Genomic DNA, 227,574 nt, shown 5'->3' with positions numbered 1-227,574 from the left:
TGCTGCAAAGACTGGGGATCGACAATGTGCTCGCACAATCATCCGAGCGGTATCCGAAGTTCGATCCGCGGGACTTACCGGAGTACGACCTGGTGGTGCTGCCGGACGAGCCCTATGCGTTCGCCGCCGACGACGGCCCGGAAGCGTTCGAGCGGCCCGCGCGCACCGTGAGCGGTCGGCACCTGACCTGGTACGGACCGTCACTGGTCACCGCCCAGGCGGTGCTGACCGAACAGCTGGGGTGACGTGCGACACGATCACTGAGATCTCAGGTAGACGGTTAGGGGAGCCTCACCTACTCTTGCCTGGTGCCGTCCATGACTGCGAAGAAGAAGTGCTGCAAGGACAAGCCGAGGTGCAAGAAGTGCCCGGTCGTCCTCAAGCGGCTGGCCGATGCCGGCTGCGCCGAGCGCCTCGACCTGCGCCACTACATCGTGGACAAGAAGCTCTCGAAGAAGGTCCTCAAGCAGGCTCGCTCCCGCTGACCGGCGCACCGACTGGGCCGTGGACCGGAGCAGCGGTCAGGACGCCTCGCGGTAGCGGATCGCCTCGACCGCCCGCCGGACCAGGTCGGGGATGGTGATGTGGGCGGCCTGACCGGTCGCCTCCAGCTCGTCGGGATGCCACCAGCCGTGCGCGCTGATCGTCTCCAGTTCGAGCTGCTCCTGGTTGGCGAAGCTCACCTCCACCGTCTCCACGCCGACGGCGAAGAAGGTCTGGTGCTGGATGATCCGGCAGCCGCCCCACTCGAACTCGATCTCGTTCGTCGCCACCGGGGCGCCGAGCTGCTCGGCCGGCAGCACGATGCCGACCTCCTCGCGCAGTTCGCGACTACCGGCCTGCTCGACGGTCTCGCCCGCCTCGACGCCGCCGCCGATGGTGAACCAGTACGGCGTCTGCGGTTTCAGCGGGTCCCAGCCGTGCAGCAGCAACACCTTGCCGTCCGGGCGGACAGGCAGGACACGGGCCGTCGTACGCCGGACGACGGTGCCGGGCGGTGGCAGGCGGGAGTCGGTCACACCTCAAAACGCTAGACGACACAGGCGGTCCGGCGACGCGTCGCGCGGCGCGTCTCTTCGCGACGTCCGAATACGGGCGCCCGGCAACAGGTGTTGTTCACCGGTGAGACGATCTCTGTATGACTTCGCGGATCGGCCTCGGACTGGCGGCACTCGGGCGGCCGGGCTACATCAACCTGGGCCACGATCAGGACCTGCCGCCGGGACGCGAGATCGATGATCTTCGCCTGCGCACGCACGAGTTGCTGGAGCAGGCCTGGGCGGCCGGCGTACGGTACTTCGACGCCGCGCGTTCCTACGGTTTGGCGGAGACGTTCCTGGGGGAGTGGCTCACGCCGGAGCGGCGTAGCAGGCTCACGGTCGGATCGAAGTGGGGTTACACCTACGTCGCCGACTGGCGCCACGACGCGGAGACGCACGAGGTGAAGGACCATTCCCTGGCGACGTTCGAACGGCAGTGGCCGGAGACCTTGCAGGCGTTGGGAGGCCGGCCTGACTTCTATCTGGTGCACAGTCTGACGGCGGACAGCCCGGCGCTCGACGATGCGAAACTGCTGGACCGGCTGCGCGAACTGGCGGACAGCGGCGTACGGGTCGGGTTGTCGACGAGTGGACCGCGGCAGGCCGAGACGTTGCGTAGGGCACTGTCTCTGGAAACGCCCTTCACTGCGGTCCAGTCCACCTGGAACGTGCTCGAGACCTCAGCCGGCGCGGCGCTCGCCGAGGCACATGACGCGGGATGGTTCGTGGTCGTGAAGGAAGCCGTGGCCAACGGGCGCCTGACCGCTAGGGCGGGCGGCACGTCCTTCAATGCCTTCGCCGCTCAACACGGCGTCGCTCCGGACTCGCTGGCCATTGGAGCCGCCGCCGCGCAACAGTGGGCAGACGTGGTGCTCAGCGGTGCCACTACTGCGGGCCAGCTCGAGAGCAACCTCGCTCCAGCGCTCGCAGGGCCCTTGGACGAGTTCATCCAGGAGCCCTACGAGTACTGGTCGGAGCGTTCGGCGCTGCCGTGGATCTAGTTCAGGGCTAGAAGGTGTGCTCGTCAGCGGGGAACGAGCCGTTGGCCACTTCCGCTGCGTAGGTGGCGGCAGCGTTGGTGAGGATGCCGCGCAGATCGGCGTACTGCTTGACGAAGCGGGGCATCTGTCCGGCCCGCATGCCGGCCATGTCCTGCCAGACGAGCACCTGCGCATCGGTGTCGCGGCCGGCGCCGATGCCGATTGTCGGGATCGGGATCCGCTTGGTGATCTCGGCCGACACGTCGCCCGGCACCATCTCGAGGACGAGGGAGAAGGCGCCTGCCTCGGCGAGCGCGACCGCGTCGTCGATCAGCGCGGCGGCCTGGTCGCCACGGCCCTGCACGCGGTACCCACCGATCGTGTGCTCGCTCTGCGGGGTGAAGCCGATGTGGGCCATCACCGGGATGCCGGACTGGGTCAGCTTCTCCACCGCCGGTACGACGGTGCGTCCGCCTTCCAGCTTGACCGCGTGCGCGCCGGCTTCCTTCATGAACCGGACGGCGGTGTGGAAAGCCTGCTCGGGCGAGGCCTGGTACGAGCCGAACGGCAGGTCGGCGACCACCAGCGCGCGATCGACGGCACCGGCGACGGCGCGGGCGAGCGGGATCAGTTCGTCGACGGTGACACGGAGAGTGGACTCGTAGCCGAAGACGTTGTTGGCGGCGGAGTCACCGACCAGCAGGACCGGGATGCCGGCCTGGTCGAAGATCTCGGCGGTGTACTGGTCGTAGGCGGTCAGCATCGCCCACTTCTCGCCGCGGTTCTTCATGTCGCGGAGGTGGTGGATGCGGTATCGCCGCGGGCGCTTGCTCGCGTCGGCGGGGGTGGCCGAGGTGTTGGCGGCCGGTGCGCCGGGGGAGGGAGTGCCGGCTGCGGAGCCGGGTGAAGGGATGCCGGCTGCGGAGTTGTTGCCGGGGGAGGGCATGGCGGCTGCGGAGTGCGAGCCGGGTGAGGAGACGCCTGCTGCGGAGTTGCTGCCGGGTGAGGAGATGCCTGCTGCGGAACTCGGGCTGGGCGAAGGGGCGCCTGTTGCGGAGCTGGTGCCGGCTGCGGGAGCGCCTGCTGTGGGGCTCGTGCCGGGTGTGGAAGCGCCAGCGGGGGAGCTCGTGCCGGGTGAGGAAGCGCCTGCAGTGGGGCTCGTGCCGGGTGTGGAAGCGCCGCCGGCGGAGCTCGTGCCGAGTGCGCTCAGTGGGTTGGCTTCGCTGTGCTGGTGGCCCGCGTTGGAGGCGTTGCCTGGTTGGCCGGGTGCTGCTGGGTGACCGGGTGCGCCGGCTGGCTGCGAGGTGTTGCCGGCGCTCTCGGCGGTGGTGGGCTCTGCCGGTGACTCGGGCTTGGCCGGGGAGACGCCGGCGCCGGCTCGGCGGGCGCGGTGGGAGCTGACGGGAGCCTCGGGCACCTGGCTGGGCGCGTCCTGCTGTACGTCGGCCCGGCGACGAGCGCCTGCCCGTCGTTCCGGTTTGCTCTCCTGTGTGGAGTTGGTCGACGTGGGGACAGCGTTCATCGGTGCGTTGCTCTCGTACTCCGCGGAAGGGTCGGTCGGATAGCCGTTGGCCGAGCTGGATGCGCTGGCGGGCGGTGCGGTGGCCGGGGTCGGCGCGCTCCCCGTCCAGCCCGTCTGTCCCTGGCCGGCGGGTGCGGGGCGGCTGGCGGGTCCGCTCTGCTCCGGTGCCTGCGCTGGGTGCTGGGTGCTCGCGGCTGGGGTGTTGCTGGTTGGTGCTGTTGAAGCCTGGCTGCTGCTGCTGCTGCTGCTGCTGCTGTTGCTGGGTGCGGTGGTGCCGGGCCCGGGACCGCTGGAACCGTCGTTTCCTGGCTCGGTGCCTTCGCGGACGCCCGAGTTGCTGGGGTCGGCGGAGGCGCGGCCGTTGGGCGAGCGGCGGCCGTTCGAGGTCCCGGCCGGTGGGAGGCCGGCGGGTGGTGGTGGCGGGGTCGGAGCGGAAAGGCCGTTGGAGCTGGCCGGACGTGACTCAGCACCCGCCTGCGTCCAGCCGTTGGAGCTGGGCGTGCGCGGCTGGGGGTTGTCCTGGGCCGAGCCGTTGGTACCGGGTGAGCGCGGCTCCGGGGTGTCTTGGGGCCAGCGGTTGGAGCTGGAGGTCCGTGGCTGTGGGTTGTCCGAGGTCCAGCCGTTCGAGCCGGCTATGCGGGATTCCGGGCTGTCCTGAGTCCAGCCGTTCGAGCCGGGTGTGCGTGGCTCGGGGTTGTCCTGGGTCCAACTGCTCGAGCCGGGTGTGCGGGGCTCCGGGGTGTCTTGGGACCAGCGGTTGGAGTTGGGTGTGCGCGGCTCGGGGTTGTCCTGGGACCAACGGTTGGAGCTGGGTGTGCGCGGCTCGGGGTTGTCCTGGGTCCAGCCGTTGGAGCTTGGGGTGCGTGGCTCGGGTTGGGTCCAGCCGTTGGAGTGTGCGCTCGACTCCGGGCCGGCTTGCGTCCAGCCGTTGCTGGACGGGGTGCCGTTGGTGGAGCTGTGGGGTGGGACGCCGTTGCCGGGTGAGCTGAGGGGGCCGTTTCCGGGGTGGCCTACGGTGCCGATGCTTGCCGGGCCTGGGATGCCGGGGCGTGCTGGGGGTTGGGCGCTTGGTGCTTGCCCGGGGGCGCCGGGGCCTGGCGCGCCGGGCGGCGTACCGGGTGCTGGTTGTGCTGGGCGGCCAGGCGGAGGACCGCTGATGCCGTTGCGGACAGGGCCGAACGGGCTCTGCTGCGACGAGGCGGGCGGCTGCTGACGGAAGGGCGACTGCTCCTGCGCAGCACGGTCCTGCGCAGCACGGTCCTGCGCAGCGCGCTCCTGCGCAACGCGGTCCCGGGCGCCCGGATCTTGTGCGCCACGGTCCTGCGCAACACGCTCTTGCTTCGCCCGCTCGGCCGCAGCGCGAATCTGGGCAAACTGCTCCTGCGCAACACGCTCTGCCGCAGCATTCTCCTGCGCGGCCCGTTCCTGAGCAGCACGCTCGTGCAATGCGCGCTCGTGCCCACCACGCTCTGCGGCGCCGCGTTCCTGGGCAGCCCGTTCCAGTCCGACACGTTCCTGCGCACCGCGTTCGTGCGCGACGGGTTCGTGGGTACCGCGTTCGTGTGCGGCTCGTTCCAGCCCAATGCTTTCTGCCGCAGCACGCTCTCGAACGGCACGCTCAGCTGCAGCACGTTCCTGCGCAGCGCGCTCGTGTAGTACGCGCTCTTGCCCGCCCCGCTCTGCTGCAGCACGTTCCCGCGCAGCTCGTTCCGCTGCAGCGCGCTCGGCCGCGATCCGCTCCTGACCGGCTCGCTCCCGCGCAGCGCGTTCCTGCGCCGCACGTTCTTGCGCCGCACGTCCTTGCGCAGCGCGTTCTTGCGCAGCACGTTCCTGTGCCGCGCGTTCCGCGCCTGCGCGGTCGACGATGGGGCGTTCCTGGGTCGGCTGGTCGTACGACGGGCGGGGGGCGAACGGCGACGATTCCTCGAAGCTGCTGGGCTCGCGGTACGGGTCTCGCTCACCCCACGGGGCCGCGTCGGTGTACTGCTCCGGTTGGTAGCCGCCGGCCGGGTAGTCGGGCTCCGGCCGGAAGGGTGGTTTCGGGACGTACGGCTGTTGCGGCACGGGACCGCGTTCGTACGAGCGTGGCGCGTTCGGCAGCGACGGTGCCGGGTCGAGGCCGCCCAGGGTGGAACGGTCGCTCCAGCGGCCGTCGGTGGGGCGGTCGGCGTAGCCGTAGTCCGAGCGGTGCTGATCCTCGGTTGTCCGGTTCTTCGGTCCGGTCCCGTACGGCGCCGGCAGTTCGTCGTCGGCGTCGCCGTTGGTACCGGCCGACATGAAGTTGTCAACCATGGGCTCATCGTCCCACCGTTGCGGAGGGTGAGCGCCACCGGTCGGCGCTGAGGGATCGCTCACACCTGACGCGTCAGGAGACCTGCGCTCGGGCACGCTGAAGGAGTCAGCCTGCTCGGGATCCTCGGGCGGAAAGAACGGGCTGTCGTTGAACGGGCGGTTACGCCAAGAGCCACTCAGCTGTCTGCTGCCCCTCTGGTAGTTGCACGCCTCGCGTCCTCACGCCATGCACTCGTGATCGGCAGTCTCCGGTCGCGGCCGAAGGCCTTGTGGGTGATCTTCGGACCCGGAGGATACTGCCGCCGTTTGTACTCCGCCTTGTCGACCAGCTGGATCACCTTGCTCACCAGCTCGGTGTCGAAGCCGGCCGCGACCAGTTCCGCCGTCCCGCGATCCTGTTCGACGTAGTCGTCGAGCATGTCGTCCAGCAGGTCGTACGGCGGCAGCGAGTCGGTGTCGACCTGCCCCGGCCGCAGCTCCGCCGACGGCGGTTTGACGATCGCGTTCTCCGGGATCGGCGGCTGCAGACCGCGATCCTTCGCGTCCGCGTTGCGCCACTTGGCCAGCCGCCAGACCACCGTCTTCGGCACGTCCTTCAGCGGCGCGTAGCCACCGACCGAGTCGCCGTAGATCGTCGAGTAGCCGACGGCCAGTTCGGATTTGTTGCCGCAGGCAAGCACCAGGTGGCCGTCGGCGTTCGACAGCCCCATCCAGATCACCGCCCGGACCCGGGCCTGCAGGTTCTCCTCGGCCAGCCCGGTCAGCCCGAGCGTGTCCAGGAACGGCTGCACCATCGGCTGGATCGGGATCACCCGGTAGTTCAGTCCGGTCCGGGCCGCGAGCTCGGCCGCGTCGTCCTTGGAGTGGTCACTGGAGTACACGCTCGGGTTGGAGATTCCGAAGACGTGCTCGGCGCCGATCGCGTCGCAGGCGATCGCGGCGACCAGCGAGGAGTCGATCCCGCCGGACAGCCCGAGCAGCACCGACCTGAACCCGTTCTTGCGCACGTAGTCCCGCAGTCCCAGCACGATGGCGCCGTACATCTCGGCCTCGTCCGGCAACCGCGACGCCAGCGCCGAAGCGATCGGCTCGTACGCCGGCAGCGGCTCCTCGTGCAGCACGGTGTGGTCGATCCGGATGCCCTGGTGCGAACCACCCGGCGTACCGGTCGCGGCCGGCAGTTCGAGATCGACGACCATGCTGCCCTGCTCGAACTGCGGCGCCCGGGCGAACACCTTGCCCGCGGCATCGGCGATCAGCGAGTCACCGTCGAAGACGAGTTCGTCCTGTCCGCCGACCAGGTTCACGTAGGCCAGCGAACAACCCGCCTCGCGCGCCCGCCGGCTGACCAGCTCGCCACGGAAGTCGTCCTTGTTCGCTTCGTACGGCGAACTGTTGACGACCAGCAGCAGCCCGGCGTCGGCCGCCCGGGTCGCGGCCACCGGACCGCCTTCCTGCCAGAGGTCCTCGCAGATCACCACCGCGACGTCGACACCGTGGACCCGGATCACCTGCAGGCTGTCGCCGGGGACGAAGTGCCGGTACTCGTCGAAGACGCCGTAGTTCGGCAGGTGGTGCTTCACTGCCGAGGTGACCACCTCGCCGCGGTGCAGCACGGCCGCGGCGTTCGTCGGCGAACCCTTCGGGCGGCCGAGCCGGTCGATACCCATCGCCGTACCGGAAGCGCGGTCGAGGTAGCCGACCACCACCACGATCTCGCCGAGTCCTTCGTCGGCCAGCCGTTTCGCCAGCTTCTCGACGTTGGCCTGCGAGGCGGCCACGAACGACGCCCGCAGGGCCAGGTCCTCGACCGGATAGCCGGTCAGCGCCAGCTCGGGAAACGCGACCAGGTGGGCACCGCGCTCGACGGCGTTGCGGGTCCAGGTGACGATCTTGCCGGCATTGCCGTCCACGTCACCGACCGTGACGTTGAGCTGAGCGAGGGCAACCCGGAGCTGAGGCACGGCAGCACCCTACTGGCAGACGTCCGGTCCGAAGGTCTTCTCGTCAGATACTTTGTGAAGCTGTGAGGTAGCCGGCCGGCCGGTGCACTGGAGGGGTGACCTCAGAACCGATCGATCAGGCCGCCGGTGGACCGACCGGACTGCGCGCCCGCGCGCTCGGACCGGACCTCACCCGCGGATTCATGCTGCTGTTCATCGCGCTGGCGAACTCGCACTACTTCCTGCGGAGCCCGTCGGTTCTCGGCGGCTTTCCGCAGGACGGATCGGCCGTCGACAACGCGGTGGTGCTGCTGATCGCGGCTTTCGTCGACGGGCGCGCGTTCCCCTTGTTCGGTCTGCTCTTCGGCTACGGCGTCGCCCAGATCGCGCGCCGGCAGGCCGAGACCGGTCGCGATCCACGGGCGGTACGCCGGCTGCTGTGGCGGCGCAGCCTGTTCCTGATCGTGGCCGGCTTCGTCGACGGATTGCTGTTCTACGTCGGCGACATCCTGGCGGCGTACGGCGTGCTGTTGTTCGCCGGCGTCTGGGCGCTCCGCTGGAGGGACCGCACGCTGATCGTGGTCGCGATCCTCTTCCTGCTGCTGACCTCGATCCCCGGCGACGGGTCCATGACGATCAGCGCGGACGGTCCGGACGCGACGATGCTGCCGCCGGACCTGCTGGCCGGGGTGGCGGACCGGATCCTGTTCTACCCGTTCATCGCCTTCCTCGGACCGATCGGCTTCTGCTGTCCCTTCCTGATCGGCCTGTGGGCCGGGCGGCGCCGGATCCTCGAGCGGCCGGCCCAGCACATTCGGCTGCTGACCTGGACGGCGGTGCTCGGCATCGCGGCCTCCGTCGCGGGCGGTCTGCCGATCGCGCTGGTGCTGGCCGGGGTCGTCGGCAAGCCGAGTCAGGACGTCCTGCATCTGCTCGGCCCGCTGCACGACTCGTCCGGAGTACTGGGTGGCTTCGGGTATGCGGCGCTGATCTCAATGATCGCGCTGCGCATCGGTCGCGACCACGGCCTGGTGGCCGAGGCCGTCGCCGCGGTCGGTCAACGGTCACTGACCTGCTACCTGATCCAGTCCGTCGTCTGGGTCGTTGCCTTCACCCCGTACCTCGCGGATCTGTCCGGCGAGCTCACCATCACCACGACAGCGTTGCTGGCCGGTGTGACCTGGCTGGGCACTGTCGGGCTGGCCTACTGGATGCATCTGCGCTCGTACCGCGGACCGATGGAGCTCCTGGTCCGCAGGGTCACCTATGGCAGGTCCGCCGCCGCGATCTCGGCCGTATAGCTGGTGATCGCGACCAGGTAGCCCTCGCTGAACTCGTACACATCGCAGGACCGGACGATCGAGCTCTGCCACTTGTGGTCCACGTACTTGGCGATCGAGTCGATGGCGACGGAGTCCGGTCCGGCGATCGTCTTGAAGCGGAGGAACTGGGTGGTCGTCCGCTCGAGCTGCGCCAGCGACTGCTCGCAGGCGTGCCGCACCTGCTCGATCCCTTCGAGCCGGGCGGCGCCCACCAGCGTCCACTGCACCTGCGGGTGCAGGAAGTCGTAGATCTCCCGGAACTGGTGGCTGGAGAATCCTTCGGCCACCTGCTGAATCGTCGGCATCCGCCGATGCTAGCGCGCCGTGCCAGAGGTTCCGTCAGTCCAGGAAGGCCAGCACCCGGCTGATCAGCAGCTTGGTCGCGTCCTCGTCGTAGGCCGGCAGCGACGAGTCGCTGAACAGGTGCTCCTTGCCCGGGTAGAGGAAGAGTTCGGCCTCGCCGGGAGCGGCGGCGACCAAGGCCTTGGCCGCGTCCAGATCGCCGCCTTCCTCGATGAAGAACGGGTCCTGCTCCATCGCGTGCACCTGGACGGGAACGCCGGCGGGCCAGCTCTCGCCGAACTCGGAGACCGGGATGCAGCCGTGCAGCAGCAGCGCGCCGCGGGCGCCCGGACGAGTCTGGGCCAGCTCCTGCGCGGGCATCGCGCCGAGCGACAAGCCGGCGTACACCAGGCCGTTGGCCGCGCCGCCGTTCAGCGCGTCGGCCGCGGCCAGGCCGCGCTCCTTCACGACGCCGAAGCCGGTCTGCCGCGCGTAGTCGATGCCCTCGTCGAGAGTCTCGAAGACCTTGCCTTCGTACAGGTCCGGGAGGTGGACGACATGCCCGGCCTCGCGAAGGCTGCCGGCGAAGGCACGCACTCCCTCGGTGAGTCCCTGCGCGTGGTGGAACAGCACGATCTCAGCCATCGTCAGCTCTTTCCTGCGGTGAATGATCCAAGAATATGGAACGTTCCGCGATGTTAGTCTGATGTGACCATGACAAGCAATCCCCTCGTCCCGGACTACGAGCTCGAGGACACCATCGAGCTCACCACCGCCGAGCAGGTGAAGGCGATCAGCGATCCGCTGCGGACCTCGATCCTGCAGTTGCTGCACGAACGCGCCGCGACGGTGACCGAGCTGGCGGCGGCGGTGAAGCGGCCGAAGAGCACGGTCGCGCACCACGTCAACGTGCTCGCCGACGCCGGCCTGCTGCGCGTGGTGCGGACCCGCCGGGTCCGGGCGATCGAGGAGCGGTACTACGGCCGCGCGGCCCGGATGTTCTACTACGGCCTCGGCCGGAGCACGGGGCTGGTGGACTTCAACGACTTCGAGGTGGCGGCGAGGGAGTCGGTCGGTGCCTACGACGCCGGCCAGTTGCGCTCGTTCATCCGGCACGCCAGGATCCCCGACGAACGGGTGGCGGAGTTCTGGAAGCAGGTCCAGGAGTTGATCCACGACTTCGACAAGCTGCCGCGGTCGGGCGACACGACGTACGGCTTCACGGTGGGTGTCTATCCGGTGAACGACTACCCGACCCTGCCGCCGCGGGCCGACGAAACCAGCTGATACCAGGCTTGGTGTGTAATGGCGGGCGTGGTGACGAAGCAGCAGCAGCCGATCGAGGACGTCCGGCTGGGCCCGGTGGGCAAGGCGATCCGGGTGGTGGTGGCCGTGGTCGGACTCGTCCTGCTGGTCAACGGCTCGGTCCGCGCCAGTGACGACGCCTGGCCGTTCGGCCCGATGTCGCAGTACGCCGGGTCGGTGGCCGACGACGCTTCGATCACCTACACCCGGATCAGCGCCCGGACCGATGCCGGTACGACGGTCGACGTACCGCTCAACATCGAGGGGGCCGGCGTGGCCCGGGCCGAGATCGAGGCGCGGACCGGTGAGATCGTGAAGGACCCGTCGCTGCTGCAGGCGGTGGCCGACGGCTGGGCGCGCAAGCACCCGGACCAGCCGAAGTACGTGAAGCTCGAGCTGATCCGGGACACCACCACGCTGGTGGAGGGCAAGGTCGCCGGCGATCCCGTGCCGGAGGTCCTCGCGACCTGGCAGGTCCGCCGATGAGCGCCCCGGCACCAGTCGTCCCGGCACCGGTCGTTCCGGCGTCGCGAGGGCAGCGGATCGCGAGCTGGTTCACCCCGAAGATCGCGCTGGCCCGGATCGCCTGGCTGCGCACGATCCTCTACCTGTTCGTCATCCTCGACATGCACGCGTTCGTCCGTGACACCCGGCTCAAGGGTGAGCAGCCCGGTCTCTACCAGCCGCTGTTGCTGGCACGGATCTTCGACCTGCCCAAGCCGTCGGTCGCCAACACGACCACCCTGTACGTCGTCCTGATCGTCTTCTGCCTGATCGGCGCGACCAACCGGCTGCCCAGACTGGCGGGCTGGATCGTAGCGCCGGCCTTCACCTGGTGGGTGCTGATCGGGATGAGCGACGGCAAGGTCGACCACGACCACCTCGCGCTCGTGGTCGCTCTGTGGGTGCTGCCGACCGTGGCGCCGCGGACCAAGGGCTGGAACCGGTCGTGGCGCCGGGAGGTGTCGCCGTACGCGGATCAAACCACGTCGGAGGCCGCCGGCTGGGCAATCCGGTGTGTGCAGCTCTCGGTGATCGCCACCTACTTCCTGTCGGCCGTCGCCAAACTGCGCGGCGCCAACTGGACCCTGGCCTGGCCGGGCAGCGCGATCCTCACCTGGGCGATCGTGCGCCGTCCGCATCCGGTGGGGGAGTGGCTGCTGCAGTACCCGTGGATGCTGCACGTGATGCAGTGGGTCGGCATCGTCGGGGAGTTCTGCTCGCCGGTCATCCTCTGGCTCAAGGGCCGGTGGCAACTGCTCGGTGCCTTGTTCTTCATCGGCTTCCACGTCGCGAACACGGCGATCCTGCTGATCCACTTCCTGCCGACCGTCGTCTGCTGGCTCGCCTTCGCTCCGCTGGAGCGGGTGGTGCCGTGGTTCCGGCGGCGCCGGTCAGACCGCCACGCCGGAGAGGCCGAAGACGAGACCGAAGATGGCCGGCAGCCCGAGCAGCAGGCCGGCCCGGAGGCGGAAGCGGCGACCGCCGGGGCCCGGCGTACGGACGACGCGGGACAGGACAGCGCCGGCGTAGCCGAAAACGAGCGCGGCGAGCAGGATCTGCTTGGTCGGCAGCCCGGCGTCTGAGTGGGTCAGCCCGAGTGTGACGAGTCCCGGGCAGCAGAACGCGAACATGCCGAAGCCGAGCTCGGGAATCGGCAGCCAGCGGCGGCCCAGGACGTCCAGCTCGGCGGGGCGGCGGCGCTGGATCGACCGGACGAACCGGCCCGTGCTGAGCAGCAGGTCGCTGGCGCAGAGAACGGCAGCGAGGATCAGCGCCACCTGGAAGATCGTCTGCACGAGAGGAGACTAGAGCCTTATCGCCCTTCAGGGGGAGGGAGGGCGCATGCTGGCGTGCCGCCGGGCATCTTCTCGCGGTTGTTCGCGATCAGGCGGTAGACCCCGGCCGCGATCCAGCGCACGGGCGGGAGCGTGATCAGCGTCCCGAGCGCCCGCCACGGTCCGCCGGTGTGGATCAGCCAGCGCGCGAACGCCTGGGCGCCGCCGTGGATCACGCCCGTCGCGTCCACCCACAACACCTCGTACCGCGCGCGCTCCGCCGTCGTCCCGTAGGCCGCCAGGTCGGTGAACTGCCAGGGCTCCACCGGCACCGCGCCACCGAGCCGTCGCTGCAGCCAGCGGGCGCTCGTCGTACAGAAGGCACAGTCGCCGTCGAAGATCAGAATGGGGGTCGGGGGCACGTTGTCCACAGTACCGGTGGGCCGAGTGCGCGCGATCTCTCCTCGAACACGTAACGTCTGCTTAACACGCCCGGGGCAGACTGTGTGAGGCCCCCGGCAACCAGGCTGGACAGCAGGAGAGGTGGACTCGCCGATGGACAAGCAGCAGGAGTTCGTACTGCGCGCGCTCGAGGAGCGCGACGTACGGTTCGTGCGGCTCTGGTTCACCGATGTGCTCGGGTTCCTCAAGTCGGTGGCGGTGGCGCCGGCCGAGCTGGAGGGCGCGTTCGCCGAGGGGATCGGGTTCGACGGGTCCGCGATCGAGGGCTTCGCCCGGGTCACCGAGGCCGACATGCTGGCCAAGCCGGACCCCTCGACGTTCCAGATCCTGCCCTGGCGGGGCGAGACGATGGGCACTGCGCGGATGTTCTGCGACATCAACATGCCCGACGGCTCGGCCTCCTTCGCCGACCCGCGGCACGTGCTGAAGCGGACCCTGTCGAAGGCGGCCGACCTCGGCTTCACCTTCTACACCCACCCCGAGATCGAGTTCTACCTGTTCAAGTCGCTGACCGGCGCGCCCGGGACGTACCCCGAACCGGTCGACTCGTCCGGCTACTTCGACCACACCCCGCAGGGCATCGGCAACGACTTCCGCCGCGAGGCGATCACGATGCTGGAGTCGATGGGCATCTCGGTCGAGTTCAGCCACCACGAGGGCGGACCGGGCCAGCAGGAGATCGACCTGCGGTACGCCGACGCGCTGAGCACCGCCGACAACATCATGACGTTCCGGGTGGTGGTGAAGGAGGTCGCGCTGTCGCAGGGCATCTACGCGTCCTTCATGCCGAAGCCGCTGAGCGAGCACCCCGGTTCGGGGATGCACACCCACATGTCACTGTTCGAGGGTGACCGGAACGCGTTCTTCGAGGGCGGCGCGCAGTACCAGCTGTCCAAGACCGGCCGCGCCTTCATTGCCGGCCTGCTGCACCACGCGGCCGAGATCACCGCGGTGACGAACCAGTGGGTCAACTCCTACAAGCGGCTCGCCGTCGGCGACGAGGCCCCGTCGTTCATCTCATGGGGGCACAACAACCGGTCCGCGCTGGTCCGGGTGCCGATGTACAAGCCGCACAAGGGTCAGTCCTCGCGGGTCGAGTTCCGGTCGCTGGACTCGGCGGCCAACCCGTACCTCGCCTTCGCGCTGATGCTGGCGGCCGGGCTGAAGGGCATCGAAGAGGGCTACGAGCTGCCGCGCGAGGCCGAGGACGACGTCTGGTCGCTGACGCCGCGCGAACGCAAAGCGCTCGGGATCAAGCCGCTGCCGAGCAGCCTCGCCGAGGCGATCTCGGCGATGGAGGACAGCGAACTGGTGGCCGAGACGCTCGGTGAGCACGTCTTCGACTTCTTCCTGCGCAACAAGCGGGCCGAGTGGCAGGACTACCGCAAGCAGGTCACGCCGTTCGAGCTGAACAAGCTGCTGCCGGTCCTCTGATCGCCGACCCCCGGCGCGCGAGCTGCGACCGGGTCGCACGTAGTTACTGTCCGCCGTGCTGAAGCGGTAAATAGTTTCCTGAGGCGTCATCCACTGGATGCCCGGAGCGCGTCAAATGTCGTTTCATGCGGCGATGGCTGGTGTGCTCCGGGATGATCCTGTTCCTGCTCGGCGGTGGCGTGGCCACGAGCACCGCCGAGGCGCACGTGATCGCCACGGCCGGCTACTCGACCGTGACCCAGGACGGCGACCAGGTTTCCTACCTGCTCAGCCTCCGGGTCGATCGGGGGCGTTGGAGCGATCTGCGCTCGACGGGTGAGTTCACCTGGTACGCCGCCCTGCCGGCCGGGCTGAAGAAGCCGATCGGGCCGCACTTGGTCGAGGTGGAGGTCGAGGACGAGGACGGTGCTCGGTGGACCGCGACCTCGGACTTCACCTTCACCGCCGACAAGGCGATCGTGCCCGTGGCCGGTGCCGACTGGTCGCAGCACCACGGGGACGCCGCCCATGCGGGAGTCGCGGGTGATGCAGTGGAGGCCGGGCAGCGACTGGCCTGGTCGTACCGGACCAAGGGCACCTTCCTGACCGGCTCGCCCGCGATCGTCGACGGTGTCGTGTACGCCGGGTCGCGGGACGAGAACGGTGAGGGCAACAGCGCTGTGCACGCGGTGTCGCAGGCAACCGGTCAGGTGCTGTGGACCTATCAGGTGCCGTCGTCGGTGCACGGCAGCATCGTGATCGCCTACGACCTGGCGACCGGCAAGAAGCTGTGGACCGGCACCGACACCTTGGGTGGCTGGCAGGACGGCATCCCGTCGGCGGGCGGCGGCAAGGTTTTCATCGGGTCGAACAACGGGATCGTGGCCCGCGATGGCGCGACCGGCGCCGTGCTGTGGAGCTACACCAGTTCGCATCCGTCGCTGGTCAACGGTGGGGCGACTCCGTCGGCTGCCGCGATCAAGGGCAACACGGTCTACATGTCCTTCCCGAGTGGTGCCGTCGTTGCTCTGAACGCGACGACCGGTGCTGTGATCTGGGATCAGCTGCTGCCGGGATCGACGTACCGGGTGGGTCTTTCACCTCACCGGCCCTGTCGGGGAACACATTGTTCGTGGGCGCCAACAGCGGTGGCTTCTACGCGCTCGACGCCGGTACTGGCCAGCCGTTGTGGCAGCAGAACCTCGGTACCTGGGTGGCTGCGGGCCCCGCGGTCAGCGGCAACACTGTGGTGGTGGGAGCGCTGGACGGCAATCTCTACGCTTTCACCCCGGGCGGTACGGCGGCAGCGCGGTGGCCGGTGGTGACCGGAACGGTGACGAACCAGGTCACCGGCGCGCCGGCGGTCAGCACCACGGTCAGCGTGGTGCGGGACGGTGCCTCGATCGGCAGCAGCACTACCGATGCTGCAGGCAACTACCGCCTCGGGCTGCCGGCGGGCGCAGGCAAGTACACGATCCAAGTGGCGCAACTCGGCTTCGCGACGGCTTCGCGGGAGGTCGAGGTGGTCGCCGGGGGAACGGTCGAGGTGAACCTGGAGATCTCACCGGTGAACGTCGACGCGAGTACCGGCAAGCGGCTGCCGAGTGGGCTGGTCGAAGGCGGCCCGCGGGATGTGGTGATCGAGAACAAGCAGCTGGCGATGGCGATCGCGAAGGTCTCCAACGATCCGCAGCTGAGCCAGTCGACCACCGGCAAGGTGCTCGACCTGGCGATCACCGGTCAGCCGGACCAGCTGGACTGGATCAATCTGCCCTACGTGAGCACGGCCGAACCGGTGGGTGGCAACGCGTGGGCGCAACTGCAGACGCGCTCGAACGACGTACAGGTCGTCGAGAACAGCGGGACCAAGGCCGTGGTCCGGGTGACCGGCACGTCGGCGGAGCATCCCGGGCTGAAGATCGTCACGACCTACACCGCGACGCCGGACGAGCAGTTCATCACCGCGGCGACGACCTTCACGAACGACTCGGCTGCCGCGTTGTCGGTCTGGGCAGGTGACGCCATGGACCACGACGGACCCGGCTCTCGCTCTGCCGTCTCCGGCTTCGCTCCGGTCACCTCCGGCGGCCCGTTCAGTCAGGTGCCGAACGCGAACCGCTGGATCGCCCAGGCGGGCACCAGCCCCGACAACCAGACCTACGGCCTGATCTACACCGCGGCCAGTGGTCCGTTCACCGGCTACTCCCAGAGCAACTTCACGATGAGCAAGTTCAAGCTCGAGCTCGCCCCGGGGGCCGGTCACACCATCACCCGCAAGATCGTCGCCGCCTCGAACGGAGGCGCCGCCGACAAGTTCGCGGTACTGAACCAGATCCCGGCCGGGTAGCAGCGTCAGCTGGCGCCGGCGCGTTCGTGCGCGCTCCACCGCGTGGTCGCGGTGGAGTGGCGGTACGGCGCGTCGGTGCCGGCGTCGGTGCCCGGGCGGAGCGTGGTGAGGCCGGTGATCTCGGGCTCGGGAACGCGGTCGGTCACGGCGGTGGCGTCGGGCTCCAGAGCGTTGACCTCCTCGACGGTGAGCAGGCCGACCGGGCGGACGCCCTCGGTGATCACGACGAGGTTGCCGGGGACCACCTGCTGGGCGCGGTTGCCCTTGGCCGGCACCAGGATGCCTTCCGCGGGGGTTCGCCAGGCGCCTGGTGCGAAGCGCCGGAGCGACAGCCCGGCCTGCCCGTCTTCCGCGGTCCTCGGTGGGAGGTAGGCGGTTGCTGTGTAGTCGTAGTCGTAGTCCGGCTCGGGCGGCCCGGACACCCGCCCACCCTGCTGGGGCGTCAACCAGACCACCGTGCCCCGAACAGCGAGCGACCCCGTCATCATGACCATAACGAGTCATCATGCCGACTACAGCCCGAATATGCCAAGCCACTCCGTGTGTTGGCCGCAATCTCGTCGCGATCCGGCCGTGTACCGGCTGAGATTTGCTGTGAAGTTGCGATAAGCACCGGACGTGGCTCGCGGAGCGCGGCACTAGGCTGGCGGTCGTGGCTGAGGTGCGGAGAGTTTCAGGAGCGGGACGGCTGGCGCGAGCCGGGTTCGCCGATTCGGCGCGGGCCGGGCGGATGCTGGACGAGTTGGACGCGCTGGACGCGCTGAGTGCCCCGGGGGAGTACGGCCCGATGGCGAGCGACCAGTTGATCGCTTCGCTGTCGGAGTCGGCCGACCCGGATCTCGCGCTCTGCGGTCTGCTCGGGATCGCCGAGTCGCTGCACGCCAACGAGTTCGACCTGGCCGCCTTCGCCCGCACTCTCGACCTGGACGCGGACTTCCGTCGCCGGTTGATCTACGTGCTCGGGGCCAGCGAAGCGCTCGGACGGCATCTCAGCGTGCACCCACGGCACTGGTACGACCTGGCGGATCCGGCACTCGCCGCGTCCCGGCCGACCCCCGACGACGTCGCCGCCTGCCTCGCGACGGCTGTCGATGCGCCGAACCCGACCGACGCGCTGCGGGTGGAGTACCGGCGACTGCTGCTCCGCCTTGCCGCCCGGGACCTCGCCGAAGGGCTGCTGGTCGACGAAACCGCCGCAGTACTGGCTGATCTCGCCGGTGGTGCGCTGCAGACCGCGCTGCAGATCGCCCGCAACGAGTACTTCGCCGCGCATCCGAAGGCGGCCGACTGCCGGCTCGCAATCGTTGCTATGGGCAAGTGTGGCGGCCGGGAACTCAACTACGTGAGCGACGTCGACGTGCTGTTCGTCGCCGAACCGCTGGAAGGTCAGGAGGAGGCGCCCGCGCTGAAGACCGCCACCGCGCTGGCCTCGGCAACCATGCGGATCTGCTCGGCGCAGACCGCGGAGGGCACGCTCTGGCCGGTCGATGCCGCCCTGCGGCCGGAGGGCAAGGCGGGCCCGCTGGTGCGCACGCTCGACAGCCACCTCGCGTACTACCAACGGTGGGCGAAGACCTGGGAGTTCCAAGCTCTGCTCAAGGCGCGAGCTGTCGCCGGGGACGCCGAGCTGGGCGAGTTGTACGCCGAGAAGACGCGGGAGCTGGTCTGGTCGGCGGCCGACCGCGAGGGTTTCGTCGGCGACGTCCAGGCGATGCGACGGCGGGTCGTCGACCACATCCCGGCGGCCGACGCGGATCGTCAGCTCAAACTCGGTCCTGGCGGGTTGCGGGACGTGGAGTTCGCGGTACAGCTGCTGCAGCTCGTGCACGGCCGGAGCGACGAGTCGGTGCGCAGCGGAACGACGCTGATCGCGCTGGAGCAGCTGACGACCTGTGGATATGTGGGGCGGACCGACGGCGCGGTACTGGCTGATGCGTACCGGTTCCTGCGGTCGATGGAGCACCGGATCCAGTTGTACCGGCTGCGGCGGACCCACCAGGTGCCTGATGACGACGACGATCTGCGCCGGCTCGGGCGGTCGCTGGGGTTCACGAAAAACCCGATCGACGATCTGATGACGGCGTGGAAGAAGCAGGGGCTCGAAGTACGGCGGCTGCACGAGAAGCTCTTCTACCGGCCGCTGCTGGCTGCTGTCGCGCGGATCCCCGGTGAAGAGGTGCGGCTGACGCCGGAAGCCGCCAAGCAGCGGCTGACCGCGCTCGGGTACGCCGATCCGGGATCGGCGCTGCGCCACATCGAGGCGTTGTCGGAAGGGGTCTCGCGGCGGTCGTCGATCCAGCGGGCACTGCTGCCGGCGATGCTCGGGTGGTTCGCCGAGTCGCCTGATCCTGATGCCGGGTTGCTGGCCTTCCGGACGATCTCCGACTCGCTGGGCTCCACGCCGTGGTACCTGCGTCAGTTGCGTGATGAGGGCGCATCGGCGGAGCGGCTCGCGCACCTGCTCGCCAGCGGCCGGTACGCCGTGGACCTGTTGCAGCGCGCGCCGGAGGCAACCGCGATGCTGGCCGACGAGCGGGAGCTGGCGCCTCGGGCGCTGGAGTCGTTGCTGAGCGAGATGTCGGCGGCCGGCCGCAGGCAGGACGAGCCGGTGGCCGCGGTGGCGGCGATTCGGGGGGCGCGGCGGCGGGAGCTGTTCCGGATCGCAGCGTCGGACCTGTCCGGGTTGCTGGAGGTCGAGGCGGTCGGGGAGGCGCTCACGACCGTGTCGGTGGCGACGCTGACCGCCGCGCTCGAGGTGGCTCGGCGGACGGTGGCGAAGGGTGAGCCGGAGCCGACCCGGATGTCGATCGTCGCGATGGGGCGGTTCGGTGGGCACGAGCTCAGCTACGGCAGCGACGCCGACGTGATGTTCGTGCACGACCCGGTGCCCGGTGCCTCGGAGAAGGCCGCGACGGACTTCGCCACGCAGGTGGCCTCGGAACTGCGACGGTTGCTGGCGCTGCCCGGTGCGGATCCGGCGGTCGCGATCGACGCCGACCTGCGTCCCGAGGGCCGGCAGGGACCGCTGGTGCGCACGCTCGCTTCCTACGCGTCGTACTACGCACGCTGGTCGGCCGTGTGGGAGGCGCAAGCGTTGCTGCGCGCCGATCCGCTGTGCGGCGACCCCGAACTGTGTGACGCGTTCCGCGCGCTGATCGACCCGCTGCGGTACCCGGAGGGCGGTATCTCCGACCGCGACGTGCTGGAAATCCGCCGCATCAAGGCGCGCGTCGACGCCGAACGTCTGCCGCGCGGCGCCGACCCGGCGACCCACACCAAGCTGGGACGCGGCGGCCTGGCGGACATCGAGTGGACCGTCCAGCTCCTGCAGATGCGCTACGCCCACCGGATCCAGGACCTGCGCACCACCCGCACGCTGGGCACTCTCCGAGCGGCGGTCGACGTCGGCCTGGTCGAAGCGCCCGACGCCGACGTCCTGTGCCGCGCCTGGGAGATGGCCACCCGGATCCGCAACGCCATCATGCTGGTGCGCGCCCGCCCCGGCGACTCCCTGCCCCGAGACCCCCGCGACCTGGCCGCCGTCGCCCAGATCTGCGGCTACAACCCAGGCGAGACCAGCCAGTTCTCCGACGACTACCGCCGCCGGACCCGCCAGGCGCGCAACGTGGTCGACCGCTTGTTCTGGGGCGACTGAGACTGCAGTGAGATTCGGGGTGGTGTGGGGGCTCACTTAGGATTGCTGGGTGGAGACGGTGGATCAGGTCAGGCAGGCGGGGGTGTTCAGCCATGTCCGGCGGAGTGTGCGGATGACGGTTGGGCAGCAGCGGGTGTGGGAGACCAACTGGGCCGGGGTGGGGCGCAAGCTCGAGGAGTTGCCGGCGGGTGAGGTCGACCTGGCGGAGTGGTTCGGGCGGGAAGCGCCGGTGGTGCTGGAGATCGGGTCGGGGATGGGCGAGGGGACCTCGCAGCTGGCCCGGCAGGCGCCGGAGGTCAACCATCTGGCGGCCGAGGTCTATCCGGCCGGGCTCGGGCAGCTGATGTTGTGGGTGGAGAAGTACGAGCTGGACAACGTCCGGTTGCTGCACGGGGACGCGCTCGACTTCCTCCGCGACCACGTACGGCCGGACACGCTGGCCGGGGTCCGGGTGTTCTTCCCGGATCCGTGGCAGAAGAAGCGGCACCACAAGCGGCGGTTGATCACGGCACCGTTCGTGAAGTTGCTCGCCTCCCGGCTGCGGCCCGGAGGAAGGTTGCATCTGGCAACCGACTGGGAGGACTACGCGGAGGCCATGCTGGCGATCTGCGAGGCCGAGCCGGCGCTGGTCAACGAGTACGGCGGCTCGGCCGCGGGCTGGGCGCCGCGGCCCGACTGGCGGCCGGTCACCAAGTTCGAGTCGCGGGCGCACCGCGAAGGCCGCGAATGCCGCGACCTGATGTTCACGAAGTCCGCGACGTGAAGTTCCAGTGACCTGACGGCACGGTGAAGACGCAGTAGCCGTCGACGTGCTCCGGCTCGGGCGCATAGGGCGCCGGCACGACCGTCACATCGGTCGCGGCATCGGACGGCACGTGGACTTCGGCCGTCGCGCCGACCGGCACCTGTACTTCGAGCTGGAACACCCGCCCGACCCGTCGCCATGACACCGAGACGCGTCCACGCACGGTGTCGGTCCGCAGCGACGCCGAATCCACCTGCGACCGCGCGTCCGGCCTGATCAGGATGCGTTCCCAGCCGTTCGCCAGGTTCCGGAGACCGGCGACGTTCTCCAGCAGCCATTGCGCCACGGTCCCCTGGAAGTAGTGGTTGCGCGAACGGGTGCCGGTCTCCCACATCTCCCACATCGTGTCGGCGCCGTTGTCGAACCAGTAACCCCAACTGGGGTACGACCGCTGCAACGCGACCTTCGCCGCGACCTCCGGATGACCGTGCTCGGTCAGCACCGGCAGCAGTACGCCGACGCCCAGACAGCCCGTGTTGAGATGGAAGTCCCGTGCCTCGATATCGGCCACCAGGTTGGCCACCACGGCCGGCACCAGGTCGGACGGGACCAGCCCGAAGGCGAGCGGCAACGCGTTCGAGGTCTGCCGGTAGTCCGGGTCCGACGCGGTCCGGTAGCTCCCGGCCTCCCGGTCCAGGAACGCGCGGTTCAACCCGTCGGCCAGCTCGCGCGCGGCCTTGCGGAGCCGGTCGACCTCCTCCGGGTGGCCGAGGATCTCACCGATCTCGGCCGCCGCGACGACGGCGCGGTGCAGGTACGCCGTACCGGTCAGCCGGCGGTCTTCCGGTGGCGGCCCGTCGGGGTAGCCCGGCGGGATCCAGTCGCCGAGGACGCTCAGCGACAGTCCGTCCTCGACCCGGCCGAGTTCGTAGTCGAGGTAGCGCAGCACGGGAGCCCAGTGCTCGGCGAGCAGGCGTTCGTCGCCGTACCAGCGGTGCATCTCGCGCAGCAGGAACGGGTAGACGGTCGACCACTCGGTGGCGGGGGAGAGCTCGGAGTACCCCCAGCCGCCGGTCGGCACGATCACGGGCAGTCTGCCGTTCTCGTCCTGGCTGTCGCGCAGATCGCCGAGCCACTTGGTGAAGAAGCGGGCCATTCCGAGCGTGCCGGCCATCGTCGGGGCGCCGACCTGGGCGTCGCCGGTCCAGCCGTTCTTCTCCATTTTCGGGGTGTCGGTCGGGATGCCGTGCAGGTTGTTCAGCACGGTCCGCCGCATCGCCTGGTCGAGCTGCTCGTAGAGCGGCTGATCGGCACTGAACCGGCTGACCGTCGCGACGTCGGAGTGCACCACCCGCATCGTCACCGAGCCGGGCGTCGGCACCCCCGGGAAGCCTTCGAGCTGCACGTAGCGGAAGCCCTTGTAGGAGAAGCGCGGTTCCCACTCCTCGACACCGTTGCCCGCGGCAATGTACTCGTCACGCTGGAAGCGCTCGGACCGGACGTTCGGGTTCTCCGCGAAAACGGTGCCGTCGGCAAGCAACGACTCGCCGTGGGTGAGCGAGATCGTCGTACCGGCCGGCGCGGTGACCCGCAGCTTGGTCCAGCCGGCGGTGGTCCGGCCGAAATCGGCGATCCACACGCCCGGCCTGGGCTGGCCGAACTCCACCGGTACGACGTCCTCGACCACCCGGATCGGCTCGTGTTCCTGCGCCCGCACCTGTCCCCGAGGAGCCGGTACGACGAGTGCCGCGCTCCACCCGGAGTCGTCGAAACCGGACTCGTCCCAGCCGGCCGGATGCAGCCGGGCGTCATAGGTCTCACCGGAGAACAACGAGTCGAAGCGGGTCGGGCCGTCCGCCACCCGCCAACTGCCGTCGCTGACGATCTCGGTCACGTCACCGTCGGTGTGCTCGATCACCAGCCGGGCGAGCAATCGCGGCTGAGCAGTCCACGGCGTCTGGTGCCAGCGCCACACGTTCGGAGTCGATAGACCGAAGAACCCGCGACCCAGTTCGGCGCCGAGCACGTTGTCGCCGGCCAGCAGCAGCGCGGTGACGTCGTACGTGACCGACAGGACGGTGTCCTCGTAGTCGGTGAAGCCGGGATCGAGCACCGAGTCACCGACGCGTTGCCCGTTGATCCGTAGTTCCTGGTAGGCCAGGCCACTCGCATAGAGCCGCGCGCTCCGTACTCCGTCCCGGACGGTGAAGGCGCGCCGCAGCAACGGAGCGGGCACCTCCTCGTCGCGTACCTCGGAGTCACGAGCCCCGATCCATTGCGCGCTGCCGAATCCCTCGTCGAGCAACCCGGTCTCGAACCAGCTCGGCCGGCTCCACCGACCGGCCTGGTCCCGGCCGTCCCACAGCCGGACCGCCCAGTGGTAGCGGGTCCGCGGGGCCGGCGACGGGCCGCCGTACGGGATGCCGAAGCTCTGCGCGGACATCACCTGCCCGGAGTCCCACACGTCGGCCGTTTCCGGCGTCAGCAGGTCAGGCGACGACGCCACCAGCACCTGGTACGCCGACTGGGTCGCGCCGTACCCGGGCGCGGTCGCGATCCACCCGAGCCGGGGCCGGGCGGCATCCGTGCCGAGTGGGCGGTCGGCGTACTCGGTGGTGAGCTTGTCCGCGGTCAACGGCCCGCCCGGGGTCCAGCTGTCCGGTGCGACAGACATCAGGCAAGCTCCTCAACACGGCAGTGGGCAGGGTCCCGAAGGACCGTATGCAACCGCCGGACGGCAGGGCAACAGCCTTGTCCTGATTCGGACAGTTCAGGACCGAGGCGTGAGAGCGATCGACCACAGCCGGTCGGGCACCACCTTGGCCAGCCGCATCAGCAGCGACATCTGCCACGGGAAGACGATCCGCGCGGACCGGTTCGCGATGCCGTCCGCGATCGCCCGGCCGGCCTCCTCGGCCGAGACGATGAACGGCATCGGGAAGCTGTTCTGCTCGGTCATCTCGGTCTCGACGAAGCCGGGGCAGACGGTCAGTACGTCGATGCCGTCGGGCCGCAGCCGCACCCGCAGAGACTCCAGCAGGTTGATCTGCGCCGCCTTCGTCGCGCCGTACGCCTCGGAACCGGGCAGGCCGCGGTATCCGGCGACCGACGAGATGCCGACGATCATCCCGGCCTTCTGAGCCTTCATCCGCGGGATCAGCTCACCGAGGCAGTTGGCCATCCCGGTCAGGTTGACCGCCAGATGCCGGTTGAACGACTCGACGTCGAAGTCGCTGCCCATCTGGGCCCAGTAGCCGGCGCTCAGGACCGCGATGTCGATCCCGCCCAGCTCGGCCGCGACGGCCTCCGCGGCCTTCTTGACCTGGTCGGGGTCGGTGATGTCGCACGGCACGGCGGTCATCCACTCGCCGGCCACCTCCCGTAGGGCGTCGGCCCGCCGCGCGGACACCGCGACGTTCGCCCCGCGCTTGCACAGCTCCCGCGCGAGGGCCGCGCCGATGCCCGAGGAGGCACCGACGACCCAGATCCTGCGTCCGGCGAGTTCCATCAGACCTTCCTGACCAGAGCGAGTTGGGAGACCCCGAGGTAGCCGGAGCGGAAACCGGCCTCGGAGTAGGCGAGGTAGAACTCCCACATCCGCCGGAAGACGGCGTCGAAGCCGAGATTGGCCACCTCGGCGGCGCGGTCGGTGAACCGCTCGCGCCACAGGTGCAGCGTGTGGGCGTAGGCGGGCCCGAGGTCGCGGCGATGTTCGATCTCGAGCCCGCCCGCCGCGCCCGCGATCTGTTCGATCGCGGTCAACGAGGGGATCAGGCCGCCCGGGAAGATGTACTGGTGGATCCAGCTCTGGGCGTGCCTGGTGACGAGCAGCCGGTCGTGCGGCATGGTGATCGACTGCAGCGCGAACCGGCCGCCGGGAGCCAGCAACCGGTCGATGGTCGCGAAGTACGTCGGCCAGTACCGCGCGCCGACGGCCTCGATCATCTCGACGCTGACCACGGCGTCGTACTGGCCCTGGACGTCGCGGTAGTCACGCAGTTCGACCTCCGCGTCGACCCCGGCCTCGGCGATCCGTTTGCGGGCCAGGTCGCGTTGCTCGGCCGACAACGTCACCGACGTGACAGTCGCGCCGCGCTGGGCCGCCTGGATCGCGAGCTGCCCCCAGCCGGTACCGATCTCCAGCACCCGGCTGCCGGCGCCCACCTGGGCGTAGTCGAGGATGCCGTCGATCTTGCGGCGCTGGGCCTCGGCGAGCTGCTCGAACCCCGCGTCGTCGGAGTCGAACCAGGCCGACGAGTACGACATCGTCTCGTCCAGGAAGGTCGCGAACAGGTCGTTGGACAGGTCGTAGTGCCGGGCGATGTTGGAGCGCGCACCCGATCGGTGGTTCTCCTCGGCGGAGGGCATCCGCTGCTCGATCACCTTGCGGAAGCGCTGCAGCGCCGGCGGGACCAGTTCGGGCAGGCGTGCGGCGAAGACGGCGAGCAGCTGCGCCAGGTCGGTGCCCTGGCCGGCGCGCCAGTCACCGGCCATGTACGCCTCGCCGAAGCCGATCTTCAGGTCGGCGCCGATCCGGTGGAAGAAGCTCTCGGAGACGATCTCCATCACGGGCGCGCCGGCGCCGCCCGCGCCGACGCGGCTGCCGTCCGGCAGCACCACGACCAGCGGCAGGTCGCGGGCCGAACGGCGCAGGATCCGTCGTGCGGCCGCGGCCCGCAGCGGGCTGTACGGCGTACGGGCGATGCCCGGCCAACGCTCGGCATCGACGAGGAGCAGGGAACTCATCGGACTCCCTCCGGTGGGACGTGGGGCTCTCGACGGATCACCGGTAGGCGGCGAAGCCAGAGCCAGACACCATGCATTCGGATCAACAGCCAGATCTGATGGGTGAGCAGGGGTGTGAGCAACGCCGCTCGCACCACGGTACGGCGGCCGGCCGGCCGCGGCCGGCCGGTGAAGGCGGCGGAGAAGACGCGCCGATCGTGCTGGACCAGGTCGATCGCGACTGCGACTCGCTCTTGGTCCAGGCGCAGCGTGACGTCGTACCGGCCGTTCACCGTGAAGAACGGCGAGACGTAGAACTCCTTGCCGAGCGTGAAACGACCGGCCGCGTCCGGCTTGGCCAGCTGCGCGTGACGTTCACCGTAGGTGTTGTGGATCTCCAGCACCACGCAGCGCAGTTCACCGGCCGAGGACAGGCACCAGAAGACGCTGAGCGGATCGAAGACGAAGCCGAAGACACTCTTGGCGTTGGCCAGCATCACTACTCGGTCGTCCGGCCGGAGCTGGACGCCGTGGGCCGCGGTGAACGTCGCCACGTTGTCACGCAGGGACGGGCCCAGCCCGAGATGATCCTTGGCCGAGAAGCGTCCGCGGGGGAGAGCGTCGACGTCGACCAGCCACTGGTAGGTGCGATAGCGGAACCTGTGGCGCAGCGGCATCCGGCGCGAGTGGCTGACGTGGCCGACCACTACGGCCGGCAGCGGTGGCAGGTCTACCACTTGGCGCCAAGTCGCTCGGCAGCCTCTACTCCTGACCGGCAGCCGTCTTCATGGAAGCCCCAGCCGAGGTGTGCTCCGGCGAATGCGAGACGGGGCCCACCTGCGGTGCGTAGTACTGGGGCGGCGGCCACTGACTCGGGCGTGAAGATGGGGTGGGCGTAGGTCATCTGGGCGATGGTCTTGGCCGGGTCCACCCAGCCGTCGGGGTTCAGCGTGACCAGGTGCTCGTCGGGGCTTTGCAGATGCTGCAGGCGGTCCATCCAGTAGCTGACCAGGACCTGCGGCTCCGGGGTGTCGCAACCACGCATGCGGTAGTTCCACGACGAGCGGGCAGCAGTGGCCTTCGGCAGTACGGCGGTGTCGGTATGCAGCCAGGTGGGGTTGGTGGAGTAGCTGAAGGCGCCCAGCAGGGTCTTCTCTTCGGGGGTGGCGTCGCCGAGGAGTGCTAGGGCCGTGTCGGCGTGCGTGGCGACAACGACCTTGTCGAAGTGCTCGGAGCGGTCGGTGATCACCTCCACGGAGTCGTCGTGGCGCAGTACGGCGCGGACCGGTGTCGAGAGGCGGACCTCGGCAATCTGGGCGAGTACCGCGTCGACGTACGTGCGCGAGCCGCCGGTCACCGTGCGCCACTTGGGGGAGCCGCTGACGGTCAGCATGCCGTGGTGGTCGAGGAACTGGAACAGGTACCGCGCGGGGTAGCGCTCGGCGTCGGCGGAGCCGGACGACCAGACACAGGACACCAGCGGTACGGCGAAGTGCCGGACGAAGTACTGGCTGAAGCGGTTGGCCCGGAGGAACTCGCCCCAGGTCTGCTGGTCGTCCCCGGAGACCAGGACCGCCCTGGCTTCGCGGTGGAAGCGCGGCACCTCGGCGAGCATCCGCAGGAAGCGGGGGTCGCCGGCCCGGCGGGGCTGGCTGAACAGCGCACGGGCACCGCGGCCACCGGCGTACTCGAGACCGCAGCCGTCGCAGTGGACGCTCATGCTCATCTCGGTCGGCTGCGTCCGGATGCCGAGCTCGGCGAAGAGGCGGAGCAGGTTGGGGTAGGTGCGCTCGTTGTGCACGATGAAACCGGTGTCGATCCGCAGCGCGCCACCGGCGGAGTCCGTCACGTCATGGGTGTGCGCGTGCCCGCCGGGCCGATCGTCCGCCTCGAAGACGGTCACGTCGTGCGTGCGCTGCAGCAGATGCGCCGCGGTGAGGCCGGAGACTCCCGAACCCAGTACCGCGGCGGTCGGTCGGTCGCCGGTCATACCGTGAAGCCTTCCCGTTGCATAAGTTCTGAACAAGTTCAGAACGTGGCCGGAAGTACTTCGGAACCAACCGGACGCTTGATGGGTGACGTCGGCGGATCGCGCGTGTCGTCTCATCAGGCGATTAGGTGTCTCACATCGCGAAACCACAGCATCTTGCTCGACTTTGTCCGGTTTCATGGTCGGTATGCAGGTCACCAAGAACGCTCCGGGCGACGCACTCACGCGTCGCCGGCACGTCGACCTGCTCCGCGTGAACTCCGCGAGCTGTTGACCTTCGGCGCACTTCCTCAACCACCCCGTTCTCCTCCGCCCGAAGGAGCAGTTCCGTGCGTCGTCTCATCCTCATTGCCCTGCTCGGCTCGCTCGCCCAACTGGTCGATGGCACCCTGGGCATGGCCTATGGCGTCACCGCTACCACCGCACTCCTGATCACCGGCATCACGCCGGCAGTCGCCTCCGCGTCGGTGCACCTGGCCGAAGTCGGCACCACGCTCGCTTCCGGGCTGTCGCACTGGCGGTTCGGCAACGTCGACTGGCGAGTGGTCGCGCTGATCGGTGTGCCCGGCGGCGTCGGCGCCTTCGCGGGTGCCACGTTCCTGTCCAACCTGTCCACCGAATCGGCATCGCTGTGGGTGGCAGGGCTGCTGCTCCTGCTCGGTGTCTACATCCTGGCGCGCTTCGCGACCGGCAAGGTCCGGGCCGTCATCGAGGGCAAGGTCGGCGGGAAGTTCCTCGGACCGCTGGGTCTGGTGGCCGGCTTCATCGACGCCACCGGCGGAGGCGGCTGGGGTCCGGTCGCCACCTCGTCGCTGCTCGGCAGCGGGAAGCTGGAGCCCCGCCGTACGGTCGGGTCGGTGAGTGCGGCCGAGTTCATCGTCTCCGTCGCGGCCAGCATCGGCTTCCTCTACGGACTCGGCAGCTCGAACATCCCGCTCGGAATCGTCGCCGCCCTGCTGATCGGCGGGGTGCTCGCCGCGCCGCTGGCAGCCTGGCTCGTCTCCCGGCTCGCCACCCAGTGGCTCGGAGTCGGCGTCGGTCTGGTGCTGATCCTGACGAACGCGCGCACGCTGCTCAAGGGCATCGGGGTCGCCGAAGGGCCGCGGTACCTGGTGTACGCCGGACTGGTGCTGCTGTGGGCGGGTGTGGTCGCGTACGGTGTACGGATCGCCGGGCGCCGGAAGGCAGCCGAGAGCGCGAAGGAACTCGAGACGGCCGGCGTCTGACCCGACCGCCTGGTCGGGCGCGATTCGGCCGACCGTTTTCGCTGGGCATCGTACTGTTGAAGCGTGGTGATCCGATTTCTGCCTTTCCTGATCAGTCTCGTGCTGACCGTCTACGCGCTCTTCTCCTGCATCCAGACCCGTGACGAGGATGTTCCGCACCTGCCCAAACTGGTGTGGGTCGTCCTGATCGTCTTCGTGCCCTTCGTCGGGCCGATCGTCTGGCTGCTGATGGCGCGCGGCCAAGCGGCCCGCCGCGACCGCGCCGCCGCGCCGAAGTCCCGCCCGGCGAGCCGGCCGGTCGCGCCTGACGACGATCCGGACTTCCTGAAGTCGCTGGACCGGTACCGGGATCCGCGGACGACCGCGCGGCCGGAGCCGGGTCGGCCGGAGTCGGGGAAGGCGCCGGAGGAGACGCCGGACAAGGCTGCGAAGGACCGGGCGGCTGAGGACAAGAAGAAGCCCGGGAAGAAGCCGGGCAAGCCGGCCGAGTCGAAGTCGGACGAGGCGGAAGAAGCGCCGGACGACGGTAAGCCGCAGCCCGGCGCGAGCTGACCTGCCGGTCGGCTCGCGACGCCGGCTTGCTGCGCTGGCTGCATCGCAAGTTGGTGCAGCGCTGGCGCGCGACGTGGGTGGTCGGGCTCGCGACGCCTGCTTCGCTTCGCTGCGCCAGCTGCATCGCACGTTGGTGCAGCTGGCGCCTCGCGACACCTGCCGACCCTCCCGCAGGCACCCCTGGCCTGCTGATTGATCGGCACGCGCTCGGGTACCAGCGGCGCATGTTTGATGGGTTCGCGTTGGAGCGGGTTGATGTCGGTGGTCTGAGTCTGCGGGTTCGGCATGGTGGGGCGGGGGCGCCGGTGGTGTTGTTGCACGGGCATCCGCGGACTCACACGACCTGGTGGCAGGTGGCGCCGAGGCTGGCTGAGGAGTTCACGGTCGTGTGCCCGGATCTTCGGGGGTACGGGGAGTCGGACAAGCCGGCTGCGGACGAGGCGCATTCGCAGTACTCGAAGAGGGCGATGGCGGGGGACGTCGTGCGGCTGATGTCCGCGCTCGGGCATGAGCGGTTTGCTGTGGTCGGTCACGATCGGGGGTCGTACGTCGCGTACCGGGCGGCGTTGGACAGTCCTGAGCGGGTCACCAAGCTGGTGGTGATCGACGGGGTGCCGCTGGTCGAGGCGTTGGAGCGTTGCGACGCGAAGTTCGCCGCGGAGTGGTGGCACTGGTGGTTCTTCGGGCAGCTGGAGAAGCCGGCCGAGCGGGTGATCTGCGCGGATCCCGAGACCTGGTACAACGCGTGGACCTCGAACGGCCCGGCTCAGCTGGGGCCGGAGAACCACAGCGATTTCCTGGCGGCGATCCGCAACCCCGCCACCGTGCACGCGATGCTCGAGGACTATCGGGCGGGCCTCGGGGTCGATCGGCAGGCGGATGAGGACGACCGTGCCGCCGGCCGGCAACTCGCGTGTCCCACGATGATGCTGTGGTCGACGCAGGACGACATGGAGAAGATCTACGGTGATCCGCTGGAGGTCTGGCGGCCGTGGTGTCCGCAGATCGTTGGCCACGGCATCGATTCGACCCATCACGTCGCGGAGAACAATCCGGACGAACTCGCGCGAAGCCTGGCGGACTTCCTGCGCTGACCGGCCGGACCAGCTCAGCGTACTGCGAAAGGCCGGCGTCTCGGTGGAGCGCGTGTGACCACCCTCACCAGGTCGATCCCGGGCAGCACCGTGACATCTGCAACAGTGGCGTCGTCTCTCCTGTGACTGAGCCCGGCCCCGGGACCTGGACGAGACGCTGAGGAGGACATCGGTGACGACCGCGTCCGCGGCAGCAGCCGGAACCCCGGCGGAACCCGGCCGGCCGACGGCGTTGGGTGGCATGGTCGAGCTCGACGAGGCCACTCTGGTGGCCCGCGCCCGCAACCGGGACCCTGCGGCGTTCGAGATGCTGGTCCGCCGCTACCAACGGCGGATCTACGCGCTGTGCCTGCGGATGCTGAACGGCGCCAGCGGCGAAGCCGAGGATGTCGCGCAGGAAGTGTTCCTGACCGCTTGGCGCCGGCTGCCGGAGATCCAGCACGACGCCGCGTTCGGGAGCTGGCTGTACCGGACCGCGACGAACAAGTGCCTCACGATCATCCAGCGCCGCAAGCCCGTCGACGAACTCGACGAGCACCACCCGCCGACCGAGACCGGCGCCGACGGGGATCCCGCCCGCGCGGTCCACAACAGCCAGGCCATGAAGGCGCTGACCCTCGCCCTCGCGCAACTGCCGCCACCACAACGAGCGTGCTGGCTGCTGCGAGAGGTCCACGGCCGCTCGTACCAGGAGATCGCAGATCTGGTCGGGACCACGCCGACCGCGGTCAGGGGACGAATAGCCAGAGCACGAGCCGAGCTAGCGGAGGTGATGAAACCATGGAGATGAACCCCACCCAGGAGACCGGCCACCCGCTGCCCTGCGGCCAGAGCGTCGAAGGCGTGTGGGACGACATGGAAGCCGGCCGGGTCACCGAGCACGCTCTCCACTGCCCGCACTGCACCACGGCCCGGGCCAGCCTGGACGAGCTCACCGAGGCCACCCGCACCCTGATCGACGACCCCGCCGAACCACCAGCCGGGTTCCTGGACAAGATCATGACCGCGGTCCGCGCCGATCTCAGCCTGGGCCGCACCATCCCCCTGCCCACCGCGACTGCCCAGGTCGACATCTCCACCCACGCCCTGGCCGCCGTACTGCGCTACGCCGTCGACGGCGTCGACGGGGTCCGCGCTCACCAGTGCCGCATCGAGCTCTCACCGGACGACCCCCGGGCGGTCCGGGTGTGGATGTCGGTGGCCCTGCGTTTCGGCTCTGGCCAGGTCAGCGCACTGGACGAGGCCCGCCGCCGCGTCGCCGCCGCCCTGCCCGAGCGAATCGGCTTGGAGCTCGAGACCCTGGACTTCGAGGTCGTCGACGTGTGGATCGACCCGCCCCGGCCGGAGGAACTGCGATGACGACCCCGTGGGCTCCGGGCAGCCTGATCCCACCCAACCTGCTGACCGAGATCCGCGCCGCGGAGGCAGCGGCGAAAGCAGCCCGCGCGGTACCAGGCGTCGTACGGCTGCAGCCTGGGGTGTGGGGGCTGTTGAGGCAGTTCGCGGCGCAGGCCTGGACGCAGGCGACCGGCAAGACGCTCCCCGACATCGCCGGCGTCGAGGCGGACTTCGGTCACAACCGCGAAGAACTCAAGGTCGAGGTACGGGTGGTGGTCAGCGTGGCCTACCAGGCCGCCGCGGTCGGCGCGGGAGTTCATGCGGCGGTCACGGCGGCGGTCGCGGGCGTGGTCGAAACGCCGCTGGTGGTGCGGGTTCATGTCGTTGAGGTGGAGCTTGAGGGCGGCTGGGGGATGGCAGGGTTGTAAAGCTGGGCTGGGATGCCTGGGGTCGGTAGCTGGTAGCCGGAGCCAGAGCGATGACCAGAGCCAGAGCGTTGACCAGAGCCACAGCGTTGACCTGAGCCTCCGCGTTGACCTGAGCCTCCGCGTTGACCTTGAGCCACCGCGGGTTTGCGGGTCACCGCCTCAACCAGCATCGCGGGCTTGTGCACCAGCGCCTCAACCGTCAGCGATGCAGCCGGCGTAGCGGAGCGGAGCAGGCGTCGCGAGCCGGAACACGCGGGGTGACCTGAGTCGCCACGTGTCTGCGCGTCAGCGCTTTAACCACATCGCGGGCCTGCCACCGCTTCATCCCTTAGCGATGCAGCCGGCGCAGCGGAGCGGAGCAGGCGTCGCGAGCCGGAGCACGGGTTGACCTGAGTCGCCACGTGTCTGCGCTTCAACCGCCGGCGCGAACCGTGTGCAGCTGCAATCGTTGCCAGCATCCGGTACGAACGACGACTCCGGCTTGGCCGGGTCAGCCGGGCGAGATGTTCCCGATCGGGAGCGGAGTGAGGCCGCTGGGAGATCGGGGGCCGGGTCCGGCGGCAGGGCCGGACCCGGGTGGGTCGGGGTTCAGCTCCCGGCGGCCGTCAGGCGGACTTCCTGTGTTCGGCGAGTACGACGTTGTCCCGCTCGGATTCCGTGGTGCCGCCCCAGACGCCGTACGGCTCTCCGACGGAGAGGGCGTGCTGGCGGCACTCGGGCTGGACCGGGCAGGTTCCGCAGAGTGACTTCGCCACCATCTCGCGAGCGCGTTTGCGAACGCCACGCTCCGATTCGGGGGAGAAGAACAGCTCCGGGTTGACGTCGCGGCACGCTGACTGCGACTGCCAGTCCCACAAATCCATGAGCGGGCGGGGTAGGCGAGGCATCCCTCTCGACATGGCAACCTCCTATGACTCACCGTGAGCGCGGACGGGCGCTCGGTGAAAACTATGCTCAACTCATGCGTAGTTCAACCCTTGTTGTCTCGAAACTCGGTCGAGTTGTTATCAGGAACTGGCGATTGCCGGGGTTTTCAGGCGGCAACAGGGCATCATGAACGCCGTGCCGACCCCGTCCGAATCCCTCACCGTCGGGGCTGCCGCGCGCCGGCTCGGGATCGCCGCGCCGACGCTGCGGAGCTGGGAGCGAAGGTACGGATTGAGCCCGAGTGCGCGGTCAGCGGGCGGTCATCGGCGCTACAGCGCCGAGGATCTGGCCCGGCTCCGGGCGATGCTGCGGCTCGTCGATCAAGGCGTTCCGACGGCGGAAGCGGCAGCCGCCGTTCGTGACCGGATCTACACCGCTCCACTACCCAGTGTGACATCCGCCACTTCAGTTGCCGAGGGCACCGGGAACCGGTCACAGGGAGTACCCAAACCTCAGCCCGTACGCCGATCCGCGGCGTCCCGCGCCGAGCATCAGGGCAAGCCCGTCGACCTGTTCGAGATCGCGAACGCGATGGACAGCGACCGGCTCACCCACGAGGTGGCCCGCAGTCTCGACCGGTCGGGCGCGGTCCAGGCCTGGACCAGCCGGCTGATGCCGCTGCTGGTCGAGGTCGGGAGCCAGTGGGAGCGCACCGGCGCGTGTGTCGAGGTGGAGCACCTCGCGTCCGATGCTGTGGCCGGTGGGCTCAGGTACCACACCCGCCGGGCGATCGAGCAGCACAAGCCCGACGAGGCAGAGCGGGCCGTCGTGCTCGCCTGTCTCGAGCGGGAGGACCACGCGTTGCCGCTGCTGGCAGTCGCGGCCGCACTGGCCGAGCGCGGCATCAGAGTGCGCACACTGGGTGCCGCGACGCCGGTCAGATCGCTCTCTGAGGCCGTACGCCGAATCCGGCCGGCCGCGGTCTTCATCTGGTCCAGTACACGTGCGACAGCCGACCTGGACGCGGTGCGCTCCCTCGCGCGCACCAGGCCGTCGTACCAGCTCGTGGTGGGCGGGCCTGGGTGGCAGAAGGTCGGGAAGCCTGACGGCTGGGTGAGCACCCTTGCCGAGGCCGTGACCGCGCTGGTCACGGCAGTGCGGCCCTAGGACGCTAGGACGCCGGGTCGTAGTTGAAGAACACGTGGCCGCCGTGGGGTGTGCCGCGCTCACCGGTCAGCGCGCGGATGACCATCTCGTGCGTGACCGCGAGCACCGGGCCGTCCGTGGAGGCCGTGTGCCGGGCCAGCGCCGCCCGGGCTCGCGCCCTGACCGCCGACAGCGGCTCCCATGCCCGGCGGATGCCCTCGGGCCACTCGCCGTCGTACTCGTCGAGCTCCGCCTGTGCCGCCCGGGCGTCGGCAACACCGCGCCAGGAACAGGTGCTGTCCGGCAGCCAGTCGCGCAGGTCGTGGTCCACCCGTACGCCCAGGGCGAGGCGGTGGCCGATGATGGCGGCACTGTGCAGGGAGCGGGTGAACGGCGAGCTGACCAGGTATGTGGCACCGATGCCACTCAGGAGGTCCGCAGCGGCCTCTGCCTGCTTGCCCCCCTCTGGAGTCAGCGGGGCGGCGTCAGTGGCCATTCCGGGCCAGCCACGGCTATCCACGGGCTCGTAGTCGGGCCGGCCGTGCCGGATCAGGTAGATCTGGGTCACGAGATCGTCCTACCGCAGGTGCCGTGCCCCCGCCCAGCCTCTGGCGCGGCTGGGCGGTAGCGCGGTCGGGTCGGTCAGGGAACTCGGCGGCCGCACGGTGTGCTGTCCGCCGAGCAGATGGTCCAGGTCGAACTCGGGCCGCATCTCCTCGGTCGCTTCCGCGGACCAGGCGTCGTCGGTGGTCGAACCTTCCTCCAGCCAGCGCACCTCGGTCGCGCCCTGGTGTCCGTGCACGGCCAGCACGGACTCCAGATCGGGCCACACCGCGGTCGCCGGGTTGTTGCCACGCCAGCGCAGCGCCACCGATCCGTCGGTGAACACACATCCCTCGGCAACCACTCCGGTGCCCGACACCCCGCTGAGATCACGAAACCGAACCAGCTCGAACGTCCGCGGCCTCACCGCCGGCCTCACCACCGTGCTCGCACCCCTTCGGCCGTCCCTCGCGAAGCCTCACCCTGTTGCGACCCTCAACGACCCACCCACGGCCCTGGTTACAGATGGGGTAGGCTCGATCTCGTGAAGCGTTGCTATTGGCGATTTTTTGAGTGGCCGGCTGTGGTGCCGGGTTGCTCAGCTGATCGCTGACGCCTGACCACGAACCAGAGCCGGCTACGAGGCAAGGACAATCGTCCTTGCCTTTTCTCGTTCCCCAGCCGGCGCTGATCTCGGGTTCCACCGTGGTGTGCCGGCGGAAAGGTTTCCCATGAACACCCTCCCGCAGCAGGCCCCACCGGTACCGCAGAGCGCGGTCGTCGACCGGCGGATCGAGAAGACCGTCCCGTTGATCACCCCGCTGGCGCTGCACGAGGAGCTGCCGCTGAGCCGGCAGCTCGCCGAGACCGTGGTGGCCGGCCGTCAGGCGGTCACCGACGTGCTGAACGGCGACGACGACCGGCTGCTGGTCGTCGTCGGCCCGTGTTCGGTGCACGACGCCAAGGCCGCCCTGGAGTACGCCGAACGCCTCGCCCCGATCGCCGAGCGGCTCTCCGACGGTCTGCTCGTGGTGATGCGCGTGTACTTCGAGAAGCCGCGGTCGACCCTCGGCTGGAAGGGCCTGATCAACGACCCGGGACTCGACGGCTCCGGCGACGTGAACACCGGGCTGCGGACCGCCCGCGCGCTGCTTCTCGAGGTGCTGGCCAAGGGGCTCCCGGTCGGTTGTGAGTTCCTCGACCCGATCACCCCGCAGTACATCGCGGACACGGTCGGCTGGGGCGCCATCGGCGCGCGGACCGTCGAGAGTCAGGTGCACCGGCAGCTCTCGTCCGGGCTGTCGATGCCGATCGGGATGAAGAACCGCCCCGACGGCAGCATCGCCACCGCCGTCGACGCGATCAAGGCAGCCGCCGTACCGCACGTCTTCACCGGGATCGACCACGACGGTGCACCCGCGATTCTGCACACCCGCGGCAACCCCGACTGCCACCTCGTACTGCGTGGCTCCGACGCCGGCCCCAACTACGACGCGGAGTCGGTCGCGGCAGCCACCGGCCTGCTCGGCAAGGGCGGGCTGCCGGAGCGAGTGGTGATTGATGCGAGCCACGGCAACAGCCGCAAGGACCACCGTCGCCAGCCGGTCGTCGCCGCCGAGATCGGCGAGCAGGTGGCCGCGGGCAACCAGGCGATCGTCGGCGTGATGCTGGAGTCGTTCCTGGTCGAGGGCCGCCAGGACCTGGATCCGACCGAGCCGCTCACCTACGGCCAGTCGATCACCGACGCGTGCCTCAGCTGGGAGACCACCGAGACCGTGCTGGAGGGTCTGCGCGACGCCGCGATCCGGCGGCGTACGGGGGCGTGAACTTCAGGGAAATGTCGGCTCACACCGGCCCCGGCCGGCCAGGTCCTGACCTAGGGTCCGGAGCATGACCGAAATTTCCCGCCGCCTGGTTCTTGGTTCCGCGGCCGGTGGGGCAGCGCTGTCGCTGCTCCCACCGTCGCTGCACGCGGCGATGGCGCAACCCGTCCGGCCCGGTGGTCTCGACGCGATCGAGCACGTGATCGTGCTGATGCAGGAGAACCGCTCCTTCGACCACTACTTCGGCACGCTGCGCGGCGTCCGCGGGTACGGCGACCGGCTGCCGCTGCGGCTGCGGAACGGCAAGTCGGTGTACCACCAGCCGGTCACCGGTGGCGGCGAGGTGCTGCCGTTCTCGCTCCGCAGGGCCGCGGCCGACGCCGGGCGCAAGCCGGGCGACATCCAGTACCTCGGCGATCTGCCGCACGGCTTCACCGATGCGACCAACGCCTGGAGCAACGGCTGGAACGACGACTGGGTGCAGGCCAAGACTGCCGCGACGATGACGTACTACGACCGCCGCGACATCCCGTTGCAGTACGAACTGGCCGAGACCTTCACCATCCTCGACGCCTACCACTGCTCGGTGAACGGCTCCACCAACCCGAACCGGAACTACCTGTGGTCCGGGACGACGGGCTACGAGCCCGGTACGACGCGACGCGCGGTCACCAACGCGGCGTACTCCTACGACCACCAGGGGTACGACTGGACGGCGTACCCCGAGCGGCTGGAAGCGGCCGGTGTCTCCTGGCAGATCTACCAGGAGTGGGACAACTTCACCGACAACGCGGTTGAGTACTTCAAGACGTTCAAGGAGCTCGGCCGCCGGATCCTCGCCTCGGTGCCCGGCTACCGCACCACCGAGGAGTTCTACGACAAGCTTTTCGCCAAGAGCCCGGCCGAGCGGGCCGCCGCGCTGAAGTTGCTGGCGGATGCGGTCGCCGAACAGCCCGCGGCCGACCAGCGGCTCTTCCACCGAGCGATGTACCGCAGCGAGCCCGAGTCGCTGGTACCGCGCGTCCGCGCCGACATCCTGGCCGGCAAACTGCCCGCGGTCAGCTGGCTGGTCCCGTCGGCGATCGACTCCGAGCACCCCGGCTCGTCGACCCCGATCGGCAGCGCGAACCTGGTCTACGACCTGCTCGACGCCATCGCGGCCGATCCGGAAGTCTGGTCGAAGACGGTGCTGCTGATCAACTTCGACGAGAACGACGGGTTCTTCGACCACGTCCCGCCGCCGGTCGCGCCACGTCCGTCCTCCGGCGAGGGCGACGACTGGTACGCCGGCCGCCCGATCGGCCTCGGTCCGCGGGTTCCGATGACCGTGGTGTCGCCGTGGTCGGTCGGTGGGCACGTGAACTCCCAGGTTTCGGACCACACCTCGGTACTGCAGTTCCTCGAGCGCTGGACCGGAGTCGAGGAGCCAAACATCAGCTCCTGGCGTCGCCAAGCCTGCGGTGACCTCACCAGCGCCTTCGACTTCAAGCGGTCGCACCGGCGGCCGTCGGTCGACGCACCCGGCCCGGTGCCTGCCCCGATCTCGCGCTGGAAGCCGACGCCGCCAGTCGTCCAGGCGTTGCCGATGCAGGAGCCGGGACGTCGGCCCGCCCGCGCATTGCCTTACCAGCCGGCAGTTTCGGGCCTCGTTGCCGACGGCAAGCTGAAACTGCGACTCGGCAACAAAGCCGACGAGGCGGCCCACTTCACGGTCTACCCGTACGGCGGTGAGCTGCCCGAGCCGGCGCATTTCGACGTCCGAGGCCAGCTCTACACCGACGTCCCGGTCAGCGGTCCGTACGAGCTCGCGGTGCAGGGGCCGAATCGTTTCTGGGTCGAACTGGCCGGCTCCGTCGAAGGCGTCGCGGCAGGCCTCGACGTACGGGTCGAGCGGGACGGCGCCTCGCTCCGCGTCGAGCTCGAGAACACCGGTACCAAGCCGCTCAGCGTGAAGCTCAAAGCCCGTGGGTACGGCAGCCGCACGATCAACCAGGACGTCCGGGGCAAGCAGACCCGTTCCCTGAGTTGGCCGACCGACCAGGGCTGGTACGACGTCGAGGTGACGACCGCCGAGGACACGACGTACCGGCGGCGGCTGACCGGGCACTTGGAGAACGGCGCACCAGGCGTCACCGGCTGAGGCGTCACCGGCTGAGCGGTAGCCGGACAGCAGGGGGGAGCGGCGTCGCGACCGGGTTCGCCCGGAACGACTGCAGCATGAAAGCGGCGAACCGCCGCGACGCCGCCACCCGCGACCGCGGTGAGTCCGTGCGGATTCCCTCGTTCGCCATCAGCGCGAGGACGAGGTCCTCGAGGACGAAGTCCTCGCGCAGGTCGCCCGCCTCCTTGGCGCGGCGGACCAGTTCGAGCACGAGTCGAAGGGACTCGTCCCGCTCGGTGGCGAAGTCGGCCGCGAGCGGCAGGCGTGAGGTGAACGCGCGGGCGAAGCCGCGATCGAGCGCGTGCATCTCCATCAACTTCTCCACCACCAGGGTGAATCCCGTCCACGGATCGTCCGCGGCCAGCCCCTCCTCGACCACCGAGGAACACAGGTGCAACTGCTCCTCGAAGGCCGCGGTCAGCAGCTCCTCCTTGGTCCGGAAGTGCCGGTAGACGGTCGCCACCCCGAGTTCCGCCCGCCGCGCGATCTCCCGGATCGGCACGTCGAGACCGTCGGCGGCGAAGGCCAGCCGGGCGATGGCGAGGATCCGCTCGCGGTTGTCGCGTGCATCCGACCGGAGCCTGGTTCCCACTTGTGCCGTCACCTCTCTCACTTTAGTCAAACGGACGGGGTGCTCCGTTACGTTCGCCGGTATGAGAGCCGTTCAGTTCAGCCACTATGGTCCGCCCGGCGTCGTCCACGTCGCCGAGGTGGAAGAGCCCAAGGCCGGCGCGGGGCAGATCCGCGTCGCCGTCAGAACGTCGGGGATCTCGCCCGGCGAGACCTATATCCGCTCCGGGCGGTTGCGCGAGCTGGTGCCGACCACCTTCCCGTACCTGTCCGGGTTCGACGCCGCGGGGGTGGTGGACCAGGTCGGTGAGGGCGTCACCGGCGTGCGCGTCGGCGACGAAGTCTTCGGTATGACGACCATGACCGAGCGCGGCGCCAACGCGGACTTCGCCGTTCTGGCGGCGTGGGCGCCGAAGCCTTCCAGTTGGAGCTGGGAGGAAGCGGGAGGCGCCGCAGGCAGCGTCGAAACGGCCACGCGAGTGCTCGATCTGCTGGCCGTAAGGGCCGGGCAAACCCTGCTGGTGCAGGGCGCGGCAGGTGCTGTGGGCACCGTCGCGGTCCAGCTCGCGGTGGCGCGTGGCGCGCGAGTGATCGGCACGGCCAGTGAGCACAACCACGAGTTGCTGCGTTCGTTGGGCGCGGAGGCGACGACGTACGGGGAGGGGCTGGTGGAACGGGTGCAGGAGCTCGCTCCGGACGGAGTGGATGCGGTGTTCGACTGCGCGGGAGGGACGCTGCCCGACCTGATCGCGATCGCGGGGGAGCCGGCACGGGTGGTGACCATCGCGGACTTCGATGCCGCCGCGCACGGCGTACACATGTCACACAGCGCGCCGGCCGACGAGACGGGGAAGGCGCTGGGAGCCGGTGCGGATTCGCTGGCGGTGCATGGTCTCGCGGTTGCCGTGAAGCTCGCTGCCGAAGGCGGTCTGCGGGTGCCGGTCGCAGCGACGTTCCCGCTCGAGGAGGCGGCGGCGGCTCACGAGCTGAGTGAAACCAGGCACGCGCGCGGGAAGATCGTTTTGTTGCACTGAGCAACTACAAGCGTGACGGGCAGCCGCAGGACTCGCGGTGCATGATCTCCGCCGGCAGGCGGATCGTCTGGGGCGGTGCTTCGCGGTCCGTCATCCGGCGGAGGAGGAGCTGGACCGCCCGGGCGCCGATCGCCGCGGACGGCTGGGCGATGGTGGTCAGTCCCGGACTGAACAGGTCGGCCCAGGCGAAGTCGTCGAAGGCGACGACGGCCAGGTCGCGGGGCACCTTCAGACCGGCTGCCTTCAGCGCGCCCAGTACGCCGATGGTCATGCCGTTGTTGCCGGCGAACACCGCGGTCGGAGGCTCGGGCAGGTCGAGCAGCGCCAGGGTGGCGCGGCGGCCGCCTTCGCTGGTCGAGGCGCCGTCGACGATCAGCGCGGGATCGACGGCCAGGTCGGCACGCTGGTGAGCCAGGCGATATCCGCGCAGGCGCTCGGCGCTGGTGGACAGGCCGGCGATCCCGGCCACCATCCCGATCCGGCGATGGCCCAGCGAGATCAGGTGATCGATCACGGCCGCCGACGAGGCCTCGTTCTCGACGCCGACCTGATCGGCGCGCAGTTCGGGATCGATCCGGTCGACGATCACGTAGGGCACCGGATGGTCGCGCAGCAGCGGCAGGGTCAGCTCGCGCCAGCCGTCGGAAGGGGCGATCACCAGGCCTTCGATGTGGTGGGCCAGCAGGTTCGCGACCGCGGTCGACTCGTGTCTGGCCTCGTCACGGGTGTCGACGATGATCAGGTTCAGCCCGGCCCGGGTGGCCTCGCCGTCGATGCCCTGCACGAGTTCGACCCAGTACGGGTTGGAGGCCGCCGTCAGGGCGAGACCGATCGTCTGGTTGGAGCCGGCGGCGAGCGAGCGGGCGATCGGATGGTGCTCGTAGCCGAGCAGCCGCATGGCCTCGTGCACGCGTTCGCGGGTCGCGGCGGCGACCAGCCGGGTGCCGTTGACGACGTGCGAGACCGTGGTCACCGACACTCCGGCGCTCTGGGCGACCTCCGTCATGGTGACCATCCGTCGAATCGTCGTCGCTCCCCGTACTTTGCGCAACCCTTTGCGCAAAAGCCACGGCGATGAATCCCGGGTCTGGGCCAACCGCTGGTAACTTGCCGCGATCTGGGCAAGGGTGGCAACAGTTCGGGGCGATATCTGGGGAGGGATCGTTCGTATGGACGTACTGGCAGTTCCTGACGACGAGCTGGAGGACCTGCGGTCGAGGCTGCGACGGACGAGGTGGGCAACGAGTTGGCCGGGGACCGGATGGGAGGCCGGTGCCGACGGCGCTGAGCTGCGCAGACTGGTCGAGTACTGGGCCGACGGCTTCGACTGGCGCAAGCAGGAGGCCGAAGTCAATGCGCTGCCTTCGCACTTCGCCGAGCTGGACGGCGTACCGGTGCACTATCTGCGGTACGACGGTGAACACCCCGGCGCGCTGCCGATCGTGCTCACGCACGGCTGGCCGAGCTCGGTGCTGGAGCTGACCGAGCTGGCGCAGCGGCTGGCCACCCCTACGCGGTACGGGGGAGTGGCAACGGATTCGTTCACCGTGATCGTGCCGTCCCTGCCCGGGTTCGCGTTCTCGCCCCAACGGCCTTCGTTGCCACCGGCAACCGGGACGCACGAGCTGTGGCACCGGCTGATGCACGACGAGCTGGGCTTCGCCCGGTACGGCGCTCACGGTGGCGATCTCGGCGCCGGGATCAGCTCGCTACTCGGGCAGACGTATCCCGAGTCGGTCGTCGGCATCCACGTGCTCGCGGTGGCGAACCCGGCGAAGTACGAGGCGGCGGAGCTGACGCCCGGGGAGCAGTCCTACCTGGCCGCCGAGGCCGAGTGGTTCACCGAGGAAGGTGGCTACGAGCACGAGCAGCGGACGCGGCCGGCCACTTTGAGCGCCGGGCTGTCGGACTCGCCCGCCGGCCTGCTCGCCTGGCTCCTGGAGAAGTACCGGGCCTGGACCGACTGCGACGGCGATCTCAGCAGCCGGTTCAGCGACGACTTCGTCCTGACCCAGGCATCGCTGTACTGGTTCACGAACTCGATCTCGACCTCGTTCCGGCCGTACTACGAGTTCCACCGTGGTCACCGCGAGCGCGTCATCTCGGTGACCGTGCCGACCGCGATCGCCGTCTTCCCCGAAGACCTGGTCCGCCCGCCGCGGAGCTGGGCGGCCCGGACCTACCACGTCACCCGCTACACGGCGATGCCGCGAGGCGGCCACTTCGCCGCCTGGGAAGAACCCGAACTCCTGGCGGACGATCTGATCGCCTTCTTCCGCAATCTGCGGTGAGCCGAACACACCGACAGGCAGTAGTCCCGAATTACCCGCGCCGGAGGCATTGGCTGAGCGTGAGTGCCCGGCGCGGAGCCGACTACTGCCTGTCGGTGTGTCCGCGGGCTACCTGGCGATAGGAGCGGTGCGGGCGGCGATGAGGCTGATCAGGTCCGCCGGGGCGAGTCCCAGGTCCAGGCCTCGGCGGCCGCCAGAGACGTAGACGGTCTCGTGGGCGGTCGCCGTCTCGTCGACGACGGTGGGCAAAAGGCGCTTCTGGCCGATCGGGCTGATGCCACCGACGACGTAGCCGGTGATCCGCTCGGCCGCCGCCGGGTCCGCCATGGTCGCCTTCTTGCCGTTCAGCGCGGCGGCGACCGCTTTCAGATCCAGCTGCTTGTCGACCGGTACGACGCCGACCGACAACTTGCCGTCCACCTCTACCAGCAAAGTCTTGAACACCTGCTCCGGCTGGAGTCCGAGCGCCTCTGCGGCCTCCAGTCCGTACGACTTCGCCGCTGGATCGTGCTCGTAGGTATGCGTCGTGAACGCGACGCCCGCCTTCGTCAGCGCGACCGTCGCCGGTGTGCCCTGTCCGCTCTGCTTACCTTTTGCCACCCCCGAACCCTACGACGTCGGCAGCGGCGTGAGACGCACGCAGCAGTGTCCTGGGCGGGGCTCGAGCATCGCCTGGAACTCTGTGTCGCCGAGGCCGTCGAGCAACCCTCCGAGCAGGTGCAGCGTCATGTTGCAGACGAGTTCGGGGTGGTTCCTCGCCAACGCCTTGAACGGGCAGTTGGCCAGCTCGACCACAGATCCCGTACGCCGCGGCTCGAACCCGTGCGCCTGCAGCACCTCGGCGAGCGGCGTACCGGGGTGAGCTCGAGCGGCGGATTCGCCGTACTCACGGGCTCGGCGCTCCAGTGCGCTTCGGGGTGAGCAGCCGGATGCCTCGGCGTCCTCCACTGCGGCCGCGAGCAGGTGGCCGGCCACGTCGTACTGGCGCTCGGGGATGGACACCCCGATCTCGCGGTCGGAGCGGCGGTAGAGCTTGGCCGGGCGGCCGGCGCCTGGTCCACTGCGGCCGGTACGCCGCTCGAACACCACTGTCAGCAGGCCTTCGCCGGCCAGTTTGTCGAGATGGAAGGCAGTGGTCGTTCGAGGGATGCCGAGCGCAGCGGCGGCTTCCTCGCGGCTGACCGGGGCGGGCTCGGCGACCACATGGTCGTAGAGCCGCCGCCGGGTCGGTTCGTCGAGCGCGGCGACCGCCTGGATGCTCGCCTCGGTCGGCTGGTCCACGAGAGGATTCTATCGACAACTTTCGTTGACGGAATAGTAGAGTTACTTTGAAGGTCAACTTTCTCGAGGTGGGGGCGCTAGATGACGACGATCCAGCCGGAGCTCGACGCGGTGGCGCTCCACGTGGTCGGTGGGCGGCCCGAGATCGACCTCGCGGCGGCCGAGCGGGCGGTGGCCGACCTGCTGGTGGCACTGGGCCGCGACCCGCTCAGCGCGCATCTGGCGGACACGCCTCGCCGGGTGGCGCACGCGTACGCCGAGATGCTGACACCGCGCGAGTTCGAGCTGACGACGTTCCCGAACGACGAGGGGTACGACGAGCTCGTGCTGGCCCGCAACATCCCGGTCCAGTCGCTGTGCGAACACCACATGCTGCCGTTCCAGGGGGTCGCGCACGTGGGCTACCTGCCGGGCGCGCGCATCCTCGGGCTGTCCAAGCTGGCTCGCGTCGTCGAGTTGTTCGCGCGTGACCTGCAGGTGCAGGAGCGGTTGACCAAGCAGGTCGCCGACTGGCTGCAGGACCAGCTCGCGCCCCAAGGGGTGGGCGTGGTGATCGAGGCCGAGCACCAGTGCATGTCGTTGCGGGGTGTTCGCGCGATCGGTTCGAAGACGGTCACGTCGGCGCTGCACGGCCTGCTGCGCGAGAGCCCTGGCTCGCGCCAGGAGTTCTTCAGCCTGACCGGTATCGCGACGACCTGACCCCGTCCCGCCCCGGGCACGGGGTGGGCGCGGCGGACCGGCGTACGGGTCAGAAGGTGGCCACCGCCGGTGGGTGGTGGGTGTGACGGCCGGTCGCCAGGATGTGGGCGACCTCGCCGGGCAGCAGATCGGTGCCGGGTACGGTCTCCATCTCGGAGACGTCGAGCCAGCGGACGACGGTCGAGCCGCAGTGGCCGTGCACCGCGAGGATCGAGTCGAGGTCCGGCCAGACCGCGGTCGACGGGTTCTGGCCGTGCCAGCGCAGGGCGACCGATCCGTCGGTGAACACGCATCCTTCGGCCACCGTTCCGGTGCCGGAGACACCGCTGACGTCGGCATATCTGACGAGTTCGAAGGTCTGGGGTTTCACCGGTGGACCTCTTCGGTCGCCGCGGTGGGCTGGGTCTGCCGGCTGCTGCCGGACGGCTTGCTGGGATGGCCTGAGGGAGTTGCCATGGTCCTTTCCCCGGATGTCGGCGTGGCTCAGGGATTCGCCACAAACCGGGGGACCGGCACGGACTGTCAACGGGCAAGGACGGTCTGTAGCGAGTCGAGCACTGCAAATCAAGGTAGAACCAACGGGGCGGACGCGCCAGTGGTCGCCGGGTGTGTCTCGGTCTTCGATCCGTTCGGCCGACAAATGGTGAGCCGAACGGACGGCACGCGTGATCGAATACGGAAGTGTTCCTGACCATCGCCACGCGCTCCGACCGACCGGATGCTCCTGCCACCGACCTCGGATTCCTGCTGCACAAGAACCCGGCCCGGCCGCAGTCGCTGGAGGTCGCGGGTGGAACGGCGCATGTCGTCTACCCGGAGGCGACGGCGGAGCGCTGTACGGCGGCGGTGCTGCTGGAGATCGACCCGGTCGCGTTGGTGCGCTCGGGCAAGGGCCGGGAGGGCTTCACTCTCGGCCAGTACGTCAACGATCGACCGTACGCCGCGTCCAGCCTGCTCGCGGTCGCGCTCGGCAAGCTCTTCCGTACCGCGATGAACGGCCGCTGCGACGCGCGCCCGGAGCTCGCGGCCAGCGCGCTGCCGCTGGAACTCCACGTGCCCGCGCTGCCGTGCCGGGGCGGAGCCGCCCTCGCCGAGCGCTTCTTCGCCCCACTCGGCTGGACCGTCGACGCCCGCCCGGTCCCGCTCGACCCGGAGATCCCTGCTTGGGGCGACTCCCGGTACGTCGACCTCCGGCTGACCGGCACCCTCCGCCTGGCCGACGCTCTCAACCACCTCTACGTCCTGCTGCCGGTGCTCGACGACGCCAAGCACTACTGGGTTGACACCGACGAGATCGAGAAGCTCCTCCGCGCCGGCGAAAGGCTGGCTGGCCACCCACCCGGACAAGGAACTGATCTCCCGCCGCTACCTGGCCCACCGTCGCAACCTGACCGACACCGCTCTGGAGCGCCTGACGGAGTCGGACGGCGCCCTGCTTGCGGAGGAGCCGATGTCGGAGGTGGGCGACGACACGCAGCCCGTTCCCCTCGGCCAGCAGCGGCGAGCGGCAGTGCTGGAGGTACTGCGGCAGATCGGCGGCCACCGGGTCGGTGACCTCGGCTGTGGTGAGGGTCTGCTGGTGGCCGAACTGCTGAAGGACGGACGCTACGACCAGGTGGTCGCGACCGACGTCTCCACCCGGGCACTGGGGTACGCCGAGAAGCGGCTGCGCGTCGCCGAGATGTCCGATCGCCAGCGAGAGCGCCTGCGGCTGTTCCAGTCGTCGGTCACGTACGCCGACGCGCGGCTGGCCGGGCTGGATGCCGCGGTGCTGATGGAAGTGGTCGAGCACGTGGATCCGCCGCGGCTGCCCGCGCTCGGTCAGGCCGTTTTCGGAGCGGCCCGGCCAGGAGCGGTCGTGGTGACCACGCCCAACTCGGAGTACAACGTGCGGTTCGAGAAGCTCGATGCTGGTGCCTTCCGGCATCCGGATCACCGGTTCGAGTGGACCCGGCAGGAGTTCCGCGACTGGGCCGACGGCATCTGTACGGCGTACGGGTACGTCGTCGAGCTCCGTCCGGTCGGGCCCGACGATCCCGAGGTCGGGCCGCCCACCCAGCTCGCCGTGTTCACCCGGAAGGAGACCAGCTGATGACGGCCATCGGCGTACCGGCGCTCAGTCTCGTCGTGCTGATCGGCGCCAGTGGCTCGGGCAAGTCCACCTTTGCCCGCAAGCACTTCCGCGGTACCGAGGTGATCTCCAGCGACGTCTGCCGGGGCCTGGTCTCCGACGACGAGAACGACCAGGCTGCCACCAAGGACGCCTTCGCGGTGCTGCACTTCATCGCGGCCAAGCGGCTGGCCGCCGGCCGGCTGACGGTGATCGACGCGACCAACGTCCAGCCCGAGGCGCGCAAGGAGCTGATCGCGCTCGCGCGGGAGCACGACGTGTTGCCGGTGGCAATCGTCCTGGATCCGCCCGAGCAGGTCTGCACCGCCCGCAACGAGCAGCGACCCGATCGCCAGTTCGGCCAACAGGTCGTCGTCCGGCAGCGGTCGCAGCTCCGGCGCGGCCTGAAAAGCCTGAAACGCGAGGGTTTCCGGAGTGTCCACGTACTCGACTCGGTCGAGGAGATCGATGCCGTCAGCATCGAGCGGACCAGGCTCTTCAACGATCTGACCGACCGGACCGGACCGTTCGACATCGTCGGCGACATCCACGGCTGCCGCGCCGAACTGGAGGAGCTGCTCAGCTCGCTCGGCTACGCGATCACCCGTGACGACTTCGGCCGCGCGGTCGACGCCGTCCACCCGGCTCGCCGCGCGATCTTCGTCGGCGATCTGGTCGATCGGGGCCCGGACACTCCCGGCGTACTGCGGCTGGTGATGGGCATGGTCGCGGCCGGTCACGCCTACTGCGTCACGGGCAACCACGAGGACAAGCTGCTGCGCTCGATGCGAGGCAAGAAGGTGCGGATCAACCACGGTCTCGCGGAGTCGCTCGAGCAGCTCGGCGCGGAGTCCGAGGAGTTCCGCGCGGAGGTCGCCACCTTCATGGACGGCCTGATCTCGCACTACGTCTTCGATCAGGGCAACCTGGTCGTCTCGCACGCCGGCCTGGTCGAGCGCATGCACGGCCGGACCTCGGGCCGGGTCCGTTCCTTCTGCCTGTACGGCGAAACGACCGGCGAGACCGACGAGTTCGGCCTGCCACTGCGCCACCCGTGGGCCAACGAGTACCGCGGCCGCGCGATGGTCGTCTACGGCCACACACCGACGCCGGAGCCGGAGTGGATCAACAACACGATCTGCCTGGACACCGGCTGTGTGTTCGGCGGATCGCTGACCGCGCTGCGTTATCCCGAACGCGAACTGGTGCAGGTCGCCGCGGCGAAGCAGTACTACAAACCCACGAAGCCGCTGCACGTCCCGGCCGCACCCGAGCGTGAGCCGGACGTCCTCGACATCACCGACGTGGTCGGCCGGCGGGTGATCGAGACCGCTACGCACGGCCGGATCAGTGTCCGGGCCGAGCAGGCCGGCGCCGCGCTCGAGGTGATGAGCCGGTTCGCGATCGATCCACGGTTCCTGCTCTACCTGCCGCCCACGATGAGCCCGGTCGAGACCTCGCCGGTGCCAGGGCTGCTGGAGCACCCGACGCAGGCGTTCGAGACGTACAAGGCGCAGGGCGTCACCGAGCTGGTGTGCGAGGAGAAGCACATGGGCTCGCGGGCCGTCGTACTGCTGACCCGGGACGACGACGTCGCGGAGAAACGCTTCGGGCTGGCCGGGCGCGGTGCCGTGCACACCCGGACGGGCCGGTCGTTCTTCGACGCGACGCTGACGGACGAACTGCTGCTCCGGCTGCGGGTGGTGGCCGAAGAGGCCGGGCTGTTCGAGGAGCTGGACACGTCCTGGTTGCTGTTCGACGCTGAGTTGTTGCCGTGGAGCGCGAAGGCCGGCGAGCTGCTGCGCAACCAGTACGCCGCCGTGGGTGCGGCCGCGCGAAGTTCCTTGCCTGCGGCAACTGTTGCCCTCGAATCCGCTGCGGCGGCAGGGCTCGACGTGGGCGACATGCTTGCGCGGACTCGGCGGCGTACGGTGAATGCGGAGTTGTTCAGTGAGGCATACCGACGGTACTGCTGGCCGACCGAAGGGCTTGAAGGAGTGCGAGTGGCACCCTTCCAGCTCTTGGCTTCCGAAGGCGCGACGTACGCGGAGAAGCCGCACGCATGGCACCTGGAGCTGGCTGATCGAATGGTTGCCGCAGGCCCTGTTTTGGTCACGCCGACTCGTCGCCTGTACGTCGACCTCGAGTCGTGGGATGCCGGGGTCGCGTGGTGGGAGGCGCTCACCGGCGCCGGCGGTGAAGGCATGGTCGTCAAGCCCGCGGCCAACCTCGTCCGGACGCCGAAGGGGCTCGCGCAGCCGGGGCTGAAGGTCCGCGGGCAGGAGTACCTGCGGCTGATCTACGGCCCCGACTACACCGAGCCGGAGAACTTCAGCCGGCTCCGCGACCGCAAGCTCGGGCACAAACGGTCGCTGGCGCTGCGCGAGTACGCCGTCGGCCTGGAGTCGCTGGAGCGGGCCGCGCGCGGTGAACCGCTCTGGCGCATCCACGAATGCGTCTTCGCCGTGCTCGCCCTGGAGTCCGAGCCGGTCGACCCGCGCCTCTGACCGGTCGTCGCCGCCGGGAGACCTACTTGACCGCGTCGGTCAGGCGGGTGAACTCGTCGTCGGTCAGTTCGAGCTTCGCCGCGGCGACGTTGTCCTCCAGATGGCCGACCGAGGAGGTGCCGGGGATCGGCAGGATATTGGGGGAGCGCTTGAGCAGCCAGGCCAGCGCGAGCTGGGACGGGCCGGCCTCGTGCTCCTTGGCGATCGCGTCGAGCGGTCCACCGGGTTTGGCGAGCTCGCCGGTGGCCAGCGGGAACCAGGGGATGAAGGCGAGGTTCTGCTGCTCGGCGTACGCCAGGACGTCCTCGTCGTTGCGCTGGCTGAGGTTGTAGAGGTTCTGCACCGAGACGATGGTGGCTGTCTTCGCGGCCTCCTCGATCTCCCCGACGCTGACCTGGGACAGGCCGATGTGCCGGATCTTGCCCTCGCTCTGCAGCGCCGCGAGTTCGCCGACCTGATCGGCGACCGGGACCTCCGGGTCGATCCGGTGCAGCTGCAGCAGGTCGATCCGCTCGAGTCCGAGGTGCCGCAAGCTGAGCTCGACGGCCTGCCGCAGGTACGCCGGGCGGCCGACGGGTGACCAGGCGCCCGGACCCTGCCGGGTGAAACCGGCCTTGGTGGCGATCACCAGGTCATCGGCGTACGGGTGGAGCGCCTTCTTTAGCAGCAGGTCGGCGGTGAACGGGCCGTAGGCGTCGGCGGTGTCGATGAAGTTGACGCCGAGCTCGACAGCGCGCCGAAGCACCCGAACGGCCTCGCCGGGATCGCGCGAGTCGCCCCAGACGCCGGGGCCGGGAAGCTGCATGGTGCCGTACCCGAGCCGGCGTACGGTCAGGTCGCCACCGATCGTGAACTCGCCGGACGCCGCTGCGACTGCTTCGGTCATGATGCTCTCCCTGAGCTGAACTGAAGGACAGCTCAACCTACTGCGCCAGGCGTCTCAGGCAAGGAGCTGGCGCTGCAGAGATTCGCTTACCCACTGCTCGAACTCGGTCTCACTCCACCCGGATTCGTCGACGAGTTCGCGATAGACGCCCGGCGCCGCCAAGGCGCGGTAGACGGCCTGAGCCTGTGCGAGCGGGATCGACAGCTCCTGCTCCATCGATGCGATGATCGCGTCCATCACCTGGTTGCGGCCCGCGAGCTTGGCGCGGAGCAAGGCGCGGGTCTCGGCGCTCTCGTCGGTCGCCGCCTCGAAGATCAGCACGACGTCGAAGCCGGCGGAGTACAGGTTCGTCAACCAGTGTGCGGCCTTGCGCAGTTTGGCCGCGGCGTCGGTCTCCTGCAGTACTTCGCCGGCCAGCTCGCGCGCGCCGGCCTGCTCCAGCCAGCGGTCGCAGATCAGCGACAGGATCTCCCGCTTGGTTCCGAACGCCGAGTAGATGGTCCGGGGCGCGACGCCGGCTTCCTTGGCGATCGCGTCGATACTCGTCGCGCCGTACCCGTGCTCGCCGAACAGTTTGCGAGCTGCCTCGGCGATCCGGACGCGGGTCGCCTCCGCCTGTTCCTGGCGGTAGGTCTTGACGGATTCGGCCATGTGGGCACACTATCAATGCGTTCAGTGCAGTATCACTGCAACGAGTGCAGGATGAGTGCACTCGAAGAGGGGGAATCATGACGGGTTTCGAGGCGCTGGAGCGGATCCTGCACGAGGGATTCGCGACCGGGAACGCGGCGATCGTCGACGAGGTGTGTTCGCCGGACCTGGTCGAGCACCAGTTCGGGCTGGCCGGCCAGGGTGAGCAGGCCCGCGATCAGGTGAAGGCAGCGATCTGCGACGTGTACGCGCTGATGCCCGACGTCGTCTACACGGTGGAGGACTCGGTCGTCTCGGGGGACACGATCTGGCTCCGCGGCCGGGCACGCGGTACGGCGACCGGCGGCTTCTTCGGGCCACCGAGCAACGCGCCGATCGACATCGCGCTGTTCGAGGTGGCCCGGATCGAGAACGGTCTGATCGTCGAGCACTGGGGCTGCCCGGACCGCTTCGCGCTGCTGGCCCAGACAGGTGTCCTGGACCGGCTCGCGAAACAGCCGAGCTGACCCGCGGATCGGGCCGGAGAGAACTAGCCGAGCTTGAGAGTGCTGGCTGCGGTGGCGGCGGCCTCGTCGCCGTACGCCGAAGCGAGGCGCTTCAGGAAGGCCGGGCGGTCGAGGGTGTACTCCTGGGTGCCCACCGTCTCCAGCACGGTGGTCGCCAGGGTGCAGCCGATCTGGGCCGCGGCCTCATGGTCCAGGCCGGTGGCGCGGGCGGTCAGGTAGCCGGCGCGGAAGGCGTCGCCGCCACCGGTCGGGTCGACCAGGCCCGGCGCCGGCACGGCCGGGACCTTCGCCAGGACGCCGCCGGCGTTCTCGATCAGTACGCCGTCACCGCCGTGCGTGGTGACCCGGACACCCACCCGCGACAGGATCTCGTCGTGGCTCCAGCCGGTCTTCTGGACCATCAGGCCGGACTCGTACTCGTTGCTGAACAGGTACTTCGCGCCGTCGACCAGCTCGCGGATCTGCTCGCCGTCCATCCGCGCGAGCTGCTGCGACGGGTCGGCGGCGATGTCGATCCCGTTGGCCTTGGCCAGCGCGGTGTGCCGCAGCATCCCGTCGGGGTCGTCCGCGCCGATCAGCACCAGGTCGATCCCGCCGGCCGCCGCGTGCACCGCGCCGAGGTCGATCTCGCGGGACTCCGCCATCGCGCCGGTGTAGAACGAGGCGATCTGGTTGGCGTCCAGGTCCGTCGTACAGGTGAAGCGCGCGGTGTGCACGTTCTGGCAGATCCGGACGTGGGAGATGTCGACGCCCGCCGCGGTGAGCGCTTCGCCGTACTCCGTGAAGTCGGCACCGACCGAGCCGACCAGCAGCGACGGCTGGCCGAGCTGGGCCATCCCGTAGCAGATGTTGGCGGCCACGCCGCCGCGGTGGACGACCAGTTCGTCGACCAGGAACGACAGGGACACCTTGTGCATCTGCTCTTCGAGGAACTGGTCCTTGAACCGTCCGGGGAAGGTCATCAGGATGTCGGTCGCGATCGATCCGGCAACGGCGATGCGCATGCGGAGGTCTCCTCGGAGGGGTGGGTGTCGGGCGGTCGGACAACCCGTAGAGACTACAGCCGAGACAACGACGACACTTTGCGACGTTCAGAATGGCGGGTTTCGATGGGTAGTCAGGTTCTGGTCACCGACGAGCTGCACGAGTACATGGTCGCGCACGGAATGCCGCTGGACGAGGTCGCGAGTGAGCTGGTCGCCGAGACCCAGGCGCTGGGCGGGGTCTCCGAGATGCTCACCACCGCCGACCAGGCGGCGCTGCTGACCACGCTGACCCGGCTGGTGTCGGCCCGGCGCGCGGTCGAGATCGGCACCTTCACCGGCTTCTCGGCGCTGGCGATCTCCCGCGGCCTCCCCGCCGACGGAGAGCTGATCTGCCTCGACGTGAGCGACGAGTGGACCTCGATCGGCCGCCGCTACTGGGAGCGGGCCGGGGTGGCGGACAGGATCGACCTGCGGATCGGTGACGCGCACGAGTCGGCCGCCAACCTGGAGGGCGAGTTCGACCTGGCCTTCGTCGACGCCGAGAAGCCGGGCTACATCGACTACTTCGAGCAACTGGTACCGCGGATCCGGCCGAACGGGCTGCTGCTGTTCGACAACACGCTGGCCGGCGGCCGGGTGGTCGGCGAGCACGAGGAGGACCCGGTCGACCGCAAGGAGTTCAACGCGCACGTCGCCGCAGACGACCGGGTCGACGTGGTCATGCTCGGGATCGGCGACGGGCTCACCCTGGTTCGGAAGCGGTGACGAAGGCCGCTCCCCGGCCGTCGGTACCGCGTCTGTCCGTGACCGGCCTTCGGCACCTGTACGCCGATCGCCCGGTGATCGAGGACCTCACCTTCACCCTGCGGGCCGGCCGGGCGATCGCCCTGGTCGGCCCGAACGGCGCCGGCAAGACCACGGTGCTCAAGTGCATCGTGGGCTCGGCCCAGCCGGCCGCCGGTGAGATCCTGCTGGACGGCGCGCCGATCGACGAACGCGCCGAGCCGGTACGCCGCGACGTCGCGTCGCTGCTCGACGACCTCGACTTCTTTCCCGACCTGACCGCGGCCGAGCATCTCGACCTGCTCGCGCGCGCCCACGGCAACCCGGAGCCCGAAGACCTGGTCGACACCGTGCTCGACGACGTCGGCCTGCTCGGGGCGGCCGACCAGCTTCCCGGGTCACTGTCGTCCGGGCAGCGGCGGCGGCTCGCGCTGGCCACGGCCCTGGTCCGGCCGCGGAAGCTGCTGGTGCTCGACGAGCCCGAGGCCCGGCTCGACTCCGAAGGCGTCGCCTGGCTCACCACGATGCTGCAGGCGGAGAAGAAGGCCGGGACGTCGATCCTGTTCGCCAGTCACGACGCGGCGCTGGTGGCTGCTGTCGCTGACGAGACCGTCGCGTTGACCCCGCTGCCATGAGGGGTGCGCTGTGAGTCAGGCAGAAGGTCCGGTCGTCTTCGACCGGAAGGACTTCGGCGCGATCCCGTCGTCGGCGTCCTTGCGGAAGTGGATGCGGAAGGTCCGGCGCGGCAAGGCGGACCGCACCCTCGGCCAGCAGTTCGAGGACGTCTACCTGATCATCTTCTCGGTGGCCATGCTCGGCGCCACCGGCGGCAACGTGCTGCTCAACCTCAACGACAAGTCAGCCGCTTGTACGTCGGGCTCGTGCTCCTGGCTGCTCGACACAGTGCCGTACATCCTGGTGCCGCTGCTCGTCTCCACCATGCTGCGCGTGCTGTTGAGCATCGGACCCGTCTCGGCGTCACGCGCGACCGCCTTCTGGCTGTTGGCGACACCGGTGGACCGTGCGGCGCTGCTGCGACCGTCGTACCGGCTGGTGGTTGTGGTGGCGGCCGCTGTCGGCGCACTGGCCGCAGTGATCGGCTGGGCGCTCTTCGGCGCCGCTTGGTCGACTGTCGGCGAGGCGGCCGTGCTGACCACGGTGCTGCTGCTGTTCACGACTTGCGCCACGGTCTGGGCGCAGCAGACGGCGGAACGGTCCCGCTGGGCGCTGCGCATCGCAGACGGGCTGCTGATCGCCGCGGCTGTTCCTGCGCTGCTTCTGGCCTTCCGCCAGCCCGTCGAGCGCTTTACTAATGTGGCGGGTGGATTCGAGGACCCGCACGAGCCAAACTTCCCCGCCGCCAACCTACGGTTGCTGGTAGTTGGGGCATTGGCTCTTGCCGTCGCAGTCGTCCTGGTAGTCCTCACCGGCCGCACCCTCGGCGAACTCAGCCGCCAGACGGCCGTCGCCGGCGGAGACCTCCTGGCCGGCCTCGCAGGCGCCGCGATCACCCTCGACGTCAGCCTGCTCGCCGACGTAGTGGCCGGCCGCCACTGGCGCCTCAAAGGCCGCCTGAAGTCTCGCCGCGGCCGGGGATCCACCGGAGTCGCGATGATCCACCGCGAGTTTCTCCGCATCCTCCGCTGGCCTCGCCGCCTGGTGATCGCCTTCGCGCTGCTCGTCGTCCCGTACGCCGTCGCCGGCACCGGGTACGACGTACTGGTCCCTATCGCTGCAGGTCTGGCCGGCTTCGGCGCCGTGCGTCCGCTGATGGACGGGCTGCGCTCGGTCTGCCGCTCGGCCGGGCTGGTGCGGGCGCTCGGGCTGGACCTCCGCGAGTTGCGGGTCATCATGTCCGTCGTACCGGGTGGATTTGCTGCCTTGTGGGCCACGCTCGCCGAGCCGGCGCTGGGAAGCCCAGCGGTCGCGTTCGCCGTCGCGGCCGGGATGCTGACCGGTGCTGTCCGGCAAGCCTCCGCGCGCCCGCCGACGTACAGCGGACCGCTGGTAGCTTCGCCGATGGGCGCCATCCCACCTGGGCTGTTCTCGACCCCGATCCGCGGCTTCGACCTCCTGCTGCTCTGTCTCGCCCCGGTGCTGCTGGGGCTGGGCACCATCTGGATCGTGACGATCCCCGCGATCATCTGCCTGATCCTCTTCGCGGTCCCCGCCAAACCCCACTGACCTACGCCAGGCGGCTCACTCGCGCGACAACCACTTGCGCTCGATCTCCCGCGGTACGTCGACCTCGCAGTGCCGCGCGAGCAACAGCAACTGGCAGAACACGTCCGCGAACTCCAACCGGAACGCATCGCGGATCTCCGCGTCCGTCCGGCCCTTCGTCCGGGCCCGGCCGGTCACCTGCAGGTAGGCCTGGGTCAGCTCACCGACCTCCTCCTGCAGCTTGAGCAGGAACCAGTCCCCGTCCCGCTCGATCTCCAGGACCTCCGCATAGCGGGCCGACAACTTCTCCACCCGCTCCGACAACGCGCTGATCTCCACCCGCATACCCAACCACCCGGCTCCGACACTCAACGCCCTGCGAGCCCTGACGGTCGCAGGGCGTTGAGTGGAAGGGCCCGACCGACGGGCAGATGCCGGCCGGGACCCCGATCAGGAGGGTGCTACGGGTACTCGTTCCAGGTGGCCTCGTTGTTGGCGGAGTTCGCCGTACCGCCGACGTTGTTGACGACGCGGTTGATCGTTCCGCGTCCGCCGAGCGACACGGTGATCATGTTGTGCAGTTTGACGCCCGGTTTGTTCGGTACCTCGAAGGCCCGTTCGGCCACGATGCTCGCGTCCGACGTGAAGACGCAGTAGCTGCCCAGCCCCCACGCCTCGTGCGTGGTGACCGAGTCAGCCACCTTGTACGCCGCGTAGCCGCGGGTCGAGCCGTTCATCCAGGCAGCCTGGTTCGGCGGGTCGTACGGCATCTCGTTCTGGTAGAAGTACGTCCGGCCGCCGTTGCCGTTCCAGATCGTCTGGTACTTCTGGTAGTGCTCGACGAACAACCCGTACGCCGTCACGTCGTTGCCGTTGACCACCAGTCCGGTCGCCGCGGTGTTCACGTTCCAGCCGACGCCGTCGCGGTGGTCACCGCGCCAGAGCCAGGCGTGGTCGAGGATCACGTTGTTGCTGTTGATCCGCAACGTCTCGGTCGCCTTGCCGACGGCCGAGCCGCCGATCCGGTAGTAGATGTCGTGCAGCGAGGTCGGGTTCGCCGCGTGGTTCGCCGACGAACCGGTCGGGCCGAGCTCCATCAGCAGCGCCGAGTTGGTCGGCGCGGCGTCGATCAGCAGGCCGGCGAGCTTCACTCCGTCGACGTCGGCGACCGAGATCGACGTGGTGCCGTTGGTCGGCATCAGCGTCGCCAGGCCGAGGCCCAGCACCACCGTGTTCGGGCGGGTGATCCGGATCGAGTCGCTGAGCTTGAAGACGCCCGGCGTGAACAGCAGGTTCTTGCCGGCGGCAAGCTGTGCGTTGATCGTCGCCGCCGTGACGCCCGGCTTGGCGATGTAGAACTGGTCGATCGGCAGCGACTCACCGAGCGGGTTGCCGCTCGTCCAGGTCGGTCCGGCGGTGTTCGACCGCAGCGCCGGGACGAACACCTTGTAGTTGCCTGCGGCATCGATGTACAGGTAGGGCTTCTCCCGGATGATCGGGGTCTGCGCGACCTTGGTGTACCCCGGGTCCGGGAAGCCGCCGGCCGGCGCGTTCTGGGAGCCGACGAAGACGTGGTTCCAGTTCTGGCCGGCCCAGCTGCCCCAGTTGGTGTTGCGGGAGAACCACTGCTGCTGGCTGCCCGACCGGACCTGACCGTCGACGAGCGTGTCGGCCATGAAGCCACCGCTGGCCCAGCCGCCGTCGTCCAGGGCGAGGTTCCCCTTCAGGTGCATCCGCCGGTACGCCGATGCCTGGCTGACCGCCCAGCGGTCGAGTCCGCCGGTCGGGTTGACGGTCAGGCCTTCGGCGCCACGCCAGAAGTTGTGGGTCGCGTTCTGCGGCGGGAACCAGTCGGCCTCGACGTGCACGGCGCCGTTGATCGTGACGGCGCCCGGTGTCAGCCCGAGCCCCGCGACCTGGGTGAAGAAGCCGACGTTGGCGTTGACGTTGTAGGTGCCGGGCTTGAACAGCAGCGCGATCCGCTGTTCGCCGTACTGGTTGGTCTCCTGCTGGCTGAAGACCGAGTTGAGCTTGTTCTGGATGGTGCTCTGCGGCATCGACGGGTCGAAGATCGACACGTTCGGGCCGAAGTCGGGCTGACCGGCCGGCGGGTCGGTCGGGGGAGTGCCGTCCACGGGGTTGATCCTGAACGATTGGGCAGCAGTGCCGTTGCAGGTGTACTGCTGCAGTTGGACGCCGTCAGCGGTCGAAGCGGCCGGTACGTCGAGGCACTTGCCGCTGTTGCGGTTGACCAGGCGGTAGGCGCCGTCGGCCTCCTCGATCGGCTGCCACTGCTGGTTGAGCCCGTTGCTGTAGGACCACAGCTGGACCGGGGCGCTGTCGGCGGTGGAGACGTTGGTGACATCGAGCGCCTGGGCCGCGTTGTTGAGCGCGTTGACCCGGACGTAGCCGTTGGTGGTCGGCTGGAACTGCCACTGCTGAGCGTTGCTGCTGTTGCACGTCTGCTGCTGCACGGCGGTCCCGTCGGCGGTCGCGGCAGCGCGGGCATCGACACACTTGCCGCTGTTCTTGCTGACCACGGTGTTCCAGCCGGTCGGCGAGATCGCCGCGCTGGCCGCGGGGGAGGAGGCAACGGTCAGTCCTGTCGCGACCACCGCGGCCACCAGGGCCGCGGCGATCGCCACGAACCGGCGCGATCGCGGCGGCGGCGGGCGGAGTGGGGCGTCTCCTGGAGTCATCGACTCTCCTGATGAAGTTTTGAAGGGGGCGGAATGCGCATTCAAAGCCGCGCAGCCTAAGGAAAGCTAACTTCGCTGCTTAATTCAAGAGTCAGATGAAGGAGGAGAAGGTTTCGGAACCGCTTCCGGGACGCCGGGATGCCGACGTCGCAGCAGCCGGAAGACTTTAGGCCCCGACTCCGTCAAGCGACCACCACCCGCCCAAGCCGGTCGCGCGTGGGCGGGGCAGACGCTGTACCGAGAGGGTTGCCGAGACCAAGAGACGGATGTTGGGCGCCGTGATGCGGGTGCCGAGACCTCCAGGCGGATGCCGGCACAGTGAGGCTGGCTCACGCGCCGCATCCCCACCAGCAAGATGACCTGGTGGTGGGGACCCCGGGCGGTGTGCCGATCTGCACCGCCGAGGCGGACGTTGAGACCGCGAGGCGGGCGACACGGCGAGGCGGGCGACACGGCGAGGCGGGCGACACGGCGAGGCGGACAACACCGCGAGCGGACGACACCGCGAGGCGGACGGTGACGTCGCGACGCGGACGTCGGGACGGCGACGCCAAGTCGCACGGCGACACCAGGTTCGGCCCGGCGGTGCCAAGTCGGCACGGCGACACCAGGTTCGGCACGGCGGCGCCAAGTCGGCACGGCGACGCCAGGTCGGCACGGCGGCGCCAGGTCGGGACGGCGGCGCCAGGTCGGCACGGCGGCGCCAGCCTCGGCGTTGTCGTCTGCACTGCGCGCTGGTCCTCGGCGATGGAGCCGCCGTTGTGGTCAGCGGTTGGAGCTGAGGTTTTGGCTAGCTCTCCGGCTTGGGCTCGGTGGGCTCTTCCGGCGGGAGCGGCGGGAACGGGTCGAGCGGGACGTCGGGGTCCAGGGGGCCGGTGGGATCGCCGGGCTCTGTGGGGTCACCCGGCTCCATCGGGTCGTTCGGGTCGGTCGGATCGCCTGGGTCGGTCGGGTCCGTGGGATCGCCCGGATCCGTCGGGTCGACCGGATCGGTCGGATCGGTCGGGTCGGTGGGATCGGTCGGGTCCGTCGGATCGGTGGGATCAGTGGGGTCCGTCGGGTCCGTCGGCTGGTTCGGGTCCGTGTTCGGCCTCGGCTGGGTTGCCCAGACGGCAGCGGCGGCGCGGGCCGCGTCGGCTGCGTCGGTCTGGCGCTCGAAGTTCTTCAGGTCGGTGGTGTAGGCCTTCGCGACCTGTTCGACCTGACGGGCCAGTTGCCGGTGCACCCACACGGCGTACGCCTGGGTGCGGGCTTCGATGAAGTTCTTCAGTTCCTGCATCTGGGCGGGAGTCATGTCGTCCTCCGGTGAGCTGTTCGGGGTGAAGTCGCCGCGGGCGATCGCGGCGCGGGCGGCCGGTCCTGGGCAGTCGGTTCCGTCGGGGCGTACGGCGGAGTGCGGCCGGATCGCCGTACCGCGGGGGAAAGCGCGGCGGAAGTCGGTGACGACTCCACGGACCGTCGCCTTCATCGCGCTCGACGGCTGCTCGCCGGTGACCAGCACCAGCAGGATCGCGCCGTACTGCTGGTTCACGGTGAGGTTGCCGTTGGCCCCCGACTGGGTGCGGAGACCACGCAGGGTCCAGGCGCGGCCGGCCTGGTCGACGGCGATCTGGTACGCGATATCGGACCAGCCGCGGTCGTCCATGTGGAAGGCCTGCCAGCCACGCAACGCGGACGCGACCGCTGTCCTGCTGTGAATGGGGCGGGTGGATCCGGTACCGGGCCAGTGCACCGCGACGCCACGCACCCGCGAGGCGACGAGTTGACCGGGCCCGGAGCTCGGCGGGCGGGCACCCCACGCCGAACGTGGGAGGTAGTCGACCATCGGGGACTCCTTAAGACAGCTGGCAGCGCGAGTCCCACCCCTCCGGCGACAGGGAGTGGCGGTTCCCCTACTTTCGGTGAAATCCACCGTACTCCGCGTTTCAACCGAACGCACCCGATCCCCGCGAAGCCCTCAGGAACCTACCCACCCAGCACCCTTCCAGTCGAGCTGTATTGCGTCTTCGCATCACCCCACCGCGACCGACCGTCAACTGCCAGTCAGCAGCGGGAGCAGTTGGTCGCCGACCCGGATGATCTCTTCGCGGTACGGGGTGTCGCTGAGAATGAAGTGCGTGATGCCGAGGTCCTGGTACTTGCGGAGCGCCTTGGCGACGTCCTGGGCGGAGCCGACCAGCCAGGTGGTGCCGGCGCCGCCTCCGCCGTACTTACCCGGCGCGGTGTAGAGGATGTCATCCAGTACGTCGCCGCGCCCGGCCAGCTCCAGCAGGCGCTGCTGGCCGACCGCCTTGAAGCGGCGCTCGTCGCGATACGTGGTGGACTCGGCCATCGTGGCGACTCTCGCCTCTGCGTCGGCCCACGCCTCCTCGGTGGTGTCGCGGACCAGTGTGGTGATCCGCAGCCCGAACTCGAGCGGCGCGTGCTCACGCCCCAGTTCGGCGGTCAGGCTCTTCAGCCGGTCGATGCGCTCGGCGATACCGTCGAGCGGCTCACCCCAGAAAAGCTGCACATCGGCGTCGGTCGCAGCAACCCGCTCGGCGGCAGGCGACGCGCCACCGAAGTACAGGCGCGGGTGTGGTCGCCCTTCCCGGGCGACCGGCCTGGTGGCGACCGTCGACCCAGTCACGCTGAAGTGCTCGCCGGTGAAGGTGACATCCTCCTCGGTCCACAACCGCCGTACGAGCTGCAGGAACTCCTTGGTCCGCCCGTACCGCTGCGCTTGCTCGCCTTCGCTGTCCCCGTACGCCGCCAGGTTGTCCTGCCCCGACACGATGTTGACCAGCAGCCGCCCGCCCGACAACTGATCCAGCGTCGTCGACGCCGACGCGAAGTGTGCCGGGTGCCAGTACCCGGGCCGGATCGCCACCAACGGCTGGAACGTGGTCGTCCGCGCCGCGAGAGCCGTCGCGACCGTGAAGGTGTCGGGCCGGCCCCATCCTGTCCCGAGCAGCGCACCACCCCACCCGTGATTCTCCGTCAGTCGCGCCAACTCGGTCAGACGCCCGAGGCTGTTGTGCCCGGCCCCGGTGTCGTCACCACGATGACCGGGCTCGATCTGATTGGGGATGTACCAGAGAAGCTCAGGACTCATGAAAAGAAGTCTATTCCGACGAACTTACTGCACTTAGGCCGTCTCAGCCGGCAGACAGGGGAACGTCAACCGGAAGCGGGCGCCGTTACCCACGGACGTTTCCAGCTCGATCTCGCCGTGATGGGCCTGAGTCAGCGAGCGAGCGATGGCCAGTCCGAGGCCCGCGTTGGCTCCACCCGAGCGGTCCCGGGAGCGGTCGGCCCGGTAGAAGCGATCGAAGGCTCGTCCGGCCAGCTCGGCGGTCATCCCCGGTCCCGCGTCGGCGATCTCCAGGATCGCCCGATCTCCGATCGTGCCGACGCCGATGCGGACCGCGGTACCGGGCGGAGTGTGGGCCACGGCGTTGCCCACCAGGTTGGTGACGACCTGGCGCAGGCGGGCCTCGTCGCCGTTCATGGGGGCCGGTCCGGGTGGGCCGCCGCCGGGACCGGTGAGTTCGACCGGTCGGGAGGGGTCGAGAGCGCGCAGGTCGTGGCGGGCGTCGTTGGCGAGGGTGCGCAGATCCAGGGGAGCCGGGTCGAGCTGTCCGCCGGGCGCCTCGTCGAGCTGGGCGAGGAGCAGGAGGTCCTCGGTCAGGATGGCGAGCCGGCTGGCTTCTCGGTCGATCCGTTGCATCGTGGCGTCGACGTCGGCACGGTGAGGCAAGGCGCCCATCCGGTACAGCTCGGTGGAACCCTTGATGCCGAACAGCGGGGTTCGCAGTTCGTGGCTGACGTCGGAGACGAACGTCCGCATCCGCGCCTCGGACGCGGCCCGGTCGGCGAAGGCGCGTTCCAGTTGACCCAGCATCGTGTTCAGCGAGATCGACAGGCGGCCGATCTCCGTCGTGGGCGCGGCCAGTTCGGGCACCCGGCGGGACAGGTCGCCGGCCGCGATGGCCGCGGCCGTGTGTTCGATCCGGCGCAGCGGCCGCAGCCCGCCGTTGACGGCGAACCAACCGGCGACCGTGAGTACTACGAGCAGCGCCGCGCCGGCGACCAGGCTGCTGGTCCGGACCCGGGCGACAGTGGCATCCGCCTCGGCGAACGAGCCAGCCACCACGAGAAGCCCGCCTTGCCCGGGACGCTCCAGGGCGACGGCACGCCACGAGCCGTCAGCTGTCGGGATCGAGACCACCGGCCCGTTCGGTTGAACACGCCGCAGGCGTTCCAGCCCGGGCAGTTGATCGGTCGGGATCCTGGGGGAGTGCACCTCCGAGGTCACGTTTCCCTGTGGATCGAGGAAGACGAAGTACGGACTGCCGAACAGCTCGAGGCCCAGGGCGAGGCGCTGGGCATCCAGCTCGCCCGGCCGGGGATCGGCGGAGATCGGGGAGAGCCGGAGGAGCTCCCCGACGGAACGCAACTCCGAGTCCATTCGCTGCTGCAGATGGGTCTGCAGCAGCGTCGCGACGATCACGCTGCCGGCGCCGAGCCCGGCCAGCAGCAGGGCGAGGGTGATCAGCAACAGCCGCACGCGCAGCGACAGCCGCTTCATCGACGTGGCTCACGCATCACATAGCCGACGCCATGCACGGTGTGGATGAGCTTGGGCTCCGTGGTGTCGACCTTCCGGCGCAGATAGGAGATGTAGGTGTCGACGATGCTGGCGTCGCCGCCGAAGTCGTAGGCCCACACCCGTTCGAGGATCTGGGCCTTGGAGACGACTTGACCGGTGTTCCGCATCAGGTAGCGCAGAAGACGGAACTCGGTGGCCGACAGCCGTACTGGCAGGCCTGCCCGGGTCACCTGGTGCCCGTCCGTGTCGAGCTCGAGGTCGCCTATCGTCAGCAGGCCGGTCGTCGAACCCGAGGTACGGCGCAGGATCGCGCGGATCCGGGCGATCAGTTCCTCCAGGTCGAAGGGCTTGGTGACGTAGTCGTCGGCACCGAGCGACAGCCCGGTGACCTTGTCGGCCTGTTGGTCGCGAGCGGTGAGGAAGAGGACCGGCACCGGGCCGGTGCCGCCGAGGCGTTGCTCGCGGAGTTGCCGGACGACTTCGAATCCGTCCACATCGGGCAGCATCACGTCGAGCAACACCAGGTCGGGTGGCTCCCGGGTCGCCGCGGCGACGGCTTCGGCACCGGTCGCCGCCGACGTCACGGCGAATCCGGCGAAGCGCAGCGTCGCGGACAGGAGTTCCCGCACGGTGTCCTCGTCGTCCACCACCAGCAGGCGCTCGGTCATGGGCTGTCCTGCCGCTTCCCCGTGGTCATACCAGCCACGATACGGACGGGTGCTCGTCGATCACGGCCGTCAGACCTCACGCCGCCGGAACGCGACGAAGGCCACCGTCAGCACGACCGCTGTCCCGAGAGTCATACCGCCGAGATTCTGCCAGGCGTCGGGGTACTCCGCCGTGGGATGGAGATTCCGCACCTCGGGGCCGCCGAGCGAAGGCCAGTACTGGAAAGCCTTCTGTGCCCAGGAGGGGAGAGTGGAACCGAACGCGGGCACCAGTAGCGTGACGCCGACGATGACGGCCAGCCCACCCGCCGTAGCCCGGGTCAGGGTCCCCAACGCCACCGCCAGGAGGCCGATCGCGGCCAGGTAGAGCCCAGTACCGGTCACCGCCACCAGCACACCGGGGTCGCCCAGCGACGCCTGAGGCACTTCGCCGGAGCGCCCGATCATCGCCTGTCCGGCGAGGAAGGCCAGGAAGGTGGTCAGCTGCCCGGCCACCAGCGCGACCCCGGCGAACACCAGAGTCTTTGCCGCCAGCAACGTTCCTCGCCGGGGCATCGCGGCCAGCGACGTACGGATCATGCCGGTGGCGTACTCGGAGGTGACCACGAGGATGCCGAGCACGCTGATGCACAACTGGCCGAGGAAGAAGCTGTTCAGCGACAGGGCGGTCGGGTCCCAGGTCAGCCGCTCCGCGGGACTGAGTTCGCCGTACTGCGCGCCGGCGCTGCTGCCGACCAGAAGGCTGACTCCGGTGCTGAGCACCACCATGGCCAGCAGTGCCCACCAGGTCGAGCGCAGACTGCGGAACTTGGTCCACTCCGAACGGAGGAGGTCGGAGAAGTGCACGCTGGTCCGGGTGGTAGTCATGCTGCTGCTCCCTCGTACTCGACGCTGTCCCGGGTCAGCTCCATGAAGACTTCTTCCAGCGAAGGCGCCTGCGGGGTCAGTTCGAGGAGCGCGATGCCATGGAAGAAGGCCAGCTTCCCGATCTCGGCGGGGCCCAGACCGGACACGACGAGCGATCGCTCGACACCTCGCCGTACTGCGCCGCCTGCGGTGGTGAGGTGGCGCGCCAGTTCGTCGCCGTGTTCCCCCCGGACGAGCACGGTGCCCTCGCCCCTCGAGCGGGTGAACTCGCTCATGCTGGTGTCGGCGATGAGCCTGCCCCGGCCGATGACGACCAGCTGGTCGGCGGTGAGCGCCATCTCGCTCATCAGGTGGCTCGAGCACAACACCGAGCGCCCCTCGGCGGCCAGCTCCCGCATGAAGTCCCGGATCCACCGGATCCCCTCCGGGTCGAGCCCGTTCACCGGCTCGTCGAAGATGAGGACCTGCGGGTCGCCCAGCAGCGCGGCCGCGATACCGAGTCGCTGACGCATGCCGAGCGAGAAGTCCCCTGCTCGCCGGCGGGCCACCTTCTCCAGTCCCACCATCCCCAGTACCTCGGCCACTCGCCTGCGCCCGATGCCGTTGCTCTGCGCGATGGCGAGCAGGTGATCTTCGGCCCGCCGCCCGGGGTGCAGCGCTCCGGCGTCGAGCAACGCGCCCACCTCGGTCAGCGGTACCGGCAGCCGGCCGTACTCCGAACCGCCCACCCGCACCGAACCGTGGGTGGGCGTGGCCAGACCCAGGATCATCCGCATCGTCGTCGACTTCCCGGCACCGTTGGGCCCGAGGAAGCCGGTCACCCGGCCCGGCTCCACGGTGAACGACAAGTCGTCCACCACCAGCTCGGACCCGTACCGCTTGGTCAGTTCGCGTACTTCGATCGTCGTCATGCCCGAAGCCTGTCCGGCCGAGCTGACCGGCTTCTGAGAACTCCTGGGAGAACTCTGTGAGCCGGCGCCTCAGCTGCGGCGCGGGCGGTCGCAGTACTCAGGGAACTCTTGGAAGCGGTCTCAGTGGCTGGGGCCACGGGAGGGGGAACGCACGACAAGGGCCGCTAACCATTGTGGTGGTTAGCGGCCCTTGTCTATTTAGAACGTGGGCCTACACGTCGTAGTACAGCTCGAACTCGTGCGGGTGCGGGCGGAGCTGGATCGGGAGGATCTCGTTCTCGCGCTTGAACTCGATCCAGGTCTCGATCAGGTCCGAGGTGAAGACGCCGCCTTCGAGCAGGAAGTCGTGGTCGGCTTCCAGGGCGTCGATCACGGCCGAGAGCGAGGTGGGGACCTGCTGGACCGAGGCGTGCTCCTCGGGGGGCAGCTCGTACAGGTCCTTGTCGATCGGGTCCGCGGGCTCGATCTTGTTGCGGATGCCGTCGATGCCGGCCAGCAGCTGGGCCGCGAAGGCCAGGTACGGGTTGGCGGACGGGTCGGGGCAGCGGAACTCGACGCGCTTGGCCTTGGGGTTGGAGCCGGTGATCGGGATCCGGATGCAGGCCGAACGGTTGCGGGACGAGTAGACCAGGTTGACCGGCGCCTCGTAGCCCGGGACCAGGCGGTGGTAGGAGTTCACCGTCGGGTTGGTGAAGGCGAGCAGCGACGGGGCGTGCTTGAGCAGGCCGCCGATGTACCAGCGGGCCACGTCCGACAGGCCGCCGTAGCCGGACTCGTCGTAGAACAGCGGCTGGCCGCCGCTCCACAGCGACTGGTGGCAGTGCATGCCCGAGCCGTTGTCACCGAAGATCGGCTTCGGCATGAAGGTCGCGGTCTTGCCGGCCTCCCAGGCGGTGTTCTTGATGATGTACTTGAACTTCATCGCGTCGTCGGCCGCGGTCAGCAGCGTGTCGAAGCGGTAGTTGATCTCGGCCTGGCCGGCGGTGCCGACCTCGTGGTGCGCGCGCTCGACGATCAGGCCGCTGGCCTCGAGGTGCTTGGTCATGTCGTTGCGCAGGTCAGCGAAGTGGTCGACCGGCGGCGCGGGGAAGTAGCCACCCTTGTAGCGGACCTTGTAGCCGCGGTTACCGCCCTCTTCGACCCGGCCGGTGTTCCAGGCGCCGGCGACGGAGTCGATGTGGTAGTAGCTCTCGTTCTGCTTCGTCTCGAACCGCACGTCGTCGAAGACGTAGAACTCGGCCTCCGGCGCGAAGAACGCGGTGTCGGCGATGCCGGTCGACTTCAGGTACTCCTGCGCCTTGCGCGCGATGTTGCGCGGGTCACGGGAGTAGGCCTCGCCGGTCAGCGGGTCGTGCACGAAGAAGTTGACGATCAGCGTCTTGTCCGGGCGGAACGGGTCCAGGTACGCCGTGGTCGGGTCGGGCAGCAACGACATGTCCGACTCGTGGATCTGCTGGAAGCCCCGGATCGACGAACCGTCGAACTGGAGACCGTCCTCGAAGACCTCCGGACCGAACGATCCGACCGGGACGGTGAAGTGCTGCATGGTGCCCGGCAGGTCACAGAACCGGACATCGATGAATACGACACCCTCGTCCTTGACGTAGGTGAGCAGCTCTTCAGCGCTGGAAAACATACAGACTCCTCGGGGTGGCTCAGAGATTGTTCTGAACGTAGGCCCTGCCGATTACTCGGCCGTGACCCCAGTGTTTCGCGGATGTTACGCCCAGCGTGTCCGCGCTGACCCACTGGTTTCGGCGGGCAGGGGAGTGAGATCCCGCACCGCCTCGGTAGCCTCGTCATCATGGCATCATCTGCGCGATCCGGGGCAGGACCCACCGACGAGTACCGATATCCGGGCAACCGGCTCGGGCTGCCCGAGGAGGGTCCCGGGTCGGTCGCGGGCTGGGGCCGCCGGCTGGCGGCGCTGTTCGTCGACTGGCTGGTGGCCGGGCTGATCGCCTCGGCCGTGGTCGGCAAGCCGATCTGGGCCGGAGGCAACGACTTCAACACCGCCCAGCTGGTGATCTTCTTCGCCATGTCGGCGATCCTGACCGGTCTGGCGGGCGCGACCATCGGCCACCGGCTGCTCGGGCTGCGGGTGATCCGTTCGCAGCCCGGTGGCACCGGATATGCCGCGCAGGTAGGGCTTCTGGGCGGAGCGATCCGTACTTTCCTGATCTGCCTGGTGCTGCCGGCCATCATCTTCGACAAGGAGCACCGGGGCCTGCACGACCTCGCGGCGAAGACGATCGTCGTACGCCGCTAGCTCAGCACCCACTCGTCGTCGGCCAGGATCGTCACGTCACCTTCCGGAGTTCTGCCGGTGACGGTCAGTCCTTCGCCCCCGACGACCACGTCGGTGTGCACGCTCGCCGTGTTGAGCCCGGCGGCGTACCGCTCGTCGGCACTCAGTCCCACTCCGCCCTCGATCGCGAAGGGAAAGCTCTGGCCCCAGGCGACGTGGCAACCGGCGTTCTCGTCGAACAACGTGTTGTGAAACACAGTGTTCGCCTGTGCGATCCGAGACTCGCGGTCGACCAGGGCGACCTCACCCAGGCTCCGTGAACCCTCGTCGGTGTCGAGTTCGGCTCGCGCGACGTCGGCTCCGCTGTCGGCCGAGACCTCGGTGATCCGGCCGCCGGCGAAGGTCAACCGCAGTCCCTCGACCAGTTGGCCGGCGATGACGACCGGCCTGGTCACCCGCAGTACGCCGTCAGCTCGCCGCCGGTCCGGACTCGTGAACACCTCTTCGGTCGGGATGTTCGGCATCGACGTGATCCCGGCGCCGTCGGTGACGGAGCCGCCGGTCCAGCGGCACCCTGGAATCAGGCCGACGGTCAGGTCGGTGCCGTCACCGGAGTAGGTGAGTTCGCTGATCTTCAAAGCGTCGAGAGCAGCGGCCCGGGCTGCCAGCGTCGCGGCCCGCTCGCGCCAGGCTGCGACCGGATCGGCCTCGTCCAGCCGCATCGCCTGGCCGACCGCCGCCCAAAGCCGCTCGAGGTCGGGCTCGCCGTAGACCTGCCGAGCCCAGCCCGCGCTGGGGGCCGCGACGACGGTCCAGCGCCACTGGTTGGTCATCGCCGCCTGCCGCCTGGCGGCCGACTCGCCCTTGCGGACCGCGGTCAGCTTCGCCGCCTCGATGCCCGCGAAGAGGTGCGGGTCCGGCGTACCGGTCAGCGTGATGGCCGCGATCCCGGCCTCGACCCACTCGCGGGTGCGCTGCAATGCCCACGGGCGATCCTCGCTCAGCGTCTCTGTCGTCGCGTGGGTCAGCTCGGAACGCCGGACGGGTCCGTCGGTCCACAGCACCTCGACCCAGCCGGCGCCGGCCACGTACGCCTGCTCGACCACTGCCCGGGCGATCTCGGCCTGGGCCAGGTCCGCGTTGATCACCACCCCCTGGCCGGGCTGGACGTTCACGCCCACCCGGACCACCAGATCGGCGAACCGGGTGAGCAGGTCGGTACCGCGGGTTCCGTCACTCATGGACCCCATCCCACCAGACCTCGGGGCCTACCCGAAGCGTTTGGTCAGCAGGATCTGTACGTCGTCCAGGTAGCCGGCCCGGAAACCGGCCTCGGAGTAGGCCAGGTAGAACTCCCACATCCGGCGGAAGGTCGCGTCGAAGCCCAGTTCGGCGATGGCCGGCCAGTGCTCGATGAAGCGGTTGCGCCAGATCCGCAGGGTGCGGGCGTAGTCGGCGCCCATGTGCCGCAGTACCTCGGTCTGCAGGCCGGTGTGCTGCGCGGTGACCTGGTCGATCACCTGGACCGACGGGATCAGGCCGCCGGGGAAGATGTACTTCTGCACCCAGGTGAAGGTGTTGCGGGTGGCGAGCATCCGCTCGTGCGGCATCACGATCGCCTGGACGACGGCCTTGCCGCCCGGGGCCAGCCGCCGTTCGATCACGTCGAAGTACACCGGCCAGTACTTCTCGCCGACCGCCTCGATCATCTCCACGCTCAAGACCGCGTCGAAGACCCCGATCTGGTCGCGGTAGTCCCGCAGCGCGACCTGCACCCGGTCGCTGACCCCGGCGTCGGCGATCCGGCGCTGCGCCAGCAAGGCTTGCTGCGACGCGATGGTGATGGCGGTGACCCACGCGCCCCGCTGCGCCGCGCGGATCGCGAGGCTGGCCCAGCCGCAACCGATGTCGAGCACCCGCGAGCCGGAGGTGACGCCGGCCGCGTCCAGGATCGCGTCGAGCTTGCGCAGTTGCGCGCCCGAGAGTTCGTCGTACGACGCGGTCGCGAGGTCGGACTCGGGCTGCTGGTCGAACAGCGCCGCCGAGTAGGTCAGCGACGGGTCCAGGAACTGCGAGAACATCGCGTTGCTCAGGTCGTAGTGGCGGCTGATGTTCTCCCGGGCGCCGGCCCGGTCGTTCTCCTGCTCGCCCGGCTGCGTTCGGGTGACCAGCCAGCGCAGCGACTGGGCCCACTTCGGCAGCAGTTGCCGGTCCTGCTCGGAGTTGAACCGCTGAGCGAACGGCAGCAGCAGGTCGGCCAGGTCGGTCCCTGGCTCGGGGTCCCAGTCGCCGGCCAGGTAGGCCTCGCCGAACCCGGAGCCCGCGTCGGTGCCGAGCCGATCCAGGAACGGGCCCGAGCGGTGCACCAGCATGGCCGGTCCGCCCAGGCCGTAGCTGCGGTTGTCGAGCGTGATCGTGGCAGGCAGATCCCGCGCGATCAGCCGCAACGCGGTGAGCGCGCCGGCCCGGCGTACCGGGTTGGAGCGTGGCGGCGCCAGCGAAGGCCACGTCTCCACCGCAGGCTCGTGGACCGCGGTGTATAGATCCGTCATCTGTCTACCCCTGGTTCTGATCCCGTCCCTGGTCGCACCTTAAGGCCGGTGAACGGCCTGCGGGCGCGACACGAGGCACAGAAGTCCTCACGCCAGGGAAAACGGCCCTGGGGCCTGTCGCGTTACGGCGAGGTGGCTCAGCGGCCCTTCATCGCCTGCCGGGCGCCCTTCATGCTGGTCGGCACCGGGCCCTTCGGCATCGGCACCTGCGGGCGGACGGCGTCGAGCGCCTTCAGCCGCTGGAGCAGGTCGGTGATCTCCGACGGCTGCAGCGCCTGCGGCAGCTTCATCACGTGCTTGGTCAGCTTGCGGATGTCGATCTCGCCCTCGCCCTGACCGGCCATCACCTGGATCACCGGCGCGCCGCCGGCCACCCGGCTGTGCTTCTTGCCCTCGGCGGCGAGCAGGTTCTTGACCCGGCTGGCCTGGCCCTCGCCGACCAGCACGATGCCCGGACGGCCGACGACGCGGTGCACGATGTCGGCGTTCTTGGTCACCGCGACGGCCGGCGTCACGTTCCAGCCGCGGCGCAGGGTCTGCAGCGCCGAGGCGGCCGCACCGGCCTGGCCCTCGATCTGGCTGTACGCCGCCTTCTCGACCCGGCGGCCGAAGACGATCGTCGCGGCCAGGAAGCCGAGCGCGACGCCCAGCGGGATCCAGACCAGCAGCGGGCCGATGAACAGGCCGCCGGCGACGAACACCGCGACCACGCCGAGGAAGATCCCGGCCAGGATCAGTCCGATCCGGGGGTCGGACTTCTTGGTCAGCTGGTACGCCGACCGGATCTGCTTGAGCCGGCTGGTCTTCTCGGCGGGCGCGTCGTTCTTGGCCATCTCTACCTTTGTCCGTGTTTTCTGCGGTCCGGGCTAAGCATCCTGGGCAGTCGAGGTCATCCGCGACTCCACAGCCTGACGGTACAGCCGACCGGCCCGGTACGACGAACGCACCAGCGGACCGGACATGACTCCGGCGAAGCCGATCTCCTCGGCCTCCTCCTTCATCTCGACGAACTCCTCCGGCCGGACCCAGCGCTCGACCGGGTGGTGCCGCACCGACGGGCGCAGGTACTGGGTGATGGTGATGATCTCGCAGCCGGCCTCGTGCAGGTCGGTCAGCGCCTGGCTGACCTCCTCACGGGTCTCGCCCATGCCGAGGATCAGGTTGGACTTGGTCACCAGGCCGTAGTCGCGGGCCTGGGTGATCACGTCCAGCGACCGCTCGTAGCGGAAGCCGGGCCGGATCCGGCGGAAGATCCGCGGCACCGTCTCGATGTTGTGCGCGAACACCTCGGGGCGGGACGAGAACACCTCGGCCAGCTGCTCCGGTACGGCGTTGAAGTCGGGCGCGAGCATCTCCACGCCGGTGTCGGGGTTCAGCGCGTGGATCTGGCGGATCGTCTCGGCGTACAGCCAGGCGCCGCCGTCGTCCAGGTCGTCGCGGGCGACGCCGGTCACGGTCGCGTAGCGCAGACCCATCTTGACCACCGACTCGGCGACCCGGCGGGGCTCGTCGCGGTCCAGGTCCTGTGGCTTGCCGGTGTCGATCTGGCAGAAGTCACAGCGCCGGGTGCACTGGTCGCCACCGATCAGGAAGGTGGCCTCGCGGTCTTCCCAGCACTCGAAGATGTTCGGGCAGCCCGCTTCCTGACACACCGTGTGCAGGTCCTCGGACTTCACCAGCTTCTGCAGCTTCTGGTATTCCGGGCCCATCTTGGCGCGGGTCTTGATCCACTCGGGTTTGCGCTCGATCGGGGTCGCCGCGTTGCGCACTTCGAGTCTGAGTAGTTTCCGTCCTTCTGGAACGATCGTCACGCCGACCAGAGTACGCCGCGCCCCCGGGCCGCTGCCCAGCCCACCCGTAGGCTGGGCAACCATGTCCACCTCGCAGCCGCGAGCTTTACCGCGGCCCACCGCGACACCGGCTGCCGAGCCTGTGACGAACACCACCGGCTGGCGGCGGCCCGGACCCACCCGGCGTGAGCTCCGCCAGGACGTTTTCCTCGGTCTCGGGATGGCGCTGGCCGGTGTCGTCGGCACCGACCTGGCCCGTAGTACCGCCGCGATGCCGGTCGACCTGGGGATCGGCGGGATCGAGACCTATCTGCTGAGCGCGGCCGTCGCGCTGCCACTGTGCCTGCGGCGGCGGTTCCCGCTGACCGTGCTGGTGGTCGTCTCGGTGCTCTTCTTCGTCAACGGGGAACGCAACACGTTCTCCTTCGCCGGCAACCTGGTCACCCAGGCGACCCAGTTCATGGCGATCTACGCGGCGGTGGCCTGGGCGCGGGACCGGCGCCGGATGAAGCTCGTGATGGTGCTCGTGTTCGCGGGGATGTTCGGCTGGCTGGCGCACGGCTTCGTCGAGGCCCTGGCCGACGACGCGATCAAGGGACCGGGCGGCGGGGTGCTGTCGCCGTACGTGTCCTTCGTGCTGCTGAACTTCGCGCTCAACGTCCTCTACTTCTTCGGCGCCTACTTCTGGGGCCGTACGGCTTGGCGCACCGCCCGGCAGCGGCACGAGCTGGAGCAGCAGGCCACCGAGCTGGCCACCCAGCAGCAGGCGAACGCCCGGCGGGCCGTGATCGACGAGCGGCTGCGGATCTCGCGGGAGCTGCACGACGTGGTCGCGCACCACATCAGCAGCATCGGCGTCCAGGCGGGTGGCGCGCGGCGGGTGATGGAGAAGGACCCGGCGGCCGCGAAGAACGCGCTCAGCGTGATCGAGAACTCCAGCCGGACCGCGGTCAACGAGATGCGCCAGTTGCTCGGCATGCTCCGGGCCGCCGATCCCGAGCTGGACGACGATCTCGGGATGCCCGCGATCAAGGCTCCGCAGGCCGGCGCCGATCGGCTGCCGGCCCTGGTGCAGAGCGCGAACGGTGAGGGGCTGTCGGTCGGATTCCACCAGATCGGCCAGCCGGTGACGCTGCCGGAGACCGTCTCGGTGTCGGTCTACCGGATCGTGCAGGAGGCACTGACCAACGTCAGGCGGCACTCCACCGCCCGGGCCGCGCACGTCACGCTGCGCTATCTCGCCGGTACCGCCGTCGAGATCGAGGTGATCGACGACGGCCGGCCCAAACACGCTCCGGTCGGCAGCCGGCTCGGTCACGTCGGGATCCGTGAGAGGGTCGGCCTGCTCGGCGGCGAGAGCGAGATCGGTCCACGTCCGGTCGGCGGCTTCCGGGTCCGCGCCCGGATCCCGCTGCAGCCCACGCCGGCCCCGGCGACGCCCGAAGGAGAACCCCCAGCATGAGTGAGCCCGGTACGCCGATGCGCGTCCTGCTCGTCGACGACCAGGACCTGGTCCGGGCCGGATTCCGGATGATCCTGTCGGTGGAGCCCGAGATCGAGGTGATCGGCGAGGCCGCCGACGGCGAGAAGGCGGTCGAGCTCGCGCTGGAGCTGCGGCCGGACGTCGTCCTGATGGACGTCCAGATGCCCGGCCTCGACGGCATCGCCGCGACCCAGCGGATCGTCGCCGCGGACGCCGGCAAGGTGGTGATCCTGACCACCTTCGACCGCGACGACTACCTGTTCGAGTCCCTGGGCGCGGGGGCCAGCGGCTTCCTGCTGAAGAACACCGCTCCCGAGGACCTGGTCGAGGCGATCCAGGTGGTGCACTCCGGCCACGCCCTGCTGGCCCCCGAGGTGACCCGCCGGGTGATCAAGCGGTTCACCGGCGGCGGCGAGCGCGTCTACCGGCCCGACCTGGTCGCCGACCTGACCGACCGCGAACGTGAGGTGCTCGGCCTGATCGCGCGCGGCCTGACCAACACCGAGATCGCCACCTCCCTGTTCGTCGGCGAAGCGACGGTCAAGACCCACGTCTCCCGGGTGCTGCTCAAACTCGGCCTGCGCGACCGCGTCCAGGCCGTCGTGTTCGCCTACGAGTGCGGCCTCGTCGTACCGGGGGACGAGCACTGACCTCCGCCCGGCGGGGCGGTTGGTCCCCCGTGCGGATGACACCGGCGATCACTCTGCGGGGCGACGTACTACGGCGTACCGGATCGCTAGCGTGGTGGCTACTCCCCGAGCTGGGAGCGGATCGGGTGACCGCCCGGTTCTGGGGGCCGGAGCAGTAGAGGAACGGTGAACGGGATGCTGAGCGTGGCTGGGTTGACCCGGCGGTTCGGTGATCACCTCGCGCTGGACGACGTCAGCTTCGACGTACGCCCGGGTCGGATGACCGGGTTCGTCGGCGCGAACGGGGCCGGCAAGACGACGACGATGCGGATCATTCTGGGGGTGCTCGCGCCCACTGCCGGCGCGGTCACCTGGAACGGTCAGCCGTTGTCGGCGAAGGTGCGCCAGGACTTCGGTTACATGCCGGAGGAGCGTGGGCTCTACCCGAAGATGAAGATCCGCGACCAGCTGGTCTTCTTCGGCCGGCTGCACGGACTGAGCACCGCCCGCGCGGCCGAGCGGACCGACAAGATCCTGAACCAGCTCGGCCTGACCGAGCGCGCGACGGACACGCTGGAGACGCTCTCGCTCGGCAACCAGCAGCGGGTCCAGATCGCCGCGGCGCTGGTGCACGAGCCGATCGCGCTGGTGATGGACGAGCCGTTCAGCGGCCTCGACCCGCTGGCCGTCGACGCGATGGTCGACCTGCTGCGCGACGAGGTCACGCCGGAGGTGCCGGTGCTGTTCTCCAGCCACCAGCTGGAGCTGGTCGAACGCCTGTGTGACGACCTGATCGTGCTGTCCCGCGGCAAGGTCGTTGCCGCGGGCCCGGTGGCCGAGCTGGCCGCCGGAACCACCACGACGTACCGGCTGGTGGTCGATGGTGACGCGGGCTGGCTGCGCGACGTCCGCGGGATCAAGGTCCGTGACGTGGCCGGCGCGACGGCGCTGTTCGACATCGACTCCGCCGATGATGGGGGCCTTGTGCAACAGATTCTGCAGCAGGCGATGAGCCGGGGCCCGGTGCTCGCCTTCGGGCCCGAGCGGCAGGCACTCAGCGACGTCTTCCGGGAGGCGACCCGATGAACAACGACACTCTGCGACGCCCGTGGCAACTGGTGGCCGAGCGTGAGATCAGCACCAAGATCCGCGACAAGACCTTTCTCGGTTCGACGGCGTTCATGCTGTTCGTGGTGGTCGCGGCGATCTTCCTGCCCGCGCTGATCGGTGGCGGCGGACCGGACAAGGTCGCGGTGATCGACGACGCCGGGGCCAAGGTGGTCCAGGTCGCCGACTCGATCAACGGTGGCGACACCTTCGAGGTCACCCGTACGGCGGATGTCGCGGCGGCCGAGCAACTCGTCCGGGACGGCGAGGTGGAGGCCGCGCTGCTGCCCGGCAAGGACGGGTTCGAAGTACTGGGCAAGCAGCGGCTCGACTCCGACCTGCAGACCAGCCTGCGAGAGGCCGCGGTCAACCTGGGAATGGAGCAGAACGCGGCGCGGGCCGGGCTGACGCCCGAACAGTTGCGGGCCGGAACGCTGCTGCAGGAGCGGTTGCTCGACCCCGGACCGTTGCCCGAGGCGGTGGCGGGCTTCGTCAACGTCGGGCTCGCGCTGGTCTTCTACGTCACCGCGCTCAGCTTCGGCATGATGATCGCGCAGAGCGTCGTACAGGAGAAGGAGAGCCGGGTGGTCGAGATCCTGGCCGCCGCGATCCCGATCCGGGCGCTGTTGTGGGGCAAGGTGATCGGCAACACGGTGCTCGCGCTCGGCCAGATCGTGGCGCTCGCGGCGGTCGGCCTGATCGGCCTGGCGGTGACCGGGAAGGGCGACATCCTCGAGGTGGTCGCACCGGTGGCAGGCTGGTTCATCCTGTTCTTCGTGCTCGGCTTCGTCGCGCTGGCCGGACTCTGGGCGGTGGCCGGCTCGCTGGCCACCCGGCAGGAGGATCTCGGCTCGACCACGCTGCCGGGGCAGATGATCCTGATGATCCCGTTCTTCTTCTCCGTCTTCGCCGGCGCCGGAGCCAAGACGGTGGCCTCGTTCGTCCCGATCGCGTCGTCGATGGCGATGCCGGGGCGGATGCTGACCGAGAACGTGCCGCTGTGGCAACCACTGGCGGCGGTCGCGATCCTGATCCTGGCCACGGTGCTGATCATCCGGCTGGGAGCGCGGCTGTACGAGCGGACGTTGCTGCAGACCGGGCGGAAACTCGGTTACCGAGAGGCGATCTCGCTCAAGGCGTTCTGACTTATCGTGAGAATGCGACGAGTGTTACATCTTTTTTGCACCCTGTGACGAGATCGCAACACGCGACGACTGTGACCGTAGGCCGGAACTGGACTACGGTCACAACGCATGAACGTCGAGCTGCGCCACCTGCGGGTGGTGGTCCTGGTGGCAGAAGCGGGGTCCGTCGGTCGGGCCGCCCGCTGGCTGAAGGTGAGCCAGCCGAGCCTGACCGCGCAGCTCAAGCGGATCGAGTCGGCGTTCGGCGGTGAGCTGTTCGAGCGCTCCCGCACCGGCGTCACCCCGACCGCACTGGGCCGGTACGCCGTGGACCGGGCCCGCGCGATCCTGGTCGACGTGGACCACCTGTCCGCGACGGTCTCGGCGATGACCGCGGTCGAGTCGAGCGCCGTCCGGCTGGGTGGGTTCCCGACCGCGCCGATGTCGGGGATCGCCAGCCGGCTGCGCGATCACGGCGACATCGAGCAGGTCAGCATCGAGGTCGAGTGGGCCACCAGCGTGCTGCTGCAGCAGCTGGAGAGCGGCCGGCTCGACTTCGCCCTGCTGCGGGAGTTCCCGGGCTTCGAGCTGCGGCTGCCGAGCGGGGTCGAGGCGTGCACCATCGTCGAGTCCGAGTCGGCGTACGTCGTACTGGCGGCTGATCATCCGATCGCGCTGGCGACCCGGCACCGCGGTGACATCGAGCTGTCGACGCTGTCCGGCGAGGAGTGGATCGGTGAGCCGCCGGACGACAGCGGCTTCCACGTGCTGTTTCGGGCAGCCTGCGAACAGGCTGGCTTCCAGCCGAAGATCGAGCACCACTCGGTGGACACCTCGGTGCTGATGGGGTTCGTCACCAGCGGCCAGGGCGTCGCGCTGATCTCGCCCACGTCGTACCGGATGCTGTCCAGCGACGTCACCACCCGGCCGTTGGCCGGTGACCCGATCCACCGCCGCCTGATGCTTGCCTGGAACACCGAGTCACCGCGGGCGCAGATGGCCGCCGACGTGTGCCAGATGGCCGTCCACGCCTACGACGAGGCGTTCGCCGAGCACGCGCGCTGGGGCCAGCACCAGCGGATGCACGTCGCCTAGCTGCTGTTGCCCGATGCCCGGGCACGAGAAAGGAGCCCCCGCAGTTGCGAGGGCTCCTTTTTCGTGAACTCAGTTGCCGCCGGGGCGGAAGTGGCCGGGGAGCTCCATCCGCGGGGAGGGGTGCTCGGTCGGGCTCTCGAAAGCTCCGATGAAGAACTCGCCGGTGTCGTCGACGTCCGGCGGGTCCATCCGTTCGCGGTACTGCTGGCCCATCTCTTCCTTGCGGTGCAGTCCGTGCTGCGGTGCCTGCGGTGCCGGCGCTTGCGGTGTGGCGACCTTCGAGGTCTGCGGACGACTCACCGGCACTGCCTGGGTGGCCTCGGCATCGTTCTTCGCCCGCGAGATCCGGCCCGACGTCTCCTGGTCGAACACCTCGGCCGGCAACAATTCCTGATCGAACAGCTCAGGAGTCGCTGCGTGCGCCCCGAACGCTGTTTGCGTGCCAACCGCTCCGAACGCCGCTGTGGCCGCTCCAGGCGCTCCAAGGGCTGAGGCCTGCGACCCGCCGTGCGCGGATGCCTTCGGTGCGTCGGGTGCTTGCGGCGCAGCCTTCGTCGCCTCCGGACGGGTCACCGGCACCGCCTGCGTGGCCTCGCCCTCATCTTCAAGCTCGGCGGCCGGGTGAGGCGCTCCACCACGCTGCGGCTCAGGAGCCTGCGGCGCGGGTGGCGGGGGAGTAGCAGGCGCCTGCGGAACGGACGGCGGGGGAGTAACAGGCGCGGGCGGCGGAGGAGTAGGCGTCTGCGGCGCGGCCGTCTGGGGAGCAACCTCAGCCGCTCGCGGTGCGACAGGTTCGGGAGCGACTTCAGCCGCTTGCGGCGCGGCCGTCTCGGGAGCAACCTCAGCCGCTCGCGGCGCGGACGCTTCCGGAGCAAGCTCCGCCGAATGCGCACCCGACGTACGCGGTGCAGCAGCTTCCGGCCGACTCACCGGCATTGCCTGCGTAGCCTCGCCGCCATCGTCCTTCTGCGTCTCACCAACAGGCGCTGCATGCTGCGCAGTCTCGGCAGCCGAAGTCCCCTGCCAGAAAGCGCCCGCCGCTTCATCCACGGCAGGCTGCGGAGCGGCAGCGCTCTGCGCTCCACCAACCGCCGCCTCCGGCGCTACAACGCCCTGCTGACTCCCAGCCACTCGCGGGGCAACAGGCTTGGCGGCCTCCGGCTCAGGCACCGGAACCGGCTGCGTGGCCTCGCCACCATCCACCGCGTACCCCGCACTGGCCGTCGAGCCCTTCTGCGCTTCGCTGCTCTGCGTCACCGGCGACTCAACACTCTCCGGCTTCACCGGCTCATCGACCGGCACCTGCTGCGCAGCGGCTTCCTGCGAGGCGACCGGCACTTGCTGCGTGGCGTCACCATCGCGCTGCTTCTCTTCAACACCTTCGCCCCGCGTCTCAACCTGCGGGGAGGAGGCAACTACCGTCTCATCACGATCAGCGTCGGTCTTCTCACCAGCCGGAACCAGCACGGTCTGATCGGAATCCGTGGGCACGAGAACCGTCTCGTCGCCACCCCGTCGCTCGTTCTCGCGCGTCTCGTCCCGCTGCTCGGCGGACGGCGCCGCCATCGTCGCCGGGTCGAACTGCGCGGTCTGCTCGTCCGCCTGGTTCCGCGGGGTGAACGGCGTCTGCGCAGGTTCGTCGTCGAACAGGTCGTCGTAGTTGCTGTTCCCGAAGTTGCTGCCGAACCGGTTGTCGGGCGAATAGTCGCCCTCGGCAACCGGATACGCCGGTGCTGCAGCGGCCGCGGCAGCGGGCGGCGCAGGCATCTGCTGTGCCTCGACCGCGGCCTCCTGCTCACGCTGCAGGCGATCCGCCTCGGCGCGCTGACGCCGCCGCCGTTGCACCGACCGCACGATCGACTGGATCGCGAAGATCAGCGAGATCACCGCCAGGATCGGCACCACGCCGTTCAGCGTGTACTGCTTGATCCCGTCGATCATCCCCGTCGTCATCCCCGGGACGTCGTTCAGGAAGTTCGTCATCCGGTTGGGGATCCAGTGCACGGTGTAGATCATCGCGCCGAAGGTCAGCGCCGCACCGAGTGCCGCGGCACCGGAGAAGTACGACGCCACGGTCCAGAAGATCAGCGCACCGATGCCGTAGGCAAGCGCCATCTCCTTCGCGTTCAGCTGGATACCGCCGTCCGCCGCGAGCACACCGAACATCGCCGGTCCGACGAGCGCTACCGCGATGCCAAGGAGGAAGCCGAGAAGTTTGGACACATCCCCACCGTAGCGACGATCACGCTCCGCACAGCGACGACACTTCGCTCAATCTTTACGTCTCGGCCCCGAGAGGTCAGACGGTGAGCCCGTAGGTGATACCGGCCGGTGCCGGGTCTTCCTCGTGCTCGAGGTCGGGGCTGCGCTGGTAGTCCTGCCACGACAGCAGGACGTCGAGATGCCGTCGTACGGGCTCGAGGACCTCGGCGATCGAGACGTCCCGGCCGAGCTCCCTGGACAGCGTCGTGACGTCGGCGTCGGAGATCCCGCACGGCACGATCCGGTCGAACCAGGTCAGGTCGTTGTCGCAGTTCAGTGCGAAACCGTGCATGGTCACACCCTGCGACACCCGGATCCCGATCGCTGCGATCTTCCGCTCGCGGCCACGCTCGTCCGCGGGCACCCAGACGCCGCTGCGGCCCTTGACGCGTCCGCTCCGGACCCCGAGCTCGGCGCAGACCGCGATCAGCGCCTCTTCCAGCCGGCGCACGTAGTCCACGACGTACACGTGCGAGGCGAGCTTCATGATCGGGTAGCCGACCAGTTGGCCGGGGCCGTGCCAGGTGATCTTGCCGCCGCGGTCGACGTCGACCACCGGCGTACCGTCGAGGGGGCGCTCGTGGGGCTCGGTGCGCTTGCCTGCCGTGTAGACCGGCGGGTGCTCGAGCAAGATGACCGTGTCGGGTCCGGTGCCCTCGGCAACCTGCGCGTGCAGGCGCCGCTGCTCGGCCCAGGCCTGCTCGTAGTCCACCGCGTCGGCGCCGAAGCCGGCCTCCACATACTCGATCGCACTCACGTCTTCGAGTGTAGGCCGCCCGCTCGGAAGCCGTTCGCCGCCATCCACAGGACCCCGGCCGAACCGGGGCTGTGGATAACTTCCGGACCGCCGGCGCCGATCCGGGCACTCTCTTGGGTATGGCACACGACATCTCCGGCTACAGCCTGCGCCGGGGGCTCGGGTCCGGATCGGCCGGCACCGTCTGGCTCCTCCGGGACCTGGCCACCGGGCGGCACGCTGTGCTCAAACGCATCCCGAAATCCGCCATCCCGCAGCCGACGGAGTTCCTGGCCGACCTCGAACTGGCCCGTACCCTCGACCATCCTCACCTCGCCCGCCTGCTGGAGCTCCGCGAGTCCGACCGCGAGTGGCTCCTCTTCAGTCAGTACGTCGCCGCAGGCACCCTCACGTCACTCCTGGAGCGCAGAGGAACCCTCTCCCCAGGCGAACTGGTCACGCTCATCAGCCCACTGGCCCAAGCCTTGGCCGTGCTTCACCGCGCCGGCCTTCCGCATGGCCAACTGACCACCGACAACATCATGTTCGACGCCGACGGCCGCCCAGTCATCACCGACCCCGGCCTCCGCACCCTGGCCCCACCCACCACCCCCGAAGCCGACCTCCAAGCCCTCGCCACCATCGCCCAAACCGCAGGCAGCACCCCCAAAACCCTCCCCGCGTCCCTGTTCACCACCCCCGACCACCTGGCCCACCAATCTCTCCACCAGACAACCCCCCTCCCCATAGACCTCGGCTTCACCCACGCCAGCCCCACCACCCCCACACCCGTTCCACCCACCAACCCCGTTTCGCGGAGCGTCTCCACACCCGCGTCCGTTCCACCGAGCGACTCCACGCTGCCATCGGTTTCGCCTGGCGTCTCCACACCGGCATCCGTTTCACCGAGCGCCTCCACACCCGCACCCGGTTCGCCGACCAGTTTCACCTCCACGCCTAGGCCCATCACCAGATCGCCTTTCAGCCTCACCCGTAGGCCCATCACCACGTCGCCTTTCAGCCGCATGCCCAGGCCCACCACCTCTCCGGCGTCCACCAACGCGTCTGCCATCCCATCCACCTCCGGCGACAGACGTCCGAGCACCCCAAGCCGACCCGCGGCCGAGGCCCCGACCGCCGCAGGCCACCCCTTCGGCCGCATCTCGCCGACACCCGCCTCCGCCTCGCAGACCAAGCGGACCGACCCAGACCCAAGCTCATCCCGCACCCACGAACCGCCAACCCAAAGCACCGCAGGTTCAACTCGATCGCCGTCAAGCCCGCGCAACAGCGTCCGCCTATCCCGCCCCACGCACCGCAGATCACCCACCCGCCGATCCAGCCGCCGAACCGCCCGCTCACCCCACAGCCGCGGCACCCATCAACCAATCACCCAAGCCGTACGACGATTCCTGACCACCAAACGCGCCGCGTACGGAATCCTCGCCGCCTGCGGAGCCGGCGCACTGGCGACCCTCGCGATCGGCTTGATCATCCTCGGCGTCCTGGGCCAGCCACCCAACAGCTCCGCAGCCGCTACAGACCAAACCACGTCCACTCACGACCCCACCCCAACCGGCACGCCAACAACCCTCGGCCAACCGTCCGCCGCGCACCCGCCGCCAGCGACTCCCACGACAAACACCTCGACCCGCCGGCCAACGAGCCCCACCACCTGGCTGCAAACCTTGAAAACCCTCGACAACCGAAGATCCCGCGCCTTCGCCACCCTCAACGACGCCGAACTCAACGCGGTCTACGTGACAGGAAGCTCACCTTGGTCGGCAGACCGCGCGCTGCTCGCCTCGTACCGCAAGGACAACCTCCGGATCGAAGGACTCCGCTTCGAGATCGACTCGGTGACCGTAGAAAGCGCAAGCGCGAAGCACGCCGTACTGCGGATCGTCGACCGGCTCATCTCAGGCGTAGCCATCACCCCCGAGGGCCAACGAACGACCTTCCCCACCGGATCACCAACCCCACGTCGACTAACACTCACCGCAACCGGCACCACCTGGCGCATCTCCGCAATCAGCACAGCCTGATCAACCCGGCAACAGCCATGTCGACCGCAAGAGCGACCGCTGGATGCGGGTCGGCCGCCGCGGGCGTAGTGCTGATCTGCTGGTATCTCGGTACGTTCCGCAGGCACGCAGGCACGCAGGCACGCAGGCACGCAGGCACGCAGGCAGCAAGGCAGGCAGGAAGAAAGGAAGTGCTGTGGGCTGGGTCAGGGGGTAGCGCGGTGCGAGCCGAGAACCGCCAGCGCATAGACCGCAGCCCGGGAGCGCGGAGCCCTGCGGATCGAGGTCGGCTACCTGCCTGCCTGCCCGCCGCGTCAGCTGAGGGCTGAGGTGAGCGCGGTGGGTGCAGTCGGATGGGTGAAGGTGAAGCCGGTGGAGAGGAGCGCGTTGGGGAGGGCTCGTTTGCTGCCGATCAATTCCCACGCGAACTCGCCGAGGAGAGTGGTGAGGACGAACGACGGGATCGGGAGCAGGGTCGGGCGGTGGAGTTCCTTGCCCAGGGCCTTGGTGAAGGCTTCGTTGGTGACCGGGTTCGGGAGGGTCACGTTCACCGGGCCCGAGAGCTGGTCGGTCTCGGCGCAGTGGCGGACGGCGCGGAGCCAGTCGGTCAGGGAGAGGACCGGGAAGTACTGCTTGCCGGAGCCGAGTCGGCCGCCGACACCCAGGCGGAACGGCAAGGACAGCAGTTGGAAGGCGGGGGCGGAGCGGCCGAGTACGACGCCGGTGCGCAGGGCGATGACGCGGCAGCCGGCCTCGCGGGCCGGATCGGCTGCGCCTTCCCAGACTCGTACTACGTCTGCCAGGAAGCCGTCGCCCAGTTCGGATTCCTCTGTGAGGATCTCGTCGCCACAGTCCATGCCGTAGCCGCCGATACCGCTCTGGGTGATGAACACCGGTTTGCGATCCAGCTGAGCGGCAGCTTGCGCGAGCGTGGCCGTGGTACTGACGCGGCTTTCCCGGATGAGCTTCCGGTACGCCGGTGTCCACGGCCGGCCGATGTTCGCACCGGCCAGGTTGATCAGGACGTCGGCGTCATCCAGGGCGCGAAGATCCACCTGACCCCGCGCGGGGTCCCAACGGACCTCGCTCGGCTGGGACGGCTCACGCCGTACCAGCCGGGTGACTTGGTGGCCATGGGCCACCAAGTCACGGGCGAGGGCCTTGCCGAGGAAGCCGGAGGATCCGGCGAGCACGTACTTCACGAGTTCACGCGGTCCTCACGGTCGGACAACTCCGGCTTCCTGGTGGGGATCAGACGTCGAACTGTGCTTCCTCGAGGCGCTGCTTGACCGCGGTCAAGTAGCGGGCCGCGTCGGCGCCGTCGACCAGACGGTGGTCGTAGGTCAGCGCCAGGTAGACCATCTGCCGGATCGCGATCGTCTCACCGAGCTCCGGGTGGGTGATCACGACCGGGCGCTTGACGACCGCGCCGGTCCCGAGCATGCCGACCTGCGGCTGGTTCAGGATCGGGGTGTCGAACAGCGCGCCGCGGCTGCCGGTGTTGGTGATGGTGAACGTGCCGCCCGCCATCTCGTCCGGCAGCACCTTGTTGATCCGGACCCGGTTGGCCAGGTCGGCGATCTTCTTCGCCAGGCCGGCGATGTTCAGGTCACCGGCGTTGTGCACGACCGGGACCATCAGGCCCTTCTCGGCGTCGACGGCGATCCCCAGGTGCTCGGCCGCGTGGTACGTGACCTCGCCGGCCTCGTCGTTGATCGAGGCGTTCAGCTTCGGGTACTGCTTCAGCGCGTCCACCGCGGCGAGCGCGAAGAACGGCAGGAAGGACAGCTTGACGCCCTCGCGGGCTTCGAACTCGGCCTTCTTCGCGTTCCGGAGCTTGGAGATCTCGGTGACGTCCACCTCGACCACGGTGGTCAGCTGCGCCGAGACGTGCAGCGAGTTGACCATGTGGTTGGCGATGGCCTTGCGGATGCGGCTCATCTTCTCGGTGGTTCCGCGCAGCGGGCTGACCGCGGTGGCGGCCTTCGCCGCAGGAGCGGAGCCGGAGGAGGCAGCGGCCGGAGCTGCGGCGGCCTGAGCAGCCGCGGCCTTCTGGGCTTCGGCAGCGGCGATGACGTCCTGCTTGCGAATTCGGCCGCCGACACCGGTGCCCTGTACGGCGCCGAGGTCGACCTGGTGCTCGGCAGCGAGCTTGCGTACCAGCGGGGTGACGTAGTTCGGACCCTCGGAGGACGAGCCGTTCGAGGACGCTGCCGGCTGGGCCGACTGCGGAGCCGGAGCAGCGGCCGGCGCCTGAGCCGGAGCGGACTGCGAAGCCGGTGCCTGAGCGGAGGGCTGCGGGGTCGGAGCCTGCGCGGTGGGCTGTGCCGGCGGAGCGGCCTGCGGTGCCGGAGCAGCGGCGGGCGCCTGCGGGGCGGGGGCAGCCTGCGGGGCAGGAGCCTCGGCCTTCGGGGCCTCCTGCGCAGGGGCCTGCTGTGCGGGCGCCTCCTGCGCGGGGGCAGCCTCCTCGGCGGCCGGGGCCGACGGGGCAGGCGCGGAGGAGGCCGGGGCAGCGTCGCCCGAGCCGACGATGGCAAGCTCGGCGCCTACCTCGACGGTCTCGTCCTCGGCGACCTTGATCTCCAGCAGCTTGCCGGCGACCGGCGACGGGATCTCGGTGTCGACCTTGTCGGTGGAGACCTCGAGCAGCGGCTCGTCGACCGCGACGTCGTCGCCGACCTGCTTCAGCCAGCGGGTGACGGTGCCCTCGGTGACGCTCTCGCCCAGAGCAGGCAGCGTGACAGAGGTGCCCGAGCCGCCGCCGGAGCCGTTGGACGACGCGGCAGGCTGCTCGGCCGGGGCCTGCTCGGCAGGTGCCTGAGCGGCAGGCTCCGAGTCGGCGGCCTGACCGCCGGAGCCAGAGCCGGAGTACGAGGCCTCGGCGGGCGCCTGCTCCGCGGGCTGGGTCTGCTCGGCCGGAGCGGCCTGCTCGGCCGGAGCGTCGGCGGACGCCTGCTCGGCAGACGCGTCAGCGGCGGGGGCGGATGCGTCCGGAGTACCGGAGCTTTCGCCGGCGTCACCGATGACGGCCAGCTCGGCGCCGACCTCTACGGTCTCGTCCTCGGCGGCCTTGATCTCCAGCAGGGTGCCGGCCACGGGGGACGGGATCTCGGTGTCGACCTTGTCGGTCGAGACCTCCAGCAGGGGCTCGTCGACGGCAACGGTGTCACCGACCTGCTTGAGCCAGCGGGTGACGGTTCCTTCGGTGACGCTCTCCCCGAGGGCCGGCAGGGATACTGAGGTCGGCATGACGGTCGTTGCTCCTTCGTCTGATCGGTCGTGTTCAGCCTACGGTGCCGCTCGAACCGGCGGGATCTGGGTCACACCCGACCCGCCGGCCGGAGCAGTCAGGATCTATTCATCACTGTGTTCACTCATGGAAGTGCAGGGGCTTGCCGGCCAGGGCGAGATGCGCTTCGCCGAGAGCCTCGTTCTGGGTCGGGTGCGCGTGCACCAGCGGCGCGACGTCGGCGGGGAAGGCTTCCCAGTTGTAGATCAGCTGAGCCTCGCCGATCAGTTCGCCGACCCGGGAGCCGACCATGTGCAGGCCGACCACGGCGCCGTCCTTGGCGCGGACGAGCTTGACGAAACCCTGGGTCTTGAGGATCTGGCTCTTGCCGTTGCCGCCGAGGTTGTAGTTGAGGATCTCCACCTCGCCGTACTTCGCCCTGGCCTGCTCCTCGGTCAGGCCGACGGAGGCGACCTCGGGCTCGGAGTAGGTGACGCGGGGGATGCCGGCCTCGTCGATCAGGGCCGGCTTCAGCCCGGCGAGGTGCTCGGCGACGAATATCCCCTGCTGGAAGCCGCGGTGGGCCAACTGCAGGCCGGGGACGATGTCGCCGACCGCGTAGACGCCGGGCACGCTGGTCTGTAGGTGCTCGTCGACGGTGACGAAGCCGCGGTCGAGTGCGACGCCGACCTCCTCGTAGCCGAGTCCGGCGGTGTTCGGGCCGCGGCCGACCGCGACCAGCAGCAGCTCGGCCTCGATCACCTCGCCGCCGGCCACCGTCACCCGGACGCCGTTGTCGTGCGTCTCGACCGACTCGAACGACGTACCGGTCTTGAAGGCGATCTTGCGCTTGCGGAAGGCCCGCTCGAGCGTCTTGGAGCAGTCGGGGTCCTCGGCCGGCACCAGCCGCGGCAGCGCCTCGACGATCGTCACCTTGGTGCCGAACGAGGTCCAGGCGCTGGCGAACTCGACACCGATCACGCCGCCGCCCAGAACCACCGCGGACTCGGGCACCCGGTCCAGCGTGAGCGCGTGCTCGCTGGCGATCACCCGGTGGCCGTCGACCTCCAGGCCGGGCAGTGAGCGCGAGTAGGAGCCGGTCGCGATGATGATGTTCGTACCCGTGTACGTCGTCCCGTTGACGGCGACCGTGGTCGGCGAGGTCAGCCGCCCCTCGCCCTCGATCACGGTGATGCCGCGGGACTTGATCTGCCCCTGCAGGCCCTTGAAGAGCCGGTCGACGACGCCGTCCTTGTACTTGTTCACGCCGCCCATGTCGACGCCCTCGAGCGTCGACCGGACCCCGAACTGCTCACCCTCGCGAGCCGAGTCCGCGACCTCGGCCGCGTGCAGCAGCGCCTTGGTCGGGATGCAGCCGCGGTGCAGACAGGTGCCGCCGAGCTTGTCCTTCTCCACCAGAGCCACCGACAGACCCAGTACGGCGGCACGCAGCGCGGCGGCGTAGCCACCACTGCCTCCGCCGAGAATCACCAGGTCGTACGTCGTCGCGCTGTCTGCCGTGTTCGTCACGAGTTCCTCCGTGGGCGTCAACAAGTCGGCGGGCGGCCCCGGATCGCGGAGTTCCGGCCCGGGCGTCATCTTGTCACCGTCGGCCGTGCGCGTCGCTCCCGGGCCGGATTTGCGGGAATAGTGGACACTTGCTCCCATGAAGTGGTTCGGTCGCCGGCAGAAGCCGGGCACGATGCGTAAGTCGGACAACCCCGACCAGGCGCACCTGCGGGAGTTCGCCCAGACACGTCAGGGTGTCGAGGGATTCGTCGAGCCGCGAACGGCGGTGACCGACTACACGATGCTGCTGGTCGCCATCGACGGCGAGTGGACCCGTCGCCGGGTCCCCTCGGTCCAGTGGGCTCACAATTTCGCCAACAAGCTCGGCATCCCGTCGTACGACGCGGCCGTGGTCGGCTACCCGCCCCGCATGCGCGAGTACAACGCCCGCCAGAAAAAGAACGGCCTAGCCTGACCCGGCTTCACAGGATCGGGACCCGGAGGCGGACCGCGGCCGTCAGTTCCGTGTGGATCGTGCCCGTCAGCAGGTCGGGCTCTGCGCCGAGGCGGGCGCGCGGGTGACCTAGTGGGTCGATCAGGGCGCTGCGGCCGATGCCCAGTGGGTTGGTGCCGCGAGGTGGGGTCCAGGCTTGGTCGCAGGCCAGCAGCCAGGACTGTGCGTCTGAGGCGCGTGCCCGGGTCAGCAGGTCCCACTGGTCTTCCTTGGACGGGCCTGCGCCCCAGGACGCCGGTACGACGATCAGTTCCGCGCCGGCTCGCCCGAGAGCTGTGAACTGCTCGGCGAAGCGTAGGTCGTAGCAGGTGGCCAGCCCGACCCGTACGCCGCCGACCTCGATCGTGACCAGCTCCTTGCCGGGCGCGACGAGGTCGGACTCGCGCGACCCGAAGGCGTCGTACAGGTGGATCTTCCGGTACGCCGCCTCAACGCCCGGCCCGGTCGCGAGCAGCGTGTTGTGCACCCGCCCGTCGTCGGCCGGCTCGAACAGTCCCGCGATGACGACGACGCCGAGCTCAGCCGCCACCTTGCGCAGTCCGGTGGCGAACGGCCCGTCCAGAGGTTCCGCGACAGCGCCCAGGTCGGAGCCGAAAGCAGCTAGCGTCGCCTCCGGCAGTGCCACCAGCGAGGCGCCGGCCTCAGCCGCTTGGCGAACGGATTCGGTGGCAATGGCTAGATTGGCCACCGGATCGGCGCCGGTACTGAGCTGTCCCGCCGCGACGCGCAGGGATGTCATCTCACCCTCCAAAGCTGTATACATTGGGTATGCAATTGAGTGGGGACTCCGGCCGTGACCGCGCCTACCAATACCTGCGGGGGACCGTGCTGAGCGATCCCGCGGTCTCCGGGACGTTCATCAACGAGCAGGCTGTCGCCACCGAGGTCGGCATCTCCCGTACGCCGGTCCGAGAGGCCCTGCTGATGCTGGCGGCCGAAGACCTGGTGCAGCTCGTCCCGCACCGAGGCGCCTTCGTCGCACCCCTTCCTGGTCGTGAGATCGCCGAGATGATGCAGGCGCGTGGCGTCATCGAGTCCTGGGCGGCTGCGACCTGCCTGGCTTCTGCTGCCGGCGCTCCGGTCGAGCCGATGGCCGCAGTGCTCGAGCAGCAGCGGGCCATAGTCGAGGCAGGCGACGCCAAGGAGTTCATCGAGCTCGACAGCCAGTTCCACGCACTGCTGGTCGAGGCGGCCGGCAATACCGTGCTCGGTCGGCTGTACGACAGCCTGCGTGCCAGGCATGTGCTGCTGGGAGTAGTAGTCCTGCAGCGCAGCACTACTCGGCGCCAGGACGTGCTGGTCGAGCATCAGGCGATTGTGGACGGTCTGGCGTCGGGCGACCCGGCTGCGGCCGAGGCGGCGATCCTCCGCCACCTCGACACCACCGGCTCCATCCTCATGCAGGGCTGACGGCATCGGCGGGCGACAGTGCCTCATCGTCCTGCACCGCTCGCCCGAGTCGCAGCCCGATCAGAGTGATCAGGTTCGCCACCACGATGTACAGCGCGATCACGTAGCCAGTGCCTGTCTTCGCCAGGAAGTAGGTGAAGGCCAACGGAGCCAGTGCCCCGCCGATGATGCCGGCGAAGGTGTAGGCGAGTGAGCTGCCGGTGTAGCGCAGGCGTGCGGTGAACTGCTCCGCCACGAAGGCTGCCTGCGGTCCGTACATCAGTGAGTGGAACACCAGTCCGATCACGACGCCCGGCAGCACCGTCGCCAGCGAAGATGCCATGGCGAAGAAGACCACGCTCCAGATCGCCCCGCCGACGGCACCGATGCCATAGATCAGCCGCCGCCCGTAGCGGTCGGAAAGCCAGCCCGAGAACGGGATCAGCCCGACCTGGAACGCCGACCCGACCAGCACCGCGGTGACTGCCTGGCCGCGACTCAGCCCCAGGTCCTTGGTCGCATAGGTCAGCACGAACACGGCGAACATCGCATAGAGCACGTCCGGACCCACTCGCGCCAGGATCGCGGCCACCAGTGCGCGCGTCTGCGTGCGCAGTACTTCGGTCACGGGGGCGGTAGGGCGGTCGCCGCGCGCCTCCAACTCGCGGAACACAGGGGTCTCTTCCAGCTTCGTCCGGATCAGCAACCCGAAGGCGACCAGTACTGCGGACAGCAGGAACGCAATCCGCCAGCCCCAGCTCAGGAACGCCTCCTCGGACAGCAGCCCGGCCAGTACGGCCAGTACGCCGTTGGCCATCAACGTCCCGAGCGGTGGGCCGACCTGAGCGGCAGACGCCCAGAAGCCCCGCTGTCCGGCCTCGCTGAACTCACTGCTCAGCAGGACTGCGCCGCCCCACTCGCCACCGACGCCGACGCCCTGCACGAATCGGAGGAACACCAGCAGGGTGGGCGCCAGGGCGCCTGCCTGGGCGTAGGTCGGCAGCAGCCCGATGAAGAAGGTGGCGACGCCGATCAACAGCAGGGTGGCGACGAGCACCTTCTTCCGGCCGATCACGTCCCCGAGGCGGCCGAAGACGATGCCGCCGAGCGGACGGGCGACGTAGCCGACGGCGTACGTGGCGAAGGCCTGGAGCGTGCCGGTGAGCGGATCGCTGCCCGGGAAGAACAGGTCGCCGAACACCAGCGCCGCGGCGGAGCTGTAGACGGCGAAGTCGTACCACTCCAGCGAGGTGCCGGACAGGCTGGCGGCGAACGCCTTGTACAGACTTCGCCGGTCCCCGGCGGGGGCGGTGGGGCTGGACATCGGTGGACCTCCTTGCGTCGATGCTCCATACTTGCTGTATACAACGTGTTCACGCAAGCTCTGATTCAGATTCGGTGGTGGCTGCCATGCCCGAGACCCTGCGATTCACGCTCCCTGACGGCACCGAGCGGTCGATCGAGGTCCGCTACGCGCTCAATGCCGGGTACGCCGGCCGCGACACCCGACAGGTTCAGCACCACGTCGACGAGCTCGCTGAACTGGGCGTGCCGGCTCCGGGGCGGATTCCGACGCTCTACCCGCTGTCGGCCAGCCTGGTGAGCCGGCCGGAGGTGGTCCAGGTCGCGCACGGCCGAACGTCGGGGGAGGCGGAGTGGGCGCTGGTCGTCGGTGACGGGCCGGACGACCTGTTGCTGACGGTCGCGTGCGACCACACCGACCGGGCGCTCGAGGTGCACGGCGTCGCGTGGAGCAAGCAGACGGCGCCCGACGTCCTGGGGGACGTGGCGTGGCCGCTGACCATGGTCGAGGACGAGCTGGACGACTTCACGTTGAAGGCCTGGGTGCGGCACGGGGACACCGAGCAGCTCATCCAGGACGGCACGCTCGCGCAGTTGCTGCCCCCGGCGTACTGGGTGGGGGAGCTGGGGCACCTGCTCCGGCCGGGCACCGTGTTGCTCAGCGGCACGATCCCGATGATCGCCGGAGTCGATCAGTTCGCCGACGCCTGGCGGGTTGAGCTGACCGATCCGCGCGGACTGACCAGCCGGATCGTCTACTCGGTCGAGCAGCTCGCGGCGGCCTGGGAATGAAGGCCGAACACGAGTTCTTCGCCGTCAGCGACGTGCCGTGGACCGAAGACGTCCCGGCAATCACCCAGCGGTTGCTCACGACGAGTCCGGACGGGAAGCTCACCCGGATCGCTCGGTGGGCACCCGGCACCAACTCCGGCACCGAGGTGATCCGGCACGAGTACTTCGAGGAGGTCTATCTGCTGGAGGGTTCGCTGACCGATCTGACCCTTGGCAGGACCTTCCGGCAGGGGCAGTACGCAGCTCGCCGGCCCGGTATGCCACATGGGCCGTACCGGACCGGCGAGGGATGCGTGCTGCTGGAGATCCGCTACTGACCGACTAGCTCGCGGCAGCGGCGAGCTCCACCAGCGTGCGGACGGAGTACCCGGTGCCGCCGCTGGTCGTGTAGCCGGAGGGGCCGCCGTCGTTGAAGGCCGGACCGGCCACGTCGAGGTGCACCCAGTCGATGCCCTCGGCAACGAAGTCGCCGAGGAACGCGGCCGCCGCCAGGGCGCCGCCCCACGGCTCGCCGGTGATGTTGGCCAGGTCGGCGATCTTCGAGTGCGAGCGCAGCTTGTCCAGCATCTCGGTCGGGATCGGCAGCGGCCACATCGCCTCACCGGCCGCGACGGCGGCGTCGACCACCCGGTCGCGCGCGGTGTCGGTGTTGGCGAAGGCGCCGGCCACCTTGGTGCCCAGGGCAACGACACAGGCGCCGGTCAGGGTGGCCACGTCGACGATCAGGTCGGGCTTGTCCTCCGAGGCCCGGACCAGGGCGTCGCCCAGTACCAGCCGGCCCTCGGCGTCGGTGTTGAGCACCTCGACCGTCTTGCCGCCGTACATGGTCAGCACGTCGGACGGACGGGCCGCCGAGCCGGACGGCATGTTCTCGGCCATCGCGGCGTACGTCGTCACCTGGACCGGCAGACCGAGTCGCGCGATCGCGATCGTGGCCGCGATCACCGCGGCGGCGCCGGCCATGTCGGACTTCATGCTGATCATCCCGCTGGCGGTCTTCAGCGACAGGCCGCCGGAGTCGAAGGTGATGCCCTTGCCGACGAACGACAGGTGCGTCACCGGCTTCTTCGGGGTGTAGGTCAGCTTGACCAGCCGCGGCGGGTTGGTCGATCCCTGGCCGACGCCGAGGATACCGCCGTACCCGCCCTTGGCCAGGGCCTTCTCGTCCAGTACCTCGACCTTGACGCCGTGCTCCTTGCCCAGCTTCTGGGCGTGCGCGGCGAACTCGACCGGGTGCAGGTCGGACGGGGGAGTGTTCACCCAGTCGCGCACCTGGTGGACCGCGTCGGCGGTGACCTGGGCCCGCTCCAGCGCGACCTTGGCGTCGCGGTTGCGCGCCAGGTCGGTCAGCACGATCACGTTGCCCGGCGCCTCGGAGCTCGCCTCGGACTTGTAGGCGTTGAAGGTGTAGCGGCCGATCAGCGCGCCCTCGGCGACGGCGCGGACGCACTCGGCGTCCGGGGTCGGCAGTGCGAACGCGATCGACTGGCCCGCCTTGGCGGCGCGGACACCGATCCCCGCGGCGACGCGGAGGTCCTCGGTCTTCAGCGCGCCGTCCGGCGCCGCGCCCAGGCCGACCGCGATCAGTACGGCGGACCGGCCGGGCTTCGGGCCGGTGACCTTGGTGACCTCGCCGGCCTTACCGGTGGCGCCGAGGCCGGACAGCACCTCCACCAGCTTCCCGCCGTAGGCGGCGTTCAGCGACTCGGTTCCGGCGGGCAGTGTCACCCCGCCGTCGAGCTTGACCACGCCGATCACCAGGACGTCGGTCTTGACGCCGGCGGGATCGGACTTGCTCAAAGTGATGGTGCTCACGAAATCCTCAGTCCTCCTTGACCGGGTGACAGGGGCCGGTCGTGACGGTACGTGAATGCTGCCTCCGCATGCTACGCGCCAAAGCACCGGGCCCGGTAAAGGACGGTGCCATGTCACGGATGCGACGCGCGGGCAGTGATCTCGGCCGCATCGCACCCCGGCCGGCATCCGGTAGGTTCCGCTGCATGACCGAGTCTTCCGCGTTGAAGAAGTCCCCTCTGCACGAGCGGCACGTCGCCCTCGGCGCCAAGTTCGCCGAGTTCGGAGGGTGGGAGATGCCGCTGGAGTACGGCGGAGTGGTCGCCGAGCACACCGCGGTCCGGACCTCCGTCGGCGTCTTCGACGTGAGCCACCTGGGCAAGGCCACCGTCAAGGGGCCGGGCGCCGCGGCGTACGTGAACTCCTGCCTGACCAACGATCTGGGCAAGATCGCCCCCGGCCAGGCGCAGTACACGCTGTGCTGTGCCGAGGACGGCGGGGTGGTCGACGACCTGATCGCCTACCTGCACGCCGACGACGACGTGTTCCTGATCCCGAACGCGGCCAACACCGCCGAGGTGGTCCGCCGGCTGGCCGAGCACGCACCGGAGGGCGTCGTGGTGACGAATACCCACGACGACTACGCGATCCTCGCCGTCCAGGGCACCGACTCCGACGCCGTGGTCGCCGCGATCGGGCTGCCGACCGGTCACGACTACATGTCCTTCGCCGTCGCCGACTTCGCGGGTACGGCGGTCGTCGTCTGCCGCACGGGCTACACCGGTGAGCGCGGCTACGAGCTGGTCGTGCCGAACGAAGCGGCCGTGGCCGTCTTCGACGCACTGCTGAAGGCGGGCGAGCAGTACAGCATCGTCCCGGCCGGTCTCGGCGCCCGCGACACGCTCCGGACCGAGATGGGCTACCCGCTGCACGGCCAGGACATCTCGCCCACGATCACCCCGGTGCAGGCTCGTTCCGGCTGGGCGGTCGGCTGGAAGAAGGAGCACTTCTGGGGCGACCAGGCGCTGCGCGCGGAGAAGGAGGCCGGCCCGGCCCGCATCCTGCGTGGCCTGCGCGCGGTCGGCCGTGGCATCCCGCGGCCTCACATGGCCGTCGTCGACCCGGCCGGTACGGCGCTGGGCGAGGTCACCTCCGGCACGTTCTCCCCGACGCTGAAGAAGGGCATCGCGCTGGCGCTGCTCGACGCCGCGATCAAGGAGGGCGACCAGGTCGCCGTCGACATCCGCGGCCGGCAGGAGGCGTTCGAGGTGGTCAAGCCTCCGTTCGTCACCGTCAACGTCCGCGAGAGCTGACCGCGGCGGCAACGCGCCCGATCCGTACGCCGGTTGCGGCGGCGAACCCCGGCCGTCAAGGTCCGGACCCGGGGTTCGTCCCGCACCCGCGGCGCCGCAGTACCGCGGCAGTTGGCTTGCACGCCCTGAGCGCTCACGCACCAACCGCGCCCAGGCGGCGGAGCGGGTGCCAGCAGACTCGACAGCACCCCGAGCACGACTGTTGCCAGGACCAACTGATTGCTTCGCCACCAATGCATTGGTGCAGCATGTGGGAATCCTGTTACCCAGCGCCTACCACCGAGCTACTCTGCGCACGTGGAGTACCGCTTGCTGGGGCCGATCGAGGTTTGGGCCGACGACCGGAAGGTTGTGCTCAAGCGAAGGCAGGAGCGGTTGCTGCTCGCTGTCCTGCTGCTGGCGCCCGGGAAGGTCGTGCCCACAGACCGGCTGATCGGGCTGTTGTGGCCGGAGGAACAGCCAGGTAGTCCGAAGCGGGCGCTGCAGGTCTATGTCTCCCGGCTGCGAGCCGCGCTGACCGCCGCGGACCCGGCCGCGCAGCTGGTGGCGGAACGCCAGGGCTACGCACTGCACGGCGCCGCCGGGCGAACGGACCTGGAGAGGTTCAACGAGTTGGTGGGCCGCGCTAGAGCTTTGCAGGAGCTGGAGCAGCGCCGCGAGTTGCTTGTCGAGGCACTGGACCTCTGGCGCGGGCCGGCGCTGGCGGACGTTGCGTCTGAGGACGTACGCCGTCGGCTGTGCGGTGGGCTCGACGAGTCGCGGTGGGCGGCGCACGAGTTGCGGTTGAGGACCGACCTGGCACTGGGGCGGCACCAGGAGCTGCTGCCCGAGCTTGCACAGCTCACCGGAGTCGAACCGACGAGGGAAGGCCTGGCAGCGACTCGGATGATCGCGTTGTACCGCTCCGGACGGCAGGCCGAGGCGCTAGCCGTCTACACGGAGTTGGTGCGTCACCTGGATGATGAGCTGGGAGTAGAGCCCGGCGAAGAGGTCCGCGACCTGCAGGTGGCGATGCTGCGGCAGGACGAGTCGTTGAGTCTCCCGGCAGCTCCTACAGGTCCGCGAGAGCTGCCGGCCGACGTGGGGCTCCTGGTCGGGCGCGACGAGTTGCTGGACGAGTTGTCGGACGTGCTGCTGAGCGCGAAGCGGCGGAACGGCGTACCGGCTGTGGTGTCGTTGTACGGCGGCGCTGGAACCGGCAAGTCGGCTGCGGCCGTACGGCTCGGTCGGCGGCTTGCTGACGAGTACGGCGACGGGCAGGTGTTCGTCCGGCTGCAAGACGTCCAGGGCGACGCAGTACCGGCGCGAGTCGTCCTCGCCCGACTACTGCGTTCCTTAGGTGTGGAGAGCCAGCTCATCCCTGACTCGCTGGAGGAGCGATCGTCTCTGCTGCGCAGCACCCTGGCCGGACGCGCTGTACTGCTCGTCTTCGACGACGTCCTCGACGCCGGCCAGCTGCGCCCCCTGCTCCCCGCCGACGGCCGCTGCGCGGTAGTGGCCACCTCCCGGCAGCCGCTGCTAGGCCTGGAAGATGCCGTTCACCGCGAGGTCCTGCCACTGGGAGATGAGCGGAGTGGTGAGCTTCTCCGATCACTGACCGGCCTACCGCAGGCGGAGTTGGCAGAGATCATCCAGTACTGCGCCGGCCTGCCGCTCGCCCTGCGTATTGTCGGCGCGCGGCTCGGTATCGCCAAAGAGAAGACCGCCGACGTACTGAAGGCGTTGGCGGACGACGCGAGCCGGCTCGACTACCTGGTAGCAGGTGACCGCGCGGTCCGCGCCAGCCTCGAGGTCACCTTGCGCAGCGCCGACCCCGCCGCTCAACGACTGTTCGCGCTGCTGCATCTGGTTGACGCGGACGAGTTCTCCTCCTGGGTCGCGGCCCCGCTGCTCGGCCTCAGCGAACCCCGCGCCGATGCGGTCTTCGACGGACTGGTCGCGCTGGGCTTGCTGCAACAGCGGCGGACCGAGCCACCGACGTACGGGATGCACGGGCTGGTCCGCTCGTACTCCGCGGAGCTGCTGCAGCAGATCTCGCCGGAGGTCAGGACCGGCATCGAGGAGCGGTACCTCGGCACGGTACTGCGGCTGCTCACAATCGCCGACGAACAGGTCGAGCACGGCATCGAAGTGCTGATCCAGATGGACAGCGGAAGTGATCGGTCGCTACCGGGCGTTGAGGCCGCCGCTGCTCAAGGCGCCAACTGGCTCGACGTGCAGCTGCCCGTGATGACGGCAGCCATCCAACTGGCGGTGCGGAGCCAGCCGCGGCTGGCAGGCATGCTCGCACTGCGGCTGCACGGCTATCTGGCGGTGCGAGATCACCGAGAAGCCCGTGACGGAATCTTGAGGGAGGTCAGGGACGAGGTAGCTGCCGCGGGGCACGTGGGCTTGGAGGCCGAACTCGACCAGGCTGTCTTTTCGGCGAGCGCGCAGTGGTCCGCGCCTATCGCGGAACTGACGACGCTCGCGGAGCGCTGCCTGGATTCGGCAGAGCGTGCGGGCGGCATGGAGGCGCTGGTGCGCGCACTCAGCCAGGTCGCCTGGACGGCGGAAGCGAGCGCCGACGCCGGCCGCCACCTCGAACTCGCACTCCAGATGCTGGCGCTGGCCGAGGAGAATCCGGCTGCGGAATCTCTGATGATGAGGGCCCTCGACCACCTGGGTGGAGCAGTGCACCAGTTGGGTCGGATAGACGAGGCACAGCATGCGTATCGCCGGAGCGTCGAGCTGACGCCTGGCGGGACCCGGCTGAATGCTATTCGCTCAGTGAACCTCGCCGAGAGCTTGCTTTCCGGCCCCGATCAGGGCACTGACCATGTCTCTGAGGTGACGGAACTGCTGAGCCGTACGCGCGAGACGGTTCAGCAACTCGGAGACGAGCTCGGCGGCGCGTACGTCAGCGCGACTCAAGCCCGCCTTCTGGTGGTGGTCGGCGATCTCAACGGCGCCGATGAGCACCTGGAGCAGGCCGCATCGGTGTTCCGACGCAGACCGGACCCGATCGGCGAATTGGCGGTGACGATGGGACGAACCTGCTTGCAGTTCGCGCTGGGGCTTCCGGCGGCCGCGCGGAAGATGCTCGGCGCTCAATTGCAGGAATATGTCGACAGCGATTTCCATTATGGCCGCGCCCGGCTATTGCAGCACTGGGCCCTTATCGACCCCGAAGGCTGCCCGGATATCGGTAGTGACGACGTTTTGTGATCAAGCTCCCAAGCACCGCCCTCCGTCCCGTTCGTTTCACCGTCAGTAATAAACTGGCACAAAATTGCCACTGTCGGTGCTGTGCCGACGCTGTTCGCGCTGGAATGTGTGCGTAGAGTAACCATCGGCCACAAATGTTCCGGTCCGGTACGCGTTCCGGTAACGATTTGTGCACTGGTCCCGGACACCGCTGGTTTGCCGTCATCGCGTCGGGCAGGCTAGCCCGCGGCCCAGGAGTTCGGCCTTGTCAAGGGAATTTGACGCAATGGCATCCAGGGCCATGGCCCGGCACGATCCACCGACCGTTGCCGGGGCTGAATCCCGGAATTCTGCTGACCGAGCTGACGGAGCGCGAATGAGTATTGGGGCACCCGACTCGACCGTAGGAGTCGAGGACCATCCGGCGTCGGCGGAGCCGGCTCGCTCGGCCTCGGTCGCGCACGGCAAGTCCCCGACACGGATCGCGATGGACCGGCTCCGCAAGGACAAGGTCGCCGTCGTCTGCACGGTGATCGTGCTGTTCTTCGTCCTGATCGCGATCTTCGCGCCGCTGCTGACCAAGCTCGAAGGCGCCGACATCGGCACCTTCAACTCCGACCTGGTCGACGAGTACGGCTACCCGACGTTCGTCGCCAACGCCCAGCACTGGTTCGGCGTCGAACCGAAGACCGGCCGGGACAACTTCGCCCGCTGGGTGTACGGCGCCCGGCCGTCGCTGATGGTCGCCTTCGTCGCGACCATCTTCGGTACCGTGGTCGGCGTCGTGATGGGCCTGCTGGCCGGCTTCCTCGGCGGCTGGACCGACCGGATCATCTCCTGGATCATCGACTTCGTCCTGAGCCTGCCCTACCTGCTGTTCGCGATCGCGATGGTGCCGATCGTCGAGTCGATGCGCGGCGGTTCGTTCAACCTGAGCCCCAGCGAGCAGGCCTCGACCCGGTTCTTCGTGCTGATCTTCGTGCTCTCGTTCTTCGGCTGGGCGGGCCTGGCCCGGATCATCCGGGGCGAGGTGCTGTCCCTGCGCGAGCGTGAGTTCGTGCTGGCCGCCAAGGCGATCGGCGTACCGACCCGGCAGGTGCTCTTCAAGGAGCTGCTGCCGAACCTGGTCGCCCCGATCGTCATCTCGGCCTCGCTGTCCCTGCCGGCCTACGTCACCGCGGAGGCAGGCCTGTCCTTCCTCGGCGTCGGCCTGATCGAGCCGATCCCGTCCTGGGGTCAGACGATCGCCAACGCGACCAACTGGTTCAAGGCGGACCCGCTCTACCTGTGGCTGCCGGTGCTGGGCATCACCATCCTGGTGCTCGCGCTGGCCCTGCTCGGTGACGCGGTGCGCGACGCCTTCGACCCCAAGACTCGTCGGTAGCCCGACGTTGCCCCAGCGGCAGAAAAGGAGAAACACGACAATGCAGTGGAAACGGATCACCGCGGTCACGGCGACGGTCATGCTGACCGCCGTGGCGTGTGGCAGCCCGTCGGCGAGCAACAAGCCCGGCGGAAGTACCGGGGGCGACGCGGGTGAGGCGCAGGTCAAGGCCACCGACCCGACCGCCAAGGGCCCGGCGGCAGAGATCGAGGGCGCGAAGAAGGGCGGGACGATCCAGATCCTGTCCGACGTCACGCCGGACACCTTCGACCCGACGAACATCTACTACACCGACGGTAACCAGATCGCGAAGCTGTACATGCGCGCTCTGACCCAGTACCGGCTGGACCCGAAGACGCAGAAGCCGACCCTGGTCCCGGACCTCGCCGAGGACCTGGGCACCAAGTCGGCCGACGGTCTGACCTGGACCTTCAAGCTGAAGCAGGGCATCAAGTACGACGACGGCACCCCGGTCAAGGCCGCCGACTACGCGTACGCGATCAAGCGCTCCTTCGCGCACGACCTGTACGACGCCGGACCGACGTACCAGCAGCAGTTCTTCCTGGACGGCGACAAGTACAAGGGCCCGTACGCCGCCGGTGGCGACAACTACGCCGGTGTCTCGACGCCGGACGAGTCGACCCTGGTCATCAAGCTGGCCAAGAAGTTCGACGACCTGCCGTTCTACGCGGCCTTCCCGATGTTCACCCCGATCCCGCAGGCGGCCGACACCAAGAAGGAGTACGAGCTCAAGCCGAAGTCGACCGGCCCGTACAAGCTCGCGTCGCTGACCCCGGGCTCGGAGCTGAAGCTGGTCAAGAACGAGAACTGGGACCCGAACACCGACCCGGTGCGGCACCAGTACGTCGACGGCTTCAACTTCAAGTTCGCCCAGGACACCATCAAGGTGCAGCGCCAGGTGCTGGCCAGCTCCGGTGTCGACGCGAACGCGCTGAACTACAGCAACCTGGACGCCAGCCTCCTGAACGAGGTCAAGGACCAGGCACAGATCATCAAGGGCACCGGCCCCTGCACGATCACCTGGCCGATGGACAGCCGGAAGATCCCGCTCGAGGTCCGCAAGCTGATCGCCAAGGGCTACCCGATCGAGGACTGGCGCAAGGTCGCCGGTCTGACCCCGGACGTCGCCATCCCGGCCTCGACCTACCTGCCGCCGGCCGTCCCAGGCTACGAGAAGTACGAGATCCCTGGCCTGACCGGAACCGGCAAGGGTGCTGCTGACCCGGCCGTCGCCGACGAGATCAAGGCGAAGCTGAAGGAGCTGGGCAAGGAGAACTTCGAGCTCTCCTGGTACTACTCCAACGACGACCCGATCGCGACCCAGGTCAACCAGCTGCGCACCCAGACCTATGAGAAGGCCGGCTTCAAGGTCAAGGCGATCGGTGTGCCGAAGGCCAAGATCCGTACCCTCGTCGGCAACCAGGACGCCCCGGTCAACATGGGCAAGACCCCTGCCGGCTGGTGCTCCGACTGGCCGGCCGGTACCAGCTGGCTGCCGGTGCTCTACAAGTCCGACGCGATCGCCCTGGGCAACAGCCAGGGTCAGCTCCAGGACACCAAGCTGGACGCCGAGATCGACCGGGTCGCCGCGCTGACCCCGGACGAGCAGGTCAAGGAGTGGTCGAAGGTCGACAAGATGATCATGACCGATCACCTGCCGTCGGTTCCGCTGTACTACTCGGCCAGCGCGATGCCGGTCGGCAAGAACATCGGTGGCGCGGTCAACGACCCGACCCAGGGTCTGCCCGAGTTCACCTCGCTGTACCTGAAGCAGCCGTGATCTGAGGCTGCCAGCAGGCAGCCGACCGATCTGAACTGAACGAAGGGGTGGTGGCCGGACCCAGGTCCGGTCACCACCCCGACCGGTGAGGAGAAACCTCGTGCTCTACTTCGTGGCGCGCCGGCTGGTCAGCGCGCTCAGTGTCGTGCTGGTCACGCTGATCGCGACCTTCACGCTGTTCTTCGTCGCTCCGACCGACCCGGCCGCGGCGATCTGTGGTGAGCGCAACTGCACCCAGCAGCGCTACAACGACATCAAGGAGAACCTGCACCTCGACCGACCCAAGGTGCAGCAGTTCGCCGAGTACACCGCGGGGATCTTCGTCGGACGGACCTTCGTGACGTCCGGCCTCGAGCAGAAGTGCGACGCACCCTGCCTGGGCTTCTCCTTCAAGAACAACCGGCCGGTCACCGAGATGCTCAAGACGCGCCTCCCGGTCACCGTCTCCCTGGTGGCGGGATACGCCGTCCTGGTGCTGACGATCGGTGTCTTCGTGGGCTCGATGGCCGCGAAGCGACGCGGGACGACCGGGGACCGGGTGCTGATGAGCACCACCCTGATCCTGAGCTCGATCCCGTACTACATCGTCGCGCTGATGATCTCGCTCTACCTGACGATCCTGTACCCGATCCTGCCCCGGGGCGGCTACACGCCGATCTCGGAGAGTCCGGGCAAATGGTTCGCCGGACTGCTGACACCCTGGCTGGTGATCGGCTTCTACAACTGCACGCAGTACGCCCGATACTCGCGCGGCTCGATGGTGGAGACGCTCAGCGAGGACTACATCCGGACGGCCCGGGCGAAGGGTCTGTCGGACCGGGTGGTGACCTACAAGCACGCGCTCCGGTCCGGTCTGATCCCGGTCGTGACGATCTTCGGTCTGGACATCGCCGGCAGTCTCGCCGGTGCCATCTTCACCGAGCGGATCTTCGACCTGCCGGGACTGGGCAACCTGGTGCTGGAGAGCCTGACCACCTACGACCTGCCCGTCATCATGGGCACCGTGCTGGTCGCCTCGGTCATCCTGGTCACGATGAACTTCCTCGTCGACGTGGCCTACAGCCTGATCGACCCGAGAGTGAGGCTCGCATGACCACCCAGGACGTCCCGCGCAACCCCTCGGTCGCGACCCGCGAGCGGCGCTCGACGGCGATGTCGCCCAGCGGCGAGACGCCGTACCTGGTGGTCGAGGACCTGACCGTGCAGTTCCCGACCGCCGACGGTCTGGTCAGCGCGGTGAACGGGCTGAGCTACTCCGTGCCGCTCGGCCGCACGTTGTCGATCGTCGGCGAGTCCGGCTCCGGCAAGTCGGTGTCGAGCATGGCCGTGATGGGCCTGCACGACCCCAAGCGGACCAGGATCACCGGCTCGATCAAGCTCGGCGGCGACGAACTGGTCGGGCTGTCCGAGGCGGACCTGATGAAGGTCCGCGGTGACGCGGTGTCGATGGTCTTCCAGGACCCGCAGTCGTCGCTGCACCCGCTGTACACGGTCGGCGCCCAGATCTCCGAGGCCTACCGGGTGCACCACAAGGTCTCCAAGGACGTGGCCAAGAAGCGCTCCCTGGAGATGCTCGACCTGGTCGGCATCCCGAACCCGATCCGCCGGTTCAAGCAGTACCCGCACGAGTTCTCCGGCGGTATGCGGCAGCGCGCGATGATCGCGATGGGTCTGGTCAACGACCCGAAGCTGGTGATCGCCGACGAGCCGACCACCGCGCTCGACGTCACCGTCCAGGCCCAGATCCTGGACCTGCTGAACAACCTGCAGAAGGAGTTCGGCTCGGCGATCGTGCTGATCACCCACGACCTCGGGGTGGTGGCCGAGATGGCCGACGACGTGCTGGTGATGTACGCCGGCCGGTGCGTCGAGTACGGCACCGCCGAGGACGTGCTCGCGCGGCCGCGGATGCCGTACACCTGGGGTCTGCTGGAGTCGATCCCGACCGTTTCGGCGGCCAACGAGCGGCTGCGCCCGATCAAGGGCCTGCCGCCGTCGCTGCTGTCGCTGCCGACCGGCTGCTCGTTCAATCCCCGCTGTCCCTACAAGGACCGGGTCAAGGGCGAGCGCTGCACCACCGACCTGCCCGACCTGCTTCCGGTCGACGGTGCGGGAGCGCACACGTCCCGGTGCCACCTGCACGACAAGGCCTCGATCTACGAGGCCGAGGTCGAGCCGAGACTGGGCTGAGGAGAGAGATGAGCGACACAGTGCGTCCCGTAGACGCCAGAACTACCGCGGACAGCCCGCTGCTGCAGGTCCGCGACCTCAAGATGCACTTCCCGATCAAGGAGGCGGCCGGCCTCGGCCGCACCCGGAAGGTCGTCCAGGCGGTCGACGGCGTGAGCTTCGACCTCAAGCCCGGCGGCAGCCTCGGTCTGGTCGGTGAGTCCGGTTGTGGCAAGTCGACGACCGGCCGGATGATCAGCCGGTTGCTGACGCCGACCTCGGGCCAGATCCTCTTCAAGGGCACCGACATCGCCCGGATGAAGGAGAAGGACCTGCGGCCGTTCCGTCGCGAACTGCAGATCGTCTTCCAGGACCCGTACAGCTCGCTGAACCCGCGGCAGACCGTCAGCAACATCATCAGTACCCCGCTGCGGGTGCACAACCTGGTCAAGAAGGGCCAGGAACTGGCCCGGGTGCAGGAGTTGCTGGAGCGGGTCGGCCTGAACCCCGAGCACCACAACCGCTACCCGAACGAGTTCTCCGGTGGTCAGCGGCAGCGGATCGGGATCGCCCGGGCGCTGGCGGTGGAGCCCGAGGTGATCATCGCCGACGAGCCGGTGTCCGCGCTGGACGTGTCCATCCAGGCCCAGGTGATGAACCTGCTGGAGGATCTGCGCCGCGATCTCGGTATCGCCTTCGTCTTCATCGCGCACGACCTCGGCGTGGTCCGGCACTTCTGCGACGAGGTCGCCGTGATGTACCTCGGCAAGATCGTCGAGCAGGGGCCGCGGGAGCAGATCTACACCGCTCCGCAGCACCCCTACACCCAGGCACTGCTCTCGGCCGCCCCGGACCTCGGCACCATCCGTGGTGTCCCGCCGAAGGAGCGGATCCGGCTGGTCGGTGACGTGCCGTCGCCGATCGACCCGCCGAGCGGCTGCCGGTTCCGCACCCGGTGCTGGAAGGCGGAGGACATCTGCGCCACCCAGGAGCCGCTGCTGATCGGCAAGCCGAAGTCGGGCCCCGGTCACGCCGCCGCGTGCCACTTCGCCGAGCCGAAGGTGGACCTGACGGCCGCCACGGCCTGACGTACCGCTCGATCGCTGGACCCCGTCGGCTTGTCCCGTGCCGACGGGGTCCTGCTTTTGCCCGGGCCTATGGTGTCGGTCATGGACTTCCGGTTGCTGGGGGCTTTCGAGATCGAGGGACAGACCGGCGTACTGCGCCGGCAGGAGCGGTCGCTGCTCGCCATCTTGTTGCTTCGGGCAAATGAACCGGTACCGCCCGCCGAACTGGTCGATCTGCTCTGGCCGGACTCGCCGCCGGCTGATCCCCGCGGCTCGGTGCAGGTCTATCTGTCCCGGCTCCGCAAGGCTTTGCCCGGCATCACCATCACCAGCAGCGCCGCCGGGTACGCCGTACAGGTGCCGCCCGAGTCGATCGACGTCGAGCGCTTCCGGTTGCGGACGGCCGCCGCGCGCGAGCAGCAGGACCCCGTACTGCGAAGCGACGGTCTACGGGCAGCGCTTGACCTCTGGCGTGGCGACCCGCTCGCAGATTTGTTGCCCCCGGCAACGCGTGCCCGGCTGGCAGCGGGACTGGACGAGGAACGCTCGACGGCGATCGAAGAGCGGGTCGAGGCGGATCTGCAGGCAGGCCGGCACGAGCAGCTCGCCGACGAGCTGGCCGAACTGGTCAGCGCGGGCCCGCAACGCGAGCGGTTGACGGTCGCCTGGATGACGGCGCTGTACCGATCGGGCCGCAGAGCCGACGCGTTGCAGGCTTACGCGGACCTGGCCGAGCGACTGGTCGAGCAGTTCGGCCTGGATCCGGCGCCGCGGCTGCGACGGCTGCACCTGGCGATCCTGCGCGACGATCCGGCCCTCCAGTTGACGGCGGCACAACGTCCGGACGGTCCGGTGCCGAGGGAACTGCCGGTCGACATCTCGCTGTTGGTCGGCCGTGACGAGTTGCTGGCGGACGCCGTACGGGAGGTGAGCGCCGGGCAGGCTGCCGTCTACTGCTTGTGGGGTGGCGCGGGGGTCGGTAAGTCAGCGGCGGGGACGCGGATCGGGCACCTGGTCGCGGAGGCGTTTCCGGACGGGCAGTTGTTCGCGCGACTGCAGGACGTCGGGGGAGAGGCGCTGCCGGCCTCGACGCTGCTCGGACGGATGTTGCGTTCGCTCGGGATGCGGTCGGCGGAGGTGCCGCCGACTTTGGCCGAACGGGAGCAGGTGTTCCGGCGCCGTACCGAGGATCTTGCTGTGCTCGTCGTGCTGGACGACGCCCTCGACGCGGCCACCGTGACGTCCTTGCTGCCGGCCGGTGCCCGTTGCGCGGCGATCGTCACTTCACGCAAACCGCTGCCGGAGTTGACCAGGGCGGTCCATCATCAGGTCGAGCCGCTCGATTCACCGACCAGCCGATCTCTGCTGACCCGGTTGATCGGCCGAACGTTGCGCGAGCAGGCGGTCCTCAACGCGGTGGCCGACGAGTGCGTGGGCCTCCCACTGGCGCTGCGCATCATCGGCTCTCGTCTGGCGCTGTCCGGCGACGACGCTCTTCAGGCTGTCGCCGGCGCCCTCGCCGACGACGGCCAACGCCTCGACTCGATGGTGGCCGGCGACCTCGCCGTCCGGACCAGCCTCGGCCGCACGCTGACGCTGGCCGACCCCGAAGCCCGTCACCTGCTGGAACGCCTTTCCCTGGTCGGCGTCACGGAGTTCCCGTCCTGGGTGGCCGCCCCGCTCCTGGACTGCGACGAACCCACCGGCGCCGCCGCCTTCGACCGCCTGGTCGACCTCGGCCTGGTCGAGCTCGTGCACGACCAGCAGTACAAGATGCACGCCCTGGTCCGCTCGTACGCCGCCGAGCGGCTGGTAGCCGAAGGTGATTCCGAGAGGCCACAGCAGCGATATCTCAGTGCGGTACAGCGACTTGCCGCGGTGGCGGATGCGGGGATCAACTACGACGGTATGGCGCCGATCGGGCGGTCCGCACCGGAAGGCTCGCCGTCGCTGCCTGCTGTGGAGCGAGCGATCGAGTCCGACGCAGCGAGCTGGTTCGACGAGTCCTGGCCGCTGGTGATCGCGGCCGCCGGATCGGCCGTCGGGATCGGCGCTCTCGAGCAGGCGGCGGCGATCGCCCTGCCGGCGAACGGGTATCTGACCATGCGCGATCTGCGGGAGGTGCGGATCGCGGTGCTCGAGCTGATCAGGGACGCGGCGATCACGGCAGGAAAGATCGCCCTTCGGGTACGGGTGGAGCTCGCCGCCGTCACGGCGTACGAGTGGAACCCCAGCGACCGGCTGACGCACAGCGAGAACCTGCTGACGCTGGCGGTGGAGGTCGGCGAGCCTGACCTCGAGGTCCAGGCGTTGCGGCTGGCCGGGGGCAGTGCCATGCAGACCCTCGACATCGACCGGGCCAAAGAGGCGCTCAATCGGGCGATCGAGATCATCGACCGGTTCGGTGAGCTCGAGCGCTGGCGATCGGTCGTCCTGCGGATCCTGGGTCACCTCTATGCCGACACCCACGACTACGTCACCGCCGAGAAGTGGGCCGGCCAGGCAGTCGAGGCCGGCCGGCCCGGAAGTATTCGTCAGGGCGAGGCGCTGCTGATGCTCGGCGAGATCCAGATCCAGATTCCGAAGTACGACGCGGCCGAGGCGAACCTGGTCCGGGCCGCCGAGATCTTCGCTCGACTCGTCAGCGGAGAGTACGTCGCGACGGTCGCCGGGCTGCGCGGATCACTGGCCGCGCGGCAGGGCAGAGTGGGCGACGCCGAGGCCTTGCTGGACGTGGTCAGGGCTCAACACGCGAAAGCCCCGTTGTGGGCGCACGAGATCTCCATCGCCACCGTCGAGTCCGACGTGGCGATGGCTCGGGGCGAGGTCGAGCGCGGCCGGCAGCTCCGCCGCGATCTGATCGAGCGTGCCCAGGCGACCGGCTTTCCCTCGATCGGCGAGTACTTCCAGCACCTCATCGACACCGACGACCGAGATCCCGCGAACCGTCGTTGACGCGGAGCTGACCTAGGCGTGGTCGCCGTGGCGGAGGAGTTCGCGTTCCTGGGCGAAGCGGACCGATTCGAAGGCGACCAGGCCGATCATCAGTGCGGCGAGCACCGCTAGTTGACCGAGAGCCGGGACGTGGGCGAGCAGCGGTACGGCGGCGACGCACAGGGCGGCGGTGATCAGGCGGCTGATGCCGACCTGGTGGGTGGTGCGCCATTTGAAGCCGACGTGGCCGAGCAGGTAGAGGACGACGCCGAAGAAGAGTGCGTACAGGCCGATGCCCTTGAGCGGGTCGTCGAGGTGGTGGTGCTCGGTGTCGCCGACGTACTCGAGGACCTTCTTCAGGCCCAGGGCGAGCAGCACGACGCCGGCCACCATCGGGAAGTGCAGGAACGTGTAGGCGTCGCGGGCCAGCTTCGGGCGGGTCTCCGGCGGTTCCGCGGCGAGTGCCTTCTCGCCGTAGTGGACGGTGGCGTCGAAGTAGATCCACCACAGCGCCGAGGTCACCACCAGGCCGAGCACCGAGGCGATCAGGATCGGCCAGGAGATCGGCAGGTCGGTGACGCCGACGCCGATCGCGACGATCGACTCGCCCAGCGCGATGATGATGACCAGGGCGTGCCGCTCGGCGAAGTGGGCGGCCGAGCGCAGTCGCCAGCCGCGGGCGTCGATCAGGAACGTGCCGACGTAGTCCGCGGCCAGGGCGGCTCCCCACAGCAGCGTCTGGGTGGTGCCCTCGTACTGCGAGGCGACCAGCAGCAGCGCGGTGCCGGCGACCATCGACGGCGCGAAGCGAAGCAACGTCCGCCGCAGCACCTTGTCGCCGTCCGCGATCAGCCAGAACAACCACAGGTGCATCGCGCGGAAGGCGAAGTACGCGACCGCGATCACCACCGGGCCGGGCAGGCCGCCGGGCAGGTCGTCGAAGGCCTCCGGGATCGCCAGCGCGATCACGAACATCGCGCCCATCGCCGCCAGCAGTACGCCGCGCAGCGAACCCTCGTCGGCCTTGACCAGGTTGCACACCCAGGAGAAGCCGATCCAGCTCCACCAGAGCAGGCCGATCAGCAGCACCCCGCGCAGTACGCCGGTCCAGGTGAGCTCGTGCGCCATCAACGCGGTGATCTGGGTCAGCGCGAAGACGAAGACCAGGTCGAAGAACAGCTCCAGCGTGGTGACCGGCTGGTTCTCCGAGGTGGCCTGGCTCTTGATCGGCATCCGGCGTGACGTCATGCCCGCACTGTAGACAAAGAACGGATCGCCACTCCGGGCGGGGAGTGGCGATCCGTCGTTGGAACGGCGGGCTGCTACCGAGGCAGGGGTCAGGTAGCAACCCACCGGGTCTGGGCTACGCCCGGCCGTGCGCCTGACGGCTGCGGCGGCTGAGCGAGTCGATCGTGACGGCGATCAGCAGGACGCCGGCAGTCACCATGTAGCGGATGCTGGAGTCGAGGCTGAGCAGCGCCAGGCCGTTGGAGATCGACATGATCACCAGCGCGCCGAGCAGTGCGGAGTACGCCGAACCACGGCCGCCGAAGAGGCTGGTGCCACCGATCACGGCGGCGGCGATCGCGTTCAGGTTGGTGTCGGTACCACCGCTGCTCTGGCCCACCGCGACCAGCCGGGCGGCGGCCAGGATGCCACCGACGGCGGCGAACGTCGTACAGGCCGCGAAGACCGACAGGTAGATCATCCGGACGTTGATACCGGCCCGGCGGGCCGCCTCGACGTTGCCGCCGACCGCGACCACCGAGCGGCCCCAGCGGGTCTTGGTGATCATGAAGTCGGTCGCCACCACCAGCGCGACGAACAGCAGGAACATCGACGAGACGCCGCGGTCGCCGTTCAGCACCGCCACCGGAACGAGCAGCGCCAGCGCCAGAGCCGCGGCCTTGATGCCGATGACCGTGGTCGGCGCGGCGGACAGACCGGCCTTGGTCCGGGCGACGCGGTTGCGCAGCCGGCTGAGCACGTAGCCGGCGACGACCACCGCGACCAGGCCGTAGGCCAGCGCGGGGGACAGGAAGCTCTGGGTGGCGAACTTGACGATGCCCGAGTCGAACGGCAGGTTCAGCGTGCCCTTCTTGCCCAGCACCAGCAGTTGCAGGCCGAGGAAGCCGAGCAGACCGGCCAGGGTGATGACGAAGCTCGGAACCCCGAACCGGGTGTAGAGCGCGCCGTAGAACAAGCCGATCAGTACGCCGAGCGCGATCGCGGCCAGCAGCGAGACCAGCAGCGGCCAGCCCTCGTTGACGAAGGTCACGCCCATCACCGCGGCGGCCAGGCCGCTGACCGAGCCGACCGACAGGTCGATCTCGCCCAGCAGCAGCACCAGCACGATGCCGAGGGCAATGACCCCGATCGAGCTGGTCTGCAGGGTCAGGTTGACCAGGTTGCGGCTGGTCAGGAACGAGCTGTTGGCGATCTGGAAGACCGCCCAGATGATCACCAGGCCGACCACCACCGGGACCGACCCGAGGTCGCCCGAGCGCAGCCGGGAGGTGAAGGCGGAGATCGCGCCGGAGACGCCGTGGCTGGCGATCAGGCGCTCGTCCTGCAGGTCCGCGGGCAGAGCGGCCGCGTCGGTCGCCTCCGGCACGGCATCCTGCACGGGGGCCGTCGAACCGTCGACCGGGGTGCTCATGATGCGGAACCTTCCTGCTGGGTCCGGCGCGCCGCGCGCTCGGAGACTGCGTTGTCGGTGGCACCGGTGATCGCGGCGATGATGTCCTGGGACTTCGTCTCGCTGACGGTGAAGATCCCGTTGTTGCGGCCCAGCCGCAGCACCGCGACCCGGTCCGCGACCGCCATCACGTCGGCCATGTTGTGGCTGATCAGGATCACCGCGAGCCCACGTTCGCGGAGCCGCTCGACCAGGTTCAGTACTTCGGCCGTCTGGGCCACGCCCAGCGCGGCGGTCGGCTCGTCCAGCATCACGACCTTGGGCTCACCGAGCAGGCTGCGCGCGATCGCGACCGTCTGGCGCTGACCGCCGGACAGGCTGGCGACCGGGATCCGGACGCTGGGGATCTTGGCGGACAGCTGCCGCAGCAGCTCCCAGGAGTGGCGCTCCATCTCGACCTCGTCGAGCACCCGGCCCTTGCGCAGTTCGCGGCCGAGGTAGAGGTTCGCGACCACGTCGAGGTTGTCGCACAGGGCCAGATCCTGGAACACGGTCGCGATGCCGAGCTGCTGAGCCTCGGCGGGGCTGTTCACCCGCACCGTGCGCCCGTCGAACACCATCGTGCCGTCGTCGGCGGTGTAGACCCCGGCGATGGTCTTGACCAGCGTCGACTTGCCGGCGCCGTTGTCGCCGACCAGGGCGAGCACCTCACCGGCGCGCACGTCCAGTTCGATGTTCTTCAGCGCCTGGACCGCGCCGAACCGCTTCGAGACTCCCCGAAGCGCGAGCACCGTGCCGGTCGTGGCCAGCGCGGGGGTGGGAGTGACAGTCATCGATCAGCCTCCTGAGGGCTTGCTATCCGGCCTCGGTCCGGGTGGGCACCGGAGTGCCCACCCGGACCTGGCCTCTGCTGCTGTCCGGCCCGGGGGCGGGCCGGTTTCCGTACGGCCGGGAGTTACTTCAGGCCGGCGGCTGCGCAGGCGGTGGCGAACGACGCGGTGCAGATGTCGGACACCTTGTAGATGCCGTCCTTGACCACAGTGTCGTTGATGTTGGCCTTGGTGACGGCGATCGGGTCGAGGATCGTCGACGGGACACCCTTGAAGTCACCGGTGGACTCGGGCTTGCCCCCGCCGACCAGCGCGACGGCGGCCTTGGCGGCGGCCTCGGCCTGCGGCTTGACGGCCTTGTAGATGGTCATCGTCTGGTCGCCGGCGACGATCCGCTGGATCGCGGCGAGCTCGGAGTCCTGACCGGTGACCGGCGGCAGCGGCTTCACGCCACCACCCTTGAGGGCGGCGATGGCGCCACCGGCGGTGCCGTCGTTGGCGGCGTACACGCCGACCAGGCCGGACTTGATGGCGCTGAGCTGGCCTTCCATCCACGCCTGGGCCTTGTCCGGGCTCCAGTCCGGGGTGTCGAACTCGGCCGCGATCTTGAAGCCGGAGCCGTCCAGGACGCTGTGCGCGCCCTTCTTGAAGTCGGCGGCGTTCGGGTCGGTCGGCGAGCCGTTGATCACGGCGAGGTTGCCGGCGGTCTTGCCGGCCGCCTTCAGGGTGTCGACCAGGGTCTGGGCCTGGAGCTTGCCGACGGCCTCGTTCTCGAAGGAGACGTAGTAGTTCGCGCCCTCGATGAAGCGGTCGTAGGCGATCACGGGGACGTTCTGGCCCTTGGCGGAGGCGACGACCGCGGCGGCGGCCTTGCCGTCGACCGGGTCGAGGACGAGCACCTTGGCGCCCTGGGTCAGCGCGGCCTCGGCCTGCTGCTGCTGCTTCGCGGCGTCCTGGTCGGCGTTGCTGTAGATCAGCTCGCAGTCGGCGCAGGCGGTCTTCAGGGCCTCGGTGAACAGCGGCCGGTCGAGGGACTCGTAGCGAGTGGTCTTCGACTCGGGGAGCAAGAACGCGATCTTGCCGCTGGCCTTGCTGTCACCGCCGGCCGGGGTGTCGGGTTCGTCCGACCCGCAAGCCACGAGGGAGAGGGCAAGGGCCGAGACGGCGATGCCGAGGCCGACAAGACGGGTTGGTGAGACGGACATAGAGCGACTCCTTGACGTGAGGGCCCGAGTAGGCCTGACCAGAGTCAAAGGCAGAACTGGCTTGACGTCAAGGCTTGAATTCAAGAAATAGACATATCGTTGTTACAGGGTTGTCTCCAGTGCCCTGGCCGTCCGCGCGTGGCTGAGGACCGAGGCCAGCTGAATGGCACCGAGCACATCCGCTTCGTCACCGAGCTCGGCCCGCCGCAACTCGACGGTCGCGGCGGCGCTCGGGATCGCGCACCGGTCCAGCGCCTCCCGCAGCGGCACCATGATCAGGTCGCCGGCCTCGGCCATCTTGCCGCCGACGACGATCACCTCGGGGTTGAACAGGTTGACCAGACCGGCGATCGCGACCCCGACCCGGCGGCCGGCGTCCTCGATCACCCTTCGGCAGCCGAGATCACCGGCCAGGGCCCGGGTGACGATGTCCCTCAGCCGGAGCGCGCCGTGGGACGCCTGCAGTGAGCTAAGCAGCGCGCGGGAGCCGACGAAGGTGTCCAGGCAGCCGCGGTTGCCACAGCGGCAGATCGGGCCGTTCTCGTCGATGGTGAGGTGGCCGATCTCGCCCGCCGTACCGGCCGAGCCGCGAAAGACCTCGCCGCCGAGCACGATGCCCGCGCCGACGCCGTAGGAGAACTTGAGGTAGCAGCCCGTCTGGACGCCGCGCAGGCCGCCTTCGCGCAGTTCGCCCAGCGCCGCCAGGTTGGCGGTGTTGTCGAGCGCGACGGGAGCGCGCAGGTGACCGGCCATCGCCTCGGCGACATTGACGCCGCGCCAGCCGGGCAGGACCGCGTCGGAACCCGCCTCGCCGCTGACCGAGTCGACCGGCGCGGGCAGGCCGAAACCGATCGCGCCGATGTCCTCGACTCCCGCGCCGACCGTCTCGCAGAGGTCGGCGAGCAGCCGGGCGGCACGCTCCATCCCGTCGTCGGCGACGTGGTCGGCCTGCAACGGCATCGACTGCTGAGCCAGAATCTCCCGGCTTTCCGAGGCGATCGCGACCCGGACGTCGCGCTCACCGAAGGCGACGCCGGCCAGCAGGCTGCCGCCGGACGCCAGCGACACCAGCACCGCGCGGCGGCCGTTGCGGATCGCTCGGGACAGGCCGACCATGCCGGCTTGGTCGAGCTCCTTGACCATGTTCGAGACGGTCGCGGCGGACAACCCGGACGCCGCGGCGATCTCGACCTGGGTGAGCGGACCGTGCTGCCGGACAACCCCCAGGACGCGCTCGCGGTTGGCTTCGCGGAGCGAAGCCTGCGAGCCAGGCGCTGAGCGGGTTGCGTTCATTACATAAAGATAACGGATGGCAGGGGTTTGCAACACTGACGAAACATGGCTACCTCAGGTGGTTAGGGCGAGAACCAGGAGAGTGGCCGGGAGCGCGACCTCCACGGTTGCGCCGAGGGTATCGCCCGTGATGCCGCCGAGTGCCCGGTTGGTTCGCCGGGTCGCGGCGAAGGTGATGAGAACCACGGTGAGTACTGCGGCGAGCGTGCCGAGCAGGGTGACGTGCAGCGCTGGGGCGTCGGCGATCCGGCCCAGCCAGGTGGCGTCCCGGTCTGTCCCGCTACCCCACAGCCCACCACCCACAGGCCGGCCGGCAAGCCCGATCGTTGGGTAGCCGTAGTCGTCTTGCAGTCGGGTTCCGGTGAACGCGAACCAGCCTCGTTCGGCGGCGCGGGAGGTCAACCAGCCGAGGACGACTGCCCCGGCGACGGCAGCGAGCGTGACCAGCGCGGCGGCGTACGGGCGGACCGAGCCGGCCACCATCGCGCCGAGACCGTCGGGACGGGCGGACGGGACCGACGTACGGCAGGACCAGGGGAGGGTGAGGCGGCTGGCGACCGCGGCGATCAGGATCGCCTGCCAGCCGAAGCCGTTCTGCACACAGACCTGCAGGGCGGCGACGTCGAGCAGCAGCACGGCCACGATCGAGATGACACCAAACGGGCCGATGTCGCTCTGCTTCATGATCCGCAGCTTGGTCTCGCGGTCCTTCCGGCTGCCGAATCCGTCGGCGGTGTCGGCCAGCCCGTCGAGGTGCAGGCCACCCGACAGGACCATCAGCACCAGGACACCGAGGACGGCCGACAGCAACGTTGCCTCGGGCTTCAACCGGTCGACGCCGTAGACGACCGCCGCGGCGATCCCGCCCAGCAGCAGCCCGACCAGTGGCGCCAGGGTCATCGCTCGCCCGGCGACCTTGCGATTCACCGTCGCCGGCATGCCTGCCGGTAGCACCGACAGCGTGCCGAACGACAGCTTCGCCGCGTCGAACATCGAACCCCCTCAGCCGCTCAGAGCGCGACGGCCCGTCCCGCGACGCACCACAACACCGTCTCCGATCGCCTGGCGAGCGTAGCGTTCACCCGGCCCATCAGGTCGCGGTAAAGCCTGGTGCCGGCGTCGGCCGGCACCACCCCCGCGCCCACTTCATTGCTCACGGCAACAACCAGCCGAGTCGTTGCGGACCAGGCCTCGGCCAGCTGTTCGATCCGCTGTTCGACCTGCACCGTCCGGCTGTGATCCGCCCACACCTCGCAGGCGTCCATCGTGCGCGAAAGCCACAGAGTGAGGCAGTCGATCAGCAACGGCGGCCCTGGCGTCTCCAGGAGAGGCACCAGTTCGATGGTCTCGACGAGTCCCCAGGAGGCCGGCCTGCGAGAGCGGTGCAGCGCGATCCGCTCGGCCCACTCGGCGTCGGCGGAGCCGTCTCCACCGGTGGCGACATAGACCGTGTCGGCGTGGTCGGCCAGCAAGCGCTCTGCTTCGGTGGACTTGCCGGAGCGGGCGCCGCCGAGCACCAAGGTCCGTTGGGCTGCTGCCGGGGCGGTCCACGACAACTGCTCACCAATCGGCGTCAGTACGTCGTACCGGAGTCCGCGGGAGGTCTTCGTCGTCGTGACCTCGTACCCGGCTGCTGCAACGACACCATCAGCCCCTAGCCGCAGTACGCCGTCCACCACAGCGCCGTCTGGTCCGGTGATCAGCTCAGCCACGGTCGAACACCACCGGTACGTCGAACGCTGCCTTCCTCGCAGTACGCCGGAACGCGTTGAGGATCGGCCGCCCGAGCGCCAGCACCAGTACTGCGCAGAGCACGCCGCGCGGGATGTCCCAGCCGAGTGAGGTCGCCGCCACGAACAGCCCGTAGCGCTGCAGGTTCTCCAGCAGCGAGTCGCCTGGGATGAAGGAGAAGTCGCTGCCGAAAGTGGCGTAGGGCCAGAACCAGAGGTTCATCACCAAGCCGTAGAGCACCCCGGCCACCATCGAGTACGCCGCCAGCACCAGCAACTCGATTCGCCCACTCACCCGGGGCAGTAGCCCGGCAAGGCACCCGACCCAGGCGCACGCGAGCATCTGGAACGGCATCCACGGCCCAACGCCGCCACTCACCAGTGCACCGGCCAGCAGCGACACGGCGCCCAGTACGAAGCCGAACCCGGCCCCGAAGGCGCGACCGGCCAGGATCAGCAGGAAGAACCCAGGCTCGAGTCCTGCGGTACCCGGCCCGAGCGCACGCAGTGCGGCGCCCACTGCGGCGAGCATGCCCAGCAGGGAGATCACCTTGGCGTCGATCCCGTCCTCGGCCAGTTCAGCCAGTACTACGGCCACCAGCAGCGGCAGCAGCAGGACGAAGAGCCAGGGCGCGTCCGTGGTGTGCCCGATGGCAGATGCGCCGGCCTGGGAGGACGACCAGAGCAGAGGCCAGCCGAAGGCGAGGATGCCGACGGCAGAGGCAAGTACCAGTACCGCGGTACTGCGGGGCCTGAGCCGGACGAGTCTCATGAGGCGCGTCCCAGAGCGGTGGCGACCTCACCGACGGTCAGGAACGGCAGTGGCGCGAGGATCTTCGCGACTTGCGGAGCAAAGGCGGGGGAGCCCGCGATGACGGTCGCGGTCTCACCATCGCTCACCAGTTCGCCTTCTGCCAGCACCAGGACGCGGTTGGCGACCTCGGCCACCATCTCGACATCGTGGGTCGACAGCACCACCGCGTGGCCGGCCGCTGCCAGCTCTCGCAGGATCTCGACCAGCCGGTGCTTCGCGCCGTAGTCCAACCCACGAGTGGGCTCGTCCAGCAACAGCAGCGGAGGAGCACTGCACAGTACGACGGCCAGCGCCAAGCAGAGTCGCTGTCCCTCGGACAGGTCTCGCGGATGCATCTGGTTGTCGATCCCTGGAGCCAGCCGGTCGAGTAGCGCGCGGCAACTGCCTGCCGGCACCCGGAAGTCGCTGTCGGCTCCCGCGCACTCGTCGGCCACGGTGGCGGCGTACAAGAGGTCTGCGGGTTCCTGCGGTACCAAGCCGACGGCCTTCACCAACTGCGACGGCTTCGTACGCCGGGGGTCGGCCCCGGCCGCACTGGCGCTCCCGGAGCGAGGCTGGACGAGTCCGACCAGCGCGTTGAGCAGCGTGGACTTGCCTGCGCCGTTGCGGCCCATCAGCGCGACCACTTCGCCGGACCTGATGCTCAGTGACACTCCACGCAGCGCAGGAGTGCCGCCATAGGCAACAACCAGGTTCTTGCACTGTGCCAGTTCGCGACCTTCGACCGGCACCGGCCGCAGCGGCGCCAAATCGGTGAGGCGACTCCGCAGCGCTACGGCGGCCCGGCGGGCATCTCGCACCGAGAGCGGCAGCGGCGACCAACCCGCCAGGCGGCCCAGCTCGACCACAGGCGGGGCCACTGGTGCCGTGACCATCTGGTCGACCGGCAGCCCAGTAGAGACGGCCGCTGAGCCGCCTGGCACCTCGATCACGCGGTCGGCGTACTGGATGACTCGCTCCAGCCGGTGTTCGGCCATCACCACAGTGACGCCGAGGTCGTGCACCAGTCGCTGCAGCGCGGCCAGCACCTCCTCGGCAGCCTGGGGGTCCAGGGCGGAGGTGGGCTCGTCCAAGACGAGTACCGCCGGGTGGGAGGTGAGCGCGGCTCCGATAGCGGTCCGCTGTCGCTGCCCGCCGGACAGGGAGGTCAGTGCTCGATCCCGTACGTCGGCCAGCCCCAGCAGGTCGAGCGTTTCCTCGACCCGGCGGCGCATCACGTCGGGCGCGATCCCGAGCGACTCCATGCTGTAGGCGAGCTCGTCCTCGACAGTGTCGGTGACGAAGCCGGACATCGGGTCCTGGCCGACGATGCCGACCACGTCGGCCAGATCGCGTGGCCGGTACTCGCGGGTGTCCCGGCCGTTGACGAGGACCCGGCCGGCCAGAGTGCCGCCGGTGAAGTGCGGAACCAGACCGTTGATGGTGCGGAGCAGCGTGGACTTGCCGGACCCGGTCCGGCCGATCACCAGCGCCAGCTCGCCTTCGGGGATGGTGAAACTCACGTCGCGGATGGCAGGCCGGTCGGCGCCGTCGTAGGTGACCGTCACGCGGTCGAACTCGATCATGCGGGCACCAGCTCACGTCGTCGGGTCAGTGGTGGTGCGGCGACCGCCGGTACGAGTCCGAGCAGCAGCCCGATCACCGGCAGGACCGGAACCGGCGGAACCATCAGAGGTCCCGCAAGGACCAGACCCGAGACTCCACTGGCCGCGGCGACGATCATCACTGCAGCGCTCGCGGCACCCGAGGCCGTCACCAGCCACTCCGGCAAGGCCCACGGGTCGGGCCGGTAGCGCGTCCGGGTCACCCGCTGACGCCCGACTGCCATGGCGGCCACTGCCAGCAGCAGGCCGACGGCGAGCGCCCCGGCGGCCACAGGGAAGGCCATGGCATCAGTCAGCAAGGCGTAGACGCCCAGAGCGATCCCCAGCAAGCCGAGAAGCACCGAAGCGCCGGTGATCCGGCGCTGGCGCCGGGGGACCTGAGCAGTGCGGCCGTAGCCACGCGAGTCCATCGCCGCGGCCAACTCGACCGATCGATCGAGGGCGCCTTCGAGGACGGGCATGGCCGTCGTGCGGAAGGAACCGCGGGTACGGCCGCGCAGACGGCGGGCCGCACGGATCCGGCGCGCGTCGGTGACCAGCTGTGGCGCGAAGGTCAGCGCGACCACGCAGGCCACGCCCATCTCGTACAGGGCACCCGGTAGTGACTTGAGCAAGCGGCGGGGACTGGCCAGCGCGTTGGCGGCGCCGATGCAGCACAGCATCACCGCGAGCTGGGCCCCGTCGTATAGGGCGGTCAGCACGGCCTCGGCGGTAACCTCGCCGCCGAGCTTCACGCCGCTGGCCCAGTCGGGCAGGGGGAGCTGCGGCAGTGTGAAGAGGATGTAGTTGCCCTGCGAGCGGGTCGACAGCAATGCCTGCAGGACCACCCGGATGGCGATGACGACCAGGCCGAGCTTGAGGAAAGCGACGAAGCTGTTGGCCCAGGGGGCGTCGCTGCGCCGCGCCGCGACCACGAAGCCGGCCACGACCAGGATCAGGATCAGCAGCACGGGGTTACGCGTCCTGCTGGCCGCTACTGCCAGCCCCAGCGCCCAAAGCCACCAAGCCCCGGGGTGCAACGCCCGGGGCAGAGTCAGCCGATCAACAGCGCGCACCTAGCGCCCCGCCAGTGACACTAGTGCTGACTCGCGCGCCGGCGAGCGAGCACGAGCCCACCACCAGCGAGAAGCAGCACCACGAAGGCAGCGGCCAGGATGCCGGTCAGCGGCGTACCGCCGCCGTCGTCGGTGGGCGCCTGGTTGGAGTTCGTCGGTACGGCGGCCGGAGACGGCGTCGTGGCCGAGCCGACCGCAGGGCCGATCTCCAGCTTCACCGGCTCGTCAGTGGCCGGCACCTTGATGTCCTTGACCGGGTCGCCGCAACTGGTCGCCGGGTAACCGCCGATCCCGCAGGTGAGGCCCTTCTCGATCCGCACGGGCTTCACGGCGGCCAGGACCTTCGCGCCGGTCGCCTTGAGGTCGGTGACGACGCAGGTGCCGGTGGCCGGGGGAGGAGCCTCGCCCGAGGCCGAGTCGGCCGGAGTACCGGGGTCGATGACGAGGGCGACCCGCTTCTTGCCGGTCTCGGCCGGAGTGGCTCCACAGATCGTGGCGAAGTCACCGGCCGCCCGCGGTGTGCGGGGCTTGGTGCCGCCGACGGCGTACCGCCAGCCCTCGACCGAACCATCGGCCGGTACGACGGCCTCGGAGCCCTTCTGCGCGAAGGTCCACTGGCCGCCGGCGTACTGGTAGTAACCCCAGAAGCGGTAGCCGTCCTCGGCCTGCGCCGTGGTGGCGACGGTACCGGCCAGCAGGACGCCGGCCAGCAGCGAGAGGATCAAGCGCTTTGCGATCATGGCCGGAGCCTATCGCCCGGCATCCGGACACAGCAGGAGCCCGTACGGCGGGTGTGCGGCAGGGCACACGGCGCCGTACGGGCTTGCCGGTGGTGCAGCTACTCCTGAGCCGCCAGGCTCATCGGGCCGTAGACCTCGCGCTCGTCCTCGAGCAGGTAGACCTGCGCGACGCCCTTCTCGGCCAGCTCGCGCCAGATCTCGCCCAGCCAGCTCTCCGCGTCACCCTGGGCGGAGAACTCCGCGCCCGTCAGCTCACCCGGATCGGCGGCCTCGCCGGTCGCGGTCTCGAACCGCCACGTCCAGCTCATGAGCCCGGCCGGGTCTGCGGCGAGTTCTGCGCGGTCTTGGCCGGGTCACGCTCGACGATACTGCCCAGCGTCTCGTCGATCTGCTTCAGCAGCCCGTCCTCCAGCTTCACGCCGGCCGCCTTGACGTTCTCGACGACCTGCTCGGGCCGGGAGGCGCCGGTGATCGCCGAGGAGACGTTCGGGTTCTGCAGCACCCAGGCGATCGCGAGCTGGGACAGCGACAGCCCGGCCTCGTCCGCGAGCGGCTTGAGCTCCTGCACCCGGGTCAGCACGTCGTCGTTCAGGAACCGGCTGATCATGTTCGACCCGCCCTTGTCGTCGGTCGCCCGCGACCCGGCCGGCGGCTGCTCGCCCGGCTTGTACTTGCCGGTCAGCACGCCCTGCGCGATCGGCGAGAAGACCACCTGACCGATCCCGAGCTCCTCCGACGCCGGCACCACCTCGGCCTCGATCGTGCGCCAGAGCATGCTGTACTGCGGCTGGTTGGAGACCAGCGGGATGTGCAGCTCGCGAGCCAGCCGGTGGCCCTCCCGCAGCTGGTCGGCGGTCCACTCCGAGGTGCCGATGTAGAGCGCCTTGCCGGTCCGGACGACGTCGGCGAAGGCCTCCATCGTCTCCTCCAGCGGCGTCTCGGTGTCGAACCGGTGCGCCTGGTAGACGTCCACGTAGTCGGTCTTCAGCCGCTTGAGCGAGGCGTTGATCGACTCGTGGATGTGCTTGCGGGACAGGCCGACGTCGTTCGGTCCGCCCGGGCCGGTCGGCCAGTAGACCTTGGTGAGGATCTCCAGCGACTCGCGCCGCTGCCCCCCCAGAGCCTCACCGAGCACCGTCTCCGCGGCGGTGTTGGCATAGACGTCGGCGGTGTCGAAGGTGGTGATACCGGCCTCCAGGGCCGCCTTCACACAGGCCTTGGCCTGCTCGTTCTCCACCTGGGACCCGTGCGTCAGCCAGTTCCCGTACGAGATCTCGCTGACCTTCAGACCACTGTTTCCGAGATAGCGAAAGTCCATGTCCCGACCCTACTGCGAGAAACTCGTGCACGCGGTGTCGATCCGGGCGGGTCCCGCTCGTGTAGTGGATGACAGAGATCTTGACAGCGTGCCGAGCCGAGGGAGAAGTGCGATGACGCAGTACCTGCTGGGAGTGCAGATGGTCGAGGGGCAGGCCACCGAGAACGAGCCGGGCGCCGTCGAGGCGCTGAACCGCGACATGGTCGCTCAAGGCGTCTGGGTCTTCGGCGGCGGGCTCGAGCCGCGCTCGACCACGTCGGTGGTGCGCGCCACTCAGGACGGCGTACTGGTCACCGACGGGCCGTTCGCGGAGAGCAAGGAGTACATGGCCGGGTTCTGGGTCATCGAGGCGCCCGACCTGGCCACTGCCCAGGAGTGGGCGACCAGGGCCAGCCGGGCCTGCGCCGTGCCGATCGAGGTCACCCCGTTCGACGAGTGATCACTCGCCGAACAGCAGCGGCGCCTCGCCGGGCTCCTTGGTGTAGCGGAAGTTGACCGCGTCGGCGAAGATGGCCGGCACCTTGCCGAGACCCTGGATGACCGTGGCGGTGCCGTTGGCGTGGCCGACGGCGTACAGGTAGCCGGACTTGGTGTCCTTGTCGATGCCGAGCAACAGCGTGCCGTACTGGCCGCACCTCTCGGCGATCAGCGCGTCGAAACCCTGCCAAGTGGTGCCGCGCAGCTTCTTCACCACCGGCTTCAGCGGCGACGTCTTGGGCAGCCGGATCGTGTAGAGCGCGCCGCCGCGGGTGTTGGCGAGGAAGGTGTCGTACGTCGCGGTCTGGCTGATCAGCGCCATCGTCTTCACCGCCGAGAACCCACTCGCGGTTCGCGGGTTCAGCCAGCCCGACCCGCGCTGGTCCCACCGGGTGATCGTGCCGTCGGCGCGGAGCGAGTAGTGGTGGGCCAGGGCGAAGGGATCCGGGTTCTTCGGGTAGCTCGAGTCGAGGAAGGTGACCTCGCCCCAGCCGCCACCGATCCGGTCGTTGAGAGCCTGCGACCGGTCGACCTCGCCGGCTTCCGTGAGGAGGTAGAAGCTCCGGTAGAGACCAGCGCCCATCACCACGTGGCCGTGGTACCCGCCGCCGAACTGGTCCACCACCGGGTCATGCGCGACCAGCCCGCTCAACCGCACCTGCCCGTCAGGAAAGATGTCGGTATAGCGCCGCTTCTCCAGCACAGTCGGGGGCGAGCCCGCGGTGATGACCCTGGCCGTGTGATCGCCACCGGCGGTCACCGACCCCGACTGCAGCTGACAGGCCGCAGTGGACGCTGCCGAACTCGTGGGCGCCGCGACCGCGGCGCCCGGCGTGAGTCCTGCCACCAGCAGTGCGGCTGTGGCCGCTCGCCCCGTTGTTCTCAGTCGACCGGACATGGCCAGCCCTCTCGGTTCGCAGTACGGAGTAGTGCTTGTCACCTACTCCGATACCGCGGCGGACCGGAAAGTTATGCCGGGCTCTCGCCGCGCGCCACCATCGGCTTGGGGAGGCGCCAGCGGCGCATCTGCATGGTGCGGCGGACGGCGTAGAAGCCGATGCCCTTGGCCGGCTCGTCGGGGAACCTGGCGTTGACCGCGCGCCGCAGGCCGCGGGTCAGGATGAACCAGTCGCCGCCGATCGCGACGATCATCACCAGGAACAGGATGTTGACCACGCCCGGCAGCCACAGCAGCGCCTGGGAGAAGACGACGCCGAGCAGCGAGACGACCAGCAGCACCGGCAGCGCGAACTCCATCACCGACCAGCGGGCGTCGACGTAGTCGCGGGCGAACCGGCGGACCGCGCCCTTGTCGGCGGCCGGCAGGTACCGGTCGTCGCCGGTCTTCAGCGCCTCCTGCATCTTGGCCCGCTCGATCCGGACCTTCTCGCGCCGGTAGGCCGATGCCTCCTTGCGGTTGCGAGGCTTCTTCAGCGCGGCCTTGCGGGCGGCTTCTGCCTCCCGGCGACTCGGGGTCGGGCGTCCCTTGCCACCGGGCTTCGGCTGGGGTGCCGTGGACTCGGTTTGGGGCGATGTCTCAGACTTGGTACGACGGAACACGGGGACTGAACCTCATTCAGGGAACTGACGACGCCGGCCTCGGGGTGGTCCCCGGCCTTTGCACCACTTTATCCGGGCCGGTCCTGATGGTGTGGTGACCCGCAGGGACATAGGGTGGTTGACACGCACGCCGGGTCACCTCCGGCACAGAAGGGGTACGGATATCGATGAGCATCTTCAGGCGGATGTCGACGATCTTCAAGGCCAAGGCCAACACGGCCTTGGACAAGGCCGAAGATCCTCGCGAAACCCTTGACTACTCGTATCAGAAGCAGCTCGAACTGCTGCAGAAGGTACGCCGCGGCGTGGCTGATGTGGCCACCAGCCGGAAGCGGGTCGAGTTGCAGGCCTCGCAACTGCAGTCGCAGTCGCAGAAGCTGCAGGACCAGGCCCAGAAGGCGCTCTCGATGGGCCGGGAGGACCTCGCTCGCGAGGCGCTGACCCGCAAGTCCGGGCTGCAGGGCCAGATCGACGACCTGACCACCCAGCACGCCCAGCTGCAGGGCGAGGAGGAGAAGCTCACCCTCGCGTCGCAGCGGCTGCAGGCGAAGGTCGAGTCGTTCCGCACCAAGAAGGAGACGATCAAGGCCACCTACACGGCGGCCGAGGCGCAGACCCGGATCAACGAGGCCTTCTCCGGCATCTCCGAGGAGATGAGCGACGTCGGCCTCGCGGTCCAGCGGGCCGAGGACAAGACCCAGCAGATGCAGGCCCGGGCCGGCGCGATCGACGAACTGCTCGCCTCCGGCGCGCTGGACGACGCTTCCGGTAGCTCCAAGGACAGCATCACCCTCGAGCTCGAGCGGATGTCGACGGGATCCGACGTCGACTCCGAGCTCGCCGCGATGAAGGCGCAGCTGGCTCCGGCCGAGGCGCCGAAGCAGATCGCCCAGGACGCGCCCGGCGCGGCCCAGCCCCAGCAGCCGGCGCAGCAACCCACGCAGCAGCCGGCCCGACCGCAGGACGGAGACGCACGATGATCGTCCGGATCATGGGCGAAGGTCAGTACCAGCTGGCCGACGAGAAGCTCGACCAGCTGAACCTGGTCGACACCGACCTGGAGAAGGCCGTCTCGGCCAACGACGAGGAAGCCTTCAAGACCGCTTTCGCCGCGCTGCTGGACTTCGTCCGGGCCGGCGAGCGGGTGCCGGACGACGTCCTGCACGACTCCGACGCGATCCTGCCGCCGAGCGACAGCTCGCTGGGGGAGATGCGTGAGCTGATCAGCGGAGACGGCCTGATCGCGGGCTGATTCCTGCCACTGCCACCCCTTCGCGCACCGCGGGGCCGCTTCGGCGGTCCCGCGGCGTGTTGGGGGCCGGTCCTCCGATGGCGAAGCCGGTCCTGGTCCGGGGCCGGGAAAACCCTCGGCCGGAGATCGGGAACGCTCTGTGCGTAACGCTTCCCAACACTCCGTAGTTACTACTGACGGACCGGCTTTGGGCGTAGTACCCTCGGTGAACTGCCGTCGACGGGACGGTGTACTTCACGGCGTAACACGACCGGGTCCACTGGAGATTGTGACAGAGTGTGACTCGAGTTGTAGCCGGTTCACCGGGGGGTGACTTAGGGTGACGGATCATGCCGTCATGGGGGAAACCGCGTCCGCAACGGACGCGACCATTACTACCGGCCTGTCGTCGACAGGCATGCCATCAGCGACCTTGCAGACGGCCGTGACGCCGGCGGAGTACTTCGACCGCCGTCGGCCGGTCTGGGTGGTGCCGGACTCGGTGCCCGCGATCGTGCCGCGCTCGGCCCGGCTGACCGAGCCGCAGTGGGTCGCGGTCTATCGCTGGGCCGCGCTCGGCGGTGATCTGCTCGCGGCCGTGATCGGCGTCTCGATCGCCCTGCTGACCCGCTTCGGGTACCAGGTCGGCGGCGCCTACCTGGTCTTCGGCAGTTTGTTGCCGTTGGCATGGGTCGCCGCGGTCGCGATGTCCAAGGGCTACGAGCCACGCTTCTTCGGCGCCGGGCCCGACGAGTTCCGCTCGATCCTGCGCTCCGGCGCCGGACTGACCGCGGTCGTCGCGATCGTGTCGTACGCGACCAAGAGCGAGATCGCCCGCGGCTTCGTCGTGCTGGCGATCCCGGCCACGGTGCTGCTCGCACTGCTGCTCAGGTACGGTCTGCGCCGCGACCTGAGCCGCCACCGGTACCGCGGCCGCTGTATGCGCCGCGTGCTGGTCGTCGGCCGCAACGGCCAGGCCTCGACCTTGAGCGAACACCTGGAGAAGCGTCCGTCGGACGGTTTCCGCGTGGTCGCCACCTGCCGTCCTCGCGGTGACGGCCGGCCGCACCGGGAGCACGACGCCCTGCTGCTCGGTCCCGACGAGCTGGACGAGGCCGACATCATGGCGGCTGTCGACCGGCACGCCGTGGACGTCGTGGCCGTTGCCTCCGATCCCGAGCTCGCCGGTCAGTCGCTGCGGCGGCTCTCCTGGGCGCTGGAGCAACGCGGCGTCGAACTGATCGTCTCGCCGGGCATCATCGAGGTCGCCGGTCCGCGGATCTCGGTCCGCCCGGTTGCCGGGCTGTCCCTGCTGCACCTGGAGCGGCCGTCGGTCAGCGGCGGCCCGCACCTGCTGAAGGGTGTCTTCGACCGGATCCTCGCGTTGGTCCTGGTCGCGATGCTGTCGCCGTTGCTGCTCGGTCTGGCTGTCGCGGTCCGGCTGACCAGCAAGGGACCGGTGCTGTTCCGGCAGCGCCGGGTCGGCCGTGCCGGCGAGGAGTTCTCGATGCTGAAGTTCCGCAGCATGTACGTCGACGCCGAGCAGCGGCTCGGTGAGCTGCACGCCCTCAGCGACGGCAACGGGATGCTGTTCAAGATGCGCGACGACCCCCGGGTCACCGGCCTCGGCCGGATCCTGCGCAGGTTCTCGCTGGACGAGTTGCCGCAACTGTTCAACGTGCTGCGCGGCGAGATGTCCCTGGTCGGCCCGCGCCCGCCGCTGCCGCGGGAAGTCGCCCTGTACGCCGCCGACGACACCCGCCGGATGCTCGTCAAGCCGGGACTGACCGGCCTGTGGCAGGTCAGCGGCCGCAGCGACCTGTCCTGGGAGGAGTCGGTCGTGCTCGACCTGCGCTACGTGGACAACTGGTCGATGACGCTCGACCTGCTGATCCTGTGGAAGACGGCCCGCGCGGTGATCCGCGGGTCGGGTGCCTACTGATGGGGGAGAAAGTGAGCCGGCTCGACCGGAACGCCCGCGTGTACGTCGCGGGACATCGCGGCCTGGTCGGCTCGGCCATCTGGCGCAGACTGCAGGCCGAGGGCTTCACCGATCTGATCGGGGCGACCTCCTCCGAGGTCGACCTGCGCGACCGCGACCAGACCTTCGCGTACTTCGCCGAGCACCGCCCGCAGGTGGTGATCGACGCGGCGGCCAAGGTCGGCGGGATCCTGGCCAACCGCGACCACCCGACCGAGTTCCTCAGCGACAACCTGCGGATCCAGGTCAACCTGATGGACGCGGCGCTCGACGCCCGGGTACCGCGGTTGCTGTTCCTCGGGTCGTCCTGCATCTACCCGAAGTTCGCCGAGCAGCCGATCAAGGAGTCGAGCCTGCTCACCGGTGAGCTGGAGCCGACCAACGATGCGTACGCGATCGCCAAGATCGCCGGCATCATGCAGGTCCAGGCGGTCCGCCGGCAGTACGGGCTGCGCTGGATCTCGGCGATGCCGACCAACCTGTACGGGCCGAACGACAACTTCGACCTGACCAGCTCGCACGTGATGCCGGCGCTGATCCGGCGCTTCCACGACGCGGCGCGGAGCAACGCCGGCGAGGTCGTCCTGTGGGGGACGGGGACACCCCTGCGGGAGTTCCTGCACGTGGACGACCTGGCCGACGCCAGCCTGCACCTGCTCGAGCACTACGACGAGCCGGGGCCGATCAACGTCGGCGTCGGCTCCGACGTGTCCATCCGCGACCTGGCCGGCATCATCGCGAAGGTGGTCGGCTACACCGGTGCCATCGGCACCGATCCGTCGAAGCCGGACGGCACCCCGCGCAAGCTGCTCGACGTGAGCAAGCTCGGCGCCCTGGGCTGGAAGCCCGGTATCGACCTCGAGGAGGGCGTGGCCAGTGTCTACGCCTGGTACCTCGCCAACGGGAGGGAAGACCGATGACCGCGACGTCTGGCGGCCACGCACCGGAGCACGCCGCGGGAGGCCCGGAGTCGGGCGCCGCGAAGAAGGCCCTGATCACCGGGATCACCGGTCAGGACGGTTCGTACCTGGCCGAGCTGCTGCTCGGCAAGGGCTACGAGGTGCACGGCCTGATCCGCCGCGCGAGCACCTTCAACACGCACCGGATCGACCACCTCTACACCGATCCGCACGAGCAGGACAAGCGCCTGTTCCTGCACTACGGCGACCTGACCGACGGCTCGCGCCTCGTCACGCTGCTCGCCTCGATCCAGCCCGACGAGGTTTACCACCTGGCCGCGCAGAGCCATGTCCGGGTCAGCTTCGACGAGCCGGAGTACACCGGTGACACCACCGGGATGGGCACCACCCGGTTGCTCGAGGCGATCCGGATGATCGGCCTGAACTGCCGCTTCTACCAGGCGAGCAGCTCGGAGATGTTCGGCGCGACGCCGCCGCCGCAGAACGAGGAAACCCCGTTCTACCCGCGGTCGCCGTACGGCGCGGCCAAGCTCTACGGGTACTGGATGACCCGCAACTACCGCGAGGCGTACGACATGTTCGCGGTGAACGGGATCCTGTTCAACCACGAGAGCCCGCGCCGGGGCGAGACCTTCGTGACCCGCAAGATCACCCGGGCGGTGGCGCGGATCAAGCTCGGCCGGGAGAAGCGGCTCTACCTGGGCAACCTGGACGCCTGCCGCGACTGGGGCTACGCGCCGGAGTACGTCGAGGGCATGTGGCGGATGCTGCAGCACGACCAGCCGGGCGACTACGTCGTGGCCACCGGGACGTCGTACTCGGTCAAGGACTTCGTCGCGCTGGCGTTCGAGCACGCGGGGATGGACTGGAACGACTTCGTCGACTACGACGCGCGCTACGAGCGGCCGACCGAGGTCGACTCGCTGATCGGTGACGCCTCGAAGGCGCACGCCGAGCTGGGCTGGAAGGCCCAGGTGCACGTGCCGGAGCTGGTCCGGATCATGGTGGACGCCGACCTCGCAGCGCTGACCCGCGAGGACTGAGCGATGACTGGGACGACGCAGGACCGGGTCGACGTGCTGGGGATCCATGTCAGCGTGACCGACATGGACCACACCGTCGGCACGTTCGCGCGCTGGATCGACGCCGGCGAGCGGCACCTGGTCTGCGTCTCGGACATGAACGCGCTGCTGCACGCCCGGGCGGACGGTGAGCTCACGAAGGTCTACAACACGTCGGGGATGACGCTGCCCGACGGGATGCCGCTGGTCTGGGCCGGCAAGAAGGCCGGCTTCGAGCGGATGGAGCGGGTCTGCGGGCCGGACCTGATCGAGCGGGTGATGGCCGAGGCCGAGCAACGCGGCTGGTCGCAGTACTTCTACGGCGGCGCCGACGGGGTCGCAGAGCAACTGCGCGACACCTTCACCGCGCGGCATCCCGGGTTGAAGGTGGCAGGGGTCTACTCGCCGCCGTACCGGGCACTGAGCGCCGAAGAGGACGCCGAGATCGTCGACCGGCTGAACGAGGCGAAGCCGGACATCATCTGGATCGGGCTGGGCGCGCCGAAGCAGGAGCGCTGGATGGCCGAGCACCGGGACCGCCTGGACGCGGCGATCCTGATCGGGGTCGGCGCGGCCTTCGACTTCCACACCGGCCGGCTCGACCGCGCGCCGGACTGGATGCAGCGGGCCGGTCTCGAGTGGAGCTACCGGCTCTACAAGGAGCCGCGCCGGCTGTGGCGTCGCTACGTCCTGGGGATCCCGAGGTTCGGGGTCGGCATCCTGCGTCAGCCGCCGCGGCCGGTCGCTTGAAGCTGTCGAGGCTGGCCGGGCCGGCCGGCCGGGCGAGCTGGGGGCTCGCCGATCAAGCGCTGTCGAGCCTGAGCAACCTGGCCGTCGGCGTGCTGATCGCGCGCAGCAGCAGCGTGGCCGACTTCGGTGTCTACGCGCTGGCCTTCGGCGGCTACACGATCGCCCTCAACGTCTCCCGCGCCGTCGCCACCGAGCCGCTGTCGGTCCGGCACTCCGGCGACCGCAGCCCGGCCTGGGAGCGAGCTGTCCGGGCCAGTACGGCGACCGCGCTGTTCGCCGGCCTGATGGGCATGGTGGTCGGCCTGGCCATCGCGCTGTTCCCCGGCGTACCGTCCAAGGGTGTCCTGATCGCCTTCGCGGTGACGCTGCCCGGTCTGCTGCTGCAGGACGCCTGGCGCTGGGCCTTCTTCGTCGTGGGGGAGGGCCAGAAAGCCTTTCTCAACGACCTGATCTGGCTGCTCGCGATGGGCGGGATCTTCGGCGGGCTCTACCTGGCCGACGCGGTGACGGCGTTCTCGCTGACGCTGGGCTGGGGCCTGGGAGCTGTCATCGCCGCGGTGGCGGGCCGGTTCCAGGCAGGGGTGGCACCGCGGCGCCAGCTGATCCGGGAGTGGCTGGTGAGCCACCGGGATCTGACACCGAAGTACGTCGGGGAGATGCTGGCCGTCAGCGGCACGATCCAGGTGTACATGCTGGGGATCACCGTCGCCGCGGGGCTGGTCGCGACGGCCGGTATCCGTGGCGCGCAGGTCCTGCTGGGCCCGGTGAACGTGCTGAACCAGGGAATCCGGATGATCGCCGTACCGGAGGCCGCGCGGGCTCTGAAGCACTCCTACCGGCGTCTGTGGCTCGTCGGCCTGGCGATCTCGCTGGGTGTCGGCGCAGGCGCGCTGGCCTGGGGTGCGGTCTTCCTGCTGCTGCCCGAGGTGGTCGGTAGGGAACTGCTCGGTCCTGGCGTCTGGGCCGAAGCCAGGACCGTGCTGGTGCCGGTCATCCTGCTGCAGGCCTTCGGAGCCTCCAACGCGGGTGCCTTTGCCATCCTGCGTGCCCTGACGGCCGCGACCAGAGGCCTGCGGGTCCGTCTGGTCTCCTCCATCGTCCTGATCGTCTCAGGGGTCGGAGGAGCCTTCCTGGAAGGCCCCAAGGGTGCGGCTTGGGGCCTTGCCGTCGCTTCGTTCTGCACTCTGCTGCTGTGGTGGCACGAAGCCCATCGCGCCATCGCAGCCCATCGGGTGGCTAGCGCACAGTGATGCCGGCGAACCCGCCTCGTACCACGTTGTTGCCGTCGTAGACCTCGATCCGGTACTGCTGCGACGTGCCGGACGGTGCCGTGGTGTCGGTCAGTGTCACCGTCGGGCGGCTCCAGAAGGTGGAGTTGGCCGTCGTGGTGGCAACCACCGTGTTCGAGCCGCCCCGCAGCAGCCGGTAGGTCAGCGTGATGTCGTCGTTGTCCAGGGAGGTCTGGACGGTCGCCCGCACCTGACCGGTCGTAGTACTGGACAGTGTCGGCAGCACAGGGCCCAGGGGCTTGGCGCCCGCCCCCAGATTGTTGAAGCGCGTCAGGCCCTGCTGGTTGGCTCCCATCACCTTGGTGAAGTCGCCTCCGACCCACAGGTCCGAGCCACCGGTGGCCGAGACGAGCGGACCGACCTCGGTGGGCGGACCCGCGTTGGTGTTCGGGAACCAGGGACCGAGGTTGCCGTTCGCCGGGTTCTGCAGGAGCAGGAAGTGTGCTCCGGTGCCGTCCGGGAAGGCACCCGGGCAGCTGTGCGCGTGCGAGCCCTTGAAGAGCCAGCCGTTGACCATCGTGATCGCTTCGGTGGCGCCGAGGCAGGTGTTCTTCCAGATCAGGCTGCCGGTGCCGATGTTCGCCGCCCAGGTCCCGTCGAAGCAGCCGCCGCCGTCACCGGCGTTGGCGAAGTAGACGACGTCGCCGCTCGTCTCGATGTCCTTGACCCGCGAGGTGCACCGGCTGCTCGGCAGCGGTACCGCGGAGGCGGCCGCGAACGGGAGCAGCGCCCCGGTCGAGTTGTTGACACTGGCAACCGCCCAGCGGCTGATGCCGCCGATCCTGGCGAAGGTGCCGCCCAGGTACACCTTGGAGTTGTCGTCGGCTGCGTCGATCGCGTACACGTCGGCGTCGGCGTTCGGGTTCCACGGCAGCAGGCTGCCGTCGACCGTGCTGATCGCCGCCGCGCGGTTGCGGGCGACGTTGTTGACCAGGCCGAAGGAGCCGCCGAAGTACAGGCTGTCGCCGCCGACCGCGACCGTCTTGACCCGGTAGGAGACGTTGGGCCTGATGTTCGGCAGCAGCGCCCCGGTGGTCGCGTCGAAGGCGGCGATCCGGTTGCGGACCTGGCCGTCGACGCGGGTGAAGTCCCCGCCGATGTAGATCTTGGTTCCGTCGGGCGAGGCGACGATCGACCAGACGGTGTTGTTCAGCGTGTGGTTGAAGCCGGTGTCGAGTGCCCCGGTGGTCTGGTTGAAGGCCGCCAGGTAGGTCCGGACGGTCTGGTTGGTGCCGGCGGCGGCGCCCGGCGGGCGGACCCGGGTGAACCGGCCGCCGACGAACGCCTTGCCCTTGGCAACCGCGAGACCGAGCACGGCCGCGTCGGTCTGCCAGGTCGTCCCCGGTACTGCTGTCAGTGAAGCCCCGGTACTGGTCGCCGGCAGCGCCGGCACGACGGCCAGCGCGAGTCCTGCGGCGGCGAGCGCAGCAGTCATCCTCCGTAAACGCATGGTTTCCCCCTGTCGTGCCGAACCCCTCCGGCACCCCTTGAAAGTCCGGTGACCCCTCACCGGCTGCGGTGGGACCCGCCTGTCGAAGGCAGGCCCCACCCCGTATATCTAGCGAGCCTCGTAATGCGTTACGACCTGGTCGGCGTCGAGCGCGACCGGGTAGACGGCGACCTCGTCGAGAGTGCCGTCGACACCGGCGCTGGACGGGTTGTTCGGCCAGGCGTTGAGGTTGTCGGCGCCGATCCGCCAGTACCCCGTGTACGCCTCGGCGGCGGCCACGTTCTGGGTGCCGAGCAGGACCCCGTCGAGGTAGAACTTCTGCGAACCCGGCGAGAAGGTGCCGACCACGTGGTGCCACTGGCCGTCGTTGGTGCCGGGTGCCGAGCTGATCGTCCTGGTCGAACCGTCGTAGACGCCGAACACGACGGCTCCGTCGTTCTGCAGGTAGATGTGCCGGTCGTACTGGCTGCTGGTTCCGTTCGGGCTGTTGCCGAAGCCAACGATCTTGCCGCCGCTGCCGGAGGTGGTCTTGTACCAGGCCTCGACGCTGAAGTTCTGCGGCTGGCTGACAGCGGTCTGCCCGATCAGCCGGCTCGAACCGGCGAAGTCACCGGCGGTGTTGCCGCCGCTGCTCAGTGCGCCGGGCACCCCGAGCGTGACGCCGGAGTACGGGCCGGTGTTGTTCTGGCCGGACGAGTCTGTCGCGTTGGCCGTCCCGTTGGCCTCCCCGAGCCGCCAGTACGCCGTGGGGCCGTCTGCCATCACCTGCTGGTCGTACGGCGCGTCCACACTGGCCACAGTCACCGCGACCGAGTAGTCACCCCGTAACGTGCTGTTTCCGTCGGTCACCTCGATCCGGTAGACCTGCGACGAGCCGGGGGTGAGTCCGCTGTCGGTGAAGGAGAGCCACGGCCGGTTCCAGAAGCGCGAATCGGCCGAGTACGTCGCGACGACGGTGTTGCTGAAGCTGCGGAGTACCCGGTAGGTCAACGTGATGTCGTCGTTGTCCAGCACGGTCTGGAAGTTCACCTTGACCTGGCCGGCCTTGTAGCTGACCGGCACGACCTTGGCCGGCTTGCCCGGTGCCGCACCCGGTCCGGTGTTGGTGAAGCGGGCCAGGCCCTGCTGTCCGGAGCCGTTGACGGTGGTGAAGTCGCCACCGACCCAGAGGTCCGAGCCGCCGGTCGCGGAGGCCAGCGGACCCACCGCGGTGGGGGAGCCCGTGTTGGTGTTCGGGAACCAGGGACCGAGTTCGCCGGTGTCGAGGTTCTGGGTCAGCAGGAACCGGCCCGGCCCCTGCGGGAAGCCGCTGCCGCCCTGGTAGGCACAGTCGTGCGCGTGCGAGCCCTTGTAGAGCCAGCCGTCGACGACGGTGACCGACTCGGTCGCGCCCAGGCAGTTGTTCTTCCAGATCAGGTTGCCGGAGGCAACATCCGCGGCCCAGGTGCCGTCGAAGCAGCCGCCGCCGTCACCGGCGTTGGCGAAGTACACCCGGTCACCACTGGTCTCGATGTCCTTCACCCGCGAGACGCACCCGCCGTTGGGCGCGGGTACCGCGGCGGCCGCCGCGAACGGCTGCAGCGAACCGTCGGCCGGGTCCAGGCTGGCCACGGCCCAGCTCGAAGTACCGCCGATGGTCGAGAAGTTGCCGCCGGCATAGACCTTGCTGCCGTCGTCGGCCACGTCGATCGCGTACACGTCGTTGTCCGCCTGGGGGTCCCAGGGCAGCAGTGCCGCGGTGCTCGTGGTGACCGCCGCCAGCCGGGGCCGGGCGACGTTGTTGACCAGCCCGAACGAGCCGCCCAGGTAGACCGTGGTGCCGGAGACGGCGAGTGCCTTGACCCGGTAGGAGACCGACGGCTTCCAGTTGGACACCAGCGCGCCGGTGGCGGTGTCGAACGCCGCCACCCGGTTGCGGGTCTGACCGTCGACCTTGGTGAAGTCACCGCCGACGAAGACCCGGGAGCCGTCGGCGGAGGCCGCGACCGACCACACCATCCCGTTCAGTACGTGGTTGAACCCGGTGTCGAGTGCACCGGTGCTCTGGTTGAACGCGGCCAGATAGGTCCGCGCGGTCTCGCTGGTGCCGGCTGCCGCCCCCGGTGGCCGGACCGTGGTGAAACGCCCCCCGACGTACGCCTTGCCGTCCGCCACCGCGAGTCCTTGCACGCTGGCGTTGGTCTGCCACACCGGACTCGGCAGTGCCGACAGTGAAGCACCGATGCCCTGCGCGGGTGCTGGTGACAGCAACGCTGCCACCAGCAGACCGCCCAGCGTTAGAATCCCCACCTTTTTCACTACATCCCCCCTCAAGGATGTCCTCCGCGCCGCCTGGTGCGGCGGGGAGGTCAGACAGCCCCCGTTACGGGACCTTCACCGTGACCGCCGGGCCCTTCATGATGTTGCGCCCGTCGTGGATCTCGATGTGATAGCTGACCGTCTGGCCCTTCTTGACGCCCTTGTCGACCACGATGATCGTCTTGCGCGGCTGCCAGTAGTACGTCGTGAGCTTCTGCGAGCTGATGTTCGTCGCTCCGCGGAACACGTTGTAGGTCAGGGACAGGTTGTCCAGGTCGTAGCTGTCCTTGAAGTGGACAGCGATCTGGTTGGTCACCGCGCGCGAAACGGCCGGGACCTTCGGTGCCGCCGGCGCCGCGCCCCCCGCGGCGTTGGTGAACCGGGTCAGACCCTGCTGGATCTTGCCGTTGACGTGCACGAAGTCACCGCCCACCCACAGGTCGTTGCCGCCGGACGCGAACGCCAGCGGGCCGACCTTGGTGGTGCTGCTCTGGTTGGCGTCGGTGTTCGGGAACCACGGCCCGATGTTGCCGTTGATCGCGCTCTCCACCAGCAGGTAGTGGGTGCCGGTGCCGTCCGGGAAGGCGCCCGGGCAACTGTGCGCGTGCGAGCCCTTGTAGACCCAGTTCCCGATCGCCTTGATCGCCTCGGTGGCGCCCAGGCAGTTGTTCTTCCAGAGCAGCTGGCCCGTGGTCGCGTCGGCCGCCAGTACGCCGTCGTAGCAGCCGCCGCCGTCGCCGCCGTTCGCGACGAACACCTTGTTGCCGAGCGTGTCGATGTCCTTGACCCGCGTCGTGCAGGTCGCGGTCGGCTTCGGGATGGCCGCCGCGGCGGGCATCGTGTAGGCGGCACCGGTGGTGTTGTTGGTCATCGCCAGCGAGTAGTGGTCCTTGTTGTTGATCCGCCGGAACGGACCGCCGACGAACACCCGGGTGCCGTTGTCGGACAGATCGATCGCGTAGACCTCGTCGTCGGCGTTCGGGTTCCAGGGCAGCAGATCGCCCTGGATCAACCGGACGGCGGCGAGGTGGTTGCGGGTGACGTTGTCGACGCGGCCGAACGAGCCGCCGAAGAAGACGCTGTTGCCGAAGATCGCGATCGCCTTGACCCGGGTGGACACCGACGGGTCCCAGGCCTGGACCAGCTTGCCGGTCTTGACGCTGAACATCGCGATCCGGTTGCGCTTGATGCCGTTCACGGTGGTGAAGTCACCGCCGATGACGACCCAGTTGCCGTCCGGGCTGGTCGCGATCGACCAGACGGCGCCGTTGAGCTTCGGCGCGAACGCCAGCGGCGCGCCGGTGGTGCGGTTGAACGCGGCGATGTAGGTCCGGGCCGCCTCGCCCTGACCGGCCGGCTTGCCGGGCTGCCTGATCCGGGTGAACAGGCCACCGGCGTACACCGTGTTACCGGTGACTGCCAGCGCGTTGACACTGGAGTTGGTCTGCCACGACAGCTGCTTGATCGCGGACACGGCGGAGGCGAATCCGGACGTGGCTGCTTCCACCGGTGGACCGGAGGGGATCAGTGCCGCGCCGAGCACGGCGGCAGCGGTCACAACGGCCAGAACTAGCTTCTTCATAACTTCCTTAGGACTGGGCGGGGGGAAAGTCCATGAGCGTCCGAAATCTAGCGCCGGTGGGAGACCAACTGGAAGGCAGGCTCCCACCGGCGTTATGAGTTTGTGCTATGGAACTTCGATCGTCCGCTCAGCGTGCACCGGTCCGCCGGTCTCCGGTCAGCCCGCGTTGTAGTGGTTCAGGACCTGACCGGCGGTGAGTGCGTACGGGTAGACCGCCGCCTCGTCGATGACCATGCCGGTCTGCGTCGCGCCGCCACCGGACCACGAGTTGGTGGTGTCGTAGCCGACTCGCCACCAGCCGTAGTAGAGGGAGGCCTGACCGACCGTCTGGCTGCCGGCCAGCACCCCGTCGACGTACAGCTTCATGACGCCGTTGTCGTAGGTGCCGACCGCGTGGTGCCAGGCGCTGTTGTTCTTGTTCGACGTGCTGTTGATGGTGCGCTGACTGCCGTCGTTGACGCCGAAGGTGACCTGGCCGTTGGAGCGCAGGTACAGCATCCGGTCGGTGGAGCTGCTGTTGCCGGTCTTGGAGTTGCCGAAGCCGACGATCCGGCCACCGCGCAGGAAGCTCTGCTTGAACCAGGCCTCCACGGTGAACTGCTGCGGCATGCTGTAGGCCTTCTCGCCGGCCATCCGGCCGTTGCTCGAGCTGGTCGTGGCCGCCGTGTTGCCGCTCACCTTGCCGGAGCTGCCGAGCGTCATGCCGCTGTAGGTGCCGTTGTTGCTCTGGCCGGAGGAGTCGGTCGAGGTGGTCGTGCCCGACGCCTCACCGAGCCGCCAGTACGCCTGCGGGCCGTCGGACTTGATGATCTCGTCGTACGCCGTACTGGTGGCGCTCGCCACCGTGAGCGGATCGGAGTAGTTGCCCCGGATCGTCGTCGTACCGTCGGTCACCTCGACCCGGTAGTTGGTCACCTCACCCGGTGTCACGTCGGTGTCGGTGTAGTGCAGCCACGGCTTGTCCCACGGCGTCGAGGTGGCGGTCCAGGTCGCGATGGTGGTGTTGCTGAACCCCTTCAGCAGCCGGTAGGTCAGCGTGCTGTCGTCGTTGTCCACGACGGTGGGGAAGTGGATCTGGACCTCGCCGGCCTTGACCGAGGACGGCAGCAGCTTGGCCGGCTTGGCCGGAGCGGCACCCGGTCCGGCGTTGGTGAAGCGGGTCAGACCCTGCTGGCCGGCACCGTTGGTGGTGGTGAAGTCGCCACCGACCCACAGGTCCGAGCCGCCGGTCGCGAGCGCCAGCGGGCCGACCTCGGTGGGCGGACCGGCGTTGGTGTTCGGGAACCACGGGCCGATCTTGCCGTCGGCCGGGTTCTCGGCGAGCAGGAAGCGGTAGCCGAAGCCCTGCGGGAAGGCGCCGGCGCCGTTGTAGGCGCAGTCGTGCGCGTGGGAGGCCTTGTAGAGCCAGCCGTTCACCATCTTGACCGCCTCGGTGGCGCCCAGGCACTGGTTCTTCCACTTCAGCGTGTTGGTCGCGATGTCGACGGCCCAGGTGCCGTCGAAGCAGCCACCGCCGTCACCACCGTTGCCGAAGTAGACGGTGTCACCCGAGGCGTCGATCGACTTGACCCGGGTGGTGCAGGAGCCGTTCGGCGGCGGGACCGCGGAGGCGCCGGCGAACGGCAGCACCGCGCCGGTCACCGGGTCGAGGCTGGTGACGGTGTTCTGGTTGGTGCCGTTGACGGTGCTGAACTGGCCACCGGCGTAGGCCTTGGAGCCGTCGTCGGCCACGTCCACGGCGTACACGTCGCCGTTGGTGGAAGGGGCCCAGGGCAACAAGGTGCCGAGGTCGGCGGTCACGGCGGCGAGCCGGAGCCGGTCGATGCCGTTCACCAGGCCGAAGGAGCCACCGAAGTACACGGTGTCGCCGGAGACCGCGATCGACTTGACCCGGTAGGAGACCGAGGGCTTCCAGTTCGGCACCAGCGCGCCGGTGGCGGTGTCGAAGGCGGCGACCCGGTTGCGGGTCACGCCGTTGACGTTGGTGAAGTCACCGCCGATGAAGACCCGCGAGCCGTCGGCCGAGGCGGCCACGGCGTACACCTGGCCGTCGAGGACCGGGTTGAACGAGGCGACCAGGTCGCCGGTGGTCGCGTCGAAGGCGGCCAGGTAGGCCTGGCCGACCTCGTTGGTGCCCAGCGGCGAGCCCGGCGGGCGGACGCTGGTGAACCGTCCACCGACGTAGGCCTTCCCAGCGGCCACGGTGATGCCCTGGACACTGGCGTTGGTCTGCCAGACCGGGCTGTTCTGCGCCGACAGCGAGGCCTCGATGCTCTGGGCCGGCGGTGCCAGCACCATCACTCCGGCCGCTGCCACCAGCGCGCCGGCCGTGCCCAGGCGCGCGAAAAGCCATCTCTTCTTCATCCTGCGGTGTCCCCCCTCGGACCGGCGTCTACCCCGACGCCGTACCAGTGATCCCGTTACGTGATAACCCCGAATTCCCCCGAGAACAGAGTAGGCCACAGAAAGTGAGCTTTGACCAGTCTGCAAACGGTCAGACCCGGCGAGTCGCCCACAATCGTCACTCTGCGTGAACGTTACGGACGATTGCCGCTTCCGGCCGGAGCGGATCCGGCCGAACCGAGGTACCGACCGTGACCTCGGTCCGGTTTCGGTGCCCACCCGATGCCTATATCCTGGGCCCGGCAAGGATCCGGTCGCCAGTGGTGATCAGTGTTGGGATCCGGTCACCGTGAGGGCTCGGGAAGCCCGGTCGGCCGGGCGGGGGAGCGGCGCAGTCCTGTCTGTCGGAGTGCGCTGAGTGAGGAATTGGGGGACCACCGGATGGAACCGGGCACTGTGGTCTGGCGGGACACCGCACAGTCACTCCTGCGGCACAAATGGCTGATCATCGGCTGCGTGCTGCTCGGCATCGGCAGCTCGGCGTTCTTCTCACTGTCGCAGACCGAGCGCTGGACCGCGTCCAGCCAGGTCGTGATCGGGCCGGCGGTCCCGCCGGCCCTGGTCGGCAAACTGCCGACCGGTGGCGACAAGAGCGGCCCACTCGGCCTCGACCTGCCGGCCGAGACCCAGGCCCGGGTGATGGCGAGCCCGCAGATCCTGCGCGAGGTCGCCAAGTTCCTGCAGATGCCGACCACGGACGACTCGGTCCAGGCGCTGGCCGGAGTGACCCGGGTGAAGGCGGTCACCGACAACGCCTACCTGATCACCATCGACGGCCCGACCGCCGACGAGGCCGTCCGCCGGGCCAACGCGATCGCCCAGATCTACCTGGCCCAGCGCAGTACCGAGGCCAAGACGCTGCTGGTCACGCTGGCCAGCCAGGCCACCGACCGCGCCAAGAGCGCCAATCTCCAGTCGAAGAACCTGCTCGAGCAGATCGCCGACGCCCAGGGGCGCGGCGACACCCAGGAAGCCAGCTCGCTGCGCGACCAGCGGGTCGGGCTCGCGTCGGAGGCCCGGCAGGCCGCCGACGAGGCATCCGCCATGAACAAGGCGCTGACCGGCGTCGGCGCGAGCAGCACGCTCGTCACGCCCGCTACCAAGGACACCGCCTCGTCGTCGCCGCTGGTGATGCGCGACATCACCGTCGGCGCGATCCTCGGGCTGGTGCTCGGCTTCGGCCTGGCCCTGGTCAGTACCCATCTGAGCCCGTTCATCCTGACTCGCGACCAGGCCGCGCGGGCAGCGAGCGCCCCGGTCATCACGGCCGCGATCGGCCACCGGCGCTACCGGCTCGGCTTCCGGTTGCGCTTCTGGCTTCGCGCTTCCCCGCAGCTGGGACCGTCCGAGATCACCGCGCTGGGCACCGAGGCGAGTGGCGCGCTGGCACGCCGTGAGCTGAACCCGAAGGGGATCGGCTCGAGCGGCGCCGGTGCACTGCTGGTCGTCTCGGCCTCGCCCACGCCGAACTCGGCCGGTATCGCGCTGGCGATGGCAGAGGCGAGCGCCCGTGACGGTCGCGAGACGCTGCTGGTCCTGGCCGACCTGCGGCGTACGCCGGTGTTGTCGCACCTGACCGATCACGAGGGCCTCACCGATCTGGTCAACGAGCCGGCCGCCACCCGCGCGGTGCGGGCCCGTAAGTTGTTCCGCCCTGGCACGGTCGCCGATCTCTACGTGCTGCCGCCCGGCCTGAGCCACGACGAGTCCGCGCTCGCGATCGGCCCGTCGCTGGTGCCGGGGATCGTGGCCGACCTGCCCCCGGGGTACTCGGTGGTCATCCACGGCCCGGCCTCGGTCGGCCGGCACGGGATCACGCCACTGGCCGCGGCGGTCGACGCGTCGGTGCTGGTCGTGCAGGTCGGTCAGGACAAGGAGACGGACCTGACCCGGCTCACGGCCGCGCTGAAGTTCGCGGGCGCGCCGGTGCTCGGCGTCGTACTGATCGGCTGCTCGAAGCACGACGACTCGCTGGGCATCCCGCTCAACTTCACTCCGGCCGAGACCGCCGCACCGCCGTTGCGCTGACAGGGTCGACCATGCTGACGGGGCTGTGACGATGACGCTGACGGCACCACCGGTGCCGGGGACCACCGAGGACGCGGAGACAGGCAAGGCGACCTGGCTCTGGCTCGCCATGTGGTGCCTGCTGGTGCTCGGCGTGCAGCCCTGGTCCTCACGGGCCGCCGCGCCGCAGGGGTCGACGGGCTCGACCAACAGCCTGATGAAGGGCGTCCTGCTCGGCGCGATCTTCCTGATCTGCCTGGCCGCCACCAAGCCGGGTTTCCGGACCCGCGCGAGCCCCACCACCACCCTGTACGTCGCCTACGCGCTCTTCGCCACGGCCACGGCCTTCCTGCTCGCGGATCCGGGCGGCCCGCTGCTGCGGCTCGCGCGGTTCATGATCGGCCTGATCCTGCTGTTCATGCTGTGGCGGCCGCTGATCCGGGTGCCGGAGCGGCTGATCCGGGCGCATCTGTTCGCGCATCTGCTGCTGGCGCTCACGGTCGTGCTCAGCGTGGTCTGGCGGCCCTCGGTGGCCTGGCGGCCGCTCAGCTCGTTCGGCACCGGCTACCGCTTGCAGGGCGTGCTCATCCCGATGCTGCCACCGCGTGTCGGCGAGGTCGGCGCGATCCTGCTCGGGCTGGCGATCATCGCCTTCTTCGCCCGCAAGATCTCGTTCATCCCGGCCGGGGTGATGATCACCATCGGCGTCGTCCTGGTCGCGGCGAGCCGGACCCGGACGGCGGCCGCCGCGGTCGCCGTCGGTCTGGTCCTGGCCCTCTTCCTGACCCGGAAGAGCTGGTTCAGCCGAATAGCGTCGATCTCGGTGCCGGCCCTGCTGGGGCTGGCGTTCCTGGTGGTCCCGTCGCTGCAGACGTGGCTGCTGCGGGGACAGGGGACCAAGCAGATCAGCTCCCTGAGCGGTCGCACCACGAGCTGGCAGTACGTGCTGGACGAGGATGTCTCCCTGCAGACGGCGATCATCGGCCATGGTCTGGGCAACAAGCGGGTGCTGCTCCGCCGGGGCGAGGGCGACATCGACGTGATGGCGATCGACAACAGCTGGCTGAGCCTCTACTGGGAGACCGGCCTGCTGGCGGTCGCGATCGTCGGCGTCGCCTTCATCCTCGCCTGGGCCTCGGTCCTCCGGGCCCCGACTCCCTACGTCAAGGCCAGCGGCGCCCTTCTGCTCGGCTACGTGACGGTTGCCTCGCTCAACGAGAGCGGCCTCTCGGACCTCAGCTCGATGACCCTGCACCTCCTGGTCGCCGCCGCGGTCTGTGACGCCGATCGCCTGAGAGCGCTGGCGAATCCACCACCCTTGAAACCGGTCAAGCAGCGCTACATCTAGCCGGTGACGCTGTCCTGGTCGAAGCCGGCTGCCTGCCACTGCTCCCACGTCATCGTCGCGCCCCGGTAGGCGAACCGCTGCGCCTGCCGGTCCCCGATCCGGTAGCTGTTCCGGCTGAACCGGATCGCGCCGTCCTTGGCGGGGGACTCCTTGTTCTCGACCACTCCGGTGCTGGCGGTCCGCTCGTCCATCACCACCTGGTTGGCCTCGATCAGCACGTCGGCCAGCACGTACGGCCCGCGCGGCCCGTCGCCGCGGGTCCGGGACTGGATCGCGATCCCGTTGCGGTTGCCCTTGATCAGGTTGCCGGCCACCGTCACCCCGGCCGAGGTGTTCACGTTGATCCCGCCGCCGTCCCACAGGCTCGGCCCCGATCCCCGCCCGGTCCCAAATCCGTTGCCCTCGACAACGTTGTCCCGGATGGTGGCCTGGTAGCTGATCTCGTACCGGATCCCGTCCGCCGCGTTGTCCCGGATCCGGTTGCCGGCGATCACCCGGTCGTACTCCGCGATGTCGCTCCACATCCCGATGCCGCGGTTGGCGACGATGTCGTTGCCCGACACCTCACCGGACGACCGGGTGGACTTGATCCCACCGGACTCCCAGTCGGCGATCCAGAAGCCGTCGGTGTTGTTGCGCGTCACCAGGTTGCCGGTGAGCTTGCCGTCGGCCGAGTCGTACTGCCCGATCCCGAGCTGCCCGTTGTCGGCGATGGTGTTGCCGCTGACCGTGGCCCGGTCGCCCTGGATCACCATCACGCCGACTCCGTGGTTCCAGCGGACCTCGTTGGCGACCACCTTCCACCCGGTGCCCGCCTCGAGCGCGCCGCCCTGTGGCAGGCTGGCGAAGTGCTCGATCGTCAGCCCGCTGACGGTCACGTCCTGCGCCGACACCTCGATCGCGGCCCGCGTCCTCGACATCTCGACGGCCTTCCCGGCGGGATCGTCCGCGAGGTGGACCGCGTTGGCCGCGTAGTCGCCGAAGAACGTTCCCGGCTTCAGTGCCTCCAAGCTCATCACCCGGGTGAGGTGCGCGCCGTCGACGAAGACCTGCTCGCCGCGCTGGCACGGGTTGGTCTTCTCGTCCTCGCACTTCCCCTTCAGCTTGTACGCCGCCGGCAGTACGCCGCGCACCACCCACCGGCCACCTTCGGCCTGCCAGCCGCGGAGCTGCACCGACCCGGTCAGTACCGCGCCCTCGCTGCTCGCCAGGGTCGAGCCTTCGGTCGGCCGGATGGCCCGAGCGATCCGGTGCAGCCCCTTCTCGAAGCAGAAGATCTTGGCCGTCGGGTTGGCATCGATCACCTGCTGCGGTTCGGCACCGACCGGGATCGCGACGCCCACGCATTTGGGCGCGGTCGCCGGTCCGGTGGCGCCCAGCTTCGTCTTCGCCGCCGCCGGGACCTCGGTCGGCACGGCGACCGTCGGCTCGGCTGTCTTCGACTCACCAGCCACCGGCGCCGCCGGATCATCGCTGCACCCGGCCAGCAAAAGTCCGGCGAGCAGAAGAGCCCCCGCCGACGTGAACCCGCGTCCCATCAGTTCCCCCACACCAGCCGACCCCGAAAGTTGCCCAACTATAGGTCAGCCGACGACCGCGAAATCATAACTATACCTTTCGTAAGGTATAGTTATGAGGATGGAACTGCTGGAAAGGTCTGCGGAGACGGTCTCTGCTTCGAAGCGGCGCTGGCTGTTGCTGGCGGTGGTCAGCGCCGGACTGCTGCTGATCACGCTGGACAACTCGATCCTGTACGCCGCCCTGCCGACCCTGGTGGGTGATCTCGGCGCGAGCAGCTCCGAGAGCTTGTGGATCATCAACGCCTACCCCGTGGTGATGGCCGGCCTGCTGCTCGGCAGCGGGACGCTGGGCGACCGGATCGGACACCGCCGGATGTTCCTGATCGGCTTGGTGATCTTCGGGATCGCCTCGCTGGCCGCCGCGTTCGCGCCGACGGCGGAAGCCCTGATCGCGGCGCGGGCCTTCCTGGCCGTCGGAGCAGCGGCGATGATGCCGGCCACGCTCGCCCTGATCCGGATCGCCTTCGAGGACGAGCGGGAGCGGAACGTCGCGATCGCCGTCTGGGGCACTCTGGCGATCGTGGGCAGCGCGCTGGGTCCGATCATCAGCGGGCTGCTGCTCGGCCGGTTCTGGTGGGGATCGGTGTTCCTGATCAATGTGCCGGTCGTGGTCGCGGCCCTCGTCGCCACTGTCGTCCTCGCGCCACCCAACGAAGCGGACCCCAGCAAGCGCTGGGACCTGCCCTCCTCGCTGCTCGCCCTCGTCGCCCTGGTGGGCCTCGTGTTCGCCATCAAGGAAACGGCCAAGACCTCTCCCGAGTACGGCGTGATCGCCGCGGCGCTCCTGGCGGCCTCCGCCGGTGGTTGGGCCTTCGCGCGAAGGCAGCGCCGGCTTCCCTACCCCCTGCTGGACTTCGCCATCTTCCGCAACCGCGCCTTCCTGGCCGGCGTGCTCGCCGCTGGGTTCTCCATGTTCGCCCTGGCCGGCATCCAGCTGGTCACGACCCAGCGCTTCCAGCTCGTGGAGGGCTTCACCCCACTGCGCGCCGGACTGCTCGTCGCCGCGGTGGCGCTGGGCGCTTTGCCGACGGCGATCATCGGCGGCGCGAGCCTGCATCGAATCGGCCTGTTGCCGATCGTCGCGGGCGGTCTCGCCCTCAGCGTCGTCGGATCGCTGCTCGTGCTGCTGTCCTTCGACACCAGCATGGGCCTGTTGATCACCGGCCTGCTGATCACGGGCGCGGGTCTCGGAGCGGCCATGTCCGTCGCCTCCAGCGCGATCATGGGCAACGTGGCGGCTCGCCGGGCCGGTATGGCGTCCTCCGTGGAGGAGGTGTCCTACGAGTTCGGCGGTCTGATCGCGGTCGCACTGCTCGGCAGCCTGCTGACCGCTGTCTACAGCGCGACCATCGACCTGCCCGCCGGAGTACCGGACTCGGCGCGTGACAGTCTCGATGCCGCGCTGGCACTGGCGTCCGGTGGCAACCCCGCGCTGGTGACGGCCGCGTCGGATGCGTTCGACGGCGCGTACGTCGCGGTGATGGTCGTGGTCACCGCGATGATGGCCGTCGGTACGCTCGTGACCGGCCTGCTGCTGCGCCGCCACGGCCCCGGATCAGCACTATCCGTCCCCACCCACCACTGACACCCCCGCCTCGGGAGCTCTCATGCGGACCAGCAAACGACCCCAGATCCTCGAAGCGGCCGCCCGCATAGTGGAGCGCGAAGGCGTCAAGAGCGTCACCTTCGACTCCGTCGCGGCCGAAGCGGGCCTGACCAAGGGCGGGCTGCTGTACCACTTCGCCTCCCGAGAGGAACTGGTCAAGGCGATCCACCAGCATCTCGCTGCCCAGTGGGAGTCGGATCTGTCCGCGGCGGCCGGGAAGTCCGCTGCTGCGGCCACCCCGGTCGAGCGGCTCACGGCGTACACCCGGGTCGCCGTCCAGAGCGCGACCCGGGCCGAGCTGCTCTTCATGCTCGAAGGGTCGACCACCCCGGACTACGCCGCGCCCTGGGACGAGGTGATGGACCGCTGGGTTCCACCCCCGACCATCGACTCCGAGGACTCCGCCGCCCTCGACCGGTTTATTGCCCGGCTGGCAGCTGATGGCCTCTGGCTGTACGACTCCTTGACCACGGAGGCACTGTCTCCTGAGCTCAGGCAGGCCGTCGCCGAACGCATCACCGGCACGCTCACCCGCGAAGACGGCTGACCTTCCGCGGTCAGCCGCTCGCGGGCGAAGCTCAGCGCACGTAGGTGTCCCGAGCGAGGTTGTAGGCGAGGTCCTGGGCCACCCGGAAGGCGTCGTCCTCCTCGATCCGGTGCTCGACGACGAGCTTGGCCAGGTGACCGGCGTCGATGCGGCGGGACAGGTCGTGCCGGGCGGGGATGGAGAGGAAGGCGCGAGTGTCGTCGACGAAACCGGAGGTGTTGTAGAAGCCGGCGGTCTCGGTGACCAGCTCGCGGTACCGCCGCATCCCGTCGGGGCTGTCCAGGAACCACCACGGCGCACCCAGCCGCACGCTCGGGTAGACGCCGGCGATCGGCGCCAGCTCCCGCGAGTACGACGTCTCGTCGACGGTGAACAGCACCATCCGGAAGCCTTCGGCGTGCCCGAACCGGTCGAGCACCGGCCGCAACGACCGGGTGAACTCGGTCGCGACCGGGATGTCGTGCCCCTGATCGGGACCGTAGGCCGCGTGGACTCCCGAGTGATGATCACGCAGTACGCCGGGGTGGACCTGCATCACCAAACCGTCTTCCGCCGACATCGCCGCCATCTGGAACAGCATGTGGGCGCCGAACGCCGCCGCGTCGCCGGCCGTGACCTCACCGCGCAAGGCGCTGTCGTAGATCCGGGCGGCCTGGGTGTCGTCGAGCGGTGTCGCCGCGGCACTCAGGTGCCCGTGGTCCGTCGCGAGCGCCCCGGCCGCCCGGAACGCCTGACGCCGCTGCCGCAACGCGTCGAGATACCCCTGGTACGACGAAGTGTCCGTGTCCGCCCGTACGCCGAGCTGACGGCTCAGCTCGACCCAGTCCGGCCGATCGAGGTGCACGACCGCATCCGGCCGGAAGGTCGGGATCACCCGGCCGGGCAGGTCGGTGGCCACCTTCGCGTGCTGTGCCAGGTCGTCCGTGGCCGCGTCGGTGGTCGCGATGACCTCGATGTTGAACCGGTCGAGCAGGGCGCGCGGCCGATACTCGGGCTCGGCGAGCCGCGCCGAGATCTCGTCGTACAGGTCGTCGGCGGTCTCCTCGGAAGGCGCCACTCGCAGGCCGAGCACCTCGGCGAACTCGTGCTCCAGCCAGTAGCGGCTGGGCGTGCCGAGGAAGAGGTGCCAGCGCGAACAGAACTCGCGCCAGATGTCGCGTGGCTCGGCAGTTCGCACCCCGTCGCGGCGCGGCAGCCCGAGCAGATCGGGGGAGACGCCCTGGGAGACCAGCATCCGCGTCACGTAGTGGTCCGGCACGACCAGCAGCTCGGCCGGGTTGCCGAACGGCTCGTCGGTCGCGAACAGCCCGGCGTCGACATGCCCGTGGAAACAGAGCAGCGGCAGGTCCTTGGTGGACGCGTGGATGCGCCTGGCCACCTCGCGGGCCTCACCGGCGGGGAACGCGCGGTCGGGGTGGGGCTGCAGGGCCTTCGGCATGGGGTCCTCCGGGAGTGAGCTTGCAACAGATCCTGAAAAGGATTGCAGTCCATGCAACATCACACAACCCCGCTGATGCAGGGCAAGTGAAGATGGTCTATTTGCCTGTCCTGAAGAACTTGACACGCTGCTGCAACCGATTGCAGACTCAGGCGACACTCGGGGCTCGGCAACGCGGAGGTGGCAGATGACGGTGACCATCCGCGACGTCGCCCGGCTGGCCGGCGTCTCGGCCTCCACCGTGTCCCGTGCTCTCTCGCTGCCCGACGTCGTCAACGTGGCCACGCGGGCGCGCGTCGAGCACGCCGCGCAGCAGTTGGGCTACCAGCCCAACAAGGCCGCCCGCGGCCTGATCACCGGCCGGACCGGCAACATCGGACTGGTCGTGCCCGACCTGGCGAACCCGTTCTTCCCGAGTGTGGTCAAGGGGGTCCAGGCGCGGGCTCGCGCCAACGACGTGGCGGTCTTCCTGGCCGACACCGACGAGGACGCGACCGCGGAGGTCGGCCTGGTCCGCGCGCTGGCCAAGCAGGTCGACGGGCTGATCCTGTGTTCGCCTCGCGCCAGTGACGACGAACTGGTGGCAGTGGCGCAGGAGACCAACGTGGTCCTGGTGAACCGGCTGGTGGACGGCGTCGCTGCGGTCACCTTCGACAACGAGGGCGGCATGCGGCAGGCGATCGCCCATCTCGCCGCGCTCGGTCATCGCCGGATCGCCTGGGTCGGTGGGCCCGCCACCTCCTGGTCGAACGCCCAGCGCGCCCTCGGGCTGCGCGTCGCCGCTCAGGACCACGAGGTGGAACTGCTGCCGGTCGGCCAGTTCGCTCCGACGTACGACGGTGGGATGGCGGCGGCCGACCAGGCTGTCGCCACCGGCGCGACAGCGGTGGTGACCTACAACGACCTGGTGGCGATCGGGCTGCTCGCCCGGCTGCACGCGCGAGGGATCGACGTGCCCGGCGACCTCAGCGTGCTGGGCATCGACGACATCGCGATGGCCGGCATGGCCCGGCCGGCGCTGAGCAGCGTCCGGCTGCCCAAACAGCGGGCCGGCGAGATCGCGGTCGAGTTCCTGCTGGCACTGCTCGACGACCCCGGGACCGTTCCCGACTCGCGCGCTCGCGGCACCCTGCCGGGCGAGCTGATGGTCCGCGACTCCACCGGTGTGGCGGCCGGACCCGCCCGAGCTTGAGGAGGCACAGATGGCGATCCCCGACGTACTCGTGATCGGCGAGATCCTGGTGGAGCTCAGTTCGACCGAGCCACTGGACGCCGGTACGGCGCTGACGCTCAACTTCTCCGGTGACGCGCTCAACTCCGCCGCTGCCGCCGCCGCGGCGGGCGCGCACACCGCCCTGCTCGCCCGGGTGCCCGACGACGAGCTGGGGGACCGGCTGCTCGAGCGAGTAGTTGCTCTGGGCATTGATACCTCCCAGGTGCTGCGGGTGCCCGGCCAGCACGGCCTCTACCTGCAACACGCCGATCCTTCGGGCGCACGGGAGTTCACCTACGTACGCCGGGGGAGCGCGGGCTCGGGGCTGGGGCCGGGGGACGTGCCGATCGACCTGGTCTCCCGGGTCGGCGCGGTGCTGGCGAGCGGTATCGCGTGCGCGATCTCACCGCTGTCCGCCAAGGCTGTCCGGCTGGCCGCGTCCAGTGCGCGATGCTTCGTCTACGACCCGAACTGGCGACCGCGACTGGTCAACGCCACCGGCGCGGGCGACCACCTCCGCGCGCTCGCGCAGTACACGCGACTCGTCACGCCGGCCTGGCCGGGCGAGGCGCAGTTGATCAGCGGTTCCGACGACCCGGCGGTGGTCAGCGCCGCGATCAGGGCCCTCGGCGCCGACGCGGTCGCGCTGACCCGCGGTTCCGACGGGGTGCTGCTCGACGATGCCGGCCGGATCGTGGAGATCCCGGTGATCCCGGCACCCGCCGTGGTCGACCAGACCGGCGCGGGCGACTCCTTCGCCGGCACGGTCACCGCGCGGCTGGCGCTCGGCGATCGACTGGAGCAGGCGGTCCGGCTCGGCGTGGCAGCGGCCTCCCTGTCGGTCAGCGGCCTGGGAGGCACCGGTCACGTGGCAACCCTGGAAGAGAGCAGAGCCCACGCCGCCCACGGCGCAACGGAGGTACCGGCATGACCGCGCGACTCGAGTTGGCCAACGTCCCCGCCGGTCACCGGCCCGACGTCGACCCGGCGGGTCTGTCGGTAGGCATCGTGCATCTGGGGCTGGGCGCGTTCCATCGCGCCCATCAGGCCGTCTTCACCGAGCAGGCCGCGGCGATCAGTGGCAGTACCAGTTGGGGGATCTGCGGAGTCAGCCAGCGGTCAGCGGCGGTTCGCGAGCAGCTCGCGCCGCAGGACGGCCTGTACTCCGTACTGACTCGCGGGCAGGGTGACCCCAGCATCCGGGTGATCGGCAGCATCCGTGAGGTGCTGACCGCGCCTGAGGACCCGGGCGCGGTGGTGGACCGGATCGCGGATCCGGCGGTCTCCGTGCTGACGCTGACCGTGACGGAGAAGGGTTATCGAGCCGCCGCGGCGGGCGGGCTCGACCTGACCGATCCGGAGATCCAGGCCGATCTGGCCGGCCGCCCGCCGCGCACGGTGGTGGGGCAACTGGCGGCTGGCCTCGCCAGGCGCGCCGCGCACGGGTCACCTCCGCTCACGGTGGTGTCCTGCGACAACTTGGTGGCCAACGGCCCCTTCCTTCGCCGCCTGATGGAGGGCTACGCCGCCGCGTCGCCGGACGCGAAGCAACTGCTCGAGCAGCTCGCGACCGCGCGCTTCCCGGCCAGCATGGTCGACCGGATCGTCCCGGCCACGACCGATGCGGACCGCGACGAGGCGGCGGCGCTGCTCGGCGTACGGGACGAGGCGGTGGTGGTCGCGGAGCCGTTCCTGCAGTGGGTGATCGAGGACGACTTCGCCGGGGCCCGGCCGGACTGGGACAAGGCCGGCGCGATCCTCACCGGTGACGTCGCGCCCTGGGAGCAGGCCAAACTGCGGATGCTCAACGCGACCCACTCGATGCTCGCGTACCTCGGTGGCCTGCGCGGCTACGAGACGATCGCCGAGGCGGTGCGGGACGAAGAGCTGGCGGGTCTGGCGCAACAGCTGATGACCGACGACGTGATCCCGACGCTGACCCCGCCGGACGGACTCGACCTCACGGAGTACGGCGCCACCGTCCTGAAGCGCTTCGCCAACCCGGCTCTCAAGCACCGCACCGCCCAGGTCGGCATGGACGGTTCGGCGAAACTCCCGGTTCGCCTGCTCGGCACGGTTCGCGATCGCCTTGCGGTCAACGCCGAACCGCGGTTGGCCGCGCTGGCCGTCGCGGCGTGGATGGTTTCGGTCGCCAAGGCAACCGAGACCGGCACTGTGCTGGACGACCCGCAAGCGAACAAGCTGCAGACTGCGGTCTCCTCGGCCACTGGCACGGCTGCCGTGGTCGATGCACTGCTGGGAGTCGAATCCGTCTTCGGGGCCGACCTGCCGGCCAACGCCGTCTTCCGTCAGTTGCTGGTCGAGCAGGCCGGCCGCCTGAGCTGACCCACCCAACGGCAACGGCCGCCGCGAGATGCTGCTCGCGACGGCCGCTGCCTGCTCCGGGGTGGCTCAGCCGGTGGTGAAGCGGCTGTCGGTGTCGAGACCGGCGGCCTTCCACTCCGAGGCGCTGAACCACTGGCCGAACTTCTGGAACCGGTCCGCGCTCAGGCTGTCGAGCACGTAGGTGTTGCCCTTCAGGACGACCTCGCCGGTCGGGATCGCGGCGCCCGAGTTCTGCACCATGCCGGTCGAGGTGGTGCCGCCGCGCATGGTCACCTTGTTGCCGGTGACGGTCACGTCGCGCAGCAGGTTCAGGCCCCACGGTCCGTTGCCACGGGTCCGCGACTGGATCGAGATGCCGTTGACGTTGCCGGACAGCGTGTTGTTGCGGACCGTCACGTTCACCGAGGTGTTGACGTTGATCCCGCCGCCGTCCCACAGCGACCGGCCCGAGCCACGCCCGGTCCCGAGGCCGTTGCCGGTGATCGTGTTGTTCTCGATCACGCCGTTGCGGCCGATCTCGTAGCGGATGCCGTCGGCGGCGTTGCCGACGATCTGGTTGTCGCTGAACACCCGGCCGTCGTCGTAGGCGTCGCTCCACAGACCGACGCCGAGGTTCTGCTTGATCAGGTTGCCCGAGACCGAGCCGTTGGTGGACCAGGTGGTCTTGATGCCACCGGACTCCCAGTCGGCGATCCAGAACCCGTCGGTGTTGTTGTTGCTGACCTGGTTGCCGACGATCTTGCCGTTGGTGGTGCTGTACTGACCGACGCCGAGCTGGCCGTTGTACTGGATCAGGTTGCGGTCCAGGGTCGCGCCGTCGGCGTTGACCAGCATCGCGCCGACCGCGTGGTTCCAGCGGATGTCGTTGGCGAACACCCGCCAGCCGCTGCCGAGCACCACCGCGCCGGCCTGCGGCACGCTGGCGAAGTGCTCGACCGTCAGGCCGACCACCGCGACGTTGGTCGCGTTCGACTGGATCGCGGTCGCCGTCTTGGACATCTCCACCGACCGGCCCGCCGGGTTGTCGCCCAGGTAGACGGCGTTGCCCGCGTAGTCGGCGTAGAAGGTGCCCGGCGCGACCTGATCGCGGGCCTTGACCCGCAACAGGTGCTTGCCGTTCAGGAACACCTGCTCACGCAGGTGGCAGATGTTGGCCGCGTTGTCCTCGCACTGCCCGGTCATCCCGTACGCCGCCGGCAGCACGCCCCGCGTCACCCAGTCGCCGTTGTCGGCGGTCCAGGCGGTCAGCGGGACCGAGCCGGTCAGCACCGCGCCCGCGTCGCTGCCCAGCGTCGTGTTCGCCTTCGGCTTCAGCGTGCGGTTGATCCGGTGCACACCGGCGGTGAAGCAGAACGTCGTACCGACCGCGGCCTTGTCGATCACGTCGGCGGCGTTCTGGCTGGTGCTGATCGTGGTGCCCTTGCACTCCGGTGCCAGCGAGGGGCCGGCCGGGAACGTGCCGGGAGCCGGCGTCGTCGGCTGCGGCGTACTGGTCGGCGGTGGTGTCGGGGTGGGCGTAGGCGTGGGCGTGGGGGTGACCGTCGGCTTGACGGTCGGGGAAGCGGTCGGCTTCGTGGGGCTCGCGGTAGCCGTCGGGGCGGGCGTGGTGGGCACGCTGACGGTCGGTCGCGGAGTATGTCGGGGCCACGGCTTGCGTGGCTGGTCTCCCGGCAGGATGCCGGTCTTCTCCTCGCCGAACGCCGAGGCCATGTTGGTCCGCGTTCCGGCCACGATCCCCGTAATGGCGACCGCACCGGCTGCCGCGACGCAGATGATGGTCACTGACTTCTTCACTGACGACCCTCCGGGGGTTGGGTACTTGTCTTTCTTTGCACCCCCCTGGTGCGGCCTTCCCCAGAAGACTACTACTTGCCGTAGTCGTGGCACCACGCAAAATGGTTGCGTGGGCCCCCCAATGCCGACCAGGCCTCCCTGCGAGCAGGGGAAATCGGCATTCTTCCGAGTCAGTTGCCCCAGGCGTGTTCGAACCTGTTGCTGGGTGCATCAATTGCGCTGGGTGATGGAAACTGCGCTCCGTGATGCTTGCCCGGGGCATCGGGCTCGGGAGTTCAGGACGGGCTCAGCCCGTCTGGCTCAGCTCGTATGGAACGTCCCAGCGGTGTCGAGACCCGCGCTGCGCCAGCCGGTGGCGGTCAGCTTGGTGCCGAACTTGGCGAACCGCTGCGCGGCCAGCTTGTCCAGCAGGTAGCGGTTGCCGCTGAAGGTCAGCTGGCCCGCCGGTACCTCGGCGCCGGAGTTCTGCACCATGCCGGTCGCCTGGGTGCCGCCCGTCATCCCGATCGTGTTGCCGGTGACGTGCACGTTGCGGAGCAGGTAGCGGCCCCACGGGCCGTCGCCGCGGGTCCGGGACTGGATCGAGACGCCGTTGACGTTGCCGGAGACGGTGTTGTTGCGGATCGTCACGTTCACCGAGGTGTTCACGTTGATCCCGCCGCCGTCCCACAGCGACGTACCGGAGCCGCGGCCGGTACCGAAGCCGTTACCGGTGATCGTGTTGTTCTCGATCACGCCGTTGCGGCTGATCTCGTAGCGGATCCCGTCGGCCGCGTTGCCGATGATCTTGTTCGAGCTGATCACCCGGCCGTCGTCGGCGACGTCGGCCCACATCCCGACGCCCTTGTTCGAGCGGATCAGGTTGCCGCTGACGGTGCCCGAGGAGCGGGTCGACTTCATCCCGCCGGACTCCCAGTCGGCGATCCAGAACCCGTCGGTGTTGTTGTGGGTGATCACGTTGCGGGTCACGTTCGCCTTCAGCGAGCTGTACTGCCCCAGACCGAGCTGGCCGTTGTGGTGCACCAGGTTGCGATCGACCCGGCCGTTGTTCGCCTTCACCAGCATCAGGCCGACCGACTTGTTCCAGCGGACCTCGTTCGCCTTCACGGTCCAGCCGGGGCCGGAGACCAGCGCGCCGGCCTGGGCCGGGCTGGCGAAGTGCTCGATGGTCAGGCCGCGCACGGTCACGCCGGGCTGGTTCGACTCGATGGCGGTCGCCGTCTTCGACATCTCGGCCGCTTGGCCGGCCGGGTTGCTGCCGAGGTAGATCGCGTTGGCCGCGTAGTCGGCGTAGAAGGTGCCGGCCTTGACCGCGGCCAGCGAGGCGACCCGGGTCAGGTGGGTGCCGCCGAGGAAGACCTGCTCCCGCAGATGGCAGATGTTCGCCTTGTTGTCCTCGCACTGCCCGCTCTTCCCGTACGCCGCCGGCAGCGCGCCGCGAGTGACCCAGCGGGTCCCCGACTTGGCCCAGCCGGTGAGCGGCACGGAGCCGGTCAGCACCGCCCGGGACGAGCTGGCGATCGTCATGTTCGCCTTCGGCCGGATCGTCTGGCTGATCCGGTGCACGCCCGAGGCGAAGCACACGGTCGCACCGGCCGGCTGGGAGTTCACCACGGCCTGGGCGTTCTGGCCCGGCTTGATCACGGTGCCGCTGCACGGCCCGGCGACGCCAGGACCGGCGGCGGTCTCGCCGACGACCGGCTCGGCCGGAGCCGGTGGGGCCGGCGGCGCGGTCTTTGCCGGCTCGGTTTCGGTCGGCTTGCTGGTGGTCGGCTTCTTGGTCGGCGCGGCGGTCTTCGACGGAGCCACCGTCGGCGGCTTCTTCGAGACGGTGCCAGGGGCCTGTGCCGGTTTCGCGGTCGGGTGTTTCGAGGGAAGGACCGCTGGTCCCGCTGGGCCGAACTGGGCGGTGTCGCGTGACTTCTCGGCCGATGCCGCGTTCTTTTGATGAGAGATGACGGGGTAGGCGACTGTAACGGTTGCCAGCGCCACGGCGATAAGGGCGACGAACAGCACCCTTGTCGACTTAATCCTGCTCAAAGCACCCTCCGGGTGTCTCGGCGCGCGGTCGTGCATCCCCAGGTGCGGCCTGTCAAATACCTGTTGTCACCACCACGAGACTTAAGGTGGTGCCATGCGGGTCGCTATGTTGCACAACCGTTACCGTTCGGGTCAACCCAGTGGCGAGAACACGGTGGTCGATCAAACAACTGATTTTTTGCGTACATCAGGACATGTTGTTGAGCTTTACGCACAGCACAGCGACGACATTGCGCAAATGAGCCGAAAAGATCGCGCGCTGTTACCGTTTCGCTCCGTATGGTCATTCACCGATGAGCGCGATTTAACATTCCGATTGCAGTCGGCGCGTCCGGACATCGTGCATGTGCACAACACGTTCCCGCTCTTCAGTCCGTCGGTACTGCGCGCCGCGGCCCGCCAGAACCTTCCGGTGGTGGCCACGCTCCACAATTTCCGGCTGATGTGCGCCAACGGTGTGCTCCAGCGCGACGGTGGTCCGTGCGAGTCCTGTATCGGCAAGATCCCGTGGCGCGGCGCGGTCCACGGCTGCTATCGCGATTCGAAGGTGCAGAGCCTGCCGCTGGTGGCCGGCATCACCGTGCACAGGACACTGAACACCTGGCAGCGCTACGTCACCACCTTGATCGCGCCCTCGGAGTTCGTCCGCTCCCGGTACGTCGCGGGCGGCTTCGACCCGGACCGGATCGTCGTGAAGCCGCATGCGGTCGCCCACTCGGGCGCTGTCCGCGAAGGCGCGGGGGAGGCCGTCGTCTTTCTCGGGCGGCTGACCGAGGAGAAGGGCTTCGCTGATCTGCTCAGCGCCTGGGACGCGTCGCTCGGGCAGCTGGTGGTGGTCGGCGACGGCCCGCTGAGGGCGGAGGCGGACGAGCGAGCGCGCCGCGATCCCTCGGTCAGGGTGCTCGGCGCGCTGCCGTGGATGGAGTGCATGGAGGTGCTGCGGTCCGCCTCCGCGCTCGTCGTACCGGCCCGGTCGTACGAGACGTTCGGTCTGGTGGTGATCGAGGCGTTCGCGCACGGAGTACCGGTGGTGGCGTCCAGGATCGGAGCGCTGGAGGAGCTGGTGGACGACGGGGAGACCGGCGCGCTGGTCTCCCCGGGCGACACCGAGGCACTCCGAAAGGCCCTGGGAGTGCTGGTCGAGCCGGCGACTTCGATAGCCTTCGGGCAACGAGCACGCCAGGTGTATCTCGACCGCTTCACTCCGGAGCGCGATCTGGCGGCCACGGAGAGGATCTACACCGATGCGATCGCCCGGCACGCGGCCGACCGGAACGGCGCGCGCGGCCAGCCACGCGATGGAGCGAGTAGCTAGGCGAGTGGCGATTACGCGGTGTAAGGTCAGCGTGGGCGTGGGGGGTCACGTCGCTCACTGGTGGGACCCGGTTGTCGGGATGTTCACCAGGAGTTCGTTGTTCAACTCGCCCGGGGGGCGACGGGGCAGGGTCCGGAAGGGCTCAGTGGGGGAGCACAAGGTGCCGCAACGCATCGGCTATCTGAGCGGGGTCTTCGACCTGTTCCACGTCGGTCATCTCGACGTGCTGGAGCGGGCCAAGGAGCAGTGTGACCACCTGGTGGTCGGCGTACTGACCGACGACTGGGCCGTCGACGCCTGGGGCGCCCGGCCGTTCGTGCCGATCGTCGAGCGGGCACAGATCATCGAGCAGCTGCGCTGTGTCGACGAGGTGGTCGTGGTGGACGGTGACGAGGCCCGGTGGCTGATGGGTCAGCTCGGTGTCACCACCGTCTTCGCCGCCGACGGCACCGACGGCGTTCTGGGTCCGGACGAGTTCGGCGACGTTCCGGCCGAGTCGATCAGCGTCCTGGTGTCCCGCCGCGGTTCCCGTAGCCAGATCCTGCGTGCCGCCATCGACCAGCGGCAGTCGCGCAGCTCGGTCGCATGAGCGGGCGCTCCATCGGCGACGTGGTCGCCGAGCTGTCGCGCGCGCAGAAGCCTTCGGCAGGCACTCCGGCGTACTCGCGGTTCGTCAACCGGCGCATCGGCCGGTATCTGGCCGCAGGTGCCTTCCTGGCCGGCCGGACGCCGAACCAGATCAGCCTGACCAGCGGCTTCTGCTCGCTGGTCGGCATCGTCCTGATCGCCACCGTCGAGCCGAGCCTGCCGCTCGCGCTGGCGGTCACGGCGCTGCTGGTGCTCGGCTACGCGTTCGACTCCGCCGACGGGCAGCTGGCCCGGTTGCGCGGCGGCGGCTCGCCGCTGGGCGAGTGGCTCGACCACATGATCGACTGCGTCAAGATCGCCCTGCTGCACAGCGCCGTACTGATCTCGCTCTACCGGTTCGATGCCTTTAGCAACGAGTTGGTCCTGCTGGTGCCGCTCGCCTACCTGTGCGTGTCCGCGGTGATGTTCTTCGGGCTGATCCTGATCGACCAGTTGCGCCGCCGGCACGGCGCCAGCACGGCGAACGTGCGCGGCGACTCGGTGCTGAAGTCGTTGCTGATAGCACCGACCGACTACGGCGTACTGTGCCTGGTCTTCCTCGCGTTCGGCCGGCCGACCGTCTTCACCGTCCTGTACGGCGCGCTGCTGGCGGCCAACCTGGTCTTCCTGCTGGCCGCGATCGCCAAGTGGTACCGGGAGATGGCGGCGCTGCAGCCGGCTCCGCGCCCGACCGGGGCGCAGAGCTGATGGGCGTGGTCGGCTATGCCCCCGGGGTCTACGACATGTTCCACATCGGGCACCTGAACATCCTGCGGCGAGCCAGTGAGCACTGCGACTACCTGATCGCCGGTGTGGTCGAGGACGACGTGGTCAGCCGGATCAAGGGCCGGCCGCCGGTCGTGCCGCACGAGGAGCGGATGGAGGTCGTCCGGGCGATCGGCCTGGTCGACGAGGTGGTCGCCGACTGGTCCAGCGACAAGTTCGAGATGTGGAAGCAGTTGCGCTACGACGTGCTCTTCAAGGGTGACGACTGGAAGGGGACCGAGAAGGGGACCCGGCTGGAGAAGCTGCTCGGCGAGGTGGGTGCCGAGGTGCACTACTTCCCCTACACGGCGTCCACCTCGAGCACGGATCTCCGCAGGCTCCTGGAGGGAACGCTCTGATGTCGACCCGGCCGAAGATCCTGCTGAGTGCCTACGCCTGCCGGCCGCAGGGCGGGTCCGAACCGGGCGCGGGCTGGGCCTGGGCGAAGGCGGCCGCGCGCGATCACGACGTCTGGCTGCTCACCCGCGGCAAGTTCGCGCACGAGATCGCCGAGGAACTGGCCGTCCGGCCGATCCCGTCGCTGACCGTCGTACCGCTGGAGCTGCCGAAGTGGCTGCTCAAGCTGCGTCGCCGGCACGCCGACGTCTACTGGTACTACCCGCTGTGGCAGCGGCTGGCCGGGCGGACCGCCGAGCGGCTGCACGCCGAGCACTCCTTCGCGGTGATCCACCACCTGACCTTCGCGGTCGACTGGATGCCCGCCGGGGTGGTCCAGCTGTCGACGGCCAAGGTGATCTGGGGTCCGGTCGGCGGTTCGACCGCGGTGCCGTTGTCGATGGCGCACTGGCTGGGCTCCAAGGGCCTGCTCAACGAACTCGTACGCCGCGGCTACACCGGCCTGTGCCGCCGGCTGGTCGGGCGCAAGCACGCGCTGAACGCCGACCTGGTCGTTGCCCAGAACAAGGATGTCGCCGAGCACTTCGGCCCGCACGCGCGGGAGGTGGTCGTCCAGCCGAACGTCGCGATCAGCCGGTTCGCCACCGCCTCCGGACCGCGGGAGCCGTACGGCGCCCCGGGCGTCCGGACGGCACTGTTCGTCGGCCGGCTGATCCCGTGGAAGGGGCTGCTGATGGCGATCAGCGCCCTGGCCCGCCCCGAGGCCGCGAACTGGGAGCTCCGCGTCATCGGCGACGGCCCCGACTGGCGTCGCGCCGAGCGTCTCGCTGAGCAGCTCGGCGTCCGCGACCGGGTCGAGTTCGTCGGCCAGCTGCCGCGCGAAGAAGTCCTCAGCTCGCTGCTGCGGGCCGACGCCCTGCTCGCCCCCGCGATGCGCGAGGCGGCCGGCTGGGCGGTGGCCGAAGCCCTGGCCAGTGGCTGCCCGGTCGTCTGCCTGGACCGCGGCGGCCCTTCCGTCATCGTCGGTCCCGAGGACGGCGCGGTCGTTGCCTGGCAGGGCGACGTCGTCGGCGAACTGGCCAAGGGCCTGGGCTCGCTCAAAGGCCGTATCGATCCGGTCGACCGCTGGGCCCCGGATCGCCTGCCGGACATCCTGTCCACCTGGTACAGCACCGCCCGCGTCGCGCACTGACCGCCGGCGCCGGTGACCTCGGACACCTGACGGCGACCTTGAACAGGAAATAACGTGTTCGAGGTCGCCGTCAGGTGTGCAAGGTCGCCGGAGTTGGTCAGTCCTTGGCGGTTTTGCCGGGTAGGGCGAGCATTCGGTCGAGCGCGATCTTGGCGTACTTCTCGGTGTCGGGGTCTACCTTGATCGGGTTCACCACGTGGCCGGCGACCAGGTTCTCCAGCGCCCAGACGAAGTGCGGCAGGTCGATCCGGTTCATGGTGGCGCAGTAGCAGACGGTCTTGTCCAGGAAGACGATGTTCTTGTCGGTGTGCTGCTTCGCCAGGCGCTGGACCAGGTTCAGCTCGGTGCCGACCGCCCAGGAGGTGCCGGGCTCGGCCTTGGCGATGGTCTCGATGATGTACTCCGTGGAGCCGACCAGGTCGGCCTTCAGGACCACCTCGTGCTGGCACTCGGGGTGCACGATGACGTTGACCCCGGGGACGCGGCTGCGGACGTCGTCCACGGCGGCGGTGGTGAAGCGGCCGTGCACCGAGCAGTGGCCGCGCCACAGGATCATCTTGGCCTTGGCGAGCTGGTCGGCCGTCAGGCCACCGCCCGGCTTGTGCGGGTCGTAGACGACGCACTCGTCGAGGCTGATGCCCATCTTCTGGACGGCGGTGTTGCGGCCGAGGTGCTGGTCGGGCAGGAAGAGCACCTTCTCGCCCTGCTGGAAGGCCCAGTCGAGCGCGACGTCGGCGTTGCTCGACGTACAGACCGCGCCGCCGTTGCGGCCGCAGAACGCCTTGATGTCGGCGCTGGAGTTCATGTAGGTGACCGGCACGGTGACGTCGGCGATGCCGGCGTCGGCCAGCGCGTCCCAGGCGGCCTCGACCTGCTGGATCCGGGCCATGTCGGCCATCGAGCAGCCGGCCGCGAGATCGGGCAGGATCACCGTCTGGTTCTCGTTGGTCAGGATGTCGGCGGACTCGGCCATGAAGTGCACGCCACAGAACACGATGTACGGCGCGTCCGGCCGGTTGGCCGCGTCGCGGGCCAGCTTGAACGAGTCACCGGTGACATCGGCGAACTGGATCACCTCGTCGCGCTGGTAGTGGTGGCCGAGCACGAACACCTGGTCGCCGAGGGCGGCCTTGGCCTTCAGGGCCCGCTCGACGAGATGGGGGTCGGAGGCCGGTGGCAGTGCCCCTGGGCACTCCACCCCGCGCTCCGAGTGTGGGTCGGTGTCCCGGCCGAGGAACAGCAACGGGAGAGATTTCGAACCCTCTGCGATGGTCGTCACGTCAACCATCGTGCCACGCCCCGGGGCCCGGTCAGCAGGAGCTACGTCACTGCCCAGGATGCGAAATCTTGTGCGCGAAAGCACAAGCGTGCGCAGCTGTGCAAGCATCGGGGAATGGCTGACGTGATTGTGGTCGGAGCAGGGCTGGCCGGACTGAACTGTGCCCTCGGGTTGCAGGACAAGGGCCTCACGGTGACGGTGCTCGAGGCTGCCGACGAGGTAGGTGGCCGGGTCCGGACCGATCTGGTCGACGGCTTCCGCTGTGACCACGGGTTCCAGCTGCTCAACCCGTCGTACCCGGCCGTCCGCCGGTACGTCGACCTTCCGGCACTCGACCTTCAGTCGTTCGCTGCCGGCGTCGCCGTCGGAGGAGATGCCGGTACGACGACCGTGGCCGATCCCCGGCGCGAGCCCGGACTGATCGGCCGCTCGGTCCTCAGCGGCTATGTCCGCCCGCTGGAGCTGGCTCGCCTCGCCGCTTGGGCCGCCCCTGCGCTGGGTCCGGTGCCGCGACTGCTCGGCGGCACTGACACGACACTGGCTGAGTCCCTGGACAAGGCTGGTGTCGACGGCCGCCTACGGCACGAGATCCTCGAACCCTTCCTCGCCGGTGTGCTCGCCTCCGATGACGGCTCCACGTCAGCCGCTTTCGTGCGGTTGCTCCTCCGCGCCTTCCTCCTCGGTACGCCGGGCCTCCCGGCCGCCGGCATGGCAGCGCTGCCTCAGCAGTTGGCGAGCCGTCTCGCCGAGCCGGTGCGCACCGGCGTACGGGCTGAGTTGGTCACTGGTAGCTCCGTCAAGACCGCTGACGGGGAGCTGACCGCCCGGGCCGTGGTGGTGGCGGCCAACCCGACAGCTGGGCTCACCACCGCGTCAGCGCCGCGAATGAAGGGTTTGAGCACCTACTGGTTCAGTGCTGACGAGGCACCGAGAGCAGACAAGCTCCTGGTCGTCGACGGCCGCCGCAAGGGACCGGTGCTCAACACCGCGGTCATCTCCAACGTGGCGCCGTCGTACGCGCCTCCCGGCCGCCACCTGATCCAGGCGACCACACTCTGGCCGACAGCTGCTACTGAGGCCGAAGTGCGGATCCAGCTGACCCGCCTGTACGGCCGCTCAGCCGGGTCCTGGGAGCTGATCCTCCGCCACGACATCCCGGAGGCGCTGCCTGAGCAACCCGTGCCGCTGGCCGCCCGTCAGCCCGTTGCCCTGGGCGACAACCTGTACGTCGCAGGCGACCACCGCGACACCGCCTCGATCCAAGGCGCCCTCGTCTCCGGCCGCCGCGCCGCCAACGCGGTCGCCGCTACTCTGCTGGGTTGAAGAACGGCCCTTCCAGCCCGTACGCCGTGGGCAGCAGCAACTGGTGGTTCGCCACGATGGTCAGCTCAGCCGCCTCCTCGGCAGTGAACCAGCCGACCTCGGTGACCTCGTCCGACGACCCCGCGGTACCGCCGACCACCTCGGCCCGGAACAGGATCCCCACGATCTGCACCCGGGACCCGTCGTGGCCGACCAGCACCAGATCAGGATTGGAGTAGACGCCGAGCAGCGCGGTCGCCCGCACGACCAGGCCGGTCTCCTCGAACACCTCCCGCTCGGCTGTCTCGGCCGGGCGCTCGCCGGGCTCGATCCCGCCACCCGGCAGGCACCACTCGCCGTTGTCGGTGCGCCTGGTCAGGAACAACTTGTCGCCGTCGAGGATCGCTGCGGTGGCCCCGGGCCGGAGGGTGGCAGTCGCGGCGATGCGGTCGCCGTACTCGTGGCGGAGGTAGCCGGGGACGCGGGGCTCAGTCATCGAGGAACTCCTGGTGCGCGGCGCGGCAGGCGTGGTCGGCGGCTCGGGTGGTTTCCGGGAGCCGGTACTGCGGGGTCAGGTGCAGGGTGTGGGCGATCGCGGTGGCGAGGTCGACTCGGTGGCCGATGGAGACGAAGACCGGCTTGACGTTGGGCTGAGTGCGGACGACGGCCCCCACGAGTTCGTCGTCCAGCAGCAGGTCGGAGTACGCGCCGCGCTCGGCAGCGGGTGGTGAGTAGGTGCCGACGAAGGCGTTCTTGGCGATTCCGATGGTCGGGAGGCTGGTCAGGACACCGAGGTGACAGGCGAGGCCGAAGCGGCGCGGGTGCGCCAGCCCCTGGCCGTCGCAGACCAGCAGGTCCGGAGTGATGCTGAGCTTGCCGAGCGCGTCGAGCAACGCCGGCACCTCGCGAAAGGCGAAGAGGCCGGGGACGTACGGAAAGGCGGTGCGGCCGATCACGATCGCCCGATCGACCTCTTCCAGGGACGAGCTGTCGAGGACCACGATCGCGGCAGCCAGGTCATCTCCGTCGTACGCGACATCCAGGCCGGCGACGTACCGCGTCTCGGCAGGCGACGGTCCTGGCCCGTTGGCGTCGACCTGGGCTCGGAGTTGGTCCTGTACGGCGATCGCCTCGGTTGCTGTGGTCGGCCAGTGCACGGCGTGACGCTACCTGGCCGGGGCGGGCAGGCGGCCCAGCAGAGCCGCTCTGTCCGTGGGTTGGTTGCCGGGCGGCCGACGCGGCGCGCGGTAGGGGAGGATGTGCCCATGCGCGTGCTGATTGCTCCGGACAAGTTTGCTGGGACGTTGACCGCCGTCGAGGCGGCAGCAGCGATCGAGGAAGGCTGGCGGCGGCGGGATCCGCAGGCCGAAGTACTGGTCGCTCCGATGGCCGACGGCGGCCCGGGCTTCATCGACGTACTGGCGGCGGTTGTCGACGGCAAGTTGCTGGCGGCGACCGTGCGGGGGCCGCTGGGTGTCGAGGTTCCGGCTGCCGTGCTGGTCGCGGGCGAGACGGCGTACATCGAGACCGCGCAGGCGTGTGGTCTACATCTCGTCGAGCCGGCCGACCGGCGGCCCGAGGACGGGTCGACGTACGGCGTCGGCCAGCTGATCGCCGCGGCCGTGGACGCCGGGGCGAAACGGATCATCCTCGGTCTCGGCGGGTCCGGCACCAACGACGCCGGCGCCGGACTGCTGGCGGCGCTCGGGGCGACCGGGCAGGGCGGCAGCCTCGAGGCGGGGGCCAAGGGTCTCGCGGAGCTGACCGCGGTGGACCTCGAGCCGGCCCGGACCCGGCTGGCCGGAATCGAGTTCGTCGCGGCGAGCGACGTCGAGAACCCGATGCTCGGGCTGCGCGGCGCGACCAACATCTTCGGAACCCAGAAGGGCATCGCCGACGAGCGCAAGCCCGCCGTCGACGGCTACCTGACCACCTTCGCGGCGCTGGCCGGACGCAAAACCGCTGATCAGAAGGGTGCGGGGGCCGCCGGAGGCCTCGGGTACGCGCTGCTGCTGCTCGGCGCCGAGCGGGTCTCCGGGATCGATCTGGTGGCGGAGCTGACCGGGCTGGAGACGAAGGCCAAGCAGGTCGACCTGGTGCTGACCGGCGAGGGGGCGTTCGACTTCCAGTCCCGCGACGGCAAGGTGATCTCCGGGGTGGCGAAGGTCGCCAACGACGCGATGCGGCCGTGCGTGGTGCTGGCCGGCAAGGTCCAGATCGGCGCCCGCGAGATGCGCACGATGGGGGTCGAGTCGGCGTACTCGCTGGTCGACGCGGTCGGTGAGGAGCAGGCGTTCGCCGATCCGCACGGCTCGCTGGCGGCGGTCGCCGAGCGGGTCGCCAGGACCTGGGCGCGCTGACGGGTGCCACTGGTGGGCCGGAACACCCAGTAGCGACCTTGAACAGGAAATATCCTGTTCAAGGTCACCGGACGGTGTCCACGGTCGCCACTCTGAGGTGCGTGGTTGATCCCTGAAATGGTGTGCGACCATGGGAATGGTTCGGGAACAGCCGACGTTGCTCCCGGATGACAGCGGACTTTCCGCGCGTGGCCGCCTGCCCAAAGCGGCCGGGCGCTTATGAGATGACTGGAGTCAGGAATGACTGAAGCGCAGACCGAGGCAGTGCAGACTGCGGAGGGCACCACGACGGGCAGCGGCATCCTGCTGACCGATGGCGCCGCCGCCAAGGTGAAGGCGCTGCTGGACCAGGAGGGTCGCGACGACCTGGCCCTGCGTGTCGCAGTACAGCCGGGCGGGTGTTCCGGCCTGCGGTACCAGCTGTTCTTCGACGAGCGTCAGCTCGACGGCGACGTGGTGACCGACTTCGACGGCGTCAGCGTCGTCACCGACCGGATGAGCTCCCCGTACCTCAAGGGTGCGTCGATCGACTTCGTGGACACGATCGAGAAGCAGGGCTTCACGATCGACAACCCGAACGCGACCGGCTCCTGCGCCTGCGGCGACTCGTTCAACTGAGCCACGGCCAAGCCCCGCTCACCCGTTGGTGAGCGGGGCTTCGTCATGTCCGCGGCTCCTCCGGTGGAGGACAGAAACTGACCGCTACTCCGCCTAGCGTTGCGCTCATCACCCGGCAACGCAGGAGGAGCACCATGACCGTCAAGGCGATTCCCGAGGGCTACACCACCGTCACGCCGTGGTTGATCTCGCCGGACACCGATGCGCTGCTGGACTACCTCACCCGCGCCTTCGGTGCCCAGGAGCTGTTCCGCGTCGCCGACGAGAACGGCGTGATCGGGCACGCCGAGATGCAGCTCGGGGACGCCAAGCTGATGATGTTCGACGCCCGCCCCGGCTGGCCGTCGACGCCGGCCTTCCTGCGGCTGTACGTCGAGGACGCGCACGCGACGTACCGGCAGGCCATCGAGGCCGGCGGCACCTCGGTCACCGAGGTCACCCATGTGCCGTGGGGTGACCTGATCGGCCGGGTGCGCGATCCCTTCGGCAACCTCTACTGGATCATGACCAGGATCGAGGACCTGACCGAGGACGAGCTGGCCGCGCGGTACGCCGACCCCGAGTTCGTCAAGGCGCTCGACTACGTCCAGAGCGCCGACTTCTTCTCAGCCGAGTAGACGCAAGGCGGTCAGCACGTACGCCGTCGCCGCGACGACCAACTCGTCGACCCGATCGAGGACAGCCTGCCCGGCAGCAGTGATCACCGCGACAAGCTCACCTCACTTCGAGGTGAGCGTCGACTGCAGGGGACCGAAGCCGACGTTGAACCGGACTTCCACGACGAGGCGGTCACCGTCGGGACGGCAGCGCAGGGTGACCACGAAGGGAGTCTCGAGGTAGCGAATGGTCACCACGGCGGTCTCGCCGTCGCCGTGGACACTGGTGGCCAGGCGCTGGGGCGGTTCCTGCAAGGTGTCCAAGGTTTCCTGCCAGTCGCCGGGCCGGCAGACGAGCTCCATCGCGCCTTCGGTGACGGTCAGGTACTCGGCTTGAGTGGAGGCCTGGAAAGCCAGCGTGACCGAGCCGTCCTCCGCCAGGGTGATCGAGGTGACGCCGGTGTGGTTGGGCTCGAACTCGTAGGTCCGTCCGTTGCCGACCGGGTCGGCGCCTGTCGGTGGCAGCAGCTCGAGCACCTCCGGCCGAGGTGTGCCGTCGCCGGCACCGCCCTCGAAGGCAGGCAGCAGGTGCTCCCAGACGAGGTCCATCACGGCCTGCATGTCGGGCGAGGAGCTGGTGATGACGAGCGTCGCGTCGTGGTCGGGGAACACCAGGCAGTACTGGCCGAAGGCGCCGTCGCCGCGGTACGCGTTGTGCCGGGCGCGCCAGAACTGGTACCCGTAACCCTGCCGCCAGTCGGGATTGGTCTCGACGGAGTTGTCGACCTGCTTCTTCGTCGCCTCGTCGATCCATGCGGCGGGCAGCAACTGCCGGCCCTCCCAGACGCCACGTCGGAGCAGCAGCTGGCTGAAGTTGGTGAGCGACTCGGTGTTCAGACTGAGCCCCCAGCCGCCGGTGTTGTAGCCCTCCTTCGACTCGGCCCAGATCGCCTCGTGGGCGCCGAGCGGCTCGAACAGCCGCGGGCGCAGGAAGTCGAGCAGCTTCTCGCCGCTCACCCGCTGCACGATCACCGACAGCAGGTACGTCGCGCCGCTGTTGTAGACGAAGTGCGTGCCCGGCTCGTGCTGCACCTCGAGGCCGAGGAAGATCCGGATCATCCGGTGATCCCGGTTCAGCGCCTCGACGGTGTCCTGGGCATGACCGGTCGTCATCGTCAGCAGGTGCCGGAGCTGCATCGCGGCGAGGTTGGCGCTGATCTGCTCCGGCAGCTCGTCGGCGCCGAAGAACGAGATCACCTGGTCGCCGACCGACAGCCGCCCGGCGTCGACCAGCAGCCCGATCGCCATCGAGGTGAAGCTCTTCGACACCGAGAACAGCAGGTGCGGATCCTGCCACCGGTACGGCGCCCACTGCTCGGCCAGCACGACGTGACCGTGCCGGACCAGGCTGAGGGTCTGGATCTCCTGGTCCGACGCGTCGAGCGCCGCCACGAAGGCGTCCAGCGCGCCGGTGGATAGGCCCTGGGATTCTGGGGTACTCCGTGGAAGGCTGCTCACTCCGAGCACGCTATCTTCTCGAACGGACAAGAAAAACTGTGATCTCACGCGCCGCCGTGATCATGAACCCGATCAAGGTTCCCGAGGATTTTCGCGACACGGTCGACGCCGCCCTGACCAAGCGTGGTTTCACCGACACGTTGTGGCTGGAGACGACCGAGGACGACGCCGGTACGACGATGGCCAAGCGGGCGATCGACGAGACGGTGGAGCTGGTGATGGTGGCCGGCGGTGACGGCACCGTGCGGGTGGTCTGCGCCGAGATGGCCCGGACCGGCATCCCGGTGGCGGTGCTGCCGGCCGGTACCGGCAACCTGCTGGCCCGCAACCTCGGCATCTCGCTGGATCTGGAGGTCGCCCTCGACGAGTTGCTGGACGGCACGGAGCAGCGGATCGACAGCGTCGAGGTCAAGGGCGACGAACTCGACACCGACCGGTTCGTGGTGATGGCCGGCTTCGGGCTGGACGCCGCGATCATCGCCGACGCCCCCGACGGACTGAAGAAGCACGTCGGCTGGGCGGCGTACGTGGTCTCGACGCTGAAGAACCTGAACCACCCGTTCGTCCGGGTGGAGATCATCATCGACGGCGCGGCACCGGTCCGCCGGCGCGCGCGGACGGTGGTGATCGGCAACGTCGGCACCCTGCAGGCGAACATCCCGTTGCTGCCGGACGCGAAACCCGACGACGGCAAGATCGACCTGGTCGTCCTCGCCCCCCGCCGGGTCAGCCACTGGCCCCGCCTCGCCCTGAGCCTCGTCCTCAAACGGATGCAGGAAGGCCGGCACATCGAGCGCTTCACCGGCCAGACCATTCAGGTGAAGGCCGCCACCGCCGTCCGCCGTCAGCTCGACGGCGACGAGATCTCCACCGGCCGCATCCTCACCGCGACCGTGGACCCCGAAGCCCTCCTGGTCCGCATCCCCTGACAGCTCAGTTCTGCAGCAGTACCGCCACCGTGCGGGCGGGGACGGTGGCAGTACCGGTTGCTGCCGTCCAGGTGGTCTGTTTCACCACCGGATCCGAGCCGGCTGCCTGGACGGGTGAGAGGGACAGGTTGGCGCCGGTCAGGCCGGGGATCTGCTGGGTGGCGGGGGAGTCGGTGGTGTTGAGGACCACCACCAGACCCTTGAGTTTCGGGTCGACGTCCGGGCCGATGGTGTCGTCGATTCGCAGTACGACGACGCCTGGCTTGGCTGCCGGAGTGCCGCTGAGGGGGTAGGACAGCTTCTGCTTGATCAGGTCTGCCGTGCCCAGCCGGAACAGCGGTGTCGAGAAACGAAGCTTCAGGAGATCGGCCGCGGCGGCGCCGGCGGTCCGTACGTCGGCTTGTGACGGCTTGAGCGCCGGGTTGGCCAGCAGCGGCTTCATGAACGGCCACTTCGCCTCGTTGTCGGCCTTGGGTGGCAGACCGTGACCGAAGCCGTTGTCGGCGCCCGTCCAGTCGAGGGTGTTGAACCAGTCGCCCGAGTCGTAGGAGTTCCGGTCCAGCGACTTGCTGCGCAGCAGGTCGGAGCCCGCGTGCCAGAACGACGGGGTCTGGGCCAGCGCGGTGGTCGCCAGCGACAACGTGTTCATCCGGACCCGGTCGGCCATCGGCAGCGTCGCGGGCAGCTTGTAGGTCAGCGAGTCCCACAACGTCTCGTTGTCATGGGCATCGACATAGCTGATCACCTCGACCGGTTGATCGGCGTACCCGGCGGGGGAGCCGTTGTAGTCCACCCCGTCACCCCGGACGACGGCGCCGCCGTCGGCCGATCTGAAGGTGAACGACCGGAGGTTGCCGGCCAGCCCCAGCTGGACCAGGTCGGTGTCGTGCGCGAGCCGCTTCGCCTGCTCGGCGGGCGTTCCGTTGATCGGGGCACCGTTCGGGTCGCTCGCGGCGCCGGAGCCGAAGCCCTGGACGCGCGGGTCCTCGTCGAACGGTCCACCACCACGCACCGCGTCCCGCATCCGGTCGGAGAAGGTGCCGATCCCGGTGCCGCCCAGGTTGCCCTGGGTCGCCTGCACGAACAGGGCGTTGCCGGCGACCTCGCCGAAGTTCCAGCCTTCGCCGTACAGGTAGACCTTCTTGCCGTCCACGCCGTCCCTGGCCAGGGTCAGCCGGTCGAGCGCGGCGCGGACCTTGAGCATGTTCGTCCTGCTGTGATGACCCATCAGGTCGAAGCGGAAGCCGTCGACCCGGTAGTTCCGGGCCCACGAGACCGTGCTGTCGATCATGATCTTCTCGGCCATCGCGTGCTCGGTGGCGATGTTGCTGCAACAGGTCGACGTCTCCACGCCGCCGGTCTTGTTCAGCCGCTGGTAGTAGCCGGGCACCACCTTGTCCAGCACCGACGTCGGCGCCTGGCCGGCCGCGGGCGTGTGGTTGTAGACCTGGTCCAGCACCACCCGGAGCCCGGACCTGTGCAGCCCGCCGACCATCGTGCGGAACTCGGCGACCCGCGCCAGCCCGTCCTTGGCTGTCGCGTACGACCCTTCCGGCGCGAGCCAGTGGTACGGGTCGTAGCCCCAGTTGAACCCGTCCTTCGCGGCGACAGCGGAGACGCAGGCCTGCTGCTGCTCCGAGTCCGCCGGGAACGACCTGAGCTCACAGGCGGGCTGCTGCTGACCGGTCTCGGGGATGGAGGCGATGTCGAACGTCGGCAGCAGGTGCACCGTGTTCAGCCCCGCCTGCGCGAGCGATCGCAGGTGCTTCGTCCCGTTGCCCTCGTCGGCGAAGGCGAGGTAGGTGCCGCGGTGCGCCGCCGGTACCGAGCTGTCGTTGATCGAGAAGTCCCGCACGTGCAGCTCGTAGATCGTCGAGTCGACCGCCCGAGCCAGCTTGGGTGACGGCGTCTTCGCCCACACCGCGGGCTTGCCGGCGGCGGCCTCGAGATTCACCGCCACCGAGTACGCCGAATCGGTGGCGAGCGCCAGCGAGTACGGATCGGTGACGACGTTCGTCTCCACCTTCCCGGTGCTCGGGGCGAACACCTTCACCTCGAACCGGTAGAGCGCGTTCTCCCAGCTCCGCCGGCCGTCCGCCGACCAGGAACCGTCGTTGTTGCGCTGCATCGGGACCCGCTGCGAACCGAGCAGCAGCGTCACGTTCTGCGCGGTCGGCGCCCAGAGCGTGAACCGGGGCGACCCGCCCCGCCAGGTCACGCCGTACGAGCGGTTCGCGGCCGCGCCGTACAGGTCGTCGAGGACGCCCGGAATCTGCACACCGGTGGCGTCGAGCAACCGCCCGGCATCGTCGTACTGCGCCAGCCCGAGCTGCCCGGTCAGGATCTTCCTGGCGTCGCCGTGGTCCAGCCTCAGCGCCACATAGCCCGCCAATGCCGGGAACTTGGCCAGCACGCGAGGGGGAATGCCCTTCGGATCCACCCGCAACCCGGCCGACGTACCGCCGATGTCCTCGGCGTCCACCGCGAGCGAACCGGTCGCCGACCAGTGCAGCCGCCAGCGCGACCGCTCGGGATGCGCGACCGCCGGTACCGCGAGCAGGTCCTTGCCGAGCCAGTACGCCTTGGCCTGCTTGAGATCCGGCTGCGAGCCGGGCTTGGACGTCGTCACCGTGAGCACGTGCGTCGCGAGCACGTACGAGAACGTGACGACCAGGCCGTCACCGGGAACGGTGACCGGCACGTTGTTCGCCGGATAGCTCTCGTCGAAGGACAGGTTGTGCGCGACCTTCGCCTCATAACTCCCCGCTCCCAGTTCGGTGGTGGACCAGGTGTAGGTCCCGTCGCCGTTCTCATCGGTCAGCCACGGCCGCATACAGGCCGGGTCCCAGTCTCCAGGACACCCGAGCTCCGACTGGAACGACCCGGGCACGGTGATGATCGGTCCCTCGGCACTGGAGGTGACGAAGTGCCGGCCGTGCTCGTAGTAGAAGGTCGTCGGAGTGGCCGGAGCGGTGTAGGAGATGTTGGCGCCGTTCAGCGCGCCACCGGCCCCGTAGTTCGTGTCCCAGGTCTTGTTCAGCGCGGCCTTGTAGGCGTGCTCACCGGCCGGGATCGGGTAGGTGCCCTTCCAGACCTTGTCCTTCGGGTCCAGCGTCAGCTGCGCCTGACCACAGTCCGGCGACCAGTCCGCCGGGCAGCCCATCTCGCTGTTGTGGTCGCCGGGGACCGACACGTTCTCCGGCTGCACCACCGGGCCGGTGCCGCCACCGCCGCCACCACTCGGCGGCGGTGCGTCGCCGACGATCCCGTAGGACCCGGAGACGGAATAGTTGCCAGAAGCATCCTTCAGTACCGCGCGGTACTCGAGCAGCGTCCCCTTCGGCAGACCGCTCACGTCGTGGAACACCCGGTACGGCGCGTTGTCGTCCGACCCGAGCCGCTGCCAGGCCGTCGTACCGACCGGGCGGTAGCCGAAGGTCACCGTGACCGGGGTGTTCTCCGGGACGGCCGCGGCGATCTCTGCCCGTCCACCGACGGCGGCGCCCGGCTCCGGAGAGCTCAGGTAGACCGGGGGAGCGCTGCGGCGACGGGGGAGCGTGTCGGTCGCCTTGTAGACCGTCACGGACAGCGGCGCGGCCGTGACGACCACCCGTCCCTCGCGGTCGGTCTTGAGCTGCCCGCTGCCGCCGTAGATCGGCTTGAAGCGGCTGTTCTTCATGTACGTCGGCACTGTCGCCGACTTAGCCGTCGTAGCGTTGTTGGCGACCACGACGTACTCGGTGTTGTCCTTCCCGTAACGGCTGAAGGCATACAGCCCGCCCGCGTTGGAGGCGTAGCGGTGCACCTGGGTGCCGTCGGCCAGTGCCGGGTACTGCGCCCGCAGCTTCTGCAGCGCCGCGATGTGCTTGTACATCGGCGCGTTGGTGTCGAAGCGGTCCTTGCTGCCGATCGTCGTCGTCCCGGTGCCGTCGACGACCTCGTCGTCCATGTAGTCGGGGGTCTTGGTCGCGAACATGTCCTGCCGCGCGTCCTTGTCGCCACCCGGTCCGGTGAAGCCCTGCTCGTCGCCGTAGTAGACCACCGGCTGGCCCCGGGTCAGGAACATCAGCGAGTGTGCCAGCTTGTCCCTGGCGAGCAGTTCGGAGCCGTTGGCCCCGTCCTGCTTGAGGAACGTGCCGACCCGGCCCATGTCGTGGTTACCGAGGAAGGTCGGCAGCTGGTACGCGTTCGAGTCGGCGTCGGTGTAGTAGTCGTCTCCCGCGTACAGATCGCGCAGTTTGGTGGTGGCGTCGCCCTTCGCGAAGGAGACCGCGCTCTGCTGGAACCCGAAGTCGAGCGTCGCCTGCAGAGCGCCGCTGGTGGTGTAGGTCGACATGAACTTCGGGTCGGCGTCGGCGACCTCGCCGAACATGAAGAAGTCCTTGGTGCCCTTGGCCTTCGCGGCGGCCAGCACGGCCGGCGAGAACTTCTGCCAGAACTCGAGGTTGACGTGCTTGACGGTGTCGATCCGGAAGCCGTCGATACCGAACTCGGCCCAGGTCCGGTAGATGTCGGTCAGCCCGTCGCGGACCTTCGGCTGCTCGGTGAACAGGTCATCCAGCCCGATGAAGTCGCCGTACTCCGAGGACTCACCGGCGAAGGTCGAGTCGCCGCGGTTGTGGTAGAGCGTGGGATCGTTCAGCCAGGCCGGTACCTTCACTTCCGCGTCGGCCGGGTTCTTGAAGACCGGCACGTTCGGGAAGGACGTCCGCGGGTCCAGCGGCGGGAAGGTGGTGCCGGCGGCGTACTGCTTGTCGTCGAAGACGTTGCCCTGGGCATCCTTGTACGGCGAGGTGGACTTCGGCACGTAGCCGTACTGGCCGGACTGGTAGGCGATCACGTCGGCGGTGTGGTTGGTGATGATGTCGAAGAAGACCTTCATCCCCTTCCGGTGCGCCAGCGTGATCAGCTGCTTCATCTCCGCGTTGGTGCCCAGGTGCGGATCGATCTGGGTGAAGTCGGTGATCCAGTAGCCGTGGTAGCCGGAGCTGGCGTTGACGCCCTCGCCCTGGACCGGCCGGTTCTTGAACGACGGCGTCAGCCAGATGGACGTCGTACCGAGGGACTTGATGTAGTCGAGCTTCTGCATCACCCCGGCCAGGTCGCCACCGTGGTAGAAGCCCTTGTCGGCCGGATCGAGGCCGGTGGCCAGCCGGTCGCCGGTCAGGCCGCCGGCGTCGTTGGCCCGGTTGCCGTTGGCGAACCGGTCGGCCATCAGGAAGTAGAACCGTTCCTTGGTCAGGCTCTGCCGCAGGCTCGGCGAGGCGAACTGCCGGTCGGCCGGAGTCACGGACGGGCCCGCCAGGACGACCGGCTTCATCGAGACCACGTGGGTCGTGTCGTCGTAGCTGAACCGGACTCTGGCCGGTCCCTCGAGCCGCAACGGGATGTTCGGGCCGTTGAGCACCCCACCGGCGCCGTAGTTCTCGTCCCAGCCGCCGTTCACCGCCACCTTGAACTCGTAGCTGCCCGCGGGCACCTCGAAGACCTTCGTGTACGGCGCGGCCGCGCCCAGACTGGTCGCGGCACAACCCGGATCCCAGTCACCCGGGCAGCCCAGCTCGCTCTGCAGCGAACCGGCGACCGTGATCACCCGCTCGGCGGCGGCCTGTCCGGCCAGGGTCTGTGCTGCTCGGTCCGCCGTCGCCGCCGACGCTGTTCCCAGTCCCAGCGTGACCACCGCCACTGCCGTCAAGCCTGCGGTCCATCGCCTGAATCCACGCATTCCGGTCCCCTCCCACGCCACTTCGACCTGCCGGGGACGCTAACTCGGGACTCGGACCGGGGGAAGACCTCGAAGGTCGCGGTCAGGTGACGAGCGTGGGCAGCACCTGCTCGATCGGAGCGTTGATCAGCTCGGCGGCTTCCTCGTCGTACGGGGTGGGCTCGGCGTTGAGGATGACGAGCGGGACACCGGCTCGAAGGGCCAGATCGCAGAGGCCGGCCGCCGGGTACACCTGGAGGGAGGTACCGATCGCCAGGAAGAGGTCGGCCTGCTGGGTGGCGGCCGTGGCGGCGTCCAGGACCTGCTGGTCGAGTGATTGTCCGAAGGAGACGGTGGCCGACTTGAGGATGCCGCCGCAGATCTCGCAGGCCGGGTCCTCGTCGCCCGCCGCGAGCCTGGGCGTCACCTCCGTCATGGGGATCCGGCGGCCGCAGCTGAGACAGTCGACGAACCAGACCGTGCCGTGCAGTTCGTGGACGAGCGCGGGGGAGGAGCCCGCCTTCTGGTGCAGGCCGTCGACGTTCTGAGTGATCAGGCCGGTCAGCCGCCCCTGACGCTCGAGCTCGACGAGGGCCCGATGGCCGGCGTTGGGCTCGGCGTCCCAGGCGGCTCCGGCCAGGCGGAACTTCCACGCCTCGGCGCGGACGGCCGCCGAGGCGACGTACTCGTCGATGTCGAACATCGCCTGCGCGGCCGGGTTCTTCGTCCAGACGCCCTGCGGACCGCGGAAGTCCGGGATGCCGGAGGCGGTGGAGATGCCGGCACCGGTCAGGACGGCGAGCTGCTGGGCCTTGCGGACTAGGTCGGTCACGCTTCCGAACGTAGCGCGTCCCAGTCGGAGGCCAGTACCGACATCACGATCTCGTCGACCCACTCGCCGTCCCAGCGCAGGGCGTCCCGGCGGATGCCCTCGGTGACGAAGCCGGCCTTCTCGTACGCGCGCTGTGCTCTCGGATTGAACGCGTAGACGCCCAGCTCGATCCGGTGCAGGCCGAGCTTCTCGATCCCGTAGCCGACGATCAGCCGGGTCGCTTCGGTGCCGAGGCCGCGCCCCTGGCCGGCCGGCCCGATCAGGATCCGGAAGTTGCAGCTCTCGTCCTCCGGGCTCCACTCGTTCAGCACCGCCTCACCCACGACCTCGCGGGTCGAGCGGTCGACGATCGCCAGGTCCAGCCGGTCCGTCTGCTCGCCCCGGGTGCGGTACCACTTCCGGGCCGCTTCCTCGCCGATCGCCCCGCGGCTCCCGGTGAACCGCGCCACGTCGGGGTCGTCCATCGCGACCTGCAGGGCGGGGTAGTCGTCCTCGGTGATCGGCCGCAGCTCCACCAGGTCGCCGAGCAGCGTCGGTTTGTGCGCGAAGTCAGTCACGCGCCGAAGTCTGGCCGTGAGGGCCATCGGGCGGCCAGTGGTTTTAGCTGAGGCGGCGTACGACGTACTGGCCGTCGTCGGCGGAGACGAGTTCCTGCGAGCGCATGCGGCACCAGGCGGGGATGTCGGTGGCGGCGGCCGGATCGTCGGCGAGGACGGTGATGGTGTCGCCGACCGCGAGGCGGGGGAACGCCTGCGCGAGCTTGATCACCGGGAGCGGGCACAGCATGCCGCGGCAGTCGAGCGTCACATCCCCACTTCCTGCCGGATGCGCCGGACGATTCCGGGCAGGACGGTGGCGAAGCGGTCCACTTCGTCGTGGCTGGTCGTGCGGCCGAGCGAGACGCGCACGTTGCCGTGGGTCAGGACACCCATCGCTGCCAGGACGTGTGACGGGCGCAGGGTGCTCGCAGTACAGGCGGAGCCGCTGGAGACCGAGAAGCCCGCGGCGTCCAGGGCGGTCACCAGGGCCTCGCCGTCGACGTACAGGCAGGAGAAGGTGAGGACGTGCGGGAGCCGGTCGTCCGGATCGCCGACCACCTCGACGTCCGCGATGTCGGTGGCGACTCGGTGGCGGAGTTCGTCGATCCAGGTCCGGTGCTGCTTGTTGAGCTCGTCCGCTTCGAGGAGACGGGCCTGCAGCGCGGCGGCGGCCGCCAGGACCGAGGGGACGTTCGGATGGCCGGGGGAGAGGCCGTCCTCCCGCTCGTCGACCGGCCAGGCCGGAGCCAGCCGTGTGCCCTTCCGTACGGCGAGCAGCCCGACGCCTGCCGGACCACCCCACTTGTGTGCGCTGGCCGTCAACGCCGACCAGCCGGCCGGTACCGCGTCGTGGCTGACCGAGGCTGCCGCATCGACGAACAGGGGGACCTGGGCAGCGGCGCAGATCTCGGCCAGTTCGCTGATCGGCTGCCGGGTGGCGACCTCGTGATTGGCCGACTGGAGGGCGGCGACTGCCACCCCGGGCCGCCGTACGCGGTCGGCGAAGGCGTCCAGGTCGACTCGTCCGTGCTGGTCGACGGCGACTTCGTCCGCAGTACCGGCTGTTGCTGCCGCGTGAAGCACGGCGGAGTGCTCCACGGCGGAGTGCACGACCACGTCGCCGACCCGGCGCCGAGCCGCCGTCACAGCGAGCAACCCGGAGTGGATCGCGGCCGTCCCGGAGGTCGTCAGGAACAGCTCGTCCGGCCGTACTCCGAGGCCCTCGGCCAGCACCGCGCGAGCGTTGTCGAGCAGCACGCCGGCGGTCCGTCCCTCGTGGTGCAGGCGCGCCGGATCGGCCCACCCGGAATCCAGCGCGGACAGCAACACCTCCCTCGCCGCGGGATGCAGCGGTTCCGCCGTCGCGGCGTCGAGGTATGCACGGTTGGTCACAACGGAAACGCTAAGCCCTACCTATGCGCAGAACTGTAAGAGGTGTCCAGTAGGGTTCTGTCGTCAGTCTCACCTGGGAAGGGAAAGGCGCCCCGTGGGTTCGAACGGCACGCCCGGAGTGGTGCGCGCAGCAGGTCTGAAGAGGGCCCGCGCCGCGGTACGTCCGGCGAAGCGACGCCTGCTGGTGGCGACGTCAGTAGCGGTAGGCACCCTGGTGCTGACCGCCTGCTCGTCGGAAACCACCGAGCAGTGGAAACGACTCGGTCTGCCCGAGGGCGCATCCGACCGGACCGAGGCAGTCAGAAGCCTCTGGATCGGCGCCTGGATCGCCGCGCTGGTGATCGGTGTCCTCACCTGGGGCCTGATCCTGTACGCCTCGGTCCGGTTCCGCCGGCGCAACGAGGACGCCCCCCGGCAGACCCGCTACAACCTGCCGCTCGAGGTCCTCTACACCCTCGCGCCGTTCGCGGTCATCGGCGTGCTGTTCTTCTACACCGTGGAGAACGGCAACAAGATCACCGCGATGTCGGACAACCCGGCGCACACGATCAACGTGGTCGGCCAGCAGTGGCAGTGGACCTTCAACTACAAGGAGACCGTCGACGGCAACGAAGGCGTCTGGGAGACCGGAACGCTGGACAAGCCCGCGGTGCTGTGGTTGCCGGTGAACGAGTCGGTGCAGTTCGACCTGACCTCGCCGGACGTCATCCACTCCTTCTGGGTGCCGGCCTTCTACTTCAAGCTCGACGTGATCCCGGGCCGGACCAACAAGCTCGAGCTGACCCCGACCAAGACCGGCACCTTCGCGGGCAAGTGCGCGGAGCTGTGCGGTCTCTACCACAGCCGGATGGTCTTCACCGTCAAGGTGGTCACCGCCGACGAGTACCAGGCACACCTGCGGGAGCTGGCCGCCAAGGGCCAGACCGGCGCCGCGACCGGTGGCGAGGACTCGACCACCATTTCCGGCCAGGGTGAGCAGGAGGGCGAGAAGTGACCGACTTCGCCGAGCGCACGGGCGCCATCGGTGCCTCGACCGCGCTGCCCAGGCGGCGTAGCAAGGGCCAGCTCGCGGTCAAGTGGCTCACCACCACCGACCACAAGCTGATCGGCCACCTGTACCTGATCACCTCGTTCGCGTTCTTCCTGATCGGCGGCGTGATGGCGCTGCTGATCCGCGCCGAGCTGGCCAAGCCGGGCCTGCAGATCGTGAACGAAGAGGTCTACAACCAGCTCTTCACGATGCACGGCACGATCATGCTGCTGCTGTTCGCGACGCCGCTGTTCGTCGGCTTCGCGAACGTGATCATGCCGGTCCAGATCGGCGCCCCCGACGTCGCGTTCCCGCGGCTCAACATGTTCAGCTTCTGGCTGTTCCTGTTCGGTGGACTGATCACGGTCTCCGGCTTCTTCACCCCCGGTGGGGCGGCCGACTTCGGCTGGTTCGCCTACGCGCCGCTGTCGAACGAGGTCCGTTCGCCGGGCGTCGGTGGCGACCTGTGGATCATGGGCCTGTGGATGGCCGGTCTCGGTACCATCCTCGGCGCGGTCAACTTCGTCACCACGATCATCACCATGCGCGCGCCCGGCATGACGATGTTCCGGATGCCGATCTTCACCTGGAACATCCTGGTCACCTCGATCCTGGTGCTGATCGCGTTCCCGATCCTGGCCGGCGCGCTGCTGATGCTGGAGGCGGATCGCGCCCTCGGGGCACACGTCTTCGACGCCGCCAACGGCGGCCCACTGCTGTGGCAGCACCTGTTCTGGTTCTTCGGGCACCCCGAGGTCTACATCATCGCGCTGCCGTTCTTCGGCATCATCACCGAGATCCTGCCGGTCTTCAGCCGCAAGCCGGTCTTCGGCTACATCGGCCTGGTCGGCGCGACGCTGTGGATCGCGGTCCTCTCGGTGGCGGTGTGGGCACACCACATGTTCGTCACCGGCGCGGTGAACCTGCCGTTCTTCTCCTTCATGACGTTCCTGATCGCGGTCCCGACCGGGGTGAAGTTCTTCAACTGGATCGGCACCATGTGGGGCGGATCGGTCTCGTTCGACACCCCGATGCTGTGGTCGGTCGGCTTCCTCACCACCTTCCTGTTCGGCGGCCTGACCGGCGTCATCCTGGCGTCGCCGGCGCTGGACTACCAGCTGTCCGACTCGTACTTCGTGGTGGCGCACTTCCACTACGTGGTGTTCGGCACGGTGGTGTTCGCGATGTTCGCGGGCTTCTACTTCTGGTGGCCGAAGATGACCGGCCGGATGCTCGACGAGAAGCTCGGCAAGCTGCACTTCTGGCTGCTGTTCGTCGGCTTCCACACCACGTTCCTGGTGCAGCACTGGCTGGGCGTCGAGGGCATGCCGCGCCGCTACGCGTCGTACGGGGCGAACGAGGGCTTCACCACGCTGAACGAGGTCTCCAGCGTCGGCGCCTTCGTGCTCGGCCTGTCGATGCTGCCGTTCTTCTACAACGTCTACAAGTCGCGGAAGGCGCCGCTCGTCGGCGTCGACGACCCGTGGGGCTGGGGCCGCTCGCTGGAGTGGGCGACCAGTTCCCCGCCGCCTCGGCACAACTTCGTCAAGCTGCCGCGGATCCGGTCGGAGAGCCCCGCGTTCGACCTGCACCACCCGGAGATCGCGCTGGCGGAGTACCCGGACAGCGGAGCCGGCCGGGACAACCTGCTGGACGCCGGTGAGGACCAGGGCCGGGTCGAGAACCTGGAACGCAACATCGCGGCCGGCAACGGCGCGGACGGAGAGGGTAAGGCATGAAGGCGGAGGCCTGGGTCTTCGGCGTCCTGACGGTGTTCGTCCTGATCGTGACGCCGATCTACTGGATCATGTCCGAGGACCCCACCGGCACCACCGCACTGGTGATGACGTTCTTCCTGTCGCTGCTGGTGGCCTACTACCTGGCCATCACCGGCCGCAAGATGGACGCCCGGCCGGAGGACCGCAAGGAAGCCGAGATCGCCGAGGGCGCCGGTGAGCTGGGGTTCTTCCCGCCGTACTCGTGGTGGCCGCTGTGGTGCGCGCTGACGCTGTCGGTGATCGTGCTCGGACTGGTCTTCGGCTGGTGGCTGTTCATCGCCGGCTCCGCGATCGGGATCATCACGCTGAGTGGCTGGGTGTTCGAGTACTACCGTGGTGATCACGCTCACTGAACACCCGCTGGGCCAACTTTTCCGGCTCTCCGGACGTCATCAGTACAGCGGGCCGTGGTGGTCCGCCGTACTGGTGACGAACTCAGTGCGTGGGTATGACCAACCCGCGAGCTAGGCTTGCGCGGTTGCTGATCGTTACACCTGGGGAGCACGAGTGTTGAGTAGTACGGTCCGGAAGCACGGTCTTGCCGTGGCGGGGATCTGCGCGATGCTGCTGGTCGGCACCGCCTGCAGCGACACGAAGGCGGCCGATCCGGCTCCGTCCACCGGCAACTCGCCGGGCGCCACCAGCCCCAGTACCCCGGGCTCCTCCGAAACGCCGAGCCCCAGTTCGACGCCGTCCGGCGACCCGGCCGCGGCGAACGTGCAGATCGTCCCGGCCAAGGGCGCGGCCGCGGTCCGACCGGACAAGCCGGTCACCGTGACCAGCCCCGGTGGCGAACTGTCCGACGTGACGCTGAAGGACTCCACCGGCGGCAAGGTCGACGGCAAGCTCAACGACGACAAGTCGGTCTGGACCTCTGACCCCGAGCTGAAGCCCGGAGCGAAGTACACGCTGACCGGTACGGCGAAGGGCAGCGACGGCAACAGCGTCCCGATCAACTCGAACTTCAGGACGCTCGCGGCGGCCGGGAACCTGAAGGCGTCGGTCGCCCCGCTGAACGGCGAGACCGTCGGCGTCGCGATGCCGATCCAGATCTTCTGGAACAAGCCGGTCAAGGACCGGGCCGCGGTCGAGAGGCGCCTCACCGTGACCTCCTCGGTCCCGGTCGAGGGCAGCTGGCACTGGCTGAACAGCAAGCAGGTCAACTACCGCCCGAAGACGTACTGGCCGGCCGGCGTCAAGGTCTCGGTCGACATCGCCACCCAGGGCGTCAACGCCGGCGGCAACATCTGGGGCGCCGCCAGCCGCAAGATCGACTTCAGCATCGGCAAGTCGGTGATCACCAAGATCGACGTCAAGAAGCACACGATGACGGTCGTGATCAACGGGAAGCTCGCCCGGACGATGCCGATCACCGCGGGCAAGACCGGCTTCACCACCCGCAGTGGCACCAAGGTCATCATGGAGAAGTACCCCACCAAGCGGATGGACGCCCGGACCGTCGGTATCAAGCCCGGCGATCCGGAGTACTACGACATCCACGACGTGAAGTGGGCCCAGCGGGTCACCAGCTCCGGCGAGTTCATCCACGGTGCCCCGTGGTCAGGCGGCGCCCAGGGCCGCGACAACGTCAGCCACGGCTGCATCGGCATGTCCCTCAAGGACGGCCAGTGGTACTTCTCCCAGACCCTGCGCGGAGACCCCGTCGTCGTCACCGGCACCACCCGCGGCATGGAGCCCGGCAACGGCTGGACCGACTGGAACGACACCTGGGCGAAGTACAAGGCCGGCTCGGCGCTCGCCTAGTCCCTCCCGCGCCTGCCCCTGGATCGCTCCTGCGTGGCGCTGTGCGCTGCGGGCTTCTGCGTTCGCCTGACGCAACGGCGAGTCGGCTCGTCAAGCCAATCAGGTGTACAGCAGTCCCGCGTCTTGCGAAGGCCCTCCCGCGTCCGGCGGGAGGGCCTTCTGCGTGAGTCTTCCGACCCTCTCAGCGACGGGGTGCGTCACTCCACGCCCAGCACCTCACACCGCCTCAGCAGCCCAGAAACGCCCCTCAGACGCCCCACCGCCGCTTCCCGGTCCAACAACCACCGCCTCCTGGTCCAACAGCCTCCAAACGAACGAAGGCCCCGGCAACAAGCCGGGGCCTTCGTTTCAGTGCTGTCGATCAGTGCCGGGTTGCCTCGCGTGAGGTGCCCTCGTCGAGCTCGACCGTGCCGGTCACGCCTTCGATGGGCTCGTGCTCGTCGTGGTGACCGTGCGCGTGGGCCTCGGCGATCTCGGCCGCCGTCGGCTTCTGGACCGCGTCGGCGAAGTAGAACTCCGACAGCTTGGCCCGCAGCTTCCGCAGCGCCCGCTTGGGAGCCCGTACGCCGTTGTCGTCCGTCTCCGGGCCGATCTCCAGCGGCAGGGTCCGGTCGCGAGCGGTCAGCTCGTAGGCCTCGTACTTCGAGATCGGGGTGTGCTTCTCGTAGTACTCGCCCTCCGGCGTCCGGACGATGATGCCGGACTCCAGGCCGTGCAGCAGGCGGTCGTTGTCCGCGCGCTGCAGCGAGATAGCGATCCGCCGGGTGACCCAGAACGCGAAGATCGGGCCGAGGAAGACCGCGAACCGCAGGAACCAGGTCACGCTGTTCAGCGAGAGGCCGAAGTGGATGGCGATCAGGTCGTTTCCACCACCGATCCACAGCAGGCCGTAGAAGGTGATGAACGCGGCGCCGATCCCGGTCCGGGTCGGCACGTTGCGCGGCCGGTCCAGCAGGTGGTGTTCGCGCTTGTCGCCGGTGATCCAGCTCTCGATGAACGGATACAGGGCGACCAGGGTGACGAACGCCGGCGGGATGATCAGCGCGGGTATCAGCAGGTTCCAGCTGAGCGTGACGCCCCAGAACTCCGACTCGAATCCCGGCATCAGGCGCACGGAGCCCTCCAGCCAGCCCATGTACCAGTCGGGCTGGGAGCCTGCGGTCACCTCGGCCGGGTTGTACGGGCCGTACAGCCACACCGGGTTGATCTGCAGCAGCGCGCCCATCAGGGCGGTGATGCCGAAGACGACGAAGAAGAAGCCACCGGCCTTGGCCATGTAGACCGGCATCAGCGGGTAGCCGACGACGTTCTTCTCGGTCCGGCCGGGACCCGGGTACTGCGTGTGCTTGTGGTAGACGACCAGGAACAGGTGCGCCGTGACCAGGGCCAGGATCAGCCCCGGGATCAGCAGCACGTGCACGGTGAAGAACCGGGAGACGAAGTCGTCGCCGGGGAACTCGCCGCCGAAGATGAAGAACGACATGTACGTGCCGACCACCGGCGACGCCTGGATCATGCCCTGGGTGATCCGCAGACCGGTACCGGACAGCAGGTCGTCCGGCAGGCCGTAGCCGATGAAGCCCTCGATGATGCCGAGGAACAGCATCCCGAAGCCGATCAGCCAGTTCAGCTCACGCGGCTTGCGGAACGCGCCGGTGAAGAAGATGCGGAGCAGGTGGACCATCATCGAGGCGACGAACAGCACCGCCGCCCAGTGGTGGATCTGCCGCATCAGCAGACCGCCGCGGACGTCGAACGAGATGTCCAGCGTGGAGGCGTAGGCCTCCGACATGTGCAGGCCCTTGAGCAGGCTGTAGGAACCCTGGTACTCGACCTCGGCCATCGACGGCCGGAACCACAGGGTCAGGAAGACACCGGTCAGCAGCAGGATGATGAAGCTGTAGAGCGCGATCTCGCCGAGCATGAAGGACCAGTGGTCGGGGAAGACCTTGCGTAGGTTCTTCTTGCCGATCTTCCCGATGCCGAGGCGGTCGTCGGCCCACTTGACCGGCGGTGGAAAGTCTTTGTCGGACACGGTTGTCACCCTCGTTCCCAGAAGCTCGGGCCGACCGGCTCGGTGAAGCCGCTCTGCGCGACAAGGTAGCCCTCTGCATCCACAGCCAATGGTAGCTGGGGCAGCGGACGGGCCGCGGGGCCGAAGATCACCTTGGCACCGTCGGCCAGGTCGAACGTCGACTGGTGGCACGGGCAGAGCACGTGGTGCGTGGTCTGCTCGTACAGGGAGATCGGGCAGCCCACGTGGGTGCAGATCTTGGAGTAGCACAGGATGCCGTCGATGCCCCAGTTCTCCCGCCCGGCCGGCGTCCGGATCTCGTTCGGAGCGATCCGGACGACGATCACGGCGGCCTTGGCCTTGGCGTTCTGGTACTCGACCGGGCTCTCCTCCTGGATCGGCTGCAGGTTCGCCGGAGCGGCGTTGACCAGCTGGCCGACGACCAGGTCGGAGGGCTTGATCGGGCGAAGCGTGACGTCGTTCACGACCCGGATGCCCTTGGCCCAGATGGTGTCGTAGAGCTTGCGGCCGGGCAGCGGGCCCAGGTCGCGCAGCAGGACGATGGCCGGCAGGCCGAGCAGCGCCATCGCGCCGATCAGCGAGCGGCGGATCAGCTTGCGACGGCCGAAGCCCGACTCCTCGGCGCCCTGCTGGAAGGCCTCCATGATCTCGGACTTCTGCTGCGGCGAGGAGTGCGCCTCGTGGCGCTCCTCGGCGACCTCGGTGTCGACCATCAGCTTCTTGGCCCACTGGATCGCGCCGGCGCCGATCAGGAACAGCCCGAGGCCGAGGCAGACGCCGATGGCGAGGTTGTTCGCGTTGCCGCTCAGCGGCCCGAACTCGAGGATCGCGTCGCGCGGGATCGCGAAGTAGGCGACGCACGAACCCAGCGCGAGCAGGCCGGCCAGGCCGAACATGGTCGCGACCTGGCGCTCGACCCGGTCAGCGGCCTTCGGGTCGATGTCGGTGATGCGCAGTTCGTGCGGCTCGATCCCGGGGTCCGGGATCGGCTCTGCCAGCACTACCTGGTTGTCGTGACCCTGTTCCGCGGGAACCGCGGGCAGGTTCGGCTTCTCGTCACTCACTTCGCCTGCGCTCCCTTGGCCTTGACACCCTTGGCGCCGATCCAGACCGACATACCGACGAGCAGGCCGATACCGACCAGCCAGCCCCACAGACCCTCGGAGACCGGGCCGAGGCGGCCGAGACCGAAGCCACCCGGGTCCTTCTGCTCCTGCAGCGCGTGCAGGTACGCGATCACGTCACGCTTGTCGTCCGGCTGCAGGACCTGGTCGGAGAAGACCGGCATCTGCTGCGGGCCGGTGAGCATGGCCTCGTAGATGTGCTTGGGGTCGACGTTCATCAGCGACGGGGCGTAGCGGCCGTTCGGCAGCGCGCCACCCTTGCCGGCGAAGTTGTGGCACGCCGTGCAGTTGGTCCGGAACAGCTCGCCACCGCGGGTGACCTGCTCGTCGGTGACCTTGCTGATGTCGTACGAGTCCTCGGCCGGAACCGCCGGGCCGGGGGCGAGGGAGGCGACGTACGCCGCCAGCGCCTCGATCTCGGCCGGGGTGTAGGTCGGGGTCTTGCGCGGGATCTGCGCACCCGGCTGCATGGCCGGCATCCGGCCGGTGCCGACCTGGAAGTCGACCGCGGCCGCGCCGACGCCGATCAGCGACGGGCCGGCCAGTTTGCCCTCGCCGTTGCCACCGCCTTCGGCGTTCAGACCGTGACAGCTCGCACAGCCGACCGCGAAGAGCTTCTTGCCCTCTTCGATCTGCTGGGACTGGGCCGAGTTGTCGGCCACCGCGGTGTCAGGGGCGAACGCGGCGTACACGGAGCCCACTGCCAGGAGGCCGAACAAGAGCACGACGAGGCCGGCTGACCGGTGCCGTCGTCGCGCGGAGAGGAAGCGCGCCGGTGACAAGGAAATTCTCTTCTCACTCATTTGAGCAGGTAGATGGTCGCGAACAGGGCGATCCAGACCACATCGACGAAGTGCCAGTAGTAGGACACGACGATCGCCGAGACAGCCTGTTCGTGGGTGAACTTACGTGCCATGTACGTCCGGGCGAGGACGAACACGAAAGCGATGAGGCCGCCGGTCACGTGCAGACCGTGGAACCCGGTGGTCAGGTAGAACACCGACCCGTACGCCGACGACGAGATCGTCATCCCCTCGTGGATCAGGGTCGCGTACTCGGTCACCTGCCCGGCGATGAAGACCGCGCCCATCAGGTAGGTGAGGATGAACCACTCACGCATGCCCCAGGCGCGGATGTTGGCGACCGAGCCGGTCCGGCCGGCCTTGCCGTGCTCGGCGGCGAACACGCCCAGCTGACAGGTCACCGAGGACAGCACCAGGATCGTCGTGTTGATCGCCGCGAACGGGATGTTCAGCATCTCGGTGGACGCGTCCCAGAGCGACTCCACCCCCGATCCCGCGGCAGCGGTCGTTACCGACCGGATGGTGAAGTACGCCGCGAACAGGGCGGCGAAGAACATCAGTTCGCTCGAGAGCCAGACGATCGTGCCGACACTGACCATGCTGGGACGGTCGTGGTGTCCGTGTTCACGAGACGCTGGGAGCGCGGTTGCAGTGGCCACGGCGTCATTATGTCGGTCCGTGGATCCGGCGGCACGCCCACCCCCATGCATGTCGGCGACAACATGTTCTTACTGTGGACAGGTGCTTCCCCTCCACGCCGAGCCCGGCGACCAGATCGAGCCGTTCACCGCGCTCAGGCTGCTGACCGCCTGGACCTTCGAACCGGTGCTGCTGACGGTGCTGGTCGTGGTCGGCGCTCTCTACCTGTACGGCGTACACCGGCTGCGCGCGCGAGGCGACGACTGGTCCCGCGGCCGGACCTTCGCCTTCGTCGGCCTCGGCCTGGGCAGCGCCGTGATCGCCACCCAGTCGGCGCTGGGCACCTACGACACCGTGCTGCTGAGCGTGCACATGGGCCAGCACATGATCCTGTCGATGTTCACGCCGCTGGCGATGGCGCTCGGCGCGCCGGTGACGCTCGCCCTGCGCACGCTGCCACGGAAGCCACGCGGCTGGTTGCTCTCCGTGCTGCACTCCGGCTTCGCCAAGGTGATCTGCTTCCCGATGATCGGCTTCACCCTGTTCGTGCTGAGCCCGTGGGCGCTCTACTTCAGCGGCTGGTACGACGCGACCCTGCGCTCGACGGTGCTCCACGACCTGCTGCACGTGCACTTCATCGCGGTCGGCGCGCTGTTCTTCTGGCCGCTGCTCGGCCTGGACCCGGTGCCCGGCCGGGTGATCTACCCGTTCCGGCTGATCCTGACCTTCCTGACGCTGCCCTTCCACGCGTTCCTCGGGATCACGATCATGTCCGCGAACCGGCTGATCGCGGAGGACTGGTACACCAGCTTCGGCCGCGCCTGGCCGCCGTCACCGCAGCACGACCAGTACATCGCCGGCGGTCTGCTCTGGGGGTCCGGTGACATCATCGGGCTGATCTTCTTCGGCGTCCTGTTCGTCCAGTGGGTGCGCCAGTCACAGCGGGAAGCCAAGCGGGAGGACCGCCGGCTCGACCGGTTGGAGGAACAGGCGCGCAGGGCCGACCAGGCTCCCCGGTAGCATTCGCGGTGTTGCCCGTATGTCCACTCGTCACAGACACACAGCTTGGGATGAATCGATGAGCTCAGAGCGTCCGCTGAAGGTGCTGGTCTACAGCGACGACCGCACCACGCGGGAGTCCGTCCGGCTGGCCCTCGGGAAGCGGCCTGCCACCGACGTACCCGAGGTCGAGTACTTCGAGTGTGCGACCGAGCCGGCCGTGATCAAGCTGATGGACGCCGGCGGTATCGACCTGGTGATCCTGGACGGCGAGGCCGTGCCGGCCGGCGGGCTGGGGATCGCCCGCCAACTCAAGGACGAGATTTTCCAGTGCCCGCCGATCCTGGTGCTGATCGGCCGCCCGCAGGATGCGTGGCTGGCGACCTGGTCCCGAGCCGAGGCGACCGTAGCGCACCCGATCGACCCGATCCGGCTCGCCGAGGCGACGGCCGACCTGCTCCGGCAGCGGGTCGCCAAGCTGCCCGCGACCACCTGAGCCGGGCGCTATGGCCGCCCCGCTGGATTCACCCGCCGGTACTACGCCTGGCGGGCGTGCGCTGACCTGGTCGCAGGTGCTCAACCCGTTGCTGCGGCACGAGGATCTCGACGCCACCGCGACCGCGTGGGCGATGGAGCAGATCCTCTCCGGCGCCGCCTCTCCCGCCCAGCTGGCGGGGTTCGTCATCGCTCTGCGTTCCAAGGGCGAGACGGTGACCGAGGTCGAGGGCATGGTCGCGACGATGCGCGAGTTCGCGACCCGGATCGACGTACCGGGCCGGACGCTGGATGTCGTCGGGACCGGTGGTGACCAAGCGCACACTGTGAACATTTCCACGATGTCGGCGATCGTCGCCGCCGGGGCCGGGGCGAAGGTGCTCAAGCACGGCAACCGGGCGGCCTCGTCGGCCTGTGGTGCCGCGGACGTGCTCGAGGAACTGGGTATCCCGCTCAATCTCACTGCCGCGCAGGTCGCGGAGGTGGGGGAGCGGGCCGGAATCACGTTCTGCTTCGCTCCCGCGTTCCACCCGGCGCTGCGGCACGCCGCCGTACCGCGTCGTGAACTCGGGGTGCCGACCACGTTCAACCTGCTGGGGCCGCTGGCCAACCCGGGCAACCCGTCGGCGCAGGCCGTCGGCGTCGGGGACGGGCGGGTCGCCGGGCTGATGGCCGGCGTACTGGCCCGGCGGGGGATCGACGCGCTGGTCTTCCACGGCGACGACGGGCTGGACGAACTGACCACCCGGACGACCTCGCAGGTGTGGACGGTCGGACGCGGGGTGGTCGACGGGCCGGAAACACTGGATCCGCGGGAGCTGGGGATCGCGCCCGCGTCGGCGGAGTCGTTGCGGGGTGGGGACGCGGCGTTCAACGCGAAGGTGGTGTGGGCGCTGCTGGACGGCGAGCCCGGGCCGGTGCGCGACGTCGTACTGCTGAACGCGGGTGCCGCGCTGGCCGCGCACGAGGGCAGTACCGGACCGCTGGTCGCGCGGATCCGCGCCGGGATGGACCGGGCCGCCGAGGCGATCGACTCCGGTGAGGCCAGGAACGTGCTGGATCGCTGGGTCGTGGCCTGTGCCGAGGTGCGTTCGTAGGTTCCGTGCTGTGCTGGGAAAGCCCGCCTCCGTGGTTCTGGGAGGCGGGCTTTCCGCTGTAGTGAAGGGCAGTTCGGGGCCGCGGATCAGCCGCCGATCTTGATCTCCTGGACCTTGGCGCGCCAGTCGGCGACCTGCTCCGAGGTACTGCCGGCGATGTCGCCGATCGCGACGGCGGCGGTGCCGTCGCCGCGGTCGATCACGGTGACCAGGACGTTGGAGAAGGTCTCCGCGAGCTTCGGGATCTTCACCACCACCTTGATGCTCAACTCGTGCGACGGATGCCCCGCGACGGTCCCCGGGGTATGGACGGCCTTGCCGATGAACTGCACGTTCTGGTCGTACAGCTCGACCAGCGCCGTCGTCGCCGCCTGAATGGTCGCGGCCTTCCGCCCGGCGGGCGTGTTCACGTACTTGACCTTCTCGCCCAGCCCGCCGAAGGCGACGTAGTTGCCCCAGCTCTTCTTGCCGTCGTACTTGTCGTGCACGGTCAACCACGCCGACGCGCCACCCAGCAGCCCGATCCGGTCCGTACCGCCGTTGTCCCGCCAGGCCGAGGTCAGCAACGGCATCGTGTCGTTGTTGAAGGCAACAATGCTCGCCCCGACCACCCGCCCGCGCGGTGGCGGCGGCTTCGTCGGAATCGCCGACGGGCTGACCGTGGCCAACGGAGTCGAGTTTGCTGACGGCAACGAAACCGGCGTGACGGCGTCCGCCTTGTCCCAGATCCACTGCACACTGAGCCCGGTCACCACCAGAGCCCCCACCACCAGCCCCACGGCCCCCACCAACCGACCGCCGCGCCCACCATCACCGCCCCCGCGCTCCCGCGCGTAAGCCGCCTCGTCGACGATCCCGTACGCGTTGTCGCCATCGGAGTACGGGACATCCCGCCCGCCGTACTGCGCATCCGGCCCCGCGTACGGCACGCCTCGCCCACCGCGCGGCACGTCCGGCCCCGCATACGGCACATCCCGTCCGCCGTACGGCGCCTCGCCGTCCCCGCCCCGCTGCGGACCATCTGCTGCGCTCGGCCTGCTGGGGTCCGGCATCCCGGCGCCATGGGCGATCCGGCCGCCCGGCATCTGCCCACCACCCGGCGGGGTGCTCCCACCACTCAACGTCTGCTGCTGCCAGCCACTCCCGGGATGCCCAGCTCCTTGAGCGGGCGGTGGCCCATAAGGTCCCGGCCCACCCACAGTCCCACCCGGCGTCCCGTACCCCGCCTGCTGTCCAGGTACGCCGTGCGCAAACACCCCCGGCTGCCCAGACCCGCCTTGAGCAGAATCGCCTGGCTGACCGGGCGTGCCTTGAGCAGGCGCGCCTGGCTGACCGGGCGCTCCTTCAGCAGACACCCCCGACTGTCCAGGCACGCCTTGAACGGAAAACCCTGGCGGCCCCGAAACACCTCGGTTATACGCCCCCGGCTGGCTCGGAACACCCTGCCCATACGGCTCAAGCTGCCGCGAACCACCCTGCGCAGACGGCCCGCTCTGCCGCAGACCACCCTGCGCGTTGGGTCCGCCTTGTCCCGGACCACCTCGCGCGTTGGGTCCGCCTTGTCCCGGACCACCCTGCGGGTTCGGCCCGCCCCGTCCCGGACTGGTTGGCGGGTTGTGCCCGCTTTGCCCCGGACCACCTTGCGCGTTGGTCCCGCGTTGCCCAGGACCTGGCTGGCCGTACGGCCCACTCTGCCCAGAACCGCCTTGTCCAACTGGCCGAGGCTGCCCCGCCGAGTTGCCTTGGCCATAAGGTCCAGGCTGCCTCGAACCGTCTTGAACGTAAGGCCCGCCAGGCTGCTGACCACCTTGCCCAGAGGGCCCAACCTGCTCCGGACCACCTTGCCGATAAGGCCCACCGCGCGCGGAATCACCTTGCCCGCCAGGACCAACCTGACCCGGACCAGTCGGCCCTACCGCCGCCTGCGAACTAGGCCCGTACGGCCCCGCTTGAGTCTGCCGACCACCATCGCGCGGTTCCGTCGAACTCTGCGGATCCGATTGCCTTTGCGAACCCGGCGAACCCGGCGAACCCGGCGAACCCGGCGAACCCGGCGAACCCGGCACCGGCGACGACGGCTGCGGCGACGGCGACGACTGCGGAGACGGCGACGACTGCGACGACGGCGACGACGACGGCGACGGCGACGAACCACCCTGACCCTGAGCCGGTCGACCCAGCGGACCGGGCCGCCGACGATCAGCCTGCGGCGGCGGACCGTACGGCCCTACCTGCCCCTCACCCTCGTACTGCGTCGCCTCACCGTCGACACCCCGCCGAGGTGCCTGACCAGCCTGCGCCTGACCCGCATCCGTCTGCTGCGCCTGACCACTCTGCGCGCGCTGTGCCTGAGCACCATCCGCCTGCTGCGCCGGACCATTCTGCGCCCGCTGTGCCTGCTGCGGCTGAGCACCATCCGCCCGCTGCGACTGAGCACCATCCGCCTGCTGCGCCTGCGGTACCTGTCCACCACCCGCGTTACCCGGCTGAACCGCACCAGCACCCCGGTAGGACAACGGCGGCGGAGGCGGCGGCGCAGGTGCCCGCGACTGACCCAGCAGCGGATCCCCACCGCCTGGCCCATCAACAGCTTCCGGCTCGCCAGAAACGTCTGCGGAGAGAGAGTCGCCAGCTACCGGCGCCTCTGCCGACTCTTCCGAAGAGAACCAGCTGCCACCAGCCGGCTCCGGCCGATCAGCAGGAGGTGGCGGCGGCGCGCTGTGGCGCGCGGGCGGGCGGGGCGGGGTGTTCTCGTTCTCAGCCAACGTTGATTCCCTCGTAGACCTTGCTCTCGACCGCCCTGAGATCCGGCCGGTTGACGGGGATGTCGCTGATGTAGGCGACGGCGGTACCGTCGCCGAGGTCGAAGACCGCGACGGTCAGCACGAGCACCGAGGTCACCTTGGGCGACTTCGCCGTGACGGTCTCCTTGAAGTACCAGCCTGCCTTGTCCGAGCGCTTGACCGGTCCGCTCTGCAGCGCCTTGAACGTGACCGGGATGTTGCCGTACGCGGCCTTGTGGACCTGACCGAGCAGCGTCGTCGCGGTCGCCTTCGGGTCGCCGTTGAACGGCGTCGCGTTGCTGAGCCCGCCGACGAACATGTCGGCGTACCAGTCGTTCTTGCCGTCGAAGTCCGTCTGCAGAGTGATGTACTGCCCGCTCGAGTTCACCAGTTGCTTGATCAGCCGCTTGCGGTCGGACCAGTCGCCGGACTGGCGGGGGAACGAGATCGCGTCCGAGCTGATCCGCTCACCCTCGTGCAGTTCGGGGTTCTTCGACTGGCCGGCTCCGGTGCCGGCGGTCGTCGGTGCGCTGCCGGTCGGCTGCGGGGTCGGCTCCGGGTCGGCGCTCTGCCTGTCGCCGAAGTTGGTGATGAGGAACACGCCCACGACGATCAAGAGGACGAGTGCGATGGCGCCGCCGATGATGAACGGAGTCTTGTTCGTACCGCCTCCGCCGCCGTCCCCACCGCCCTTGCCCTTCCGCGTCCCACCACCGTGCGGACCGTCACCGCCGCCCTGCCACGGCGAAACCTCTGCCGCCTGCCAAGGCGCACCGCTCTGCTGCTGCCCAGTCGAACCCCACTGGTTGCCGGTCTGCCCAGCCGTCTGCTGCGCCGCAGAACTACCCCACGGCCCCGCATCAGCCTGTACGCCGTCCGTCGCCCAGCCATCACCACTCGTCTGCTGAGTCCCCGAGCTTCCCCAAACATCACCAGTTTGCTGGACGCCAGAGCCACCCCAACCGCCACCCGACTGCGGCCCGGCCCCGCCCTGACCGTCAGCGCCGCCCTGCGGCGAAGCAGTCGGACTCCAGCCCTCTGCACCTGTCTGTGGCGAAGCCGATGCGCCCCAAGTCGTGCTGCCACCTTGCTGCGTGCCAGACGCGCTCCAGCCATCGCCACCAGACTGCGGCGCGGCAGACCGGCCTGGGCCGTCAGCATCTGTCTGCGGTGACGCGGATGCGCCCCAGGTCCCGCTGCCAGTCTGCGGCGCGGCAGACCCGCCTTGGCCGTCAGCACCTGTCTGCGGCGAGGCAGACGTGCCCCAGCCCTCCGCGCCGTTCTGCGGCGAAGCAGACGTGCCCCAAGTCGGGCTGTCGCCTTGCTGCGTGCCAGACGCGCTCCAGCCGTCACCACCGGTCTGCTGCGGGCCCGGCCCGCTCCAGCCGTCACCACCAGACTGCGGCGCGGCAGACCCGCCTTGGCCGTCAGCACCCGTCTGCGGCCAGGCAGCGGTGCCCCAGCCGCCGTTGGCTGGTTGCTGTGGGCCAGCAGCGGTGCCCCACCCGGCGGCGTCCGACTCCTGCGTGGTGGAGGCGCCGGAGTTGTCAGCGGGCGGCTGCGTGCCGGACGCTGTCCAACCGCCGCCCCCGGACTGCTGCGAGGCAGGAGTATCGCCGGCATCCATCTGCGGTGAGCTGGAAGCGGCAGGAGCGGGCTGCTGCGTGTCAGCCGCACCCCAACCGTCGCTCCCCGACTGCCAAGCGGGGGAGGAGCTTTGGCCTTCGACACCTGGCTGCTGCTCAGGGACGGAGCTACCCCAGCGGTCCCCGCCTGTCGGTTGCGGACCGGACGCATCCCAGCCGTCGCCGCCCGTCGGTTGCGGACCAGCAGCACCCCGGCCGTCGCCGCTCGTTGGCTGCGGACCAGAAGCACCCCAGCCATCGGTTGCTTGGGTACTGGAGTTACCGCTCTCCGCGCCAGTCTGCGCAGCATCAGCTGTGCCCCAAGCCGGGGTGTTCGGCTGCTCGGCGCCGGACGCGCCCCACCCCTCGCCACCTGTCTGCTGCCCCGCAGGCTCGCCCCAGTGGGAGGTACCGACCTGCTCTCCAGAGGTCGTCGGCGCAACTGATCCGCCCTGCGATTTATCGACAGGGTTTGAAGCGATCAGATCGTCGCCAGCGGCCCACGGGCTCGTACTAGCCTGCTCACCGCCCGACTGCGCCGCTCCATCAGCGTCCGCAGCTCCACCCTGCGCACCCGACGGCGCAACCTGAGTAGCCTCCGCGTCAGAAGCGTTGACCTGGGTGTCGTCCTGCTGACCTGAGCCCTCCGCCCCACCAACAGCCGTGGGAATGACCTGCGTGACATCGGAATCACCCGACGGTGCCGGATCTTTCGGCGTCGGCGCGACCTTGGGTGGTTCCGTCCAGTTGGTCGCCGACCACGACTCGGTCTTCGGCTCAGGAGCCGGATCAGGCTCAGTACTGCTCGAGTTCGGCGCCAACTGCAGCTTCCAGCCGGTCTGCTGGGCCGCCTCGGCTTCCTCACGAGTGATCGGCTCGGCGTCCTCCGGCGGCAGCGGGCGCTGGGTCCAGTGACCCGCGGCGGCCGGTACCTCGGTGGGTGCCATCCAGGTCGACTTGGCCTTCTCGGCGGGCGACAAACCAGAAGCCGGGTCCGTCGACGCGCTGGAGTCGGCGTCCGCCGAGGAGCCGGACGGGTCCGAAGCGCCGGACGTGGTCGAGGCGTCCGCCGAGGAACCGGACCCCATCGAATCACCCGAGGCCGGCCCGGTCGAAGGCAGCTCGGCGGGCGTGGACCCGGTCGACGAGGGCTTGGCCGCAGCCGACGTGCCCGTCGACCCAACAGCACCCGAGCCAGCACCGGAGCCAGCGCTCGACCCAGCACCCGAGTCAGCCGCAGTACCGGAGTCCACCGAAGCGTCCGGGTCCGGTTCGTCTCGCTCGGTGCGGTTGGTCCACTGCGTCCCGTTCCACCAGCGAATGGTGTCGGGCTGTCCGGTGGGGTCCGGATACCAGCCGGCGGGAGGGTTGCTCATGCGTTCACCGTAACTTCAGCGCGTGTCAGTCAGCCCGTCCGAATTGCCCCTCAGAAACCTTGTTCCTCACCGAGGCTGAAGGCGGCCTCCAGGTCGTGGGTGGAGTAGGCGCGGAAGGCGATGTGGGTCTCGGTGCTCAGCACGCCGGGCACCCGGTTCACGTGGTCGGGGATGACGGAGGCGAGGTCGTCGTGGTGCGCCACCCGGACCATCGCGATCAGGTCCAGCCCGCCGGTCACCGAGTACACCTCGCTGACCCCCTCGATCGCGGCCACCTGCTCGGCGACCTCCGGGATGCGTGCGACGTCGGCCTTGATGAACACGATCGCGGTGACCATGTCGTCCTCTCCTCGAAACCAGCCTCTACCGCGCTGAAGCATAGTGCCGCCCACCCCCGGCCCCAGCACGCCGTACGCCGGTTCAGATCTTCGGGAACCGGGGAGCCTCCAGCACCCGGTAGTTGTACATCCGTCCCTCGGCATGGTCGATCAGCACCTTGAACCCCGCCTCCTCGAGCACGCTGCACAACGCCCGCGCGATGATCTCCGAGGCGGTCACCACATAGGAGAACAACCCACTGGTCATGTCCTGCGTGAGCACCTTCTCCAGGTACTCCGGACTGCCGGTCACCGGCGGATCCCAGTCCAGCGTCACCCCGAACGGCTCGATCGCGTTGACCCAGATGTGCGCGCCGGGCGGCAGCCCCTTCGGATCACCCCCCGGTACGACGGACGCCGGGAACCCCATCCGGTCCAGCTCGCGCCGCACCTCCTCGGCCAGCTTCCGCCAGCTCTCGACCGCCTCCGCCGGAGCCCGGTACGCCGAACCGCCGGTGTGCAGGTGCGAGGGCGTGAAGAACTGGAACGGATCAGTCACGGGACCAACTCTGCCTGACACACGCCGGATCGGGCACCTGACCGGATCGAGTCCTGAGACCACGCCTCATCGCCGAGCCTCCGCCGAGCGCCGGACGGTCGCCGTGAAGCTGGTCGAGCCCTCAGCGGCGAGCCCGCCGGTGTCATCGTCGACCAACCCGGCCACCTGGAGCCCGGCATCGGCGCACAGACGGCGGAACGAGCTCGGGGTGTGCCAGTGAACGACCCACTCCCGGTCCGCGAGCTCGGTGCCCTGAGCGGTGATGCGCTCGTACCGCGCGGTGGTGACTCGAGTGCGGCGCTCCACGTCATAGCTCTCGGACAGTGGGGTGTACCGAAGCTCGACGTCAGCCTCGTCGTTCGTGGCGCGGGTGACGCCGAGTTCGTCAGCCGGCGTGGGGTCCGGCACCCACAGTGGGATCAACGCCGCTCCGTCGTCGGTCAGGTGCGCGCGGATCGCCACCAGCGCCCGCAGAGCGGTGCCGTCGTCGGCCAGAAGATTGAAGGTGGGCCCGGCGAAGTAGATCGAGGCGTACCGGCGGTCCAGCCTCAGTTCCTGCACCCGCTGGTGGAAGACCTGAACGCCGATTCCCCGCCGGGCCGCGTTCTGACGGCAGCGTTCGACCATGTCACCGGACGAGTCGACACCCTCCACCTCGAGTCCCGCGGCGCACAGGTCAAGCAGCGGCTCTCCGTCGCCACAGCCGATCTCCAGCCCTGGCTCCCCGTGCGCCTGCACGAACCTGAGGTACGGCTCGGCGTCGAAGCTGGTCGACTTCAGCTTGGCGTAGGCGTCGACGACGATGCCGGAGTAGAAGTCAGCAGGTTCCATGAACCGAACCGTTGCACGGTGGTCCCGAGGTCGCCAGTTCATTCCGAAGCGGGAACGCTCCGGGGTCAGCGCGCAACGGCACCGAGCGGACGCATCCGGCGGCGGCGTTCGCTCGGGTGGTGATGGGCGTCGGAGTGCGAGTTGTCGAGGCGGGCCACATGCCGCCCGGCCCCGCCGACGGGGCAGGTCCAGGTGCCGTCCATCTCGACCAGGCGGATGCCGGGGGAGTCGAGCCAGCGCAGTACCAGCTCGATCTCCTCCGGCGTGGCCGAGGCGACCGGCCCGATACCGGGCAGCACCGTCTCGGCGGAGGCCCGGAGCATCTCGAGGTACCGGCGGGGATCGGTGCCGCGCGGGCTGATCCCCGCGGCCGCAAGCCGCCCGCGGCGGATCACGTGCAGCTCCCAGCCGCCGTCGTCGGTGCGCTTCGCCGCGCAGATCTCCGCGCAACCGGTCAACGAGGACATCCGTTGCATCTTCGCGCTGCCGCGGACGAACGCGCTCAACCGCTCACGTTGCACGGCGGCATCCTCGAACCGCTCGTCGGCAGCCAGGACGTCGATCCGGCGATCGAGCGCGGCCACCACGGCCGCCGGATCGTCGGTCAGGGCGGAGCGCAAACCGGTCACGTACGGCGCGTAGGCCTCCGGCGAGATCCGCCCGTCACAAGGCGCCACGCACCGGCCGATCTCGGCCAGCACACAAGGCGATCCCTGCGGCGTCTTCGACATCCGGGCGGTGCACTGCCGGATCGGGAACGCCTCGTGCAGTGCCGCCATCGCGCGTTCGGCCGTCTTGCGCGAGGTGAAGGGTCCGAGGTACCCCGCTTCGTCGTCGCGCACCTGCTTCACCAGCGACAGCCGCGGGAACGGCTCGACGGTGACCTTCAGCCAGTGCTGCCGCTCGGGGAACTTGGAGCGCCGGTTGTAGCGCGGTTTGTGCTCCGCGATCAGCCGCAGCTCGCGGATCTCCGCCTCGAGCGCCGTCCCGCACTCGATTCCGCGGACCCCGGAGGCGATCCCGATCATCTCGCCGATCCGGGTGCGTTGCTCGGACGCGGTGAAGTAGGACCGGACCCGGGTGCGCAGGTCCTTCGACTTGCCGACGTACAGCACCTCGCCGCGATCGTCGGTGAACAGGTAGACCCCAGGGGCGTGCGGCAACGACTCGGCCAGATGCCGCTTCGCCCGCACCTGCGGCGCCACCCGCGACGAGAACGTCTGCAGATCCTCCAGCGTCTGAACGCCCAGCGAGCCGACCCGCTCGAACAGGCCGTGCAGTACGTCGACCGTGGCGCGCGCGTCGGACAGCGCCCGGTGGTTCGGCGTGACCGTGGTCCGGAACAGCTTCGCCAGCGTGCCGAGTTTGCAGTTCGGCGTCTCGTCCGGGCTCAGCACCCGGCGGGCCAGTGTCGCGGTGTCGACGACGACGAAGTCGGGCCAGTCGTAGCCGTGCACCTGGGTGTCGTGCTTGAGGAAGCCGACGTCGAACGGCGCGTTGTGCGCCACCAGCACACAGCCGCGGGCGAACTCGAGGAAGGCCGGCAGCACCGACTCGATCCGCGGTGACGAGGCAACCATTCCGTCGGTGATCCCGGTCAGCACCGCGATGAACGGCGGGATCGGATCGACCGGGTTGACCAGCGACTGGAACTCGGCGACCAGCTCACCGGCCCGCACCTTCACCGCGCCGATCTCGGTGATCCCCGACTCGCCCGGCGCCCCGCCGGTCGTCTCCAGGTCGACGACGCAGAAGGTGACGTCGCGCAACGGCGTGCCGAGATCGTCGAAGCTCGGCTGCACACCACGGATCGGCGACACCGGTCCGGACGCCGGGGCAGCGGCGCGATCCGGCAGTGGGCTGGTCATGGCGAAGACGCTAGAAGCCGCCACCGACAATTCCGGACCGGACACGCGGCCGCGGTGCGCCGCCTTTGATCAAACGACGTGGCTGACGGCGTGGCACCGACTACGCTTCAGTCATGGGTACACAAGCGATCACCGTGATTCCGGGTGCTGTGCCCCGGCACTGTGGTCTGCATCACTGGCTGTGCCAGGGGGCCGTTCCGACCGGACTGCGGACCGGTGGCTGAGGCAGGCACCGCCGCGAGCTCCGCTGCCACCACCTTGCCCGAACCCGTCCGGCAACGGGTTCTGAACCTGGCCGCCCAGGCGCTGGGGCAGTTGCCCGCGACAGACATCCCACCCCCGCTGCGGCGGTTCGCCAGTTTCGCGCCCGGCAAGCGCGCGAAGCTGTCCGCCTCGGTGCTCGGCCCGATCCTGGAGACCGACGACCACTTCCGCAAGCTGGTCGCCTTCGAGGTACGCCGCGAGCACCCCGAGCTCGGCGACGCGGTCGCCGACGGCCTCGCCGTACCGGCCGCTGAGCCGACCGAGGTGGCCGCGCTGGCCTACCTGCTGCGCCCCGACGACTGGGAGCAGCGGGTCGCCGACGCCGCCCAGTTGCCGCCCGAGAAGCCGGCGGTCGACGAGGACGCTCTCGCGCGGCTGCACGACCAGCTCGACCAGGCCCGGACCGAGACCCGCCAGGTGCGCGAGCGGCTGCGTGAGCAGGTCACCGAGCTGAAGGCCGAGAACGTCACGCTGCGCCGCAAGCTCAACGATGCCCGCCAGCGCATCGCCGGCCTGCAGACCGATCTCGAACTGCGCACCACCGAGGCGGCGACCGCCGACCAGCGCGTCGACGCCGCTCGCGCCGAGGTCGACCGTGAGCTGCGCAAGCTTCGCGCCCGCATCACCGAACTGGAAGCCGTCGAGCACGCGGCCCGCCGGACGGCGGGCCAGGAGCGCGAGCTGGCCTCGACCCGCACCCGCCTGCTGCTGGACACGCTGGTCGAGGCAGCAGGAGGGCTCCGTCGCGAGCTCACCCTGCCGCCAGGGGGAGACCTCCGCCCTGCCGACACCGTCGCGGGGGTGGAGCCCGCGACCGCCCCCGTCGGCCGTACTGCGCCTGCCGACGATCCCGCGCTGTTCGACGAACTGCTGGCGCTACCGCAGGTCCACCTGATCATCGACGGCTACAACGTCACCAAGACCGCGTGGCCGACCACTCCGTTGCATTCCCAGCGCCAGCGGCTCGTCACGGCGCTCGGTGCCCTGGTGGCGCAGCGGCGGATCGAGGTGACGGTGGTCTTCGACGGCGCCGAACTGTCCGGTCCGGTGCAGCTGAACTCGCCGCGCGGCGTACGCGTCCGCTTCAGCCCGGCCGGCGTGATCGCCGACGAGGTGATCAGGCAACTGGTCCGGGCCGAGCCGCCGGGCCGCCCGATCGTGGTCGTCTCCACCGACCGTGAAGTTGCCGAGAGCACCGGCACGATGGGGGCCCGGGCCTTGTCCGCAACGACTCTGATCAACCGCATCGCCCGGGGCTGAACCGGGCCGTGGTCCGGCCTGCCGACGGAAACTGTCGGTGGGGTTCTCTAGCGTCCTTCTCAGCCGGATGCAAGTCCGGGTGCTTCCCCACCTTGGAGGACGTTGTGCTGATCGACTGCGACGCGTGTGTGATGAGAGGTCCCGGCTGCGGCGACTGCGTGGTCAGCGTGGTGCTCGGGATGCCGCCCGAGCAGAGTTCGCTGCGCGTGGACGACGAAGAGCTGGCCGCGCTCGGCGTACTGGCCCAGTCCGGTCTGGTGCCGCCGCTGCGGCTGGTGCACGCCGTGGACAGCGTCGATCCGCGGGACCGGACGGGTCCACAAGCCGCTGCCGGTTCGGCCTGACCGGCAGACCGACCCCGACTGCCTGAGAACTGCCGGTCATCCGCCTGTTACGCACAGTCGCGCCCTCATAGCTTCTTCCTGAGTCAGTGAACATCGACCGGGGAGACGACGATGCGGGACACGAGCTGGGGACGCCTGAGTGGCCACTGACGGCCGGAACCAGTCAGGGCCCGGCCTGCGCCAACTGATCGAGAGCTGTCTGGAGGTCGAGCCGGCGAGGATCGCCGAGGTCCTCGGCGATCTGCAGAGCCGACAGGTAGGCCGATCTCGCTTCGGGGATCCGGCCGAGCTGTACCAGCGTCCTGGCGGCAGCCTCGTGGCCGCTGATCTGGCCGTTCGGGTTGTTGGTCCGCTCCGCCAGCGCAGCGCTCTCGCGGAACAGATCGAGCGCCTGGGCGGGCTCGCCGCTGAGCCGCAGGATCTCGGCCAGGGCACCCATGCAGGCCGTCTCGACCTCGGCGGCCTGGAGCCGGCGGCCCATCGGCAGGACCTGTTCGAACGCGTTCCTCGCCCGATCGAGGTGCTCGCTGCGGAGGTGCAGGAAACCGGCGTTCAGCAGCGCGAGCATCGCACCGTACTCGTCGCCGTCCTCCTCGGCGATCCGGGCGCATTCCGCGTAGTACTCGACGGCCAGCTCGTCCTGGCCGCGATCCGCCGCAAGGATGCCGAGCGTGCTCAGGGCCCGGGCGAGCGGCAGCCGGTGGTTGCCCTCACGGGCGATCGCGGCGGCGGCCTCGAGGTACTGCTGGGCCAGCTCGAACTCGCGCAGTTCGCGGTAGGCCACACCGATCCCGCAGCGCAGAATTCCTTCCCGTTCCTGGTCGCCGAGCAGATCGGCGGCCACCAGCCCGAGCTGATGGGTCGCCAGCCAGACCGGCCACACCTTCCGGCTGGCGAAGAAGTCGATCATGCTCGTCGGCAGCTGCGCCGCGAACCCGTACTGACCCGAGCTGATCGCCAGGTCGACGGCGTTCGCGAGGTTCGTCAGCTCGTCCGCGCACCACTGCCCGGCCGCTTCCGCGGAGCCGAACGTCTCGGTCACGACGCCGTCGAGCGGCGGGTCGATCGAAGTGCGGACCCGCGACGGCCGCAGACAGTGGTTCGCGGCGTCGGCGGCCTGCAGGTAGTAGTCGAGGGAGCGCCGCAGAGCCGGTTCGTCCGGCCCGGAGCATCGCTGGGCGAACAGCTTGACCAGGTCGTGCAGGCCGAAGCGGCCGGCGCCGCGCGGCTGTACCAGGTTGAGCGCGACGAGCCGTTGCAGCATCCCTTCGGTGACCGGACCGTCCGAAGCCATCAGGGAGGCGACGACGTTCGGACCGAACGTCGTACCGGGGAGCAGGCCGAGCCGGCCGAACAGCAGCTTGAGGTCGGCGGGGAGCCGGTCGTAGGAGACCTGGAAGGCCGGAAGCACCGAGGCGACCGGGTCGTCAGGCAGCGAAAGACGTTCGAGGCGGTCTGGTGCTGCTAGGGCGTCCGCGGCTTCACGCAGGGTCCGTTGGTCGCCGAGCGCGATCCCCGCGCCGACCACCCGGATCGCCAGCGGCAGCCGGCTGCACAGCTCGATGATCTCCCCGGCCGCTCCGCGGTCCCCGTCGACCTGGGCCGGCCCGACGATGCCTCTGAGCAGCTCTCCGGCCTCGGACACCGTCATCGCGTCCAGCAACAACGGGCGGGCTCCGTCGCGGACGATCAGCCCGGCCAACCGCTCGCGACTGGTGATGATGGTGGCGCAGGTCGGCGTACCAGGGAGCAGCGGCCTGACCTGCTCGGCCGTCGCGGCGTTGTCGAGCAGGAGAAGCAGGCGGCGATCCGCGATCTGCGAGCGGAACAGGGCCGCGCGTTCTTCCACTGCGGTCGGCTGATCGCCCGGTGGGATATCGAGTGCGGTCAGCAGCCGCCCCAGCGCCTCAGCAGGATCAAGGGGTGTCTGGCCGGGAGTGAAGCCGTGCAGATCGACATACAGCTGGCCGTCCGGGAAGCGAGCCGCCGCGCCATGGGCCCAGTGCACTGCCAACGCGGTCTTGCCGCTCCCGCCGATGGCGGTGATGGTGACGATGCGGGCCGGTGGACGGTCCGAGACCAGCTCGTCGAGCTCGCGCAGTTCCGCGAACCGGCCGGTGAAGTGCACGTCGGCGGCGGGAAGCTGCTGCAGCCTGGTGGGCTGCGGTTTGGCGACCGCAGGCGGGGGAGTCGTGTCAGCGATCAGCGCGAGCAACTGCCGCGTCTCTTCGTCGGACAGCTCCAGCGCGCTCGCGATCAGCCGGATCGACTTCGCTCGCGGCTTCTGGACCCGTCCCGACTCGAGATCGCGCAGCGACCGCTCGGACAGCGACGAGCGCTCGGCCAGCTCTTCCTGGGTCAGTCCGGTCCGCCGGCGAAGCGCACGCAACTGTTGGCCGATCTCGGTCAATTCCATCCTTCGCGGGCGGCGACGTCCTGGTATGGACCACCATCCTAGTGACCGACGGCCATCATGGGGGCACGCAACGAGCAGGGCGGCCGCTTCGCGACGCCTGTCAGCAGTGTCGGGACGAACGCTGCTGCAGAAGGCGTGATCACGCTGCGTCGCGGTCGAGCAAGGCTTTTCCCGACGTTAAGTTTGGATCAAACCAGAGGGGCGGATTGCACCGGTCACGAATCGGTTACTACTGTTACCCCTCGTTGCCTCACAGTGTCGGTCGACCAGACCGGGCGGGCAGCGAAGATTCAGCGCCGAGGGGTGACCGACCGGTCGAACCGACCAGTGGGTTGACGGGGACGGCATCGAGCAGAGGAAGGGACCGACCGGGCTGTGTCCATCGGCCGCACGAAGCGCTTCAAGGGAATTGCCCTCGCCGCCATCACCTCCACCGCCGTCGTCGCTGGAGTGATCTTCATCCAGACCGGGGCGGACGCGGATCCGAAACCGACACTGGCGCAGGCGAAGGCCCAGGTGGCCGCGCTGCACACGAAGGCGGCAGCCGCCGGTGAGGCGGCCAACGACCTCCGCGGCCAGATCACCGCGTCGCAGTTGCGGGTCAAGGCCCTGCAGGCCGGGATCGCCAAGCAGCAGGCCCAGGTCGACGGCGTGAAGAAGCAGATCGGTTCGCTCGCGGTGGCCGGCTACCAGACCTCCGGGATGACGACGACGGCGCAGTTGCTGCTGTCGACGAACCCCGACCAGTTCCTCAGCCAGGCCTCCACCGCGCAGGCGTTCGCCGGCCAGCAGAACTCGGCACTGCGCCGGTTCCAGTCCGCGCAGGGCAAGCTCACCGACCTGCAGGCCAGCGAGCAGAGCGAGCTCGCCGCGCTGCAGGCCGTGCAGGGCAAGCAGGACGCCCTGAAGAAGCAACTGCAGGCCAACGTCGACGCCGCCGAGAAGGTCCTCGACAAGCTGACCGACTCCGAGCGGGCCCGGATCCAGGCCGAGAACGAGCAGGAAGAAGAGGAAGCCCGCGCGGAGCGTCCGACCCGCGACGGCGACCGCACCTCCGAGGAGAAGGAGGAGCCCGAGAACGACGCCCCGGTCCCGGCCAACGGCCGTGCGGGGGCCGCGGTCAGCGCCGCGATGGCGCAGCTCGGCGACAAGTACGTCTGGGGCGCCACCGGTCCGGACCGGTTCGACTGCTCCGGCCTGACGATGTACGCCTGGGGCAAGGCCGGCGTCTCGCTGTCGCACTCCTCCAAGGCGCAGTACTCCGAGGGCCGCAAGGTCAGCCGGAGCGACCTCAAGCCGGGCGACCTGGTCTTCTACGGCAGCCCGTCGATCAGCCACGTCGGGATGTACATCGGCAACGGCCGGATGGTGCACGCGCCGAACCCGAGCCGTCCGGTCAAGACCGACGACCTCGACTACATGAGCGGCTACGTCGGCGCGGTCCGTCCGGGCTGAGCCCACTTCGACGCATGATCGACGGCTCCGAGGGGAACAGCCCCTCGGAGCCGGTTCGTTTGTTGTCCTTGCCCACGCCCATGCTTCACTGTCCCGGGAGGCACCTGAAGTGACTCCCCTGACTGGGGCAGGCGAGCAGCGAGGGGCCGAGGTGGTCGACGAACGCGGCGGCACGCTGCCACCGGGGGACGGCGAGGAGCGGGTCTCGCCATCGGAGCAGACGACGATCCAGATCCCGGCGCAGCACGCCGTCGGGGAAGGGCCGGGCCGCCCGACCGCGATCCAGGCGGTGCACACCTGGACGTCCGGGCACGGGCCGATCGTCCGAAGGGTCGCGCTCGGTCTCGCAGTCTGTCTGGTCGGCGCCGCCGGTTTCGCCGGTCTGCGCAAGATCGCGGACGCGCCACCGGACCCCAACGCCCCCACCAACAGTGCGCAGACGCCGGCCGCTGACAAGACGACCCCCGACGAGGCCGCCGAAGGCGTCCGCCGGGCCGCCGAGGGCCAGGCCGTGCTGCAGCGGATGGCCGACGCGATCCAGGACGAGCGCAAGTCGAGCTTCCTGGAGACGATCGACCCGAAGGCCACCGCGTTCGACGGGCAGGCGCGGACCATCTACAGCAATCTCGGCAAGTTGCCGCTGGCCGCCTTCAAGCTGCGCTACGTCAGTGACGACACCGGCGCGCTGGCCCCGGACCGGCAGGCCGAGCTGGGCGGCACCGAGTCCTGGCTCGCGCAGGTCGAGGTGTCCTGGCAGCTCACCGGCTTCGACGCCAAACCGGCCCGGGAGACCCTGCCGGTGACCTTCGTCACCCGCGACGGTACGACGTACGCGGCGTCCTTCAGCGAGCGTTTCGTGGCCGGTCAGCGGCGGCCGATCTGGGCGCTCGGCGGGATCGAGGTCGCCAAGGCCGAGCACAGCCTGGTGATCAGCCTGGACTCGCAGGCCGACGCCGACGACTACTCGACCGTGACGGATCGAGCGGTCGAGTCGGTGACCAAGGTCTGGGGCAAGAACTGGAAGCAGAAGGCGGTCGTCTACCTGCCCGCCAAGCAGTCCGAGATGGAGTTCGTGCTCGGCGCCCAGCCCGGCACCTACTCGCAGATCGCCGCGGTCACGATGGCCGAGCTGGACACCCCGATGGCCGGTGCGCCGTTGCGGGTGGTCGCCAACCCGAAGCTGTTCGAGGAGCTCGGCAAGCAGGGCCGCCGGATCGTGCTGACCCACGAGACCACCCACGTGGCCTCCAACGCGACCGCCTCCCCGGTGCCGTTGTGGCTGGCCGAGGGTTTCGCCGACTACGTCGCCTTCACCGCCGTGTCCGTCCAGGACGAATCGGCGGCGAAGGAGCTGTTCAAGGCGGTCCGGGCCGGCAAGGTGCCGAAGACGCTGCCCACCGCGGAAGCGTTCGCCGCCTCGTCGGCCGAACTGCCCCTGGCCTACGAGTCCGGCTGGCTGGCCTGCCGGCTGATCGAGGAGCGGGAAGGGCAAGCCAAGCTGGTGAAGTTCTACCGGGCCGTGCACGCGTCGAAGAGCCCGACCGGGCTGGCCGACGCGTTCCGTACCGTGCTCGGGACCACCGAGCAGGAGTTCACCGCCGACTGGCAGCGGTACCTGAAGAGGCTCGCCGGTGTCTGAGCGGGCCACCCGATGGGCCCCGCGCGGAGCCGCCCTGCTGCTCGCCGCCGCTCTCGTCGCGGTGATCGTCGCGACCACGCCCTGGCACCTGATCGACCTGCCGGAACCCGACGCCGCGCTCGACTTCACCGCGGCCGAGATCGACCGCCAGCAACGGTTCCGGAGCGAGTTGTTGCCTTGGTCAACGACCTCCTGGGTGCTCTCGCTGCTGGTCCCGCTGGCGATCGGCTTCAGCCCCCTCGGCCGCCGCCTGTACGCCGTGACGCGGATCCGCCACTGGTGGCTGGCCGTTCCGGTGGTGGTGCTCGGCCTCGGTCTGCTCGCCGGCCTGGTCACCCTGCCGACGGACGTGATGGCCGAACGCGTCACCCGGAAGTACGGGCTGTCGACCGAAGCGTGGGACCTGTGGTTGCGCGACCGCGCGGTGAACTGGCTGCTGATGTCGGCGGCGCTGGTGGCCATCAGTCTCGGACTCGTTGCCCTGGCCAAGCGATGGCGCACCTGGTGGTGGGCACCTGCCGCGATCGCCTGTGCCGTGCTGGTGCTCGGCGTCTCCTTCGCCTATCCGGTGCTGGTCGAGCCGCGCTTCAACGACTTCACCTCGATGCCGGCCGGGGCGCAGCGCGACGAGTTCATGGAGCTCGCGCGCCAGGACGGCGTACCGGTACGGGACGTGCTGGTCGCCGACGCTTCCAAGCGGACGACCGCGCTGAACGCCTATGTGTCCGGATTCGGCTCGACCAGGCGGCTGGTCGTCTACGACACACTGTTGTCGGGCGCGACGCCGCAGCAGGTGCGGCTGGTGGTCGCGCACGAGCTGGGTCACGCGGCTGAGGACGACGTGCTGCACGGCACTCTGGTGGGTGCGCTCGGCTCGGCGTTCGCGATCGTGCTGCTGCGGTTGCTGGTGGGAGCCCGGATGGCGGATCCGCGCAGTACGGCGTTGTTGCTGGCACTGATCGTCGCCGGTACGACGCTGGCCGCGCCGGTGCAGAATCTGATCAGCCGCAAGATCGAGGCCCGCGCCGACTACCACTCGCTGCGGCTGACCGATGATCCCGGCGACTTCGTCGAGATGCAGCACCGGCTGTCCGTGCGCAACATCTCCGGGCTCGAGCCGAGCCGCTGGCGGTACTGGATGTTCGCCAGCCACCCGACGCCACCCGAGCGGATGGCGATGGCGCGCGCGTGGGGACTGGAGCACGGCGATCCCGTGCCGCCGCTGGTCCGGAAGTGACTCTGCCGATTCCGACCCCACCCCACCACCCCGGTCAGGTGCTGGTCGTCACCAACGACTTCCCGCCGCGGCAGGGCGGGATCGAGACGTTCGTGCGGTCGTTGTGCGACGAGCTGCCCGACGTGGTGGTGTTCACGGCACGGATGCCGGCGGCCGCGGAGTACGACGCGGCCCTGCCGTTCCCGGTGGTGCGGGACCGGACCCCCATGTTGTTGCCGACAGCAAGGGTCACCCGGAGCGCGGTACGGGTGATGCGGGAGTACGGCGCGGAGCAGGTTGTCTTCGGCGCGGCGGCGCCGCTCGGGCTGATGGGGCCGGCGTTACGTGAGGCCGGTGCGCGACGGATCGTTGCCCTGACCCACGGACACGAGACCTGGTGGGCCGGTACGCCGGGAACGCGTCAGGCGTTGAGGCGGATCGGCGACGCGGCCGACACCCTGACGTCGGTGTCGGGCTGGTGCGAGAAGCAGATCGCGCCGGCGCTCTCGCCGGGAGCGGCGGCCCGGATGCGGCGGCTGACACCTGGCGTCGACACCTCGAGGTTCTTCCCGGACTGCGGGGGAGAGCAGGTACGCAAGGGGCTCGGGCTCGAAGGTGTGCCGGTGGTGGCCTGCGTTTCGCGGCTGGTGGCGCGCAAGGGGCAGGACACGCTGATCCAGGGATGGCCGCGGGTGCTGGCCGTCGTACCGGAGGCTGTGCTGCTGATCGTCGGTGGCGGGCCGGACCGGGCCCGGCTGGAGGAACTGGCTCGACGGACCGGAGTGGCGCACGCCGTGCGCTTCACCGGCGCCGTGCCGTGGGCGGACATCCCGCCGTATGTCGATGCCGCGGATGTCTTCGCGATGCCCTGCCGCACCAGGCGTTTCGGGCTCGAACCCGAAGCTCTCGGCATCGTCACCCTGGAAGCCTCGGCGGTCGGCAAGCCGGTCGTCGTCGGCGACTCGGGCGGCGCCCCCGACACCGTGAAGCACGGCGAGACCGGCTATCTGGTCGACCCGTACAACCCGGTGGCCACCGCGCTCCGCATCACCGAACTGCTCACCGACCCGGCGCGCGCCCGAGCCATGGGTGAAGCCGGCCGCGCGTGGGTGCGAACACAGTGGACCTGGGCGCGCTCCGGCCGCCTGCTCCGGGAACTGCTGGACGTTCACTGACCGGCCCGGACCGCCACCACACACCAACCGTCGGCTCACCCGGAAAACTCGCCGTCGCCACGCTCGACTCTGCCGTTTTCGCTCCCTCTGTGGGAGGTTGGTCCGTGATGGCGGTCCGGGTCTCACTGTTGCCCTGCGCACCGCGTGTGTATTCTGTGGTCATGCAGCAGCTGACCTTCGTCGCAGTAGCCGTACGAGCTTCGTGCTCTCCGGCTGCCGCTGCCTGACCTCTGCTCCACCCCACCGGCGACCGGAAACGGTCCGCCGGTTTTTTGTTGCCCCGGCTCGGTCGCTTTCCGGTCTTTCGACTGCAAAGGACCACCGTGATGACCATCGACCAGACCTTCGTCGACTTCTTCTCCCAGCGCAAGCACATCCCCACCACGGGATCCTCGCTGATCCCGCGGCCGGGCGACCCGGTGCTGTTCACGACCTCGGGGATGCATCCGCTGACGCCTTATCTGGAAGGCGATCCGCATCCACTCGGCCGCCGGCTGGTCGGCGTGCAGCGATGTCTGCGCACCACCGACCTGGACGAGGTGGGCGATCCGACCCACCTGACCGTGTTCGAGATGCTCGGCTCCTGGTCGCTCGGCGACTACGGCAGCGAACAGACGCTGCGCTGGGGGTACGAGCTGCTGACCGAGCACTTCGGGATCGAACCCGGCAAGCTGTCGGTCACCGTGTTCGGTGGTGACGACCAGGTTCCGCTCGACCAGGAGTCGTTGCGGACGTGGCAGAGCATCGGGCTGCCGATCGAGCTGACCACCGGCGACAACTGGTGGTCGAACGGCCCGACCGGACCGTGCGGCCCGGACTCGGAGATCTTCGTCTGGACCGGCGACGGCGAGCCCGAGGGCACGCCGACCACCGACGACCGCTGGGTCGAGGTCTGGAACCACGTGATGATGCGCTACCGGCGGCACGAGGACGGCTCGCTCGAACCGCTGCAGCAGCGAAACATCGACACCGGTCTCGGCCTGGAGCGGCTGGCGATGCTGCTGGAGGGTAAGAAATCGGTCTACGAAACGGAGCTGTTCGAGCCCTGGACGCGGATCGTGCCCGAGCTGTGGAAGCTTGACGAGCAGGACGAGCGGATCGTCATCGACCACCTGCGGTCCAGCATGGTGATCGTCGGCGACGGGGTGCACCCGTCGAACACCGGCCGCGGCTACGTGCTGCGCCGTCTGATCCGCCGTGTGCTGACGTTGCTCTGGCGCTCCGACGACACCCGGACGCTGTCCGACCTGCCGATGGAGCTGTTCGAGCACACCAGCCGGCATTTCCACCAGGGCGAGGTGCTCAGCCTGGTCCGCCGGATCCTGATCGACGAGGAGATCCGGTTCAGTAATCTGCTGGACCGGGGCCGCGTGATCCTCAGTCACGAGAGGTTCCACAAGACGCTCGACGAAAGCGACTTCGAGTACCTGCACGAGACGCACGGCCTGCCGCGTGACCTCGTTCAGTCGCTGGTGGGGTGACCCCACAACGCGAGCTCCGCGGCACGCGGATCCTCGACCAGCAGGGAATCCGGGTGGGTGAAGGTCATCACCGGCCGGGTGGTCGCGTCGTACGGCGGCCAGCCCGGCCGGCCCGTGGTGGCGAAGGCGACCCAGGCCGCGTGCATCTGGTCGGCCACCCGCTGCGGCGGCGCTTCGCCGTACAGGGGTGAGGTCGCGGTCGCGAGCGTGTCGAACACGAACGGCAGTTCCAGCGCGTGACACGCCCCCAGCCCGGCCAGCGGGGACTTCCAGTCGAACTCGTACAGGTACGCCGTCGCGTGTCTCCGCTGGGCGGCGGCGAGCCGAAGGGTCGGCAACGTGAAGAACGTGTCGCCCACGATGTCGCCGAAGACCTCACCCGGTGTCAGGCCGGGGCGGTTCGCGACGTACGCCGCGACGATCGCCGGCGGCACACCTTGTTGGCCGAGCAGCACCGGCAGTGCCTCGGCGGTGATCGCGGCGGCCATGCCGGAGGGGATGGAGAAGAGCCGCATCTCCTCGGTCGTGGCGCCGGTCAGCAGGTCGACTCCCGCGGCGGCGCCGGCCGCGATCGCGTCGATCGGCCGCTCGTGGATCAGCTCACCGTCGATCACCGGGAAGAACGGCATGATGCCGCCGCCCGCGCTGATCACGGTCGCGCCCCAGCGGGCCGGATCCGGGTTCTGCCGCAGTTCCAGCGCGACCACCCGTTGGGCCGCGATCAGGTCGTCGATCGCCACACCGGAGAACCCGGCCACGGACGACGCCACCCCGAGCCGCTTCGCCACCTCGGCGGTCACCACCGCGCCGTCGGCCGCGAGCGCGGTGGCCGCCGCTGATCCGCTCTGCACGATCGCGCGCTGGAAAAGCCCTTGCGCGGAAGGGATCGACATCAGCGTCGCGACACTCATCCCGCCGGCCGACTGCCCGGCGATCGTCACGCGACCCGGGTCACCGCCGAAGGCCGCGATGTTGTCCTGCACCCAGCGCAGCGCGGCCAACTGGTCGAGCAGTCCGCGGTTGCTCGGCGCGTCCTCGATCACGCCGAAGCCCTGGACGCCGAGCCGGTAGTTGACGCTCACCAGGATCACGCCGTCCCGCGCGAAGGCGGTTCCGTCGTACGCCGGGGTCGCGTTCGAGCCGTTGCGGAAGGCGCCGCCGTGCAGCCAGACCAGTACGGGCAAGCCGGAGCCGCCCGGCGTCCACACGTTGAGGTTGAGGAACGCCGCGCCCGGCGTCAGCGGGTTGGTCAGCAGTACGTCGTACGGCCGCTCGTAGGGAGGTTGCGGCGCGGTCGCACCGAGTGCCGTCGCATCCCGTACGCCGTCCCAGGCCGGCGCGGGCTCGGGTGCCTGGAAGGCCTTGGGGCCGGCCGGGTCGGCGGCGTACGGGATGCCCAGGTAGGCAGTGATCCCGTCAGTGGTCGTGCCCCGGAGATGCCCCGACGATGTCACCGCGATCGAGTCCATGAAGTTCATCATCCACGGTCGGTGGCCGATCATCGTCGGGGATGGCCGGCGGTGAGACCTTGCCGACGGACGACTGCGCCACGAAGGCGCCGAGCAGCACGATCACGCCGCCGATGATCTGGTTGGTGTCGAGCTTCTCGTTGAGCAGCAGCAGCGCGAAGACGCTCGCCGCCACCACCTCGACGTACGCGACCGCACCGCCGACGGCCGCCGACAGCCGCTGCACCGCGGCCGCGCCGGCCAGGTAGGCGACCACGGTGCTGACCACGATCAGCCAGGTCGCGAAGATCCAGCCCGGCGCGGATCGCTCGCCGATCGCGATGGTGTCGGTCAGCGTGTGCCAGGGCATCGACCAGGGCGCGGAGATCGCGGTCAGCACGAGCGCGCCGACGACGCTGCCGGCCGCGGTCATCACCAGCGGATCGGCCAGGCCGGTGAGCTTGTCGATCAGGATGAAGTACGTCGCCTGGCAGGCCGCCGCGCCCAGCCCGGCGAGCAGGCCGATCAGGTCGAGCTGGAGCCCCGACCAGATCTCCACCACCACGGCCAGACCGGCGAGCGCGATGACGACGCCGAGCGCGGCCGATTTCGGTACGGCCACCTTGCGGCCGAACTTGAGCCACCCGACGACGAGCACCGGACCGCTGAACTCGAGCAGGATCGCGATGCCGACCGGCAGCCGGCTGGCAGCGATGAAGAACAGCGTCTGGCAGCCTGCGATCCCGGTCAGGCCGTAGAGCACCAGTTGCGGCCAGCTGGCCCGGGCGGAGCGCAGCCCGGAACGGCCACGGAAGATCAGCACCAACGGAACGAGCAGGGCGGCAGCGCCGAGAATCCGCAGCCAGGCAGCCTGTTGAGGCGACATCCCGGCACCGATCAACGCCTTCGCGAACGGCCCCGATCCGCCGAAAGTGATCGCCGAGAACACAGCGAACCCGAGCCCGACGGACTTGGTCCGAGCAGCATCCTGCGCCATCCCCATGCCACCTCCCACCCACTTCACCCGACCGTGACGACCGGGAACCTGTACATGGGCATAACCATGTCACACCCATTACATGGCGTCGAGGCGGAGATTCAGCAGGCGGACGCGGGCATGCTGCGTCAGCTTGCTTGGGAAGTCGCGCGGGCTTCGAGGATCTCCAGGTAGTGCGGGTTGTGCATGATGCCGAGGACGTTGCCGAAGGGGTCGACGACCGAGGCGGTGGTGAAGTCGCTGTCGCTGTGCTTCGTGATGGGCTGGTACTCCTTGGCGCCCATCGCAAGCAGTTTCTCGAAGGTGCCGGCGAGGTCGTCGACGTGCCAGTGCATCACCGCGCCGCCGGGGGCGTTGGAGGCGCCGGGCGGGGCGTACTTGCGGTCGATGAAGCCGAGTTCGTCGGCGTCGTCGCCGACCCGGAACTCCAGGTACGCCGGCGGGGCGGGCGCGGGCGGGAACGCGAAGTACGCCTGCTGGCCGAGCAGTTCGGCGTACCAGTCGCGGGCTGCGGCGAGGTCGTCGGCGTAGAAGCTGATGGTGGCGAATCCGCGGAACATCGGGTACTCCCTGGGTCGGTGTCGGGGTGGTCGTCCACCTCGTTGACACCATCATGCGACCCAGAAGTGCTCATCAACTGAGCACTTTTTCGACCAGTTTCTGAGCCGCTGAGTGACCGGACACAACGACAGGCAGTAGTCGCTGTCCGGCCGGGTCGCTGAGCGGCAAGCGCGCTCGGCGACCCGGCACCGCGTGGACTACTGCCTGTCGCTGTGTACGGCCCTGGCCTGCTCGAAGGGCAGGCGGTCGAAAATGATGCGCAGTTCGGCGATCTTCCCGTCGCGCACGGTGTGGAACTCGGCGCCGGGGGCGTCGGCGACCGGGTGGGTGCTGGTGTCGTAGATCAGCATCGCGGCGGTCTCGTCGCCGAAGGCCCCGATGATTCGCGAGCTGATCAGGATCCGCGAGAACGGTTCCATGAACGCCCGGAACGCCTCGGCGCCTTCCAGCCGGCCCGCCGGCGCGTGGCAGACGAGATCGGCGGCGAGATAGGTCATCGCGCGGTCGAAGTCCTGGGTGGTCCAGGCCTGGTGGTAGGCGAGCACGACATCGAGTGGTTTCGTCATGCTCGGGTAGACACCGCGCGGCCGCCGATCGGAACGGTCGGCTGGCACGATGTGGCGATGGGGGAGCAGACCTACGAGGAACTGGTCGAACCGTACCGGCGCGAGTTGCACCTGCACTGCTATCGCATGCTCGGCTCGGTCACCGACGCGGACGACGTACTGCAGGAGATCCTGCTGGCCGCCTGGCGCGGCCTCGACTCGTTCAAGGGCCGCGCGTCGCTGCGCACGTGGCTCTACCGGATCGCTACCAACCGTTGCCTCAACGCCATCCGCGACGGCAAACGCCGCCCGCCCGCCGAACCGTTGCCACCCTTCGAACCACCCGAACCCTCGCGTCGCGGCGACGTCACCTGGCTCCAGCCGTACCCCGATGCGCTGCTGGACGAGCTGCTCGTCCGGCGGGAGACGATCCAGCTCGCCTTCATCACCGCGCTGCAGCGGATGCCCCCACGCCAGGCCGCCGCGCTGATCCTGGTCGAGGTCCTCGACTTCCCCGTCGCCGAGGCTGCCGATCTGCTCGACACCACCCCGACCGCAGTCAAAGGCGCTCTGCAACGAGCCCGCGCCTCGGTCCGCACCCCCGCGGCACCTCGCGACGCCAAAACCGAACGCCGGGTCGCCGAGCGCTTCGCCGAAGCCTTCATGGCCGACGACATCGCGACCATCACCACCCTGCTCACCGACGACGCCTGGCTGGCCATGCCACCTGCTCCGCACGAGTACGTCGGTCCTTCGGCGATCGCCGCGTTCCTAGAAGCGAGCGCCTCCGCCCGCATCTCAACCCTGGTCCTGGAGCCCGCCGGCGCCAACCTGCACCCGGCGTACAGCTGCTACTTCGTGAACGGTTCGCACCGCACGGACACCGGCCAACTCGTCCTGACCGTCAGCGGCGACCGCATCAGCACCATCACGCGCTTCCTGAAACCCCTTTGACTACAGCGGTTCGGCCTGCCGACGTCCGGTTCGGCTACTTGCTGTAGAGCGATTCGACGTCGGCCACGTGCTTCTCCATCACGATGTGGCGGCGCAGTGAGAGCTTGAGGGAGAGCTCGCCGTTCTCCTGGGTCCAGTCGTGCTCCAGGATCCGGAACTTCTTGATCTCCTCGGCCTTCGAGACCGCCGTGTTGGCCTCGTCGATCGCGCTCTGCACCTCGGCGATCAGGTCCTGGTCGGTGGCCAGGGACGACATCTCGTTGGGCTTGCCGTGCTTGGTGGCCCAGGCGCCGATGGTCTCCGGGTCGATCGTCACCAGCGCCGCGATGAACGGCTTGCCGTCGCCGACGACCATGCACTGGCTGACCAGCGGGTGCAGCCGGATCCGGTCCTCCAGGACGGCGGGAGCGACGTTCTTGCCGCCGGCCGTCACCAGGATCTCCTTCTTGCGGCCGGTGATCCTGATGAAGCCGTCCGCGTCGAACTCGCCCAGATCGCCGGTGTGGAACCAGCCGTCCGGGTCGATCGCCGCCGCGGTGGCCTCGTCGTTCTTCCAGTAGCCGAGCATCACCTGGCCACCCTTGAAGCACAGCTCACCGTCGTCGGCGACGGCGACCGTCACCCCGGGCAGCGGCCGGCCGACGGTCCCCACCCGGATGTCGTTCGGCAGGTTCACGGCGACGGCGGCCGTCGTCTCGGTCAGGCCGTAGCCCTCCAGCACCGGTACGCCGATCCCGCGGAAGAAGTGACCGAGCCGGTCACCCAGTGGCGCGCCGCCGGAGACCGCGTAGTCGACCTCGCCACCGAGTACCGCGCGGAGCTTGCCGTAGACGAGCTTGTCGAACAACGCGTGCTTGGCCTTGAGTCCGAGGCCCGGTCCGCCCTTGTCCTGCGCCTCCGAGTAGGCGATCGCGGTCGCGGCCGCGGCGTCGAAGATCTTGCCCTTGCCGGCCGCGTGCGCGGTCTGGCTGGCGGTGTTGAACACCTTCTCGAACACCCGCGGCACACTCAGGATGAAGGTCGGCTTGAACTCCCCGAGGTCGGCCACCAGGTTCTTCACGTCGGCGGTGTGCCCGACCTTGACCCGCATCATCACGCAGCCGACCTGGATGATCCGCGCGAACACGTGCGCCAGCGGCAGGAACAGCAGCGTCGACGCGCCCTCCAGCCGGAACAGGTCCGGCAGCACCTTCGTCGCGGTACCGAGTTCGTCCATGAAGCTGGCGTGGCTGATCTTGCAGCCCTTCGGCCGGCCGGTGGTGCCGGAGGTGTAGATCAGCGTCGCCAGGTCACCGGGCACGACCGCCGTACGCCGCTTGTCCAGCTCGGCGTCGGAGATGTCCTGGCCGAGCACCGTGAGCTGCTCGACGGCCCCCGACTCGAGCTGCCAGACCTCCTGCAGCGCCGGCGCCTCGGCCCTGGCGGACTCGACGACAGCGCCGTGCGCGGCGTTCTCGACGACCGCCACGACCGCCTCGGAGTCGGTCAGGATCCACTGGATCTGCGAGGCCGACGAGGTCTCGTAGATCGGCACGGTGGCCGCGCCGATACTCCAGATCGCGTAGTCGATCAACGTCCACTCGTACCGCGTGGCGCTCAGCAGCGCGACCCGCTCGCCGTGCTTCACCCCGGCCGCGATCAGGCCCTTCGCCACCCCGCTCACCTGGTGAGCGAACTCGGCCGCCGTGATGTCCAGCCAGCCGCCCTCGACCCGCCGGCTGAACACGGGGGTGTCAGGATGGGAGGACGCGTTCGCCCAGACAGGATCGCTCAAGCCGCCGGTGGTCGGTGGCTCGATCACGGCAGGGGTGGTGTACTCGCGCATCGGCGTCTCCTCAGTCGGTCACGCTGTGTCGGTCAAGACGGGTCGACTCCGGCGCACGCTACAGTCACTTACCCACAAGTAGCCAGATTTGTGTGACCCACGGGACACAGGACACCTAGGACTCAGGCATGCCGGCGCTCGACATCAGTTGCGACGACTTGGTCGTTGCTGATCCAGCCTACGTGGCCGCCCGGCTCGGCGCTGACCCCCTCTGGCGTGAGTGGTGGCCCGAGCTGACCCTGACCGTGTCGGAGCGCCGCGGCCTCGAAGGGGTCAGATGGGCGGTCACCGGCGCCGCGATCGGTACTGCGGAGTGGTGGCTGGAGGAGGTCCGCGACGGCGTCGTCGTGCACTGGTACCTCCGGGTCGACCCCGCCCGGCCGGCCGGGCCGCGCCGGCTGCGCAGGCTCCAGGAGCGGTACGTCGCGCGGTACCGGCAGCGCATCTGGCGGCTGAAGGACGAACTCGAACAGGGCCGCGCCGCAGGTGAGGTCAGGCCGGGCTACGAACCCGCGATAGTCTCTCGCGTGGGCCCTGAGGTCGCGCGAGCGACCTCGGCAGTTTCGACCGCGGAAGGGCCCCGGCAGAACCCGTCCCGGCAGCGAAGAGGTGAATCGATGGCAGAGCAGACCACCTCGACCATCGTCGTGAACGCGACCCCGAAGGCGATCATGGCGGTGATCGCGGATTTCGAGGCGTATCCGGAATGGGCCGACTCGATGCGGGAGACCCAGGTGCTGTCCACGGACGAGGCGGGCCGGCCCAAACAGGTCCGTTTCAAGGTGGACGCCGGGGCGATCTCCGACGAGTACACGCTGGACTACGTCTGGGCCCGCAACGAGGTCACCTGGACGCTGGTGCAGGCCAAGATGGTCAAGGGGATGGACGGCTCGTACGTCCTGCGTGACCTGGGCGACCAGGGCACCGAGGTCACCTACCGGCTGGCCGTCGACGTGGCGATCCCGATGATCGGCCTGCTCAAGCGCAAGGCCGAGAAGGTCATCATCGACACAGCCCTGAAGGGGCTCAAGAAGCGCGTCGAGTCATGAGCATCCCGAGTCGGGGATTGCTCGGTGCCCGCGGCGCCCAGGCACGCACCTCGCGGCACCGGACGAACACCCACGATGCTCCGCATCGAGGGCGCCCCTCCGGCGCCCCGATGCACGCACCTGGACACCGCGGGCACTCGAACACTCCCCGACTCGGGACGCTCTGATCTCAGTGACTCGGATCCTGCTTTACACAGGTAAGGGTGGCGTGGGCAAGACCACGTCGGCCGCCGGTACCGCGACGCTTGCCGCGTTGCGCGGGCTGCGCACGCTGGTGCTCTCGACCGATGCCGCGCACTCGCTGTCGGACGCGTTCGACAGCGAGGTGGGTGGCGAGCCGACCGAGATCGACGACCTGCTGTTCGTCCAGCAGATCGACGCCCAGCGCCGGTTCGAGCGGTCCTGGGGCGACATCCAGGCCTACCTGCGGTCGGTGCTGAACGTGATCGGCGTCGACCCGATCGAGGCCGAGGAGCTGACCGTACTGCCGGGTGCCGAGGAGGTGCTCGCGCTGCTGGAGGTGCGCGACCACGTCCGGTCCGGCCGCTGGGACGTGATCGTCGTCGACTGCGCGCCGACCGCCGAGACCCTGCGGCTGCTCGCCCTGCCGGACGCCCTCACCTGGTACCTGGGCCGCATCTTCAACGCCGAGCGCAAGGTCGTCCGGACCTTCCGCCCGCTGCTGAGCAAGGCGTCGGGGCTGCCGATGCCCGACGACACCGTCTTCGACGCGATGCGCCGGCTGCAGAGCGACCTGGCCGACATCCGCACGTTGCTGACCGGTCCCGACGCCTCCGTGCGGCTGGTGCTGACGCCCGAGGCCGTCGTGGTCGCCGAAGCCCGGCGCTCGCTGACGACGCTCTCCCTGTTCGGGTACCGCGTCGACGGCGTCATCGCGAACCGGGTCTTCCCGGCCGCCGGTGCCGACAACTGGCGGCGGCAATGGGTCGCTGCTCAGCGCGGCATCCTCGACGACGTCGCCGACTCGTTCCGCCCGCTGCCGATCTGGGAGTCGCCGTACCGCGCCTGTGAGCCGGTCGGCGTGGAGGAGCTGGCCGCCTTCGCGGTCGAGATGTACGGCAAGGACGATCCGTTCACCCGCGCGACCGACGAGACGTCGCTGTGGGTCGACCGGCACATCGACACCGACGGGCGCACCTACACGCTGACCATGCCGCTGCCGCTGGCCTCGGCGAGCGATCTGGAGCTTGCCAGGCACGGCGACGAGCTGATCATCACGGTCGGCTCCTACCGTCGCGTCCTGCCGTTGCCGGCCGCGCTGGCTCGCGGTGTCGTGGCGGGGGCCCGGCTGGACGACGGCCGGCTGCAGATCCGCTTCGCGCCGCGCGAGCCGTTGCCGAGGCCGGTCGACCGCCCTGTTCCCAACGGCTCGCTGGACTCGGTCGAGGGGCTGGCGCAGGAGATTCGTGAGCAGATGAGCCAGCAGTTCGACCACGAGCCGACGGCGATCTCGGAGGGCACCAGATGAGCAAGGAGCCGGTGGGCTCGGTGGCCGAGGAGGCCGCGAAGCTGTTCGCCGTACTCCAGCAGGCTGCCCGGCACGACCACGAACCGCCGGCAGCCGAAGAGGTCGCTGACGAACCGGTAGCCGAAGAGCACGATCACGGTACTGCGCGCAGTGGCGGGCCGGAGTGCCAGTGGTGTCCCGTCTGCCAGTTGATCGCGAAGGTGCGCACCACCAGCCCCGAGACGGTCGAGCAACTGTCGACGGCGGCGGCCGGCGTACTGGGATCGGTACGGTCGCTGCTGGAAGCTGCCGCGGAGGCCGCGCGGCAGGCCCGGGAGGACGCAGAGTCGCGGACCGCCAAGGCGCAGGAACCCGAACGGCCCGCCCGGCCCCGCGTGGACCGGATCGACGTGAGTGAGGACCCCGAACCATGGGATTGAGCATCGGCATCGACGTCGGCGGCACCAAGATCGCCGCGGGCGTCGTCGACGCGGACGGCACCATCGTCGCCCGGACGCACCGCGACACCCCGGCCGACTCGGTGGACGCCACGGCGCAGGCGATCGTCGAAGCGGCCGCCGAACTGATCAAGGACCACCAGGTCGAGTCGGTCGGCATCGGCGCCGCCGGTTTCGTCTCCTCGGACCGCTCGACGGTCCTGTTCGCGCCGAACCTCGCCTGGCGCAACGAGCCGCTCGGCGCGCGGGTGGCCGAAGCACTGAAGATCCCGGTGGTGGTGGAGAACGACGCCAACGCGGCCGCGTGGGGCGAGTTCGCCTTCGGCGCCGCGAAGGACGTCGAGCACATGGTCTGCGTGACGGTCGGTACCGGGATCGGCGGCGGGGTGGTGATCGACGGGCAACTCCTCCGCGGAGCGCACGGCGTCGCGGCGGAGCTCGGGCACATGCGGGTCGTGCCGGGCGGCCACCGCTGCGGCTGCGGTGCCCGGGGATGCTGGGAGCAGTACGCCTCCGGGCGGGCGCTGGTCCGCGAGGGCCGGGCGCAGGCCGAGTCCGGTTCGCTGGCCGCGGCGCAGATGCTGAGCGTCTGCGGGATCACCGATCCGGCCGAGCTGACCGGTCCGATGATCACCGAGGCGGCAGCCGCCGGTGACCCGTGCGCGGTCGAGCTGCTGGACGACCTCGGCCGCTGGCTGGGCGAGGGGCTGGCGAGCATCGCCACCTTGTTCGACCCGAGCACGATCGTGATCGGTGGCGGCGTGAGCGCGGCCAAGGAACTGCTGCTGCGGTCGGCCCAGGTGGCCTTCGAGAAGAACCTGCCCGCCAAGGCCAACCGGCCGCACCCGGCGTTCGGGCTGGCCATGCTCGGCAACGACGCGGGCCTGATCGGGGCCGCCGACGTTGCCCGCCGGCCGGTCCCCACGCTGGAGAGCTCGCGGTGACCGCGGGCTCCAGTACCGTTTCAGGAGGCGTAGGGGGTACGGCGAAGGAGGTCGTGCGATGGCTCTGACGCAGGCGTTGACGATCGGCATCGACATCGGTGGCACCAAGGTGGCCGCCGGGGTGGTCGATCCGGAGGGCAACATCCTGGACCGGTTGCGCCGGGACACGCCCACCAAGGACCCGCGGGAGACCGAGGACGCGATCGCCGAGATCGTGCACGACCTCGAGTCGCGGCACGACGTGATCGCGGTCGGCATCGGCGCGGCCGGGTTCGTCGACGGCACCCGGTCGTCGGTGCTGTTCGCGCCGCACCTGGCCTGGCGGCACGAGCCGCTGCGGGACGCCGTCGAGCGCCGCCTCGGCCTGCCCGTGGTGGTCGAGAACGACGCCAACGCCGCTGCCTGGTCGGAGTGGCGGTTCGGTGGCGGACAGGGCGAGAGCCATCTGGTCTGCGTCACGCTCGGCACCGGTATCGGTGGCGCGATCCTGAACGACGGCGCCTTGCAGCGCGGCAAGTTCGGCATCGCCGGCGAGTTCGGGCACATGCAGGTCGTGCCGGGCGGACACCGGTGCGAGTGTGGCAACCGCGGTTGCTGGGAGCAGTACGCCTCCGGCAACGCGCTGACCCGGGAGGCCCGTGAGCTGGCGCTGTCCGGTTCGCCGGTCGCGCACAACCTGCTGCGGGCGGCCGACGGAGATCCGCGCCGGATCAACGGTCAGCTGGTCACGGCCCTGGCGAAGGACGGCGACCCGGTCGCGGTCGAGTTGCTGGAGGACGTCGGTCGCTGGCTCGGTATCGGGCTGGCCAACCTGGCCGCCGCGCTGGATCCCGGCACCTTCGTGATCGGCGGTGGGGTCTCGGACGCGGGGGAGCTTCTGCTGGCTCCGGCGCGCGAAGCGTTCAAGCGAACCCTGACGGGCCGCGGTTTCCGGCCCGAGGCGCGGATCGTACGCGCGGTACTGGGTCCTGAGGCCGGCATGGTCGGCGCGGCGGATCTGGCCCGCGAAGAGGCGACCTGGCTGCGCCGGGTGCGGGTCAAGACGACCGCGGTGACGGCGAAGACGGCTGCCGGGCGAAGTGGACGGTCGACCCGGCTCGAGCGGGCGGCGCGCAAGTCGGTCGGACGGCGTACGGGGATGCGGACGGCCGAGCCGCTGACCGAGCCGGCCACCGCCGAGCTGAACGGTGATCCGGAGGCATGACCGGCAGCCCGTCGCTGCGGGTGCTGTCCTACAACGTGCACCGCTGGGGTGACGACCGGGAAGCACTGGCCCGGGTGGTGCGTGCCTGCGCGCCCGACATCGCGCTGATCCAGGAAGCACCGACCTGGTGGGGCACGCGGCGCAAGCGCAGGGCGATGGCCGCGACGTTCGGGCTCCGCTACATCGCCGCCTCGGCCCGCAACGCGATTCTGGTTGCCGAGGGCATCGAGGTCGCGGATCCCTTGCACTGGAGGGTTTGGCGGCCGTTCGTCCGCCGCCGGTTCCGCTTCATTGCCACCCAGCTGCCCGGCGGTTCGGTCGGCGGCCGGACGACCCTGGGCGGAGTCGGGCTGGCCCTGGTGGTCTGCCATCTCGGACTGCACATCGGCGGCCGCCAGCGCGAGCTGGAGCAGGTCCTGCGCGGCTGCAAGTCCTTCAACCTGCCCTACCTGCTGGTCGGCGACCTCAACGAGGAACCAGGTGGTCCGGTCTGGGACCGCCTGGCCACCGAAGGCCTGACGGACCTCGGCGTCGACGCCGGACCGACCTTCCACTCCGACAACCCGGTCAAACGAATCGACGGCGCGCACCTCTCACCCGGTCTGACCGGCCGAGTGATCCCCCTCGACTCGATCGAGGGAGTCACCCGCGAAGATCTGGTCGCCGCCTCCGACCACCTGCCGATGCTGCTCGAAATCACCGCGCCGCGAACTACTCCGTCCTGAACTCGCTCAGCGGATCGGCCACGACCTCGCGCCACCGCCCCCGATGCCCACCGGCCTGCAGTCGGTAGTAGATCGTCTCGCGCCGATCGGGTCCGGTGTTGCCGCCGATGTTGTGCCCGAGCAGATAGTGCGCGAACAGTACGCTCCCGGCCGTTCCGAAGGTCTGGACCTGCTCACCCAACTCGATCCTCGGGTACGGCGCCCCGCTGGTGTCCTTCGACAACTCGGCCAGGGCATCGACACCTTGCGCGGCCAGGTATTCGCCGAACCTCCGGTGCGTGCCGGGCCAGACGTGCAGGTTGCCGTTGTACTCCTCCAGTTGGTCGGTCAGCCAGATGCCGGCCAGCACGGAGAACGTGAACGGCACACCGTCGTCCGGCAACGGTGTCACCCCGTCGACATGCGGTGCGCCGGGACGGTGCGGCCACGGCGGAATCGTGGTCGCGATCTGGGCGAAGTCCGGCTCGTCGACACCGAGCTCGGGCAGCACCAGCTCGGCGGCCAGGGGCGCGACGGCCTCGCGGTACAGGTCGAGCAGCGGATGCGAACCGTCCTCGAACCGTGGCCAGGTGAAGTGGATACCCACGTGCCCCGGCGCCGGTGGAGTGTTCTCGAGCTCCGCCGCGACCAGCTTCCGCCCGGTCGCGAGCTGCTCGTCGGTGAGCACACCGGGCACCACCACGAAACCCTGCTCGCGGAACGTCCTGCGCATCGTCGCGGTGATCGTCATGACGCCCAGTGCACCAAGCGCCACCGCGAGCGGCAACTGGTTTAGCGGCTACTTCTTCTTGCGGTTCAGGAAGGCGAGCATGGCTTCCTGGGCGGCGGGGGAGCCGAAGAGGCCGGCGGAGAGCTCGGCCAGGTCGGTGCCTCGGGCATCGATGTCGGCGAGGAGTTCGCGGTTGAGCAGTTTCTTCGACTCGCGCAGGCCCTGCGGCGCGCCCTTGAGCAGGGACTTCAGGAGCGCGTCGAGTGCCCGGTCGAGCTCGGCGTCGGCCACCGAAGTGGTGACCAGACCGAGGCTCGCGGCCTCGGCGCCGTCGAAGCTGTCGCCGGTGAGGAAGGTCAGGGCCGCGGCGCGGTCGGTGAGGCGGGGGATGACCGTCAGCGAGATCGTCGCGGCGGCGAGGCCGAGGCGTACCTCGGTCAGTGCGAAGGTCGCGCTGTGGCCGGCGACGCTGAGGTCGGAGGCGGCGACGATCCCGATACCGCCGGCTCGTACCGGTCCGGCCACCCTGGTCACGACGGGTTTAGTGTTGGCCACGATCGCCCGCTGGACGTCCACCATCCGCTGCGCGCCGACGCCCATGCCGACCGTGGTCGCCTCGGACAGGTCCGCGCCGGAGCAGAACACGTCCAGCGCGGAGCGGATCACGATCACCCGGACGGCGTTGTCGGCGTCGGCGGTCGCCAGGTGATCGAGCAGTTCACCCGTCAGCTGCTGGGAGAGCGCGTTCTTGTTGTGCGGCGAGTCCAGGGTGATCGTCGCCACGCCGTCGGTCTCGGTCAGGTGCACCAGTTCCGTCATGGCACACATCCTGCCTGCTCAGTCCAGATAGAGGCAGAACGGATGACCATCTGGGTCGAGCATCACACGAACCCGCTCCTGCGGCTGGTACGCCGCCAGCTCGGCGCCCGCGTCGATGGCGTGCTCGACCGCCTGGTCGAGGTCGTCCACCTCGAGGTCGAGATGGACCTGCATCTGGGGTTTGCCTTCCTCGGCCGGCCAGACGGGGCGCTGATAGAGCTCCTCGAGGTGGAAACCCAGGTTGTAGCCGGCCTCCTTCGACGGCGCGAGGGTCGCCCAGGTGGGCTCGTCGGCGTGCAGCTCCCAGCCGAGGAGTCGTTGGTAGAAGCGTGCCAGCGCGCGCGGGTCGGGGGAGTTGAGCGCGACGCCGAACCAGTGTGCCTTCGTTCTCAGTGCCATGGATCCACGATGGCACCGAGAACGGCGACGAGCCCGGTTATTCCGTGTCGGCGTACGACGGGGAGAGTTCGCGGGCCAGGTGCTCGATGAACAGGCCGACGTCGGTGACGATGCCGCGGGCCTGGGACGACCCGCGGTCGGCGAGCTTGGTGACGGTGGCCGGGTTGATGTCGACGCAGGTCAGCGGGACGGCCGCCGGTAAGATGTTGCCCGTAGCAACCGAATGCAGCATGGTGGCGGCCATCAGGCAGTAACCGACGCCTTCCAGTTCGGCCCGCATCGCCCGCTGGCCCTCGAGGACGTCGGTGTAGACGTCGGGCAGCGGGCCGTCGTCGCGGACCGAGCCGACCAGGACGAACTTGTTGCCGTTCTTGACCAGTGCGTGCATCACGCCCGAGGTCAGTACGCCGGACTCGACGGCCTCGGCGATCGAGCCGGCCTTGCGGATCGTGTTGATCGCCCGGATGTGGTGCTCGTGGCCGTGCTCCACGCCCCGGCCGCGGGCCAGGTCGACGCCCAGTGACGTTCCGTAGAGCGAGGACTCGATGTCGTGGGTCGCGAGCGCGTTGCCGGCGAACATGACGTCGACGAATCCGGCCTCGACGATCGCCACCATGGCCGGTGCGGCGCCGGTGTGCACGATGCCGGGGCCGCCGACCCAGAGCACCTTCAGGCCGGCCGCCTTCGCCTCGCGCATGCCGTCGGCGACCTGCTGGACCAGGACCCGCTGCGGCTTCTCGCTGGAGACCTCGGACTCCATGAAGCCGAAGGACTCCTCGGTGTGCGCGACGATCGGGGGAGTGACCCGGACGCCCTGCGCGCTGGAGATGATCCGCATCCCGGCCTTCACCTCCGACATCGGGATGGTGCGGACGGCGTCCCCCTCGACCAGCAGCCCGCAGTCCATCTCGGGGTTGCGGACCCCGACCCAGCGGCCGTTCAGCCGGACGCTGGTGGGCAGGTTGGTGGTCGAGTAGAAACCGTCCGGGAAGACGCCGTCCTGGAGCACCTCGGAGATCTCCGGCGTACCGGGGTCGACCAGGTTGGCGCCCTTGGTCTGGATCCGCATCAGCAGCCGCTGCAGGGCTTCCTCGTCCTCGGCGCCCACCGTCATCCGCACGGTCGACGGATCGTCCTTGTCGTAGCCGAGATCGAACTTGTCCAGCGTGTACTCACCGCCGTACCCGCGGATGTCGTCCAGGACCCGGGACAGCAGCCCGGTGTCCATCAGGTGGCCGGTGATCTCGACCGTCTCGGTCACCTGCACGGGTGCCTCCCCTTGCTCGTTGATTCAGCTGATCTCGTCGGATTGTCCGACGATCCGCAGCCTAACGCTAAACGACCGCCCCGTCGTCCGTGGTGTCCTCCGGGGGCAGCCGGTCGCCCATCCGGACGACCAGGGTGAGGAAGCCGCCGATGAAGCCGATGACCGCGATCGTGGTGATCCGGCCGGTGCCGAAGTCGAGGAGCGCGGCGGCCATCAGCAGCAACGGCCCGCCGATCACCCCGAGCCAGGCCGCCCGGCTGATCCAGTCCAGCTTCGGTCCGCGCGGCGGCTCCGGCGGTACGTAGTGATCGTGGTGGTCCTCGCGGCGCCTCGCCGGTGGCTCCTCGGGCGGCTCCTCATCGGTGTCTCCGACGATCAGTCCAGCCGGTACGTCGATCAGCGGCTCGTAGCTGCTCTCGTCGACGTCCTCACTGACCGGCCAGCGGGGCACCGGAGTCGCGTCGTGCCCCTCCGCCGAAGGCTTCCCGAACTGCTCCACCAACGATGCCCACTCGGCGTCCTCGGTACTGCGCGCGATCACCCCGCGGGCCCGGACCTCGGACTCGGCGTCCACGAAGATCTCGTCCAGTCCGGCCGGAATCCGCGTCGCCGGCTTCCGGTCGGACAGCACGGGCTCGCTCGCTGTGGCCGCGTCCGCCTTCGCGTCGCCTTCGGCGCCGCTCGGCTGGGGAGAAGAGGAGGGCGCGCCCGCCGCCTCGGCTACGCCATCGGCCGACTCGGTGACCCGCGCGATGGGCGTCTCCCCGGTCGGTTCGGCGGTGCGTGCGGTGGGCGTCTCTCCGGTCGGTTCGGCGGTGCGTGCGGTGGGCGTCTGTCCAGTCGGTTCAGCTGCGCGTGCGGTGGGCGTCTGTCCGGTCGGTTCGGCTGTTCGTCCGGTGGACGCCTCGCTCGGCTCGGTGGTGGCGTCGTCCGGCTTGCCGGCGTACGCGGCGATGCCTGCTTCGGCCAGTGCCTTCAGGACGGGCTCTGCGATGCGGGGGTCGATGCCGCCCATCGACGTGTACTTCGACGCGGTCAGGCCGTTGTCACGCATCGGCGGCGACCCGGTCGATGAACGCGGTGGTGTCGGCGAAGATGCGGGGAGCGTCGTTGTCCAGAGTGGCCACGTGATAGCTGTCCTCGAGCAGGGTTTCGGTGACGTCGCGGGACGAGATCGCGGCCAGGATCGCCCGGCCCGAGCTCGGCTCCACGACATGGTCGACGGTACTTCGGAAGAGCAATACCGGCTGGGTGACCTTGGCGAGGTCGGCGCGGGTGATCGTCCAGAGCTGCGAGAGCGAGTGGAGTGCCCGCAGCGGCAGCCGGGAGTACGCGCCCTCGTCGACGCCCGGCTTCTTGATGTCGTTGGAGATGCCCGGGAACGACGGCACCACCCGCTGCAGCACCGGCAGTACGGCGAGCCGCTTGTCGTCGGTCCGCACGGACGGGTTGACCAGGATCACCCCGGAGATGTCGGCGCCGTGCTGCTCGGCCAGCCGCAGCACGAGGCAGCCGCCCATCGACAGGCCGGCCACGAAGACCCGATCGTGCTCCTTGCGGAGCCGCTCCAGCTCGTTGTCCAGGACGGCGTACCAGTCCTGCCAGCGGGTGTTGTTCAGCTCCTGCCAGCGAGTGCCGTGCCCCGGCAGCCGCGGTACGGCGACGCCGTACCCGTCCGCCGCCAGATGCTCACCGAACGGCCGCATCGCGCGGGGGGAGCCGGTGAATCCGTGGCTCAGCAGCACCCCGGTCGCGGCGTTCGCACCGGATCCTGGGTTGCGGAACTCCTCCGCGTGAGCTTGCACTGGCACGGGTACTCCTCGACGGGTCGCCTACAGCTCGGAACGCCAATGGTCGCAGCCGCGGGGCCACCCGCCCACCCCGGCGCGGGTGTCGCCAACCACTCGTGACCGACATCGCACCCAGTCTGCAACCTGATGCCAACACGGTGTGCGATCCGCCTATTCCTGGCGGTCACGTTGCTTGAAGAGGACAGTGGACCGTAGTGTGTCGGCCGAGTGACGGAGGTGATGGCGTGCTGTACCTGTTCCTCAGGCGGTTTTTCGTCGGACCGATTGCGAAGCTCCTCTTCCGTCCCAGGGTCGAGGGGCTGGAGAACATTCCCTCGACCGGGCCGGCCCTGCTGGTCAGCAACCATCTGGCCTTCACCGACTCGGTCTTCCTGCCGGTGGCGGTGCCGCGGCAGATCGTCTTCCCGGCCAAGTCGGAGTACTTCACCGCGCCCGGGCTGAAGGGCCGCCTGATGGCGACCTTCTTCCGCTCGATCGGCCAGATCCCGATCGACCGTTCCGGCGGCCGCGCGTCCCTGGCCGCGCTGAACACCGGGCTGGAGATCCTCGCCAAGGGCCAGCTGTTCGGGATCTATCCCGAGGGCACCCGCTCACCCGACGGCCGGCTCTACAAGGGCAAGACCGGCGTGGCGCGGATGGCGATCGTGGCCGGTGTCCCGGTGATCCCGGTGGCGATGATCGACACCGAGAAGCTGAACCCGCCCGGTTCGGTCTGGCCCAAGTTCCTGATCCGCGAGCCCGGCCGCCGGTTGCCGCGGCTGATCCGGCCCGGCGTCTCGATCGGCAAGCCGCTGGACTTCTCCCGGTACGAGGGGATGGAGCGCGACCGGTTCGTGCTGCGCTCGGTCACCGACGAGATCATGTACGCGATGATGGAGCTGTCCGGCCAGGAGTACGTCGACATGTACGCCGAGAAGGCCAAGGAGCTGATCAAGGCGGGCGAGTCGGTCGACGACCACATCAAGCCCCGGCTGGGCGACACCAAGGCCTCCTGAGCCCGCAACCGGTCGCCGTGGCGCAGGATGGGCGCATGGAGAGCGAGTTGAACGTCCTCGGTGAGGCCCTGCAGGAGTGTGGGACCGACCCGGTCACGGGATTCTTCCGCGACGGCTGCTGCAGCACCGGTCCGGAGGATGTGGGCAGCCACACGGTCTGCGCGGTGATGACCAGCGAGTTCCTGACCCACCAGGCGAGGGTCGGCAACGACCTCAGTACGCCGCGGCCCGAGTTCGGCTTCGCCGGTCTCACCCCGGGCGACCGCTGGTGCGTGGTCGCGGCCCGCTGGCTGCAGGCGTACCACGCCGGCGCGGCGGCACCCGTCGTACTGGCCTCGACCCATGCCCGGTCCCTGGAGACCATCCCGCTCGCGGTCCTGCGCGACCACGCCGTCGACGTCCCCCCGGACCTCAGCTCGCTGGGCTGACTCGGGGAGGATTCTGCCCGCGGATCGGGGCAAGAACCTCCCCGCCGCTGGGGCGGAGTGGGCAGGTGGGGGCGCAGGGGCGGGGCGAGCCGGTCCAACCGAGGTGGTGGAGCGCAGCGACGACCTGCGTGGTGGTCTCACAGGGCCGGCTGACCAGCTGGTACCCGAACCGCAGGGTCGGTTTCCCGCTGATCGCGGCGGCGTTGTCTCTGCTCATGTCGCGCCACCGTGAGAGCGCGTCGGCGTGACCGAGCCGGCCGTCGAGTTCGACGATCAACCCGTACGGCGGATACTCGACGTCGCGATGGACAACCCTTCGCGCTGAGCCGTCCGAGGAGCCGACGGTGACGACGCGCACCTGCCGCTCGCCAACGGGCAAGCCGTGAGCGCACTCGACCCGCCGGAGATAGCACTGCTCGAGGAACGACTGAACCCCGTCGGCCGCGTCGCGCAGGATCTGCCGGAGCACGTCGCGGCCCGGTAGCTGCCCCAGCGACTCCTTCGGTCACCCGCTGCAGTTGCCGCGCCCGGCACCGTCGCTGGAGCACCTTGTCGGTGATCCCGTGCGCCAGGGCCTGAGCCCGGCTGAACGCCCCGTACTGCCGCTGCCGCAGCTCCACGAACGATCGAATCCGTTCTTCCTCGGTCTCCACCTCGACAAGATGCACCGACCCGACCACCATCCCGCCCCCCACTCGCCTCCTTGTGGACAACCCGCGCCAAATGACTACGCCGGTTTCTGGGGAAGAAGTTGCACCGGATCGGGCGTACTTCTCTCCCCGGTCCCACGGGAGAGGGGGAGGGAGGGGGCGGGGGTGAGACGGGCAGGCGGCGGGCCGGCCGGCTGCAATAGGGTTGGGGTATGCAATTTGCGACTTTGAGTGCGGGGGAAGTGCCTGGAGTTCCGACTCTGGACGAGCTGCGGGCCATGAAGCCGCTGCAGCAGCCGGAGTGGCCGGACCAGCAGGCTCTGGACCACGTCATCGGCCAGCTCAGGACGTTGCCGCCACTGGTGTTCGCCGGTGAGTGCGACGACCTGACCACCAGGATCGGGGCGGTGGCGCGGGGCGAGTCGTTCCTGCTGCAGGGCGGCGACTGCGCAGAGACCTTCGACGGGGTGACCGCCGAGAACATCCGGGCCAAGCTCCGGGTGCTGCTGCAGATGTCCGTCGTGCTCCAGTACGCCGCGAGCGTGCCGGTCGTGAAGGTCGGCCGGATCGCCGGGCAGTACGCGAAGCCGCGCAGTTCCGGCGACGAGACCCGCGACGGCGTGACGCTGCCGTCGTACCGCGGCGACGCGGTCAACGGCCTGGAGTTCACCGAGGAGTCGCGGATCCCGGACCCGCAGCGCCTGCGCGGCGTCTACAACGCGGCCGCCGCCACGCTGAACCTGACCCGCGCCTTCACCACCGGTGGGTACGCCGACCTGCACCAGGTGCACGCCTGGAACACCGACTTCGTCCGGTCCTCGCCGGTCGGGCAGAAGTACGAGCGGCTCGCCTCCGAGATCGAGCGCGCGCTCGCCTTCATGCGCGCCTGCGGCGCGACCGCCGACGAGTTCCGGACGGTCGACTTCTACGCCTCGCACGAGGCGCTGATCCTGGAGTACGAACACGCCCTGACCCGGATCGACTCGCGCACCGAGCAGCCGTACGACGTCTCCGGTCACCTGCTCTGGGTGGGGGAGCGGACCCGCCAGCTGGACGGCGCGCACATCGAGTTCCTGTCGACGCTGAGCAACCCGCTGGGGGTGAAGATCGGCCCGACCACCACTCCGGAGTACATCCGGGCCCTGATCGACAAGCTGAACCCGAAGGGCATCGAGGGCCGGCTGACCTTCATCACCCGGATGGGGGCGGGCAAGATCCGGGCCGGCCTGCCGCCGCTGCTGGAGGCGGTCCGCGACCACGGCTCGCCGGTCGCCTGGGTCTGCGACCCGATGCACGGCAACACCTACGAGACGCCGAACGGCTACAAGACCCGCAACTTCGACGACGTGATCGACGAGGTGCAGGGCTTCTTCGACGCGCACGAGCAGGTCGGTACCTGGCCGGGCGGGATGCACATCGAGCTCACCGGCGACGACGTCACCGAGTGCCTCGGTGGTGGCGAGGCACTGGTCGCGGAGGACCTGGTCAACCGCTACGAGACGGCCTGCGACCCGCGGCTGAACCGGCACCAGTCGCTGGAACTCGCCTTCCTGGTCGCCGAGCGCCTGCGCGGCGCGCGCTCCTGACGAAGAGCCGCCCGGCGTGCCGGGCGGCCGCAACGACGCCGCCGCGATGTCCGGCGGCCGAAGTGGAGGCATCGTGATCGACCTGCGGTCGGACACCGTGACGCGACCGTCCGCCGGCATGCTGGCGGCAATGACGAGCGCGCCCCTCGGCGACGACGTCTACGGTGAGGACCCCACGGTCACCGAGCTCGAGGAGACCGTCGCGGAGTTGCTCGGGCACGAGGCCGGGCTGTTCACGGTGACCGGTTCGCTGGCCAACATCCTCGGCGTC

Annotated in this window: 204 protein-coding genes and 2 pseudogenes (2 of these 206 running past the window's edge); 106 read left to right on the top strand and 100 right to left on the bottom strand. The window is 69.3% G+C overall.

Features of this window, described 5'->3' with window-relative positions; all coding sequences use genetic code 11:
• Together OX958_RS22945 and OX958_RS22940 are read left to right on the top strand one after the other, a co-directional pair.
• Positions 1-245, top strand: the 3' end of a protein-coding gene (locus tag OX958_RS22945; RefSeq protein ID WP_333486410.1) for a helical backbone metal receptor. Its footprint begins 430 nt before the window's first position; the window shows 245 of its 675 coding nt (coding positions 431-675); its start codon lies beyond the left edge, outside the window; the stop codon is at positions 243-245.
• Positions 246-308: 63 nt separating this feature from the next.
• Positions 309-485, top strand: a complete 177-nt coding sequence (locus OX958_RS22940; RefSeq protein ID WP_270139214.1) for a hypothetical protein — start codon at positions 309-311, stop codon at positions 483-485.
• A 36-nt stretch (positions 486-521) separates the two neighbouring features.
• On the opposite strand, the gene OX958_RS22935 is transcribed toward OX958_RS22940, so the two are convergent.
• On the bottom strand, positions 522-1,019 hold the full coding sequence (locus tag OX958_RS22935; protein ID WP_270131256.1) for an NUDIX hydrolase: 498 nt from the start codon (positions 1,017-1,019) through the stop codon (positions 522-524).
• A 119-nt stretch (positions 1,020-1,138) separates the two neighbouring features.
• Between OX958_RS22935 and OX958_RS22930 the strand changes: the two genes are divergently transcribed.
• Positions 1,139-2,041: an aldo/keto reductase gene (locus OX958_RS22930; protein WP_270131254.1), complete on the top strand. Its 903-nt coding sequence runs from the start codon at positions 1,139-1,141 to the stop codon at positions 2,039-2,041.
• Between the two features lie 7 nt (positions 2,042-2,048).
• Here the strand turns inward: OX958_RS22930 and panB are convergent, their stop codons facing one another.
• Positions 2,049-2,810, bottom strand: coding sequence for a 3-methyl-2-oxobutanoate hydroxymethyltransferase (gene panB, locus OX958_RS22925; protein WP_270131253.1), 762 nt, complete (start codon positions 2,808-2,810; stop codon positions 2,049-2,051).
• Positions 2,811-2,826: 16 nt separating this feature from the next.
• Here panB and OX958_RS22920 point away from each other — a divergent pair, with 16 nt between their 5' ends.
• From OX958_RS22920 to OX958_RS22910, 3 genes are all read left to right on the top strand, one after another.
• Positions 2,827-3,300: a hypothetical protein gene (locus OX958_RS22920; RefSeq protein ID WP_270131251.1), complete on the top strand. Its 474-nt coding sequence runs from the start codon at positions 2,827-2,829 to the stop codon at positions 3,298-3,300.
• 288 nt (positions 3,301-3,588) lie between these two features.
• A complete protein-coding gene (locus OX958_RS22915; RefSeq protein ID WP_270131249.1) occupies positions 3,589-4,200 on the top strand; it encodes a hypothetical protein in 612 nt (203 codons plus the stop codon).
• Positions 4,201-4,667: 467 nt separating this feature from the next.
• On the top strand, positions 4,668-5,198 hold the full coding sequence (locus OX958_RS22910; RefSeq protein WP_270131248.1) for a hypothetical protein: 531 nt from the start codon (positions 4,668-4,670) through the stop codon (positions 5,196-5,198).
• Between the two features lie 812 nt (positions 5,199-6,010).
• On the opposite strand, the gene OX958_RS22905 is transcribed toward OX958_RS22910, so the two are convergent.
• Positions 6,011-7,798 carry an NAD+ synthase gene (locus OX958_RS22905; protein ID WP_270131246.1) on the bottom strand — a complete coding sequence of 596 codons (1,788 nt, stop codon included), beginning with the start codon at positions 7,796-7,798 and terminating at the stop codon, positions 6,011-6,013.
• 95 nt (positions 7,799-7,893) lie between these two features.
• Here OX958_RS22905 and OX958_RS22900 point away from each other — a divergent pair, with 95 nt between their 5' ends.
• On the top strand, positions 7,894-9,078 hold the full coding sequence (locus OX958_RS22900) for a DUF418 domain-containing protein (RefSeq protein WP_270131244.1): 1,185 nt from the start codon (positions 7,894-7,896) through the stop codon (positions 9,076-9,078).
• Here the strand turns inward: OX958_RS22900 and OX958_RS22895 are convergent.
• Both OX958_RS22895 and OX958_RS22890 read right to left on the bottom strand, forming a co-directional pair.
• Positions 9,042-9,404, bottom strand: coding sequence for a nuclear transport factor 2 family protein (locus OX958_RS22895; RefSeq protein ID WP_270131243.1), 363 nt, complete (start codon positions 9,402-9,404; stop codon positions 9,042-9,044). The genes OX958_RS22900 and OX958_RS22895 overlap by 37 nt on opposite strands.
• Before the next feature lie 34 nt (positions 9,405-9,438).
• Entirely contained in the window at positions 9,439-10,026 is a 588-nt protein-coding gene (locus OX958_RS22890; RefSeq protein WP_270131242.1) for a dienelactone hydrolase family protein, read from the bottom strand.
• A 69-nt stretch (positions 10,027-10,095) separates the two neighbouring features.
• Between OX958_RS22890 and OX958_RS22885 the strand changes: the two genes are divergently transcribed.
• The 3 genes from OX958_RS22885 to OX958_RS22875 are packed head-to-tail and all read left to right on the top strand — an operon-like array spanning position 10,096 to position 12,272.
• A complete protein-coding gene (locus OX958_RS22885) occupies positions 10,096-10,668 on the top strand; it encodes an ArsR/SmtB family transcription factor (protein ID WP_270131240.1) in 573 nt (190 codons plus the stop codon).
• 30 nt (positions 10,669-10,698) lie between these two features.
• Positions 10,699-11,172 (top strand): hypothetical protein, encoded by a 474-nt coding sequence (locus tag OX958_RS22880; RefSeq protein WP_270131239.1) that lies wholly within the window; start codon positions 10,699-10,701, stop codon positions 11,170-11,172.
• Positions 11,169-12,272 carry an HTTM domain-containing protein gene (locus OX958_RS22875; protein WP_270131237.1) on the top strand — a complete coding sequence of 368 codons (1,104 nt, stop codon included), beginning with the start codon at positions 11,169-11,171 and terminating at the stop codon, positions 12,270-12,272. The genes OX958_RS22880 and OX958_RS22875 overlap by 4 nt, the downstream gene beginning before the upstream one ends.
• 230 nt (positions 12,273-12,502) lie before the next feature.
• On the opposite strand, the gene OX958_RS22870 is transcribed toward OX958_RS22875, so the two are convergent.
• A complete protein-coding gene (locus OX958_RS22870) occupies positions 12,503-12,886 on the bottom strand; it encodes a thiol-disulfide oxidoreductase DCC family protein (RefSeq protein WP_270131236.1) in 384 nt (127 codons plus the stop codon).
• Positions 12,887-13,019: 133 nt separating this feature from the next.
• On the opposite strand from OX958_RS22870, the gene glnA (OX958_RS22865) reads away from it, so the two are divergent.
• From glnA (OX958_RS22865) to OX958_RS22855, 3 genes are all read left to right on the top strand, one after another.
• The gene (gene glnA, locus OX958_RS22865) at positions 13,020-14,360 is read left to right on the top strand and encodes a type I glutamate--ammonia ligase (protein ID WP_270131235.1); all 1,341 of its coding nucleotides are present in this window, start codon (positions 13,020-13,022) and stop codon (positions 14,358-14,360) included.
• 125 nt (positions 14,361-14,485) lie between these two features.
• Complete coding sequence (locus tag OX958_RS22860) at positions 14,486-15,664, top strand: outer membrane protein assembly factor BamB family protein (RefSeq protein WP_442913220.1); 1,179 nt, start codon at positions 14,486-14,488, stop codon at positions 15,662-15,664.
• Positions 15,553-16,686, top strand: a complete 1,134-nt coding sequence (locus tag OX958_RS22855) for a carboxypeptidase regulatory-like domain-containing protein (RefSeq protein WP_442913294.1) — start codon at positions 15,553-15,555, stop codon at positions 16,684-16,686. The genes OX958_RS22860 and OX958_RS22855 overlap by 112 nt, the downstream gene beginning before the upstream one ends.
• A 5-nt stretch (positions 16,687-16,691) precedes the next feature.
• Here OX958_RS22855 and OX958_RS22850 read toward each other — a convergent pair whose 3' ends face one another.
• The gene (locus tag OX958_RS22850) at positions 16,692-17,180 is read right to left on the bottom strand and encodes a hypothetical protein (protein ID WP_270131233.1); all 489 of its coding nucleotides are present in this window, start codon (positions 17,178-17,180) and stop codon (positions 16,692-16,694) included.
• A 158-nt stretch (positions 17,181-17,338) separates the two neighbouring features.
• Here OX958_RS22850 and OX958_RS22845 point away from each other — a divergent pair, with 158 nt between their 5' ends.
• Both OX958_RS22845 and trmB read left to right on the top strand, forming a co-directional pair.
• Positions 17,339-20,341 (top strand): bifunctional [glutamine synthetase] adenylyltransferase/[glutamine synthetase]-adenylyl-L-tyrosine phosphorylase, encoded by a 3,003-nt coding sequence (locus OX958_RS22845; protein ID WP_270131232.1) that lies wholly within the window; start codon positions 17,339-17,341, stop codon positions 20,339-20,341.
• Between the two features lie 49 nt (positions 20,342-20,390).
• Complete coding sequence (gene trmB, locus OX958_RS22840) at positions 20,391-21,104, top strand: tRNA (guanosine(46)-N7)-methyltransferase TrmB (protein WP_270131231.1); 714 nt, start codon at positions 20,391-20,393, stop codon at positions 21,102-21,104.
• On the opposite strand, the gene OX958_RS22835 is transcribed toward trmB, so the two are convergent.
• The 5 genes from OX958_RS22835 to OX958_RS22815 form a co-directional block, all read right to left on the bottom strand.
• Positions 21,085-23,760 carry an alpha-L-rhamnosidase gene (locus OX958_RS22835; RefSeq protein WP_270131230.1) on the bottom strand — a complete coding sequence of 892 codons (2,676 nt, stop codon included), beginning with the start codon at positions 23,758-23,760 and terminating at the stop codon, positions 21,085-21,087. The two genes, trmB and OX958_RS22835, sit on opposite strands and share 20 nt — an antisense overlap.
• Positions 23,761-23,856: 96 nt before the next feature.
• Positions 23,857-24,594 (bottom strand): SDR family NAD(P)-dependent oxidoreductase, encoded by a 738-nt coding sequence (locus OX958_RS22830; protein ID WP_270131229.1) that lies wholly within the window; start codon positions 24,592-24,594, stop codon positions 23,857-23,859.
• Entirely contained in the window at positions 24,594-25,832 is a 1,239-nt protein-coding gene (locus OX958_RS22825) for an SAM-dependent methyltransferase (protein WP_270131228.1), read from the bottom strand. The genes OX958_RS22830 and OX958_RS22825 overlap by 1 nt, the downstream gene beginning before the upstream one ends.
• A complete protein-coding gene (locus OX958_RS22820) occupies positions 25,829-26,548 on the bottom strand; it encodes a DUF1365 domain-containing protein (RefSeq protein WP_270131227.1) in 720 nt (239 codons plus the stop codon). The genes OX958_RS22825 and OX958_RS22820 overlap by 4 nt, the downstream gene beginning before the upstream one ends.
• Entirely contained in the window at positions 26,542-27,801 is a 1,260-nt protein-coding gene (locus OX958_RS22815) for an NAD(P)/FAD-dependent oxidoreductase (RefSeq protein ID WP_270131225.1), read from the bottom strand. Before OX958_RS22815 ends, OX958_RS22820 begins: the two co-directional genes overlap by 7 nt.
• A 178-nt stretch (positions 27,802-27,979) precedes the next feature.
• Here OX958_RS22815 and OX958_RS35390 point away from each other — a divergent pair, with 178 nt between their 5' ends.
• The 7 genes from OX958_RS35390 to OX958_RS22785 all read left to right on the top strand — a co-directional run bounded on the left by OX958_RS35390 (position 27,980) and on the right by OX958_RS22785 (position 32,439).
• On the top strand, positions 27,980-28,075 hold the full coding sequence (locus tag OX958_RS35390; protein ID WP_442913219.1) for a putative leader peptide: 96 nt from the start codon (positions 27,980-27,982) through the stop codon (positions 28,073-28,075).
• Positions 28,076-28,130: 55 nt separating this feature from the next.
• Complete coding sequence (locus OX958_RS22810) at positions 28,131-29,027, top strand: sulfite exporter TauE/SafE family protein (protein ID WP_270131223.1); 897 nt, start codon at positions 28,131-28,133, stop codon at positions 29,025-29,027.
• 63 nt (positions 29,028-29,090) lie between these two features.
• Positions 29,091-29,579, top strand: coding sequence for a PLD nuclease N-terminal domain-containing protein (locus OX958_RS22805; protein WP_270131222.1), 489 nt, complete (start codon positions 29,091-29,093; stop codon positions 29,577-29,579).
• Positions 29,580-29,803: 224 nt separating this feature from the next.
• Complete coding sequence (locus tag OX958_RS22800) at positions 29,804-30,673, top strand: alpha/beta fold hydrolase (protein ID WP_270131221.1); 870 nt, start codon at positions 29,804-29,806, stop codon at positions 30,671-30,673.
• A gap of 172 nt (positions 30,674-30,845) precedes the next feature.
• The gene (locus OX958_RS22795) at positions 30,846-31,463 is read left to right on the top strand and encodes an RNA polymerase sigma factor (protein ID WP_270131219.1); all 618 of its coding nucleotides are present in this window, start codon (positions 30,846-30,848) and stop codon (positions 31,461-31,463) included.
• The gene (locus OX958_RS22790) at positions 31,454-32,032 is read left to right on the top strand and encodes a hypothetical protein (RefSeq protein ID WP_270131218.1); all 579 of its coding nucleotides are present in this window, start codon (positions 31,454-31,456) and stop codon (positions 32,030-32,032) included. Before OX958_RS22795 ends, OX958_RS22790 begins: the two co-directional genes overlap by 10 nt.
• Positions 32,029-32,439, top strand: coding sequence for a hypothetical protein (locus OX958_RS22785; protein ID WP_270131216.1), 411 nt, complete (start codon positions 32,029-32,031; stop codon positions 32,437-32,439). The genes OX958_RS22790 and OX958_RS22785 overlap by 4 nt, the downstream gene beginning before the upstream one ends.
• 605 nt (positions 32,440-33,044) lie before the next feature.
• Here the strand turns inward: OX958_RS22785 and OX958_RS22780 are convergent.
• A complete protein-coding gene (locus tag OX958_RS22780; protein ID WP_020387694.1) occupies positions 33,045-33,302 on the bottom strand; it encodes a WhiB family transcriptional regulator in 258 nt (85 codons plus the stop codon).
• 199 nt (positions 33,303-33,501) lie between these two features.
• Here OX958_RS22780 and OX958_RS22775 point away from each other — a divergent pair, with 199 nt between their 5' ends.
• Complete coding sequence (locus tag OX958_RS22775) at positions 33,502-34,473, top strand: MerR family transcriptional regulator (protein WP_270131215.1); 972 nt, start codon at positions 33,502-33,504, stop codon at positions 34,471-34,473.
• Between the two features lie 4 nt (positions 34,474-34,477).
• Here OX958_RS22775 and OX958_RS22770 read toward each other — a convergent pair whose 3' ends face one another.
• Both OX958_RS22770 and OX958_RS22765 read right to left on the bottom strand, forming a co-directional pair.
• Entirely contained in the window at positions 34,478-35,020 is a 543-nt protein-coding gene (locus OX958_RS22770; protein ID WP_270131214.1) for a histidine phosphatase family protein, read from the bottom strand.
• A 9-nt stretch (positions 35,021-35,029) separates the two neighbouring features.
• The gene (locus OX958_RS22765) at positions 35,030-35,422 is read right to left on the bottom strand and encodes a hypothetical protein (protein ID WP_270131213.1); all 393 of its coding nucleotides are present in this window, start codon (positions 35,420-35,422) and stop codon (positions 35,030-35,032) included.
• A gap of 304 nt (positions 35,423-35,726) precedes the next feature.
• Between OX958_RS22765 and OX958_RS22760 the strand changes: the two genes are divergently transcribed.
• Complete coding sequence (locus OX958_RS22760) at positions 35,727-36,821, top strand: 3-deoxy-7-phosphoheptulonate synthase (RefSeq protein WP_270131212.1); 1,095 nt, start codon at positions 35,727-35,729, stop codon at positions 36,819-36,821.
• A gap of 64 nt (positions 36,822-36,885) precedes the next feature.
• A complete protein-coding gene (locus OX958_RS22755; RefSeq protein ID WP_270131211.1) occupies positions 36,886-38,958 on the top strand; it encodes a phosphocholine-specific phospholipase C in 2,073 nt (690 codons plus the stop codon).
• Positions 38,959-38,962: 4 nt separating this feature from the next.
• Here OX958_RS22755 and OX958_RS22750 read toward each other — a convergent pair whose 3' ends face one another.
• Complete coding sequence (locus OX958_RS22750; protein WP_270131210.1) at positions 38,963-39,583, bottom strand: TetR/AcrR family transcriptional regulator; 621 nt, start codon at positions 39,581-39,583, stop codon at positions 38,963-38,965.
• 49 nt (positions 39,584-39,632) lie between these two features.
• On the opposite strand from OX958_RS22750, the gene OX958_RS22745 reads away from it, so the two are divergent.
• Complete coding sequence (locus tag OX958_RS22745; RefSeq protein ID WP_270131209.1) at positions 39,633-40,583, top strand: NADP-dependent oxidoreductase; 951 nt, start codon at positions 39,633-39,635, stop codon at positions 40,581-40,583.
• A 4-nt stretch (positions 40,584-40,587) separates the two neighbouring features.
• On the opposite strand, the gene OX958_RS22740 is transcribed toward OX958_RS22745, so the two are convergent.
• Entirely contained in the window at positions 40,588-41,598 is a 1,011-nt protein-coding gene (locus tag OX958_RS22740; RefSeq protein ID WP_270131208.1) for a LacI family DNA-binding transcriptional regulator, read from the bottom strand.
• 154 nt (positions 41,599-41,752) lie between these two features.
• Here OX958_RS22740 and OX958_RS22735 point away from each other — a divergent pair, with 154 nt between their 5' ends.
• Complete coding sequence (locus OX958_RS22735) at positions 41,753-42,874, top strand: epoxide hydrolase family protein (RefSeq protein WP_270131207.1); 1,122 nt, start codon at positions 41,753-41,755, stop codon at positions 42,872-42,874.
• Between the two features lie 108 nt (positions 42,875-42,982).
• On the opposite strand, the gene ybaK is transcribed toward OX958_RS22735, so the two are convergent.
• Together ybaK and OX958_RS22725 are read right to left on the bottom strand one after the other, a co-directional pair.
• A complete protein-coding gene (gene ybaK, locus OX958_RS22730) occupies positions 42,983-43,474 on the bottom strand; it encodes a Cys-tRNA(Pro) deacylase (protein WP_270131206.1) in 492 nt (163 codons plus the stop codon).
• Between the two features lie 9 nt (positions 43,475-43,483).
• Positions 43,484-44,155: a helix-turn-helix transcriptional regulator gene (locus OX958_RS22725; RefSeq protein ID WP_270131205.1), complete on the bottom strand. Its 672-nt coding sequence runs from the start codon at positions 44,153-44,155 to the stop codon at positions 43,484-43,486.
• A gap of 81 nt (positions 44,156-44,236) precedes the next feature.
• Here OX958_RS22725 and folE point away from each other — a divergent pair, with 81 nt between their 5' ends.
• Positions 44,237-44,854, top strand: coding sequence for a GTP cyclohydrolase I FolE (gene folE / locus OX958_RS22720; protein WP_270131204.1), 618 nt, complete (start codon positions 44,237-44,239; stop codon positions 44,852-44,854).
• Between the two features lie 49 nt (positions 44,855-44,903).
• On the opposite strand, the gene OX958_RS22715 is transcribed toward folE, so the two are convergent.
• The gene (locus OX958_RS22715) at positions 44,904-45,224 is read right to left on the bottom strand and encodes a hypothetical protein (protein WP_270131203.1); all 321 of its coding nucleotides are present in this window, start codon (positions 45,222-45,224) and stop codon (positions 44,904-44,906) included.
• Positions 45,225-45,535: 311 nt separating this feature from the next.
• Here OX958_RS22715 and OX958_RS22710 point away from each other — a divergent pair.
• The 3 genes and pseudogenes from OX958_RS22710 to OX958_RS22700 form a co-directional block, all read left to right on the top strand.
• Positions 45,536-46,132: pseudogene (locus OX958_RS22710) on the top strand (3' terminal RNA ribose 2'-O-methyltransferase Hen1); the annotation flags it as partial.
• Position 46,133: 1 nt separating this feature from the next.
• On the top strand, positions 46,134-46,946 hold the full coding sequence (locus OX958_RS22705) for a 3' terminal RNA ribose 2'-O-methyltransferase Hen1 (RefSeq protein ID WP_270131202.1): 813 nt from the start codon (positions 46,134-46,136) through the stop codon (positions 46,944-46,946).
• Positions 46,946-49,471: a polynucleotide kinase-phosphatase gene (locus OX958_RS22700; RefSeq protein WP_270131201.1), complete on the top strand. Its 2,526-nt coding sequence runs from the start codon at positions 46,946-46,948 to the stop codon at positions 49,469-49,471. Before OX958_RS22705 ends, OX958_RS22700 begins: the two co-directional genes overlap by 1 nt.
• Before the next feature lie 22 nt (positions 49,472-49,493).
• On the opposite strand, the gene OX958_RS22695 is transcribed toward OX958_RS22700, so the two are convergent.
• Together OX958_RS22695 and OX958_RS22690 are read right to left on the bottom strand one after the other, a co-directional pair.
• Positions 49,494-50,357 carry an aldo/keto reductase gene (locus OX958_RS22695; RefSeq protein ID WP_270131200.1) on the bottom strand — a complete coding sequence of 288 codons (864 nt, stop codon included), beginning with the start codon at positions 50,355-50,357 and terminating at the stop codon, positions 49,494-49,496.
• Between the two features lie 54 nt (positions 50,358-50,411).
• Positions 50,412-51,008: a TetR/AcrR family transcriptional regulator gene (locus tag OX958_RS22690; protein ID WP_270131199.1), complete on the bottom strand. Its 597-nt coding sequence runs from the start codon at positions 51,006-51,008 to the stop codon at positions 50,412-50,414.
• Positions 51,009-51,085: 77 nt separating this feature from the next.
• On the opposite strand from OX958_RS22690, the gene OX958_RS22685 reads away from it, so the two are divergent.
• Entirely contained in the window at positions 51,086-51,514 is a 429-nt protein-coding gene (locus tag OX958_RS22685; protein ID WP_270131198.1) for an ester cyclase, read from the top strand.
• A gap of 23 nt (positions 51,515-51,537) precedes the next feature.
• Here OX958_RS22685 and OX958_RS22680 read toward each other — a convergent pair whose 3' ends face one another.
• On the bottom strand, positions 51,538-52,518 hold the full coding sequence (locus OX958_RS22680; RefSeq protein WP_270131197.1) for a carbohydrate kinase family protein: 981 nt from the start codon (positions 52,516-52,518) through the stop codon (positions 51,538-51,540).
• Positions 52,519-52,623: 105 nt separating this feature from the next.
• Between OX958_RS22680 and OX958_RS22675 the strand changes: the two genes are divergently transcribed.
• Genes OX958_RS22675 through OX958_RS22665 form a run of 3 tightly spaced genes read left to right on the top strand, consistent with a single transcriptional unit; the run spans position 52,624 to position 55,467 of the window.
• Entirely contained in the window at positions 52,624-53,265 is a 642-nt protein-coding gene (locus tag OX958_RS22675) for an O-methyltransferase (protein WP_270131196.1), read from the top strand.
• Entirely contained in the window at positions 53,262-53,918 is a 657-nt protein-coding gene (locus OX958_RS22670) for an ABC transporter ATP-binding protein (protein ID WP_442913218.1), read from the top strand. Before OX958_RS22675 ends, OX958_RS22670 begins: the two co-directional genes overlap by 4 nt.
• Positions 53,919-53,928: 10 nt before the next feature.
• Complete coding sequence (locus tag OX958_RS22665) at positions 53,929-55,467, top strand: DUF6297 family protein (protein WP_270131194.1); 1,539 nt, start codon at positions 53,929-53,931, stop codon at positions 55,465-55,467.
• A 15-nt stretch (positions 55,468-55,482) separates the two neighbouring features.
• On the opposite strand, the gene OX958_RS22660 is transcribed toward OX958_RS22665, so the two are convergent.
• From OX958_RS22660 to glnA (OX958_RS22620), 9 genes are all read right to left on the bottom strand, one after another.
• Positions 55,483-55,791, bottom strand: coding sequence for a pyrophosphatase (locus OX958_RS22660; protein WP_270131193.1), 309 nt, complete (start codon positions 55,789-55,791; stop codon positions 55,483-55,485).
• Between the two features lie 116 nt (positions 55,792-55,907).
• Complete coding sequence (locus OX958_RS22655; RefSeq protein ID WP_270131192.1) at positions 55,908-58,145, bottom strand: RICIN domain-containing protein; 2,238 nt, start codon at positions 58,143-58,145, stop codon at positions 55,908-55,910.
• Positions 58,146-58,935: 790 nt separating this feature from the next.
• Complete coding sequence (locus OX958_RS22650) at positions 58,936-59,970, bottom strand: peptidoglycan recognition protein family protein (protein WP_270131191.1); 1,035 nt, start codon at positions 59,968-59,970, stop codon at positions 58,936-58,938.
• Positions 59,971-60,177: 207 nt separating this feature from the next.
• Positions 60,178-61,239 (bottom strand): LLM class flavin-dependent oxidoreductase, encoded by a 1,062-nt coding sequence (locus OX958_RS22645; protein WP_270131190.1) that lies wholly within the window; start codon positions 61,237-61,239, stop codon positions 60,178-60,180.
• A 33-nt stretch (positions 61,240-61,272) separates the two neighbouring features.
• Entirely contained in the window at positions 61,273-62,715 is a 1,443-nt protein-coding gene (locus OX958_RS22640) for a sensor histidine kinase (RefSeq protein ID WP_270131189.1), read from the bottom strand.
• Positions 62,712-63,404: a response regulator transcription factor gene (locus OX958_RS22635; protein WP_270131188.1), complete on the bottom strand. Its 693-nt coding sequence runs from the start codon at positions 63,402-63,404 to the stop codon at positions 62,712-62,714. The genes OX958_RS22640 and OX958_RS22635 overlap by 4 nt, the downstream gene beginning before the upstream one ends.
• Before the next feature lie 69 nt (positions 63,405-63,473).
• Positions 63,474-64,271 (bottom strand): ABC transporter permease, encoded by a 798-nt coding sequence (locus tag OX958_RS22630; RefSeq protein WP_270131187.1) that lies wholly within the window; start codon positions 64,269-64,271, stop codon positions 63,474-63,476.
• Positions 64,268-65,182: an ATP-binding cassette domain-containing protein gene (locus OX958_RS22625; protein ID WP_270131186.1), complete on the bottom strand. Its 915-nt coding sequence runs from the start codon at positions 65,180-65,182 to the stop codon at positions 64,268-64,270. The genes OX958_RS22630 and OX958_RS22625 overlap by 4 nt, the downstream gene beginning before the upstream one ends.
• Positions 65,183-65,393: 211 nt before the next feature.
• Positions 65,394-66,818 (bottom strand): type I glutamate--ammonia ligase, encoded by a 1,425-nt coding sequence (gene glnA / locus OX958_RS22620; RefSeq protein WP_270131185.1) that lies wholly within the window; start codon positions 66,816-66,818, stop codon positions 65,394-65,396.
• A 168-nt stretch (positions 66,819-66,986) separates the two neighbouring features.
• On the opposite strand from glnA (OX958_RS22620), the gene OX958_RS22615 reads away from it, so the two are divergent.
• Positions 66,987-67,451, top strand: coding sequence for an RDD family protein (locus OX958_RS22615; protein WP_270131184.1), 465 nt, complete (start codon positions 66,987-66,989; stop codon positions 67,449-67,451).
• On the opposite strand, the gene OX958_RS22610 is transcribed toward OX958_RS22615, so the two are convergent.
• The 4 genes from OX958_RS22610 to lipA form a co-directional block, all read right to left on the bottom strand.
• Positions 67,448-68,671 carry an aminopeptidase gene (locus OX958_RS22610; protein ID WP_270131183.1) on the bottom strand — a complete coding sequence of 408 codons (1,224 nt, stop codon included), beginning with the start codon at positions 68,669-68,671 and terminating at the stop codon, positions 67,448-67,450. The genes OX958_RS22615 and OX958_RS22610 overlap by 4 nt on opposite strands.
• A 27-nt stretch (positions 68,672-68,698) precedes the next feature.
• On the bottom strand, positions 68,699-69,982 hold the full coding sequence (locus OX958_RS22605) for an SAM-dependent methyltransferase (RefSeq protein WP_270131182.1): 1,284 nt from the start codon (positions 69,980-69,982) through the stop codon (positions 68,699-68,701).
• A 137-nt stretch (positions 69,983-70,119) separates the two neighbouring features.
• The gene (locus OX958_RS22600) at positions 70,120-70,815 is read right to left on the bottom strand and encodes a DUF4191 domain-containing protein (RefSeq protein WP_270131181.1); all 696 of its coding nucleotides are present in this window, start codon (positions 70,813-70,815) and stop codon (positions 70,120-70,122) included.
• A 33-nt stretch (positions 70,816-70,848) separates the two neighbouring features.
• Complete coding sequence (gene lipA, locus OX958_RS22595; protein ID WP_270131180.1) at positions 70,849-71,793, bottom strand: lipoyl synthase; 945 nt, start codon at positions 71,791-71,793, stop codon at positions 70,849-70,851.
• 61 nt (positions 71,794-71,854) lie between these two features.
• Between lipA and OX958_RS22590 the strand changes: the two genes are divergently transcribed.
• The 5 genes from OX958_RS22590 to OX958_RS22570 all read left to right on the top strand — a co-directional run bounded on the left by OX958_RS22590 (position 71,855) and on the right by OX958_RS22570 (position 77,210).
• Positions 71,855-73,234 (top strand): sensor histidine kinase, encoded by a 1,380-nt coding sequence (locus OX958_RS22590; RefSeq protein WP_270131179.1) that lies wholly within the window; start codon positions 71,855-71,857, stop codon positions 73,232-73,234.
• Positions 73,231-73,905, top strand: coding sequence for a response regulator (locus OX958_RS22585; protein ID WP_270131178.1), 675 nt, complete (start codon positions 73,231-73,233; stop codon positions 73,903-73,905). The genes OX958_RS22590 and OX958_RS22585 overlap by 4 nt, the downstream gene beginning before the upstream one ends.
• 174 nt (positions 73,906-74,079) lie before the next feature.
• Positions 74,080-74,970 (top strand): ABC transporter ATP-binding protein, encoded by an 891-nt coding sequence (locus tag OX958_RS22580; RefSeq protein ID WP_270131177.1) that lies wholly within the window; start codon positions 74,080-74,082, stop codon positions 74,968-74,970.
• On the top strand, positions 74,967-76,136 hold the full coding sequence (locus OX958_RS22575; RefSeq protein WP_270131176.1) for an ABC transporter permease: 1,170 nt from the start codon (positions 74,967-74,969) through the stop codon (positions 76,134-76,136). Before OX958_RS22580 ends, OX958_RS22575 begins: the two co-directional genes overlap by 4 nt.
• 108 nt (positions 76,137-76,244) lie before the next feature.
• Positions 76,245-77,210, top strand: a complete 966-nt coding sequence (locus OX958_RS22570; protein WP_270131175.1) for a LysR family transcriptional regulator — start codon at positions 76,245-76,247, stop codon at positions 77,208-77,210.
• Positions 77,211-77,279: 69 nt separating this feature from the next.
• Here the strand turns inward: OX958_RS22570 and OX958_RS22565 are convergent, their stop codons facing one another.
• A complete protein-coding gene (locus OX958_RS22565) occupies positions 77,280-79,433 on the bottom strand; it encodes a hypothetical protein (RefSeq protein WP_270131174.1) in 2,154 nt (717 codons plus the stop codon).
• Positions 79,434-79,509: 76 nt separating this feature from the next.
• On the bottom strand, positions 79,510-80,229 hold the full coding sequence (gene lipB, locus OX958_RS22560) for a lipoyl(octanoyl) transferase LipB (protein WP_270131173.1): 720 nt from the start codon (positions 80,227-80,229) through the stop codon (positions 79,510-79,512).
• 119 nt (positions 80,230-80,348) lie between these two features.
• Here lipB and OX958_RS35385 point away from each other — a divergent pair.
• Positions 80,349-80,747 (top strand): annotated as a pseudogene (locus OX958_RS35385) (protein kinase domain-containing protein); the annotation flags it as partial.
• Here the strand turns inward: OX958_RS35385 and OX958_RS22555 are convergent.
• The gene (locus OX958_RS22555) at positions 80,705-81,280 is read right to left on the bottom strand and encodes a hypothetical protein (protein WP_270131172.1); all 576 of its coding nucleotides are present in this window, start codon (positions 81,278-81,280) and stop codon (positions 80,705-80,707) included. The pseudogene OX958_RS35385 and the gene OX958_RS22555 sit on opposite strands and share 43 nt — an antisense overlap.
• A gap of 616 nt (positions 81,281-81,896) precedes the next feature.
• On the opposite strand from OX958_RS22555, the gene OX958_RS22550 reads away from it, so the two are divergent.
• The gene (locus OX958_RS22550; RefSeq protein WP_270131171.1) at positions 81,897-82,253 is read left to right on the top strand and encodes a hypothetical protein; all 357 of its coding nucleotides are present in this window, start codon (positions 81,897-81,899) and stop codon (positions 82,251-82,253) included.
• A 293-nt stretch (positions 82,254-82,546) separates the two neighbouring features.
• Here OX958_RS22550 and OX958_RS22545 read toward each other — a convergent pair whose 3' ends face one another.
• The 3 genes from OX958_RS22545 to lpdA all read right to left on the bottom strand — a co-directional run bounded on the left by OX958_RS22545 (position 82,547) and on the right by lpdA (position 86,991).
• Positions 82,547-83,434, bottom strand: coding sequence for a TIGR01777 family oxidoreductase (locus OX958_RS22545; RefSeq protein WP_270131170.1), 888 nt, complete (start codon positions 83,432-83,434; stop codon positions 82,547-82,549).
• Between the two features lie 49 nt (positions 83,435-83,483).
• A complete protein-coding gene (sucB, locus tag OX958_RS22540; protein ID WP_270131169.1) occupies positions 83,484-85,481 on the bottom strand; it encodes a 2-oxoglutarate dehydrogenase, E2 component, dihydrolipoamide succinyltransferase in 1,998 nt (665 codons plus the stop codon).
• A gap of 121 nt (positions 85,482-85,602) precedes the next feature.
• Positions 85,603-86,991: a dihydrolipoyl dehydrogenase gene (lpdA, locus tag OX958_RS22535; RefSeq protein ID WP_270131168.1), complete on the bottom strand. Its 1,389-nt coding sequence runs from the start codon at positions 86,989-86,991 to the stop codon at positions 85,603-85,605.
• 136 nt (positions 86,992-87,127) lie between these two features.
• Here lpdA and OX958_RS22530 point away from each other — a divergent pair, with 136 nt between their 5' ends.
• Complete coding sequence (locus tag OX958_RS22530) at positions 87,128-87,445, top strand: hypothetical protein (protein WP_270131166.1); 318 nt, start codon at positions 87,128-87,130, stop codon at positions 87,443-87,445.
• Positions 87,446-87,452: 7 nt separating this feature from the next.
• Here the strand turns inward: OX958_RS22530 and OX958_RS22525 are convergent, their stop codons facing one another.
• A complete protein-coding gene (locus tag OX958_RS22525) occupies positions 87,453-88,223 on the bottom strand; it encodes a carbon-nitrogen hydrolase family protein (protein ID WP_270131165.1) in 771 nt (256 codons plus the stop codon).
• A gap of 29 nt (positions 88,224-88,252) precedes the next feature.
• On the opposite strand from OX958_RS22525, the gene OX958_RS22520 reads away from it, so the two are divergent.
• A complete protein-coding gene (locus tag OX958_RS22520; protein ID WP_270131164.1) occupies positions 88,253-88,894 on the top strand; it encodes a GntR family transcriptional regulator in 642 nt (213 codons plus the stop codon).
• Here the strand turns inward: OX958_RS22520 and OX958_RS22515 are convergent.
• Complete coding sequence (locus OX958_RS22515; protein ID WP_270131163.1) at positions 88,881-90,197, bottom strand: MFS transporter; 1,317 nt, start codon at positions 90,195-90,197, stop codon at positions 88,881-88,883. The two genes, OX958_RS22520 and OX958_RS22515, sit on opposite strands and share 14 nt — an antisense overlap.
• An 86-nt stretch (positions 90,198-90,283) precedes the next feature.
• On the opposite strand from OX958_RS22515, the gene OX958_RS22510 reads away from it, so the two are divergent.
• Both OX958_RS22510 and OX958_RS22505 read left to right on the top strand, forming a co-directional pair.
• On the top strand, positions 90,284-90,967 hold the full coding sequence (locus OX958_RS22510) for a DUF2848 family protein (RefSeq protein ID WP_270131162.1): 684 nt from the start codon (positions 90,284-90,286) through the stop codon (positions 90,965-90,967).
• The gene (locus OX958_RS22505; protein WP_270131161.1) at positions 90,964-91,284 is read left to right on the top strand and encodes a cupin domain-containing protein; all 321 of its coding nucleotides are present in this window, start codon (positions 90,964-90,966) and stop codon (positions 91,282-91,284) included. Before OX958_RS22510 ends, OX958_RS22505 begins: the two co-directional genes overlap by 4 nt.
• A 4-nt stretch (positions 91,285-91,288) precedes the next feature.
• On the opposite strand, the gene OX958_RS22500 is transcribed toward OX958_RS22505, so the two are convergent.
• Entirely contained in the window at positions 91,289-92,782 is a 1,494-nt protein-coding gene (locus OX958_RS22500) for a leucyl aminopeptidase (protein WP_270131160.1), read from the bottom strand.
• 185 nt (positions 92,783-92,967) lie between these two features.
• Between OX958_RS22500 and gcvT the strand changes: the two genes are divergently transcribed.
• The 8 genes from gcvT (at position 92,968) to OX958_RS22460 (ending at position 106,636) form a co-directional block, all read left to right on the top strand.
• Entirely contained in the window at positions 92,968-94,074 is a 1,107-nt protein-coding gene (gene gcvT, locus OX958_RS22495) for a glycine cleavage system aminomethyltransferase GcvT (RefSeq protein ID WP_270131158.1), read from the top strand.
• Positions 94,075-94,371: 297 nt separating this feature from the next.
• The gene (locus OX958_RS22490) at positions 94,372-97,281 is read left to right on the top strand and encodes an AfsR/SARP family transcriptional regulator (RefSeq protein ID WP_270131157.1); all 2,910 of its coding nucleotides are present in this window, start codon (positions 94,372-94,374) and stop codon (positions 97,279-97,281) included.
• A gap of 355 nt (positions 97,282-97,636) precedes the next feature.
• Positions 97,637-98,644 carry an ABC transporter permease gene (locus OX958_RS22485; RefSeq protein ID WP_270131155.1) on the top strand — a complete coding sequence of 336 codons (1,008 nt, stop codon included), beginning with the start codon at positions 97,637-97,639 and terminating at the stop codon, positions 98,642-98,644.
• Positions 98,645-98,684: 40 nt separating this feature from the next.
• Positions 98,685-100,445 carry an ABC transporter substrate-binding protein gene (locus tag OX958_RS22480; RefSeq protein WP_270131153.1) on the top strand — a complete coding sequence of 587 codons (1,761 nt, stop codon included), beginning with the start codon at positions 98,685-98,687 and terminating at the stop codon, positions 100,443-100,445.
• A gap of 100 nt (positions 100,446-100,545) precedes the next feature.
• Positions 100,546-101,538, top strand: a complete 993-nt coding sequence (locus OX958_RS22475) for an ABC transporter permease (RefSeq protein WP_270131151.1) — start codon at positions 100,546-100,548, stop codon at positions 101,536-101,538.
• Positions 101,535-102,635, top strand: a complete 1,101-nt coding sequence (locus OX958_RS22470) for an ABC transporter ATP-binding protein (RefSeq protein ID WP_270131149.1) — start codon at positions 101,535-101,537, stop codon at positions 102,633-102,635. The genes OX958_RS22475 and OX958_RS22470 overlap by 4 nt, the downstream gene beginning before the upstream one ends.
• An 8-nt stretch (positions 102,636-102,643) precedes the next feature.
• Positions 102,644-103,702: an ABC transporter ATP-binding protein gene (locus OX958_RS22465; protein ID WP_270131148.1), complete on the top strand. Its 1,059-nt coding sequence runs from the start codon at positions 102,644-102,646 to the stop codon at positions 103,700-103,702.
• 81 nt (positions 103,703-103,783) lie between these two features.
• On the top strand, positions 103,784-106,636 hold the full coding sequence (locus tag OX958_RS22460) for an AfsR/SARP family transcriptional regulator (RefSeq protein WP_270131147.1): 2,853 nt from the start codon (positions 103,784-103,786) through the stop codon (positions 106,634-106,636).
• Between the two features lie 12 nt (positions 106,637-106,648).
• Here the strand turns inward: OX958_RS22460 and OX958_RS22455 are convergent, their stop codons facing one another.
• The 13 genes from OX958_RS22455 to OX958_RS22395 all read right to left on the bottom strand — a co-directional run bounded on the left by OX958_RS22455 (position 106,649) and on the right by OX958_RS22395 (position 119,842).
• Positions 106,649-107,863: a low temperature requirement protein A gene (locus tag OX958_RS22455; protein ID WP_270131146.1), complete on the bottom strand. Its 1,215-nt coding sequence runs from the start codon at positions 107,861-107,863 to the stop codon at positions 106,649-106,651.
• A 115-nt stretch (positions 107,864-107,978) separates the two neighbouring features.
• Positions 107,979-109,274, bottom strand: a complete 1,296-nt coding sequence (locus OX958_RS22450; protein ID WP_270131144.1) for a sugar ABC transporter permease — start codon at positions 109,272-109,274, stop codon at positions 107,979-107,981.
• On the bottom strand, positions 109,271-110,086 hold the full coding sequence (locus tag OX958_RS22445; protein WP_270131143.1) for an ATP-binding cassette domain-containing protein: 816 nt from the start codon (positions 110,084-110,086) through the stop codon (positions 109,271-109,273). The genes OX958_RS22450 and OX958_RS22445 overlap by 4 nt, the downstream gene beginning before the upstream one ends.
• A 122-nt stretch (positions 110,087-110,208) precedes the next feature.
• Entirely contained in the window at positions 110,209-111,288 is a 1,080-nt protein-coding gene (locus tag OX958_RS22440) for a substrate-binding domain-containing protein (RefSeq protein ID WP_270131142.1), read from the bottom strand.
• A gap of 102 nt (positions 111,289-111,390) precedes the next feature.
• Positions 111,391-112,581: an ROK family transcriptional regulator gene (locus tag OX958_RS22435; RefSeq protein WP_270131141.1), complete on the bottom strand. Its 1,191-nt coding sequence runs from the start codon at positions 112,579-112,581 to the stop codon at positions 111,391-111,393.
• 54 nt (positions 112,582-112,635) lie between these two features.
• Positions 112,636-113,574 carry an adenosylcobinamide-GDP ribazoletransferase gene (locus OX958_RS22430; RefSeq protein ID WP_270131140.1) on the bottom strand — a complete coding sequence of 313 codons (939 nt, stop codon included), beginning with the start codon at positions 113,572-113,574 and terminating at the stop codon, positions 112,636-112,638.
• A 17-nt stretch (positions 113,575-113,591) separates the two neighbouring features.
• Positions 113,592-114,293, bottom strand: coding sequence for a bifunctional adenosylcobinamide kinase/adenosylcobinamide-phosphate guanylyltransferase (locus OX958_RS22425; RefSeq protein WP_270131138.1), 702 nt, complete (start codon positions 114,291-114,293; stop codon positions 113,592-113,594).
• A complete protein-coding gene (locus tag OX958_RS22420; protein ID WP_270131137.1) occupies positions 114,286-115,083 on the bottom strand; it encodes an ECF transporter S component in 798 nt (265 codons plus the stop codon). Before OX958_RS22420 ends, OX958_RS22425 begins: the two co-directional genes overlap by 8 nt.
• Positions 115,080-116,690 carry an ABC transporter ATP-binding protein gene (locus tag OX958_RS22415; RefSeq protein ID WP_270131136.1) on the bottom strand — a complete coding sequence of 537 codons (1,611 nt, stop codon included), beginning with the start codon at positions 116,688-116,690 and terminating at the stop codon, positions 115,080-115,082. The genes OX958_RS22420 and OX958_RS22415 overlap by 4 nt, the downstream gene beginning before the upstream one ends.
• Positions 116,687-117,784 carry a CbiQ family ECF transporter T component gene (locus OX958_RS22410; RefSeq protein WP_270131134.1) on the bottom strand — a complete coding sequence of 366 codons (1,098 nt, stop codon included), beginning with the start codon at positions 117,782-117,784 and terminating at the stop codon, positions 116,687-116,689. Before OX958_RS22410 ends, OX958_RS22415 begins: the two co-directional genes overlap by 4 nt.
• 20 nt (positions 117,785-117,804) lie before the next feature.
• Entirely contained in the window at positions 117,805-118,524 is a 720-nt protein-coding gene (locus tag OX958_RS22405; RefSeq protein ID WP_270131133.1) for an SCO2322 family protein, read from the bottom strand.
• A gap of 98 nt (positions 118,525-118,622) precedes the next feature.
• On the bottom strand, positions 118,623-118,832 hold the full coding sequence (locus OX958_RS22400; protein WP_270131132.1) for a hypothetical protein: 210 nt from the start codon (positions 118,830-118,832) through the stop codon (positions 118,623-118,625).
• Entirely contained in the window at positions 118,829-119,842 is a 1,014-nt protein-coding gene (locus tag OX958_RS22395; protein WP_270131131.1) for an aldo/keto reductase family protein, read from the bottom strand. The genes OX958_RS22400 and OX958_RS22395 overlap by 4 nt, the downstream gene beginning before the upstream one ends.
• Before the next feature lie 112 nt (positions 119,843-119,954).
• On the opposite strand from OX958_RS22395, the gene OX958_RS22390 reads away from it, so the two are divergent.
• Positions 119,955-120,281 carry a YciI family protein gene (locus OX958_RS22390; RefSeq protein ID WP_270131130.1) on the top strand — a complete coding sequence of 109 codons (327 nt, stop codon included), beginning with the start codon at positions 119,955-119,957 and terminating at the stop codon, positions 120,279-120,281.
• Here OX958_RS22390 and OX958_RS22385 read toward each other — a convergent pair whose 3' ends face one another.
• Both OX958_RS22385 and OX958_RS22380 read right to left on the bottom strand, forming a co-directional pair.
• A complete protein-coding gene (locus OX958_RS22385; protein WP_270131129.1) occupies positions 120,282-121,217 on the bottom strand; it encodes a hypothetical protein in 936 nt (311 codons plus the stop codon).
• A 71-nt stretch (positions 121,218-121,288) separates the two neighbouring features.
• Positions 121,289-121,879 (bottom strand): DUF3043 domain-containing protein, encoded by a 591-nt coding sequence (locus tag OX958_RS22380; RefSeq protein WP_270131128.1) that lies wholly within the window; start codon positions 121,877-121,879, stop codon positions 121,289-121,291.
• A 167-nt stretch (positions 121,880-122,046) separates the two neighbouring features.
• On the opposite strand from OX958_RS22380, the gene OX958_RS22375 reads away from it, so the two are divergent.
• The 7 genes from OX958_RS22375 (at position 122,047) to OX958_RS22345 (ending at position 129,072) form a co-directional block, all read left to right on the top strand.
• A complete protein-coding gene (locus OX958_RS22375) occupies positions 122,047-122,859 on the top strand; it encodes a PspA/IM30 family protein (protein ID WP_270131126.1) in 813 nt (270 codons plus the stop codon).
• The gene (gene pspAA, locus OX958_RS22370; protein WP_270131125.1) at positions 122,856-123,131 is read left to right on the top strand and encodes a PspA-associated protein PspAA; all 276 of its coding nucleotides are present in this window, start codon (positions 122,856-122,858) and stop codon (positions 123,129-123,131) included. The genes OX958_RS22375 and pspAA overlap by 4 nt, the downstream gene beginning before the upstream one ends.
• A gap of 337 nt (positions 123,132-123,468) precedes the next feature.
• Positions 123,469-125,052 (top strand): sugar transferase, encoded by a 1,584-nt coding sequence (locus OX958_RS22365; RefSeq protein WP_270131124.1) that lies wholly within the window; start codon positions 123,469-123,471, stop codon positions 125,050-125,052.
• Positions 125,052-126,011, top strand: a complete 960-nt coding sequence (locus OX958_RS22360) for a GDP-L-fucose synthase family protein (RefSeq protein ID WP_270131123.1) — start codon at positions 125,052-125,054, stop codon at positions 126,009-126,011. The genes OX958_RS22365 and OX958_RS22360 overlap by 1 nt, the downstream gene beginning before the upstream one ends.
• Complete coding sequence (gmd, locus tag OX958_RS22355) at positions 126,008-127,054, top strand: GDP-mannose 4,6-dehydratase (RefSeq protein WP_270131122.1); 1,047 nt, start codon at positions 126,008-126,010, stop codon at positions 127,052-127,054. Before OX958_RS22360 ends, gmd begins: the two co-directional genes overlap by 4 nt.
• A gap of 3 nt (positions 127,055-127,057) precedes the next feature.
• Positions 127,058-127,822 carry a WecB/TagA/CpsF family glycosyltransferase gene (locus tag OX958_RS22350; RefSeq protein ID WP_270131121.1) on the top strand — a complete coding sequence of 255 codons (765 nt, stop codon included), beginning with the start codon at positions 127,058-127,060 and terminating at the stop codon, positions 127,820-127,822.
• Positions 127,819-129,072 carry a hypothetical protein gene (locus tag OX958_RS22345; protein ID WP_270131120.1) on the top strand — a complete coding sequence of 418 codons (1,254 nt, stop codon included), beginning with the start codon at positions 127,819-127,821 and terminating at the stop codon, positions 129,070-129,072. Before OX958_RS22350 ends, OX958_RS22345 begins: the two co-directional genes overlap by 4 nt.
• Here OX958_RS22345 and OX958_RS22340 read toward each other — a convergent pair.
• The 4 genes from OX958_RS22340 to OX958_RS22325 form a co-directional block, all read right to left on the bottom strand.
• Entirely contained in the window at positions 129,059-130,561 is a 1,503-nt protein-coding gene (locus OX958_RS22340; protein WP_270131119.1) for a fibronectin type III domain-containing protein, read from the bottom strand. The genes OX958_RS22345 and OX958_RS22340 overlap by 14 nt on opposite strands.
• A 108-nt stretch (positions 130,562-130,669) precedes the next feature.
• Positions 130,670-132,850 carry a LamG-like jellyroll fold domain-containing protein gene (locus OX958_RS22335; RefSeq protein WP_270131118.1) on the bottom strand — a complete coding sequence of 727 codons (2,181 nt, stop codon included), beginning with the start codon at positions 132,848-132,850 and terminating at the stop codon, positions 130,670-130,672.
• A 73-nt stretch (positions 132,851-132,923) separates the two neighbouring features.
• The gene (locus tag OX958_RS22330) at positions 132,924-134,441 is read right to left on the bottom strand and encodes a fibronectin type III domain-containing protein (RefSeq protein ID WP_270131117.1); all 1,518 of its coding nucleotides are present in this window, start codon (positions 134,439-134,441) and stop codon (positions 132,924-132,926) included.
• Between the two features lie 156 nt (positions 134,442-134,597).
• Complete coding sequence (locus OX958_RS22325) at positions 134,598-136,805, bottom strand: LamG-like jellyroll fold domain-containing protein (RefSeq protein WP_270131116.1); 2,208 nt, start codon at positions 136,803-136,805, stop codon at positions 134,598-134,600.
• A 420-nt stretch (positions 136,806-137,225) separates the two neighbouring features.
• On the opposite strand from OX958_RS22325, the gene OX958_RS22320 reads away from it, so the two are divergent.
• Complete coding sequence (locus tag OX958_RS22320) at positions 137,226-138,872, top strand: Wzz/FepE/Etk N-terminal domain-containing protein (protein ID WP_270131115.1); 1,647 nt, start codon at positions 137,226-137,228, stop codon at positions 138,870-138,872.
• A gap of 31 nt (positions 138,873-138,903) precedes the next feature.
• Positions 138,904-140,199, top strand: coding sequence for an O-antigen ligase family protein (locus OX958_RS22315; protein ID WP_270131114.1), 1,296 nt, complete (start codon positions 138,904-138,906; stop codon positions 140,197-140,199).
• Here the strand turns inward: OX958_RS22315 and OX958_RS22310 are convergent.
• On the bottom strand, positions 140,196-141,737 hold the full coding sequence (locus tag OX958_RS22310; protein ID WP_270131113.1) for a right-handed parallel beta-helix repeat-containing protein: 1,542 nt from the start codon (positions 141,735-141,737) through the stop codon (positions 140,196-140,198). The genes OX958_RS22315 and OX958_RS22310 overlap by 4 nt on opposite strands.
• 100 nt (positions 141,738-141,837) lie before the next feature.
• On the opposite strand from OX958_RS22310, the gene OX958_RS22305 reads away from it, so the two are divergent.
• Together OX958_RS22305 and OX958_RS22300 are read left to right on the top strand one after the other, a co-directional pair.
• Positions 141,838-143,364 carry an MFS transporter gene (locus OX958_RS22305; RefSeq protein WP_270131112.1) on the top strand — a complete coding sequence of 509 codons (1,527 nt, stop codon included), beginning with the start codon at positions 141,838-141,840 and terminating at the stop codon, positions 143,362-143,364.
• 22 nt (positions 143,365-143,386) lie between these two features.
• Positions 143,387-143,932: a TetR/AcrR family transcriptional regulator gene (locus OX958_RS22300; protein ID WP_270131111.1), complete on the top strand. Its 546-nt coding sequence runs from the start codon at positions 143,387-143,389 to the stop codon at positions 143,930-143,932.
• Positions 143,933-143,963: 31 nt separating this feature from the next.
• Here OX958_RS22300 and uxaC read toward each other — a convergent pair whose 3' ends face one another.
• The gene (gene uxaC, locus OX958_RS22295; RefSeq protein WP_270131110.1) at positions 143,964-145,370 is read right to left on the bottom strand and encodes a glucuronate isomerase; all 1,407 of its coding nucleotides are present in this window, start codon (positions 145,368-145,370) and stop codon (positions 143,964-143,966) included.
• A gap of 187 nt (positions 145,371-145,557) precedes the next feature.
• Here uxaC and OX958_RS22290 point away from each other — a divergent pair, with 187 nt between their 5' ends.
• The 3 genes from OX958_RS22290 to OX958_RS22280 are packed head-to-tail and all read left to right on the top strand — an operon-like array spanning position 145,558 to position 148,929.
• On the top strand, positions 145,558-146,562 hold the full coding sequence (locus OX958_RS22290; RefSeq protein WP_270131109.1) for a LacI family DNA-binding transcriptional regulator: 1,005 nt from the start codon (positions 145,558-145,560) through the stop codon (positions 146,560-146,562).
• Between the two features lie 10 nt (positions 146,563-146,572).
• Positions 146,573-147,514, top strand: coding sequence for a sugar kinase (locus tag OX958_RS22285; protein ID WP_270131107.1), 942 nt, complete (start codon positions 146,573-146,575; stop codon positions 147,512-147,514).
• The gene (locus tag OX958_RS22280) at positions 147,511-148,929 is read left to right on the top strand and encodes a mannitol dehydrogenase family protein (protein ID WP_270131106.1); all 1,419 of its coding nucleotides are present in this window, start codon (positions 147,511-147,513) and stop codon (positions 148,927-148,929) included. The genes OX958_RS22285 and OX958_RS22280 overlap by 4 nt, the downstream gene beginning before the upstream one ends.
• Before the next feature lie 66 nt (positions 148,930-148,995).
• On the opposite strand, the gene OX958_RS22275 is transcribed toward OX958_RS22280, so the two are convergent.
• Together OX958_RS22275 and OX958_RS22270 are read right to left on the bottom strand one after the other, a co-directional pair.
• Positions 148,996-150,723 (bottom strand): right-handed parallel beta-helix repeat-containing protein, encoded by a 1,728-nt coding sequence (locus OX958_RS22275; protein WP_270131105.1) that lies wholly within the window; start codon positions 150,721-150,723, stop codon positions 148,996-148,998.
• Between the two features lie 300 nt (positions 150,724-151,023).
• Positions 151,024-152,532 carry a right-handed parallel beta-helix repeat-containing protein gene (locus OX958_RS22270; RefSeq protein WP_270131104.1) on the bottom strand — a complete coding sequence of 503 codons (1,509 nt, stop codon included), beginning with the start codon at positions 152,530-152,532 and terminating at the stop codon, positions 151,024-151,026.
• A gap of 325 nt (positions 152,533-152,857) precedes the next feature.
• On the opposite strand from OX958_RS22270, the gene OX958_RS22265 reads away from it, so the two are divergent.
• The 5 genes from OX958_RS22265 to OX958_RS22245 all read left to right on the top strand — a co-directional run bounded on the left by OX958_RS22265 (position 152,858) and on the right by OX958_RS22245 (position 157,019).
• Complete coding sequence (locus OX958_RS22265) at positions 152,858-154,078, top strand: glycosyltransferase family 4 protein (protein ID WP_270131103.1); 1,221 nt, start codon at positions 152,858-152,860, stop codon at positions 154,076-154,078.
• Positions 154,079-154,238: 160 nt separating this feature from the next.
• Positions 154,239-154,667: an adenylyltransferase/cytidyltransferase family protein gene (locus OX958_RS22260; protein ID WP_270131102.1), complete on the top strand. Its 429-nt coding sequence runs from the start codon at positions 154,239-154,241 to the stop codon at positions 154,665-154,667.
• Positions 154,664-155,413 carry a CDP-alcohol phosphatidyltransferase family protein gene (locus OX958_RS22255; RefSeq protein WP_270131101.1) on the top strand — a complete coding sequence of 250 codons (750 nt, stop codon included), beginning with the start codon at positions 154,664-154,666 and terminating at the stop codon, positions 155,411-155,413. The genes OX958_RS22260 and OX958_RS22255 overlap by 4 nt, the downstream gene beginning before the upstream one ends.
• The gene (locus tag OX958_RS22250; protein WP_270131100.1) at positions 155,413-155,829 is read left to right on the top strand and encodes an adenylyltransferase/cytidyltransferase family protein; all 417 of its coding nucleotides are present in this window, start codon (positions 155,413-155,415) and stop codon (positions 155,827-155,829) included. Before OX958_RS22255 ends, OX958_RS22250 begins: the two co-directional genes overlap by 1 nt.
• Positions 155,829-157,019 carry a glycosyltransferase gene (locus OX958_RS22245; protein WP_270131098.1) on the top strand — a complete coding sequence of 397 codons (1,191 nt, stop codon included), beginning with the start codon at positions 155,829-155,831 and terminating at the stop codon, positions 157,017-157,019. Before OX958_RS22250 ends, OX958_RS22245 begins: the two co-directional genes overlap by 1 nt.
• A gap of 97 nt (positions 157,020-157,116) precedes the next feature.
• Here OX958_RS22245 and nadA read toward each other — a convergent pair whose 3' ends face one another.
• A complete protein-coding gene (nadA, locus tag OX958_RS22240; RefSeq protein WP_270131097.1) occupies positions 157,117-158,307 on the bottom strand; it encodes a quinolinate synthase NadA in 1,191 nt (396 codons plus the stop codon).
• A gap of 105 nt (positions 158,308-158,412) precedes the next feature.
• On the opposite strand from nadA, the gene OX958_RS22235 reads away from it, so the two are divergent.
• Complete coding sequence (locus OX958_RS22235) at positions 158,413-159,621, top strand: NAD(P)/FAD-dependent oxidoreductase (RefSeq protein WP_270131096.1); 1,209 nt, start codon at positions 158,413-158,415, stop codon at positions 159,619-159,621.
• Here the strand turns inward: OX958_RS22235 and OX958_RS22230 are convergent.
• Positions 159,605-160,096, bottom strand: a complete 492-nt coding sequence (locus tag OX958_RS22230) for an NUDIX domain-containing protein (protein WP_270131095.1) — start codon at positions 160,094-160,096, stop codon at positions 159,605-159,607. The two genes, OX958_RS22235 and OX958_RS22230, sit on opposite strands and share 17 nt — an antisense overlap.
• Complete coding sequence (gene nfi, locus OX958_RS22225) at positions 160,089-160,757, bottom strand: deoxyribonuclease V (protein ID WP_270131094.1); 669 nt, start codon at positions 160,755-160,757, stop codon at positions 160,089-160,091. The genes OX958_RS22230 and nfi overlap by 8 nt, the downstream gene beginning before the upstream one ends.
• A gap of 108 nt (positions 160,758-160,865) precedes the next feature.
• Here nfi and OX958_RS22220 point away from each other — a divergent pair, with 108 nt between their 5' ends.
• From OX958_RS22220 to OX958_RS22210, 3 genes are all read left to right on the top strand, one after another.
• Positions 160,866-161,960 (top strand): glycerate kinase family protein, encoded by a 1,095-nt coding sequence (locus OX958_RS22220; protein ID WP_270131093.1) that lies wholly within the window; start codon positions 160,866-160,868, stop codon positions 161,958-161,960.
• 240 nt (positions 161,961-162,200) lie between these two features.
• Positions 162,201-162,578 (top strand): HesB/IscA family protein, encoded by a 378-nt coding sequence (locus tag OX958_RS22215; protein WP_270131092.1) that lies wholly within the window; start codon positions 162,201-162,203, stop codon positions 162,576-162,578.
• Between the two features lie 134 nt (positions 162,579-162,712).
• On the top strand, positions 162,713-163,195 hold the full coding sequence (locus OX958_RS22210; protein WP_270131091.1) for a VOC family protein: 483 nt from the start codon (positions 162,713-162,715) through the stop codon (positions 163,193-163,195).
• Positions 163,196-163,297: 102 nt separating this feature from the next.
• Here the strand turns inward: OX958_RS22210 and OX958_RS22205 are convergent, their stop codons facing one another.
• Complete coding sequence (locus OX958_RS22205) at positions 163,298-164,692, bottom strand: serine hydrolase domain-containing protein (protein ID WP_270131090.1); 1,395 nt, start codon at positions 164,690-164,692, stop codon at positions 163,298-163,300.
• 38 nt (positions 164,693-164,730) lie between these two features.
• On the opposite strand from OX958_RS22205, the gene OX958_RS22200 reads away from it, so the two are divergent.
• Positions 164,731-165,621: a diacylglycerol/lipid kinase family protein gene (locus OX958_RS22200; RefSeq protein ID WP_270131089.1), complete on the top strand. Its 891-nt coding sequence runs from the start codon at positions 164,731-164,733 to the stop codon at positions 165,619-165,621.
• 4 nt (positions 165,622-165,625) lie between these two features.
• Here the strand turns inward: OX958_RS22200 and pulA are convergent, their stop codons facing one another.
• From pulA to OX958_RS22175, 5 genes are all read right to left on the bottom strand, one after another.
• The gene (gene pulA, locus OX958_RS22195; RefSeq protein WP_270139128.1) at positions 165,626-171,307 is read right to left on the bottom strand and encodes a pullulanase-type alpha-1,6-glucosidase; all 5,682 of its coding nucleotides are present in this window, start codon (positions 171,305-171,307) and stop codon (positions 165,626-165,628) included.
• A gap of 121 nt (positions 171,308-171,428) precedes the next feature.
• Positions 171,429-172,157: an SIR2 family NAD-dependent protein deacylase gene (locus OX958_RS22190; protein WP_270131087.1), complete on the bottom strand. Its 729-nt coding sequence runs from the start codon at positions 172,155-172,157 to the stop codon at positions 171,429-171,431.
• A complete protein-coding gene (locus tag OX958_RS22185; protein ID WP_270131086.1) occupies positions 172,154-172,714 on the bottom strand; it encodes a GNAT family N-acetyltransferase in 561 nt (186 codons plus the stop codon). Before OX958_RS22185 ends, OX958_RS22190 begins: the two co-directional genes overlap by 4 nt.
• Positions 172,715-172,757: 43 nt before the next feature.
• Complete coding sequence (locus tag OX958_RS22180) at positions 172,758-172,964, bottom strand: sulfurtransferase TusA family protein (RefSeq protein ID WP_270131085.1); 207 nt, start codon at positions 172,962-172,964, stop codon at positions 172,758-172,760.
• Complete coding sequence (locus tag OX958_RS22175; RefSeq protein WP_270131083.1) at positions 172,961-174,088, bottom strand: cysteine desulfurase family protein; 1,128 nt, start codon at positions 174,086-174,088, stop codon at positions 172,961-172,963. The genes OX958_RS22180 and OX958_RS22175 overlap by 4 nt, the downstream gene beginning before the upstream one ends.
• A 184-nt stretch (positions 174,089-174,272) precedes the next feature.
• Between OX958_RS22175 and ctaC the strand changes: the two genes are divergently transcribed.
• The 4 genes from ctaC to OX958_RS22155 all read left to right on the top strand — a co-directional run bounded on the left by ctaC (position 174,273) and on the right by OX958_RS22155 (position 178,660).
• Positions 174,273-175,082 carry an aa3-type cytochrome oxidase subunit II gene (ctaC, locus tag OX958_RS22170; protein ID WP_442913217.1) on the top strand — a complete coding sequence of 270 codons (810 nt, stop codon included), beginning with the start codon at positions 174,273-174,275 and terminating at the stop codon, positions 175,080-175,082.
• On the top strand, positions 175,079-176,857 hold the full coding sequence (gene ctaD, locus OX958_RS22165) for an aa3-type cytochrome oxidase subunit I (RefSeq protein ID WP_442913216.1): 1,779 nt from the start codon (positions 175,079-175,081) through the stop codon (positions 176,855-176,857). The genes ctaC and ctaD overlap by 4 nt, the downstream gene beginning before the upstream one ends.
• Positions 176,854-177,249 carry a cytochrome c oxidase subunit 4 gene (locus OX958_RS22160; RefSeq protein ID WP_270131080.1) on the top strand — a complete coding sequence of 132 codons (396 nt, stop codon included), beginning with the start codon at positions 176,854-176,856 and terminating at the stop codon, positions 177,247-177,249. The genes ctaD and OX958_RS22160 overlap by 4 nt, the downstream gene beginning before the upstream one ends.
• 154 nt (positions 177,250-177,403) lie before the next feature.
• Complete coding sequence (locus OX958_RS22155; protein ID WP_270131079.1) at positions 177,404-178,660, top strand: L,D-transpeptidase; 1,257 nt, start codon at positions 177,404-177,406, stop codon at positions 178,658-178,660.
• 361 nt (positions 178,661-179,021) lie between these two features.
• Here OX958_RS22155 and qcrB read toward each other — a convergent pair whose 3' ends face one another.
• The 4 genes from qcrB to ctaE are packed head-to-tail and all read right to left on the bottom strand — an operon-like array spanning position 179,022 to position 183,221.
• On the bottom strand, positions 179,022-180,704 hold the full coding sequence (gene qcrB, locus OX958_RS22150; RefSeq protein WP_442913215.1) for a cytochrome bc1 complex cytochrome b subunit: 1,683 nt from the start codon (positions 180,702-180,704) through the stop codon (positions 179,022-179,024).
• Complete coding sequence (gene qcrA / locus OX958_RS22145; protein ID WP_270139125.1) at positions 180,701-181,738, bottom strand: cytochrome bc1 complex Rieske iron-sulfur subunit; 1,038 nt, start codon at positions 181,736-181,738, stop codon at positions 180,701-180,703. The genes qcrB and qcrA overlap by 4 nt, the downstream gene beginning before the upstream one ends.
• Positions 181,739-181,755: 17 nt before the next feature.
• Positions 181,756-182,622 carry a cytochrome bc1 complex diheme cytochrome c subunit gene (qcrC, locus tag OX958_RS22140; protein ID WP_270131077.1) on the bottom strand — a complete coding sequence of 289 codons (867 nt, stop codon included), beginning with the start codon at positions 182,620-182,622 and terminating at the stop codon, positions 181,756-181,758.
• Positions 182,619-183,221, bottom strand: coding sequence for an aa3-type cytochrome oxidase subunit III (gene ctaE, locus OX958_RS22135; protein ID WP_270131076.1), 603 nt, complete (start codon positions 183,219-183,221; stop codon positions 182,619-182,621). Before ctaE ends, qcrC begins: the two co-directional genes overlap by 4 nt.
• Positions 183,222-183,363: 142 nt before the next feature.
• Here ctaE and OX958_RS22130 point away from each other — a divergent pair, with 142 nt between their 5' ends.
• Genes OX958_RS22130 through trpD form a run of 3 tightly spaced genes read left to right on the top strand, consistent with a single transcriptional unit; the run spans position 183,364 to position 185,852 of the window.
• Positions 183,364-184,281 (top strand): cytochrome c oxidase assembly protein, encoded by a 918-nt coding sequence (locus OX958_RS22130; protein ID WP_270131075.1) that lies wholly within the window; start codon positions 183,364-183,366, stop codon positions 184,279-184,281.
• Positions 184,282-184,339: 58 nt separating this feature from the next.
• On the top strand, positions 184,340-184,756 hold the full coding sequence (locus tag OX958_RS22125; protein ID WP_270131074.1) for an Rv3143 family two-component system response regulator: 417 nt from the start codon (positions 184,340-184,342) through the stop codon (positions 184,754-184,756).
• Between the two features lie 10 nt (positions 184,757-184,766).
• Positions 184,767-185,852 (top strand): anthranilate phosphoribosyltransferase, encoded by a 1,086-nt coding sequence (trpD, locus tag OX958_RS22120; RefSeq protein WP_270131072.1) that lies wholly within the window; start codon positions 184,767-184,769, stop codon positions 185,850-185,852.
• An 86-nt stretch (positions 185,853-185,938) separates the two neighbouring features.
• Here the strand turns inward: trpD and OX958_RS22115 are convergent, their stop codons facing one another.
• Positions 185,939-186,973, bottom strand: a complete 1,035-nt coding sequence (locus OX958_RS22115; RefSeq protein ID WP_270131070.1) for a hypothetical protein — start codon at positions 186,971-186,973, stop codon at positions 185,939-185,941.
• Between the two features lie 1,636 nt (positions 186,974-188,609).
• Positions 188,610-189,236 (bottom strand): hypothetical protein, encoded by a 627-nt coding sequence (locus OX958_RS22110; protein WP_270131068.1) that lies wholly within the window; start codon positions 189,234-189,236, stop codon positions 188,610-188,612.
• Positions 189,237-190,938: 1,702 nt separating this feature from the next.
• Between OX958_RS22110 and OX958_RS22105 the strand changes: the two genes are divergently transcribed.
• Positions 190,939-191,175 carry a hypothetical protein gene (locus tag OX958_RS22105; protein WP_270131067.1) on the top strand — a complete coding sequence of 79 codons (237 nt, stop codon included), beginning with the start codon at positions 190,939-190,941 and terminating at the stop codon, positions 191,173-191,175.
• A 511-nt stretch (positions 191,176-191,686) separates the two neighbouring features.
• Here OX958_RS22105 and OX958_RS22100 read toward each other — a convergent pair.
• The 4 genes from OX958_RS22100 to OX958_RS22085 form a co-directional block, all read right to left on the bottom strand.
• Entirely contained in the window at positions 191,687-191,974 is a 288-nt protein-coding gene (locus OX958_RS22100) for an Lrp/AsnC family transcriptional regulator (RefSeq protein ID WP_270131066.1), read from the bottom strand.
• An 82-nt stretch (positions 191,975-192,056) separates the two neighbouring features.
• Positions 192,057-192,512: a hypothetical protein gene (locus OX958_RS22095; RefSeq protein WP_270131065.1), complete on the bottom strand. Its 456-nt coding sequence runs from the start codon at positions 192,510-192,512 to the stop codon at positions 192,057-192,059.
• A gap of 66 nt (positions 192,513-192,578) precedes the next feature.
• Positions 192,579-193,343, bottom strand: a complete 765-nt coding sequence (locus OX958_RS22090; RefSeq protein WP_270131064.1) for a class I SAM-dependent methyltransferase — start codon at positions 193,341-193,343, stop codon at positions 192,579-192,581.
• 65 nt (positions 193,344-193,408) lie between these two features.
• On the bottom strand, positions 193,409-195,211 hold the full coding sequence (locus OX958_RS22085) for a DEDD exonuclease domain-containing protein (protein ID WP_270131063.1): 1,803 nt from the start codon (positions 195,209-195,211) through the stop codon (positions 193,409-193,411).
• Between the two features lie 216 nt (positions 195,212-195,427).
• Between OX958_RS22085 and OX958_RS22080 the strand changes: the two genes are divergently transcribed.
• A complete protein-coding gene (locus OX958_RS22080) occupies positions 195,428-196,735 on the top strand; it encodes an NYN domain-containing protein (RefSeq protein ID WP_270131061.1) in 1,308 nt (435 codons plus the stop codon).
• A 104-nt stretch (positions 196,736-196,839) separates the two neighbouring features.
• Complete coding sequence (locus OX958_RS22075; RefSeq protein ID WP_270131059.1) at positions 196,840-197,079, top strand: hypothetical protein; 240 nt, start codon at positions 196,840-196,842, stop codon at positions 197,077-197,079.
• 163 nt (positions 197,080-197,242) lie between these two features.
• Here the strand turns inward: OX958_RS22075 and OX958_RS22070 are convergent, their stop codons facing one another.
• Positions 197,243-199,489, bottom strand: a complete 2,247-nt coding sequence (locus tag OX958_RS22070; protein ID WP_270131057.1) for a tetratricopeptide repeat protein — start codon at positions 199,487-199,489, stop codon at positions 197,243-197,245.
• 381 nt (positions 199,490-199,870) lie between these two features.
• Here OX958_RS22070 and OX958_RS22065 point away from each other — a divergent pair, with 381 nt between their 5' ends.
• The 5 genes from OX958_RS22065 (at position 199,871) to OX958_RS22045 (ending at position 206,461) form a co-directional block, all read left to right on the top strand.
• On the top strand, positions 199,871-200,950 hold the full coding sequence (locus tag OX958_RS22065) for a C40 family peptidase (RefSeq protein ID WP_270131054.1): 1,080 nt from the start codon (positions 199,871-199,873) through the stop codon (positions 200,948-200,950).
• Positions 200,951-201,059: 109 nt separating this feature from the next.
• Positions 201,060-202,589, top strand: coding sequence for a hypothetical protein (locus OX958_RS22060; RefSeq protein WP_270131053.1), 1,530 nt, complete (start codon positions 201,060-201,062; stop codon positions 202,587-202,589).
• Positions 202,582-203,826: a M48 family metallopeptidase gene (locus OX958_RS22055; RefSeq protein WP_270131052.1), complete on the top strand. Its 1,245-nt coding sequence runs from the start codon at positions 202,582-202,584 to the stop codon at positions 203,824-203,826. Before OX958_RS22060 ends, OX958_RS22055 begins: the two co-directional genes overlap by 8 nt.
• A complete protein-coding gene (locus OX958_RS22050) occupies positions 203,823-204,980 on the top strand; it encodes a glycosyltransferase family 4 protein (RefSeq protein WP_270131051.1) in 1,158 nt (385 codons plus the stop codon). The genes OX958_RS22055 and OX958_RS22050 overlap by 4 nt, the downstream gene beginning before the upstream one ends.
• A gap of 326 nt (positions 204,981-205,306) precedes the next feature.
• Complete coding sequence (locus OX958_RS22045) at positions 205,307-206,461, top strand: alanine--tRNA ligase-related protein (RefSeq protein ID WP_270131050.1); 1,155 nt, start codon at positions 205,307-205,309, stop codon at positions 206,459-206,461.
• On the opposite strand, the gene OX958_RS22040 is transcribed toward OX958_RS22045, so the two are convergent.
• The 4 genes from OX958_RS22040 to OX958_RS22025 all read right to left on the bottom strand — a co-directional run bounded on the left by OX958_RS22040 (position 206,443) and on the right by OX958_RS22025 (position 210,033).
• Positions 206,443-207,930 (bottom strand): carboxylesterase/lipase family protein, encoded by a 1,488-nt coding sequence (locus OX958_RS22040; RefSeq protein ID WP_270131049.1) that lies wholly within the window; start codon positions 207,928-207,930, stop codon positions 206,443-206,445. The two genes, OX958_RS22045 and OX958_RS22040, sit on opposite strands and share 19 nt — an antisense overlap.
• Complete coding sequence (locus tag OX958_RS22035) at positions 207,878-208,912, bottom strand: EamA family transporter (protein ID WP_270131048.1); 1,035 nt, start codon at positions 208,910-208,912, stop codon at positions 207,878-207,880. The genes OX958_RS22040 and OX958_RS22035 overlap by 53 nt, the downstream gene beginning before the upstream one ends.
• A gap of 122 nt (positions 208,913-209,034) precedes the next feature.
• Positions 209,035-209,466, bottom strand: coding sequence for a VOC family protein (locus OX958_RS22030; protein ID WP_270131047.1), 432 nt, complete (start codon positions 209,464-209,466; stop codon positions 209,035-209,037).
• Positions 209,467-209,664: 198 nt separating this feature from the next.
• Entirely contained in the window at positions 209,665-210,033 is a 369-nt protein-coding gene (locus OX958_RS22025; protein WP_270131045.1) for a nuclear transport factor 2 family protein, read from the bottom strand.
• Between the two features lie 57 nt (positions 210,034-210,090).
• Between OX958_RS22025 and OX958_RS22020 the strand changes: the two genes are divergently transcribed.
• Entirely contained in the window at positions 210,091-210,966 is an 876-nt protein-coding gene (locus tag OX958_RS22020) for an RNA polymerase subunit sigma-70 (protein WP_270131044.1), read from the top strand.
• Between the two features lie 34 nt (positions 210,967-211,000).
• Here the strand turns inward: OX958_RS22020 and OX958_RS22015 are convergent, their stop codons facing one another.
• Complete coding sequence (locus OX958_RS22015; protein ID WP_270131043.1) at positions 211,001-212,791, bottom strand: AMP-dependent synthetase/ligase; 1,791 nt, start codon at positions 212,789-212,791, stop codon at positions 211,001-211,003.
• Between the two features lie 128 nt (positions 212,792-212,919).
• Here OX958_RS22015 and OX958_RS22010 point away from each other — a divergent pair, with 128 nt between their 5' ends.
• From OX958_RS22010 to OX958_RS21985, 6 genes are all read left to right on the top strand, one after another.
• Positions 212,920-213,840 (top strand): SRPBCC family protein, encoded by a 921-nt coding sequence (locus tag OX958_RS22010; RefSeq protein ID WP_270131042.1) that lies wholly within the window; start codon positions 212,920-212,922, stop codon positions 213,838-213,840.
• 208 nt (positions 213,841-214,048) lie between these two features.
• Entirely contained in the window at positions 214,049-215,329 is a 1,281-nt protein-coding gene (locus OX958_RS22005; RefSeq protein ID WP_270131041.1) for an ArsA family ATPase, read from the top strand.
• Positions 215,326-215,748: a hypothetical protein gene (locus OX958_RS22000; protein WP_270131040.1), complete on the top strand. Its 423-nt coding sequence runs from the start codon at positions 215,326-215,328 to the stop codon at positions 215,746-215,748. Before OX958_RS22005 ends, OX958_RS22000 begins: the two co-directional genes overlap by 4 nt.
• Positions 215,739-216,710, top strand: a complete 972-nt coding sequence (locus OX958_RS21995) for an ROK family glucokinase (protein ID WP_270131038.1) — start codon at positions 215,739-215,741, stop codon at positions 216,708-216,710. The genes OX958_RS22000 and OX958_RS21995 overlap by 10 nt, the downstream gene beginning before the upstream one ends.
• A gap of 58 nt (positions 216,711-216,768) precedes the next feature.
• Positions 216,769-217,914 carry an ROK family glucokinase gene (locus tag OX958_RS21990; protein ID WP_270131036.1) on the top strand — a complete coding sequence of 382 codons (1,146 nt, stop codon included), beginning with the start codon at positions 216,769-216,771 and terminating at the stop codon, positions 217,912-217,914.
• Positions 217,911-218,639, top strand: coding sequence for an endonuclease/exonuclease/phosphatase family protein (locus OX958_RS21985; protein WP_270131034.1), 729 nt, complete (start codon positions 217,911-217,913; stop codon positions 218,637-218,639). The genes OX958_RS21990 and OX958_RS21985 overlap by 4 nt, the downstream gene beginning before the upstream one ends.
• Here the strand turns inward: OX958_RS21985 and OX958_RS21980 are convergent.
• The 6 genes from OX958_RS21980 to OX958_RS21955 form a co-directional block, all read right to left on the bottom strand.
• On the bottom strand, positions 218,626-219,369 hold the full coding sequence (locus tag OX958_RS21980) for a phytanoyl-CoA dioxygenase family protein (RefSeq protein WP_270131032.1): 744 nt from the start codon (positions 219,367-219,369) through the stop codon (positions 218,626-218,628). The two genes, OX958_RS21985 and OX958_RS21980, sit on opposite strands and share 14 nt — an antisense overlap.
• Positions 219,370-219,417: 48 nt before the next feature.
• Entirely contained in the window at positions 219,418-220,167 is a 750-nt protein-coding gene (locus OX958_RS21975) for an enoyl-CoA hydratase-related protein (RefSeq protein WP_333486406.1), read from the bottom strand.
• Positions 220,168-220,185: 18 nt separating this feature from the next.
• On the bottom strand, positions 220,186-220,566 hold the full coding sequence (locus tag OX958_RS21970) for a VOC family protein (protein WP_270131029.1): 381 nt from the start codon (positions 220,564-220,566) through the stop codon (positions 220,186-220,188).
• A 37-nt stretch (positions 220,567-220,603) separates the two neighbouring features.
• The gene (locus OX958_RS21965) at positions 220,604-221,833 is read right to left on the bottom strand and encodes an ornithine cyclodeaminase (protein ID WP_270131028.1); all 1,230 of its coding nucleotides are present in this window, start codon (positions 221,831-221,833) and stop codon (positions 220,604-220,606) included.
• A 67-nt stretch (positions 221,834-221,900) separates the two neighbouring features.
• Positions 221,901-222,887, bottom strand: a complete 987-nt coding sequence (locus OX958_RS21960; protein ID WP_270131026.1) for a hypothetical protein — start codon at positions 222,885-222,887, stop codon at positions 221,901-221,903.
• Complete coding sequence (locus OX958_RS21955) at positions 222,880-223,644, bottom strand: alpha/beta hydrolase (RefSeq protein WP_270131025.1); 765 nt, start codon at positions 223,642-223,644, stop codon at positions 222,880-222,882. Before OX958_RS21955 ends, OX958_RS21960 begins: the two co-directional genes overlap by 8 nt.
• Positions 223,645-223,868: 224 nt before the next feature.
• On the opposite strand from OX958_RS21955, the gene OX958_RS21950 reads away from it, so the two are divergent.
• Both OX958_RS21950 and OX958_RS21945 read left to right on the top strand, forming a co-directional pair.
• On the top strand, positions 223,869-224,639 hold the full coding sequence (locus OX958_RS21950; protein ID WP_270131024.1) for a lysophospholipid acyltransferase family protein: 771 nt from the start codon (positions 223,869-223,871) through the stop codon (positions 224,637-224,639).
• A gap of 35 nt (positions 224,640-224,674) precedes the next feature.
• The gene (locus OX958_RS21945; RefSeq protein WP_270131023.1) at positions 224,675-225,067 is read left to right on the top strand and encodes a DUF2237 family protein; all 393 of its coding nucleotides are present in this window, start codon (positions 224,675-224,677) and stop codon (positions 225,065-225,067) included.
• On the opposite strand, the gene OX958_RS21940 is transcribed toward OX958_RS21945, so the two are convergent.
• Positions 225,051-225,446, bottom strand: a complete 396-nt coding sequence (locus OX958_RS21940) for a hypothetical protein (protein WP_270131022.1) — start codon at positions 225,444-225,446, stop codon at positions 225,051-225,053. The genes OX958_RS21945 and OX958_RS21940 overlap by 17 nt on opposite strands.
• Before the next feature lie 483 nt (positions 225,447-225,929).
• Between OX958_RS21940 and OX958_RS21935 the strand changes: the two genes are divergently transcribed.
• Both OX958_RS21935 and OX958_RS21930 read left to right on the top strand, forming a co-directional pair.
• Positions 225,930-227,303, top strand: a complete 1,374-nt coding sequence (locus tag OX958_RS21935; RefSeq protein WP_442913214.1) for a class II 3-deoxy-7-phosphoheptulonate synthase — start codon at positions 225,930-225,932, stop codon at positions 227,301-227,303.
• A gap of 16 nt (positions 227,304-227,319) precedes the next feature.
• Positions 227,320-227,574, top strand: the beginning of a protein-coding gene (locus OX958_RS21930; protein ID WP_333486405.1) for a threonine aldolase family protein. It continues 825 nt past the right edge of the window; 255 of the gene's 1,080 nt are visible here — the first part of the coding sequence; its start codon is at positions 227,320-227,322; its stop codon lies off the right edge, out of view.

The organism is Kribbella sp. CA-293567 (assembly GCF_027627575.1).
GTDB lineage: Bacteria > Actinomycetota > Actinomycetes > Propionibacteriales > Kribbellaceae > Kribbella.
Note: the sequence above shows the minus strand (reverse complement) of the source record. Positions and strands in the feature narration are given on the sequence as shown.

Bases quoted from the DNA above. Each gene is read 5' to 3' on its own strand.
- OX958_RS21960 (WP_270131026.1), bottom strand. From the start codon at position 222,887: ATGCGTGACAACGGCCTGACCGCGTCGAAGTACACGTCGATGGGCGGC.
- OX958_RS22645 (WP_270131190.1), bottom strand. From the start codon at position 61,239: ATGAGTCCTGAGCTTCTCTGGTACATCCCCAATCAGATCGAGCCCGGT.
- OX958_RS21975 (WP_333486406.1), bottom strand. From the start codon at position 220,167: ATGACGGAACTGGTGCACCTGACCGAGACCGACGGCGTGGCGACGATC.
- OX958_RS22245 (WP_270131098.1), top strand. From the start codon at position 155,829: ATGTCGACCCGGCCGAAGATCCTGCTGAGTGCCTACGCCTGCCGGCCG.
- OX958_RS22755 (WP_270131211.1), top strand. From the start codon at position 36,886: ATGACCGAAATTTCCCGCCGCCTGGTTCTTGGTTCCGCGGCCGGTGGG.
- OX958_RS22320 (WP_270131115.1), top strand. From the start codon at position 137,226: ATGGAACCGGGCACTGTGGTCTGGCGGGACACCGCACAGTCACTCCTG.
- uxaC (WP_270131110.1), bottom strand. From the start codon at position 145,370: ATGCCGAAGGCCCTGCAGCCCCACCCCGACCGCGCGTTCCCCGCCGGT.
- OX958_RS22305 (WP_270131112.1), top strand. From the start codon at position 141,838: ATGGAACTGCTGGAAAGGTCTGCGGAGACGGTCTCTGCTTCGAAGCGG.
- OX958_RS22310 (WP_270131113.1), bottom strand. From the start codon at position 141,737: ATGGGACGCGGGTTCACGTCGGCGGGGGCTCTTCTGCTCGCCGGACTT.
- OX958_RS22325 (WP_270131116.1), bottom strand. From the start codon at position 136,805: ATGAAGAAGAGATGGCTTTTCGCGCGCCTGGGCACGGCCGGCGCGCTG.
- OX958_RS22600 (WP_270131181.1), bottom strand. From the start codon at position 70,815: ATGGCCAAGAACGACGCGCCCGCCGAGAAGACCAGCCGGCTCAAGCAG.
- OX958_RS22385 (WP_270131129.1), bottom strand. From the start codon at position 121,217: ATGTCCGGTCGACTGAGAACAACGGGGCGAGCGGCCACAGCCGCACTG.
- OX958_RS22160 (WP_270131080.1), top strand. From the start codon at position 176,854: ATGAAGGCGGAGGCCTGGGTCTTCGGCGTCCTGACGGTGTTCGTCCTG.
- OX958_RS22315 (WP_270131114.1), top strand. From the start codon at position 138,904: ATGACGCTGACGGCACCACCGGTGCCGGGGACCACCGAGGACGCGGAG.
- gmd (WP_270131122.1), top strand. From the start codon at position 126,008: ATGACCGCGACGTCTGGCGGCCACGCACCGGAGCACGCCGCGGGAGGC.
- OX958_RS22400 (WP_270131132.1), bottom strand. From the start codon at position 118,832: ATGAGCTGGACGTGGCGGTTCGAGACCGCGACCGGCGAGGCCGCCGAT.
- OX958_RS22235 (WP_270131096.1), top strand. From the start codon at position 158,413: ATGGCTGACGTGATTGTGGTCGGAGCAGGGCTGGCCGGACTGAACTGT.
- OX958_RS22615 (WP_270131184.1), top strand. From the start codon at position 66,987: ATGGCATCATCTGCGCGATCCGGGGCAGGACCCACCGACGAGTACCGA.
- OX958_RS22505 (WP_270131161.1), top strand. From the start codon at position 90,964: ATGAAGGCCGAACACGAGTTCTTCGCCGTCAGCGACGTGCCGTGGACC.
- OX958_RS22685 (WP_270131198.1), top strand. From the start codon at position 51,086: ATGACGGGTTTCGAGGCGCTGGAGCGGATCCTGCACGAGGGATTCGCG.
- OX958_RS21970 (WP_270131029.1), bottom strand. From the start codon at position 220,566: ATGGCACTGAGAACGAAGGCACACTGGTTCGGCGTCGCGCTCAACTCC.
- OX958_RS22285 (WP_270131107.1), top strand. From the start codon at position 146,573: ATGGCGATCCCCGACGTACTCGTGATCGGCGAGATCCTGGTGGAGCTC.
- OX958_RS22360 (WP_270131123.1), top strand. From the start codon at position 125,052: ATGGGGGAGAAAGTGAGCCGGCTCGACCGGAACGCCCGCGTGTACGTC.
- OX958_RS35390 (WP_442913219.1), top strand. From the start codon at position 27,980: ATGGTCGGTATGCAGGTCACCAAGAACGCTCCGGGCGACGCACTCACG.
- OX958_RS22555 (WP_270131172.1), bottom strand. From the start codon at position 81,280: ATGGCAGACGCGTTGGTGGACGCCGGAGAGGTGGTGGGCCTGGGCATG.
- OX958_RS22655 (WP_270131192.1), bottom strand. From the start codon at position 58,145: ATGACTCCAGGAGACGCCCCACTCCGCCCGCCGCCGCCGCGATCGCGC.
- OX958_RS22340 (WP_270131119.1), bottom strand. From the start codon at position 130,561: ATGCGTTTACGGAGGATGACTGCTGCGCTCGCCGCCGCAGGACTCGCG.
- OX958_RS22530 (WP_270131166.1), top strand. From the start codon at position 87,128: ATGAAGTGGTTCGGTCGCCGGCAGAAGCCGGGCACGATGCGTAAGTCG.
- OX958_RS22510 (WP_270131162.1), top strand. From the start codon at position 90,284: ATGCCCGAGACCCTGCGATTCACGCTCCCTGACGGCACCGAGCGGTCG.
- OX958_RS22255 (WP_270131101.1), top strand. From the start codon at position 154,664: ATGAGCGGGCGCTCCATCGGCGACGTGGTCGCCGAGCTGTCGCGCGCG.
- OX958_RS22010 (WP_270131042.1), top strand. From the start codon at position 212,920: ATGCCGGCGCTCGACATCAGTTGCGACGACTTGGTCGTTGCTGATCCA.
- OX958_RS22210 (WP_270131091.1), top strand. From the start codon at position 162,713: ATGACCGTCAAGGCGATTCCCGAGGGCTACACCACCGTCACGCCGTGG.
- OX958_RS22690 (WP_270131199.1), bottom strand. From the start codon at position 51,008: ATGGCCGAATCCGTCAAGACCTACCGCCAGGAACAGGCGGAGGCGACC.
- ctaE (WP_270131076.1), bottom strand. From the start codon at position 183,221: ATGGTCAGTGTCGGCACGATCGTCTGGCTCTCGAGCGAACTGATGTTC.
- OX958_RS22330 (WP_270131117.1), bottom strand. From the start codon at position 134,441: ATGAAGAAGCTAGTTCTGGCCGTTGTGACCGCTGCCGCCGTGCTCGGC.
- OX958_RS22435 (WP_270131141.1), bottom strand. From the start codon at position 112,581: ATGAACGCAACCCGCTCAGCGCCTGGCTCGCAGGCTTCGCTCCGCGAA.
- OX958_RS22455 (WP_270131146.1), bottom strand. From the start codon at position 107,863: ATGACGTCACGCCGGATGCCGATCAAGAGCCAGGCCACCTCGGAGAAC.
- OX958_RS22450 (WP_270131144.1), bottom strand. From the start codon at position 109,274: ATGAGCACCCCGGTCGACGGTTCGACGGCCCCCGTGCAGGATGCCGTG.
- OX958_RS22740 (WP_270131208.1), bottom strand. From the start codon at position 41,598: ATGGTCACCATGACGGAGGTCGCCCAGAGCGCCGGAGTGTCGGTGACC.
- OX958_RS22830 (WP_270131229.1), bottom strand. From the start codon at position 24,594: ATGGAACTCGCCGGACGCAGGATCTGGGTCGTCGGTGCCTCCTCGGGC.
- OX958_RS22640 (WP_270131189.1), bottom strand. From the start codon at position 62,715: ATGAAGCGGCTGTCGCTGCGCGTGCGGCTGTTGCTGATCACCCTCGCC.
- OX958_RS22280 (WP_270131106.1), top strand. From the start codon at position 147,511: ATGACCGCGCGACTCGAGTTGGCCAACGTCCCCGCCGGTCACCGGCCC.
- OX958_RS22570 (WP_270131175.1), top strand. From the start codon at position 76,245: ATGAACGTCGAGCTGCGCCACCTGCGGGTGGTGGTCCTGGTGGCAGAA.
- OX958_RS22635 (WP_270131188.1), bottom strand. From the start codon at position 63,404: ATGACCGAGCGCCTGCTGGTGGTGGACGACGAGGACACCGTGCGGGAA.
- glnA (WP_270131185.1), bottom strand. From the start codon at position 66,818: ATGTTTTCCAGCGCTGAAGAGCTGCTCACCTACGTCAAGGACGAGGGT.
- OX958_RS22025 (WP_270131045.1), bottom strand. From the start codon at position 210,033: ATGACGAAACCACTCGATGTCGTGCTCGCCTACCACCAGGCCTGGACC.
- OX958_RS22395 (WP_270131131.1), bottom strand. From the start codon at position 119,842: ATGGACTTTCGCTATCTCGGAAACAGTGGTCTGAAGGTCAGCGAGATC.
- OX958_RS22650 (WP_270131191.1), bottom strand. From the start codon at position 59,970: ATGGTCGACTACCTCCCACGTTCGGCGTGGGGTGCCCGCCCGCCGAGC.
- OX958_RS22630 (WP_270131187.1), bottom strand. From the start codon at position 64,271: ATGACTACCACCCGGACCAGCGTGCACTTCTCCGACCTCCTCCGTTCG.
- OX958_RS22390 (WP_270131130.1), top strand. From the start codon at position 119,955: ATGACGCAGTACCTGCTGGGAGTGCAGATGGTCGAGGGGCAGGCCACC.
- OX958_RS22590 (WP_270131179.1), top strand. From the start codon at position 71,855: ATGTCCACCTCGCAGCCGCGAGCTTTACCGCGGCCCACCGCGACACCG.
- OX958_RS22030 (WP_270131047.1), bottom strand. From the start codon at position 209,466: ATGTTCCGCGGATTCGCCACCATCAGCTTCTACGCCGACGACCTCGCC.
- OX958_RS22045 (WP_270131050.1), top strand. From the start codon at position 205,307: ATGACCATCGACCAGACCTTCGTCGACTTCTTCTCCCAGCGCAAGCAC.
- OX958_RS22365 (WP_270131124.1), top strand. From the start codon at position 123,469: ATGGGGGAAACCGCGTCCGCAACGGACGCGACCATTACTACCGGCCTG.
- folE (WP_270131204.1), top strand. From the start codon at position 44,237: ATGACGACGATCCAGCCGGAGCTCGACGCGGTGGCGCTCCACGTGGTC.
- OX958_RS22375 (WP_270131126.1), top strand. From the start codon at position 122,047: ATGAGCATCTTCAGGCGGATGTCGACGATCTTCAAGGCCAAGGCCAAC.
- OX958_RS22470 (WP_270131149.1), top strand. From the start codon at position 101,535: ATGACCACCCAGGACGTCCCGCGCAACCCCTCGGTCGCGACCCGCGAG.
- OX958_RS22480 (WP_270131153.1), top strand. From the start codon at position 98,685: ATGCAGTGGAAACGGATCACCGCGGTCACGGCGACGGTCATGCTGACC.
- OX958_RS22835 (WP_270131230.1), bottom strand. From the start codon at position 23,760: ATGTCTGTCGCACCGGACAGCTGGACCCCGGGCGGGCCGTTGACCGCG.
- OX958_RS22920 (WP_270131251.1), top strand. From the start codon at position 2,827: ATGCGGTATCGCCGCGGGCGCTTGCTCGCGTCGGCGGGGGTGGCCGAG.
- OX958_RS22350 (WP_270131121.1), top strand. From the start codon at position 127,058: ATGACTGGGACGACGCAGGACCGGGTCGACGTGCTGGGGATCCATGTC.
- OX958_RS22625 (WP_270131186.1), bottom strand. From the start codon at position 65,182: ATGACGACGATCGAAGTACGCGAACTGACCAAGCGGTACGGGTCCGAG.
- OX958_RS22895 (WP_270131243.1), bottom strand. From the start codon at position 9,404: ATGCCGACGATTCAGCAGGTGGCCGAAGGATTCTCCAGCCACCAGTTC.
- OX958_RS22575 (WP_270131176.1), top strand. From the start codon at position 74,967: ATGAACAACGACACTCTGCGACGCCCGTGGCAACTGGTGGCCGAGCGT.
- OX958_RS21945 (WP_270131023.1), top strand. From the start codon at position 224,675: ATGGAGAGCGAGTTGAACGTCCTCGGTGAGGCCCTGCAGGAGTGTGGG.
- OX958_RS22100 (WP_270131066.1), bottom strand. From the start codon at position 191,974: ATGGTCACCGCGATCGTGTTCATCAAGGCCGACGTCGCACGCATCCCG.
- trpD (WP_270131072.1), top strand. From the start codon at position 184,767: ATGGCCGCCCCGCTGGATTCACCCGCCGGTACTACGCCTGGCGGGCGT.
- OX958_RS22020 (WP_270131044.1), top strand. From the start codon at position 210,091: ATGGGGGAGCAGACCTACGAGGAACTGGTCGAACCGTACCGGCGCGAG.
- OX958_RS22520 (WP_270131164.1), top strand. From the start codon at position 88,253: ATGCAATTGAGTGGGGACTCCGGCCGTGACCGCGCCTACCAATACCTG.
- OX958_RS22465 (WP_270131148.1), top strand. From the start codon at position 102,644: ATGAGCGACACAGTGCGTCCCGTAGACGCCAGAACTACCGCGGACAGC.
- OX958_RS21980 (WP_270131032.1), bottom strand. From the start codon at position 219,369: ATGACGATCACCGCGACGATGCGCAGGACGTTCCGCGAGCAGGGTTTC.
- OX958_RS21985 (WP_270131034.1), top strand. From the start codon at position 217,911: ATGACCGGCAGCCCGTCGCTGCGGGTGCTGTCCTACAACGTGCACCGC.
- OX958_RS22300 (WP_270131111.1), top strand. From the start codon at position 143,387: ATGCGGACCAGCAAACGACCCCAGATCCTCGAAGCGGCCGCCCGCATA.
- gcvT (WP_270131158.1), top strand. From the start codon at position 92,968: ATGACCGAGTCTTCCGCGTTGAAGAAGTCCCCTCTGCACGAGCGGCAC.
- pspAA (WP_270131125.1), top strand. From the start codon at position 122,856: ATGATCGTCCGGATCATGGGCGAAGGTCAGTACCAGCTGGCCGACGAG.
- OX958_RS22825 (WP_270131228.1), bottom strand. From the start codon at position 25,832: ATGAGTTCCCTGCTCCTCGTCGATGCCGAGCGTTGGCCGGGCATCGCC.
- panB (WP_270131253.1), bottom strand. From the start codon at position 2,810: ATGAAGAACCGCGGCGAGAAGTGGGCGATGCTGACCGCCTACGACCAG.
- OX958_RS22850 (WP_270131233.1), bottom strand. From the start codon at position 17,180: ATGGTCATGATGACGGGGTCGCTCGCTGTTCGGGGCACGGTGGTCTGG.
- OX958_RS21935 (WP_442913214.1), top strand. From the start codon at position 225,930: ATGCAATTTGCGACTTTGAGTGCGGGGGAAGTGCCTGGAGTTCCGACT.
- OX958_RS22815 (WP_270131225.1), bottom strand. From the start codon at position 27,801: ATGACCGGCGACCGACCGACCGCCGCGGTACTGGGTTCGGGAGTCTCC.
- OX958_RS22035 (WP_270131048.1), bottom strand. From the start codon at position 208,912: ATGGGGATGGCGCAGGATGCTGCTCGGACCAAGTCCGTCGGGCTCGGG.
- OX958_RS22780 (WP_020387694.1), bottom strand. From the start codon at position 33,302: ATGGATTTGTGGGACTGGCAGTCGCAGTCAGCGTGCCGCGACGTCAAC.
- OX958_RS22515 (WP_270131163.1), bottom strand. From the start codon at position 90,197: ATGTCCAGCCCCACCGCCCCCGCCGGGGACCGGCGAAGTCTGTACAAG.
- OX958_RS22660 (WP_270131193.1), bottom strand. From the start codon at position 55,791: ATGCGGGTGGAGATCAGCGCGTTGTCGGAGCGGGTGGAGAAGTTGTCG.
- OX958_RS22405 (WP_270131133.1), bottom strand. From the start codon at position 118,524: ATGATCGCAAAGCGCTTGATCCTCTCGCTGCTGGCCGGCGTCCTGCTG.
- OX958_RS22265 (WP_270131103.1), top strand. From the start codon at position 152,858: ATGCGGGTCGCTATGTTGCACAACCGTTACCGTTCGGGTCAACCCAGT.
- OX958_RS22680 (WP_270131197.1), bottom strand. From the start codon at position 52,518: ATGCGCATCGCCGTTGCCGGATCGATCGCGACCGACATCCTGATGACC.
- OX958_RS22415 (WP_270131136.1), bottom strand. From the start codon at position 116,690: ATGATCGAGTTCGACCGCGTGACGGTCACCTACGACGGCGCCGACCGG.
- OX958_RS22800 (WP_270131221.1), top strand. From the start codon at position 29,804: ATGTTTGATGGGTTCGCGTTGGAGCGGGTTGATGTCGGTGGTCTGAGT.
- OX958_RS22525 (WP_270131165.1), bottom strand. From the start codon at position 88,223: ATGACATCCCTGCGCGTCGCGGCGGGACAGCTCAGTACCGGCGCCGAT.
- OX958_RS22290 (WP_270131109.1), top strand. From the start codon at position 145,558: ATGACGGTGACCATCCGCGACGTCGCCCGGCTGGCCGGCGTCTCGGCC.
- OX958_RS22610 (WP_270131183.1), bottom strand. From the start codon at position 68,671: ATGAGTGACGGAACCCGCGGTACCGACCTGCTCACCCGGTTCGCCGAT.
- OX958_RS22930 (WP_270131254.1), top strand. From the start codon at position 1,139: ATGACTTCGCGGATCGGCCTCGGACTGGCGGCACTCGGGCGGCCGGGC.
- OX958_RS22230 (WP_270131095.1), bottom strand. From the start codon at position 160,096: ATGACTGAGCCCCGCGTCCCCGGCTACCTCCGCCACGAGTACGGCGAC.
- OX958_RS22700 (WP_270131201.1), top strand. From the start codon at position 46,946: ATGACGGCCATCGGCGTACCGGCGCTCAGTCTCGTCGTGCTGATCGGC.
- OX958_RS22760 (WP_270131212.1), top strand. From the start codon at position 35,727: ATGAACACCCTCCCGCAGCAGGCCCCACCGGTACCGCAGAGCGCGGTC.
- OX958_RS21995 (WP_270131038.1), top strand. From the start codon at position 215,739: ATGGGATTGAGCATCGGCATCGACGTCGGCGGCACCAAGATCGCCGCG.
- nadA (WP_270131097.1), bottom strand. From the start codon at position 158,307: ATGGTTGACGTGACGACCATCGCAGAGGGTTCGAAATCTCTCCCGTTG.
- OX958_RS22675 (WP_270131196.1), top strand. From the start codon at position 52,624: ATGGGTAGTCAGGTTCTGGTCACCGACGAGCTGCACGAGTACATGGTC.
- OX958_RS22220 (WP_270131093.1), top strand. From the start codon at position 160,866: ATGCGCGTGCTGATTGCTCCGGACAAGTTTGCTGGGACGTTGACCGCC.
- OX958_RS22745 (WP_270131209.1), top strand. From the start codon at position 39,633: ATGAGAGCCGTTCAGTTCAGCCACTATGGTCCGCCCGGCGTCGTCCAC.
- OX958_RS22440 (WP_270131142.1), bottom strand. From the start codon at position 111,288: ATGTCCGTCTCACCAACCCGTCTTGTCGGCCTCGGCATCGCCGTCTCG.
- OX958_RS22040 (WP_270131049.1), bottom strand. From the start codon at position 207,930: ATGGACTCGATCGCGGTGACATCGTCGGGGCATCTCCGGGGCACGACC.
- OX958_RS22000 (WP_270131040.1), top strand. From the start codon at position 215,326: ATGAGCAAGGAGCCGGTGGGCTCGGTGGCCGAGGAGGCCGCGAAGCTG.
- OX958_RS22790 (WP_270131218.1), top strand. From the start codon at position 31,454: ATGGAGATGAACCCCACCCAGGAGACCGGCCACCCGCTGCCCTGCGGC.
- OX958_RS22585 (WP_270131178.1), top strand. From the start codon at position 73,231: ATGAGTGAGCCCGGTACGCCGATGCGCGTCCTGCTCGTCGACGACCAG.
- OX958_RS22695 (WP_270131200.1), bottom strand. From the start codon at position 50,357: ATGACCGAAGCAGTCGCAGCGGCGTCCGGCGAGTTCACGATCGGTGGC.
- OX958_RS22875 (WP_270131237.1), top strand. From the start codon at position 11,169: ATGAGCGCCCCGGCACCAGTCGTCCCGGCACCGGTCGTTCCGGCGTCG.
- OX958_RS22015 (WP_270131043.1), bottom strand. From the start codon at position 212,791: ATGCGCGAGTACACCACCCCTGCCGTGATCGAGCCACCGACCACCGGC.
- OX958_RS22860 (WP_442913220.1), top strand. From the start codon at position 14,486: ATGCGGCGATGGCTGGTGTGCTCCGGGATGATCCTGTTCCTGCTCGGC.
- OX958_RS22430 (WP_270131140.1), bottom strand. From the start codon at position 113,574: ATGTTCGACGCGGCGAAGCTGTCGTTCGGCACGCTGTCGGTGCTACCG.
- qcrC (WP_270131077.1), bottom strand. From the start codon at position 182,622: ATGAGTGAGAAGAGAATTTCCTTGTCACCGGCGCGCTTCCTCTCCGCG.
- sucB (WP_270131169.1), bottom strand. From the start codon at position 85,481: ATGCCGACCTCAGTATCCCTGCCGGCCCTCGGGGAGAGCGTCACCGAA.
- OX958_RS22090 (WP_270131064.1), bottom strand. From the start codon at position 193,343: ATGGAACCTGCTGACTTCTACTCCGGCATCGTCGTCGACGCCTACGCC.
- glnA (WP_270131235.1), top strand. From the start codon at position 13,020: ATGGACAAGCAGCAGGAGTTCGTACTGCGCGCGCTCGAGGAGCGCGAC.
- OX958_RS22890 (WP_270131242.1), bottom strand. From the start codon at position 10,026: ATGGCTGAGATCGTGCTGTTCCACCACGCGCAGGGACTCACCGAGGGA.
- OX958_RS22125 (WP_270131074.1), top strand. From the start codon at position 184,340: ATGAGCTCAGAGCGTCCGCTGAAGGTGCTGGTCTACAGCGACGACCGC.
- OX958_RS22085 (WP_270131063.1), bottom strand. From the start codon at position 195,211: ATGACCAGCCCACTGCCGGATCGCGCCGCTGCCCCGGCGTCCGGACCG.
- OX958_RS22250 (WP_270131100.1), top strand. From the start codon at position 155,413: ATGGGCGTGGTCGGCTATGCCCCCGGGGTCTACGACATGTTCCACATC.
- OX958_RS22485 (WP_270131155.1), top strand. From the start codon at position 97,637: ATGAGTATTGGGGCACCCGACTCGACCGTAGGAGTCGAGGACCATCCG.
- OX958_RS22605 (WP_270131182.1), bottom strand. From the start codon at position 69,982: ATGACGGATCTATACACCGCGGTCCACGAGCCTGCGGTGGAGACGTGG.
- OX958_RS22735 (WP_270131207.1), top strand. From the start codon at position 41,753: ATGGACGTACTGGCAGTTCCTGACGACGAGCTGGAGGACCTGCGGTCG.
- OX958_RS22420 (WP_270131137.1), bottom strand. From the start codon at position 115,083: ATGAGACTCGTCCGGCTCAGGCCCCGCAGTACCGCGGTACTGGTACTT.
- OX958_RS22885 (WP_270131240.1), top strand. From the start codon at position 10,096: ATGACAAGCAATCCCCTCGTCCCGGACTACGAGCTCGAGGACACCATC.
- OX958_RS22445 (WP_270131143.1), bottom strand. From the start codon at position 110,086: ATGACTGTCACTCCCACCCCCGCGCTGGCCACGACCGGCACGGTGCTC.
- OX958_RS21990 (WP_270131036.1), top strand. From the start codon at position 216,769: ATGGCTCTGACGCAGGCGTTGACGATCGGCATCGACATCGGTGGCACC.
- OX958_RS22580 (WP_270131177.1), top strand. From the start codon at position 74,080: ATGCTGAGCGTGGCTGGGTTGACCCGGCGGTTCGGTGATCACCTCGCG.
- OX958_RS22215 (WP_270131092.1), top strand. From the start codon at position 162,201: ATGACTGAAGCGCAGACCGAGGCAGTGCAGACTGCGGAGGGCACCACG.
- OX958_RS22785 (WP_270131216.1), top strand. From the start codon at position 32,029: ATGACGACCCCGTGGGCTCCGGGCAGCCTGATCCCACCCAACCTGCTG.
- OX958_RS22460 (WP_270131147.1), top strand. From the start codon at position 103,784: ATGGACTTCCGGTTGCTGGGGGCTTTCGAGATCGAGGGACAGACCGGC.